Source organism: Kiloniella sp., assembly GCF_965205715.1.
Classification (GTDB): domain Bacteria; phylum Pseudomonadota; class Alphaproteobacteria; order Kiloniellales; family Kiloniellaceae; genus Kiloniella.
This window is the reverse complement of record NZ_CBDBHW010000014.1, coordinates 1,513,948-1,740,845: the sequence shown is the minus strand read 5'-3', so window position 1 is coordinate 1,740,845 and position 226,898 is coordinate 1,513,948. Positions and strand designations below refer to the sequence as shown.

The following is a 226,898-nucleotide window of genomic DNA, read 5'->3' as shown; positions in this document are numbered from 1 at the left end:
AAAATAAGCATGGCTTAAATTGGATATGAGACCGTAAATGCGCCGTTCCATCTATCTTGACTACAATGCTACGGCACCCGTTCGACCTGAAGTAATAGAGGCCGTTACCTCTGCCCTTAAACAGACAGGCAACCCTTCTTCCATTCATGAATATGGGCGCGCTGCCAGGCGCCTCGTCGAAGACGCACGAGCAGAAATTTCTTCGCTGGTTGGAAGCAAACCAGCCCGGGTGGTTTTTACCTCTGGCGGTACGGAGGCAAATAACCTTGTTCTCAAAGGTTCTGGCCGAAGCCGGATATTGGTTTCCTCAATTGAGCATCCCTCGGTGCTTCAGGTCCATGAAAATGCCATTCAGATTCCTGTGGATAATCAGGGGAATATAGAGCTAACCGCGCTTGAAGAACTCCTTGCCGAAGATGGGGAGAACTCTCTTATCTCGGTAATGATGGCCAACAATGAAACCGGTGTTTTGCAGCCTATTGATGCGATCGTAAAGCTGGCGCATGACAAGGGCGCTTTGGTCCATTGTGATGCCGTGCAGGCTGCTGGAAAGGTTGCAATTAACTGTGAAGAACTCGGGATAGATTTTACCACCATCTCTTCACATAAACTTGGTGGCCCCCAAGGCGTTGGAGCTATGGTTCTGGGGAAAGGACTTGAGATTATTTCCCAGCAGCTAGGTGGTGGACAGGAAAGACGTCGCCGGGGCGGCACTGAAAATGTATCAGGTATTGTCGGGTTTGGTGTCGCTGCCAGACTCTCCCTCGAGGGATTGCCCGATATGCAGGTGAAATCTCAAGCCCGGGATGACATGGAACAAAAACTCTTGGCTGCAGCACCAAGGGCTCTCGTATTTGGTGCTGGAACTCCTCGTGTTCCCAATACAACAACAATCACGATGCCAGGTGTACCTTCGGATACTCAGTTGATGGTGCTTGATCTCGAAGGATATGCGGTCTCTTCAGGCTCGGCGTGTTCGTCAGGGAAAGTTCAGGCTTCCCACGTTCTCAAAGCAATGGGTGCCGATGACAAAGCTGCAGGTGAAGCTATCCGTATTTCGACGGGTTGGAACTCGTGTCCGGATGATTTGGACCGCTTTGCTGATGCGTGGATTGCTTTATTTCAGCGAAAGGGAGAACGGCCGGAATAGGGCGGTGTTATGAGTGTAATGCAGAACAAGAAAGCCAACCGATCAGTAAAGCCTATCTACCTTGATTATCAGGCAACAACCCCGACAGATCCAAGGGTTGTTGAAGCGATGCTTCCCTTCTTTAGCGAGAGTTTTGGCAATCCTCACTCTGTGGATCACGCCTATGGCTGGGAAGCCGAAGAGGTTGTTGATAAGGCACGGCAGCAAATCGCTGATGTGATTGGGGCGGACCCCAGAGAGATCATTTTTACATCAGGCGCCACGGAATCAAACAACCTGGCGATCAAAGGTCTGGCACATTTTCTTCGCGATAATCCCAAGGGAGCCGTACGCAACCGGATTGTCACCTCTACGGTTGAACACAAGTGCGTACTAGAATCTGTGAGCCGTCTGGAGCGAGAAGGCTTTGAAGTCATCAGGCTCCCGGTTGATATCAATGGTTTGGTTGATATGGAGGCTCTGTCCGACGCTGTCACTGAAGCGACAGCACTTGTTTCTATCATGGCGGTCAACAATGAGATCGGTGTCATTCAGCATCTAAGCCGGATTGGAGAAATCTGTAAGGCCGCGGGAGCCAAGTTCCATACTGATGCAGCCCAAGCCGTTGGTAAGATCCCCCTTGATGTCAACAAGATGCAGATCGATCTGATGAGTATATCGGGTCACAAAATTTATGGTCCTAAAGGGATAGGCGCACTTTACGTAAGAAGACGCCCGCGCATTCGTCTCGAGCCTCTTATCGATGGTGGAGGTCAAGAGAGAGGTCTTCGTTCAGGCACGTTGGCAACGCCGCTTTGTGTCGGTCTTGGTGCTGCAGCTCAGTATGCCAACGAAGAAATGTTTACTGAGTACGATCGTCTTTCATCTTTAAGTCGACGTTTCCAGGACGGTCTTAAGGCCAGATTGGATGGCGTAAGTTTTAATGGCGACCCTGAACAAAGGATTCCCGGAAACTTAAATGTTACTTTTGAAGGTATTTCCGGGGCTGAATTGATGAAGTCGGTTCCTGATTTGGCACTCTCTATGGGATCGGCCTGTACCTCTGCTGATCTTGATCCGTCTTATGTGCTTAAGGCTTTGGGTTTAAACGAAGATCAGGCTATGTCGTCCCTTCGAATTGGCTTGGGGCGGTTCACGACAGAGGGGGAGGTTAATCAGGCGATTGATCTCTTGAGCACAGCTGTTGATAAGCTGCGATCAGACTTACACAAGGCAGGATGAGAAAAAGCGCTTCCCAAGTTTAGCTTAAGCGGCGTATATAGTCAGCCAATGTAAAATAATAGCCGACATAAGTACGGCAGCGGATCGATGTTATGGGGCATGTAAAAGTCATTAGGCTTTATCCCCGGATATGTTAGGAGAATTGGCGCATGCCAAAAATGACTTTTGTCGAAACAGACGGTTCCGAAAAAGAAGTTGATGCCCCTCTTGGGCTTTCAGTTCTCGAAATTGCTCAACGTAATGATATCGATATTGAAGGGGCGTGCGAAGGGTCTCTGGCCTGTGCGACCTGTCATGTTGTTATCGACCCAAGCTGGTATGGCAAACTGAACGAAGTTTCTGAAGACGAGGAAGATATGCTCGACCTTGCCTTTAACCTGACCGAGACATCCCGCCTTGGATGTCAGCTGATCATGTCTGATGAACTTGATGGCCTGAAGGTTAAGTTACCAGAATCTCTCTAAAGCGTTTCTGATTTATTGATAGCGATCTGAATTTTTTGGATCGCTTTTTTTTCGATATTTTACTTTCTGGCAATCATTCTATTGTCGGCTCCTCTAACAAGAAACTCCTGTTATGTCCTTTTATGAAGATCTTAAAGCAGAATGTCCCGCCGATTGGGCGTCTTATGTTTATCACCCCTTTGTTCAATCAATGGGAGATGGGTCTTTATCCAAGGATGCTTTTAAGCACTATCTTATTCAGGATTACCTGTTTTTAATTCAGTTTGGGCGAGCCTATGCCCTGGCTGTTTTTAAGAGTGATAATCTGGACGACATGCGCCAGGCATCGGCAACAATGGATGCCTTGGTGAATGAAGAAGTTAAATTACATATCAGCTATTGCGCTGACTGGGGGATTGAAAAATCTGTCCTGGAGGCCGAGCCTGAAGCCGCCGCAAATATTGCTTATACCCGCTATGTTATGGAGCGGGGGATGTCGGGTGATATTCTCGACCTTCTCGTCGCCTTAGCCCCGTGTGTTATGGGCTACGCAGAAATCGGGTCTCGTCTTTCTGATGAGCAAACTAAAGATTTGGAAAATAACCCTTATCTCCCCTGGATTGATATGTATTCAAGTAATGAGTACCAACAGGTGGCCGCAGGTGCTTACGGCCAGTTGGAGCGCGTTGCTATGTCACGTCTCGGCGAAGACTACAGATCATCTGGGCGCTGGAAGCAGCTTTGCGAAACCTTTGCCACGGCTACCAGATTAGAGGCAGGATTTTGGGAAATGGGCCTTACAGGCTCTAGGTAATAAACCAATATCCAAGGAACTTTGATCTAGTAAGCCAGGTTATTTTTAGATTCCTGAGCTTCAATTCGTTCCAGTAGGCAGCCATATGGCTGCCTTTTCTGTCTTATACTTACTTCACAAAACGCTCTACGACCTTTTTAACAGTTAGTCCCTGAACGATGATAGAAAAGATGACAATGCCATAGGTTATGGCGAGCAGGCTTTCTTTTTCCGGGACGTTTGGCAGGGAGAGAACGAGGGCGACCGAAATTCCACCACGTAGCCCGCCCCACGTTAAGACTGCGATGGCTCCAGGGGTATATTTTTGCTTGAGACTGAGCAGGCTTATTGGCAGTCCAACAGAGATAAATCGTGCGAAGAGAACCACTGGAATCATAATTAGGGTGGCGATAAGATTAGTTGTTGTTTCGGATATTGCTAAAATTTCAAAACCGATAATCAAAAACAATGACGCGTTGAGAATTTCATCGAGCAGGGTCCAGAATTTTTGCACATGATCCCGAGTGCTTTCACTCATGGCAAAACGCATACCACTGTTGCCAATAAGAAGACCTGAAATTACGACCGCAATTGGGCCCGAGAAATGTAAGGCATAGGCGAGGCTATAGCTCGACATAACCAAAGCCAGTGTAATAAGAACCTCGATTGTATATTCATCAATGCTCTTTAAAGCCCAATAGGCAATATATCCTGTGATCAGGCCGAGAACCGCTCCTCCGCCAGCTTCGAGTAGAAAGATACGAGACATCTCAAAGGCGCCAATTTCCTCTCCGCCAGAACCAACCCCAGTGGATGACTGGGTAGCTATCGCAACCAATATGGTAAATACCACAACCCCGACACCATCATTGAAAAGGCTTTCACCAGCTATTTTAGCCTTGAGAGAGGTGGGGACTTTGACAGTTTTGAGGATGCCTAAAACAGCGACGGGATCAGTGGGGGCGATTAAGCTTCCAAATATCAGGCAGTATATCAGGGGGATCTCAAGATCGATAAAACCTGTGACATAGTACATCGCAAAACCAATGAAAAATGTCGAGATCAAAACCCCGACTGTCGCCATGAGGGTGATGGCATATTTACGGTGAATAAGATCTTCAATATTTACATGAAGAGCCCCAGCAAAGAGCAAGAAGCTTAACATTCCTTTCATAAGGGTTTCATGAAAATCGATCTGTGCCAGTGAAAGCCTAACTGCTGATTGAATACCGAGTTGAGGGACCGCCAGGTCAACGAGCATGACCATAATGGAGGCAATCAAGGCAATGACAACAAGACCTATGGATATCGGCATTCGTAACCACCGATGATTTATATAGCCGAAGAAAGCGGCAAGCGTGAGGGTGATCGTCGCGATATTGAAGAGCGAAAGTGTTGTCATGAAACCACTGGAGAAGGTTAATAGTTAGGAAAGGAAATTTAGTATTGTGACGTGTTTATACCAGATCATTTGTTGTATCTGAAGACCGTACTCTGAAATTACCAATGCATAAACTGTGGTCAAGGTTACAAAGTCATCCCTAAAGTAATAGGTACTTTTCAAGCGTGTATTACTTTTAATCTCGTTAATAAACTTAAGGTTTATAAGTCGTTAAGTTTTTCTTCTTAAGATAATCTTGCTTGCGTAAGGGGAATATCGAGTCCGAAACCGGGGGGTGGAGGGTTGCCGAATGCGTGTACTGGTGCTTGATGATGATAAAGTTGATTTTCTTTATACAGAACGGCTTTTAAGCACTGCTTTTTCAAAAGACGATGTCGTCGTTAGTTGGGTGTCAGACCCGACTAATACTGAAATACTAGACGAAATCGACGATTATAATGTCTGTTTTGTCGATCAGTATATGGGGCCTTATCGAGGCATCGAACTTATCCAAAAATTTACAGAAGTCGGATGTTTAACGCCGATGATTTTGTTAACGCGCGAGGATAATCAAGCACTGGATGAAATGGCTTGCCAATCAGGTGCATCTGATTATTTGCTTAAAGATGAGCTGACTCCCGCGCTCTTAAATCGTTCTGTTCGTTTTAGTATTGCCCAAAAAACACAGGAAAAAAAATTAACCAAGTCAGCCTTTACGGATGGACTGACGGGGCTGGCAAACAGGACAAAGTTTGATCCCGCACTGGAAATGGCTCTTCTGACCACAGAACGAGCAAATACTTTCTTGGCCTTATTTCTTATCGATCTTGATGATTTTAAAAACATCAACGACATTTATGGTCATCCCGCAGGGGATAAATTATTAAAAGAGATTTCCAGTCGTCTAAAAGGATCGGTGCGTAAATCCGATATTGTCGCGCGACTAGGAGGGGATGAATTTGGTGTCGTGCTCAATGGTTATCGAAGCGAAGCTGATATTTTGACTTTGAAGGAGAAAATTACCAAAGTTTTTGACAAGCCCATCAAATTTGGCGCTCACACTTTTCAATGCAAGGGATCTGTTGGTATCGCAGTTATGCCTCCCGAAGAAGAAAACCGCTCTGCAAATGAGCTTATTAGAGCCGCAGATGGTGCCCTTTATAAGGCTAAGGAAAGTGGGAAGAATTCAGTTGAGTTTTTTGATCCAAGTATTGGCGAGCATATTGAAAAAGTAGCCGGGATTGAACATGGATTGGCGTTGGCAATAGAACGAAATGAATTTGAATTGCACTACCAGCCAAGAATTAATGTTGGCAGTAATTTAATTTGTGGTGCTGAAGTCCTTCTTCGCTGGCATAGGGAAAACCAAGATCCGGTGAGCCCAAGTGTATTCATTCCTATCGCAGAGCGGTCCAAAAAAATATTGGAGATAGGTCGCTGGGTCGTTGAAGAAGCCTGTCGTCAACAGCGAGCCTGGATTGATGCAGGAACCGAGGTGTTGCCCTTGTCGATAAATGTATCTCCACTGCAGGTGAAGTCGGATTATTTTGTCCCACATATAAAAGAAATGTTTATAAAATATCGGTTGGATCCGAGCTTGTTTGAGTTCGAAATCGCAGAAACGGCTCTCATGGAAAACCTTACATATTTTCGAGAAAGGCTCGAAGCTCTAGCCGATATCGGTTGTACCTGGGCGATTGATGATTTTGGCGTAGGGCATTCCTCGCTCAGTCGGATAAGCGATCTGCCAATTTCCAAAATCAAAATGGATAGATCCTTTGTTCGGCATATTGAAAGCTCTTCGTCGAGCCGGAAAATTTGTAATGTGATGACTTTACTGGCTAATGTTCTCGGTCTGGGGTTGGTTATCAAGGGGGTTGAGCGGAACTCCCAAGTAGAAATGCTGTCACTTTTCCCAAAAGATGAATTACAGGGCTTTCTCTATAGTAAAGCTCAGGATCCTACTTCATTTGAAAACTCACTGATTCAGCAAGCTCATGAAAGCTATCTTGCTAATCCACAACAATGGCTTGGAATGATCAGACGCCATTATGGATAGTATTCGATATTTTTAAGGCCAGTTAAATGAAACGATAAGGTGAGCACTTGGCAATGATTAGAATACCCAGTCGCCATTCTTACAGCCTGCCATTAGCGGTGTTGTTTATTGGTATCGGTGTTTCCGTTTATGTCTATTATTGGCACTTCTCCGCTTTGTTGAGTAGATTTAGGATTTCAAATAGAGCATAGATTGATTATCTGGAATGGATGATTGTCTAATTTTGAGTTTGAAGTATTCGGTATCCTTGATGCCTCTGGCTCGCTTACGGATCATTCCTATACTGACATTACCAGCCTCTATCCTGGCGCTTGTGAGCTTGTGTTTGGCGTAGTTGCAGATGCCCACACAATGTTTCCGTAGGGATTTCGCGAACTTTTTTAGATAGAGCATCTGTGACTGATCTGCTATCAGGCACCAACGTTCCAGTTGCTCCGCCATCGCCTCAAATGAAGCGGCACTCCACAGCAGCTGAAGCTGTTCTTTCAAGACGTAAAGTGCATTCAGGTTGCTATTGCTCTCCAGCAACCTTTGCAGCTTGTCACTTTGTTTTTCACTCAACTTATCCGCATTTTTGAGCAACAGATAATGTGTCCCTTTCATCAACTCTTTACCACTTGGATCGGCCTTTCTGAACTCAAGTCGACGCTGATTATGGATAGCTTTGCTGTAGTTTTTCATGACGTGGAAACGGTCAAATACTATGTCGGCCAACGGCAAGGACTCTCTGACAGCCTTTTGGTAGGCAGGCCCCATATCCATCGCTACGGCCTTTATTTTGCAGGCTGTATCTGGTTGCAGTTGTTTCAAAAACCTTGAAAAAACCTCGGCAGTTCGGCCTGCTTCAACCCAGATCAGATGACCGCCAACCATATCGTAGACCACCGTCATGTAGTCATGACCTTTCGCCCGGGCAACTTCATCTACACCAATATATTCCAAGCCAGTTAGCTCTGCAGGATCAAGCGTAGGGAGAGTTTCAATAAGGTATGCCCTGTCGATATTCTTGACCGTTTCCCATCGTATATCCAAATGTCTGGAAACCGCTTGAATAGACATATGCCGACATAATCCACTGATCAGTCGGCAAAATCGGTGAGTGAAACGGCACCCTTTATCAACAAAATCACACCCCTCAATGCGGCGTTCGCCCTTGTTAATATAAACCTGCGCCAGCTCAATCTCGACCACACAAGGATACCCAAAAAGGGGGATGTCGTTTACTTGTCGGCGGACATGCTGGTTGATGCTTCCCTTCTGGCCTGTAGCAGGGTCTATAGCCCTCCTACGCGCGTCTCGGCTGCAGTGAATGACAATCTTAACACCGCCGTCATCCAGTTTAATTTCATTTACACGTTGCCCTTTGAGGCCTAAAATATGCTGCGAGATGTTGATTGTCATATACCTGCTCTATGTAAAGTTATCAGAAACCATACATATCAACAGGTTACTTGGCGGTCGGCATCTTTTTCTACTCAACAAAGCGGAGAAGAGCCCTATTATTTAATGACTGAGTTAAGTTTTTCTAACCGCAAAGAAGCCTTCCTCCAACAAGCAAACAGCCATTATTTTGCGATCGAAGAACGCTTATTCTCAAGCCAGGATATTCTTACTTCCCTAAAAGCCTTTGTGGAAAATACTGACAACTTAAATCGTGAAAAATTTGAACGATTTTCAAACACACTTTTACAACGGCACCAGGAAATTCAGGCGCTGGAATGGATACCAAGAATTCCAAATAAAAAACGTTTTAGTTATGAAATTCGTGCTCAAGGTGAAGGGTACAGCGGGTTTCAAATAACAGAGCGGCTTGTGAACGACGGTAAGAGCCGATTAGTTCCGGTAATTCATCGACCGGATTATTATCCGGTGTTTATGGTATACCCCTTAGAGGGAAATGAAACAGCGCTAGGATTTGATTTGGGCTCAAACCCTGAGCGTCTAAAGGCTTTAGAGACCGCACGTGACACTGGCGGTATTGTCATGACCCAGCGCATTACCCTTGTTCAGGAAAAAGAGTCACAAGCGGGTGTGCTCATGTTTTTGCCAATATATGAACAAGAAGACTGGATCGCCAATGACGCAGCGTACGTACCAGTGACTAGGCTCAAACGTAGAGAACAACTGATAGGGTTTACTCTTATTGTTTTGAGAGTTGGTGATTTAATCGAGAAGTCGTGGTTAAATCTTGAGGACATTGTTGATGTAATCGTTACCGATGTTGCGAGTTCAGAAACTCTTTATGACAGCAGAGAGAGCTCAAAAGGTGAGCCCGAGTTCTCTAACTCTCAGGTACGGGAGTTTGGCCAGAGGAAGTGGTTATTCACGTTTGTTCCCAAACCAGGGGCATTCGTAAGCAATGATCAAATTCAAGAGTTGTTAGTTCTTTTTGGGGCTTTGTTTTTGTCGTGTGTAACTGGAAGCTATATCTACCAGTTAGTTGGATCCTATCGGGAAGTTAAAGCCAAAACCCAGGACTTGATAAAAAGTGAACAGCGGTTTTCTTTAGCTGCAGAAGGATCAGGTGTCGGTATTTGGGATTGGTTTGAAATTCAAGGTGATGAAACATATTGGTCACCGCAGTTCTATGATCTTTTGGGGTATCGGGACAAAGAGATCAAATCATCGCACGATAGATTTATTTCGATTATCCATCCTGATGACGTTGAGTATTCTGTTTCCATGATGAACAGGCACCTCAATGAAGGGGAGGTCTTTGACATTGAATTACGGTTGCAAACAAAGTCGGGCGACTACAAGTGGTTTAGAGCGAGAGGTCAAGCGGGGCGGGATCAATTAGATAACCCGGTTCGTATGGTCGGTTCTCTCCAGGATATCCATAGTCAAAAATCCTCAGAATTAGCTATTCAGGCATATGCCAAAGAATTAAAGCGGTCCAATGCAGATCTTGAACAGTTTGCCTTCGTGGCTTCACATGACCTTAAAGCTCCTCTTCGAGGAATATTCACCTTGGCTGAGTGGATAGAGGGGAACATTCGTGAATACATGGATGAGGAAACCGAGAGTTATCTCGAATTACTAAAAGGACGAATTCTTCGATTAGAGGGCTTGCTCACGAGCCTGTTGGTGTATTCACGCATTGGGCAAAACCAGGAAAATTTACAGTCCATAGATCTCAATGTGTTGATAGAAGATGTAACCGATTTATTGTCCGTGAAAGATCAAGGCTTTGAAGTTGCTTATGACCTTCCTACTATTAATGCTCGTACAGCTGTCTTAAATCAAACATTTCAAAACCTTATTGGTAATGCCATCAAACATCATGATCAGGATAACGGTACAATTGAAATTCAACATAATGTCGAAGATGATAACCATGTTTTTGCTATTATCGACGATGGCCCTGGTATCCCGATTGATATGAGAGAAACTGTTTTTAAAATGTTCCAGACTTTACGTCCTCGCGATGAAGTCGAAGGCAGCGGTATGGGGCTGGCCATTATCAAAAAGTTGATTGATTATCACGGGGGAAAAATATGGATCGAAAATACAACGCATAAAGTGGGTACAATCGTGAAGTTCTCGATCCCAGCAAATTAGGGAAGCTGTGATGTTTACCTATTTGAAACTTCCCCTTCTTACATAGAAAATTCAATAAGTTGTCTTCGATGCCTGGTATGATTAAATTATTACTTGGGAATCATTAAGGTGCCGGGGGATGAGATGGCCGTAAACGATGTCGGAGCAATAGCGCGCGCTTTTAATGCGAGCCTAAAGGGGTTATCTCATTGTTTTCGTAAGGAGCGGGCTTTTCAACAGGAACTGCTTCTCTTTGTCCCTTTAAGTGTCGTTGCGATTTTTATATCTTCGCAGGTATGGGACTGGGTACTGCTTACCCTTCCATTGATATTTATTCTGATTGTTGAAATCCTGAATACGGGGATAGAGGCTGTGGTTGATCGTGTGAGTTTAGATCATCACGAATTATCAGGATTGGCCAAGGACTGCGGTTCGGCTGCAGTTCTCCTGTCGATGTTACCTGCAATTATGATATGGGCAACTTATCTTTTTGAATATTTTTCTTAAAATTTATACTTGTCAGTTTTCCGTAAGGAACACGTTATAAAACACATTTTTATTATTGTTCATGTAAGGATTTCTTGCTTTGAGCGATATCCGGGATTGACCTAGAACAGCGCGCACAAAATTTTCGCGACTATAGTTGTCCTGGAAACAATCAAGCGGGATGTGTTGATGCAGGAATTGGATTTAAAATTATTTATCTGGATAAACGCGACCTCTGATACTGCTCTTTGGATGATTGATTGGGGGCGGTTTTTTACTTGGTGGCCTCAATTGTTTGTATTCGGCGGATTGTTGACCCTTCTAATTCGGAGGCGTCATTACGGTCTGGAATGGTTTTATCGAATGAGTGCGGCCGTCTTGCTTGCAATTTGCTTTAATCATGTTGTGAGCTGGATCCATCCCGCGGCTTTACCAGTCTCGATGGATATCGGTCAATTATGGATGAAAGGGGCATCGTTTGCGAGTTGGATGGGGGATTATCCCGTTTTTCTTCCGACAATTTTCTTTGCCTGCTTTATGTGGAACAAAGGCTACCTGTTCACGGGATGGGTAGCCTTGCTAACACTTGCTAACATATGGGGATTAGTCCTGATTGGCTGGTATTTTCCCTTGCAAATTATGGCGGGTATTATGGTTGGGGTGGGAGCCATTGGAACGGTAACTGTGTCCCAATGGATTTGGTCAAAAATGGGGCGTTATACATTCATACCGCAAGAACGGATAGAGCCAGTTACTTGAACTCAGTTATTCTAAATGATGACCTCAAGGAGGTTGAAAGGTAATTATGCAACGCCTGTTGCCACCATTCTTTTTTCTGATTTGTGCTGCCTTTATGTCTGTGCTGGATAGTTATTTTCCGATTATCAGGTTATTGCAATATCCCTGGAACTTGTTGGGGTTGATCGATTTGGCTGGCGGGCTCGTTATCACCCTTGTTGCAGGGGCACAATTCATCAAGGTTAAAACCAATCTCAAAACATTTAACCGTCCCGATCAGCTGGTCACGTCAGGGCTGTTTAAATACAGCCGAAACCCGATGTATTTGGGCTTTGCGATATCGACTTTTGGCGTTGGGCTTTATCTAGGATCTCTCTCGCCATTCCTGGTTGTTGTATTGTTTATTGTGGTGGCAGATCGATGGTATATTGCCTTTGAAGAAAAGGTTATGGCTGATATTTTCGGCGATGCCTATGACGACTATAAAAAAGCGGTTCGGCGCTGGGTTTGATTAGGCGGATTTGTCATCTGTAACGTCTAAAAGCCAATCAATGAGGATATTGCTCGTGCGCCAATTGGCTGATTTTTTATGCCCTCTGATAAAATAAGTGGTAAAGAGGGGCAGAGGGTTTTCAAAAATCTTTATGAGCTGCGCAGATTTCAGATAACCGTCAATAAGCGGCCGTCGACCAAGGATAACGCCTTCTCCTCTACAGGCAGCTTCAAGAGCGATGAGTGAACCATCGACCGAGAACCCCCGTGGAATGTTAAAGGTACCCTTGCAATAGGTTCTAAACCAACGATGCCAGTCATTTTCGTAACCGAGAACATGAATTAAATCGCAGTTCAGTAGATCGTCGGCTTTCCCGATATTTTGCATCTTCTCAATATATCCCGGGGAACAAACCGGAATTATTTCTGAATCCCACAGCTTATGCACACCAGGGTTTTTATTTGCGTCTTGTCCGCCAACGAATATTTCCAGGTCGCATTCCTGATGTGCTGGTTGACCTGGTAATTGATCAAGCGTTCGGATGTGTACGTCGATATCGGGGTTTACCTCGTGAAATTGACGAAGCCGAGGCGCCAGCCATAGGGACGCAATACTGGGAGTGCAGCGAACAGTAATCAGTTGTTTTCTTTTTTCGGGGAACAATTGATCCGTAATGGTGTCCAACCGATCCAGTGCTTCCTGAACAGCTGGGTAATAGGCTTGGCCGCCACTGCTGAGTGAAATGGTGCGGTTGTTGCGTACAAAAAGGGGAGCACCGAGGTAATCCTCTAATTGGCGTACCTGTTGGCTGACAGCTGCTTGAGAAACATGCAGCTCTTCGGCGGCCAGGGAGAAGCTGAGGTGGCGTGCTGCGGCTTCGAATGTGCGCAGTTGATTGAGGCGAGGGCGTCGGGACATTGATATCTTCGCATAAGTTTTAGTTATGAAAAGCTGTATTAAATCTCGTTTGTTTGCAAGCGAAACTAAGGCTTACCATTCAGGAAAATAAATATCTTTCTGGAGGCCTGGGTGCAGTATTTTTCCTTTCTTGATGATAGTGAGGTTCGTCGTGTCCACGAATCATCGCTAGAGATCCTAGAAGAAGTCGGTTTGTTGGTGCGTAATGAAAAGGCGCGCTATCGCTTTGCCGAACATGGCGCGATCGTCGATCATGAAACCGAAATGGTACGCATTCCCCGGGATGTGGTCGAAAAATATCGCGCGATGGTGCCGCCAACAATTACGCTGCGCGGTCGGGATCCGAAAAATGATGTGACGTTCCCGCGTAAGTTACCAGTGGTCGCAACGGCTAGTTCAGCTCCGGATATTGTTGATCCTGTCACTGGTATAACCCGTCGGGCAACCTCGGACGACATTGCCCGTATTGCTCATGTGGTAAACGAAGCAGATAACATTGAGGTCTTTTCGATCTCGACCCTGGCGGACGATGCGCCCAAAGACCAGATCAGCCTGTCCCGGTTTTATCCGGCGCTGAAGAATTGCCTAAAACCCATTCGCACCTCTGTTTGGACTGTGGACGAGGCCAAACAGATCCTGAGATTGGGCGAACTGATTGCAGGTTCACCCGAAGCTTTTTGGGAGCGGCCCTTTATCAATTTTGGCTATTGTTCCATCGTCACTCCCCTCACCATGGATTATGACAGCACAGAGAACCTTATGTTCTTTGCTGAAAACGGGGTGACGGCTTATGGGACAATTGCGCCTATGGGCGGAATCAATACACCCCAGTCATTACCTGGCATGCTAACTCTGATTAATGCTGAGTGGTTGGCAACGGCGTGTCTGGCCCAGATGTCCAAGGCTGGAACTGAACAGATCTATAACTTCCTCCCGGTTTTTGCTGACCTGCGCGATGGGGCCTATGCGCCCGGTGCCATTGAAGTGGGCATGATGAATTCGCTGGTTTGTCAGATGGCTCGTTTTTACAACGTCCCGGCGGGTGGATATCTCGGGCTGACAAACTCCAAGGTCGCAGACGCCCAGGCTGGCTTTGAGAAGGGGATGTCTCCTTTGATAGGGGCGCTTTCCGGTGTGAATTTCATAGTTATGGGCGGGTTACAAGATGCCTTGATGACCTTCGATTTTGGCCAACTTCTCATCGACAACGAAATCGCCGGCATGGTTAAACGTGTCCGCACTGGGTTTGCTTTTTCCGATGAAGAAATTGCCCTCGATGACGTCAAAGAGGTCGGTCCGGGTGCGTTGTTTGCGGGTCTGCCAATGACCCTGGACAATATGACCACCACCACCTTCATGCCGGAATTGGCTGACCGAAAGTTGCGGGAAACATGGGAAACCGAAGGCTCCTCAACGATACATCAGCGGGCCATGAACAAAGCCAGAGAAATACTTTCCAAGCCGAATGTTGCGGCCTTTGATACCGAGACTGATGCGCGTATTCGCGCAGAGTTCGCCGGGATGGTTGCCGGAGATTCTTCTTTGCCGGAGGGATGGGCGGAGCTTGACATCGGTGGCGATAAGATAAGCCGGGGCCGCAGGGTCAATCGTCGGGCAAAGAGCACTGCGGCGTAGGCAAAAACACCGCTCTGTCCCTCTCAAATAAATACGACTTAACGCCTGACTTTTCAGGAAACTATAGGAATGTTCGATGCGTAAGGCTTTTCCAACATCAGCTAAAATTGTGGTCATTGGCGGGGGTGCCATCGGAACCTCAATTGCCTATCACCTCGCCAAGGCGGGGGAAACTGATGTGGTATTACTCGAAAAATCCAGGTTAACCGAAGGCGCCACCTGGCATGCGGCCGGTTTGGTTGGTCAGTTCAGATCCCAGCAAAATCTGATGAGCCTGATGCGGGATTCCGTGACCCTCTTTGATACCTTGGCGGAAGAAACAGGGCAGGAAACCGGGTGGCGCAAGGTGGGGTCAATTCGCATTGCTTCCTCTCAGGACCGTTGGCAAGAGTTGCTAAAATCTCACTCCGCGGCCCGTGCGGTGGGCTTTGAGATGGATGTTATTTCCCCAAGCGAAGCAAAAGATCTTTATCCTCTGATGGAAGTCGATGATCTCGTCGGCGCTGCCTTTATTCCCGAGGATGGCCATGTTGATCCCTATAGTCTCACTCAGGCCTATGCCAAGGGAATACGGCAAAAGGGTGGACGGGTAATCGAAGGTGTAATGGTCAAAGAACTTGTCCGCGAAACTGTGGGAGATAGTGAACGTATTACCCATGTGGTGACCGATCATGGCACCGTAGAGGTCGATACTGTGGTCAATGCCGCCGGGTTATGGGCTCGGCAAGTAGGGCATATGGCAGGTGTTGAGTTGCCCGCCGGCGTGGTCCAACACCAATATTTTGTGACCGAAAAGACCCCGGAAATACCCGATGGCATTCCTTGTTTTCGTGATCCCGATGGCGGTTTTTATGCCAAGCCAGAGCCCGGAGCTCTCGCGATTGGGGGCTGGGAGCAAAGCACGGATAAGGTCAATCCTAGAGAAGGTTTCCCATGGCATTGTGAACGGCATCTCTTTGACCCAAATATGGACCGTCTGGAAGAAATTTTTGGCCCGGCTCTACATCGGCTGCCGATCCTCAATGAATTGGGAGTGCGGACCATCGTCAATGGACCAATCCCGATCTCCCCTGATGGCGAGCCTGTGATAGGTCCGGTTCCCGGGGTGGACAACTTCTTTGCCGCCTGTTCCTTTACATCGGGGATTGCAGCTTCGGGAGGCGTTGGTAAAGCTGTGGCAAGCTGGATCCTGAACGGTGATCCCGGTCTCGATCTTTGGGCATTTGACATCCGGCGTTTCGGGCCCTTGCAGTCGGGGCAAAAATTCCTGCATGACCGTGCAGTGGAAAGTTACAGTAAATATTATGATATCCATTGGCCGGGGGAAGAGCTTGAAACCGCTCGTGGTGCGCGCAGGTCACCATTATACAGCAGGCTTAAACAAGAAGGTGCTGTTTTTGGTTCTAAGTTTGGTTGGGAACGCGCCAATTGGTTTGCGTACGATGATGTGCCACAGGAAGATAGATTTGGCTTTGGTCGACCAGGGCAGGCAAAAACCGTTGGGCGGGAGCACAAAGCTGCCAGAGAAAATGCCGTGCTGGTGGATCAGACGTCATTTACCAAGTTTGAAATCTCGGGCCCTCGTGCTTGCGCCTTTTTGCAGTACATCGCTGTAGCCAATGTGGACAAACCCGTTGGCGGGGCTGTCTATAGCCAACTGTGTAACGCGAAAGGCGGCATAGAAGCCGATGTTACTATTATTCGACGCGCCGAGGATTGTTTCTGGATAATCACAGGATCAGCTTTGGGCGTGCGGGATAAAACTTGGCTGCAAGTCGGCTTGGGGATGTTTGCCAAGCGTCAGGAAAAGGGCTTGTCACCACAGGACGTTATTCTACGGGACATAACATCGTCCATTGGTGTGCTTAATTTACAGGGACCAAAGGCCCGTAAGATTCTTGAGAAAGTGTGCGATGAAGACATCTCACACTCTGAGTTCTCTTTCATGAGCACCAAAGATATACGTATCGGTTACGCACCGGCGCTGGCTTACCGCGTAACCTATGTGGGCGAGCTGGGATGGGAACTTTATATTCCAACCGAATATCTCGAATACGCATACGAAACTTTGATGAAAGCTGGACAGGGAGAAGGCCTGATTAATATGGGCTATCGTGCCATCGACAGTTTGCGCCTGGAAAAGCGTTACCTGGCATGGGGAGCAGATATAAATTCTGACTATAACCCTTTTGAAGCAGGATTGAACTTTCTAATCGATTGGAAAAAAGGTGATTTTCTTGGTCGCGAAGCCTTAAGCGAGATCAGAGAGCAAGGGGTCACACAACGCATGGTGACCTTGCTTTTAGATGATCCTCTTCACGTCTATGGCGGTGAAGCAGTTTATTGCGATGGGCAAGTTGTTGCCCAGACGACGAGCGGAAATTTTGCTTATTCAATCGGGAAATCTTTGGTCTTGGCTTATTTGCCCGTTGAACTGCTTGAAAAGGAAGAATTTGAGGTTCAGGCGTTTGATCAACGTAGTCGAGCCAAGTTGGTCAAGGGGGCGGCTTATGACCCAAAGGGTGAGAAAATTCGGATCTAAGTACAGTTGTTAAATGGTGAAAAAAATTGATCAACAGGTGAAAAAGAGTCAATTGCCCGATGCCCATCTGTTCTTCAAAATCAATGATCGCTAATGAGAAGAATAAATGAGTGCCACAGAAGCACAGCTCCACAAAAAAATCACGAAGCTCAGGAGAGAGAGTATGCAGTTAAAAGTGTATAGTTCAGAGCTCAAGGCAAAGGATGTCTCGCTTCAGCGTGAGTTGCGTCGTGTTGCCCTGATTGTCTTGCCTGGAACAAGTTCTCTTGAGGTTAGCTTAGCAATACAGGCATTAAAGGCAGCAAATGCAGTGTCTGGCTATGCCGCTTTTCATTGGCGGATTGCTACCCTTTATGGCGAACCTATCGATCTCGAAGATGGATTTGTCTTGCAACCGCAAATGAAGGTTGGGGAAGATGAGGCCATCGACTTGGCCCTTGTCTTTGGTGAGTGGGGTGTTGATACGGGAAATCTGGTAAGCTTTTCAAACTGGCTCAAACGTCTTGATCGGCATGGCGTTTATCTCGGGGCCGTAGGAGGTGCTTGTTATGAGCTGGCAAATGCCAATCTTCTGGACGGGTATCAATGTACCGTTTCCCAAGCATATCGTGACTCTTTTCAAGAGCTTTTTCCATCTGTGGAAATTCGTGACGCACTCTTCACCTGGGATCGAAAACGTATAACCTGTACAGGGCGAGCCGCTTGTCTCGATATGATACTCAATGTGATAGAGCATCAATGTGGAACTGAGGTTACGGGACAAGTTGCCGAGGCATTTAATTATGATGTGCGGTGCGGAACCTCAATTCCTATGCGGCAGCGCAACCTCACCCTGCAAAAGATGTCAGGAAAGCTAGCTGAAGCCGTTCGAATTATGGAAGAAAATTTAGAATTTCCCCTGACGGCGGAAGAAATTGCCGTTGAGAGTGGAAGTTCCAAGCGCCAGATTGAAAGGTTGTTTTCTTATCACCTTAGCTGCAGTCCTAAACGTTATTACAAACGTTTACGGCTTAAAAGAGCACGGTCACTCCTGCGCCAGACTGCCCTTCCGGTAAGCGAAGTGGCTGTCGCCTGTGGATTTTCGTCCTTTTCCCATTTCTCACGGGTGTATCGCGGCTGTTTTGGTTCGACACCGCGCGAAGACCGGATGGCCCTATCGGCTTAATATGATCTTACCGTAAAAGGCCCAGGTTTCCGGTGAACTTGTTGACCAGTTTTTTACTGCCGTAAAGGGCTATACCGGAGTAGATCAGTTGATCAGGGGAGGTCGATTTCATCTCTTCTGAATACTCAGCGTAATTTTGTGTCGTTCGGGTGGCGGAGATCAGGTCGATAACTGTTAAGCCGGGTTCATGGGGTTTTAAAGCTTCGCGCAAAGTCTGAAGCGAAGAAGCCGTTCCTTTGAGGATTGGAACTGGGAGGATTGTAATTCCTCCGTGGAGATCGCCGACGTGATCTGGTATATCGGATCCGATCATTTCTGGGTGGCGCTTGCCTATGGAAAGTGAAAGTACGGCGGCAGAATTGGCGATAAAACCCAACGGCAGTTCCTGATCGATCACAATGACACACTTATGGGTGGTCGTGATTTCTTGGGAAGGGGTGATCTCATTGGTGTCTTGGGGTTGGGGTAAGATTTCGATAGAACTGTCCACAGTCTTTGTCCTTATCAAGCGTGCATATCAAGTGCTCTGAGGCTCTGCCATTGGCTTTAACTTCACAGTGAATGAATTATAGCCTTCTCTTTAAACTGTGATAATCTGAGGTAATTGATTTATACTGTTTGGAAAATTTACCTAATGATTGACGAACTCCGTGCGATGGCGGTTTTTTCAAAGACGGTTGAGGCCGGTTCCTTTCGGGCGGCCTCAAGAGAGCTTGATCTCTCACCATCCGTGGTTAGTCATCACGTCTCCCAACTGGAAGACAAACTTGGGGTCGCGCTGCTCTATCGCTCTACACGGCGTTTGTCCTTAACCCATGACGGTGAAAAGCTGTTTCACTATGCCAAGGAAATGTTGTCTTCAGCTGAAAGTGGCTTTGACGCGATAGCAAAACGCGCGAGTGAACCAACGGGGAAGCTAACCATCACTTTTCCAGCAGGGTTTATCCAGGGACCTATGGTCGATGATCTCGCGGCCTTTGCCCAAGCCCACCCAAAAGTCGACCTCACCATTAATTTTAGTGACCATCAATTAGACGTCATACGTGAGGGCATCGATCTCGCAATCCGGGTTGGAACCGTACAAGACAGCACGTTGAAGTCAAAAAAACTAACCGACCTCGAAAGAGTGATGGTTGCTTCTCCAAGCTATTGTGCCAAACATCCCAAACCAGATCAGCCGAGCGATTTAAAATCATGGGATTTTATTGGCCTGCGGATGCGCCCAAATGACAAGCTGCTGACCAATCAGGCTGGTAAATCTGTGCGAATAAACTACGAACCTCAGCTGGTTTTGGACAATATCCACGCCGTTGTCCAGATGTCCAAAGCTGGACTGGGTATTATTACGCCGCCCACCTATCTGGTAACTCAGGAGATCGAAAATGGACAGATGATCGAACTGTTGCCTGATTGGAAGGTAGAAAGCCTGCCCGTTTATGCGATCTGGCCACCGAATGCCCCCAGAGAAAGCTTAACTTACCGCTGTATTGACTATCTCGAGGCTTGTGAAAAGAAGCGACGTCAATAGGAGGAGATGAGCTTGTTGTCTCTATGATCTGATGGTTGTTGCGATACTCATATCAAATGAAACGTAAATGCTTTAATATAGATATGAAATATCTACCTAGGGTGTAGTCGTATGGGCACAAAATTATTGTCTCTGAAGGTCTCTGCCTTTCTTGGTGCTTGCCTAATGTTCTTTTCTCTTTCGGCAGCAGCCAAAGAAGTGACCATCGGCATGGGGAATTTTGAGCCGTATTATATAGGGGACGACAACACAGGTATTTTCACCGATCTTATCATTGCAGTTTTTGACAGGTTACCTGATCACGAACCGAAGTTTATCTTTGGTCGGCCTAACAATCGTTTGTGGCAGGACTTCAAAAACGGCAGGGTTGATGCGGTTTCTAATCTTTTTGATACAGTAGAAATTGATGGCTGCCGATCCGATCCAATATTCAGGTTTCGGGATGTCGCGGTAACCCGGAAATCCTCCAACATCACAATTGAAAGTGTTCAAGATCTCGAAGGACAGAAAATAATCGCCTTTCAGGGAGCGAAGGATTTTTTTGGTCCTGAATTTTCTGAGGTTGTAGGTGACAGTAATTATTCAGAAGCATCTGAACCCAGGTTGCAGGCTCAGGCATTAAATGACAATCGTGTTGATGTTAGTGTCGGTGACCTATTTATTTTCTTGCACAGTATCAAGAATACCCAAGGAAGTTCTGCTGACGCCAAGGATTTCAAAATCCATGATATTTTACCCGTCGTGTTCAGCCGTATGGGGTTTTGGAACTATGAGCTCTGTCGCGAATTTAACAAGGCGCTACAGGACGTTAAAGACAGTGGTGAATATGAAATGATTTATGATCGTTATTTACAGGAACTTGGGCACAACACGGAACTCAACCCATAAGTTTTAACTCTTCTTGCTTCAATTTTTTTTTCATTAATTTTCAACACTACCCCTTAAACATTATCTTGAAATATAGCGATTGCTATAGCATATTAAATATATAACGATCTCTATATATTTAGGTGATTTGTGAGTTTGGAGCTCATGAAGATGATCAGGTTGGAACTGAGCGAATGACCGAAAAGTTGACTAAAAGAGAACAAACCCATCAGCGCATGCTTGCTGCCGCCGGGCGGAGTTTTCGCAGTCATGGGTATGCTGGTATTGGTGTCGATGGCATTGCCAAGGAAGCCGGGGTAACTTCTGGGGCCTTCTATGCTCATTTTGGATCCAAGGATGGTGCTTTTACTTCCGCCGTTATTGGTGGTCTGGATGAGGTTATCGAAGGTGTTCCGATCTTTCAGTCCACTCATGGTAATGGCTGGGTTCAGGCTTTTGCCGATTATTACCTTGGAAAGCCGCATCGTGACGATCAAGCCTGTGGATGTGCTATGACAAGCTTAACGCCCGAGGTCGTTCGCTCTAACGATGATTTGAAGCTCACCTATGAGAAGAAAATGGTAAAAATCGTTGCGCTAATGGCTGAAGGACTTGCGGGAACATCTGAAGAGAACCGTATCGCCCGTGCGTGGTCAATGTTGGCTGTGCTGATCGGTGGTCTGAGCATTACCCGTGCCATGGTTAATGTGGATACTGCTGAACAGATCTCAGAAGCGGTAAAAGTTGTAGCCATCAAGGCTGCAGGGCAAACTCAAACCGTGGTCTGAAACCTCTCGAGGATATTAATCGTTCTGGGGAACTGCCCCTCAATATAAGATTATTATTCTCTTTCGACCGAGATCTCTGATAACCAGCTTTTCACGAGTTCTACATGATTTGTCACTGGTAGGTCAGTGGGATGTATCAAGCCGTACTCGCTACCATCTTCAGAAAAACCCACGGGCGCAATAAGCCTTCCTCTTTTAATGTCGTCCATTGCCAAGACATAAGGACAAAGGGCTACACCTAAGCCATTTGCTGCGCCCTCAATCATAAGGAAATGATGGCTCTTCTCCGCTTTGTTGAGTAGAAAAAGATGCCGACCGCCAAGTAACCTGTTGATATGTATGGTTTCTGATAACTTTACATAGAGCAGGTATATGACAATCAACATCTCGCAGCATATTTTAGGCCTCAAAGGGCAACGTGTAAATGAAATTAAACTGGATGACGGCGGTGTTAAGATTGTCATTCACTGCAGCCGAGACGCGCGTAGGAGGGCTATAGACCCTGCTACAGGCCAGAAGGGAAGCATCAACCAGCATGTCCGCCGACAAGTAAACGACATCCCCCTTTTTGGGTATCCTTGTGTGGTCGAGATTGAGCTGGCGCAGGTTTATATTAACAAGGGCGAACGCCGCATTGAGGGGTGTGATTTTGTTGATAAAGGGTGCCGTTTCACTCACCGATTTTGCCGACTGATCAGTGGATTATGTCGGCATATGTCTATTCAAGCGGTTTCCAGACATTTGGATATACGATGGGAAACGGTCAAGAATATCGACAGGGCATACCTTATTGAAACTCTCCCTACGCTTGATCCTGCAGAGCTAACTGGCTTGGAATATATTGGTGTAGATGAAGTTGCCCGGGCGAAAGGTCATGACTACATGACGGTGGTCTACGATATGGTTGGCGGTCATCTGATCTGGGTTGAAGCAGGCCGAACTGCCGAGGTTTTTTCAAGGTTTTTGAAACAACTGCAACCAGATACAGCCTGCAAAATAAAGGCCGTAGCGATGGATATGGGGCCTGCCTACCAAAAGGCTGTCAGAGAGTCCTTGCCGTTGGCCGACATAGTATTTGACCGTTTCCACGTCATGAAAAACTACAGCAAAGCTATCCATAATCAGCGTCGACTTGAGTTCAGAAAGGCCGATCCAAGTGGTAAAGAGTTGATGAAAGGGACACATTATCTGTTGCTCAAAAATGCGGATAAGTTGAGTGAAAAACAAAGTGACAAGCTGCAAAGGTTGCTGGAGAGCAATAGCAACCTGAATGCACTTTACGTCTTGAAAGAACAGCTTCAGCTGCTGTGGAGTGCCGCTTCATTTGAGGCGATGGCGGAGCAACTGGAACGTTGGTGCCTGATAGCAGATCAGTCACAGATGCTCTATCTAAAAAAGTTCGCGAAATCCCTACGGAAACATTGTGTGGGCATCTGCAACTACGCCAAACACAAGCTCACAAGCGCCAGGATAGAGGCTGGTAATGTCAGTATAGGAATGATCCGTAAGCGAGCCAGAGGCATCAAGGATACCGAATACTTCAAACTCAAAATTAGACAATCATCCATTCCAGATAATCAATCTATGCTCTATTTGAAATCCTAAATCTACTCAACAAAGCGGAGAAGTGCCGAAATGATGATCCTGAAAACGTGTCTCTCTTGGTCGCGGAGTGCTGGGGTGCTCTTTGAGCCAATCATCCCAAGCTTCCGGGCGGGTTTTAGACCCCAAGGCAATATAGTTGTGATTGATGAAGTGAACCTTCATCGCGGGCTGCATTACTGGCCCGATGGTTTCTTTCATCAAGGGGATAACAGACCAGCTCGGTTCGATTGGAAAATCCAGTCTGCGAATGGCAAGCGTAATTCTGTCGCGTTGAAAATCAAGAGTACCGCCGCCTACAGAAAGATGCAAATCGACTTCGGGGTGTAAATCCTGAAATTTACTGAGCCGAGGGATCAGCCACCGCATGGCCACGGATCTTTCGCAGGACAGGACGATTGGCTCATTCTCTGTTGATGATTTGATTTCACTGAGGGCATCGGACAATTGTTCAAAGGCACCAAAGGTTGCCTTGCTTAAGATCTCACCATCTCTGGTCAGGCAGATACCACGTCCTCTGGGCTCAAAAAGCTGGGCGTTTATATCTAGCGCGAGCTTGGAAATTCGGCGGCTAACTGCACCGTGAGTGAGGGCCAATTCTTCAGAGGCTGCCTTGACGGTGCCAAGCCTGGCGACGGCTTCAAAGGCCCTGAGATCATCAAGAGAAGGTATCGTTGAGCGTTTCATTGTTGATTATATATCACGAATAATCGTCAGTTCATATGGATATTCAATCTTTATTGTTTTGTTATTATCACGATATGAAAAAATATAACTCACAACATTCAGCTGTGGCTGTTATCGCCGATGACCTCACCAGTGCCGCAGATGGCGCAGGTCCATTCTTGGAGCGAGGGCTCAAAGTCAGTGTCCGGAGGTCAGGAGCAGATGCTTCGTCAAAAGGGTTGGCGGATGTAATCTCAATTGACTGTGGCAGTCGGTCTATGAGCGAAAAGCAAGCTGCTTACGCGGTAAAGCAAGCCATGAAGATGATGCCTGATGCAGCTATCATTCTGAAGACGATAGATTCCACTTTGCGGGGACATATCAAAGTAGAATTGAAAGCTGCTTATGAATTCTCTGGCCGGAAGAAGGTCGTCATAGCGCCAGCATTTCCGAGTGCAGGAAGGACGACGAGAAACGGTGTTCAGTTGGTTGATGGTGTCCCTGTTTCTGAAACCAGTTATGCCTGTGATCCTGTTCACCCCGCGAAAACGTCGAGAATAGCTGATCTAATTCCAGCAACGATCAAAAACGTTGTGATCCTGAATGCTGATACTCAATGCGAACTTAATGAGCAGGTTGCAGATTTTGATCACCCGGAGGAGATATTGTGGGTTGGATCACCCGGGTTGGCGGTTGCTTTGGCAGCCACACAATTCGGAGAAAAGGTCGATAAACGGCCAATACCCCATAGTGAAAATTCACTCATTGTCGTTGGGAGTGCAAATGCAGTTAGTAAAGCCCAGGCAAAGAAGGTGCAAAAGGTGAAAGGTATTTCCTGCCTTTCTACTCCGGAGGAAAGAGTTGAAAATCCCGACGAGATTTTATCTGAACTCATCCAAAAGGCCACGAGATTTGCAAAGAGCGGTGACTATGGGGCTTTAATAGCAACTGGCGGTGATACTATGGAAACGCTGCTCGACGAGCTACACATCTATGAGTTTTCGCTCATTAGTGAATTTGAACCGGGCTTTCCGGTTGGTGTTGCCCAACTCGCGAATGGTAAGGATATTATAATTGCCATGAAAGCCGGTGGATTTGGCTCTGATGATACTCTGTGTAGAGCGGCTGAACAGCTTATCTTTTCCCGTACTCAATTATCGAAAGTGATCGAATGAGTAATGCTTTAATACCCCTGGCGATCACGATGGGAGATCCATCGGGCATTGGTCCTGAAATAATTGCGGCGAGTCTTCATAAACAACCAAACAATGCTCGAAATATTGTGTTCGGGTGCCCCAATGTCATGGCGCGCGCGATAAAGGTTTCAAAGGTTGGTATGACGGTACGGACCCTCGATCAGGTCGGTGATGCTGATTTTGCTCCCAATGTTATTGAAGTCATTCCAACAAGTAATTTCACTTCTTTGCCCGCTTATGGAAAGGTGAGCCCAGAGTGTGGAAAAGCCGCTTATGACGCTATAGTTCAAAGCATTAGAGATGCTGTTGATGGGAAAGTGAGTGGGATTGTAACTGCGCCAATTCACAAAGAAGCGCTTTCCCTTGCCGGTATTAAGTACCCTGGACACACAGAAATATTAGCGGACTTTGGCGGTGCAGAGCGGGTTGCCATGCTCCTGGGAAATGATGAAATTCGCACGGTACTTGTGACCATTCATTGTTCTTTATTGGACGCGATTAAAGGCGCCGATTTTGACGCTCAAATGTCAGCTATTCGATTGGCCCATGAGGGAGCAACGGCTCTTGGTTTTGAAAATCCACGTGTTGCCGTCGCGGGTTTGAACCCCCATGCAGGCGAAGGTGGATTATTTGGCCGTGAAGAAATTGAAATTATTACACCCGCTATCAAAGCCGCACAAAACGAAGGTATTAACGCATCCGGTCCTTGGCCGGGAGATACCGTGTTCATGCAGGCCCGAAAGGGCGAGTTTGATATTGTCGTGGCCCAATATCACGATCAGGGGTTGATCCCGGTGAAATACATGGGGCTCGAAAAAGGTGTGAACATTACCCTTGGTTTGCCATTCGTAAGGACGAGCCCTGATCACGGAACCGCATTTGATATTGCTGGTCAGGGTATTGCTGATTCAGCAAGTCTTGAAACAGCTATAGGTTATGCCAAAAAATTAGTTACAGTAAGAATGAAGGAGACAGCGTAATGGGATTACGATTTATATTTATGCTCACACGCAATGATAAGACCGTTGACGACGCTGAGAAACATTTGAAAACGGCACTTGCAGCCGGCGTACATCATATTGGGTTTAAGGATGTTGGTCTTCCGTTTCCTCGTTTGAAAGAATTAAATCAGGCAATCAAGGATGGCGGCGCCACGAGTTACCTCGAGGTGGTTTCCTTGGACAAGGAAAGTGAAATCTCCTCTGCCAAGGCTGCGGTTGAGATCGGTGTGGATATTCTTCTCGGCGGAACCAATGTTGATGCGGTTCTTCCAATCCTGAAGGGAACTGGTATCCAGTATTACCCTTTCCCGGGAAATATCGTTGGACACCCAAGTATTCTGGAAGGATCCATTGAAGAAATCGTTGCCAGTGCAAAGGACCTGACGTCGCGAGAAGGCGTAGATGGTTTGGATCTCTTGGCCTACAGATCTCCTGGGAATGTAGAAGAGTTGATGGCAGCTGTGAGTGCCGCTACGGACAAACCTGTGATCATGGCGGGATCGATTGATACGAAAACACGTATTGATGATGTTAAAACCTCTGGGGCTGCTGGCTTTACAATTGGCACGGCAGCGCTGGATGGTATTTATCCGGCTGAAGGAGAAGATTTGGATGCACAGCTTCGGTCTATCCTGAAAGACGTTGCTGAAGTGAATAATCACATCTCCAGCATTTCGACAAAAAATCTTGATCAGTCTTTCAGTAAGTTTGATGAAACCTGGAGCCCACGTATTGCTGGCCAGGTGAATAACATGATGGTTAAACTCGCAAAATTTGAAGGTGATTTTGTCTGGCATTACCATACTGTCGAAGATGAATTGTTCTTTGTTCACAAAGGTACTCTGATGATGAAGTTCAGAGATCGGGACGAGGTCGTTAATGAAGGGGAGTTCATCATTGTGCCTCATGGTGTTGAGCACTGTCCTGTTGCCATGTCTGATGTGTGTGAAGTTTTACTCCTAGAGCCCGCGACAACTGTGAATACAGGAAATGCGCAAGATGACCGTAAGGTTAAAGACTTGGGTAAAATATAGAAATTATCAGACAAGGTTATACGTAATTGATATTGCAATGCCATAGACACTAGTTATAGTAGTGTCTATGGCTGTGAAAAATAATACCTCTGAAGAACTTGCCTTACCCCAATTTGAGTTCATTGCCGGGAGTCTTTCTCTCGACTTTGTTGATACGCTTGGTGGACGAGGTCAGGGAGAGAGCATTGAGCGACTTTGTGATGTACAGGCTTTAAATGACTGGTTTAGGCAAGCAGGATTGGGCACAGACTTTCAGGAGATGGATCTAAATATTGCAAGAATGCTGAGAGAGGCTATTCACGATATTTGTGTTGCTGTACTTGAAAGACGTGAAATTCATTCGTTTGATTTGAATATTTTGAACTCAGTGGTAAAGCAGCCCCCTGTTAGACGGGGATTGTCAGCTGATTTACGTCAGGTTCTACCTGATAACACTCACTTTTCGGCGGCCCTTTCAACGATAGCTGAGGATGCAATTGCAATACTGGGAGGTCCATTGCGCGAACGTGTAAAGGTCTGTCCCGGATGTCAGATGGTTTTTGTCGATAAGTCCCGCCCAGGCAAGCGGCGCTGGTGTTCTTCGGCGGCGGGGTGCGGCAACAAAGCCAAGATGCAGGCGCGAAAACAGCGGGCAAATAAATCCTGAATTTCAAACGCATAAACTGAAGTGGTGATAGAAATGGACAAACGGGTTGTCTTTGATTTTGAAGTAGGTTTTTCCAATGGTGGCGGTATTCAAGGGCAAGAGTTTCGCCTGGATATAGATGGCGATGAAATAGCCGATAAAGCCTTGGCTGATTACATAGTTGAGGATATGCGTCTTTTGATGGTCGGCGATGTACGTATTCTCAACAAGCGCATTATCGAAGAACAGCACAAACGCCAATAATGGTTATAGCGCATCTGGATTTTCAGCTGTGCCAAATTCCGACTGTATCCAGGCTTTGACGGCCATAAGGTCAGGAGAAAGATCTGATCCTGTGGGGGTGACAAACCAATAGCTGAAAGATGCATTGATGATCGTGTCAAAGGGATGGATCAAACGCCCCATGGCGATGTCATCAGCGACCAGAACGGAACGGCCAAGAGCAATGCCTTGATCGTCGATGGTAGCTTGTAGAGTGGCGGCGTCATCGCCTAACTGAAGTCCGCGCGGGATTTGAGCCTTTGGATGGCCTGCGGCCTGAAACCAGGCGGCCCAATCTTCTTCAATATCGGTATGAAATATGGTCGCACGGGTTAGATCCTGTGGTGAAGTCAGCTTCACCTTATCCGTATAGGCCGGAGTACAAACTGGGGAAATGGTCTCGCGCGCAAGTAAAGTCGCATCCAGCCCTGGCCACTTTCCTCGACCATAGCGAATACCTGCATTGATACTCTATGTTTCAAAGTTCACCAGGTTGCGTGTGGCAGAGATCCGTAGATCAATATCCGGGTGGTGTTTGATAAAAAGACCCAGGCGCGGCGCCAGCCATTTCGTGGCAACGGATGGCAACATGGACAGAGTGACATGAGTTGAAGCTTGGCGGTTTTGTGTTTTGCTAACCGCCTCTCTCAGAATTTCCAAGGCCCGTGCCGAGCTCCCGGCAAAGTCGGCTCCGGTTTCTGTAAGGGTAAGGTTTGGTCCCGAGCGGATAAAAAGGTCGATCCCGAGCAAACGTTCAAGTTCTTGTATCTGTCGGCTGACGGCTCCTTGGGTCACGTTGAGTTCTTGTGCCGCAGCGGTGAAGCTCCCCAGGCGTGCGGAAGCTTCAAGCGCTGATATCGCCCTCACGGAGGGGAGGTATTTATTATCATGAGAAAAATTCATAATGATTGTATTAATAATCTCGCTTTTATAAAGCTATGAGCAACTTTATCATGAGTTTAGATATTGATAAAGGAGACGCATGTGTCACGGGTAATAAACACACAGCAAGATCAGGGCATAGGCCAGGATAACGGTCGGTATCAGAATTGGGTACATATGATCTTTTCAGTTCTACCCAGCTGGCCGCTCGTGATCTGGATGGTTGCAGCAACTCTGATCTTAGGTCTCAGTTATGGCATGAAAGCAAACCAGTTGGTGCACATTTTTAATGCGGGTTGGGGGCGCGCTCTGGGGGAATTTGCTTTAATACTTCTGCCCTCCTTTACCCTCGCGGCAGCTTTAACAAGGCATACTTCAGCCGGAAAAACGGGGGGTGCTGCTTCTGGGGTGGCGACGGTTGTCTCTCCTTTTGCCGCGGCTTCTATGGTGTGTCCCGATACTGCTTATGCGGCCCTTTCTCCTGTGGCAGGCACACATAAGACTTCAGTGGCTTTTGGTTCCTACGCCGGATTTAAACTTTTATTTCCCGCAGGGCCTCTGATCGTTGCCACGGGGCTTGGGGTCGAGAGCGGGTCTTTGATGCTTTATGGGTTGGCTTTACTGATCCCGGTTTGGGCGGTTGCTGTGGGGTGGGTAAAATTTTGGACAGCCTCAAAAAAAGAAGAAGCCGAGATTAGTGAAGGAGCTTCTTCAGGCTCATGCGAAAAAAGCAACCTGCTTATAGCCTTTGCGCCTTTTATTGTCTTGGCAGGTCTATTGGTTATCGGTGGCCTCATGGATTTTTCCAGCACACCTTTAATTGATTTCGTAACCCAACCCAAAGGGGCACTGATCTTTGCCGCAGTCTGGTCTCTTTTATCAATAGGTCGAGCCCATCGACGCGAATGTATTGATAGCGCTGTACGGCGTACCGGGTCTTTACTTCTGGTGATAGGTGCTGCAAGTGCTTTTGGGGCAGTGCTGACCACGGTTGTGCCTGTCGGGGATCTCGTCCCTGTACAAGCTGGGTTGCTTGGGATTATCGGTCTTTTTGTTCTTACGGTAATTTTTAAGTTGGCACAGGGTTCAAGCATGGCAACTTTTGCTGCGGTAGCCCCCGTTGCTGCACCGATTGTGGCCGCTTCAAATCTACCGCCTTCCGCAGCTGTATTCGCCATTTGTCTGGGCTCTTTTGTAGCGATATTACCAAACGACAGTTTCTACTGGTTGGTACGGCGCGATGGTCTTGGTTTGGAGAGTGAGGGGCGGGTGATGTTTATACTCGCTGGTGGGGCGACATTACAGGCTGTGGTTGGCCTGGTAATTCTGCTTGCCCTCACTGCAATGGGAGTGTGAGATGACAAACGTTCAGGATTTTGTTCTAGAGATGGCAGTGATTAACGAGAAGCCTGTGGTTATGACCAGTACTAAAAAAGACATTCAAATTCGCGAAGTGTCCGATAAAGATATGCTCCGAATTCATGAAATCTATGCGGATGAAGTCCTGTGTGGCGTATCGAGTTGGGAGGAAGTTCCTCCGACTGTGGAGGAGCTGGTCCAAAGGCGTGATGCGGTTCTGGCTGGTGGCTTCCCTTACCGCGTCGCCTTGAAGGGCGGCGAGGTGATGGGTTATTCTTATGCTTCTTCCTACCGCCCGCGCCCGGGCTATCGTTATACGGTGGAAAACTCGATCTATGTGCACAGGGATGCCCGAGGTCTGGGTATTGGCCGGTTGCTATTGGAAGATCTGATTGTTGAATGCGAAACTCGGGGATATCGACAAATGATCGCGGTGATCGGGGATTCCGAGAACAAACCATCGATCGATTTTCACGAACACATGGGGTTTTCTCAGGCAGGTATTATCAGATCGATAGGCTTCAAGTTCGGGCGCTGGATGGATAGCGTTATCATGCAGCGCCCCTTGAACGAGGGAAGCTCAACTCTTCCCGAGTAACGTTATTCTTTATTCTGCCAGCTATAAAATAAGGTCCTGTTCAAAAAAAAAACACCCTCTCTGAGATTGTAGAGAGAGCGGTTTTTTACGGTTTTAAATATTAGGTGTTATCTGGTCGCGACATCCATTGAAGAGGCCAGATCTACTAAGCCTAGGAATTCACGGCGATATCCGAAGGGGTCTTCGCCGAGACCAGAACGGGCGAGTTTGTGCACGTCTTCCATGGTCATATCACCAGTATATTTTCCGCCCTTCAATATTTGACCAAAGGCGGCTACCGCAGCGGAAAACCGGAAGTGATCATCAGTTTTTTCGTTGGCGGTTTTCATCTCCGCAACTTCAATTGGGTAGGCCAGTAACTTACTTTTGTCTCCATCGGGCGCTTTGTAACGGACTTTGACGTAAGCCAATTCATCACCCGCTGAAAAACCTTTCTCTAGGGCAGTGTCAGAGTTCCCTTTTTTTGTGCCATAGCGCAAGGGATCAAGTTGTTTACCCTCTGATCCAACCAAGGCAACTTCATATAGGGCGGTAACTGTGTGACCGGCGCCGATTTCCCCGGCATCAACCTTGTCATTGTTGAAGTCTTCACGGTTGAGCACACGATTTTCGTAGCCAATCAAACGGTATTCAGCGACGACCGTGGGATTGAACTCCACTTGTATTTTGACGTCCTTGGCGACGGTGAGAAGGGTGGAAGACATTTCCTCGACCAATACCTTGCGTGCTTCGGACAGACCGTCGATATAGGCATGATTTCCATTGCCGGCATCTGCGAGTTGTTCGAGCAGATGATCGTTGTAATTCCCGGTGCCAAAGCCAAGCGTTGTCAGGGATACGCCACCTTTACGCTTGCGTTCAACCATATCTTTTAAGGCATCAAAATCCACGGTGCCGACGTTTACATCTCCATCGGTAGCCAGAAGAATGCGATTTATCCCGCCTTCGATCAGTTCTTTCTGTGCTTCGGCATAGGCCAGCTTGATACCGGCTCCGCCATTGGTGCTGCCACCCGAGCTCAGAGCTTCTATCGCCGCACGGATTTTGGCTTTTTCATTTCCAGGTGTCGCCGGGAGTACCACTCGGGTGGAGCCTGCATAGGTTACCAGTGAAATGCGATCTTTCTCCGTCATCTTGTCGACCATCAGGCGCAGAGAAGATTTCAAGAGGGGGAGTTTGTTTTGGGCATGCATGGAGCCGGAGATATCGACGAGAAAGACCAGGTTGGCGGCGGGGCGATCTTCCGCTGGGATATCAAAGGCTTTGATACCGATATGGATCAGCTTGGTTTCTGCATTCCATGGGGTAGGGGCTACTTCGGTAAAAACCTTGAAGGGTTGAGCCTGATCTTCGGGCAGCGGATAGTCATAGGAAAAGTAATTGACCAGCTCTTCAATGCGTACCGCGTCTTCTCTCGGCAAGGCGCCATCTTCTAGGAAGCGGCGCACGTTTGAATAACCGCCCGTATCGACATCAATAGAAAAGGTCGAAACCGGATCTTCCTGGGTTAAGTGAACCGGATTATCTGCAAGGTGAAGGTAATTTTCCCTGTCAATCTCGGGGGCAACTTCCGGCAGGGGGGCGATGGCGTTGTCATATCCCGGTGCAATAGCCGGCGCAACAGATGGAGCCGGCATCGCACTTAAAGGCATTGAATCTTCTAAAACAAGCCCCGCAGTTTTTTTAACCTTATGTTCTTTCTGGGCGTTGCTTGTGGTTTCTTCTCTTTCAAGAGCCTCAACGTTTTTTGTTTGTTTCGAAAGCTCTGTTGAGGTGTAGTTTTGATCGTTGTCTTCTTGTGAACAGGCGGCAATGGCCATTAATCCAATAAGCGCAGTTGTCCGTAACAAGGCCCGCATACGTATAGATTTCTTGGTGGTTTTTTGCATAACTGTTGTCCCCTTATGAAGTCCAATTTTAGGACTTGTATGAATGACACTTCTAAAAGGTGGTCTGCATAGTGGTTGCCCTACCATGGTCTTAACTCAAGGGTGTCCCAGAGCGTCCTAAAGTGTCTGTGTGAATTCTCTCTGTGGGGCGGAAGTATCCCTTGAGCTCAAGGCGTGATCAGGACCGAAATAGGGAAGCTTTGGGGTGATTTGTGGCAAAAATATGCGGTTGAAAAGCGGAAATTTATAAGGTCGATCTACGTCTGCGAAGAGAGCCTGTCATGTTGGTATAGGTTTTTTTTAGGGGTGTTTGATAACTGGTATTAATTGACGGTTCATCATTTTGCTCTAATAGTTATAGCGCGACTATGGTGCCCCGAATAGAAGCAAAGCTTCGGGGATTAAAAGGGAACGCAGGAGGGATCTACCCAAAAGGGGATCTTTAGCCTGGGCTGCCCCCGCAACTGTAATTGGTGAGTTTTCGCGCGTACGTCCACTGGCGAGGAGTGGTTTTATTCCGGGCTGGGAAGGTTGTGAAAACGTTGATCCGTGAGCCAGGAGACCTGCCACTGCGTAGTTTTTACCGGTTTTGAGAAAATCCGTGAAAACTTTTTAAATATCATACGCGGACGGAATATGATGGTTAATACAAAAACTCAAACAAAAGAACTTAATATCAGTGTTCAACAACGGATGGCAGCGGGCGTCGTCGCTGGTGTTCTTGGTTTTTTTATGGTTATGGGCGTAGGTTTTGCCCAGCCTATGGAAATCCATAATGCGGCACATGACACACGTCACGCCTTTACCTTTCCTTGCCATTAACGGGCAGAGCATAGGATAGGATAGAGTTCAGATGATACATCGGGTATTGTTTGCTGCGATCATCGCTGGTCTTATTGGCGGCGTGTTCGTTTCTTTCGCTCAGATGGTTAAGGTTGAACCTCTGATTCTTCAAGCCGAAGAATATGAGGCTGTCGAAGAACCTGAAGTTGCTTCTGTGCAAGCCGCCGGGGCTGCGACAGCTGCCGATACAGCAAGTGAGCACTCTCATGGAGGGGGTGCGGCTGCTGGCGATGGCCATCATGATGCAGAAGCCTGGGGTCCCGACGATGGGCTCGAGCGTAGATTGTTTACAGTAGGGTCCAATATTATCACAGGCGTTGGTTTTGCTTTGTTGCTTTGTGCAGGAATTGTCTTGCGCGGCAGAGAAGTTGACTACAAAACCGGCATTTTGTGGGGGCTAAGTGGCTTCTTGGTCTTCTCCTTATTGCCTGCGATCGGATTGCCTCCGGAACTCCCTGGAGTAGAGGCTGCGGGAGTTGAATCTCGACAGGCGTGGTGGTTCTTGACCGTCGGTTGCTCAGCCATTGGTTTGGCTCTGATTATTTTTAAGGAAGCCTGGGCTTTTCGTGTGTTAGGAATTGTCTTTATCATAGCCCCACATGCAATTGGTGCTCCACATCCTGCTGAATTCGGCGGTAACGTTCCTCCGGCAATGGCAGCCCAATTCGCTGTTGTTTCCCTGGTAACAACAGCCTTGTTCTGGGTCGTGGTCGGCGGTGTCTCTGGGTATGTTTTCCAACGGCAACAAGCTGCAGACCCGGTTTGAACCCACGCAAGCATGACGTGTTGTAACTTTAAGGTTGGCGGGGGCTATCGGTTACCCGCCAACTTCTTAGCTATTTGAATAGCCGAAATATCAGTTTCTATAGAGTGGTGCGGACACAATGAAAGACCATCATTCTGGCGATATCGTATACAACTGGTTCTGCTTGTTTCTGGAGCGTGATGAAAATCTGCTGCAGCAGCTCAATAATTTTGGCCAAGGCATTACTGTTGATGCTAATGAATGGCTGTTCACTGTACCCGCACTATATGATTTCGCCTGTAATAGCAGTCCACAATTTAAACAAATGGATTATCCAAAATTCCGAAATATGCTGTTTCAGTACCCGTTTAATCAAAAGCTAAAAGGCACAGGTGCAGAAATTAGTATTTCCCAAAACTATAATAAATTAGATCTGAGCATCTACCGACTGGGGCCAGTTTCTATACCTTGAAGGCCAAATTTTGATCGTTAAAGTCCTTCAAGGCCTTTAATCATTGTCTCTATATAGGGTTGGTAGTTTTTCCAGCGGTTAACATAATTTTCATGGACGCCTTCTCTTACTTGAGACGCGCTAGCTGTATAAACAGCCCGTTTTGAATTGTGAGTGTCAATGCAACCAGCTTCCCAAGTTAGGTTGCAATGAGAAATTATTTTCTTGGCTTCGCCCTCGAAATTTTGCACCAGAGTTTCATAGGAAACATCGAGGATGTCCTCTCCAAAAAGCTTATGCCAATGTTCCATTAACGCGGAGTATGATTTGTAATAATGGACAAGATCTTCTTGGGAATACGCGAAATCCATTCCCTTGGTGAACAGTTGGCGATAATTTCCCAAACAAGTGTCAATTGGATCGCGTGTGCAATGTAAAATACGTGCCTTGGGGAATACTGCTTTGATTGCCCCCAGATAAAGAAAATTTGTTGGTAATTTATCAGTTATGTAAGGAGATGTTTTATTGAGCGTATCTACGCTCTGGAGATAGTGATCTGCTATCTTCTTGAGATCTTTTTTAGACCACCGATTTGCAGTTTCAGGATAACTAAAGCCATGTCTTTGTCCAGCCTTGTCCAGGGCATCTTCAACATACGGGAGTTCTCCTCCGGCATAGACTAGGGAGTGGCCAGAGACAATTTGCTCTACTAATGTTGTTCCCGACCTTGGCATTCCCACGATAAAAATCATTTTATCTGAGCTCGAGCCGTGATTTTCCAAACGTGAGTGGAGATCAACTGTAAAGGTTTCTGCAATACGACGCATGAAATCACCATCGTTGATTACTTCATAGTCTGAATTCTGCTTGATGATTTTATTGGCAATTTCTAGGTGAGAGTAAGATTTCTCATAGTCTTTATTGTTATCAAGCGCCATTGACAGTGCAAAATGAACTTTTGCTTGCTCACGTGGTAATTCACTTAAACTATCCAAGCTCTCAAGCATTTTAGGTAGGTCTGTTTCGAGATCTAGCTGTTTCAGTTCCGCCAATTGCTTCCAAGCACCAGCATAGTTCTGTTTCAAAGTAAGAGCCTTGCGAAAGAACGATGTTGATAGGTCCATTTGGCCCATTGCTCGGTGTATTACCGCAATCCAGTATAATGGCAAAGGAGAAGCAGGGTCGAGTTCGCTCGCTTTCGTATACTGATGTGCGGCATCTTCTGGGCGATTTAGATCAAGCAATACTTTCCCCAGATTAAGCCGTGCTTTAACATTGTCTGGCTCGAGCTCAACGTATTTTCTAAAATTCTGGAGGGCCTTCTCGCGTTCAATTCTTCTTAGATATATAGCGCCAAGTAGATTGTAGGTTACCGCAGATTTGGGGGCGAGCTTCAGGGTGCTTTCCAATAGTTTTTTTGCTTTTTGATCCCGTCCTAGGCTGATAGCGGTATAGGCCATCCGAAGTAAGAAACTTGAATTATTCTTATAGTGCGGAAATATTTTTTCATAAACATCGTAAGCTTCAGCTGTTCGACCCGATTGTTGTAAGAAATTTGCACGTTCAAACGATTTTTGGTGGGGGAGAATAGCCAACGAGAGGTCTCAATCTATAAAGCACGTTAAGGGTGTGTTTGATCATTCAATGCTTGAATTTGCAAGTAAATAGTTCAATTGGAATAGGGATTTTTATAAAATCATACTGTGGATCAGTGAGCTGGCGAGAGTGTGTTTCCCATTGAGATGGGAAAGGGCATCTCTTAGGAGATGAAATTAGAAAGATCACTGACAAATACTGTTATCTTGATCTGCTATTGAGGCATGTATTCGACTGGTCGGTGGCCATGTTGTTCATTTTTGATGTGAGCACTGTAGGGGGAATTAACGAATTATTCTGATGGTAATGATATAAATAGCGGTGCCGATAAGTATGTTTGTGAGGGGACGGGAGCAATAATACCATGGTCGGACTGATAACTCGCAATCCTATGATCTATCAGTGGCAAAAGATTCTGATCTCCTACACGGTTTTCTTTGGGGCGGCTTTCGGTGCGGCAGCTCAAGAAAAAGGCGAACTCTATATCGTAACCGAGGATTATCCTCCCTATGAAATGTTGGAGCCTCAAAATGGGCTTAGAGGCTTTGATTACGAAGTTGTAACCGAAGTCTTTAAACGGATGGGCTATGCTTCGAAAATCGAGTTTCTTCCCTGGAACCGGGCTTTAATGAACGCACGTAAAGGGCAAACGGTTGGGATTTTAACCTGCGCTTATCTGAAGGAGCGTGAAGATTTTATCCTGTTTTCCGATCCCATCAGCAGCTTTACCAACGGCTATTTTGTCAGGTCAGATTTTACCGGACCTGTTCCCCATTCAATTGAAGATGTAGTCGGTTACAAGGTCGCCTCTATCAAGGGGTATGAAAGCTTGCAAGTCCTTAAAAATGCAGGGCTAAGACCGCTTGAAGTCTCGGATACCAAAAGTGCCATAAGAACTCTTTTGGCAGGTCGCTTTGACTATCTCAATGTCGCGGAAGAAACGACTGCTTTTGTAATTAAAAACATGGGATTATCAGGGAAATTTATATTTCATCCCTTGGCGACTAAAAGCTTTCATTTTTGTTTTAGTAAACGTTATCCAAATGTAGAAAATATCCGGGAAGACTTTAACAAAGCTCTCGCTCATATCAGATCAACGGGTCTCTACGACAAAATTCATGCAAAGTACCGTTGATGTTTAAATTGGCCCTGTATAAGTCCTGATAGAGGCCTTGCTTAAAGAACTCGTCTACAGGGGCTAGAGAGTAAAAATAGCTTCGATCTCAATTTTGAGTTCGGGGGCAAACAGCGCTTCAATTTTTATGAGAGAACTTGCGGGGATGTGGTTGCCATAAAGGTCTAAGAGAGTATCTCTGAGGGATGCCATATCGCTTAGATCTGTGACAAAGACTGTAACCTTGATCAGGTTTTTCATTGCTGTATTTTGTTGTTCCGCGATGATTTGAAGTTGATTAAGAATTGCCTTGGTCTGATCTGATACGGAGCCGGATTGAGCTTCGGTTCCAAAAGCGGTAAAGCCAGAGGTGTAGAGGGTATTCCCGTGGACGACAGCGTGAGTGTAGGGGCCGACAGGCATGCCGAGTTCGGGAAAGTTGATGCGTTGAACGTTCATTTGGTTGTCTTTCATAAATCAGGCGTGGTTTAAGATATTTTGCTTACAATCCGTTGAGTGGTGGTCTGGATAAAAGGACCGAGGATGAAAGCGATGAGGGCTGCTGCAGGCCAGGCGAGGCGAAAAGCAACCATCCATTTTTCGATAAATTCAGGACCCCAACCCAGATTGATCCAGGTGACCCAACAGGTCATAAGGATCGAAAGAATAAGGGACATAAGGATGGAAAATACCATACGGTGTTTCATCTTTGATTATCCCCTTTACCTACGATCCAGAATTCAATTGCAGCCGTTCGATATAATTTACCTTGGTGTAGTCGTGCGACAGGTAGGCGAGGGTGTGTGGGGCTTCGAAATGGGCCTTTAAGGCGTCGTCATTTGTCCAGCATTCCCACAGAGTGAAGCACTGTGGCTTATCTTGCTGTTGTAGAATTTCAAACTGTATGCAACCCGGTTCTTTCACTGTCTCTTTAACGAGCTGGCTAAGGGCATTTTTGGTTTCACTCAGATCTGCGCCGTCTTGAAGTTCGATACCTGCACTAATCCAAAGTTTGTTCATAACTATTATCTCCACTGTTGATGTGTTCTGTTGTGAAAATAGATTTATATAATTTCAAATGTCGGGTATATATCGAATATTGAAGTTATATATTCCATAAATGAAATCATGATTGACGACATCGCACTCTTTGTTCACATCGTACAAAAACGGGGACTGGCAGCTGCTGCTGAATTCTTGAAACTACCGGCGGCAACAGTCACCCGGCGTTTGCAAAAGCTTGAAGACGTGCTGGGATGCAGGCTTATCCACCGGTCAGCGCGCAAGTTTAATTTGACTGCAGAGGGAGAGGTTTATTATCAGGCCTATGCCGATTTGGTGCAACAGTTCGAAGTTACAACGCGTAACCTGAGTACCGATGTTCATCAACTCAGTGGCAAGCTCACAGTGTTGGCGCCCACCAATGCGTCGGTGAAAATCCTGCAGCCGATGTGGTCCGCTTTTATCAAGGCATATCCAGAAATACAGCTCCACCTGTTTGTTAGTAATGAAACCAAAGACATGATGGATGATCATGTTGATATGGCTCTTCGAATAGGTCCGCAGGCTGATTCCCAACTATTCCAAAAAAAGCTTGGATCGGTCGCGACGATCCTGGTCGCTTCACCTGGGTATTTGCAAACACATGGTGAGCCCGAGGACTTAAACGCCTTACATGACCACCGCATTATCTTGGTGAGTACTATTCCCGTGTGGAGCCTGAAAAACCAAAAGACAGGTACGGAGGAAACACTTCATCCCCGTCCTGTAACCCTGGTCAACGACATCGGTCTTGCGGCCCAGTTGGCCCGAGATGATCACGGGATTGTTCTGCTTCCGATAAGCGAGATTACCGAGGAACTCAAGCAAGGTCAGTTACTTCAAGTCGTTTCTTCATGGCGCGGTCCGGAAAGAGATATTTTCGCAGTCTGGCCAACGGGACGGCTTTTAAGTGCGCGTGCCAAATGCTTACGCGATTTTATGCAGGACTATATCGGGAATAATCCGATTTTACAGGGATCTCTGCTGTAACGTTGGTGCGTAAAGTTACCTTTACTCTTTGTCTTGCGCCAGGTGTGAGCGAACGAGCTCCAGGAAAACATTAGATATCCGGGACTTTGGTCGAAGGGAAGGGAACAATACATTATATTGATAGAGGAGAGATGGCGCGAAGGGGCGGGTCTCGACAAGAGATTGTTTCCCCATTTCAATTGCGGTTATGGGGTCTATTAATGATACGCCTCCACCTTGTGAAACGATTTGACCAACAGCAAAGGACAGCTGTGTTTCGATCCGCATTTTGGGCTGGACGTCTGCAGACAAAAACATGGCATCGACTCTTTTGCGCGTAGGATAGTTTGCGCCTAGGGCAACGAAGATTTCATCTTCAAAATCTTTTGGTTCCAGAATAGGCTTACTGCATAGACGGTGTTTTTTGGGAAGGACGGCAATCATTGGGGCTTCATAAAGCAGTTCTGTCGTCACGCCGGGATGTGTTGTATCGCTTTCGGCAAAGCCGAGGTCAAATTGCTGTGACGCTATACACTGTATCACCTTTTGAGAACTGTGAATTTGCAGGGCGATAGAGATTTCAGGGCGCTGGACGCAGAACTCAGCAATCACTCTTGGCAGAAAGCCAAGCGACATGGCCGGCATTCCCGCAATGTGAAGTGCTCCACGCCGGTAGGAGCCAATTTCACGTGCGGCTTCTGTGATCATATCGATCCCGATAAACGATCTTTCTACCTCTTCAAACAAAGCAAGTGCTTCCGGGGTTGGGGAAAGGCGCTTTTTTTCCCGTCGAAACAAGGGGTATCCCACTGTGTGCTCCAAATCAGACAGCAATCTGCTGGCCGCGGGTTGAGTTATCAGGATGCGCTTTGCTGCATCAGTAACACTACCTGTTTCGATCATGGCGCGAAATGCTTCAAGCTGCCTGTGGTTCAAACGCATGGAATTTCCTGGCGGGTTTATTGGTAAGGAGGAGTACACTTTAGCTACATAGTAAATAAACATAACATTTTGGCATGATATTCGTAAAATTATGAATTTGAAATATGTTGTCGTTTTGTAGCAAATAACCTCCAACAAAGATTGAACAAGGGAGGACACAATGAAAAAAACGTTATTGGCCACATCTATAATGGCCCTGACAGCAATGACATCAGTATCTGCGATGTCAGAGGAGAAAACGGTTTACCTCGCAGCCTATGGCGGTTCGACTGAAACGCTGTTTAAGGAAGTTATCATTCCCAAATGGGAAGAAAAATCTGGCGCCAAGGTGGTTTATGTCTCCGGTAATTCGACGGATACACTGGCAAAACTACGCGCACAAGAAGCAGCCCAGGAAATTGATATTGCCTTTATCGACGACGGGCCTATGACACAGGCTATTCAGTTCGGTTATTGCGATACGGTGAAAGAAGATACCTATGCAAGTCTTTATGACAGTGCTCGCCTGAAAGAAAGCAAGGCTGTCGGCATTGGAGTTATCGCAACCGGTTTGGCTTATAACGCACAAATGTTCGCCAAAAATGGCTGGGATGCGCCGACATCCTGGTTGGATCTGGCAGATCCTAAATTCAAGGGCAAGATTGCGATCCCGCCCATCACTAATGGTTATGGTCTGCACGCGTTGATCGTTGCAGCCAAATTAAATGGTGGCGGTGAGGCCAACATAGAACCTGGATTAAAGTTCTTCGAAGAAAAACTCGACGATAATGTATTGGTTTACGAACCATCATCAGGAAAAATGTCTGAGCTGTTTCAAAATGGTGAAATTGCCATGTCAGTTTGGGGGAGCGGTCGTTTGAAATCTTTGGCAGATACGGGCTTTCCTGGTGAATTTTCCTACCCTAAAGAAGGGGCGGTAAATCTGTTGATTGCTGCTTGCCCCGTGGTCAATTCCGACGTTCCAGAGTTGGCACAGGACTTTTTGAAGTTCATGGTTTCACCAGAAATGCAGAAGTATTTTGCGACCGAAAAAGGTTGGGGCCCCGTGAACAAAAATGTTGAGTTGAGCCAGGATCAAATTGGTGCCCTGCCTGTTGGCCCGGAGCGTGTCGATACGCTGATTAACATCGACTACACACTGGTTAATCCTGCCCGTGGTGAGTGGACCAAAAAGTGGACCCGTCGTATCGAGCGTTAAAACAACGCGTTATCAAGGAAAGGGTCGACACGGTTGTCGACCCTTTTCATTCAATCAAATACAAAAATGGTGACCTTCCATGTCGTTCCTGAGCCTCGAATCCCTGAACAAAGAATTCGGCGACTTTACTGCCGTAAAGGATATGAACCTGTCGATTGAACAAGGAGAGTTCATTTCCCTCTTGGGCCCATCGGGGTGCGGGAAAACAACAACGTTACAGATGATTGCCGGGTTGTTGACACCTACACGCGGTAAGATTTTACTCGACGGTAAGGATATTACAAAAACACCGCCTAACAAACGTGGGCTGGGGATCGTTTTTCAAAGTTACGCTTTGTTTCCTCATATGACCGCCACGGAAAATGTCGCCTTTGGTCTCGAAATGCGTGGTGTCGGTAAGGTTGAGCGCATGGACAGAGCCCGAGCTGCGCTAGAGCAGGTCAAGCTTGGCCGGTTCGCGCATCGTTATCCGAAAGAGATGTCAGGGGGGCAACGTCAGCGCGTTGCTCTTGCCCGTTCCCTTGTAATTGAACCTCCGGTTTTGTTGCTGGATGAACCCCTTTCTAACCTTGATGCGAAACTGCGCGAAGAAATGCGAATTGAGTTACGTCTTTTGCAGCAGGATATCGGTGTAACCACAATTCTCGTAACTCACGATCAGGAAGAAGCGCTTTCGATGAGTGACCGGATCGTGGTGATGAGAGAGGGAGATATGGCACAGGTTGCGGCTCCTTTGGATTTATATGAACGCCCCCAAAATACTTTCGTGTCAGGTTTTGTCGGCAAGACCAACTTGATATCGGCTTGGGCTGAGGCTGGGGCGCAGGGGAAATCTACGGTGACAGTTGATGGCCACGTTATCGATTTGCCAGGGAAAAATTTGACAGAAGGGGAAAACGTGACCCTGTCTATCCGCCCTGAAAAATTCCTGATGTCGAGAGAAGGCAGAGGGCACAAGGTCGAGGTTCAAGCCTCTATCTTTATGGGCGCGAGCTGGCTTTACCGGGTCAATAGCCCGATGGGAGAACTATTTGTCACACAACCCAATAATGGTGCGGCAGGGTATGTAAAGGGGGACATCGCCTACCTTAGCTGGCCCGATGATGCTGTAACGCTATTTTCGGAGGTGGCGTAATGTCAGCGAAGGTTTCTGATAAAACCCCGTTTCTGATGACGGCCCCAGGGGTAGTATTTTTCATACTGTTACTGGGTGTACCGATGCTGCTGACTTTCCTGCTTAGTTTGCACTCTTATGATTTCACTACGGGTATTCAAGCCGATTGGACAATCTCAAATTATGTAGAAGTGCTGGGAGACCCGTATTTTCATAAAATTTTCGGCCGAACCTTTGGATTAGCGCTACTGGTTACGGTGATCTGCGTTCTGATCGGAGCTCCTGAAGCGTATGTTCTCGCGCATCTTCCCAATCCCTGGCGATCGATCTTTCTGTTGGTCGTGTTGGGGCCATTGCTGATTTCCGTTGTTGTACGCACATTGGGGTGGGCGTTGTTTTTTGGTGGCAAAGGCATTCTGACAATGGTGGCATCCGGACTTGGATTTGGGGAGGAACCCGTAAGTTTAATGTTTACTTTTACAGGGATGACCATCGCGCTTGTACACGTGTTGGTCCCTTTTATGGTTATCTCTGTTTGGGCGTCACTGCAAAAAATTGATCCTCAAAGTGAGGATGCGGCGCTGACACTTGGGGCCTCGAAATTAACCGTACTCTATCGAATTACTCTTCCACAGGTCATGCCTGGTATCCTGTCAGGCAGTATCATTGTCTTCGCTTTGACCGCGAGCGCTTTTGCGACCCCGGCCATTATTGGAGGCCGTAGGATGAAGGTTGTGGCCACAGCTGCCTATGATGAGTATCTCAGCACACTCAATTGGCCTCTTGGGGCTACGATTGCTGTAATTCTACTGGTCGTCAATATCGTCATCATCGTTAGTTACAATAAATTGGTCGAGCGTCGCTTTGCCAAAGTCTTTGAGTAGGAGGACATAATGCGTCGTCTCGGTTTTGTTGCACTGTGTTTTCACGCCCTGTTTGTGGCTTTCATTCTGGCGCCACTGCTAATGGTTATTGCGGTATCTTTTACGGACAAAGGTTATCTTTCGCTGCCCACGGATGGATTATCGTTACGCTGGTTTTATGCCATTTGGGATAATCCCGATTTTATTGATGCCTTTTGGGTGTCGGTCTGGTTGGCATTGGTATCCGCCACTATTGCAGTCATTATTGCGGTACCGGCATCCCTAGCCATTGCCCGCAAAAAATTCCCTGGCAGAGAAGTTATTGCGGCGTTCTTGTTATCGCCTTTGATGATCCCGCATCTGGTTCTTGGGGTCGCGTTTTTGCAGTTTTACAGCAAAATTGGTTTGGGAGGTTCGTTTTATGGGTTATTGGCAGCGCATGTCATATTGATCACACCTTATGCTCTACGTCTTGCGTTGGCTTCAGCCACGGGCCTGCCTCGGGAAGCAGAGGACGCAGCATTGACCTTAGGCGCCTCGCGCTTCACGGTCTTCCGCCGGATTACCTTGCCGTTGATTTTACCAGGTGTAGCAGGTGGTTGGCTGCTTTCTTTCATCACCAGCTTTGATGAATTGACGATGAGCGTTTTTGTCGCTTCCCCCGCGACACAAACTTTACCCGTGCGGATGTATCATCATATTACTCAGACGATAGATCCTTTGATTGCATCTGTCTCGACAGTGCTGATTGTCTTAACTTTTGGGGTGATGCTGATCCTTGATCGTTTCTATGGGCTCGACAAGATCTTTGTTGGGAAGGGTTAAGAGATGGCGTTGATTATCATCGGGGGTGGGGTTGTTGGCTTATCTGTTGCCTACGGTCTTTTGAAGAAGGGACAGGATGTTATCGTGCTTGATGGTGCCGATGACGACTTCCGAGCATCCCGTGGAAATTTTGGACTGGTCTGGGTACAGGGCAAAGGGGCTGATTGCGTCGAATATTCTAAGTGGTCTCGTCGTTCAGCTGCTCTGTGGGCTGATTTCGCTCGAGAGATAGAGGACCTGACTGGCTTTGATCTCATGCTCCGTCAAGTCGGAGGGATGGAATACTTCACTAATGAGATCGAATTAGAAGAACAAATTACCAAGCTCGAGAGCCTGCGTGATGCATCCGGTGGAGACTACCCTTATGAAGCTCTGGACCAAAACGAGTTACGTGAAAGAGTTCCTGAAATCGGCCCCAAGGTAGTTGGGGCGACTTACTGCCCTGAAGACGGGCACGTGAACCCGTTGTTCTTACTCAAGGCTCTCAGTAGTGCTGTGCGTAAAAAAGGGGGAGATATACAAACTGGTGTGAAAGTCGTTGATGTTTTAGGCGGAGATGGAGAGTTCCAGGTTATTTTAGATGATGGTTCTCAGTTAAGGGGTGAAAAAATTGTTTTGTCTGCAGGGTTAGGGGCCATGGAGTTGGGGCCGAAATTGGGTTTCAGTGCTCCGATACGCCCACAGCAGGGACAAATTTTAATCACAGAAAAGCTGCCAGAATTTCTCCACTACCCTTCTGGAACTTTACGCCAAGTAAACGAGGGCGGTATCCAAATCGGTGCTTCCAAGGCAGAACTGGGATTGGATGATGCCGAAGACAATCAAACGATTTCAGCGCTAGCACGTCATGCCGTTGATGTCTTTCCGCATCTGGAGAAGGTGAAGATGGTGCGCAGTTGGGCCGCTTTACGGATAATGTCCCCCGATGGTTTGCCGATATACCAACAATCAGATACCCACCCTGGAGCTACTTTTATCACGTGCCATAGTGGCGTTACCCTGGCTGCTGCTCATGCTGGTTTGTTACCGGATTGGATCCTGGGTAAAACTCCGGCTTATGACTTATCAACCTTCAGCGAAAGACGTTTTGATGTTTGATCAAATCTCAGATTCAACAGATAACGACGTGCGAGTTGATTTTATTTTTGATGGTAAAAACTTATCTGTGGTCCCGGGTACGACTGTTGCCGCCGCCTTACTCGCTGCAGGTCAACTGCATTTCCGTGAAACACCCGTTTCTGGTCAGAAACGCGGACCGTTCTGCATGATGGGTGCCTGTTATGACTGCTTGGTGCAAATTGATGGTGTTACTGTTCAGGCTTGCATGACCTCGATAACAGAAGGGCTAGAGGTGCATCGTGTGCCCAAAGCGATTTCCTCAAAAGGAGATCGGTCATGACTACGATGGATAAACCGGACCTTATTGTGATTGGGGCAGGGCCTGCAGGGCTTTCAGCAGCGTTGGAAGCTGCACGTCATGGTTCAAGTGTCTTGTTGTTAGATGAGCAGCCAGAGCCTGGAGGTCAAGTCTACCGCAATGTTATGAAGGCATCTGCAAAACAGGACGAAATACTTGGTCCAGATTATAAAGCTGGGCGGCTACTGGTTTCCAGCATTGAGAATGTAGAAATTGATTATCGCTCTGGCGTTACGGTTTGGCAGGTCGGTGCTGATGGAAGCGTTGCTTTCAGTCAAAATGAAGAGGCCTATCAAGTTCACGGACGGCATATCATTCTGGCGACGGGTGCAATGGAACGTCCCGTACCTCTGCCGGGTTGGATAGTGCCCGGTGTAATGACGGCAGGTGCTGCACAAATATTGATGAAATCAGGAGGGTTGGTTGCGCGTGACGCCATACTGGTTGGTTCAGGACCTTTACTCTATCTTCTATCTTCTCAGATGATCGCAGCAGGTAGCCCCCCGAAGGCCTTGGTTGAAACCCAATCCTTCAACAATCTGTGCTTGGCGATGACACATATCAAAGGTGTTGTTTTGGGCTGGAGACAATTGTTAAAAGGATTACAGCTTATCCGCCAAATCCGAAAGGCGGGAGTGCCTCGGTATAAAGCGGCTACTGAAATTTCGGTTATCGGTACTGATCAGGCAGAGGCGATATCTTTCACTACTAAGGGGCGTAAACATAAACTAGATGCATCGACCGTTTTGTTGCATCAGGGGGTGGTCCCCAATACGCAAATCTCTCGCTCTCTTGGGCTCAAGCATCGGTGGAATGAAAATCAGCGTTGTTTTTATCCTGTTACAAATGACGTCGGGCAAAGCTCTATTGAAAAAGTCAGTATAGCTGGCGACGGTGCCGGAATTTCTGGGGCTAAAGCTGCTGAATATACAGGTCGTCTTGCTGCTCTCAATGCCCTTCATAAACTGGGATTGATCTCCGAGGTTGCCCGTGATCAACGAGCAGTACCCTTACTTCGAGCTCGTAAAAAAGAAATCGCAATCCGTCCCTTCCTGGATCAGCTTTATGCGCCTCCAGCTGAGATCTTACGTCCAAGGGGAAAAACAATTGTCTGTCGTTGCGAGGAAGTAACCGCTGATGATATTTCTAGTTATGCAGCGTTGGGATGCAAAGGTCCAAACCAGACAAAAGCATTTGGTCGATCTGGGATGGGGCCATGTCAGGGCCGTTTTTGCGGCGCAACCGTGACTGAGATCCTGTCAAAGGAAACGGGTTTACATCCAGAACAGGTTGGGTCATACCGCATTCGTGCGCCATTAAAACCCGTGACCTTAGGTGAACTGGCTGCGTTAACTGACGTACCCCAAAAGGAGATTGTATCGTGATCGAACGCATCGAAACAAACCAAAGAATGAGTAAAATCGTTAAACACAATGGGGTGGTTTACCTATGTGGGCAGGTAGGAATTGCAGAAGACAGTGTAGCAGAGCAAACCCGGGAATGCCTGCGTCGCGTAGAAGATCTGTTGGCAAAAGCAGGTTCATCACCGAGTAAAATACTACAGGCAATTGTTTGGTTGGCTGACATGGAAGATTTCGCAGAGATGAATGCGGTCTGGGATAATTGGGTACCAGAAGGATATGCACCTGCGCGTGCTTGTGGTGAAGCCAAATTGGCACGACCTGAGCTAAAAGTTGAAATGATTGTAACTGCTGCGTACGACGCCTAAAACCGACACGTCCATTACGATTATTGCCAATAGGTTCACGGGCCGCCTATCAAGTGCCCGTTTTCATCGTACCACGCCTTGAGATCAAAGTACCCGATCGTGTGGAAAGTGAACTGAGAAACAGCTTCCTTTACCAAGAGCACTGTCGATGATGAGTTCGCCGCCATGCATTTGGGCAAAGTTGTCCACGAGCCAAAGACCCATTCCTAACCCGGTTTCGTGGTGTTGTGACGCGACATCTCCCCGATAATGTTCTTCTTTAAGTCTGGCGAGCTCAGTCTCTGAAATTCCAATACCATTGTCCTCTACCGAGAGAACCAGTTTGCCAGTTTCAAGCTGACATCGAACCGTGATCATGGTTGCTTTACTGTATTTTACTGCATTGTCGACAAGATTGGTCAATATTTGACGTACTGCCCTTCCATCCCCCTTCAGATTTAAATCAGTCGGAGAGTGTTGGATTTCAAACTTGATACCAGCCATTTCTGTGGCGGACCTCAAAACGGGTGCTATCGATATGAGAAGAGGGTTTATCGCAATTTCCTCTTCCTCGTAACTCCAGCCAGTGTCTTGAATAGCCCCCGTGTTGAGGAGTTGTTCAATCATACTAAGTAAGTGAAGGCCACTGCCTTGTATTTTTCATTCCCGAGCGTGCCAAAAGTTTCGTTATTCATGGAAAAGCCGATTATAAATCATGATTCATTAGGAAAGTACGGCATTCTTTTCTGTTAATTCTTTGGCAAGGGATCTATTTACTTTCGAAGATGACTGTAAGATCCCCACGGTTGGTAACATCACAATGCTTCCAAAAATTGTGGCTAAAACTGCGAGGATAATCGCAACCTCTGTCATTTCCCTTTCAAGGGCATCAGCACGTGGTAAGTCTATGACGACCTCCCGCACACCGCGAAAATCGCCGATCACCCATTCGCGGCCAATACCCGCAGAGTTGTGGCATTCAATGCAGTCGTAAGACATCAATATCGGTCTGGAATAACGAATGACTTTTCGCTCTGCGATTTCGGCAAAGCGATAATAGTGTTTACCTGGATTTTCCTGTAAAAAACGAAGAGCTTTTAACTGGAATTCATCTAATCTTCTGTCCGATCGCCCAGGAAATGGATAGGCACTGTACATAGAAGTGGTCATACCAGCACTTACCAACTCTAGCTGTTCGCCATAATTTATGGTCATGGTCGCTGGGAAGGGGATTTTCTTTGTTGAGGATTGGAGGTCATCGGTTAACTCCACTCCACCTGCCTTGGCGCGGGGGACTATTTCTTTGGAGTAGAACTGGTGCAATGTGGATATGGATATCTCAAAGGCTTTTGCTGTTTCAAAAGCCAGCGCTTGCCTGGTTTGTTCAAGGTAATATTTAGAGCCAAAAATAAACAGGCCAACGATACCCAGAATAAAAATCGCAACCACGATCTGCGGGTGTCTTCCGATTGTTCTAAATACCATTTGCTACCAAACAATAATCTATGTCGATCATAAAGCTGCCATTCATAATCAAACTCAGGAAGCTTTGCCTATATATCTTATCATTTGGATTTTAACCGCCAGTTAAAGAAACTTTCATTCACCTTTTAGTGTTCCCGAAAGGGTTAGGACACATCTTTGGTAATATCCTGAGTGAGTTGGCGCATCCATTGGTGAGCCGGATCTCGGTCATGACGCTGGTGCCAAATCAGGTGGACATCAATATCTGGAACTTCAAAGGGAACCGGAAAATATTGGAGCTCATAACGTTCCAAAAATGGTTCTGCCAATTCCATAGTGCTGGTGGCAATGAGATCACTGTTGGAGACAATGACAGGCCCGGCCATGTGACTGGCAACAGTTACAGCGACTTCACGCTTTAAATTCAGTGTTTTTAGAATGTTATCAACATAGGTTGTTCTGTTGCCATCGCTAGAATAGATAATATGCCGTGCTTTAAGGTAGTCCTCTAAATCTAAAGAACCTTGAATAATGGGGTGATCTTTACCGACGATAACGACGTGGCGGCTTTTGAAAAGGCTGCAGGATCTAAATCGTGGGGGAAGTTCGTTGTAAACGCAGGCTGCCATATCAAGCTTGTTTGCCTCAATCAGTTCAAGCAAGCGGGGAAGGGGCTCGTGATAGAGGCTGAGCGACAAGTTGGGCGCTTCCCGGGCATAGCGGCTCAGGATAAGAGGCGCATATTGGGCCACAGCATGATCTGGTAAGCCGTAGTGGAAGGTTCGTTTTGATGTCGCGGGATCGAAGTTTGTGGGCAGACTCACAGTATCTAATATTTGGGCTAACGCCTGTTGAATCGGAACGGAGATTTCATCTGCACGGGCTGTGGGCTCTACGCCATTTTTCGAACGAATAAACAGCGGGTCGTCCAGACTATGGCGTAATCGTTGTAGACTGTGGCTTACCGCAGACTGTGTCATCCCCAGCTGTTCTGCTGCCCGGGTGATGTGTCTCTCAGAGTAAATCACTTGAAAAATCTTCAAGAGATTCAGGTCAATATTTAAATTATTAATATCGTGCATGATAATTATATTAAATATGATCTGGATTAATGGCAAGGTGAGCACAATTCTCTTAATTCGGATATGGCGAATAAGTCATGAGTTTCTTACCTGGTGCAGGGCGTGTGCGATAATGAGATTACGAGCTATTTTTAAAAACGGATTTTGGATCGTTCTAATGTTATCGGCGACCGGGATTTCTTTGTTGTCGACCCGGTTTTTATTGCCTGAACCACCGCATGTCGGTCCGGGGATCATGGAAAATTTTCTGGCGCATAAAACAGCCTTCCTTGCCCATGTGCTCGGTAGTTTGATAGCGCTTATGCTTGGTCCCTGGCAATTTGTTAAAACAATTCGTGGGCGCTGGCCGCGTCTGCATCGCTGGATGGGTCGTAGCTATATGGTGGCGGTGTTGGTCGGTGGTCTCGGTGGCTTTATCGTCGCCTGGACTTCGACTGCGGGCCCCATCGCTGTGGCAGGGTTCGCGACACTTGCCGTTCTTTGGCTCTATGTGACAACTCAGGGGTATCGAACCGCACGAGCAGGCTGCTATATGGAGCACCGCGAGTGGATGATACGCTCATTCGCCCTAACTGCGGCAGCTATTTCCCTTCGCCTCGGCCTCCCCATTGCACCTGCTCTGGGTTACGAATTTCAAACTGGATATATTGCGCTTTCTTGGGTGTGCTGGTTGTTTAACCTCGTCGTTGCAGAGATATACATCAGAGCGGGTAAGGGAGGGAAACAAAAGTTAGATGTCGCCTCAAAAACGATAAGAGGCTCTGAAAGTACAGTATCTTGACAGGGAGCGTTGTTAAGCCACTCTATAGTGTTATCCGGTAACCTTCATGGCCGGACAAGTTGAGCGCTCTAGTATTACCCGATTAGAAAGTCCTTGAGAGAATTGATCCAGGGCCGAGTGCATCTTTGGTACTGCTGCGGGATTGGTGGCGTAAAATTGCACTGATCCTTCCGCTGCAGAGACGATTTCGGTCTTCATCGTTGCAAGCAGGCACCAGGATTTTGGGATCCCTTGAGTAAACCATTGTTTATAGACCATGGCATAATCAACATTGGCATCTTGCACGAGCTTATGCATTGTTTGTGTATCAAGTTTGTCCGTTGCTCTGATCTTGCGTACACGCTCTGATCCGAGGCCCCAGAGATCAAGCACATAGTTATCATTATTGTAAGAAACCCACCCTAAATCGTTGACAGCAAACGGCTTTGAAAAGAATTCAGTTGCGAAACGGTGCATCTGGAATTGCTGTTCATAGATCCCTCTTGACGCGAGTGGTGTTAATTCCGTGGCAATAAAGTAAGGTTTGATGAGGAGAGTAAGACCACAGAGCACGAGAGTTTTTAACAGGAATAATCTGGCCTGCATCAGTTTATGAAAAAAGTGGCGCAGGAGGTATAGGCCCCCGATGATCAAGATTGCGACGGCATAAACTTCATAACGGTGAAACCAGTTGTACTGTCCTGCAACGAGGTGAGCGCAAAGTGAAAGCCCTATGGTGCTGCCGATAATAAATTCTGGTGAAAACCTGGCAGAGGATCTGAGCGATATTCCTTCGGAAGTGTCCGCTGATTTAGCTGTTGGTTTGAGGTTTTTGCGATGCTTTATTCCCATAAATAAAAGAGTGCCGATTGCCAGAGCGAATAATCCGCCCCATCGATTGACCATTGCAGCTCTGAGATTTTCAACGAGCCCATACACTTTATTTATTAAGTAGCTATCGTTGGTACCTGTGGTGAATACATTCGACTTCACCATAACCGAGCTTGGCAGAAGAGGAAGTCCTAGTTGGTGCATGATCAGGCCGTATAGGCATATCAAGGCTATTATTATTGTCCCGGTTGCAAAGGCTGTTTGTCTGTGCCCCTGAACGAAAAGTGCCAGGACAGCAGCCCCGGACAGTGCCATGCCTTCAAACCGTATCAACGGGCCGACGATTATTGCAAGCAGAAGCCACTTTGGGATCGGTTCCTCTTGACCATTTTCTGAAATAAGAACGAGCCCACGCAAGGTGACAAGAACGGCTAAGACATGAAGGGAATGCTCCATCCCTGTCAAAGGCAAGGCCAGGCCGTTGATTGATAGAATGAGAAGGGGAGCGATTGCGTTCGGAAATATTGCCCAGTGCGGTGTTTCTTCCGGGATGGCATAACGCCAAAAAAACTCTAGCAATAACCAAACAGACAAACCTGTTGCCAAGCTATTGATAAATAATGGACCGATTGATCCCAGGCCCACAAATTCAGTAATGCTAAGCAACAGTGGGTATAAAATGGATGACGAGGGCGAGGAGAATTCGGTCAGATTAACGCCATAGCCCCCCTTTATGATATTTTCAGCAACCGAGAGGTGAATGTAAGGATCATCCCGCGTGTAAATAAGATGGCCCTGGGATAACCACATTGAAATACCGACAACAATAGAAAACCCCAAGGCCCACAGTAGTGTCCAGTTTCGCGCAAAAAATTTTGCGTTACGTATATGTGTTGTCAATTAATGTCCCACTCAAATCCGGCCTGTGGTCAGCATCCTAAATAGTGCTTTGTTTAAAAAGGATGAATTTGATCTCTGTGATGGTGATTTTTTGACATTTTAAATGAAAATTCAAAAGGTGGCCGTTTTTCGATCGAGAGCAGCCAGTACGTGAGAGGCATAGCTCTCCTGCTTGGATATAAACTCAACCAAAAGATTATTGTAATTGACGGGCACTGCCCTTTGGATCGATTGATGTTCCGCTAAATGATCACGCCATCTCTGTAATTTGATCAGGCTTTGGAACGGATCGAAGAGAGAAATGCTTGTGAGGACCTCGAAGTAACGAAAAATGATCCCGTAAACCGCGTCAATTAATTGAAAAGTCGACGAGGCAAAATAGGGCGTTCCCGCAAGTTGCTCCTCAAGAATGGCGAACTTCTCTTGAATATTCTGTATTGAGGCATGGAAAGATACTTCTGTTTTATCCCGGTAGATTATCTGGGCGATAGATCCAAGGATGTCAGATCCGAATTCAATCCAGGCGCGGTGGTTCGCTTTTTCGAGCTGGCAATCTGGGTGGAGAGAGCCCGGGTAGGTTTCGTCGAGAAATTCTGTGATCACATTGGCCTCAAACAGAACCCGGTTCCCGTTAATTACCAACACCGGAACCTTTCTTGTCGGTGAGAGGGGCCCCAGCCATGCAGGTTTGTCATCCAGAACGATGTCTTTTCGCTCATAAGTTATGCCCTTTTCTTCGAGGACGATAACAACCCGTTGAACATATGGGCAGATCTCATGCCCGATAAGGAGGAGATGATCACTTGTCATGGTCGGGTCCTTAAAAGAACAGTTCGAATTGATGGCGATTGTATTAGGAAATACAGTGCAGGTTCAGTTTGTTGCCATCGAGATCTCTGAAATAAGCGGCGTAGAAACCATAGTCGCCGCGGGGGCCGGGAGCGCCTTCATCCATTCCGCCAATCTCCAATGCTTTGGCGTAGACCCTGTCTACCTCTTCCCTGTTCTTTGTTCTCAAGGCGATCATAACGCCATTGCCAACAGAAGCTGAATTACCATCGATGGGCAGATGGATTGAAAAATTCACAGAACTCATGTCCTGGCCCCAAACGATAAAGTCGTCGACTTCCATAAGCCGACCGATGCCGAGAGCTTTAAAGAGTTCATCGTAAAAACCGGCCGAGCGGTTCAGGTCGTTGGTTCCTAGAGAAGTGTATCCAATCACTTTTGGTATTCCTTTTGTAAGTCTTGGTTGTTACTGAAGGAAATATAATGGTTTGCAAAAATGAATGAAATAAGCAGTATTGAAAGCTATGTTTGCAATAATGAAAATAAAATTTAATGAATTGGAACGACCTGAAACTATTCCTGGCCGTGGCAGAAAACAAATCTCTGATCGGGGCCGCACGTGACCTTGGGATGAGCCACACCACGGTTTTCCGCCACCTTAATGCTTTTGAGTTGGGCATCGGCGCGCGGTTGTTCGAGCGTATCAAGGGGGGATATGAGTTGACCGAACTGGGCGAGGAGATGTTGGTTCTGGCCCAAGGAATAGCAAGCGGTTTTGATGATATTGACCGCACCATTATTGGCCGGGATAACACGCCAAAAGGAACGGTGAAGCTCACTGCGACAAGCAGTTTATCCTATGCTTTTCTGCCGGGCTATATCGCAGATTTTAACAAAGAGTATCCGGATATCGAGATCGAACTTCTGGTTTCAAATCAGGTCCTCAACATGACCGCGCGTCACGCGGATATTGCCCTGCGGGTGTCGCGGGCCCCGCCAGAACATCTGATTGGGCGAGAAATTTGTCACATCAAATGGGGCGTATACGTTGGGGATGGTTATGCACAAGAACACGGCGTTCCCTTGAGCGTAACAGACCTCGGAGAGCACCGTCTTATCTGCGGAGCAGGACAACTCCGAGATCATACTGCTTTTGCCGGGCTCCAGAAAAATTATCCGGATAACATTATCCAGCGCAGTGATGATTTTATCGCGATGGCAAGCTTGGCCGAAGCAGGACAGGGGCTGGCTTTATTGCCTGATGACCTCGCCCGCCCTGGCCTACAGCGTTGCTTTACTTATGAACCCGCGGGACTAAACCCACTGTGGATACTGACTCACCCCGACCTTCGCAAGGTCGAACGCATTAAAATTGTCATGGGCTATCTGGCAAAGGCGTTTGCTTCGGAACAGAGGTTAGCTTGCGGCAAGATTGGCTTAAGTCAAAAAACTTAATTTGAGTGAGGTGATTTGTTCTCTGTCGTTTTGGTTGTATTGACTGTTGCGGGTTACATTTTGACAAAATTTCTCATTCGAAACAATCGCTCACTTTTTAAGGGTATAATTTTTGCTGTTATCAATTTTGTTGTAATTAACGCGATATCTGTTGGGGCATTTCTTTATGGAATGTTCAATGAATATTTTGAGATCGAAGAAGCCCTTTTGGGGATATTTTACGCTGCTATAATTACCTTTATTCCAATCATATTGGGCTTGGTTTATGACCCGAATGCGAAGGGAGATCGGATTACACCGTTAAATGCTGACGGCACAAAGAAATTGAATTTTGAGGACATACAAAAACAAAGAGGCAAGGGGAGATAACCTTTCTTGCCAGTCTTGGATGAATTCAGAGCCGTAAACATAAGGTTGGTCTAAAGAAAAGGCCTCAAGTCAGGACAGTAACTTAAGGCCTATCATCTTTTATTGTTTGGCTTTATTGAGTCTTACTCAACTGTAGCTCATTGTTTGAAAAGCTTTCAACTTCACCGGTAATAAGGCGACCTTCCCAACCGGCTTTTACCTTTTCATGATAGCTAACCGTCAAAGACTTTAGCTTTTCAACAAAGGAGGTTTTGGCCTTGTCTTTGGCTGTGTTATTAGGGTGCCATTCGCTGGTTTTCCACTCGTGGTTCACAGGCTTTTCAAAGCCATAGATTTCTGGATTAACAGCAAGCGTATAAGCAAAATACTGGTTTTCTTTGGCAAATGTGTGACCACTGATCAGGACGACATTTGGCCACTGATATCCTTTATCGGCGGTATATTTGACGGCCGTTTTCCAGTATCTTCCATACCAGTTTGTTGATCTTATTTCCCCTCTGGAATGATTTAACCACATGCAATCCTGTTTTCCGCCCCCGAAATTATCGAGTGTTTTGAGGAAATGAACACCTTTGCGACTACAACTTTTTGTTGCCTTGAAGCCACCTGATGTTGGTTGGTCATTGGTGGAGACTTCAATCGTATTGGCAATAATTCCGTCTTTTTCCTGAACCAAAAGCAAGTAGAGGTTCACTTCATTCGCACTGTTCCGTTTTGTATGGGTAGCGGCAACTTCCCATTGTCCCTCTGGAAGGGGGGATACCAGTTCGCCAAAACCAAATCTAAAGTTACCTTCTAAAATGTCGCCCTGTTTATAGCCAACATCTCCTGTATTGGTACCCGTGGTTTGACAAGCTGTTAGTCCTGTTAACAAAAGAACTGTAAGTAAAAATTTATGCATTATATTCGCTCTTTGGTATGAGATATTTTTAGTGGTGTGGTGTAATTTTTTAGCTGGATATTATTTGTGAAGAGTATATGCGGATTAGAAAATTAAAACTAAAAAGTGTGGTTTGGGAGGAAAATTTTCTTCATATCACAAAGTCGCCTTTCGTAATTTTCCAGCAAAATATTTTTTCTTGAATACTTTAAATTGTGCACAATATAATAATGCACAGTTTAAAGTATTGTTATTCCATAAACCCTGTTATTCTTCAAACCAAGGAGATCAAATCATGAGCACTCAAACCCAAAGACCCGAAACGCAAAGACCCGAAAAAATCATCTACACTGCTGTTGCCGAAGCCACGGGCGGGCGCGAGGGCGCTGTGAAGTCTAACGACGGCGCGCTCGACTTTCCGTTGACCACGCCAAAAGAGCTCGGCGGGGCCGGGACCTTTGGGGTTAATCCAGAGCAGATGTTCGCCGCGGGTTATGCCGCCTGTTTTATTGGCGCGCTCAAGGTGGTGTCCGGTCAGGAAAAGGTCAAACTACCCGATGGCACCAAGATCGAAGGTGAAGTCGGCATCGGCCCGATCACCGGCGGGTACAACATCGCGGTGACCCTGAACATCGATCTGCCCGGCCTTGAAGCAGGTATCGCCAATGACCTCATTACCAAAGCGCACGGGGTCTGCCCCTATTCCAACGCGACCCGCGGTAACATTGATGTGGAACTGAAACTGGTTTCTTAGTTTCCAGGGTCTATAGACCCGTTTAGTTGGGATTGCCCCTCTTGTCTCTGGCCTTGATCCTCCCCCGATCAGCAGTGGCCAAGGCAGATAAGTGCGGGGCAATCCCTTCTTTCGATAGTAGGGCTTAAAGGGATAAAGCTTTGGCGTTGCAAATAACAGGAGTGCCAGTAATCTAGAGCAGATGTTCCCTACACTCGGATTGCTGTATAACCATGAGCCAGACAATTGATACCCCCCAAAAAAATGAGGCTGACCAGCCCAAGGAGGCCCACCCTCCCAGGGTGTCGCATCTGGAAGAGCAGCTTTGCTTTGCGCTTTATAGCAGTTCACAGGCGATCATCAAGAAATACCAGCCTTATCTGAAACAGATGAACCTGACCTATCCGCAGTATCTGGTTTACCTCGCACTAGAACCGAAAGACTGCACCACGGTCAATGCGCTGGGGGCAGACCTCGGCCTTGATTCCGGCACCCTGTCGCCGTTGCTCAAACGTATGGAGGCCAATGGCTATGTCAGCCGTAATCGCGCCGCCGAAGACGAACGCAAGGTGATGATTTCTTTAACAGCGGAAGGGCGCGCGCTGGAGCAGGGCATCGCGACCATGCAAGAGGCTGTCGCCTGTTCCACCGGCCTTAATAACAAAGAGTTCCAGAGCCTGTTGGTACAACTCCACGATTTGAGTAACAAGCTGACATCGCCCAATTAGAGCTAAACCAGCCAAAGCTAATTCAAGGGCTGCTCCCTGATAGGGGTGATGGCGTGTTCTCACCAAATGATTGTAAAGCATCAGGGATGCTCAGGTATTAATTGTAATAAACTTTTCTCTCCTAAAAACCAACGGAGAGTAAAATGTTTTTCCAAATTGATCCGAGCCAGCACAACAATTTCCAACCACAGATCAAGTCGATGTTTGAATTGCGGTACCGGGTGTTTTGTGAGCGGTTGGGTTGGGTGCCTGGCGACAATCAAATGGAGCGCGACGCATTTGATGATCAGGAACCGAGCTATCTCATCAAGCAGGAGGCCGACGGGACAGTATCTGCCTGCGTGCGTTTATTACCCTCAACGGGTGCCAATATGTTGCGCGATACCTTTCCAGAGTTACTGGCCGGGGCCGTGTGCCCTGCTGCGCCCGATATTATGGAATCAAGCCGTTTTGCCGTGGATACCGCGCTGTTACGCAGCCGCGGCGATCTAGAGCTTTCCAAAACCACCTATGAGCTTTTCCTCTCCATGATCGAGTTTGGTCTCGGCCGTGGCCTGAACCAGATCATCACGGTGACAGATTTGCGTATGGAGCGTCTGGTCAAGCGGGCCAACTGGCCTTATGAGCGTTTGGGCGAACCGCAAAGGCAGATGGATGGCGGCAAGGTTGTCAAGGCGGTTGCCCTGGCGGTTGAGGTCTCTGAACGGGCGCGACAGGCTGTGGGGGAAAAGGCCGGACTTTACAATCCGGTCCTGTTTCAACCTGTTGTCAGCTGGACGTCAGGTAAGGGGAATAGGATTGCCAGTTAAAGTTTAAAAAACTGGATTGGCACACGGCACTCTACCCTATATTACTAGGGTAGAGTGTTTATCTGTATACGGGATTTGTTTGAATTGAAATACGCGGTATTGGAAAAATCTATTGCCGAGATGAAACTGTGCGCAACGCCAGATGCCTTACGGGAATGTTTTTCCACAATAATTTCAAAGCTCGGTTTTCAACAATTCGCCTATATGCGTTTTGCCCGTAATAACGTCGATATTGAACATTCGATTTACACCTTTAGCGAAGCCTGGAAAATTAAATACTTCCAGGAGGGCTATGATCAGGTTGATCCGGTATTTGTCGAGGCCTTCAGTACCAATGACACCTTTTTCTGGTCGGCGTGCATGCCTGAATTTTCCAAGGGGCAGGAAGCTTTTTTTAAAGAGGCCACCGCCTATGGAATTTTCAACGGCCTGACCACGCCCTTGAAGTCGAACGCCAAGGCCAAGGCCATTATGACCATCGTTGCCGCGCGCACAAAAGAAAACCAGCAGATGAGATCTGCCCCCCCAGAGACGGTGGCTCTGATCCGAATTCTATCCGAGTGCTTCCATCAGGTTGCGATCCAGATCCTGGTCCCGGATGACCTCCAGCTCAAACCCCGGCAAAAACAGGTTCTGACCATGGCGTCCTATGGCATGTCATCGCGGGAAATTGCGGCGGGTTTGGTGAAATCCGAAGCCTACATTAATGAGCTGATCACCGGAATTTTACACAAGCTGGGCACCCAATCACGCCCCGCTGCGGTTCGCCGCGCACAGGAATTGGGTCTATTGGATTAATGGGTTGGATTAACTGAGATGAAAAAAAATTTCACAACCCTTATTTCCTAGGGTTTTATTAAGCTTCACGATTGCATAGGCTATACACTTATTAGTTGATATGAGCCTCGAGTCAAGCAGTGTTACGTGCTTTCGGCTGTTGTTATTTCTTCTTTGCGTGGGGGTACGCCAAGATCTTGAAATGATAAAACCAATGCTGTGAAACCAAGTTGCAAGACCTGTTTTGTGTCTAAAAATAGTGAACTTGGAATGACAGACGAGGGGCCGTTTAAAAAAGTATGTGAGGGGGCCAAAATGATGACAGAGGGTAGTAAGGCACTGCTTTTCGCACTTGATGCCGTGTCTGCCATGGATACAGAGGCCAGAGTGCGGTCAATTTCAATAGCTAAATCAGAGGCAAGTTCAAGGCCCGGATTAGGAACTGCTGCCAGCGCGGTAGATCTGGATAGACTGGCGAAAAATATTGAAAAATCCGAAAAACTAAGACGCTGTGGTACTGAAGACCTTTGGGAAAATCTGGGCGAAGACGGAGACTTGGAACTCGCCTGATTTGAAGAGGACATGTATTAAAAGCTAAAGCTCTTTCTCCTGATAAATCGCGACAACACTTCCAGCACTGTTGAATTAACAGATCCTGCCCTTATACCCCGGCAAGTGCGGCGGAAGAGGTCGCGTAACCCGATTTCACACGCAGGTGTTCAGCGACAATAACCTTGGCCGGTTGCGACAACCACCTTGGCCGGTGGATCTGATCATTAAAAAGGGCGTGCCCGTTTGATAATCAGATCCACCGGCCAAGGCTTAATTTGGTGTTAGTTACAAGCTGCTGTGAGTTGATAAATTAGGAACCTCTAGATGTAATTGGAGGAACCTGTTTGCCGTATAAATTTATCACAGATGAACAACTGAGACTTTACATGACAGATAGAAAAACTCATGGTCAACGAACCGCCGCTGCCCGCGCAGGGTTTAGCGAACGCACGGCCCGCCGATTTGACGTTGATGCGACTTTACCGTCACAACGCAATATAAAGCGAGGGCGAACAGTTTCTGATCCGCTTGAAGATATCTGGGATAAGGACATCCTTCCCATTTTGGATAAAGACAACTCGGTCAAACCCATTACTTTGTTGCGCCACATACAGAGCCTCTATCCGCTCCGTTTTCCCGATGACCGTGTCAAGCGCACGTTAGAGCGCCGAGTTCGGGGATGGCGGGCTCTGAATGGCCCTGAAAAGGATATCATTTTCAGGCAAACACCTGAGCCGGGTTACATGGGCCAATCAGATTTCACGGATGCAGCCGACTTAAGTATTACCATTGCAGGAGATCCTTTGGTGCATCGGCTCTATCATTTTGTTCTGGTATATAGCCGATGGGAACATGTTGGGGTCGTACTTGGCGGTGAGAGTTTTACAGCCCTTGCGGAGAACTTACAAAATGCGCTTTGGTCCTTGGGGGGCGCTCCTGAAAACCACCGGACCGACAGCCTGTCTGCGGCCTTTCGGAATTTGAGCGTTGAGGAAAAGGAGGACATTACCAAACGTTATTCTGCTTTTGTTGAGCACTACGGTATGGAGGCCAGTCGAAATAACAGAGGGGAATCACACGAGAACGGTGCCATTGAATCTCACCACGGTCACCTTAAGACTGCGATAAAGCAGGCCCTGATTTTGCGTGGCAGTAATGACTTTGACACTTTGGATGAGTATCGGCGATTTTTGGACGAGCTGATTGCTAGACGGAACAAACATCGTGACCAAGATATCCAAACAGAGTTGAAATCTCTCAAGGCGTTACCTCCTCGGCGAACAACAGATTACACTGAAGTCGTGTCGAGAGTTACCAAAACAAGTGGTTTTTTAGTTAAGCAGGTTTTTTATAGCGCCCCTTCTCGCCTAATTGGTCAACGCTTGCGTGTCCATATTTACGATAACCGGATAGAAGCCTATCTAGGCAGCACTCATGTCGTCAGCCATTCTCGTGAGCGGGGGCACGGCAAAGGCCCCCGCATTCATGTTATCAATTATCATCACGTCATTCATGCTCTCAAACGTAAACCTCAGGCACTCGCCAATTCTATTTATCGTGACAGTATTTTTCCAAGAACCGAGTACTCCCTGGCCTGGACATTGTTTCAGAAAAAGTTGTCCCGCAGAGATGCGTGTCGTCAGATGGTTGGGATACTTTTCCTTGCGCACGAAGAGGCTTGTGAGGCCGAAGTCGCGCACCTGATTTCGAGAGAAATCAATGCAGGAAGGCTACCTTGCGCAAAAAAACTTAAGCTGAATATCACAAAAAAGAACACGGATTTACCTCCTGATATTCCCGTGGTTCAACCTTCATTATCAGTCTTTGATACTCTGTTGGAGGATCGGGCATGACAAACATTGAAGTGGATCAGCACAAGCTGCCTCTTATGCTAACTGACTTACGATTACCCAGCTTTCACAAACACTGGCAAGATATCGCAATCCAATCCGACAAGGAGGGCTGGTCAGCAGCCAGGTTCCTTGCCGTTTTGGCCGAATATGAATTGGCCGAAAGGGACACGCGACGCATTCAACGCCATCTCAACGCATCAAACCTGCTGGGCGGAAAAACTCTGGCCACTTTTAACTTCAAGCGGCTGCCTAACGTGAAAAAGGCGCAGGTCGAAGCCTTGTCTGCCGGTGACTGGATTGACGCAAGAGCAAATCTGATTGCCATTGGAAATTCAGGGGGAGGAAAAACTCATCTCCTATGCGCCGTAGGTTATGCTCTTATAGAGGCTGGATACCGTGTGCTCTATACGCAAACCAGTGATCTGGTGCAAAAACTCCAGGCTGCCAGACGTGAACTTATGCTCGAAAACGCCCTCGCAAAACTCGATAAATTTGATCTCATCATTCTCGATGATATTACCTATGCACAAAGGGATATATCTGAAACATCCGTGCTCTTTGAATTGATCGCCAGACGATATGAGTACCGAAGTATTGCAATTGCTGCCAATCAACCTTTTAGCGGATGGGACAATATTTTTCAAGATAAGGCCATGACCGTTGCAGCAATCGATCGTCTTGTTCACCACTCAACCATTCTTGAGATGAATATCGACAGCTACAGACAATGGGAAGCCGCCCAAAATCTCAAAAAAATGTTGCGGAAAACCACAAACAAAAAGGTGAAAAATATGCCTGAAGCATCGTAAATAAACGTCAGATCACAGCCGCATCAAAAGCGGCCAAGGTGGTTGACGCAACCGGACAAAGTGGTTGACGCTCTACACGCAGGTATAAATCAAGCTTGTGTTCATCAAATCAGGATCTCGGAATAACGCCGATCGGCAGGTCCTGACTGCTCCACGCCTCCATCCCGGAATAAACACCGAGGTCCGTTTATTTAAAATATCTGGGCAAAAGATCGCGCGTGGCAACGAATATCGGCCCAGAATTTAAACAAGATCTGCAATAGACTTAGCGCGCTGTCCCCGATCAAGATCCTCTTGAACGACATTGAGAGAATACGCGCGGTCGTCGGTTCTTAATGTTGTGACATCCAGCTTCTTCTGCTTCTGCGTAGCACAACCCCCAACAAGCAAAGCCGCACAATAACAAACCAACCCTAAAACCCGCATTATCTATCCTCTCAGATAAAAATATATTCATTGAGTACGCGAATATTTCTGATCTGGTGTCTAAGGGTAAGGGTATTTCATCTGGAAGCTGAGTTTTGTGTAAGTATGGTCTTAATAAATTATAGTGAAAAATATTAATCTCTAATAGAGTTCAATATTTTTTCCATAAATACATAAACTCTTGTTCCGATAGTGTTTTGCCATCGATCTCTTGGAGCAATATCAAGTCTTTTTGCTCTCTCTATAGCTTCTTCTACTCCGTGCCAAAAATCATCGATATTGAGGTTCGAAGGATTGAAGCTACCTAGAATTGAACGAATTTCTTTCTTTAATGGGGAATGCTGTTCTTTAGGTCTTTTTTGATTAGCAAATAGTTCAGCCAGTTTTTCTTCCGAGTATTCTGTTGGGCATTTTAAATGCAAGAGTAACCAAACTTCGAAACATGGATTGCTCAAAGCTAAAAGATATTGCTTTTGGCCGCATAAAGTGGCGACTTCTGAAATCTGAGCTTCATCCCAAGACTGTTTATCCCTATCAATTACTAGGCATAGTTCATCTCTTGAATTTAGTCCCATCTTTGAATGGTGCTTCTTGAGTTCTTCTAATACGTGTTTAGGTGAGCTAGATTGAGAATCTCTCTTTAAAATTTCAATATGAATTCTTGATGAACGTTCTACGCACTTTTCCTTCACTCCCTCAAAATATTGGGGCTCTGTTTCCGTTCCCTCAGTGGCAAGGACGATTAGTGATGGGTCCCGTGTTCCGCTAATACGGGAGAAATTGCGGCGATCTCTACCCATTAGAATTTAATTTAAATAGTTTCCGGGAATTTGAAAGGCGAGGAAGGCCTCCGAATCTACCTGCAAGATATCCTCGACGAACATCTTTATCAAATCGAGGTTGATATTCTTCAAGTGAGTAAAGTGTAGAGTGAGTATTTTTTTGGACGAACCAAATTTCATCTTTCCGTACAAGATCCTGATCCAAAAGATTTGTTTCATGTGTGGTGACGATAATTTGGCTCTGTTTTCCTGCAGTATTTTCAAGGAAAGTTTTAATAATTGATGTAGTAATATCTGGGTGGAGACTTCGATTTAACTCGTCAATTACATACACTTTTTCATCTGCAGAGGCATCTAAAAAACCTGGAGCCATATCCAACAGACGTTGCGTCCCATTTGATTCTTCGTTGATATTAAATAAAACTTTATCGCCGTTGGACTTTAAGTGTCCAGTCATTAATTTGTATGCTTCAATATCTCCTTCTTTGGGTTTTCTTATTAGATATCTAGTGTTATGAGGTGCTGCTAATAATACGCCTGAATTATCTTCTAGATCGTCAAGTATTGACTGTTTGATTTCTTCTGGAACATCGGTGACATCAGATTTAAAATCAAGCTGCTGGAGTTCTAAGCTGTCTATTCCTGTGTCGTAATTTTTTAGGATATTGGCGATATCCTTACTGGATTCTCTATCTTTGTGAATTGTGATTTCTAAGCCAGCAAATTTTGATTCTGGAAATATGATGGTTAATATATGCTCAAACCAAAATATTACTTCTGATATTCCAGTCAAATATTCAAGTTGAGTAGTAACATTTCGTTCTTTGCATTCGTTCAAAAACAAACGGTTTTCAGGTGTTCCTTTAGATGTGAACTCAAGATATTGTTCATCCTTTTCATTCTCATAAGTTATGTTACCGAACTGAAATTTAGTTTCACCGTTAATCTGTTCACGGTTAAATATTAGTTCGTCTTTTCGACGATCGATTTTATATAACCATTCTTCTTTAATGGAATCATTATCAGCAGAGAACCCATACGAATAGTTGTTCGAGCCAACCTTAATTTCGAATTCGAATCTTGAAGGTTTTTTTTCCGGCCTACTTTCAAGTTTGTAAGGGTCGAACGGGATTTTTTTTCCAGACCTTACTCCGTGATTAACCATTACCTGTACGTGTTGCATTGCCTTTATTAAGTTTGACTTTCCTGAAGCATTTGAACCATAGATTATTGCCGTTTTTAATGCACTAATATCGGTACTATTTTTGGCCTTAATTATGTGCTCAGGGTGTCTCCTAACTTTACTAGGAACTAAAGATAATTCAGCTCGATCTTTGAAGGATCTGAAATTTTCGGCTGTGAATCTTAATAGCAATTTTATGTCGCCTAGTTAAATGTGAAAAAATCACCTTAAGCATTAATGGATTATTGTATATTAGTCCATGGTATAACGTATGATGAGATAAAATCACATTAAAATAAATTTATTATAGTAAGCTGGTTTTGAAGTTTAGAGTGATAATTCATATTCTTATCAGATTTCTCCCCCCCAAAAAAAAATACCGCAACACTCGCTGGAGTGCTGCGGCAGAGTTGGTCCCGGATTTGGAACCCAGCTAATGGTTTATACAGATCTCTGAGGCTTTGTGGGGTCTCGAGGTCCGTACGAGGGCTTTCTTAAGGCCCGGTTCGCAGGGGGGGTGAGCTAATGAAAACTCTGCCACTGAGACTGGCTGGTACATCAGTGGCAGAGCTTCCGTCAGACTTATCAGTCCTCTGCTTTAGGTCAATCCTCTGACTTAGGTCGGGCCGCTTTTGGATCGTAAAGCGGTTTTAGCGAGAGGCTGGTTTTGAAACGCTCACAGGCGATCTCGACAGAGAAATCATCTTCGTTGACCCAGTCAGCCGTCACTCCTCCTTTGTCTCCCTCGGCATCGTTATAAACGTAGGCCAAACCAATGGTCGCGCCGAGAGTATGGCTGAACATGCCTGCGGTGACTTTACCAACGATCTTGTCGCCTTTATAGACCGGCTCGTTGTGGTACATCATCCCGTTGGGATCTTCGAGTTTCAGCGATACCATGCGTTTTGGCAGCGGCTTGCCTTTTTGTTCCAGCAGGGCTTCGCGGCCGATAAATCCACCCGGTTTGTCCCAGGCAACGGCAAAGCCGAGGCCAGCTTCCAGGACCGTGTCTTCGTCGGTGATATCGTGGCCCCAGTGGCGGAAACCTTTTTCCAGACGCAGGGTGTTGACCGCATGCATGCCGCCGGGCTTGAGGTCAAACTCTGCGCCTGCTTCCATCAGGGTGTCATAAACGTGGACCGCAAATTCTGCGGGCACGTAAAGCTCCCAACCGAGCTCACCGACATAGGTGATACGGCCGGCGCTGATCTTGGCGTAGCCGAGCTCGATTTCCTGACAGGTGCCAAAAGGGAAGGCGGCGTTGGACAGATCGGTCGGGGTGACCTTGCTCAACACTTTACGGCTGTTCGGTCCCATGAGGGCAAAGAGCGCATAGCCCGAGGTCACATCGGTGGCGATGCAGTGACTGTCGGCCGGAATGTGTGAGTTCAGGAAGTGGAAGTCACGGGTCTGGGTGCCACCAGAGGACAGCACCATGAACTTGTTTTCCGCCAACCGGGTCACGGTCAGATCGGCCTCGATCCCGCCGCGATCGTTAAGCCACTGGGTATAAACCATTTTGCCGTTGGGCACGTCGATGTTGGCGCCGGAAATGCGGTTGAGCACGGGGAGGGCATCCTTGCCCTGGACCATGAATTTACCGAACGAGCTCATATCAAACAGGGCGACGTTTTCACGAGCGGCCTTACATTCCACGCCACACCAGTCGTGCCAGTTCTGACGGCCATAGGAGTATTCGTATTTTGGCTCGATGCCTTCAGGGGCAAAGAAGTTGGCGCGTTCCCAGCCCGCCATTTCACCAAAGCAGGCGTTGGCTTTTTCCAGACGATCGTGAATGGGAGAGCGTTTGACGTTACGGCTGGTCACCGGCTGTTTGTGCGGCCAGTGCATTTCGTAAAGCAGGCCGAGGGCTTCGGTGGTGCGATCATAGAGGTACTTGTCACCACCCTGGAACGGCTGCACGCGGCGGATATCCACATCCCACATATCAACCGGGCAGTTGCCCTGAACAATCCAGTCGGCAAGGATTTTACCTGCGCCACCCGCAGACTGAATACCCGTGGAGTTAAAGCCCGCCGCGACAAAGAAGTTCTTCATTTCAGGTGCTTCGCCGAGATAAAAACGGTTGTCCGGGGTAAAGCTTTCCGGGCCGTTGAAGAAGGTGTGAATGCCCGCTGTTTCCAGCAGTGGAATACGCGCCATAGCGTTTTCAAGCGCCGGGGTGAACTGGTCCCAGTTTTCCGGTAGTTCGTCAAAGCAGAAGTTATCAGGGATGCCTTTGTGGCCCCACGGCACGGCGTTGGGCTCAAAACAACCGATCAGCAGCTTTCCGGCGTCTTCCTTGTAATAGTTGTATCCGTCGGGATCGCGCAGGGTCGGCAGTTTAGGAAGACCGTCGATGGCTTCTGTGACGATGTAATAGTGCTCTGCCGCGTGCAATGGCACATTAACGCCGACTTTCTTGGCGATTTCGCGCGCCCACATGCCGCCGCAGTTGACCACGATCTCGGCGCGGATTTCACCCTGATCGGTGACAACGCCTGTGACCTTGCCGCCGTTGGGGCCGGGTTCGGTGATGATGTCTTCAACCTTGATGCCTTCGATGATGGTGGCTCCGCCCATACGCGCGCCTTTTGCCAGGGCTTGCGTGGTATCAATCGGGTTGGTCTGGCCATCGCCGGGCAGATACACACCGCCGACAAGGTTCGACACATCGGCAATTGGGTAGTGCTCGAGGATCTGTTCCGGCGTAATGACATCGACTTCAAGGCCAAAGTTACGCGCCATGGAGGCACCGCGCTTGAGCTCTTCCAAACGACCGGCAGTCTGAGCAACAGAGACGGAGCCTGTGTGTTTGAGGCCGGTTTCCTGTCCGGTTTCCGCGGCGAGGTTTTTGTAAAGCTCGGCGGTGTACTTTGCCATCTTGGTCAGGTTTTCCGTCGCGCGGAGCTGTCCAACCAGACCGGCAGCATGCCAGGTGGTTCCACAGGTGAGCTGCTTTCTTTCCAGCAACACAACGTCTTTCCAACCAAGCTTGGTCAGGTGATAGGCCACAGAGCAACCGATAACGCCGCCACCAATGATGACAACCTGTGCCTGTTCCGGAAGTGTCTTTTTATTCGCCATCTTACTTAATCCTGCAAGGGGGGACATTGTCCCTTTTTAATTAGGTCTTTAGCTTTATTCTTAACTCAGTGTTCTTCTTGGTTAGGGCTTATGTTGAAACGAAAGTCCCAACTAAAACCCGTCAATTGACGGTCAATAATGTGGGGGAGAAAGTATCCAGAGTACTTCTGCTGTTTCCTCGCCGTTGTTATAGGTTCTGTGCGGATCGCCGGCGTTGATGCGAAAGCTGTCGCCGATGCTGAGTTCATAGCTTTTGTCCGCGATTTCAACCACGATAGATCCTTTGATGATATGACCGGAGATCTCAATGGTTTCGCGGGTGATTTTTTCGTCGCCCGTGGCGGCACCGGGCTCAAACGTGCCCATGATCATCTCGACATCGCCGCTGAGATCGGGTGACATCAACTCTTCGGACATGCCGGACCCGGTAAAGCTGAGGCGGCGGCGATTACTGGCGCGCACGATGTGGGCTTTTTCGGTTGGGTCAGCGTCGTCCTCGCCGTGGAAAAACCACGAGTTCGATACTTCAAGCGCCGCAGAGATCTTGTTCAGGATCGGAATGGAGATAGAGGATATGCCGCGTTCGATCTGGCTGACATAGCCCACAGACTTGCCGATCTTCTCTGCCAGCGTGGTCACCGACATGCGCTTGGCCTTGCGCAAATCCCGGATTTGCACCCCGACGGTCACAGACTCTTCTTCCAGATCGTTTTTATGGAGGGCTTCTACTTTAGCCGTCTGAATTTTTAACCGGGCCATATCTCACCAAACTCATTTCATCCTGTTCGGCATAATAAAGGCAGAGCTAAATGAAAAAAGATAGTCAAAATTTCATTTTAATGAAAAAACGCAACAAAATTACACGGGCGGTGTCTGCTATTCGTTGGGGTGGAGTTGTTTTAAGTATTTGAATTTTAATGGTTAAAATATGAATTATGAAACTTTCATCAAAAATGAAAAAAGCCTAAAGAAAATGAAAACCCTTCGGGCTTTTTTTCATTCACTTCGGAGTCAAAAGAAACTACACAATCCTGAATTTGGCCATCGAAAATACTTAAAGAACCTCCAGAATATGGCCTACGCCAGTTTTTATGTCGGCTTCATTTACGCAGGAGAAGCCGAGGAATAAGCCATTATAAATAGTGTCTCCAAAACTATATCCACTTAGAGCACGGGCGCTGATGTTTCTCTTAGAAAGTTGGTCCACGATATCCTGATCATTATATTCCGAAGCAAGCAGAACAGGAAGGTTCATGCCTCCTGTAATTGGGGAAATGGGGATATTGCGGGGGAAAGAACTTTCCAATTGTTTGACGAGAAGATCGTGGCGTTTTTTGTAAAGCTGTCGCATCCGACGCAGGTGTTTGTTGTAATGCCCATCCGTCATAAAGTCTGTAATGGCTGCCTGAAGGGGTAAGGCAGGCTCTATCGCAGTCTGCCATACAACGTTTTTCATGACATTGGACAGGCTGTCTGGCACGACCATATAGCCGATCCTAAATCCTGGTAACAGGGTCTTTGAGAAAGAACCTACGTAAATAACCCTGCCACGCTCATCCATTGATTTTAACGATGCGACCGGACGTTTGGTGAAGCGAAATTCACTGTCGTAATCATCTTCAATGACCCACATTCCTGACGTCGTCGCGTGTTTCAGGAGCCGTTTACGTCTTTTGAGAGAAAGGGTTTTGCACAGAGGGTATTGAGAGGTTGGGGTTAAATAGAACAGTTTGGATTTTGGATACTGTTCCAATGCGGTTTCTATATCAGCGCCGTCGTTATCAACTTCAACCGGTCTTACCTGTAACCCTGCATTTTCCATTGCCATTTTGGCGCCGGGGTAAAATGGGTTCTCGAGCAAAGCGATGTCATTGGGATCGGCCAGAACCATTGACAGTGCATTAAGAGCGGATTGAGCCGAGGTGACAATCACGACGTTATCTTCGTGGCAGTTTATACCGCGGGAAATGGCCAGATGCCTTACCAGTTCGGTTTTTAATTTAGTGTAACCTCCCTCATAACCATAACATGATGTCTCAGGACGGGATTTTTTAGCGTACTTACTGAGATAACGTCCAAACAAATCGGCTGGAAAGCTCTCAATATCTGGCATGCCGGGTAAAAAAGCCATTTGGGTGTTCGGCTCAGGGCTGCATTCAAACAGTTTAAAGTTACTGGCGTACCTGGAAAGCCCCATCTGTTCATCTGCGATATACGGAGCCTTTTTGGGCTAGGCTTTTTTGCGACCTTTTTTTGAAAAAGAGACATATGTCCCAATGCCCGGCTTGCTCTCCAAATGCATGTTTGATTTTAGAATGTCATAGGCTTGAATAACCGTCGTACGGCCAATCGCGAGATCTTTTGAAAGTTGCCTGCTCGGCGGCAGTATATCCCCCGGGCCAAGGATGCCAGAAGCTATTTGAGATAGGATTTCGTCGCAGAGTTGTCGATAGAGTGGGCCCGGACGGTCGGAGTTTAAAGTAATGCCTTCCAGGCGAACATGCTGAAGTACCATGCTTTGGTTTCCAAAATTCCAGTGTCAAAATAGTTAAGGGAAAGTTAAAGCCACAGCGGTAATTAATCAATTAAAACAATGATAAATATGGTGTGGTTTGGGAAAATATTCAAAATTGGTTCTGTATTTTGAGGCGATAATAACGCTAATACTTAAACCAAATCAGGCACACAGAATTTAGGATGACACTTTACAAAATTGCTCATAATTTCAACGCCTCTTCATTTTGAGGTCGTTTGACAGAGCATGAATTGAGCCTTGGCAATTAACCGGCAATGACCCGAGTTGTTCCGGCGTTCTGGATATTGTCTTGCTGAATACTAGAAATCCTAATTCAAAAATTAATAACACGACATCTCAAGGAATTTGAGGGGAATTTATTGTGATTAAAACTCATACTTTCAACAAGACTTCTGATTTGTCTGAGGCTGCGGATATCTCTGGCGATGTAGGGCGCGACAAGGTTGTTGGCCAGGCTGCACCGACTATTGAAATCCTAGCCCCTGATGAGGGTGAGATCTTCAATATCTCCCTGAGAAAGGGACAAGCTGCTAAGCTTTCTTTTAATGCTGCGGCAGCAAGCCCTGTCATTGAAGGCAACAACTTTGTCCTGACGTTCGATCGCAACGGTGATGGCAGCGCGGATAGTCGTATTGTTTTCCAGAATCTTGTTCAGGTATCCCAAGGAGAGGGTGCTCCTGTACTGGTAATCGGCGGTGTTGAATTTTCTGCTGGGCTTCTAATCGGCCAGGCACAGGCTTTGACAGAGGGAGGCACGCTGGAAACTGCTGCGGGCGCAGACGGCGGCCCTGTTGGCGGAGGTGGTAGTACTTACGACGATGATTTCGGGGGCACCCTTGCTTCGCTTATTGCGCAAGGAAGACTTGCTGGATCAACGGAAAGACAATCCGAAGAGGGCCTGTCCTTCAATGAAGATGATATCTTTTTTAACCCGGGTCCTAACGCCATTGATGATACCGACAGCGTTCTCGAAGATAGTCTGCTACCTGCCACGGGGAATGTTGTTACCGGATTTGATGATATTTCTGGCGATAGTAATACCACAGACGGCAAGGCAGATATTCTTGGAGGTGATGGGTTCGGAGGAATAACCTGGGCCAATGCCATTGGTGGCACAACGGTTGTTGGTCTTTATGGCACCATGATTGTTGATGATAAAGGTAACTACAGCTATCAACTGGATGACAATAACCCACTGGTTGATGGGCTGAATGTTGGCGATAGCCTGATTGAGGAATTCAGCTATACCCTACGCGATGGTAGTGGTGATACTACAATCGCTAAGTTGTCACTGACCATTAACGGTTCCAACGATGCTCCAATTTTGAGTGATAATTCCGTTCTTGTTGATGAAATTCAGGCCAATACGGAACCGGTAAACAATCAAAGCAGTCCTTCTGTCACAGGGTTATCGGATGGTGGCTGGGTGGTTACATGGTCGAGTTCGGGCCAGGATGGCTCGGGATCAGGTGTTTTTGGCCAAGGCTATAATGCGAATGGTACAAAGCAGGGCGACGAGTTTCAAATCAATAGCTATACCTCTGGAACACAAAGTATCCCATCTGTTGCGGCTTTGACAGATGGTGGCTGGGTGGTCACTTGGCAGAGTTATGGGCAGGATGGCTCTAAATATGGCGTATTTGGTCAGGCTTACAATGCCGATAGTACTAAGAAAGATAATGAATTTCAGGTAAATACTTATTTCTCACGTTCTCAAAACGAGGCTTCGGTTACAGGCCTTGCCGATGGTGGCTGGATAGTCACATGGCACAGTTCCCGGCAGGATGGTTCAGGATACGGTGTTTATGGGCAAGCTTTTAATGCGGATGGAATACCACAGGGCAATGAGTTTCAGGTCAACTCAGCGACAAAATACTTTCAATGGAAGCCTTCCGTCACAGGTTTGTCCGATGGCGGTTGGATCGTCACGTGGGAAAGTTCAGGCGAGATTTACGGCCAAGCTTATAACTTAGACGGAACAGCCCAAGGCAGCGAGTTCCATATCAATAGCTATACAGATAAATCGCAAAGTGGGTCTTCTGTAACGGGACTGACAGATGGTGGCTGGGTGGTGACTTGGCATAGCTATGGTCAGGACCAGTCTGGATTTGGGATCGTTGCTAAAGTTTATAATTCGGATGGTACCGAACGTGGTGAAGAGTTCCTGGTTAATAGCCATATTGATGGGTGGCAAACTTCATCTTCAGTGACGGCATTGGCTGATGGTGGTTGGGTTGTGACCTGGGTTAGCGATGGTCAGGATGGATCTAGCTATGGTGTTTTTGGTCAGGCTTATAACGCAGATGGTTCAAGACAGGGCGGTGAGTTCCAAGTTAATAGTTACACTACTGGGCTGCAGTTTCAACCCTCCGTAACGGCACTGGCTGATGGTGGCTGGGTGATAACCTGGACCAGCTATGGTCAGGATGGTTCTGGCTATGGCATCTACAGTAAAACCTATAACGCTGATGGGACTGTTCGGTCTTATTATGACCCGGGAACGGGGCAAAAATACTATGCCTATACCGAGGGTGAAGAGGCGCTGATCGTTTTTGCAGATCTTGGAGTTTCCGATGTGGATGACAGTGCTTTGTCTTTGGCTATTGTGACGATTACAGATTTCGTCGCTGGAGATGAGCTTGGGCTGGTGGCGGGTTACATCTTACCCGCCGATATCACCATGGATTGGGATGTAACTACAGGTACTCTGATACTTTCAGGGGGGGCAAGCTTGGCTGATTATGAAGCTGCTCTAGAGCACGTTACCTATAGTACAACCTCCGACAATCCAAATGTTTACGGGACAGATCCCACGCGGACAATCACGGTCCAGATCAATGATGGTCAGGATAACAGCAACGTCATCAGCAAGAATATTGCGGTTATCGGGATCAATGATGCTCCAATTCTAGAGGAGAAGGCGTTACTTTCCGAGGAAGTTAGGATTAACACGGAAACATCTGCTGACCAGAATGATGCTTCGGTGACTAATCTGTCAGATGGTGGTTGGGTTGTCACTTGGGTGAGCTATGGACAGGATGGTTCTGCACATGGCATTTTTGGCCAGGCTTATAATGCGGACGGGTCAAGATTTGGTGGCGAATTTCAGATTAATACAGAGACCTATGCGCCACAACTTTCTCCTTCTGTTTCAGCATTGTCCGGCGGGGGCTGGATAGTTGTCTGGGAGAGTATGACCAATTTTACTGATTATACTTTTGATATCCTGGGACAGGCATACAAAGCAGACGGCAGCAAACAAGATGGCGAGTTTCTGATCAATACACATATAAATCAGGATCAGACCGAGCCCTCTGTTTCTGGCCTTGCCGATGGTGGCTGGATCGTCACATGGATGAGCGATAGCCAAGACGGATCAGGTTACGGTGTTTATGCGCAGGCCTATAATGCGGATGGTACGCCTAAAGGGGGTGAGTTTCAGGTAAGTACTGAAACAACGGGGTCTCAAAGTTTATCTACGGTTATCGGTCTTTCCAATGGCGGTTGGATCATTACCTGGACGGATCAGGGTTTTGGTCGTTCGGCGGAAGATGTCTATGCCCGGGTATACAATGCCGCCGGGGAGCCACAAGGGCAGGAATTTCTTATAAACTCAGAGGTTGAAGGTATTCAATCAAGCCCGGCACTAACCAGTCTTTCAAGCGGTGGCTGGGTTATCACATGGGAAAGTTTCGGCCAGGATGGCGACGGGACAGGTATTTATGGTCAGGCCTATAATGCGGATGGCACAAAACAGGGCCGCGAGTTTCAGGTGAATTCTATCACTGATGGTTCTCAGCTGGTCTCTTCTGTCACAGGTCTCTCTGACGGTGGTTGGGTGGTAACCTGGCATAGCGTAGGAATAGACGGCTATAGCGTCTATGGACAAGCCTACAATGCCGATGGCACGAAACAGGGGGGCGAGTTTCAGGTTAACTCTTTCTCTAATGGTTCCCAGCTTAACTCTTCTGTTACCAGCCTTTCCGATGGAGGTTGGATTGTAACCTGGACCAGTTTTGGGGAAGACGGCTCTGGAGACGGTATCTACAGTAAAACCTATAATGCTGATGGCACAGTTCGATCTTATTATGATCAGGGAACGGGGCAAAAAAACTATACCTTTATTGAGGGGGAAGAGCCCTTGGTTGTCTTTACTGACCTCGGTCTTTCCGATGTCGATGATATGACACTGTCTTCGGCAGTTGTGACGGTTACGGATTATGTCGCAGGAGATGTTCTTGGTTTGGTCGCGGGATATAGTCTGCCTAACGGGATGACCCTGAACTGGGATGCCGGAGCGGGTGTTTTGAGACTGACAGGAGTGGCTAGTCATGCAGATTATGAAACGGCATTGGAACAGGTTGTTTACAGCTCGATCTCAGACAATCCGGATGGTTATGGCACAACGCCAACGCGGAATTTGAGCCTGAGTATCAACGACGGACAGGACGACAGCAACCAGGTCAGGAAAACGATCACGGTAATTGATACCAACGATACAGCTGTTATCACGGATAACTCTGCCCATGCTTTGACATACACGGAAGACGATCCGGCTGTGAGGCTTTTCACTGACCTAACTCTTTCTGATGTTGATGATCTCAACTTGTCCTCGGCAACTGTGTCGATCACGGATTTTGTTGCGGGTGATGTACTTGGTCTGGCCGCGGGTTATATCCTGCCGACCGGGATGACCTTCAGTTGGGATGCGGCGACAGGGGCTTTAAGCCTGAGCGGTACTGCGAGTTTGGGGGAATATGAGGCCGCACTTGAGAATGTTGTTTATCGCTCAATATCAGATAATCCGGATAGCTATGGCGTGGCGCCAACAAGAAGTTTGAGCCTAATTGTTAACGATGGGAAAGATAACAGCAACGCCATCTCGAAAGTTATCACTGTAATTGATACTAATGATGCTTCGCATATTACGGATAATTCCGGATTGGGTGGAGCATTCACCGAAAATGGTCCGGCCCTGAGTGTTTACACAGACTTATCTCTTTCTGATGTTGATGATCTCAATTTGTCCTCGGCAACTGTGACGATCACAGACTTTGTTGCGGGTGATGTACTTGGTCTGGCCGCGGGTTATATCCTGCCGACCGGGATGACCTTCAGTTGGGATGCGGCGACAGGGGCTTTAAGCCTGAGCGGTACTGCGAGTTTGGGGGAATATGAGGCCGCACTTGAGAATGTTGTTTATCGCTCAATATCAGATAATCCGGATAGCTATGGCGTGGCGCCAACAAGAAGTTTGAGCCTAACTGTTAACGATGGGAAAGATAACAGCAACGCGATCTCGAAAGTTATCACTGTAATTGATGACAACGACGGACCTGTGTTGACAGATAACTCCGTGGTTGTTGAGGAAACGAGACTATATTCTGATATAACCGATCAACAATATAAGGGCGTGGTTGCCGGACTTCCTGATGGCGGTTGGGTTGTAATCTGGAAAGATTTGTCGGAGCCCATCACTGAAGAGACAAGTTGGGGGCAGGTATTTCACTCTGATGGATCCGAAAAGGGTGAGATATTTGAAGTTGTATCCGGTACGTCTCTCTCTGATTCTCTTGTTGTAACAGGGCTTAAATATGGCGGTTGGGTCGTAGTCTGGGATCCCGTAGGTTTTGTGGGGACGCCTCCTGGCCCGGTATGGCCTGTACGAAATCTCCACGGTCAACGTTATCAGGCTGACGGTACCAAGATGGGCGACGAGTTTCAGATCAAGGTCGATGAAGTTAGAGGTTATTTGGACGGTTCGCCTTACAACCCATCAGTTACTAGTTTGGATAATGGTGGCTGGGTTGTGACCTGGGGTCATCATTCAGAAACCCGGAGCGGTGGTGATATCTACGGTCAGGCTTACAATGCTGATGGAACCAAGCTAGGTGACGAGTTTGTTGTTAATGAACCTACTGGTAGTCAAAGTTTCTCTGATGTTACTGCCCTAACAGATAACGGCTGGATTGTGGTCTGGACAGGGGGTGACGATATTAGCGGGGCTAATATTTATGGTCAGGTTTATAACGCGGATGGCACAAAGCAAGATAATCAGTTTCAAATAAACACCATTATTTATGGTCAAGAAAATGGTGCAGAGGTCATCGGTCTGCAGAATGGTGGTTGGCTTGTCACATGGAAAAGTGGGAATGTCATCAACGGAAATGTTGATGTTTACGGCCAGGTTTATAATGCGGACGGAACCAGACAGGGGGAGGGATTCCAAGTTAATTCGTATGTTGGAGCCGGCGATCCAGATATTACGGTTTTGGCGGATGGCGGTTGGGTCATCACTTGGGCTGCAAAAAATCCGATAATATTAATTGAGAGTGATTATAACGTACATGCCAAGGTTTATAATGCAGATGGTACCGTTCGTGTTGAAGAATGGGTCCTCAATAATGACTGGTGGTTGGGGGATCAATTTTCACCATCTGTGACAAGCCTCACAGATGGTGGTTGGGTTGTTACTTGGTTGAGTATTACAGACTCAGCACGACAAATATATACTAAAACGTTTAATGCGGATGGAACTGTTAGACCTGTTGGACAAAGTTTTATCGAGGGAGGGAATGATAATCATCTCTTTACCGATCTATCTATTTCGGACGTAGATGATCTCACCATGACTGCGGCAACGGTGTCGATCACGGATTTTGTTGTGGGCGATGTGCTTGGACTGGCTGCGGGCTACAGCCAACCCACGGGGATTGCCTTAAACTGGGATGCGGCGACAGGGGTTCTTAACCTGAGCGGGACGGCTAGCCATGCAGTCTACGAGGCGATACTAGAAAATATGGTTTTCAGTTCGATCTCTGATAATCCGGATGGATATGGGGCAATTCCTACACGTACAGTCACCGTTCAGGTCAGTGACGGTCAAGATAACAGTAATTCAATCAGTAAAACCATTGCTGTTATCGCTAGTAATGATGCACCTGTACTTACCGATGTGACGATTGTTATCGATGAGATCCAAGCTAATACCGAGATAGATGGTTTTCAATCTTCGTCCTCAGTTACAGGACTTCCTAACGGCGGTTGGGTCGTTACATGGCAGAGTCCTGACAGCTCAATATATGGTGTTTATGGTCAAGCCTACCACGCGGATGGATCACCTCAGGGCGTTGAGTTTCGGGTCAATACTACAACTAAAAATGATGAATTTGAGCCATCGGTAGTTGGCCTATCAGATGGTGGTTGGGTTGTGACCTGGGCGAGTGATGAACAGAATGGCGATGGCTATGATATCTACGGCCAAGCTTATAATACCACTGGATCTACACAAGGTGCTGAATTTCGGGTCAATACAGAGACCGTGAACGATCAGACTAGAGCATCAGTAACTGCTTTGTCCGATGGTGGTTGGGTTGTTACGTGGGAAAGCCGATATCAGGACGGCTCTGATCATGGTGTTTATGGCCAAGCGTATCACGCCAATGGAACAGTACAAGGAAATGAATTCAGGGTTAATACTGAAACAGGGGGGGATCAATGGGCTTCCTCTTTAGCAGGCTTGACCGACGGAGGTTGGGTTATCACATGGAGTAGTAACGGTGGTATCTTTGGCCAAGTTTTTTATACGGACGGGACAAAGCAAGGTGTTGAGTTCCAAGTTGCCGAGGTCGGGGGAAATTCATCCATAACTGGCCTGTCGGATGGTGGTTGGGTTGTCACATGGCAGAGTAATGATGGTAATGGTCCTGATATCTACAGTACGACTTTTAATTCAGATGGCTCGATCCGCTCTTATTATAATCCAGGTACAGGTCAGAAGTATCACGCCTATAGTGAAGGCAGCGAGGCACTGTCGGTTTATCCCGATTTGAATGTATCTGATGTTGATGATATCGGCTCTTCTCCGCTTTGTTGAGTAGAAAAAGATGCCGACCGCCAAGTAACCTGTTGATATGTATGGTTTCTGATAACTTTACATAGAGCAGGTATATGACAATCAACATCTCGCAGCATATTTTAGGCCTCAAAGGGCAACGTGTAAATGAAATTAAACTGGATGACGGCGGTGTTAAGATTGTCATTCACTGCAGCCGAGACGCGCGTAGGAGGGCTATAGACCCTGCTACAGGCCAGAAGGGAAGCATCAACCAGCATGTCCGCCGACAAGTAAACGACATCCCCCTTTTTGGGTATCCTTGTGTGGTCGAGATTGAGCTGGCGCAGGTTTATATTAACAAGGGCGAACGCCGCATTGAGGGGTGTGATTTTGTTGATAAAGGGTGCCGTTTCACTCACCGATTTTGCCGACTGATCAGTGGATTATGTCGGCATATGTCTATTCAAGCGGTTTCCAGACATTTGGATATACGATGGGAAACGGTCAAGAATATCGACAGGGCATACCTTATTGAAACTCTCCCTACGCTTGATCCTGCAGAGCTAACTGGCTTGGAATATATTGGTGTAGATGAAGTTGCCCGGGCGAAAGGTCATGACTACATGACGGTGGTCTACGATATGGTTGGCGGTCATCTGATCTGGGTTGAAGCAGGCCGAACTGCCGAGGTTTTTTCAAGGTTTTTGAAACAACTGCAACCAGATACAGCCTGCAAAATAAAGGCCGTAGCGATGGATATGGGGCCTGCCTACCAAAAGGCTGTCAGAGAGTCCTTGCCGTTGGCCGACATAGTATTTGACCGTTTCCACGTCATGAAAAACTACAGCAAAGCTATCCATAATCAGCGTCGACTTGAGTTCAGAAAGGCCGATCCAAGTGGTAAAGAGTTGATGAAAGGGACACATTATCTGTTGCTCAAAAATGCGGATAAGTTGAGTGAAAAACAAAGTGACAAGCTGCAAAGGTTGCTGGAGAGCAATAGCAACCTGAATGCACTTTACGTCTTGAAAGAACAGCTTCAGCTGCTGTGGAGTGCCGCTTCATTTGAGGCGATGGCGGAGCAACTGGAACGTTGGTGCCTGATAGCAGATCAGTCACAGATGCTCTATCTAAAAAAGTTCGCGAAATCCCTACGGAAACATTGTGTGGGCATCTGCAACTACGCCAAACACAAGCTCACAAGCGCCAGGATAGAGGCTGGTAATGTCAGTATAGGAATGATCCGTAAGCGAGCCAGAGGCATCAAGGATACCGAATACTTCAAACTCAAAATTAGACAATCATCCATTCCAGATAATCAATCTATGCTCTATTTGAAATCCTAAATCTACTCAACAAAGCGGAGAAGTGCCATGATATCGAACTGCTTACAGCGAGTGTGGTGATTACAGATTTTGTTATTGGTGATGTTCTCGGTCTAGCCGTAGGCTACGTTCTGCCAACGGGCATCATAATGGATTATGATGCCGCGAGGGGTGTTTTGACTCTGACTGGTTCAGCTAGTCCCTCGGATTACGAAGCCGTGTTAGAGTCAGTTGCCTACAGCTCAATCTCAAAGAATCCTGATCTCGGTGGGTTGAACCCAACACGGACTATAAGCGTACAAGTTAGTGACGGGCAAGATGATAGCGCCGTAACGAGTAAGACTATTTCGGTATTAAGCACGGTTGTAGGAACGGTAGTAACGGGAACATCAGAGGATGAGGTTTTAACCGGAACAGCACTGGATGACCTAATCGAAGGTGGAGGCGGAACGGATATCCTCAGTGGTGGAGCAGGAGCGGATGTCTTCTACTTTAATGCTAGTGAAAGTGGTGAGAATTATATCGCTGATTTCTCCTTGGCACAGGGAGACATCTTGCATATTGGAAATCTGCTGACTGGGGAAGAAAATGGCGTACTTGAAGATTATTTAAGTTTTGCCAAAACGGCTGTAGGGACAGTTATCTCTATTGATAGCAATGGTGACGGATCTGGTACTGACATGGTGATCACCCTAACGGGAGTTGACTTGACCAACGGCGGTGCTCTTACCACGGATCATGATGTGATTACCGATCTCCTTAATCACAACGCGCTAATCGTAGATCAATAATAATCTGTACTTAGCGATATACTCATCCGTGATAAGTAAAAGCCCGAAGCTTGTAATAAAGCTTCGGGCTTTTGTTGAGAGATCCCGGGATTAGGAATTCTAAGTACAGATTTTATATGTTTTATCGATACCAGCTCGAATAGTGTGCCCCTGAATAGTATGTGGGGGTGACGACATCCTGCACCATGCTTGTCAGGGTTGTGAGATCGAACACGGGCAGGCCGGTTTCGTTTTGAATGCGGTGGGCGTAGGGCGGCATGTCGGTGCATTCCAGAACCAGTGCCTTGGTTTCCGGGGCGCGTTTGAGCAGCTGCCGGGCGGCGGAGAGCACTTCCTCTTCAACCCGTCCCAGATCCATGTCGGTGCGTTTGTTGTGCAGGATGACATCCGAAAACTCGGGGTACTCCTCCATGCCTTGGATTGTAACCGGGATATCTGCGGCGCCAACTGCTCTAAAGTGTTGATCTGTCAGGCTATTTTGGCTAGCAGTAAGGACGCCGATCGGCGCCTTTCGCCCGGTCATATGCCAGGCCAAAGGGATCTGGATCAAGCTTGAGGCAAAGACAGGAACGTCTACTTCTGCCGCGATGTCTTCCTGGTAAAGTGCCGAGAAACCACAACTGCTGGTGATGGCTCGCGCCCCTTCTTGAACAAGGTCTTTGGCGGCAGCGATAAACAAATCCCGCAGTGTGTCGTTGGGTTCATTGAGAAGCTTCTGCACCGTCGCACCCTTTATGGTGTGATAGAGCACTGGAAACGACAGACCCGAGGGATTTTTGATGTGACCTGGGGGCTTGGGGAAATAGCTCTCGAGACAAATTACCCCGATGGAAACGCCGTAGAAATTGCGGTCCCCCCTATGGACTTTTCCGCTAATTTGCGTATTCAATTGATCGCTCCTGAATTGCTTAAAATCGATACACCCGAAACGGAGAGATGTCTTCATTGATGGGTTTGTTCATGATGATGTCCGAAATCAGTTGTCCGGTTTTGGGCGCCATCATTAGCCCGTAGTGACTGTGTCCAAAGGCGGCATAGAGATTTTTTCTGCCGGGGATGGCTCCGATACAGGGCAGACTATCGGGCAGGGACGGTCGAACTCCCATCCATGTTGTGGGCTGTGTATCGGGAAGATCAGGCATCATTTTGCGGGCAAGGAGACCCATGCGTTGCGCTCTGGCGGGGCTTTGTGGGGCGTTAATGTTGGCAAATTCGGCCTGACCCGCAACCCGAAGTCCACCCTCCATGGAACTCGCCACACACTTATGATCGACATCCATAACGGAATGTTTGAGGGTAAGACCTGGGTTTTCAAACATGGCGTGATAACCCCGCTCTGCTTGCATTGGGATATTAATGCCCAAAGGACGCAAAAGATCTGCTGACCAGGCCCCGGCCGAGAGGAGGAGGTTTTCAGCAGTTTGAGTTCCGGCGCTGGTGATAATCTCCCAGGCCTCTTTGCCCGGTCGTAAACCGCGAACCTCCGCTTGTTCTATCATGCCACCCAGGGAGCAAAATTTCTCGGCCAGAACTTCGCCAATTTTTCCAGGTGAGGTCGCGCTGGCTTGTCCCTTGATTAGAATGGCGGCTTTGAAATCTTTGCTTAAGGCGGGTTCTAAATCTTGGAGATCCCCTTGGCCAATACGCTCAAGCTGAGCACCTTTTTCCTGACGCAGCCTGTATTCAAGCGTGTTAAGGCGTGCGCTATCTGCATTTCTAAAGGCGTGCACATAGAAGCTATCTCGGATCAGGTTCTCGTGTCCTGTCCCGGCTAAATGGGCGCGATACAATTCTACATTTAAATGGTTGAGAGTATGCATGGCCGCGACGGAGGCGTGGACACGATCCATTTTGGCATTGGATAAAAACTTCATCGTCCAGGGCAAGAGATGGGGAAGATGGGAGAGTTTTATCGATACCGGACCGTTTGGATCGAGCAACCACCGCGGAATGTTCTTCCATACCCCCGGCATGGATTGCGGGATGATCGACCAAGGCGATATAACTCCCGCATTTCCTGCCGATGCGCCTTGTCCAGGAAGGTCACGATCGATCAAACGAACTCGTGCCCCTGCCTGTGCTAAGGACAAAGCTGAGCATATGCCGACGATGCCGGCACCGATAACGGTAACGTTTTTCATGGTATCGACTGCCTTTACAAATGCCTTTAGTGACCAGGGATCCTAAGGGGCTGGGTGCTGTCTCGTCGGAGCCATTGCTCGATAAGAACGGGGGCCATGACCACAAGGGATGTGAGATCACTGCTTAGTCCCGGCGCGACCAATAACAGCCCGCCAATGCCCATCAGTAATCGCCAAAAACTTGATAGTGGGGCGAGGAAATAACCAGACACGGCGGTGGCGATCGCAAAGATCCCGAGGGCACAGGTGATGGTTACCTGTAAGAAAGAACCAAGGGTGAAGTACTCCGGCAAGACAATGAGCATCGTCGGTGCGTAGACAAAGACCATGGGAACCATGAGTTTGCCGAGGCCGAGGGTAAAGGCGCTGATCCCGGTCCGAAACGGGTTGGCCCCGGCTATTCCTGCCGCGGCATAGGCCGAGGCGCAAACGGGCGGGGTGATTTCCGAAATAACCCCGTAGTAGAGCACGAACATATGGGTTGCCAACGGTGGCACACCAAGTTGGGTCAGGGCGGGCTGAGCGACGGAAACCAGCATGATGTAAAGCGCGGTTGTCGGAAGTCCGGCGCCCATTAAAATACATGCGATCGCAATAAGTACGAGGGAGAGGAATTGCTGGATAGAAGACTGGGTGAAACTATCTACAGGGATCCAGCCGAGAACAGCATATAATGTCTCAGCCATTTCTGCTGCGCCGCCGGTGACCATAAAGCCAAGCCTGAAACCAACACCTGTTGTATTGATCACACCGACAACAATACCAACTGCTGCCGATGCCGCACCGACAGCCAGGGCGTATTGAACACCAACGTGCAGGCTGTCAAAAAGGGATGTAAAGTTCTGTCGCTCGCCCTTATGGATCATCCCGACAATGATACAGGCAGAGAGAACACCAGCCATAACAGGTGAGAAACCTTCGCCGCTTAGCGCAGATGCTTTCCAAAAAACAAACGCGAGCAGGGCTAACGGCAGTATCAGGGTGAGAGGTTTGCGTAAGCTGGAAAAGCCAACCGTGATGCAAAGACTGAGGCCAATGAAAGCGGCCATGTTGGGGGAATAGCCGGAAAAAAGCACCACTAGAAGAGCGATGAGCGGAATGACCGTATGCCAGCCCTCTTTCCAGACCCTGATCAAAATCGGCAGCTCGTCTTTTGTATAAGTCTTGAGGCCAAGCCTTTTGGCGGTGAAGTGAACAATCGACATGACCCCGATGTAGTGCATCAAGGCAGGAATGATCGCCGCAATTACAATGGTGGTGTAAGGCACTTCGAGATATTCAGCCATCAAGAAGCTTGCCGCACCCATAATTGGCGGCGTGATCTGACCACCCGCACTGGCGGCGGCTTCTACCCCACCAGCAAAGTGGCCGGGGTAGCCCATCTTTTTCATATTGGGGATCGTCAATGATCCGGTGGAAACGGTGTTTGCAATGGAGGAACCAGAGATGGTGCCAAAGAAGGCGGAGGATACAACGGAGACTTTCGCAGGCCCGCCGGTATAGCGCCCGGCAGCAATCATGGCGTTATCAACAAAGAACTGTCCCAGCCCCATGCGTTGGGCAACAACTCCGAAGAGAACGAAGTGAAACACAACTGTTGAGACAACCCAGAGTGTGACCCCGAATATGCCTTCAAACGGGAAATACATGTTGTTGACAAACTGGTGCCAGTCAACGCCGGGATGCTGTAATATTTGCCCCGGGATATAGGGGCCGAGCAGGGCGTAGAGGATGAAAACCAATATAATAATGGGCAGGACGGCGCCAATGGTGCGACGGGCGATTTCCAATACCGCAAGGATGAGAATGGTGCCTAAAATGACGTCTATATTCGTCGGATTTCCCTGTCGTAACATTTGGCTTGGAACTTCTAATCCCAGACCGGAAAAACCACGCCAGCTCACCCACAAGAATAAGGCCGCGGCGACTGCCAGGATCATAAAGACCCAATCGTATAGCGGAACGTTACCTGGTTTTAGAAAACGGGTTGGATTATAAGCAAGATTGGCTTTGCTTTTCAAAAGAGGGAAGCCAATAAAAACAAACAGGAATAACCCCGCCAAGTGTACGCCCATATGGATGTAATCCACAGGTGTGCCAAAACCAGCCGTCCAGAGATGATAAAGGGCAAAAGCAACCGTTGCCCAGTAAATGAACCGGGTGAGTAAGTGACCGTTATCCCTTGTGTTGAGAGACGTGTCGTATTTTTTCTCGATCTCGTCGAGAGCAGTTTGATCTAGCTCGGCTTGTAAGGACATGAGACACCCGTATTTTATCACCACAGGAACAGCGAGGTTCCTGCATAACTTTTTTGTAAACGTATGAGGTACAAAGCATCCACAGGTTTTCTCGATCTCGTCGAGAGCAGTTTGATCTAGCTCGGCTTGTAAGGACATGAGACACCCGTATTTTATCACCACAGGAACAGCGAGGTTCCTGCATAACTTTTTTGTAAACGTATGAGGTACAAAGCATGCAGAGAACCGTGGATTACACAGTCCTCTGCATTAGTTTAGGCATCGGGATTATTTAAGCATGCCGACTTCTTTGTAGAAGCGTTCGGCACCCGGGTGGAGTGGCACACCAATGCCTTCTACACCGTCAAGCGCGGTCTCTAAGGTGATGGATTTACCTTTGGCATGGCCGTTGTCCAAGAGTTTACGAGCGGTTTTGGACCACATTGCCTTGGTGATTTGATAAATCAGTTCTTCATCCTGATTGGCATTGGTGACAAGAATACCAGATACAGCAACGGTGTTCACATCATAGGTAATCCCAGGATAAGTGCCGGCCGGGATTTTTGATGGAATGTAGTATGGCACTGTCGTATTGGCCATTTTCACTTCTTTATCCGTGAAGGAATAGAGTTCCATCCCCTTGGTGTTGTCCAGTTGGATCATGGCCGCAACGGGTGTGCCCGCAGCATAAAAATAGGCATCCAGTTGGCCATCTGCCAGACGTTCGGCACTCTGTGAATTATTCAGCTCGGCTTCTTCGATGTTTTCACGATTTACGCCGTGATCACCAATGATCAATTCAACAGCAATCTGGGTACCAGACCCTGCCTGAGCAATACCTACGCGTTTACCTTTTAGGGCTTCGAGACCTTCCAGAGCTCCGCCTTTAGGCATGACCAGATGCAGATCTTCCGGGTAAAGGTTGGCAATGATCCGCAGATCCGGTTTGGCGTTTCCTTCATATTTTCCTACACCTTTATAGGCAAAGTGAAGGGTGGCTGCGCCAGAAAGACCAGCTTCCATTTGGCCAGCTTGAATGGCGTTTACGTTGTGAGCTGAAGCGTTGGTTGATTGAGCCATGGCGACCAGACCGGGAACACCACAGTTTCCGCCTGCATCACAAGCACGAGATCCCGGTGGGTTAGAGATCGCATTGGCGATAATGCCACCGATGGGGAAATAAGTCCCACCGGCACCACCGGTGCCAATTCTGAAGAATTTCATTTCCTGGGCAGAGGCTGCCCCGGCGATCATCGAGCAGGCCAAAAGTACGCCTGTGATTTTGGCAATGTGTTTCATTTTTTTCTCCACTGTTATCTGCTGTTATTTGTCTGTTCGTTTGTTACGAAGCTTTTTAATTTTAGGTTTTGGGAAGCAACTCTGAGTAGATTGACAATGTTTATTCATAAATACAAATTTGAAATATCTTGGATTTAATAAGAAAAATTTATATATACTCTGGACTATGAACTTAAAAAATCTTGCTATATTTCGCGAAGTTATGCGTACCGGATCAGTTTCTGAGGCCGCGCGTAATCTTAACCGGACACAACCCGCCCTTAGTGCCGGGTTAAAAACATTGGAAGATGAGCTCGGGATTGCCTTGTTCGAGCGCCGAAATCGTCGCCTGGTTCCTGTTCCTGAAGCCCATTACCTCATGTCCGAAGCTACGGACATTCTTTCTCGCCTGCAGATGGCAGAACAAAATATGCGTTCAATACGTGACTTTGAGAAAGGTGTCTTGAGGATTGTGGCGATGCCAGGACCCTCGGCTTTTTTGCTGCCTAAAGTTATCAGTGACTTTACCCGGGATCACAGCAATATCAGGGTAACCTTGACCACCCGAAGCTCTCCCCAAGTACGCAAGATGATCGCAACGCAAAGTTACGACATTGGCATTGCAGATATGGGAGTACCGGATAGTGAGGATAGTCTCTTAAAGGGAGAAGTCTTAGAGGGAAATTGTCTTTGTGCCGTACATAAAGATAACCCCCTTGCAAGTTTAAGCGTAGTCACCGCGGAAGATTTAAGCGGAAAGCCCATGGGGGTTTTACAGCCTGAGCACTCGACTTACAGGAGCACAGTGTCTGCTTTTAAGGAAACGGGTGCTGAGCTGGATATCCGGTACGACGCGCAGTATTTTTTGCCGCTTTTGAACTTTGTTGAAGCCGGACAAGCTTGTGCAATTGTCGATCCGCTCAGTGCTGAAAGCTACCGGATCTATGCCAGGGACCAAAAGCTTATCAAATTTATACCCTTTTTACCTGCGCTCCCTCTGACATATGCTTGCCTAACACCAGCCCACCGCCCCATGTCTGCCATTGCAAAGACTTTTTTAAGTCGCTGGAATAAAGAAGTGAATAGGATTATTTCTGAAGCAAGTGAAAGCGCAAGCTAAAGGGAGATAGCCCGGAGCTCTCTCCCTTTAGCTCGATATTGCTGCCTACTTGAAATCAGGTTTTGTTAATTGAAACCCCACCCTCAACCAACATCGCTGTGCCTGTAACAAAGCTGGCATCGTCAGATGCGAGGAAGAGGGCTGCTTTGGCGATTTCTTCTGGTTCGGCAATCCGTTTTAGACCGTGCAGGCCTTTGACGAAGTCCTCCATTTCAGGACTGTTCGCCACGCTGCGTCCCATGGGGGTATCAGTACCACCGGGCAGCAGGCTGTTGACGCGAAGGCCTTGGGGGCCGAATTCAGCCGCCAGACATTGCATCATACCATTGATCCCGGCTTTTGAAGCCGCATAAGCTGCCATGCCGGGCATGCCAATGGTGTGACCGACAAAGGTCGAGGTAAAAATCAGGGAACCATTGTCGCTTTTCAAAAGAGCCGGTATTTGGTGTTTGGCACCAAGAAAAGCGGAGGTGAGGTTGGTGCTGAGTGTGTCTTGCCACCCTTCCAAGGTGATGTCTGGTGTATCGCCCATGGCGCCGAGGGTACCCGCATTGTTAAAGGCAATGTCCAGCCGCCCGTAAGTTCCCGTTGCAACCTCAACCAGTGTCTTGGCATAGGTTTCATCGGTAACGTCCCCGGCAATAGCTAGGGCTTGTCCGCCTTCTACCCGTATCTCTTCGATCAGCTGATCTAGTTCAGCCTGTCGTCGTGCGCCTGCGATAATCTTGGCACCTTGCGTTGCAAAAAGCTTGGCTGCAGCACGGCCAATGCCCGAACTTGCCCCGGTAATAATCGCAACTTTGTTTTCTAATCTATCCATCAGCTGGTCCTTAAAAATTAAACTGTGTTAAAATGAAGAACCCATAATTGCGGTGATTGAGTTTGGAAAAACTCCGCTTCTTGTTCGGTAATTTAAAATGAGTTTTGAAATACAAAAGCAAGAATCAGAGTTTGGTTCGAAGAATACTCGGGTAGCTTTTAGACACTAACGAAATTGATGTGGTATCAGTTGGAAGACAGGAGCACCTGAGATGAGTAATAGGGCAATGAATAACGTTAATCAGTTTCAAAACGACGAAGCTAAGTATCAGGCCATCGTGGATCGTAATGCCGATGCCGATGACGTCTTTTACTACGCCGTTCTCACCACGGGTGTTTACTGTCGTCCTTCTTGTTCCGCGCGTCTGGCAAAGCGAGAAAACGTGAGCTTTCATACCAGCTGTGCTGATGCTGAAAAGGCGGGCTATCGTGCCTGTAAACGTTGCCGCCCCAATGAGATGAAAAAAGAAGAGCGACAGGCGTTGGCGGTTGCCAAGGCGTGTCGCCTGATTGAAGAAGCGGAAGAAGCCCCCGATCTAGACGCGCTGGCAGAGGCCGCGGGCATGAGCCGGTTTTATTTTCACCGTGTATTCAAGTCGATTACGGGTGTGACCCCAAAAGCTTATACGACCGCACACCGCGGCAATCGGGTTCGCGAAGAGTTACGAGACAGCGAAACCATCACCGAGGCGATTTATGACGCTGGGTTTAATTCTAACGGGCGCTTTTATGCCAACACCGAAAAATTACTCGGTATGAAACCCACCAGTTATCGCAAGGGCGGTGCAGATACAGAAATTCACTTTGCCCTCGGCGAATGCACCCTGGGTTCTATCCTGGTTGCGGCCAGTGAAAAGGGAATTTGTTCGATTTTGCTTGGCGATGATCCACAAGATTTGGTGCAAGATTTACAGGACCGTTTTACCAAGGCGACGCTGAAAGGCGGAGATGACGATTTTGAAAAGTGGGTCGCACAGGTTGTTGGTTTCGTCGATGACCCGAGTATCGGTTTTGATCTCCCGCTCGATATCAGGGGCACAGCATTTCAACAGCGGGTCTGGAAAGCCTTGGGCGATATTCCGGTTGGCAGTCGAATGAGTTACGCTGAGGTGGCGCAAAAAATTGGCTCACCCAAAGCAGTGCGCGCGGTGGCTTCGGCCTGTGCCTCCAATCATATCGCGGTAGCTATTCCCTGCCATCGTGTAGTGCGCAGTGATGGTGCTCTCTCAGGTTATCGTTGGGGCGTGGAGCGCAAGCAACAACTGCTCGACTGTGAAGCGGTTGCGGCACAATGAGCGATTTGACTAAGGTAGATATGGCTCAGATCTCTTCAGATCTGGACCAACAGGGTTACGCAATTATCAAAGGACTGATCGGGGAGTTGGATTGCCGAGCTCTGGCGCAGAGTTATGAACAAGAAGAACCTTATCGCTCCCGCGTTGTCATGGCGCGACATGGCTTTGGTCAGGGGGAATACAAATACTTCAATTATCCTTTGCCTGATCTGGTTTCGGATTTGAGGTCGAGGCTCTATATTCCACTTGGCACCATTGCCAATCGCTGGAACGAGGCCATGAATATGGACCAGCGCTTCCCGGCAACACACAAACAATATCTCGAACTTTGTCACGCTGCTGGTCAGACAAAGCCAACGCCGTTGCTATTACAATATGGCGAAGGGGATTATAACTGCCTGCATCAGGATGTTTATGGTGAGTTGTTGTTTCCGCTGCAGGTCGCCTGCCTGTTATCCAGGCCTGGCGAGGATTTCACTGGCGGTGAGTTGGTTTTGACCGAACAACGTCCGCGCATGCAATCGCGTGCCGAAGTCGTGCCTCTTGAACAGGGTGATGCGGTAATCTTCCCTGTACGTAATCGCCCCAAACAAGGTACCCGCGGAACCTACCGGATAAACATGCGCCATGGCGTCAGCCGTATACGTTCTGGCCAACGCCATACTTTAGGCATTATCTTCCATGATGCGGTCTAAGGAGACTTCAGAATTCCTTCCACCAAGAATTATCTCCACCTTCATTCAGTAATACGTTGTCAAAAATTTTTCGATGGAAGGAGGATTTCTCTAAAGTTGTGGGGTTTAACTCATTGCAGTTAATGCCCATTTCTTTTGTGATCTCAATCCAACGATTATCGCTAAGCGTTTCACAGATATTGGTTTTTTCATTTAGGTAGTGGCTGTTCCAGGTTGTAAAAAAATTGGCATAGGTGTTAATTGATCCCCTCTCACCTTTCTTTCGTTGTCGTTTTTTTAACCCTGACTTAGCTCGTGAATCGAGTGGTGGAAATTTTTCTGGGTTATAGGTAAAGGCTATTTTTGATACCAGAGAGAGTGGTTTGCCTGTAGTGGAAAGTTTTTCTTGATGAAGTAATAGCGCAACGTCGTCGATATCGGAGGGAGAGATTTCGTTAATATTTTTTACAATCTTAGAGTTAAGAATTTCAATTACTTTATGTTTAGTGTTCGGTTTTATAGTGCGTGCTACATTCCACCTATTTGCAAAACCCGTGAACCAATTCTCATTTAATTCCTCTTTCTTCGCATCTGGAAAGGAATAAGGCGTACGCGCACAAAGCCAAAGCGCTTCTACAATAGCTTTTGACAAATCGCAAAGGTGAATAGGCATAATTGATCCAATCAACTTTTGATAGAAAATTATATTATATCACAGGCACAGATTTCTTGCGAAGCCATTGTCTTGAGGGGCACAGTGGCAATTATCCAAAAAGTGATTGGTTAGTTGAATAAGGTAAAAAGTATTGTAGCTAAGCCTATATACTCGGTATTATATTTGCTGTGCAGTGATAGTGGAAAAGGGCAATCTTCATCTGAGTTATACCTCAAACTCTCAGGCAAGTTTTTAGCCCAATATCGCTTTTAGCCAATTCTCTTCCTGTCTTTGCTCTATAAAACCTTCTGGTTGAAAGATCTTGGTGGTTGCTCTGACGTGGTCCGGGCAGCCAGAAGTGAAGTGTTGAATGCCTTGTTGGTTGGCTGACGAACTATTCTTCGTAGAAATTAAATGAGGATGGCGTATGAGATAGTCTTTAAGGCTATCGGCACAGACCGAGGGTTGGCAGAGGATGGGAACGCTCTGGCCCATAATCTTCCCGATGATTTTTCCTGCGGCTTTTTCAAAGTCATTTTTCAGCAGAGGATAATGGGTGCAACCGAGCATAATCCAGTTGGGAACCCGATTATGTTCCTCAACCAGTTGCCGGACATATCCCTCTACAAGAGCGTCCATGATCGCGGTGCCTTTTTTACTCTCCAAGGCGGGAACCAACTCGGGACAGGCGAGTTGAATGACATCAAGTTGCGGGGCACGTTTGCCGATCTCAACAAGATAGGTCTGGCTTTTCACCGTGGCCTCGGTTGCGAAGATGCCGACGGTTCCCTGTAAATTTTGCTGGGGGTGTTGCTCCCACTTGATCCAGGGGCGGTCGGTTATGGTTTCGACCATGGGAACAAGAACCCCGAGGATCCGGTTGTCAGCAGCTCCTGGGGTTGAACGGGCTGGCAGCCATTCTTGCTGGAGCTTACGCAGGGCAATCGCAGAAGCCGTGTTACAGGCGAGGATCACCAGTTTACAACCTTGCTCAAATAGGAAGTCAACGCCCTGCCGGGTCATTTCATAGACTTCAGGGCCGCTTTTAGGGCCATAAGGAGCACGCTTGTGGTCGCCCAAATAAATAAATTTTTGCTGTGGCAGTGCGGCGCGTAACGCGTGTAAAACGGTTAGGCCACCGGAGCCTGAATCAAAGACCCCGATTGGGGACGTTGCCGCCTGTGTTGGATGTGTATCTATTAGTTTAACCGTCATTACTACAGCTATAATTCCCACTTATGGCAGGAATTTGGCGATGATAGTACGCAAGTTCGAAAGGTGTTTTCGGGGCCTGTTCGTTTGCGTTTGAGAGAAGTAAGCTACAGAATTCTTTCAAGCTGTTATCCAAAACGTCTTTTGACTGCCCTCCAGTAATGAGAAAGCGAATCTCGTTATCGGAAAGGATTTCGACCTGCCCAATGCCTCTGTCTGTTAAATCGCCAAAAGCTGTGATCGCAGTATGTATTTGTTTCCGACCTTCCAACGGGTCTTCTTTTTGCGAGAATAAGAAGAAAGTCGAGAGGACCATAACGATGAGTAGCGGGATCGCGCCAAGGATCCACCAATTTTTGAGCATGGTTGCGTTGTTCTCTTTTCCTGTGTAAAAAAACAGAAGCGTTTATTTATGTACTTGGTTTGGTATGTACCTGGTATTGGGGGGATCCCATTAACACCGGGTTGTTGTTTGCGGAATATATCACGGTGTTAGTAATGCGAAAGCCTATTTTCGGCATGTTGCCGCTTATCGGGACGATGGCGTTGAGCCTTACCTTTGGAATGCTCAATTCTTCAGTGTCTTATGCTGACTTCGACGAAGGTCAAAAGGCCTTTGAAGCCGAAGATTATTCCACTGCTTTTCGTTATTGGCAGATGAGTGCGGACCAGGGCGAAGCTCGCTCTCAGTTAAATCTTGCCCGTCTTTATAGAGACGGTATGGGCACCAACAAAGATAAAATCGCAGCCTCGCTCTACTATTCTCTGGCGGCCGACCAGAACCTGAAAGATGCAGGGCAAGAACAAGAGATCCTCCTAAAAACATTTTCAGAAGACGAAGTTAAGCTCACGGATAAATTGGTCGAGAGCTGGGAGCCTGTTGATATTGCACCTGTTGTAGAAAAAATTCCCTTAAGCGCCGCGGAAAAAGAAAAGAGCCGCTGGTTTATCGCTGCAGAAAAAGGGAAGGTGAAGGTCATTGAAGAAATGATCGAGGCAGGATTTGATGTGGATGAGCGCGATCAGGATGGTTGGACAGCTTTGATGCTGGCTGCTCTGAATAGTCACCGAGTGACATCTTCTACATTGATTAAAGCCGGCGCCGATCTTTCTGTCAGTGATTCTCTCGGCATGACAGCACTTATGGCCGCGTCAGTGGCTGGAAACAAAAAACTGGTTACCTTTATGGTCAAATCAGGTGCTGACATCGAACAAGAAGATAGCGTTGGTGAAACCGCGGAATATATGGCGGAACAGGCCGGCCACGTGAGCGTAGCACGCTATTTCTCGACCATGGAATTGCCCGAAGACCAGGTGAAAAAAGCGCAGCAACTTCTTATTGCTCTGGGTTATCTTGAAGGCAGTGCCGATGGGAAAACGGGGCCTAAAACGTCGGAAGCTGTGAAAAAGTTTCAAAAGGACAATGCTCAAAAGCAAACCGGGTTGGTTCGGAAGCTTCTTTTAGAAACTCTTGAAGACAAGGTACCTGCTGAACCCGTGCTTGAAGCGGATAAAACGGATGTGTCGTTTGAATCAGCAGCAATGGTTACCAATTAATTTTCTCCTCTGAATTTTGACTTCTCTTGATCTTATGGTCGCCGAATATTGTCCTTTTCTGTAAAATAGGGTGTGCCGAATGATCGGTTTCGAAGTATTTTTTGTCATTATATCGAAATAACCAGAGATATTTCGGTTCGAAGACTCGACTCGGGTTCCCTAAAACTATAAGGTAGCCCGTCGTTCGCGGAGATTTGTTAACAAGTTTTCCGCTTCATAATTATTCTTTTACATACGTTAAGGCAGTCTAGATGAACTGGACGGAAGAGCGCATTGAGCTTCTGAAAAAACTATGGGCAGAAGGCCATAGTGCTTCACAAATTGGTAAAATGCTGGGCGTTTCTAAAAACGCTGTTGTCGGTAAAGCCCACAGAATGAAACTGGCTGCACGGCCATCCCCTATTAAACGCAGTGCCAAAGGTGATGCCGCTAAGAAGGATGCTCCAGCTAAAAAGGCTGCTCCAAAAGCTGTTAAACCTGCTGCACCTGTTGCTGCGAAGCCTGTGGCAAAACCAGCCGCTCCTGCTGCGCCAGCCGTTGCAAAAGCACCTGTCGCTCCGCCGAAGCCACGAGGTTTTGCCCCGCCGCCACGGCCGGTTGCGCCTAAAGTTGAAAAGGCTCCAACTGCGGCTGAATTAAAAGCTGCATCGCTTCCTGCAAAAGCACGTCGCAAGGCAAGTTCTGATGCTGCAGATCGTAAGCTTTTCAGTGGTGCGCTTGAAAAACGTAAGGGGCCTAAGTGTCTTTGGCCCGAGGGCGATCCTGGAGATGATGATTTTCATTTCTGTGGCGCGCCTGCAGTTCCAAGTAAGCCTTATTGCGCGGAACACTGTGCACGTGCCTACATTACCAAAAGTAGCCGTGGCGCTAAGAAGCCGGGAATGACTTTGGAAAGTGTTCCAAGAGAAAGTGATGAAACGCCTTCTCCTGCTGCTGATGGGTCCTCTACAGAGACTAAATCAGCCTAAAAGCTGATATGATTTTGAGCACCGTCGGGTGTCTCGCTGAAGTAAAACAAACCCCGTTATTTTTAACGGGGTTTGTTTTGTTTTAGGGATGGGGCTTATTTGGTGGCATTCCTAATTATGCGAAATAAGTATAAATCCCAATAAGTATAAATCCTAATTTTGCCAGACTTTCGCCCAAATTATATAATTAACTATGGCTGTACTGTACTGGTAAACGTGTCTGTGTGTGTTTGCCTAAATTAATGACCCCATTTGTGGCCAAGCTTTGTGGGATATGTTTAAAGAGGATGGTCTTATGTCAAAGGTAAAAAACAGAATGAATAAATCAAAATATTCAAGTCTGATAAAGTTGCCTTTAGCTCTGTTAATTATGGTGGGCGTTTCCGGTGCAATGATTTCGTCTCCTTTGGCGATACAGAGTGCATGGGCACAGGAAGAAGAAGATCCGGGCGAATTGGCGCGTGAAAGCCTTGAACTGATGATGAAATCACTCGGCCTCGTAATCGATGCTATTCCTCAGTATGAAATGCCTGTCATAAATGATAACGGTGATATCATCATTCGGCGTAAGCAAAAGGACGATTGGGAAGATGAAGACGAAAACCCGGAAGTTGAGAACGAAGACGACGAGGATAGCCCAAAACAAATCTGAATGAAGCCGCCAGATTTCTTGTCCCAATGGGGACTGAATATACCAATAATTTCCAGTTTATCTCTAGAGGCTAAGGACAGCCTTGCAGCAAAGGCCCGGGCGGGGTAACTCATTTAGGTAGAGATGAGTTAAAAAGGAACGATCCCATGTTCGATAGTTTAGGTGCCTTTGTCCCCGGTGGAAATATGACTTTTGAGGGCGCAGATAAAGGCCCCTTGAAAGGTTTTGGTTTTGCGGTCAAGGATATCTATGACCTGAAAGGCTATGTCACAGGCTATGGCAACCCTGACTGGCAAAGTCGCCGTCGCCCTTCGAAAGAACATGCGGTGGTCGTCCAGAAGCTCCTTGATGCCGGCGCAATGGTAATTGGTAAAACCATCACAGATGAATTCGCCAGCAGTCTTGATGGACAAAATTTTCACTATGGAACTCCGGCGAACCCGGAAGCCCCTGGTCGCATTCCTGGCGGATCTTCCAGTGGTTCTGCCTCTGCCGTTGCTGGTGGATTGCTGGATTTTGCCCTCGGCTCTGACACCGGGGGATCTATTCGTATTCCGGGAAGTTATTGTGGGCTATTTGGCCTACGTCCGACCCATGACCGGATCACCAAAGAAGGTGTTCTGCCCCTTGCCGACAGTTTTGATACCGTCGGATGGTTTGCTAGGGATGCCTGGTTGTTAAATCTGGTTGGTGAAGTCTTGATGGAAGCCAAAGCCAATACTGACGCGATGCCGGAGAAATTACTGATTGCTGTTGATGGATTTGACGCGTTGGACGAGCGAGGACGACAGGCCTTACGACCTCATCTTGAACGACTGGAGCAGCGACTTGGTAAGGCGGAGTACGTCACGCTCAATCCTGATAACCTTGAGGTCACGGGACTGACAGAAAATCCACAACAAGGCCTTCTTGGGCTGGCGGGATTATTTCAGGTCCTGCAAGGCCGTGAAGTCTGGGATACCCACGGCGCATGGATTGATCGGGTGAAGCCAAAAATGGGGCCCGATATCCAACAACGTATGGATTGGCGTAAGACTATTTCTGATGAACAGGTTGCTGACGCCGCAGAAAAACGGGAACTCTTTAACAAACGTCTGGCGGCATTGCTAAGTCCAAAAACTGTGCTGTGTTTGCCTTCTGCTCCCGGAATTGCCCCAAGAATTAACGAAGAAGCCGAAGCCCTGACGGCACATCGTTCTCATTTGTTATCTCTGACCTCGCCCGCCGGGCTGAGTGGCTGCCCGCAAATCACCATGCCTCTGGCAACGCTTGATGGTTGTCCCTTGGGATTATCTTTGATGAGCGCGAGAGGATCGGATCTTGAGCTTTTGTCCTTTGCAGAGAAATTCTGTGGTGGAGAAGAAGAGGCCCAATCACTATCTCCGTTCTAGTCGTTCTTTAACAAATGTATCTGAGTATCAACCCCTGACAGAAGGTCGCGCGCCCATGTCACTAGAAGCACCCATTTCACCAGAAGCAAAAGTCATTGCCACATGTTTGAGTGGTGAGCACCAGTTCAGCAAATCAACTGTGGATTTTATCGAGCTGATTGCCGGTCAGGGTATCAGAGGGGATGCACACTGCGGGGTGACGGTGAAACACCGTTCCCGTGTGGCTAAAGGGCCTAGCCAACCGAACCTTCGCCAAGTGCATTTGATCCATTCAGAATTACACGCTGAATTAGTTGAGGCAGATTACGAAGTTGGGCCGGGGATCATGGGAGAGAATGTAACGACCCAAGGAGTTGATTTGCTGGCCTTGCCTGTTGGGACTATTTTGCGGCTTGGATCTGAGGCTGTGATCTGGCTTACGGGATTACGTAATCCTTGTAAGCAACTCAATGATTATCAGGATGGGTTGATGCAGGCGGTGCTTGACCGGGATGCAGAAAACAACTTGATCCGAAAATCCGGTGTTATGGCGATGATACTCGAGGGCGGGATCGTCAGGGCGGGAGATGAGATCGTCGTTGAGCTTCCTCCATTACCACATGCACCGCTGGAACGGGTCTAACAACTCACATTATTAGACCCTTATTGTACCGATGTTAGCGCCAAAAAGGGGTTAGTCGTCGTACTGGATCAGGCTGGTAACAGGTACGTTGCCGAGCTTGTCTCTGCCTTTGAGGAAGTTCAGTTCAATAATACAGGCAACCCTTTTTACATCGCCGCCGGCTTGCTTCATCAACGCAATCGCTGCTTCCATTGTGCCACCCGTTGCCAGGAGATCATCAAGCATAATGACGCGTTGGCCGGGTTTTACCGCACCTTCCTGAATTTCAATGGTATCAGTGCCGTATTCGAGATCGTAAGTGTAGGAAATGGTGTTGCCCGGAAGCTTGCCTTTCTTACGGATCATCATAAAGCCCATACCCAAACGCATAGCGAGAGGGGCTGCGAGTAGGAAGCCACGAGATTCGATCCCTGCGAGAACATCGGGCTGGCTCTTCTCCGCTTTGTTGAGTAGAAAAAGATGCCGACCGCCAAGTAACCTGTTGATATGTATGGTTTCTGATAACTTTACATAGAGCAGGTATATGACAATCAACATCTCGCAGCATATTTTAGGCCTCAAAGGGCAACGTGTAAATGAAATTAAACTGGATGACGGCGGTGTTAAGATTGTCATTCACTGCAGCCGAGACGCGCGTAGGAGGGCTATAGACCCTGCTACAGGCCAGAAGGGAAGCATCAACCAGCATGTCCGCCGACAAGTAAACGACATCCCCCTTTTTGGGTATCCTTGTGTGGTCGAGATTGAGCTGGCGCAGGTTTATATTAACAAGGGCGAACGCCGCATTGAGGGGTGTGATTTTGTTGATAAAGGGTGCCGTTTCACTCACCGATTTTGCCGACTGATCAGTGGATTATGTCGGCATATGTCTATTCAAGCGGTTTCCAGACATTTGGATATACGATGGGAAACGGTCAAGAATATCGACAGGGCATACCTTATTGAAACTCTCCCTACGCTTGATCCTGCAGAGCTAACTGGCTTGGAATATATTGGTGTAGATGAAGTTGCCCGGGCGAAAGGTCATGACTACATGACGGTGGTCTACGATATGGTTGGCGGTCATCTGATCTGGGTTGAAGCAGGCCGAACTGCCGAGGTTTTTTCAAGGTTTTTGAAACAACTGCAACCAGATACAGCCTGCAAAATAAAGGCCGTAGCGATGGATATGGGGCCTGCCTACCAAAAGGCTGTCAGAGAGTCCTTGCCGTTGGCCGACATAGTATTTGACCGTTTCCACGTCATGAAAAACTACAGCAAAGCTATCCATAATCAGCGTCGACTTGAGTTCAGAAAGGCCGATCCAAGTGGTAAAGAGTTGATGAAAGGGACGCATTATCTGTTGCTCAAAAATGCGGATAAGTTGAGTGAAAAACAAAGTGACAAGCTGCAAAGGTTGCTGGAGAGCAATAGCAACCTGAATGCACTTTACGTCTTGAAAGAACAGCTTCAGCTGCTGTGGAGTGCCGCTTCATTTGAGGCGATGGCGGAGCAACTGGAACGTTGGTGCCTGATAGCAGATCAGTCACAGATGCTCTATCTAAAAAAGTTCGCGAAATCCCTACGGAAACATTGTGTGGGCATCTGCAACTACGCCAAACACAAGCTCACAAGCGCCAGGATAGAGGCTGGTAATGTCAGTATAGGAATGATCCGTAAGCGAGCCAGAGGCATCAAGGATACCGAATACTTCAAACTCAAAATTAGACAATCATCCATTCCAGATAATCAATCTATGCTCTATTTGAAATCCTAAATCTACTCAACAAAGCGGAGAAGTGCCATCGGGCTTTTCTTTTTCGATAATAACCGCAAGGCGTTCGATGGTCTCGTTCCAGGCCTCGGCATGGGCCAAAAGGGTAGAGATATCATAAAAGAGTATGCCGGGCTTGGGGTAATCTGGAACTTCCCGGATATGATCTTTTAAGTCGATGCTCATGATAACGCAGTCCCTTTTTCTCTGGGCTAATTTATGGAAGGCTTGAATTAAAAGGCTCTTCTCCGCTTTGTTGAGTAGAAAAAGATGCCGACCGCCAAGTAACCTGTTGATATGTATGGTTTCTGATAACTTTACATAGAGCAGGTATATGACAATCAACATCTCGCAGCATATTTTAGGCCTCAAAGGGCAACGTGTAAATGAAATTAAACTGGATGACGGCGGTGTTAAGATTGTCATTCACTGCAGCCGAGACGCGCGTAGGAGGGCTATAGACCCTGCTACAGGCCAGAAGGGAAGCATCAACCAGCATGTCCGCCGACAAGTAAACGACATCCCCCTTTTTGGGTATCCTTGTGTGGTCGAGATTGAGCTGGCGCAGGTTTATATTAACAAGGGCGAACGCCGCATTGAGGGGTGTGATTTTGTTGATAAAGGGTGCCGTTTCACTCACCGATTTTGCCGACTGATCAGTGGATTATGTCGGCATATGTCTATTCAAGCGGTTTCCAGACATTTGGATATACGATGGGAAACGGTCAAGAATATCGACAGGGCATACCTTATTGAAACTCTCCCTACGCTTGATCCTGCAGAGCTAACTGGCTTGGAATATATTGGTGTAGATGAAGTTGCCCGGGCGAAAGGTCATGACTACATGACGGTGGTCTACGATATGGTTGGCGGTCATCTGATCTGGGTTGAAGCAGGCCGAACTGCCGAGGTTTTTTCAAGGTTTTTGAAACAACTGCAACCAGATACAGCCTGCAAAATAAAGGCCGTAGCGATGGATATGGGGCCTGCCTACCAAAAGGCTGTCAGAGAGTCCTTGCCGTTGGCCGACATAGTATTTGACCGTTTCCACGTCATGAAAAACTACAGCAAAGCTATCCATAATCAGCGTCGACTTGAGTTCAGAAAGGCCGATCCAAGTGGTAAAGAGTTGATGAAAGGGACACATTATCTGTTGCTCAAAAATGCGGATAAGTTGAGTGAAAAACAAAGTGACAAGCTGCAAAGGTTGCTGGAGAGCAATAGCAACCTGAATGCACTTTACGTCTTGAAAGAACAGCTTCAGCTGCTGTGGAGTGCCGCTTCATTTGAGGCGATGGCGGAGCAACTGGAACGTTGGTGCCTGATAGCAGATCAGTCACAGATGCTCTATCTAAAAAAGTTCGCGAAATCCCTACGGAAACATTGTGTGGGCATCTGCAACTACGCCAAACACAAGCTCACAAGCGCCAGGATAGAGGCTGGTAATGTCAGTATAGGAATGATCCGTAAGCGAGCCAGAGGCATCAAGGATACCGAATACTTCAAACTCAAAATTAGACAATCATCCATTCCAGATAATCAATCTATGCTCTATTTGAAATCCTAAATCTACTCAACAAAGCGGAGAAGTGCCCAGATGGTGCAGTCCAATCCAGCGCCGGAGCACAAGAAATGGCAGCTGTCGCAAGTGCAACCTCTTCCGAGGCCAGCGGTATTGTCGATGTCTGCCAAGTTGCCTCCAGAAGTGTGAATGCGGTTACAAGTGCTTCTCAGCAGCTCACGAACTCCATTGAAGAAATTGACACCCGAGTGCAAGAATCATCTTCTGTCGCCACAGAAGCTGTCACACAGATCAAAAAAACCAACGAAGAGGTTGAAGGTCTGTCAGAAGCGGCCCGTAAAATTGGAGATGTTGTCGGTCTTATTTCTGACATAGCAGAGCAAACCAACCTCCTGGCCCTCAATGCCACGATTGAAGCGGCACGTGCGGGAGAAGCTGGGAAAGGTTTCGCGGTCGTAGCCTCTGAAGTAAAATCACTGGCAACTCAAACGGCAAAAGCCACTGAGGAAATATCCGAGCAGGTATCCTCTATGCAAAACGCGACCGGAACTGCTGTTGATGCCATCAAAGGTATTCAGGATATCATCACCAAAATTGATGAAATTTCCGGTTCAATTTCTGAATCCGTTGGGCGCCAGAACCAAGCGACACATGATATCGCGCAAAATGTTCAGGAAGCCTCCTACAGTACCGGACAGGTAACAGACACAGTCGATCGCGTTCGCAGTACAGCAGAGAACGCAAGTGCTGCAGCCCAGGCTGTTGAGAACATGATTACTCAGATGACCGATCATGCCGATCTCTTGGGTAAAGAAGTTGAAGCCTTTTTGAGCAAGGTTAGGGTTGCTTGATCTCCACCCTCTAACCTTTGTTTGATGAATAAGCCCCAGCTATCCCCCCGTTGGGGCTTATTCTTTACTACTGTATGCAACTTGACGAGGAGAGTACCTGGATCTCGGGCTTAACGGCCAAAGGAGCGATTAGCTGACACGTGATCGGCAAAGCTTTGACCACCGAGCAATCCAATAAGATGCGGCACCATCAATACAATAACAATAAGGGCAAGAAATTGAATTGCAGTGGGTGAAACCCAACGAATTGTTCCTGGAATTCTTGGCCTTTTAGACCACCACCCGGCAACAGCAATAATCGCCGCCCCACTCCCCATTATCATTAAAGTCAAAAATAAATCAGGTCCTGGCATTCGCCTGTGTTCTCACTATCAAATTTGGGTGGCGAATAAAACCTTAAGGCCGATCGTCGTACTTCGAACAAGATCGAGACATCCTGTTCCGGTTTCACTTACGGTTTTCCAATAGTGATTTCAAGAGGCAGTCTTTAGAAATAGATCTAATTCGCCGATCCTCAACAACAAAAAACGGACAGAAAAATCTGCCCGTTTTTTATTTATTCATAACCTATCTTGTTCGAATCAGGCCGAATACTGCTGTAACTTTGCCACCAGATATTCCATCTCTGCCGGGGCTAATTCTTGGTCAGGGAGCTCAAACACCGTAAGTAAACGCTCGAGTAAATGACTGGCAAATTTCTCGCGGTCATTCCCTTCTCCGCTATACTCCATTTCATGATGGAGATTTATTGCAGCTTCAACAAAAGGCAGGTATGCCATCAACATCCCTGCTTTGTTGTAGATGGATTTTAATCCGAGTTCTCCCTCATCGTGAATGAGGACTTGCGCGTTCTTCAATTTGACACCGGCAAGTTCAGCCATCGCACATTCAAAGAACATCATATCGCCAGAACAAAGAGCACGTAATACCAATGACGGCGTAAGTTTGCCCCCTTTGTGCAATTGCCCGACAAGTTTTTCTAATTCGTCCTGACTAGACCCCTCTTTCAAAAGGGATACAGTTGCTCGCTCACGAACTTGCAATATTAAATTCGATGCCTGATCAAAATCCAGCTCATGGCGACTGACAATGTAGTGCCTTAGGCGGTCAGAAAGTGTATTCATCAGACGTTCTGATACGGAAGCAGGCAGAGAAGGCCTGCGGGAAAGAGATCCAGAAACGGCCTCGCTTTCCTTATATTCGGTCATCACCCGGCCGTACCCGTTTTCCGATATCTCGGCGCCTTCGTTTGAAACCAACTTGGCGACAGCATGCTCATTGCCAGTGTCGATCACAGCTTCTGATACTGCTTCAGATACATTGGCGCGCAGTGCTATCGCTTCTTGTTTTGCCGTGCAATCCTGTCCCAAAATTCCAATAAGGTCTTCATCAGAGAACACATCCGAGAATTTCAACATTGGAAGAGACACAGAATCAACGTCTTCTGCCATAGCCATTGCAATGTCTTTTGGAAGATCATCTGCGGCCTTCAAAGAATTAGAAAGAGCTTCTCTGACAACAATCTCGGCATCCTTGACCAAGGCGCGAAAAATTTCTTCAGCAACCGCTTTTTCTTCTTTGGTAAAGTCCTTTGCTTCGAAATGTGAAGCAACTTTCATTGTGGTCTCCGCGCGCACGGCGGGTGAGGAATCTGCCAGAAGTTTGGCGACATCTTTCTGCGTTAGACTCATAGCGCTCCAGCTTCTTTCCAACCATTTAATCTGGTGACCAGAATGGTACACCGACTATTTCAAAATCTATTATCTAATTTTCCAGTTAATTCATGCTTAATAAAAAAATAAAATTTGAATTATTTTCAACCAATTATCTCACCATAACATTTATTAATTTAATCCGGTAAACCCCCGGCTATGCCGGGGGACTCTCAATGGTTTGACCGTTCCCACGGTCTTACATTTCTTTGTTTATTGACCAAAATAACAAAGGAATTAGCCGATGAGAGATTACAAAAGCCTTGCACATACGAGATGGGATTGTAAATACCACGTGGTTTTCATCCCTAAACGCAGGCAAAAAGTTATCTATGGCAACCTACGTCAGTATCTTGGTGAAATTTTCCATGAACTGGCCGGGCATCGCGAAAGTAAGATTGAGGAGGGCCATTTGATGCCGGATCACATTCACATGTGTATCAGCATACCGCCCAAACATGCTGTTTCAAAAGTCGTTGGATACCTAAAAGGAAAAAGCGCGATTGCCATAGCTCGAAAATTCAAAAATAAAGCACGGAATTTCAAGGGTGAAAATTTTTGGGCCCGTGGATATTTCGTCTCAACTGTAGGGCTCGATGAACAGATGGTGAGGGAGTATATCAGAACGCAAGAAGAGCGTGATAAGTACTTTGACCAAATGGATATATTCAATCCATAACCGCTTTAGCGGTTCCCAATTTGCCCCTTTAAGGGGCTCACCCGCTTAAGCCCCCGGCTTTGCCGGGGGTCATTTAACTATGAATATTTATCAATAAATCACAACAACTTACAGGTGAAGATAATTTATTCATAAATAATGCCTTATAAGATTTAATCATTTTTTTGGGCAATTTTAAGACAAGGCACGTTTTTTCATCTTTCTGGCGGGCGTTAAAGGCTCAGATTTAAAAAACCTCCTGCAGATTCTCCTGCCAACTTGGTAGCCCATAGGTTTGCATTATTTTTGGTATCCTACCTTTTTGTACGAGTTCATACATTCTCTGATCAAAGTATCTCATGGCCTCAAACACAAATTCCCGCTGCTTCAGTTCGGGTGAAAAAGCCAGGTAGATTTTTGCACTGGAAACACATCCAGCGGACTTTATCTGCCCCAAAAGTTTGCGCTGTTGAAGGGCATAAATCGTAGAGTTGTAGGTAAATATAAAACTATCGAGCCTGTTATTTTCAATCAGGTTAAAACTGTGTGGAAGGTAGTCAGAACCATAGGGCGAGAAGTAAAATCTATCTTTATGGTCACCGATATAACTGTTCAATTCCTCAATCGATGTATCAATCGCGATGCCAATTTTCTTATTCACCAAAGACTTCACACCATCATATTTCCATGGAGAGCTTGCTTTGACAAAGAAGCACATTTTTTGGGTACCGACTTCTTGTTCCGGATAGAGAAGGTCTGGTGCTTCGGGTTTAGCGGGCGACAAAAGAGCATGCACCTTACCCAAACGTGTTAACCGAATAGCGCGGGTCCATGAATAGGCGGTAACTTCAATTTCATAGGGGCTGTCAGAAAAAACCTCTCTAACCGTGTCCAGTACATAACCTTCATTTACCCCGTTGGGACAAAGTTGAGGACACCAGTCAATGGAGGCAATACGCAACTTTTGAGGTTGAGCCGCCACAATTTCCCGAGAAAAAAGTGTGGCACACAAAAAAATGAGTGCAGCTATCGGTAAACATCTGAAACAAAACTTCAAATAAAACCTCCAGGCATTTACCTATCAGGTCAATATCGATCACCTTGTAGAAATTACATATTAACGTATCGAAATAAAAAATTATATAGTCTTGCGATCCCTAGGGATCAGTCATTAAAGGCCATTATAAGTGCAACCAAATCAACCCGTCATAAAGACATCGTAGCGGGTGGATTTTCCAATGAGTTGATGTGATGGTTTTCTGATATTTTCCAGGGGATCCCCCTTCACCGGCCACTTCAACACCACGCGTTTTGTCGCCACCGACAGAGCGACTTTCATGAGCTCTTCCGCATCAGGATCTGCGCCGACATAACTTCTGAGAACACGCATTTCTTTTTTGACCAAGGCCGTGGTTTTTCGCGGCGGATGCATCGGGTCAACCACGACAACTTCCGGGGACATATCCGCCAAAATTTCTTTGGCGTCCCCATGGAGCAAAGTCATGCGTGCAACAATTGCAGCGATGCGTTCATCAGCTTCACGGGCGCGTTTCAGCCCCTCTTCCAGCATGGCATGAACATCTGGAGAGCGTTCGATAAGGGTGACCTCTGCCCCAAGGGATGCCAGCAAGAAGGCATCGCGGCCAAAACCCGCTGTGGCATCTACGACACTCGGGGTACGGCCTTTGGTGAAACCCGCTGCTTTGGGAAGTGCCTGCCCTCTACCGCCACCAAACTTCAGACGATGACCAACCGCTCCGCCGACAAAATCACAGAACAACGCCTCACCAAAATCCTCAACAGGATTACGCGCATCTGAAATAGGCGCAGGGTCCTTTTCATCAGCTTTGTTTGCGGTGCGTTCTTTGGCCGGCTTTTTCATACCCGTCGGTCTTTTGCCCTAAAGTCAGATTAGAAATAATCTCTACGCTATCCAGACTACAGGGTAAACGACAATTAATAACGGATAATCAGAGTTATTTAACAGCACCTTCGGCTATCGCCGCAAAGATCGCATCCAACTCTTTTGCCATGACATTGAGATCAGCAGAGTTATAAGGCGCAAAAACCGCTGAAGGCTTGCGATAGGTAAGATTAGCGGTGCCATCTTTGTTTTCCGTCAGATAAAAGCGAATGGGCGCTTCAATACCTGCGGGGACCGAGGCCGCAAGCATGCGACGGGCAAAGTCATTGCGATAGACCCCAACCACCATATTCCCCGGTATCGTGATCCCCTGCCCTGCTGCGCCACCACTGGCCGAGGCCCGGGTGACTAGGCCCATTTTGTTCTGTTTGATCGCATCCTTTAAATCGACGCTCAGATCTTTATAGCTTTTCTCAACCTTGATGTTGACCATACCCTCATAAGGATATCCCTGATCCGCCATGGCGACCGAGAAGCCCCCGGCAACAACAGCACCGAACACCAACGGTAAAAGTTTGATAAAAAATCCAATTAAACCATAACGGCGTCTGATCACGGGTCTTCTCCTCTGGGGGCGGTAGGGAATTGAGAAAATGGAATTATTCACTTGGGGATCAACTCCTCTCATCACAAGAGGAATATTGATCTCTCAGATAGCATCACAGAGTAGCCGACAGAACAACAGGCCTCACCGACTTGTGATATCTAGTCGTTAGTTGACACGGTATTGTACTGGATAAGTTGCAGCGACGAGGTCGAAAAGGTCTTGTTGCAGAATCATTGTAAAAACGGCATAAACGCAGGGTCTGTTTGAAGAGATAACTTTATAACCTCTCCAGACTGTTTTTAATTGGCTCTTCTCCGCTTTGTTGAGTAGATTTAGGATTTCAAATAGAGCATAGATTGATTATCTGGAATGGATGATTGTCTAATTTTGAGTTTGAAGTATTCGGTATCCTTGATGCCTCTGGCTCGCTTACGGATCATTCCTATACTGACATTACCAGCCTCTATCCTGGCGCTTGTGAGCTTGTGTTTGGCGTAGTTGCAGATGCCCACACAATGTTTCCGTAGGGATTTCGCGAACTTTTTTAGATAGAGCATCTGTGACTGATCTGCTATCAGGCACCAACGTTCCAGTTGCTCCGCCATCGCCTCAAATGAAGCGGCACTCCACAGCAGCTGAAGCTGTTCTTTCAAGACGTAAAGTGCATTCAGGTTGCTATTGCTCTCCAGCAACCTTTGCAGCTTGTCACTTTGTTTTTCACTCAACTTATCCGCATTTTTGAGCAACAGATAATGCGTCCCTTTCATCAACTCTTTACCACTTGGATCGGCCTTTCTGAACTCAAGTCGACGCTGATTATGGATAGCTTTGCTGTAGTTTTTCATGACGTGGAAACGGTCAAATACTATGTCGGCCAACGGCAAGGACTCTCTGACAGCCTTTTGGTAGGCAGGCCCCATATCCATCGCTACGGCCTTTATTTTGCAGGCTGTATCTGGTTGCAGTTGTTTCAAAAACCTTGAAAAAACCTCGGCAGTTCGGCCTGCTTCAACCCAGATCAGATGACCGCCAACCATATCGTAGACCACCGTCATGTAGTCATGACCTTTCGCCCGGGCAACTTCATCTACACCAATATATTCCAAGCCAGTTAGCTCTGCAGGATCAAGCGTAGGGAGAGTTTCAATAAGGTATGCCCTGTCGATATTCTTGACCGTTTCCCATCGTATATCCAAATGTCTGGAAACCGCTTGAATAGACATATGCCGACATAATCCACTGATCAGTCGGCAAAATCGGTGAGTGAAACGGCACCCTTTATCAACAAAATCACACCCCTCAATGCGGCGTTCGCCCTTGTTAATATAAACCTGCGCCAGCTCAATCTCGACCACACAAGGATACCCAAAAAGGGGGATGTCGTTTACTTGTCGGCGGACATGCTGGTTGATGCTTCCCTTCTGGCCTGTAGCAGGGTCTATAGCCCTCCTACGCGCGTCTCGGCTGCAGTGAATGACAATCTTAACACCGCCGTCATCCAGTTTAATTTCATTTACACGTTGCCCTTTGAGGCCTAAAATATGCTGCGAGATGTTGATTGTCATATACCTGCTCTATGTAAAGTTATCAGAAACCATACATATCAACAGGTTACTTGGAGGTCGGCATCTTTTTCTACTCAACAAAGCGGAGAAGAGCCAACATATTGTTAGTCTATTCTTTGTTTGGGTCTGTGTTTTGGGTAACAAATTTTCACGAACTCTATCTGGATTGTTATATCTGGCAAGCCGATAAAATCTATCCCATAGGATTAGTATTCCTAATGAATAGGATGTTCGGTTTTTCAAGTTAATAAGAAAAAAGGGTGGTTACTGATGTTCAATCTTACTTTCAATTGAACACAATTGATCAGTCAGTTTTATTACCTGTCTGTTGGGTGAGGGGCCCATTTATATTGAATAAAGATCTAAGAGTGTTTTTGATCTTTGGTGGGGGCTGTTGTGTTTGGGGGAGCATTTTTGGGATCCCAAATCCTCCAAAGGCTGATTATTGCCCATAGGCCCGGAATTGGGGCGAGTAGGGTTAGCCATATCTCTGACATCAAGTTACTGATCAGTGCAAAAAGTATGGCAAAGGCTAGGAGGACCATTATTGTTTTACTCACACGAGAAGGAGGGCCAATAATTCTCTTACGCTTTTTTCGAGAGGCTTCTTGTGGTGGCGTAGATAGAGCCATGTGTGGGTCCGAAGTCGCTTTTGCCCAGTCGGGTTCGACTGTCCCATGGCTGTTACCTTTTTGCCAAACGCCATCGGCAACTTCTTCTTCGACGATTTCCGCGTCAATTATTTTAGGTTGAAAGCCATTATTGGCCTGGTCATTGTTTTCTTGCGGAGTTTTGTTTTTGCCCTTGGCTAATATCTTGTCGAGCCAGTCTATCAAAATATTCGAAAGCAGGGCTGTTATGCGAATGGATAACCAGACCGTAATCGCGATCGCAAGCATAATGCCGCCAAACTTGATGATTTCAAATCCTGCCGGAATCTGCTGATTTTTTAGGATGACAACGCCGATAAATACCAGTGGCACGATGATGGCCAGCAAAATACTTAAGCGGCTAATTGTTTTTGTCGTCTTGAACTTTTTCATTATACCGCAGCTGTACTCCCTCAAACGGTAGAATAAGGCATCAGCGTTGACAGAGTGTTAACAACCGTTAACCAGTCAATTCGAGAGATCTTAAGGGCCTTCGCTCATGGCAAGTTTGACACCAAAGCTGGCGAAGGCAAGCGAAGTTGTCCTTCTGAACCAACGCATAAATCGTTCACTCTTTAGCGCGATATTACCAATCAAAGCTGCAAACAAGCCATAGACGACAAACACGGCAAACGTCATTGCCATAAATGCCGCGCCTAACATCAATGTATCTGTCACCCAGGTGGATGCATTTGGATTTACAAACTGGGGGAGGAAGGCAAGGAAGAAGATTGATAATTTAGGATTTAAGGCGTTAATCAAGACACCGGTATAAATAATTTTTACCTTAGATACAGATATTTCCTCTCTCTGATCTAGAGACACCGGACCGCTGTCTTTAAGGGTCTGATATGCGAGATAGAGAAGGTAAGCAACGCCACAGAATTTGATAACCTGAAATAATAAGGCGCTGGTATGAAGAATAGCCGCAACGCCGAAAACGGCAGCTGTGAGGCTTGGCAGGATACCCAGTGTGCACCCAAAGGCTGCGGCAATACTCGCAGCTCGACCAGCTCCCAGTCCCGTCGCAATAGTATAAACAACACCAGTGCCGGGAATGAGAATGACAACAATGGAGGTGATTAGAAACTCGATACTCATCGTTGAGGCCTTTATGTCGTAATTACAAATGAGGACTTTGGTAATTTTGGTCGTAAAAACGGTCTTGCGGAAATGGGATTGATTTTGGCTGGTTTGAAGCAGGCGAAAACGACCGCTTGAGTACAGGCAGCCTATAAGGGTGTTTGAGAAAACACAACTATTCAAAAATATTGAACTTGGGGCTTATTAAAAAGGGCTAGGATCTAAAGCTCTAAAACTCGCGAGCGACAGAAAATTCCACTGCACCAATTAAAGCTCTTTTTTCAGTGCTATCAGGGAACACATCCAAGGCGGCAATTGCCTTTTGCACATATTCCCGTGCTGTCGCCATGCTGTCTTCAAGCGCGTTATGTTTGTTGAGCAGAGCGAGGGCGGTGTCTAGATCATCGTCGGTTTGGTCGAGTTTCTCAATCACGCGGGTCCAGAAAGCTTTTTCTTCCTCGTTGGCACGTTCATAAGCCAGAATGATGGGCAAGGTCATCTTTCCTTCGCGGAAATCGTCACCCACAGTTTTACCCAATGCAGCTTGCTTCGCGGAATAATCAAGAATGTCATCGACGAGCTGGAAAGCAATGCCAAGATACTGACCGTAACTTTCTAGCGCGGTTTCCTCTTCCTTTGGGCGTTCAGCAACAACAGCACCCAATTGGCACGAGGCGGCAAACAGGATGGCTGTCTTCCCGCTGATCACTTCCAGGTAGGCATCCCGATCGGTTTCGAGATCATTGGTCGTCATCAGCTGCTGTACTTCGCCCTCAGCAATGATTGCAGAGGCATCTGAGAGAATGCGAATTACTTCGAGTGAGCTGTCGCGTGACATAAGCTGGAATGCGCGGCTAAAGAGGAAATCACCAACCAGTACACTAGGCTTGTTACCAAAAATCGCATTGGCAGTATCACGGCCACGACGAAGATCACTTTCGTCAACAACGTCATCATGGAGGAGAGTTGCGGTGTGGATAAATTCAATACACGCGGCAAGACCAAAATGACGGTCGCCCTGATAGCCACAAAGCCTTGAAGATGCAAGTGTCAGGAGAGGGCGCAGACGTTTGCCGCCAGCGGCAATGAGATGTCCTGCGAGTTGAGGAATAAGCACGACATTCGATTGCATGTGCTTCATGATCAAGGCGTTTACTTCCTTGAGATCATCAGAAACAAGACCCATGAGAACTTCCATGCCATTTTGTGACATGGTTTCTTTTTGATCAGCTTTTACATCCGCAGCAATGGCCACGTTCATCCCCTAACAAATAACTGGGCACTTACTTTCGTCAAGCACCAGACATACCCGATAGCTCGTTCTTATAGGAAGCCTGATGGGGAGTAAACCAGATAACGGCAATTTTATGATGCTGTGACGATAAGAAACAGCCGCAGTTTACAAGGCGACAAGGGGAAATTGTATTGTGAAGTAACGAACAAACCACGGGTAGATATATTACTGACAACGAAATTGGCAGCAATCATGTGAACGGGGTAATAGGGTTTCACATGTTGCTGCCGACTGGCCTAGTTAACGTGAGCGAAAACTACCTAGCTGCTATTCGGCAGCTTTTTGAGGGATTAAGCCAGAGAGATATGACCTCTTGTTAATCAAAAATTGGATTAATAGCTCTTGATAATCCTGTGGCACGGCCTGGATTACCGAGGGGCGCTGTAATAAGTTTTCGCGGTAGCGCTTCACCTTTGGCAGGTCTTCAAAAAAGTCAAAGCGAATAAAAGTCTCAAGGATATCAAAATATCTGAATATTGGGCCGTAGACCGCATCGACCAGTTGGAGCTCATCGGAGGCAAAGTATGTACTCTCATCCAATTGGCGTTCCAATAATTCAAATTTTTGAACCAACGTTTCACGTTTTTCATAGTAAGTATTTTGGTCTTTTGCACTATAGAGACCAGCGATGCCAGCCAGTATCGTTGAGCCAAACTCGATCCAGGATCTATGAAGTGCTTTGGTGAAAGGATTTTCGGGGTGGATTGAGTTTTCTGTAACTTCGTCGAGATACTCACTGATGACGGAAGATTCAAACAACACACCTTGTTCTGTTTTTAACAGGGGAACCTTACCCAAGGGTGATATTTGCTTAAACCAGTCGGGCTTGTTTGAAAGATCAATATATTTACGGCGATGGGCGATGCCCTTTTCGTCCAGTACAATGATCGCGCGCTGTACATAAGGGCAAAGGCTGAAGCTGACGAGCTCTATATCTGCCTCAGTACTGGGTTTCGTGTTGTGATATGTTGTCCTGGTTGGTCCTATAGATGTGTACGTCATAATAAGTAGTCCGCTTGAATTGCTGTTGACTATGATTTAGTTTGTGCATCTGTGGTGATCAATTCTAAGAAAATGAAAATTGGCTTTGCATGAATGAACAGGGTGAATATTGGCGCGATCTCAGAACGGTGTTGGCTGTGGCTCAAACCGGTTCTCTTTCTGCTGCTGCTAGGCAGTTGGGGATTAGTCACGCGACCGTTTTTCGCCACGTGAACCAGATTGAGGTCAAGTTGGAGGTCAAACTCTTTGAACGTAACCGTGAGGGCTATAGCCTAACCCCGGCTGGCGAAGAAATAACTGAACTGGCTTCGAAATTTGATCGAGATCTCGTCGTTCTCGAGCGCAAATTGTTGGGGCAAGAGATCCAGCCTCGTGGGTTGGTTCGAATTACCACAACGGACACGCTTTTGATTAATTTTTTATCGCCGATATTTGCCGATCTTCAAAAATGTTATCCCGATATTGAGCTGGAAATAAATTGCTCAAACGAGTTGGTGAACCTCAATCGTAGGGACGCCGAAATCGCGATCCGGCCGAGCAAAGCAAGTCCGGATAATATGGTGGGGCGAAAGATATCAAACTTGAGTGTTGGTATTTATGGCACGGTTAAAGATCACAGTAACTTGCTTGATGACGCCGGTAAGCTCAGAAACTTTGCGTTGTTAAAGAGTTTGAACTGGATCGGGCCAGATGAAAGTCTTGCACACCTTCATATCTATAAATGGCTGCAACGACATGAACTCTACCCCCGTGTTCGCACCCGACATAACAGCTTGCTCGCGGTGGCCGATGCGGTTCGAAATGGCGGAGGTGTTGCGATCTTGCCTTGTTTCATGGCCGCGATAGATCCCACTTTGTTGGCCTTAAAAAGACCATTGGAAGATTTTGACAATGAGGTCTGGATTTTAACACACCCAGACCTACGCAACGTTGGCCGGATCCGCGTCTGCATGGACTTTTTAAATAAGGCGATCTCTGAAAAGAGAGAAGTGCTGGAGGGAAGCTGAGAGCAGTTAATCTTCTGGTTAACTAGTTCGCGTATAATTCCCCTTACTCAAATGCTCGTGATTAAAGGCTCGCACAATAATACCTGCCAAGACGGCAGTATTGTTAGGAGTTTTTATGCGAGGACCAGTTACCCCTCTATTTATTGGCTTATTGCTAATTGGGCTATGTGCACGGCAAGCGCTCTCCAGTGAGCCTTTGCAATTGGTAACTCTGGATTATCCCCCTTACGAATATAGCGAAAATGGCGAAATCAAAGGGCTTGCTGTAAATGTCATTCGAGAGGTCTTTCGACGTCTTGATTATAAGATAGAGATCATCAGTTTACCCTGGGCCCGGTCGTTAAAGTTGGTAGAGAGGGGGCAGGCCGATGCTATCTTTACAGCTTATCGCACACCGGAAAGAGAACAGTTTTTGGATTATTCCAACGAAGTTCTGATGCCACAAGAGGTATCTCTTTTTACCCGCAAGAGCTTCCCAGTTCATCAAAGTAGTGAACTTCTATCACTCGGGAAATATCATTTCGGTGCCCGTATTGGTGTCAGTTACGGCGAAAAATTTGATAGGGCTGTCGAAAATGGCACACTTGAGAATATCCATAGGGTACCTGATGGAGATGCACTGATAAAACTCATGTTGAGTTCCCGGGTGGATATCGTGCCCTTGGCTCTTCTCCGCTTTGTTGAGTAGAAAAAGATGCCGACCGCCAAGTAACCTGTTGATATGTATGGTTTCTGATAACTTTACATAGAGCAGGTATATGACAATCAACATCTCGCAGCATATTTTAGGCCTCAAAGGGCAACGTGTAAATGAAATTAAACTGGATGACGGCGGTGTTAAGATTGTCATTCACTGCAGCCGAGACGCGCGTAGGAGGGCTATAGACCCTGCTACAGGCCAGAAGGGAAGCATCAACCAGCATGTCCGCCGACAAGTAAACGACATCCCCCTTTTTGGGTATCCTTGTGTGGTCGAGATTGAGCTGGCGCAGGTTTATATTAACAAGGGCGAACGCCGCATTGAGGGGTGTGATTTTGTTGATAAAGGGTGCCGTTTCACTCACCGATTTTGCCGACTGATCAGTGGATTATGTCGGCATATGTCTATTCAAGCGGTTTCCAGACATTTGGATATACGATGGGAAACGGTCAAGAATATCGACAGGGCATACCTTATTGAAACTCTCCCTACGCTTGATCCTGCAGAGCTAACTGGCTTGGAATATATTGGTGTAGATGAAGTTGCCCGGGCGAAAGGTCATGACTACATGACGGTGGTCTACGATATGGTTGGCGGTCATCTGATCTGGGTTGAAGCAGGCCGAACTGCCGAGGTTTTTTCAAGGTTTTTGAAACAACTGCAACCAGATACAGCCTGCAAAATAAAGGCCGTAGCGATGGATATGGGGCCTGCCTACCAAAAGGCTGTCAGAGAGTCCTTGCCGTTGGCCGACATAGTATTTGACCGTTTCCACGTCATGAAAAACTACAGCAAAGCTATCCATAATCAGCGTCGACTTGAGTTCAGAAAGGCCGATCCAAGTGGTAAAGAGTTGATGAAAGGGACACATTATCTGTTGCTCAAAAATGCGGATAAGTTGAGTGAAAAACAAAGTGACAAGCTGCAAAGGTTGCTGGAGAGCAATAGCAACCTGAATGCACTTTACGTCTTGAAAGAACAGCTTCAGCTGCTGTGGAGTGCCGCTTCATTTGAGGCGATGGCGGAGCAACTGGAACGTTGGTGCCTGATAGCAGATCAGTCACAGATGCTCTATCTAAAAAAGTTCGCGAAATCCCTACGGAAACATTGTGTGGGCATCTGCAACTACGCCAAACACAAGCTCACAAGCGCCAGGATAGAGGCTGGTAATGTCAGTATAGGAATGATCCGTAAGCGAGCCAGAGGCATCAAGGATACCGAATACTTCAAACTCAAAATTAGACAATCATCCATTCCAGATAATCAATCTATGCTCTATTTGAAATCCTAAATCTACTCAACAAAGCGGAGAAGTGCCGTGCCCTTTAATCGCTTGGGTGCTTATTACCGCTTTCGGAAATTGGGAGTGAGCGAAGAGGTGGCAGAAATATTACCGCCGATCCAAAGTGTGCCCAGCTATATCGCTTTTTCAAAAAAACGAAATCACACGAAGTTGCGCGATATGGTGGACGCGACACTCAAAGCCATGAAACAGGACGGTAGCTACGACAGGCTCACGGCCTATTCTCTCATAAATGAGTAACCTGGATTAGTATTTGGTGCTGTGATTGATCTTTTAAATTCCGCTGGTTTGGTTAGCCTTTTAGAAGACCTCCTCGCCGCAATAGTAGTGAAAAATTTGTATGTTTTGGGTTATTTCCGGACCCGTTTTGCTCAAGGGAAGAGACATCCCTTTGTAACTTATGTGATGATTATCCCGCCAATACCAGATCGTGCCATTAAACCAAATGGGATTTGGCCAGTTATAAACCAGGTTGAAGTACCGCATAAATGCCCGTTTGATATCGCCTTCAATAATCCCGTCAGCAAACATTTTCTTACCCGTCGCGTCTTTTTCGAAGATCCTGACCATCGCAGTTCCACACAGTCGAAATAACCAATCCTCTTCACCAGGAACTGGCTCATAAAGACCCATGTACGGCATGATCTTTGGATAGCGCAAAAGGTCTAACTCTGTACGTGTGGGATGTGATTTTCTCGGCGAACGGCTTTCCAGGCCTGCAATATTGTATCAAGGCGCTCGGAGTGAAAATCAGGTGTAATTGATACGCCAAAATCTTGAAAATCGGTATGAATTGACGACGCGATTTTCTCAGCTTTTTCTCTGCTATACATGCCATCATGTTAGTGACTAATGTTTAATACTTATGAAATTCGTCAAAGTTTGTACGTGTTTCTGGTTAGATCCTTAGATGCATCCGGGAGAGGATTTGCTATTTTATTGCAATATTTCCGCTTTCAGCCCTTGTGGATAACAAAGGCTAACGTTAGCTTTCAGCAATTATTCGTTTAAAAAATCAACAGGAACTCGTTGGTGTGATCGAGATTTATCGAACAAACGATATTGTAAAGCTCTCCTGGATACAGGCATTGATGTCTGATGCGGGGATTGAGTGTGTGGTCTTGGATCAACATGCCTCTATTATTGAGGGATCTATAGGCGCGATCCAGCGCAGGATAATGGTGCTTGAAGAAGATGCTAATCAGGCACGCCGGGTTTTGACCGATGCTGGTGAATTGGAAGAACAGCAGTGAACGCCGAGCAAACAACAGAAATCCCTTTGACCGAAGATGATTTTATCGGCGGTGAGGTTAAGGTTTTCCAGCCTGCAAAGGGCTATCGGGCCGGGATCGATGCGGTTTTGCTTGCTGCGACTGTTGAGGCCAAAGCGAGCGCGCATATTCTTGATCTCGGTTGTGGTGTGGGCACAGCGGGGCTTTGCCTTATGGGGCGGCTTAAAGATGTTCAGGTTACGGGTTTGGAATTGCAGTCCGTCCTTTTTGAGATTGCTCAGAAAAACAGACAGGCAAATAAATTTGAAGATCGCTGGTCTCTAATCCAGGCCGATCTTTTGCAGTTACCCAAGGATTTACCGCTCGGCTCTTTCGATCAGGTGATATGCAATCCCCCTTTTATGCCAAAGGGCTCCTCTCATGCCTCTCCCGATCCTATAAAGTTGCTCGCAAATCATGAAGGTGATGCCTCGTTACGTGATTGGATGCTTGCTGCGCTTAAATTAGTAAAGCCCAAGGGTGCGGTGACCATTGTACATCGCGCAGATCGCCTGGATGAAATCCTATCTGTTTTCCGGGAAAAGAAGGCAGGAGCCATTGAGGTGTTTCCTCTTTGGCCCTATGCGGGGCAACCTGCTAAACGTGTTGTGGTCCGGGCGAGACGTGGAATCTCCAAGCCAATGCTCATAACTGCCGGGCAAACTTTGCACGAAAAGGATGGATCTTATACCCCTGAAATTCAGGGGGCTTTAAGAATGGGGCAGGCACTCCTATTTTAAGAGGACCAATTAGAAGGAGACACGAGGCTGAGCGTTTTTTTGACCAGAGTAATTTGACCTGTGTAACAAGAAGCACTCTGTTCCCTGTTGTGGGATCTCTTTTCAACGGTTACAACGTTTTTGAAACAACTTGATTTAAGGCTAATTATGAAGCTGAAGAAGCTCTTATCAAAACTTCCTATCGAACGCTTTCGCAATCCCCCTGCAAAAGTGGCCGTTGTCTCTCTCAGTGGTGTGATCGGTGCCGCCGGTCCCATGCGTTCAGGTTTGACTTTGGCGTCTGTTGAAGACCAGTTGAGCGAAGCTTTCAAGATGGATGGCATCAAGGCGGTTGCTCTTTCAATCAACTCTCCTGGAGGCTCTCCTGTACAATCTGATTTGATTGGGCGGATGATCAGAGATCTCGCTGATAAACACGAAGTAAAAGTTTTTGCTTTTTGTGAAGATGTCGCGGCTTCCGGTGGATATTGGCTGGCCTGTGCTGCCGATGAAATCTACGCGATGGAATCTTCTGTGATTGGTTCGATCGGAGTTATTTCGTCTGGTTTCGGTTTTCCTGAATTGATCAAAAAGTACGGTATAGAACGTCGTGTTCGTACCGCCGGTGAATTGAAATCCACGCTTGATCCATTTCAAAAAGAAAGCCCAAAGGACGTTAAGCGCCTCAAGGGTATTCTGACACAAATCCACGAGAATTTTATCGATTGGGTTAAAGGGCGCCGTGCCGGTAAGCTGGGCAAGGATGAAAAAGAGATCTTTTCCGGAGAATTCTGGACCGGGGTTACCGCCAAGGAATATGGCCTGATTGATGGCCTTGGCTCTATGCATCAGACCATGCGGTTTGAATATGGTGACAAGGTTAAATTGATCAAAGTTGAAGGCAAAAAGAACTGGCTGAAGAGCAAACTCGGCTTTGGCGGTGGTGATGCTTTATCTGGTTTCGGCGGTGTAAATACCGCTGATATTGCGGGTGGCATGATGGCTGCTGTTGAAGAACGTGCCCACTGGGACCGTTACGGTTTATAATCAAATGCGTTGTTGAAAATTGAGAATCCATATTCTGTTGATTGGATTCCTGTTAAAATACCGCCGCAATACGCGGCATAGGTGAGGACACTATGTTTGGAATACCCTCTATAGGAAAGCTACTGGTTCTTGGGCTGGTTATTGCCGGCGTTTATCTGTTTTTCAAAGCAGCCAAAAGACGCGAGAACTCAGGCTCTGTTCCGGGTAAGGGGAATTCCAATAGTTCACCTGCGCAAAACCAAACAAATCAAGGTGATGGCGGGTCATTGGAAATGGTTCAGTGCCCCGCTTGCAAAGCCTATATACCTGCTAAGAGCAAGTGCTCTTGTGGTGGTAACGGCTAAAAGCGACAAAAAATATCTCGACTCCGGCATTGAGGCTGTTGATTCCTACTGCCGGGCATTATAAGTTCATTCAAATTTCGCACTGCAGCAAAATGACAAATAAAGATATGACTCAGTCTGACCCAGTAAAGTCCGACGAAATGAAGTCTGGCACACCAAAATCCAAGGTCATTGTTGACCCTGAAAAGTGTGTTCAGCGTCTTATTCTGAAACTCCAGGATTACTGGGCCCGTCAGGGGTGCGTAATTTTGCAGCCCTACGACCTCGAAGTCGGCGCGGGTACTTTTCACCCGGCAACAACGCTTCGGTCTCTTGGCCCTAAAACATGGCGCGCAGCTTATGTGCAGCCTTGCCGCCGTCCTGCTGATGGTCGTTACGGTGAAAACCCGAACCGCCTACAGCATTATTATCAGTTTCAGGTCATTATGAAGCCGTCTCCGGCCAATTCTCAGGAACTTTATCTTGGGTCGCTGGATGCCATTGGTATTGATTCCACTAAACATGATTTGCGTTTTGTTGAGGATGATTGGGAAAGCCCGACTTTGGGAGCCTGGGGTCTTGGTTGGGAAGTCTGGTGTGATGGCATGGAAGTCAGCCAGTTCACCTATTTCCAGCAAGTCGGTGGTATCGAATGTAATCCCGTTCCTCTAGAGCTTACTTATGGCCTAGAGCGCTTGTTTATGTACGTTCAAGGTGTTGAAAACGTATACGACCTTGACTGGGATGGTGTTCCAGCTGAAGAGGGCGGCCAAACCTACGGCGATGTCTTCCATCAGAACGAAGTAGAATTTTCGACTTTTAACTTTGAGATTGCTTCTACGGATGAGTTGTTCAAGCACTTCGAAGATGCCGAGGCTGAATGTGCCCGCATCCTGAAGTTTGGCGAAGCCAACGCTGAAAAGAACGGTAAAGCCAAAGGTAATCTATTGCCGCTGCCGGCCTATGATCAATGTATGAAAGCCAGCCACCTCTTCAACCTGCTTGATGCCCGCGGCGTGATCTCCGTGACAGAGCGCCAGGCCTATATCGGCCGTGTTCGCGAATTGGCAAAAGCATGTTGTGAAGCCTGGAATAAAACCCAGCTGGAAGAGGCGTAAGGTATGTCTGAATTTCTACTCGAACTTCATTCCGAAGAAATCCCGGCGCGCATGCAGGCAAAAGCTGCGGCCGATCTGAAAAAAATTGTCAGTGACCGCCTTAAAGAAGCAGGCCTTGCCTTTACCGACGCACGTTCTTTTGTAACACCGCGTCGACTGGCGTTGGTTATAGACGGCCTTCCTGAAAAGCAACCTGACGTCAGTGAAGAAAAAAAAGGCCCCAAAGTTGGTGCACATGAAAAAGCCCTTGAAGGCTTTATGAAAGCCAACGGCCTGACCTCTATCGATCAAGCCGAGACCCGGGAAACACCAAAGGGTGAATTCTATTTCCTTGTCAATGAGATCAAGGGGCGGGCTACACCGGAAGTTCTTTCTGAAATGGTTGTCGAGACCCTGAAAGCCTTCCCTTGGCCGAAGTCCATGAAGTGGTCGAAAAACTCCTTCCGTTGGGTGCGCCCGCTGCATTCAATATTGGCAATTTTTAAGGGTGAAACCCTTCAGGGATCTTTCGATTTTGGCAATCAGGAACTCGCATTTGGCAATCTGACCCGTGGGCATCGTTTCCTTGCGCCAGATTGGTTTGAAGTTAAAGATCTCGATGACTATCTGCACAAGTTGCGTCTGGCAAAAGTTCTGGTCGATCAGACCGAGCGCCGTGATCTGATTGAAACCCAGGCAAAAGAAATTTGTACTGCTGAAGGTCTAACTCTGAAAGATGATCAGGGACTTCTTGGGGAAGTTACCGGTCTTGTCGAGTGGCCTGTCGTTCTCATGGGGCGTATTGCAGACCGGTTTATGTCTGTTCCTCATGAAGTGCTATCGACTTCCATGAAAGAGCATCAGAAGTATTTCTCGGTGCTTGATAAGGATGGCAAACTGGCCAACCGTTTTATCTTTGCTGCCAACACCGAAGCCGTTGACGAAGGTAAGACCATCATTGCCGGGAACGAACGGGTATTGGCTTCACGCCTATCCGATGCTGAGTTTTTCTGGGAACAGGATAAAAAAGACAAATTAGATACGCGTGTTGCTGCACTTGAAAGCATTGTGTTCCAAGCCAAACTCGGTACCTTGGCGCAAAAAGTTGCGCGGGTTCAAGGCTTGGCTGAGCAACTTGCAGAGCAAACGGGATGCAGTGGTCGGCTGGCGAACCGGGCGGCAGAATTAGCGAAAGCTGATTTGAGCACTGGTATGGTATATGAGTTTCCTGAACTTCAAGGGATTATGGGGCGTTATTACGCGCTTCATGATGGCGAGAGCCCACTGGTTGCCGAAGCAATTGCAGATCACTATTCGCCACTCGGCCCTTCTGATCGTTGCCCTTCTGCGCCGATCTCTGTGGCCGTGGCTCTGGCAGATAAGATTGATACGCTGGTAGGCTTTTTCGGCATCAACGAATTGCCAACGGGATCGAAAGATCCTTTCGCGCTTCGCCGTGCGGCCCTGAGCGTTATTCGCCTGATTACCGAAAACGAGCTGCAGCTGAACTTGCGTAAAGCTCTTGCGGATAGTTTTTCGGCCTATACAGGTCAGCTTACCCAATCCGAAGAAGAGACCACAGATGCTCTGATGTCTTTCTTTGCCGATCGTTTGAAAGTTGCGCTGAAAGACAAAGGTGTTCGCCACGATCTGGTTACTTCTGTCTTTGCCCTGGGCGACGAAGATGATCTGGTCCGGTTGCTTTCACGGGTAGATGCCCTGGCAGATCTGCTTAAAACCGATGATGGAGCCAATCTGCTTGCCGCTTATCGGCGCGCGGCAAACATCGTTCGGATTGAAGAGAAAAAAGATAAAATGGCGTTCAACGGTTCCGTTGATGCTGCGTTGTTGCAACAGCCGGAAGAAAAGGCGTTGCACGAAGCTCTAGAAGGAGCTTCCGGAGAGGCGACAAAAGCCCTCGCACGTGAAGGATTTAAAGAAGCGATGGCGGCTCTGGCCGGACTTCGCGCACATATGGACGCATTTTTCGATAAGGTTACGGTGAACGATGAAGATCCGGCTTTACGCAAAAATCGTCTAGGCTTGTTATCTCGGGTCGGAGTGATTCTGGGACAAGTTGCAGACTTCTCACGCATAGAAGGATAGATGAGAAAATGACCAAATGGGTCTACGGTTTCGGTAATGGCAAGGCTGACGGCAAAGCCGACATGAAGGAACTACTCGGCGGCAAGGGGGCTAACCTTGCCGAGATGTCATCTCTGGGACTTCCGGTCCCCCCCGGATTTACAATCTCTACCGAAGTCTGTACGGCCTATTATGACAATGGTGAAAACTATCCCGGCGATCTGTCAGGACAGGTGGATAGCGCCCTCGCGGATATCGAAGATATTGTCGGTGTGAAGTTTGGCGATAATACCAATCCTTTGCTGGTTTCTGTTCGATCCGGTGCCCGGGCTTCCATGCCAGGCATGATGGATACCGTTCTTAACCTTGGTCTTAACGATGTCACTGTCGAAGGTCTTGCCAAAGTTTCTGGCGATGAACGTTTTGCTTATGACAGCTATCGTCGCTTTATCCAGATGTACAGTGATGTGGTTCTCGAAGTTGATCACCATTTCTTCGAAGAAATTCTGGAACTGCACAAAGAAGATAGCGGTCATTACCTCGATACCGATCTCTCTGCCGATGAGTGGAAAACCGTTATCGAGCAATACAAAAAAGTTGTAATGGACGAGTATGGGAAGCCTTTCCCACAGGATCCAAAAGAACAGCTTTGGGGCGCGATAACCGCCGTATTTGGTTCCTGGATGAATGCTCGTGCGACGACTTATCGTAAATTGCACGATATTCCTGCTGCCTGGGGAACTGCCGTCAACGTTCAGGCGATGGTGTTTGGCAATATGGGCGAAGATTGCTCGACCGGTGTTGCCTTTACCCGAAACCCCTCCACGGGTGAGAACGCTTTTTATGGTGAGTATCTGATCAACGCCCAGGGCGAAGATGTTGTGGCTGGTATCCGTACCCCGCAGAACTTGACCATCAAAGGCCGCGAAGAGCACAACTCTGATCTTCCTTCTATGGAAGAGACCATGCCCGAAGTCTTCAAGCAGCTTGATGAAACCCGTCATATTCTTGAAAAACACTATCGCGATATGCAGGACATTGAATTTACTGTTCAGTCCAACAAGCTATTTATGCTTCAAACCCGTTCGGGGAAACGAACAACCGCTGCTGCGCTTCAAATCGCGGTTGATATGGTTGAAGAAGGCTTGATCACCAAAGAAGAAGCAGTCGGTCGTGTTGAACCCGCTGCCTTGGATCAACTATTGCACCCGACCCTTGATCCCGATGCGGAACGTAATATCATTGGTCACGGTCTGCCGGCATCCCCGGGTGCCGCTTCCGGTCAGATTGTTTTCTCTGCGGATGAAGCAGAGAAGATGTCCCAGGCAGGTAAAGACGTTGTTCTCTGTCGCACAGAAACATCGCCTGAAGACATCCATGGTATGCACGCAGCCAAGGGTATTTTGACATCCCGTGGCGGCATGACCTCCCACGCGGCTGTGGTGGCACGCGGTATGGGGCGTCCTTGTGTGTCCGGTGCTGGTGATCTGCGTATGGATTACAAAAACGGTACCATGATCGTGCGCGGTCAGGAACTTAAAGCGGGTGATATCATCACCATCGATGGCAGTAATGGTGAAGTGATGTTGGGCGAGATTCCAACCATCCAACCGGAAATGTCAGGTAACTTCTCTACCCTGATGGAATGGGCTGACAGTATTCGTACCATGAAGGTGCGTACCAATGCCGAAACGCCAAATGATTGTCGTACCGCACGCAGTTTTGGTGCCGAGGGTATTGGTCTTTGTCGTACAGAACACATGTTCTTTGAGGCTGAGCGTATTGTTGCTGTTCGTGAGATGATCCTTTCGGATGATGAAGCGGGTCGCCGTAAAGCTCTTGATAAAATCCTGCCGATGCAGCGCAAAGATTTTGCCGAGATCTTTAAGATCATGGCTGGTTTACCTGTCACCATTCGTTTGCTCGATCCGCCTTTGCACGAATTTTTGCCGCACGGTGAAGCTGAAATGCAAGACGTTGCGGATGCAGCTGGCGTTCCGATTGAAAAACTGCATGCGCGTGCGGCGAAGATGTCGGAAACCAACCCGATGCTTGGGCACCGTGGCTGTCGTCTTGGGATCTCTTATCCAGAGATTTATGAGATGCAGGCCCGCGCTATCTTTGAAGCGGCTGCACAGGTATCCAAATCCGAAGGCCAGACAGTTGAGCCTGAAGTGATGATCCCACTTGTAGGCATGAAAAAGGAACTCGAAATCCTTAAAGCCCTGGTAGATCGTGTTGCCAAAGAGGTAATGGCTGCTGAAGGCGTTGAGATGAAATACCTGGTTGGCACTATGATTGAGCTTCCACGTGCTGCGCTTCGTGCTGCTGATATTGCTGAAGAAGCAGAGTTCTTCTCCTTCGGTACCAACGATCTGACCCAGACCACATTTGGTCTGTCCCGTGATGACGCTGGTAACTTCCTTGGTGCTTATGAGCGTAACGGCATTATCGAGCAGGATCCTTTCATCTCTCTCGATCAAGAAGGTGTTGGTGAACTGGTCGAAATTGCTGCGGAACGCGGTCGTAAAACCCGGGGCGATATCAAGCTTGGTATCTGTGGTGAACACGGTGGCGATCCGGCATCGATTAACTTCTGCCAGAAGGTCGGCTTGAATTATGTTTCCTGCTCGCCTTTCCGTGTGCCAATTGCTCGATTGGCTGCGGCGCAGGCTGCGATCAAAAAGTAATTTGTACTAGTAATCAGTTTGAAAAGGGTGGCTTTGGCCACCCTTTTTGCTTTTCGCACCAATAATCTCAGTTGAGTGTTTCTGTTATTGGCGAACCCGGTTCCGTGCCGCTATTGATACCCCAACGGCCGCAACGGCCATACCCGACCAAGCGGCAGGGGGCATTTCTTCGCCCAATAAAAACCAGCCGAACAATGCAGCAAGGGGAGGGACCAAAAACATCAGCGATGATACCCGCGCAACTTCTCCGGCGCGGATCATGGCGAGTAACAGGCTCATGGCCAGAATAGAATTGCCGATAACCAAATACCCAAGGGCGGCGAAAAATTCGCCAGACCATTGAACCTGCATGGTCTCGAAAGTAAAGGCGATGGGGACAACGACTGCAAAACCGGCGGCATACTGGACCATATTGGTGACGATTGGATGGTATCCGCCACCGAAACGTTTTTCGTATAACACGCCGCTGGTTATGCCTAATAATCCCATGATGCTAAACCCAACTCCAACCAGGGTCGGGGGCTCTATATCTGATCGGGCAACGATAACGATAAGAACGCCTGCAAGGTCAAGTAACAGGCCAAGCCACCTGAACCAGCTCACACTTTCTTGTGCCAATTTGGGGGCGAGAATGGCGATCAGTATGGGCTGTAACGACATAAAAATAGCCAGTACCCCAGCCGAAACTCCCGTTTTAAAAGCCCACCAGCAAAATCCAAAATAGACAGCCTGCACAAGTACGCCCACGACGACCAGGTGTCCCCAATCTGCAGCCCGTTTCGGCAAAGAAGGTCTAAATATTAAATAAAAAGGGATTAGTAGAATGACAACTGCAGAAAAGCGCATGGATAACAATGTCATGGGCTCTGCATATTGAAGCCCAACCTTGGCAATGCCATAGCCCCCGGCCCAAAGCAGAGTAAAGACGACAGGCGCCATTATGAGCCAAGCTGGCTTGTTCCCACTCTTCATAACATATTGATCCAGAATTAATATTTGAACTGACAGTACCGATCTGCGGGCGAGATAGCTATATCCAATATGAAATTAATGATAGGTGCAGATTAAAGGGCCTACGAATTACAGGTGTAAAATACATCTCGCTAATGCGAATCATTTGCATTCTCATTTATTTTGAGTACTCTGCATTCATTCGATGCTTTGGGTTGAAAATTATAGCTTAGTTTTCCCCTGAATAATGAACACGGAATTTGACCCCGTTGGAGGAAATCAAATGAAGATCAAAAGCCTAAAGGCTTTGGCCGCATCTGTGGCAACAACTTTAGTAACGACAGTGGTGCTGGGAATAACTTCAGGTACAGCTCTGGCTGAAAAAATCACCATCACAGATATCGCAGGGCGCACAGTGCAGGTTGATAAGAACCCGGACAAGATCGTGCTTGGAGAAGGGCGAATGGTCTATTCCATCGCTTTACTGGATCGAAAAAACCCATTTAAGCGGGTTGTTGGTTGGAAAGACGATTTGATCAAGTATGATCCCGATGCTTTCCGGAAATACAAAGCGCGCTTCCCTAAAGTGGATCAAATCAAAAATCTGGGAAGTCCCTATGCGGCAGAATACAGTCTTGAGACCATAATTACCCTGGATACGGACGTTGTTTTTCTCAACCTGGGTAATCTATTGAAAGCTCAGGAAAGTGGAATATTAGAAAAATTGGAAAAGGCGGGTATTCCTGTTGTCTTCCTAGATTTCCGTCAACGCCCGACACAGCATACTGTACCGAGCCTCCAAATACTGGGGCGGATCTTTGATGAGCGTGATAACGCAGATGAGTTCGCCGATTATTATCAAAAAAACATGATGACTGTCTTCTCTCGTGTTGAGGCCATAAAAGACGAAGACAAGCCGATTGTCTTTATTGAGCGTGCTGCAGGTTATAATCCGGATAAATGTTGCAGTACTTTTGGGGGCGCCAATCTGGGGCGTCTTGTGGATTTGGCAGGGGGTATAAATTGGGGATCACGTAAATTCCCTGGATTTAGTGGCAAGGTAAATCCTGAAGTTATCTTTACCGATGATCCGGATATTATTCTTGGCACTGGTGCAAACTGGGCCGAAGCCCAACCTGGTACCATGGCAGTGTTGTTCGGATATGAAGCGAGTGAAGATCTCGTAGCCCAACGTCTTGCCGCTTTAGCGGGGCGTAAAGGATGGGGCGAGCTCAAGGCTGTGAAGTCAGGCCAGTTCCATTCTATCTATCACCAGTTCTACAACAGTCCCTATCATTTCGTGGCGTTACAAACGTTTGCCAAGTGGTTCTATCCAGAAAAATTCAGCGACCTCGATCCGGAAGCGACCTTTGTCGAGTTGCATGAAAAGTTTCTCCCGATTGACTACAGCGGCGTGTTCTGGGGTTCTCTCCCCGCAACGCAGTAACTCATGAAATAAGCCCGTGTTCTTGTCATACTGCCCTTAGGGCAAGAACACGGGCTTACTCTTATCTGCCTATAAGGTTCTCGTATGTCTGCGCAATCCAAAGCCCCGGTTACCCCAGATGTTCCAGATGTTCTGGCCCTGCGATCTGATTACACGCGAAAAATTTATCGCCGATACCTAACCTTGGCGACGGTCTTTTTCCTGGTGCTGATCAGCTTTTTTATTGATGTCAGTAACGGGCCAGGCGATTTTCCGCTGTCAGTTGTCATTGACACTCTGATGGATAAAACCGCGCATGGTATCAAGCTTGAAGTTATCATTTGGGATTACCGGTTACCGATCGCGGTGACGGCTCTACTTGTCGGTGCAATCCTTGCCCTTGCAGGTGCGCAGATGCAGACGGTGTTGAATAATCCGTTGGCAGAGCCCTTTACGCTCGGCATTTCTTCCGCGGCAAGTTTTGGTGCAGCCCTGGCAATTGTTGTTGGTTGGAGCATCGTTCCCGGAATTGGCCCTTTGTTGGTTACGTTTAATGCCTTTGTCTTTGCCTTGATCACGTGCATTTTTATTTTGGTGGCTACCCGGATCAAAGGCGTCGGTCCGGAGACCATGATCCTATTCGGCATTGCAATATTTTTTGCCTTTAATGCTGCACTGGCCATGATGCAATACATGGCCTCTGAAGACCAATTGGCGCGGATTGTCTTCTGGATGATGGGGTCGTTATCCCGGGCAAGCTGGGAAAAAATTGGCATCGGCTCTCTATTACTTTGTTTTGCTCTGCCCTATAGCTTTATCAGGACTTGGCAGCTGACAGCCCTGCGTATGGGCGATGATACCGCAATCAGTCTTGGTATTGATGTCTCGAGGCTCAGAATTGAGATGTTGATTGTAATCTCGTTTCTGGCAGCAACGGCCGTCGCCTTTGTCGGGGCGGTCGGGTTTATCGGCCTTGTTGGTCCACACATTGCCCGTTTGATTGTGGGTGAAGATCAACGCTTTTTCATCCCGCTTTCTGCCCTCGTCGGAGCGCTGGTGATGTCTCTGACATCCATCATCAGTAAGATGATTACCCCCGGGGTTATCTATCCCATTGGCATTATTACGGCCCTTATTGGTGTTCCGGTGTTTGTTTCCCTAATTCTTTCAACCCGAAAAGAGAGGTTATCATGAGCTTGGAAATAGCAGGCCTTGGTGTGGCTTATGGCAAAAGGGAAGTTCTCAAAGACATTGACATCACAAGCATAAAACCTGGGGAATTCGTTGGTCTGATCGGTCCGAATGCTTCTGGAAAATCGACCCTGTTTAAGTCTATAGCAGGCGTAGTTCACCCCATTCACGGGAAGATAATGCTCAAAGGGGAAGAGCTAACAACTGCGAGCAGATCGGTGCGATCAAAACAGGTTGCCTATATGCCACAGGCGTTTGGCTGTAATGCCGTTTTGAGTGTTTTTGAGTGTGTATTGCTGGCTCTAAAGCAAACAACGGGGTGGCGGGTTAAGAACTATGACCTTGATCGGGTCTCGGAAATTCTATCCGCATTGAATTTGACGGCTTTGGCTCATAGAGGACTTTCTCAGTTGAGTGGGGGGCAAGCTCAGATGGTTGCTGTGGCTCAAACCCTGGTACGCGAGCCTTCTTTGGTGTTGCTTGATGAGCCAACGTCCGCATTGGATCTTCATCACCAGCTATCAATCCTTTCAAGCATTCGTCGTTTTATGGAGGCGCGGAAAATGATTGTTATAGCTGCACTTCATGACCTCAATCTCGCTGCACAATATTGTGATCGTTTGATATTGCTTAGAGAAGGCCGCATTCTTGCCGACGGTGAACCGAACAAAGTTTTGGGCCTGGAGGCAATTGACCAGACCTATAAGGTCAAAACCAATCTTGAGCAAACCAGCCGTAATACCTTGTATGTTGATGCAAGGCTTTCTGCTTGAGGATGGGTTATTCTTTTTTCATAAGCCATGCCATTGCCTTGGTCTTACTGTTAAAGGCCTGAAAGGTGTGCTCCGGGGCAAAAGCCTGTATTGCCTTTATGAGAATGGTGAATGATATGTGGGTGGAGACAAAAACCGTTCGATTGTTTGGTGCATGCCCATCAAAATGAAGGCTCCATTGTTTGCCAATTTCTTTGACTGTATGCCAACCGACATCTCCTTTGTGAAATCTCATGTCGATAAGATTGTCATATTTTCCAAGATCAGGAATATGTGACCAGATATCAAGCACTTGGGTGATGAGTTGTTCATGGTGGAGTGTGCCGATGTAGGCCATGTGTCGGATATGATTTTCCTTATCAAGATAGCATTCCACGCGAGGGGGGACTAAATTGGGCGGTGAGTCTTCCTCATATCTAAGGGGGGTGGAAAAACTCTTCATTTTAGCGTTCTGGGATGTATCACTTTCTTTATTCACCAACTCTTCAGATGTCATTTTTACCAGATCTTTTTCAAAGAAGTTCGGAAGGAATTACATATAGGTCGTGAATAAAATATAGAATAATGGGGTTTTATTCTGTTTAGGCAGGTAGATGGTGTCATGTCTTTGAAATATTATCTACTGATAAATGAATTTAAGTACTCAACAATACCAAATATTTAAGCAAATTATATATCAAAGAAAACTCGCCCAGGCCGATCTTTTTACCAACTGGTTTCGGTATTAATGTAAATCGTGATGATTCCAGCCGTCATGAGTTATAGTCATGATGTTGCAATTATTTCTCTCTTTGTTGTTTCGCAATCACGCCTTAAATTAAAATCGTACAAAATATACAATATAATTCGTGGAATGATTTCCTTGATTGGCGTACCTCCGTTAGAGAGGGGCCTTGATGGTTATCATTTTTGGCGAGTTTATAAATACCTGACCTGCATTTACAGGTGTCATAAGGAAACGCATATGAGCTATTCAGAAATTCTAGAACGTCTCGGTTTGTCTACAACAGAAACAAGCGGAGGTTCTCTCCAAGTGACCTCGCCTATTGATGGGGCCGAGATTGCAAAAGTGCAGGAGATTTCTGCGGCTGATGTTGATGGCATTATTGCCTCGGCAAAGACTGCTTTCAAAAGCTGGAAAGCCGTGCCTGCGCCTCGTCGTGGTGAACTTGTCCGGTTACTCGGGGAAGAGTTGCGCGCCGCGAAGGAAGATCTCGGCCGCTTGGTAACTCTTGAATGCGGGAAAATTTACGAAGAGGGATTGGGCGAAGTTCAGGAGATGATCGACATTTGCGATTTTGCTGTTGGTCTTTCACGTCAACTCTATGGTCTGACCATTGCGTCTGAACGTCCAGGTCACCACATGCGTGAGACTTGGCATCCTGTTGGTGTGTGCGGTGTTATTTCTGCCTTTAACTTCCCGGTTGCGGTTTGGTCCTGGAATACGGCACTTGCACTGGTATGTGGAAACTCGGTTATTTGGAAGCCTTCTGAGAAAACGCCTTTGACGGCATTAGCTTGTCAGAAAATTTTTGAGAAAGCCCTCGCTCGTTTTGGCGATGATGCACCTAAAGGTCTGCATCATGTAATTATCGGTGGTCGCGATGTCGGCGATGCCATGGTCAGCAGTGAAGACGTGCCGATTGTATCCGCTACTGGATCTACGGCAATGGGCCGTCAGGTCGGACCCAAAGTTGCCGCACGTTTTGGCCGTTCAATTCTTGAACTCGGTGGCAACAACGCGATGATCGTATCGCCAACCGCTGACCTGGATATGGCAGTGCGTGCCATCCTCTTTTCTGCTGTGGGGACAGCCGGACAACGCTGTACGTCCCTACGTCGCTTGATCGTGCACAAAGATATCTACGATCAGCTTATGCCGCGCGTGATTTCAGCCTATGCTTCGGTTCAAGTTGGCAACCCCCTTATCCAGGGAACACTGGTCGGTCCTTTGGTTGATCAGGGCTCGTTTGATAATATGCAAAGTGCGTTGGCAGCTGCAAAAGCTGTTGGCGGAAAGGTTCATGGCGGCGACCGTGAACTGGCGGATGATTTCCCTGGCGGTTATTATGTGCGCCCAGCAGTGGTTGAGATGTCAGAGCAAAGTGAAGTGGTTAAAACCGAAACTTTTGCCCCGATCCTCTATGCGATGAAGTACGAAGATTTCGATGCCGCAATCGACATGCAAAATGAAGTGCCGCAGGGGCTGTCATCTTGTGTTTTTACAACCGATGTCCGTGAAGCTGAACAGTTCTTATCAGATGTTGGATCCGATTGTGGTATCGCCAATGTAAATATCGGCCCAAGTGGGGCGGAAATCGGCGGTGCTTTTGGCGGTGAAAAGGAAACCGGCGGTGGGCGCGAAAGCGGCTCTGACGCATGGAAAGCTTATATGCGTCGCCAAACCAATACAGTGAACTATTCCCGTGAATTGCCACTGGCACAGGGCATTACTTTCGACATCGACTAACATTGTTCGTGAGTAGAACGCTAACAAAAGGGTCGCTTCGGCGGCCCTTTTTGCTGTTACGGGTGGTGATGCTGGTTTTCTATCTGTATATGTTTCTATTGATATCTTCGCTTCAGAAACAATATTGGGATGGAGTGAGAGTATTCCAGTTTGAATGTGTGAGGTCCTAAAATGAGTAAAACTGATCTTCCGATCCTTGAACAGCGCCGGATAGAGGCGAATATTATCAAGCCGATATACGAGGAGATGGCTGCAGAGCTCGGGGCCGAGCGGGCTAAATCAATTCTGGAAAATGCTATTATCAAAAACTCCATTGCTCACGGCAAAGCCTATGCCGAGGGGCAGGAGGAAACGACATCCCTGTTGAGCTTTCATGCCTTGTTGCCTCAGTGGATGGCTGACGGTGCCCTTGAAGTCGAAATCCTCAAGGAAGATGATAAACATGTCGATTACAATGTCACCCGGTGCCGTTTCGCGGAAATGTACCGCGAGATGGGTGTTGGGGATATCGGTCACATTCTATCCTGTGGGCGTGACGGAACATTTTGTACTGGTTATGATCCAAAAATACATTTGGACCGCAGCCAAACCATCATGCAGGGCGCAAGTCATTGCGACTTCCGTTATCGGTATGAACCAGAAGACTAACATCTAAAACTTCTGATATTAACAACCCATGTAAATTCGCTCATGAAAACTCGCACAGGTCGATATGGAAAAGCATCTCAAGCAAAGTGATTATAAATCCATGCCGTGGAAAAATGGCCTCGGAACAACTCTGGAACTTGCCGTTTCAGCACATGATCCAAGCCATGTGCCGGCGATTAAGGACAGCCCGTTTTTGTGGCGCATCAGTATTGCAAGTGTGAGCGAGGATGGTGCTTTTTCCCACTTTCCGAACATCGACAGGAACCTGACAATATTACAAGGTAAGGGAATGGTGTTGGAAGTTTCCGGTCAGGAGGACTTGAGATTGGATGCGCCTTTACAATCAGTTGAGTTCTCTGGTGAGGCAGAGGTTACTGCGCGATTGCACGATGGTCCAATTACTGACTTCAATGTAATGGTCGATCGACGCTTTGCTCACAGGGAAATAAGCCTGCTTCATTGATTCTAACAAAGATCTCAACTTCATTCCCTTCTTGAAAAAGAGGAACGCGAGTACCTGCGTACTTAACTTTTCATTTTTAGTCCATGGATGAAACGGTCAACTGTACCGTCTACAAGTATGGCAATCTCTTCATGTGATGGTGGGGGAGCTGCAGTTACCAAACAGTTCAAATAGCGGGCGCCAAAGAGGGTGGAATAGAAACTTTGTGCTGCTTCAAGGGGATCGTCGACCTCAATTTCGCCGGCGTCAATTTTTTCCTGGAGATAAGCCGCGAGAAGCTCCCTGGAGAGTTTCGGGCCTTCGTTCATAAACTCTTCGCCATGGATAGAATCGTTTTCGGCTTGGGAAATTAAGATGCGGAATAGAGATATGCTGCCGTGATAATGCAGCATATCAAGAAAGGTATTTCCGAGCTTGGTCAGGCATTCCTTGATCGGAAGGCTGTGGTCGGGTTTGACGTCGAGCTCTTCGCGTTTGACTTCGCAAATACTACTCATAATTTGAGCAAAAAGCTCTTCTTTAGAGCCGTAATGACTATAGACGGTGCGTTTGGAAACCCCGGCCAAAGCTGCGATCTGATCCATGCTGGCAGTTTCAAAACCTTGGGTCATAAAAATTTCGACAGCGGCATCGCGGATGTCGTTCCGCTTCTGCTCTGATCGGGTCAATTTCTGTCCGAGAGAAGCAAAAAGGCACTTATCTTTGTCCCAACCCGAGTGTTTTGCACCCGAGTCTTGGCCCGTTTTACTTTTCTTTTTATCTGCTCTACGCCCCTGTGCACCTAGGATACAGTTATCTTTTGCCAAAATAAACTCCAAAAAAACTACACCGTGTAGTTTACATTGAATTATAAATAAGTAAACTACACCGGATAGTTTACTTCAGTGTATTACCCTATAGCAAGTATGGTAATAGCGCAAAAACCTCGGGAAACAAAAGCAAATCTAATGGGTTTGTCCGGTTTTAAGCGTTTCGGGTACTGAGCCCTGCACTGAAATTTAACGGAATTTTTTCGGAGCTGAGGTAATGAGTAATTTCATGGACCGCCTCTCAGTTAATTATGCAAAGGGCATAATTCGCTGGCGTTGGCTAGTTCTTCTGGTGAGCATTCTGGCGGCTGTTGGTGCCGCATCCGGGATGCAAAAACTTTCCTTTACAAGTGATTACCGTGTGTTCTTTGGTGATGATAATCCACAGCTAAATGCTTTTGAAAGCTTGCAGGATGTCTATACCAAAACAGATAATATTCTTTTTGTTTTAAAGCCTAACAATGGCAAGATTTTTACACCACAGTGGCTTCAGGTCGTTCAGGATGTAACAGAAGAATCTTGGCAGATTCCTTATTCTATTCGGGTTGATTCCATTACCAACTTCCAACATACCGAAGCTGTCGGAGATGATTTGACAGTTGCGGATCTTGTGGAAGAAACGGGTGGACTTAGTCAGGTTGGCCTGGATCGAATTGAGCAGATTGCGCTTACCGAGCCTGCACTTGCCAAACGTATTATCTCTGCTGATAGTACAACAACAGGTATTCAGGTTACGCTTCAGCTTCCCCCGGATGATGCTATTGCTTTGAATGAAGCAGTTAGTTTTGCTGAAAACATTGCTGCAACGATTGAAGCAGCCAATCCTGAGTTGGAAGTTGCCATCACTGGGCTAGCACCTTTGAGTAACGCTTTCCCGACAGCTTCTATGGCGGATATGAGTACGCTCACGCCGCTGATGTTCCTTGTAATTATCGTTTTCTTGGTCGCTTTCCTGCGCTCCTTCACTGGAACGATTGGTACGCTGATTGTAACAATATTCTCTGTTATGGTTGCGATGGGTACTGCCGGTTATATGGGCATGAAATTGACGCCGCCATCAGCAATGGCTCCAACGATTATTCTGACCATTGCGATTGCGGATTGTGTCCATATCCTGGTGACCATGTTCCACGAAATGCGCCATGGTAAAGACAAGCGTGACGCGATTGTTGAGAGCCTGCGTGTAAACATGCAGCCTGTGTTCCTGACATCTTTGACAACTGTCATTGGTTTCTTGAGCCTGAACTTCTCTGAAGCTCCTCCGTTCCACGATCTTGGAAATATTGCGGCTATTGGTGTTGTTGCGGCTTGGATTTTCTCTATTGCGTTCCTTCCTGCCTTTATTGCGGTTGCACCTGTAAGAGTTAAACAGGTAACTGAAGAGAAATTCACTGCCATGGAACGTCTTGGTGAATTTGTGATTTCTCACAGAACCAAATTGCTTCTGGGCATGGGATTGATCGTTGTCGGAACATCTTCCTTTATTTCTAAAATTGAACTTGATGACCGTTTCATTGAATACTTTGATACATCGGTTCCTTTCCGCGTCGACAGTGACTTCACGCGTGATAACCTAACGGGTGTTTACCAGGTTGAATTCTCCATCGATGCTGAAAATTCTGGTGGAGTAGCTAGTCCGGTTTATCTGGCGCATCTGGAAGATTTCGCCAATTGGTTACGTGCCAAGCCAGAAGTCGTTCATGTTAATTCAATCACAGATATCCTTAAGCGTTTGAACAAATCAATGCACGGAGATGACGAAACTTGGTACAAGCTACCTGAAGAACGTGATCTCGCGGCTCAGTATCTGTTGCTTTATGAAATGTCTTTGCCATACGGTCTTGACCTCAACAGTCAGATCAACATCGACAAATCAGCATCACGTATGACTGTAACCCTGGATAACGTTTCTTCTAACGACATGCGTAACATTGCGTTGGAATCAACTCAGTGGTTGCGTGATAATGCCCCGGGTTACATGGAAGCCGATGGCTCTGGTGCATCAGTTATGTTCGCTCACCTGGCAGATCGTAATATCAAATCTATGTTGATGGGAACGGCTCTGGCTTTTGTCTTGATCTCTCTATCACTGATTTTTGCGGCTCTTCTCCGCTTTGTTGAGTAGAAAAAGATGCCGACCGCCAAGTAACCTGTTGATATGTATGGTTTCTGATAACTTTACATAGAGCAGGTATATGACAATCAACATCTCGCAGCATATTTTAGGCCTCAAAGGGCAACGTGTGTTCAGCGACAATAACCTTGGCCGGTTGCGACAACCACCTTGGCCGGTGGATCTGATCATTAAAAAGGGCGTGCCCGTTTGATAATCAGATCCACCGGCCAAGGCTTAATTTGGTGTTAGTTACAAGCTGCTGTGAGTTGATAAATTAGGAACCTCTAGATGTAATTGGAGGAACCTGTTTGCCGTATAAATTTATCACAGATGAACAACTGAGACTTTACATGACAGATAGAAAAACTCATGGTCAACGAACCGCCGCTGCCCGCGCAGGGTTTAGCGAACGCACGGCCCGCCGATTTGACGTTGATGCGACTTTACCGTCACAACGCAATATAAAGCGAGGGCGAACAGTTTCTGATCCGCTTGAAGATATCTGGGATAAGGACATCCTTCCCATTTTGGATAAAGACAACTCGGTCAAACCCATTACTTTGTTGCGCCACATACAGAGCCTCTATCCGCTCCGTTTTCCCGATGACCGTGTCAAGCGCACGTTAGAGCGCCGAGTTCGGGGATGGCGGGCTCTGAATGGCCCTGAAAAGGATATCATTTTCAGGCAAACACCTGAGCCGGGTTACATGGGCCAATCAGATTTCACGGATGCAGCCGACTTAAGTATTACCATTGCAGGAGATCCTTTGGTGCATCGGCTCTATCATTTTGTTCTGGTATATAGCCGATGGGAACATGTTGGGGTCGTACTTGGCGGTGAGAGTTTTACAGCCCTTGCGGAGAACTTACAAAATGCGCTTTGGTCCTTGGGGGGCGCTCCTGAAAACCACCGGACCGACAGCCTGTCTGCGGCCTTTCGGAATTTGAGCGTTGAGGAAAAGGAGGACATTACCAAACGTTATTCTGCTTTTGTTGAGCACTACGGTATGGAGGCCAGTCGAAATAACAGAGGGGAATCACACGAGAACGGTGCCATTGAATCTCACCACGGTCACCTTAAGACTGCGATAAAGCAGGCCCTGATTTTGCGTGGCAGTAATGACTTTGACACTTTGGATGAGTATCGGCGATTTTTGGACGAGCTGATTGCTAGACGGAACAAACATCGTGACCAAGATATCCAAACAGAGTTGAAATCTCTCAAGGCGTTACCTCCTCGGCGAACAACAGATTACACTGAAGTCGTGTCGAGAGTTACCAAAACAAGTGGTTTTTTAGTTAAGCAGGTTTTTTATAGCGCCCCTTCTCGCCTAATTGGTCAACGCTTGCGTGTCCATATTTACGATAACCGGATAGAAGCCTATCTAGGCAGCACTCATGTCGTCAGCCATTCTCGTGAGCGGGGGCACGGCAAAGGCCCCCGCATTCATGTTATCAATTATCATCACGTCATTCATGCTCTCAAACGTAAACCTCAGGCACTCGCCAATTCTATTTATCGTGACAGTATTTTTCCAAGAACCGAGTACTCCCTGGCCTGGACATTGTTTCAGAAAAAGTTGTCCCGCAGAGATGCGTGTCGTCAGATGGTTGGGATACTTTTCCTTGCGCACGAAGAGGCTTGTGAGGCCGAAGTCGCGCACCTGATTTCGAGAGAAATCAATGCAGGAAGGCTACCTTGCGCAAAAAAACTTAAGCTGAATATCACAAAAAAGAACACGGATTTACCTCCTGATATTCCCGTGGTTCAACCTTCATTATCAGTCTTTGATACTCTGTTGGAGGATCGGGCATGACAAACATTGAAGTGGATCAGCACAAGCTGCCTCTTATGCTAACTGACTTACGATTACCCAGCTTTCACAAACACTGGCAAGATATCGCAATCCAATCCGACAAGGAGGGCTGGTCAGCAGCCAGGTTCCTTGCCGTTTTGGCCGAATATGAATTGGCCGAAAGGGACACGCGACGCATTCAACGCCATCTCAACGCATCAAACCTGCTGGGCGGAAAAACTCTGGCCACTTTTAACTTCAAGCGGCTGCCTAACGTGAAAAAGGCGCAGGTCGAAGCCTTGTCTGCCGGTGACTGGATTGACGCAAGAGCAAATCTGATTGCCATTGGAAATTCAGGGGGAGGAAAAACTCATCTCCTATGCGCCGTAGGTTATGCTCTTATAGAGGCTGGATACCGTGTGCTCTATACGCAAACCAGTGATCTGGTGCAAAAACTCCAGGCTGCCAGACGTGAACTTATGCTCGAAAACGCCCTCGCAAAACTCGATAAATTTGATCTCATCATTCTCGATGATATTACCTATGCACAAAGGGATATATCTGAAACATCCGTGCTCTTTGAATTGATCGCCAGACGATATGAGTACCGAAGTATTGCAATTGCTGCCAATCAACCTTTTAGCGGATGGGACAATATTTTTCAAGATAAGGCCATGACCGTTGCAGCAATCGATCGTCTTGTTCACCACTCAACCATTCTTGAGATGAATATCGACAGCTACAGACAATGGGAAGCCGCCCAAAATCTCAAAAAAATGTTGCGGAAAACCACAAACAAAAAGGTGAAAAATATGCCTGAAGCATCGTAAATAAACGTCAGATCACAGCCGCATCAAAAGCGGCCAAGGTGGTTGACGCAACCGGACAAAGTGGTTGACGCTCTACAAACGTGTAAATGAAATTAAACTGGATGACGGCGGTGTTAAGATTGTCATTCACTGCAGCCGAGACGCGCGTAGGAGGGCTATAGACCCTGCTACAGGCCAGAAGGGAAGCATCAACCAGCATGTCCGCCGACAAGTAAACGACATCCCCCTTTTTGGGTATCCTTGTGTGGTCGAGATTGAGCTGGCGCAGGTTTATATTAACAAGGGCGAACGCCGCATTGAGGGGTGTGATTTTGTTGATAAAGGGTGCCGTTTCACTCACCGATTTTGCCGACTGATCAGTGGATTATGTCGGCATATGTCTATTCAAGCGGTTTCCAGACATTTGGATATACGATGGGAAACGGTCAAGAATATCGACAGGGCATACCTTATTGAAACTCTCCCTACGCTTGATCCTGCAGAGCTAACTGGCTTGGAATATATTGGTGTAGATGAAGTTGCCCGGGCGAAAGGTCATGACTACATGACGGTGGTCTACGATATGGTTGGCGGTCATCTGATCTGGGTTGAAGCAGGCCGAACTGCCGAGGTTTTTTCAAGGTTTTTGAAACAACTGCAACCAGATACAGCCTGCAAAATAAAGGCCGTAGCGATGGATATGGGGCCTGCCTACCAAAAGGCTGTCAGAGAGTCCTTGCCGTTGGCCGACATAGTATTTGACCGTTTCCACGTCATGAAAAACTACAGCAAAGCTATCCATAATCAGCGTCGACTTGAGTTCAGAAAGGCCGATCCAAGTGGTAAAGAGTTGATGAAAGGGACGCATTATCTGTTGCTCAAAAATGCGGATAAGTTGAGTGAAAAACAAAGTGACAAGCTGCAAAGGTTGCTGGAGAGCAATAGCAACCTGAATGCACTTTACGTCTTGAAAGAACAGCTTCAGCTGCTGTGGAGTGCCGCTTCATTTGAGGCGATGGCGGAGCAACTGGAACGTTGGTGCCTGATAGCAGATCAGTCACAGATGCTCTATCTAAAAAAGTTCGCGAAATCCCTACGGAAACATTGTGTGGGCATCTGCAACTACGCCAAACACAAGCTCACAAGCGCCAGGATAGAGGCTGGTAATGTCAGTATAGGAATGATCCGTAAGCGAGCCAGAGGCATCAAGGATACCGAATACTTCAAACTCAAAATTAGACAATCATCCATTCCAGATAATCAATCTATGCTCTATTTGAAATCCTAAATCTACTCAACAAAGCGGAGAAGTGCCAAACTATTAACGACTGTATTCAGTCTATCCCTTGTGGCTTTTTCTTCTGGTGTAGCGCTTTCGAGCGCTGCCCAGGCAGACGAAGCGGCAGATGTGGCCAAAGGAACCGCGGTCGCAGAAGAGTGGGACCGTCGAGACTGGGGATTTGGTGACACTGAATCTTTCATGCAAATGCAGTTGGAAAACCGTCACGGTGATCAGTCAATCCGCCAGATGCGTCAGAAAACTCTCGAAGTTCCCGGTGCTGATGTCGGCGATAAAAGCCTGACTATTTTCGATAAACCTCGTGATGTTAAAGGCACGGCTTTCCTAAGTTATGCCAAAATCTTCGACCCCGATGATCAGTGGATGTACCTGCCTGCTGTAAAACGCGTGAAACGGATCTCTTCTAAAAATAAATCTGGTCCTTTCCTTGGTTCAGAATTTGCCTACGAAGATTTGTCCGCACAGGAACTGAAGAAGTACACCTACAAATGGCTGAGAGACGAGCCTTGTGGTGAGCTTCAATGTTCCGTGGTTGAGCAGACACCAACCTATGAGAACTCTGGTTATACCAAGATGATCACCTGGTACGATCTCTCTGAGTATCGTCAGCAAAAAATCGATTATTACGATCGCAAAGGTAAATTGTTGAAGACTTTGGTTTCATCAAACTTCAAACAGCACCTTGGTAAGTACTGGCGTCCATATGATATGTTCATGGAAAATCACCAGACTGGTAAGAAAACCCGCTTAGTCTTTGATAAGATCGAATTCCAAACCGGTCTTAAAGAGAGCGAGTTGACAAAAAATTCGCTGAAACGAGTTAAATAGAGAGTTTCGTGATGAGGTCGCGTTTCAGACTTTTTAAAAAAGTGAAGCTCATCAAGCTTGCTGCCCTGGTTGTTGTAACCGGGGCAGTGGCATTGGGGGCATCAATTGTTTCTGCCAATCAGGCGCATGCTGATGATGAAGAAAGCGATCTTTACTGGGAGTACTCAGGATCAGCATCGCTGGATTTGCGAATCTTTCCTGATTCTGCATTGCATAGCGGCCAAAGGGATCAACATTTAAATCCTTCTGTCGTTCTCGAACCAGAATTTTTGGTCGAGTGGAATGATGGTGATGACCGCATCGATTTTAAACCCTTCCTCCGTTTGGATGCTCAGGACAGCGAACGACGCCATGGTGATATTCGTGAACTGAAATACCTGCATATTGACGATGGATGGGATCTGAAAATTGGTGCTGACAAAGTTTTTTGGGGGGTAACGGAATCAAGGCATCTCGTTGATATTATCAACCAGACAGACGGTGTTGAAGATACCGATGGGGAGGACAAATTAGGTCAACCGATGATCAATTTGGGGATCCAGAATGAGATCGGTGATTTTAACCTCTTTGCCATGCCCTATTTCCGGGAGCGTACTTTCCCAGGCCGTAAAGGTCGGTTGCGGTCCTCGCTTACCGTGGATACGGATAAAGCTGAATACGAGTCAGATTTAGAAGAATTTCATCCCGATTTTGCTTTGCGCTATGCAACAGTTCTCGGAGATTGGGATCTTGGTCTTGCGCATTTTTATGGTACTAGTCGTGAACCGCGATTGCTTGTGAAAAACGATAGTAATGGTGCACCTGTTCTTGTGCCCCACTATGATATTATCAATCAGAGCTCGGCTGATATTCAGGCAACCTTTGATGAGTGGCTTTGGAAGTGGGAAGGCATCTATCGCCGCGGACAAGGTGATGATTTTGTCGCTTTTTCCGGGGGGCTTGAATACACCTTCTTCGGATTGATCGGGGACGCTGGTGACCTCGGCGTGCTTGCGGAATACCACTATGATGGCCGCGATGAAGATGAGGCCCCAGGCACGATATTTGACGATGATATCTTCGTTGGTGCCCGTGTGACCCTCAACGATGTTGAGGATACGGACTTTCTTGCGGGGATGATTATCGACCGTAAAAGCCATGCGCGAAGCTTCTCCATTGAAGCCGATCGCCGTCTAAGTGATCGCTGGACCGTTGAAGCTGAACTCCGACTGTCTGATGGTATTACCAGTAGTGAACCGCTTTACGATACCCGCCGGGATGATCACGTTCAGGTCCGTTTTAGCTATTATTTCTAAAACAATAATAATTTGAGAATTCTGAGCTTCTGGATTTTCTATTCCCCGATAGGTTCCGCCAGAAGCAAAGAAGTAAAGGGCCGCTTTTTGCGGCCCTTTTTCACATATACAAAGTTATGAGAATTGATTGTTTTTAGCTGGCAAAAAGTTCTTTTTGGATGTCTTTGAAGCCTTTGAATTCTAGGGCATTTCCTGTCGGGTCGGTAAAAAACATTGTACCTTGTTCCCCGGTTTCTCCCTTGAAGCGGACGTAGGGTTCAATAATGAAATCAGAAACAATCCCGCGCATTTTATTAGCCAGTTTTTCCCAGTCATCCATTTGCAATACGACCCCGCAATGAGGGACCGGCACCCCGTGGCCATCGACGGCATTTTTGATCTGATTGACCGATCCATCTTTGCCAAGACTCTCGTCTAGGTGGACAACGAACTGGTGTCCGAACATATCAAAATCGATCCACTTGTCGCTACTGCGCCCTTCGGGGAACCCCATCTTGGTGCCGTAAAAATCTCTGGCTTCTGGGATGTCACGAACGGGGATGGCAATGTGGAAAGGCGTAAGCATACTAGGGCTTTCTATTCAGATTGAAGGGAGCGGTTATTTACTCTTTACGGAATACACCCTGAATGACAGTTAATTTTTTATCAGCAAGATTTTGTTTGAGATTCTGTGCTCTGAGTTTGAAATCATTGCCAATAAATAATTCGGGCCCTAATTCATTAGGCAGAGATTTTTGCTTGCTGTCTTTCGGGGCAGTATTGTTGTTGTAGTTATGAAACCAAAGATGGGTTTCTGCGGTTACGTCGTTCCATATTTCACGGTGAAATCCAAAATCTCCAAGCAGGTCTCGGGTGACACCCTCTTGAACCAAGTGGTTGTGTTCAGGTTTGCTGGCCCAGGGAACGGGAAGCAAGATTTCTCTCTCTTTTTTGGTATGGATGTTCTCATTAGAAAAAATATCGTGAAACAAGAACATGCCACCCGGCTTTAATACGCGATAAATTTCTCCGTAAAATTTTTTCTTATCGGCAATATTCATGGAAGTGTGCTGTGTCCAAACCGTATCGAAACTATTGTCTTCGTAGGGGAGGGAAAGGGCATTGCCATGGGTGATTTTTATACGGTTATCCAAGCCACTTAAGCGGTTTAGAAGTTCTGCGGTATCACAAAAATTTTCAGTTAGGTCGATCCCGTGAACATTGCAAACAAAGCGTTCGGCAATATAGCGGGCCGGGCCACCAATGCCACAGCCAATATCCAGCAAATTTGATCCGGGATGCACAGATAGAAACTCACTTAATTCCCGTGTAGCGGCACGGCCGCGGGAATGTAGGTGATCAAAGGTAGAAAAATCCTGTGCACTATAACTCTGTGCATTAGTGTCTTTAATGCCAAGTAAATCTGCAACATGGGTGGCGAGCTTTTTCTTGCTCCCGTATTGAACCGTTTGTGGTTTCTTTGTCATCCCTTGCCCTCCTACATCTCTTTTTTATTATTGTGGATGTATCAATTATTTTTGGGTCTTATTTATCGTAGCCCCTAGATGGTAAAACTACCCTGATGCATATCATCTTATGTAGTTTTTTGACGCGTTAAAATAGAATTTTATAATGAATTCAAATAAAGGGATAGTTAATTAATGCTCAAATTAATTGTGTCTGATAGCATCACAGCCCGATAATAGAGACAACATGGTTTACGTCGATAAACTGTGAACAAGCTGAGAAAGAGTATAGCATGGTTGCTGAAGAGATACCTGATTTGGAATTGTTGCGAAAAGGGGGCAAGCTGCAACTTTCTCGTGCCCTATCGCTTTTGGAACAATCACCGGCAAAAATGTTGAACCTGCTTAATGATTGCTACCATGCGCCGAGAGCACAGGTGGTTGGTGTTACGGGACCTCCTGGTGTCGGAAAATCAACACTGTTAGCTGAACTAATTAAAAGTTATCGGGCCGAGGGCCGAACTGTCGGTGTGATCGCTGTTGATCCTTCATCCAAAAAATCTGGTGGCGCCTTATTAGGGGACCGGGTTCGATTTTCAACGGATCCTGAGGACCAGGGCGTTTTTGTCCGGTCCATGGCAGCGCGCGAGCGGCTTGGGGGACTTGCCGATCTTACCATTGCGGCCATGGTGCTGATGCGTGCTGTTTTTGATATTGTCCTGATCGAAACGGTTGGTGTCGGGCAATCTGAAACCGATGTTTCCGGTGTTACAGATACTGTCGTATTCTGTGTGCAACCCGGATCTGGGGACTCTTTGCAATTTATGAAAGCGGGTATTGCGGAAATCCCTCATATCGCCTTGGTAACAAAAGCCGACATGGGCAAGGCTGCAGAACGAACAAAAGCTGATCTCAGAGGTGCATTATCTCTCTCCAGCGAGGAGAGTAGTGATTGGGCCGTGAAAGTTCTTGCTCTTTCTTCCAGTGATAAGACAGGCCTTGAAGGATTTATGACGGCAATTGATGAGCACTATACCTGGCTACAAAGCGAGGGGATGTTATCAGTTCAGCGACATCAACAAGCCAAACAATGGTTGAGAGAAGCCGTGCGGGACTTGTTTGGCAGGGCAGGTTTATCATTTTTGCAAAACACGGAGCTCTCTTTGGATAAGGCAGGCGAAATATCACCTTTTGAATTGCTTTCTCAAGTTCAACAGGAGCTCGTCATTTCTCGCCGATAGGTTTCCTAAGAATGTTGGGGCGAAGAAAAAATGGAGAAATTTCTCCAACTGCCGCAAACAAGCTAGCAAGATCTCTAGGACTATGCTTAATGCTGGGCTGATTACAGATTAGATTTATTTTTGGTAGGGGACGGAAATGTCGGTTTATATGCTGTTGGGTGTTGCGATTGTAAGTGAAGTCATTGCCACCCTATCTTTAAAAGCTGCTGATGGTTTTACCAAGCCGATCCCTTCCATTGTCGTGTTGGTTGGCTATATCTTTGCAGTTTATCTTCTCTCTATTATCACCCGCCAACTTTCCATCGGGGTGACCTATGCTGTCTGGTCCGGGGCGGGGGTCGTTCTCACCGCTGGCCTTGGAATTGTAATCTATGGTGAGAAAATGGATCTGGCTGGGGTGATCGGCATTGCCATGATTATTGGCGGCGTGCTCATCCTTAACCTTATTTCAAATGCATCGGGGCATTAAGCTGTAGAGGTTTTTAAAAATTGGGAGCCTCTAGGAAACGATCTCAATCCAATCGGGCATTTTGGGGGTAATGTTTGCGTCCTGACAGAGCAATTGGTCCGACCCAATGGCATCAATGCGGAGCGTCGCGAGGCCGGTCTGCCCATATGTCGATCTAAGGATGCCAACGTTCTTACCGTTCAGGGTGATATCGGAACCAATTTCAGGTGTCGGACCTGTAAGGGAAACCGGAACAAGGCGCTTTTTGATAAGGGCACGATATTTGGTCCTGGCGGTTAACTCCTGGCCAATATAACAACCTTTATCCCAATCAATTGCGCCGAGTTCATTAAAACCGTTTTCTAGCAGGATGGACTTTTCAACTTCCAAATCACGACTGCCATCCGGAATACCCAATGGAATTCTTAAACTATCGTAGTCTTCCAGAGTTCCTGGGCGCAGTTCATGATCGTTTATAAAAGTACTTAGTTTCTCAGAAGCTATGATGGCACGCGCACCAAGTCCCAAATGACGTGGATCCATATAAATCGTTGCATCCTGAATAGCTTGGCTAGCTCCTTTTTGCGGGCTAAGGCCAAATTTTTGGGCAACATTGTCACCAATTATCACAGCGACGGTGTAGTCATCCCCTGTGAGTTCTAGGCTGGCCTTGGAACGCATCTTATAAAGCTTTAGGCGGCGAAGCAGGTCAGAGGCACGTTCTTTTTCACAATCGAGAAGAAATCCACCTTCGGGATTGAGGCTAATGAAAAATTCGTGCAAAAATTTTCCCTGAGCCGTGAGTAAAGCAGACCATACAGAATGTTCAGAAGTGACCTTGGTAACATCTTGCGTCACTACCCCCTGAAGAAAAGGGACAAGCTCTTCACCTTCAAGCCTAAGAACCGTGCGGTGTTGGAGCGGGATGACCCGTAAATCGCTCATTCTGTTATATCCGTATTATGTCTGAGTTGAATAGTCGGAAATATGCTTTGTTGAGATATATAAGGCGTTACAACTGTTGATGAAAGAGGTAGCTTGGTATAAATCATTTGTTCCCAGTCTAACTCCCTTTTAGTGGGGAAGGAACACCTTGAGAATACTGTTTATTACATCGAACCGAATTGGGGATGCCGTCTTGTCCAATGGTGTCTTGCAATCGATGCTTGAGCAATACCCCGGCGCCAAGGTTACCGTTGCAGCGGGCAGTGTATCTGCGTCTCTTTATGAAGCTGTTCCTGGCCTTGAAGAAATTATCCCGATAACAAAGCTAAAACACCATGCGCATTGGTTAAAGCTTTGGGCGCATTGTTTTCCCAAGCGGTGGGATGCGGTGATTGATATGCGCGGAACGGGCATAAGTTTTTTTCTATGGGCCGGCCACCGATTGATAGCGGGCTCAAAAGATGAAAAGGTTCACCGGGTTGTTGAGCTTTCCCGGGTTTTGGATTCTGTAGAGCCCCCATCTCCTGTCGTGTGGACAGATGAGACCCACGAAAACAAAGCCGCAGAGCTTATACCTGCAGGCAGTAAGGTTCTGGCTGTTGGACCCGCTGCTAACTGGAGTGGGAAGCAATGGCCAGCTGAACGCTTTATAGAGCTCATTGAAGACCTGACGTCTACTGCTGGGATCTTACCTGGAGCCCGTATTGCGGTGTTAGCAGCACCTCTCGAACGCGCGCAAATGAAAGATATTCTCTCCTGTCTTCCCAAGGACCGTATCATTGATCTAATCGGATATGACCTCGTGACCGCTGGGGCTTTCTTGAAAAAATGCAGTCTGTTTGTTGGCAATGATTCCGGTTTAATGCATTTGGCTGCTGCCGCTGGTGTTAAGACCTTGGGGCTATTTGGGCCAAGTCCTGAGTGGCGATACCACCCCTGGGGCGCAGATTGCGCTTGCATTCGAACACCAGAAAGCTTTGCGGATATCACAGAGCATCCCGAATATGATTATCGGCACGGGGTCGAGAGTTATATGAAATCTCTCCAGGTGGAGACGGTTGTCAGAGCGGCCGAGGAGCTTTACAACCGAGGAACAGAATAACTTTCTGCCCAATTATATTTATAATGGGGCCTATTCAACTGTGTTAGTTACAAGGTTTGAGAATGCCACAAGAAGCGACAAATCCCTCCGATGATATGATCAAAAATGTTCAGTTATCGGCCCTTCTTGTTATTCACAACGAAGAAAAGCGTATCCGGGATTGCCTTGAAGGCGTCAAATTCTGTGATGAAATCGTCGTGGTTCTTGATCGTTGCACCGATGGGTCCAAAGACATCGTTTTGGAATACACCGATCGCATCGTTGAGGGGGGCTGGCCGGTTGAGGGAGATCGTCGCAACGTTGGTAACGAAGCCTGCCGTGGACAGTGGATACTAGAGATTGACGCTGATGAGCGCATCCCCGTTGAGCTAGCTGAAGAAATTAGGCAAACGGTTGAGCGCGGGGATGCTGATTATTATCTGATTCCTGTTGATAACTATATCGGTGATCATCTCGTGCGTTACGGGTGGGGCGCTCAGTTTGGTACTGCCTCTGTTTCCAGACTTTGCCGCAAGGGCACCAAGTCATGGGGACTTGAACGTGTCCATCCCGCCTTGCATTGGAAAGACGGCGCGCGCAGAGGAGCAAAGCTCAAACACAGGCTCGTACATTATGTGGATGATAATATCTCCGACATGATCCGACGTTTTGATTCCTATAGTACCGCCCGGGCAAAAGACCTGGTAGAAAGCGGGGAAATTGGGACCATGCCGCATAATGTTCGACGTATATTCAGTCGCTTTTGGCGCTGTTTTGTTGGGCGTAAGGGGTACCGGGAAGGGGGCTATGGTTTCTTGATTGCAACATTTGCTGCGTTATATCCCGTGGTCTCTCATATCAAAGCACGCTACGAGAGTGAACAGCTCAAATCCTGAGCTGCGAATGCTCATGTTGTATTAAGGGCTATTTAGAAATTTATCTTAGTCGAGAGCCACGGCGGGAAGCGCTGCGGTAACTTTTTCAATGGATAGGTCTTGTAGATCGTCCTCGCGAATAATTTGTACATCTGGCCCAATCGGCGAAATCTTGTTCGGATCTGAAGCCTTCGAAAATAAAACCACAACGGGGCAACCCGCGGCTGCAATCAGATGCATGGGGCCGGTATCATTGCCAACGGAAAATTGTGATTTTCGTGCAATAACAGCGATTTGCTCCAAATTGGTTCTGCCGCAAAGATTAAGGACAGCGGGGCAGTTTTCTTCTATTGCATCACACTCAACTCGCTCAGACTCTGTACCGATCAAAATTGGCGTTATGCCAAGATGTGTTAGATGATCTGCAAGAGTAGAATAGTATTCAATAGGCCATCTTTTTTCCGGACGATGTGGCGCGCCACCGGGAACCAGCATGGCATAGTTACGGGGGAGGTGAAGCTCGGATAAATCGGCCTCTATAAATGAGAGGTCAGGGAGCTTGATGTCGGTAATCCCGGCCGTTTCCAACTGTGCCTTTTCCCGAACAGATATGTGGTAAATTCCGCTCTCAGGCTTTTCGTAATAGTGAGAACAGCCCCTGACATTGCCGACCCATTCGGGTTTATTTGACGGGAAGAGCTTGTAATAAAACCGGGTTCGTTCATTGCGTTGTAAATCATATACCCGATCAAACTTGCGGGATCGTAAATTTTTCCGAAGTTTGAGAATTTGTGGAATTTCAAATAATTTTGGCCGTGCATCGACCAAAACAGAGTTAAAGCAGCCACTTGCTTCGGCCAAGTGAACATAGGGTTTGGTCGTAAGCAGGGTTATATCTGCATTGGGATGATAGGCACGGATGGCCTGGAACGAGCGGATAGAAAGTATGAAGTCACCAAAGGCAGAAAGCTTGATAACAAGGATACGCCGGGGGCTGTCAGTCATGTTCGCATTGGACACAACATCAGATTCGTGATCATGCAATATTAAATCAGGGTCTTCTGTCGTTATATCAGGGCGTTCAACCGTCATGTTTCCACCTTGGAATATTTGGAAGTTCTATCTCGCTCTAACACACCAATCTCTATTTAGACCGGAAAGAATAACATACTTTTAAAGGAATTTCGTTGTTAGTCTGCCGTAATGAAAGTGTGCTTTAATGAAAGCCTTATAATATAAGATCTTAGCATTTAAAATAGTCTGTGATGATTGGCCGCAAATTGGTCACAAAGTTAGAATTATATTCCTGTGTTCTTATTTTTGGTCGGATTGGTTTGATTTACGGGGTAATTCGGGTAAAGAGATGCTAGACCATTTCATAAGCTGATAAAATAGTAAGCCAGGGAGTGTTAAGGGTGAAAATCCTACAAGTATTAGGAGCCGGTGGCGAAGGTGGCGCCGAGACCTTTTTTACCCAATTTACCCTGGCCCTGCACCGTGCTGGAAACCAAAAGGGGTTTCGGACCAAAGATGGAGCAGGTATTGAAACCCAGGCCGTTATTCGTCGCAATGACAACCGTATCGCCCTGTTTGAGGCCGCTGGGGTTAAAACCCAGGTGCTTCCCTTTCGCAAACTTATCGACTTTAAAACCCGACGTGGGCTGAAGCGGAAAATAAAAGAGTTTCAGCCAGATGTTGTTCTTACATACATGAACAGGGCAAGTAGCCTGTGTCCAAAGGGGAATTTTCTCCATGTTGCACGGCTTGGCGGGTACTACAAACTCAAGAATTATAAAAACTGTGATCACTTGATCGGTAACACCAAAGATATCGTTGATTATTTAAAGTCCGTTGGTTGGCCTGAGGGTCGGGCCCATCACGTGCCTAACTTCGCGTCAGTTTCTGGTAATGATATCCCGGTTAGTCGTGCGGATCTCAATACTCCCGAAGATGCCACAGTGTTACTTTCTTTGGGGCGCTTACATGAAAATAAAGCCTTTGATATCTTGCTTCGTGCTGCGAAACTGGAAACGCGTCCCTACGTTTGGATTGCCGGTGAGGGACCTCTTCGAACGGAGCTGGAAAATCTTGCCAAGGAATTGGGTATTTCAGAGAGAGTGCGTTTTTTAGGGTGGCGTAACGATCGCGGCGCCCTGCTTGCTGCCGCAGATATTTGCGTTTTCCCTTCGCGGTTTGAGCCTTTTGGATCAGTGATGATCGAAGCCTGGGCCACGAAAACCCCCTTGGTTACAACGCGAACGGCTGGTCCGGAAGAAATGGCAACGGATGACAAAGATGCCTTGCTGGTGCCGGTGGATGATTACAACGAAATGGCGCGGGCAATTACCCGGGTGATGGATGAAAAAGGATTGGCTGAGCGCCTGGTGGCTGCTGGCTGGGAAAGTTATGGAGAGAGTTACACCGAAGAGGCGTGTGTTAAAAATTACATCGATCTCTTCACTGAATTATTGGCACAAGATAAAGGGGCTGTTTCATGAGCGAAAGCTATGATCTGATCATCAAAGGGGGACAGGTTGTCACTCCAAACGGCATCGAGAACATCGATGTTGGCGTTAATGGCGGCCGCATTGTTGCTCTGGGGGATCTCTCTGGTGCAAGCGCCAAAGAAACCTATGACGCAGCAGGTCAGCATGTTCTGCCGGGCGCAATAGATACTCAAGTACATTTCCGTGAACCAGGGCTGGAGCACAAAGAAGACTTGGCTTGCGGTACAGCAGCCGCAGCACTTGGCGGTATCGTCGCGATCTTTGAAATGCCGAACACAAACCCCAATACACTGGGACCAGTAGAGCTTGCGGATAAATTTGCCCGTTGTGAGAACCGGGCCTGGACAGATCACGCCTTCTTTATCGGCGCTGCAGAAGAGAACGTTGACGAGTTGGCAGAACTGGAAAGACTTCCAGGGTGCGCCGGGATTAAGATCTTCATGGGCTCTTCCACCGGAAGTCTGTTGGTTGAAGAAGAAGGTCTGTTGGTTGATGTTCTGACCAATGGTAATCGCCGTTGCCCGGTTCATGCTGAAGATGAAAACCGTTTGCGCGAGCGCTTTTCCCTTGTAAGGGATGGCGCTGATCCTGTCATGCACCCAGTCTGGCGCGATCCTGAAGCTGCGGTTATCGCCACCACCCGTATTTGCCGTCTGGCCCGCCAAACTGGCCGCCGGGTTCATGTGCTCCACGTGACCAGCAAAGACGAGTTGCCAATTCTTGCGGCCAACAAAGACTTGGTTACTGTGGAAACGACACCTCAGCATCTTACTTTGTCGGCGCCTGATTGTTACGAGCGTCTTGGCACTTATGCCCAGATGAACCCGCCGATCCGCGAAGAAGAGCATCGTCTTGGCCTTTGGGAAGGTATCCGCAATGGAATCTTTGATGTTCTTGGCTCGGATCACGCCCCGCACACGATTGAAGAAAAAGAAAAGCCTTACCCTGCATCACCTTCTGGTATGCCGGGTGTGCAAACTTTGATCCCGCTGATGCTTGATCACGTGAACAAGGGGAACCTGACCCTGGAGCGTCTGGTTGATTTGACCTCTGCTGGTCCGGCAAGGATTTATAATATCGCGGGTAAAGGTCGAATTGCTTTTGGTTTTGATGCAGATTTCACCATTGTCGACATGAATAAGGAAGAGACCATCACCAAAGAATGGCTCGCCTATAAATGTGGCTGGTCTCCTTTTGATGGCGTCAGCGTTAAGGGCTGGCCAATGGCAACAATCATCCGCGGTAATGTGGTGATGAAAGACGGAGAGCTCATCGGCAATCCCGATGGTAAGCCGGTTCGTTTTTCCGACACAGAGCCTGCCAAAAATTCCTAACACCGGATTGAGTTTGGTTTTTATTGGGCTTGGCGAAAGATTTTGTCAGGCCCTTTTTTTAAATTAAATAGATGCTTTAATTTGCCTAATGTGAGTTGATATATGCAACGGCTTAAAAAGATAGGTTTTTTGGCACTTCTCCGCTTTGTTGAGTAGATTTAGGATTTCAAATAGAGCATAGATTGATTATCTGGAATGGATGATTGTCTAATTTTGAGTTTGAAGTATTCGGTATCCTTGATGCCTCTGGCTCGCTTACGGATCATTCCTATACTGACATTACCAGCCTCTATCCTGGCGCTTGTGAGCTTGTGTTTGGCGTAGTTGCAGATGCCCACACAATGTTTCCGTAGGGATTTCGCGAACTTTTTTAGATAGAGCATCTGTGACTGATCTGCTATCAGGCACCAACGTTCCAGTTGCTCCGCCATCGCCTCAAATGAAGCGGCACTCCACAGCAGCTGAAGCTGTTCTTTCAAGACGTAAAGTGCATTCAGGTTGCTATTGCTCTCCAGCAACCTTTGCAGCTTGTCACTTTGTTTTTCACTCAACTTATCCGCATTTTTGAGCAACAGATAATGTGTCCCTTTCATCAACTCTTTACCACTTGGATCGGCCTTTCTGAACTCAAGTCGACGCTGATTATGGATAGCTTTGCTGTAGTTTTTCATGACGTGGAAACGGTCAAATACTATGTCGGCCAACGGCAAGGACTCTCTGACAGCCTTTTGGTAGGCAGGCCCCATATCCATCGCTACGGCCTTTATTTTGCAGGCTGTATCTGGTTGCAGTTGTTTCAAAAACCTTGAAAAAACCTCGGCAGTTCGGCCTGCTTCAACCCAGATCAGATGACCGCCAACCATATCGTAGACCACCGTCATGTAGTCATGACCTTTCGCCCGGGCAACTTCATCTACACCAATATATTCCAAGCCAGTTAGCTCTGCAGGATCAAGCGTAGGGAGAGTTTCAATAAGGTATGCCCTGTCGATATTCTTGACCGTTTCCCATCGTATATCCAAATGTCTGGAAACCGCTTGAATAGACATATGCCGACATAATCCACTGATCAGTCGGCAAAATCGGTGAGTGAAACGGCACCCTTTATCAACAAAATCACACCCCTCAATGCGGCGTTCGCCCTTGTTAATATAAACCTGCGCCAGCTCAATCTCGACCACACAAGGATACCCAAAAAGGGGGATGTCGTTTACTTGTCGGCGGACATGCTGGTTGATGCTTCCCTTCTGGCCTGTAGCAGGGTCTATAGCCCTCCTACGCGCGTCTCGGCTGCAGTGAATGACAATCTTAACACCGCCGTCATCCAGTTTAATTTAATCCGGTAAACCCCCGGCTATGCCGGGGGACTCTCAATGGTTTGACCGTTCCCACGGTCTTACATTTCTTTGTTTATTGACCAAAATAACAAAGGAATTAGCCGATGAGAGATTACAAAAGCCTTGCACATACGAGATGGGATTGTAAATACCACGTGGTTTTCATCCCTAAACGCAGGCAAAAAGTTATCTATGGCAACCTACGTCAGTATCTTGGTGAAATTTTCCATGAACTGGCCGGGCATCGCGAAAGTAAGATTGAGGAGGGCCATTTGATGCCGGATCACATTCACATGTGTATCAGCATACCGCCCAAACATGCTGTTTCAAAAGTCGTTGGATACCTAAAAGGAAAAAGCGCGATTGCCATAGCTCGAAAATTCAAAAATAAAGCACGGAATTTCAAGGGTGAAAATTTTTGGGCCCGTGGATATTTCGTCTCAACTGTAGGGCTCGATGAACAGATGGTGAGGGAGTATATCAGAACGCAAGAAGAGCGTGATAAGTACTTTGACCAAATGGATATATTCAATCCATAACCGCTTTAGCGGTTCCCAATTTGCCCCTTTAAGGGGCTCACCCGCTTAAGCCCCCGGCTTTGCCGGGGGTCATTTAACTTCATTTACACGTTGCCCTTTGAGGCCTAAAATATGCTGCGAGATGTTGATTGTCATATACCTGCTCTATGTAAAGTTATCAGAAACCATACATATCAACAGGTTACTTGGCGGTCGGCATCTTTTTCTACTCAACAAAGCGGAGAAGAGCCGGTTTTTTCAGAGAACTTGAGCATGGCGATGCAAATGGGCCAAGTTTAAAATTGAACCAAGGCCAATTGACCTCTGATATTTTACCTAAAATCGTTTTGTACCTTAATGAGGGGGAGCCAATCGTTTGTGCACCTGGCCTTGTTGGGGATGTTTTGTGCCAAGAGAATTCAATAATTGGACCTCTAAATATATTGTCGGATGGGGTCTGGGCTTGGCCTAGCGATTTATCATTTTATATTGAAAATTATAATGTCGCTATCCCTCAAGCATTTGTGCAGCATATGATTGATGCTAATTGGAAGATATCTGATTTCGATGTTTTTTCTGTTGCGCTATAGGATAGATGGCCTAAGTACTAACCTAACTCCTCACTTCATCTCCATGGGTTTCTAATGTCAACGCAGGGTAACAATTATCTTATTGAAAAGGTTATGACCGGAAAGGCTGTGCCTTTCGGACCCAAAGAGCGGATGAGCGCGATAGATAAGATACCCGTATGTGATGTGATCCAGGTTTCGAAACTGGGTTTGCTAGGGGATGAACAGGCAGACCCGCGTCACCATGGTGGTCCTGAGAAGGCGATCCATCATTATGCTGCGGATCACTATGCGACTTGGGCTGCTGAATATTCCCAAATTGATCCCAACTGTTTAAAGGCAGGGGGATTTGGCGAGAATATCTCTACAATGGGCATGAGTGAGGCAGTGGTCTGTGTCGGGGATATCTACCGATTGGGGACTTCTCTTGTTCAGGTTTCTCAAGGAAGACAGCCTTGTTGGAAGCTCAATGTTCGATTTGATGTTCCCAAAATGGCGGCGACGGTTCAATCGACTGGCCGCACCGGATGGTACTACCGCGTGCTGGAAGAGGGACAAGTTCAGGCTGGAGATCGTGTGTCGCTCGTAGAGCGGATCAATTCCGAGTGGTCTTTGGCACGTATTCAGCATGTTCTCTATGTGGATACGCTAAATAAACAGGCACTAGAAGCCTTGATTGGGGTCAAAGAACTCGCTGAAAACTGGCATGCCTTGGTTCAAAAACGTTTGGAACGCCTTGAAGTAGAGGACTGGAGCCCGCGTCTGCAGACCCCAGTTTGAAAATGACTGAGTTCGTATTGGTAAGTGTTAAGAGCGAATTAGGGCACGCTCAACAAACTCTAACCGATCCTGGCCGTAAAAATTCTCACCATCAATAAAATAGGTCGGTGCGCCGATAACACCACGCATAATGGCTTCACGGCAGTTGCGATCCAGTTCCGCCTGAACTGCCGGAGAAAGCGCCTCTGCGATCAAAGCTCTGGTATCTCTAAAGCCAGTGGTTTCGCAAAGTTCAAAAATTACTGCTTCATCTGCTATGTCGCGATCATCGCGCCACAGTGCCTCAACCACTTTTAGGCTGAGAAGATCAAGATTTCCTTCTTCACCCCGCTCTTTTGCCCGTTGCGCCGCGATGACGATACCTGAAGGAAGTTCGACCGGGCCGTCGTGATGGATCGGTTCGCGCTGCAAGGGAATACCAAGATAGTCGGCCCAACGCAGAGCGTCGTTCATGGCATAGTTACGCAACATGGTCGGTCGGGCGTCAAATGCTTGCCCCCCAATCGCGGGCATGGTGACCGAGAGGATAATCGGACGGTGTACAATCTTGTGACCAAATCTATTGGCCAAAGCATTCAATCGCGCTGCCCCGAGATAGGTAAAGTTGGATCGGGTTGAATAGTAATAATCAATCGTTTTCATTCTGTTATAGCCAGTTGGTAAATGGTTTTAATTTGAGGGCGAAAAATAGAGAGATTTGGATGCTTTTAATAGTGATATTGATAATGAGAGAAAGGCAAGGTGAATGAGAAGTATACTTATAATTGAAAGTTATTGATAGCGATGTTCATTATTTGGTGTTATTTTTGTAACCTATTTAAAATAATACTAAAAATGGGGTTTTGACGGCTCTTCTCCGCTTTGTTGAGTAGAAAAAGATGCCGACCGCCAAGTAACCTGTTGATATGTATGGTTTCTGATAACTTTACATAGAGCAGGTATATGACAATCAACATCTCGCAGCATATTTTAGGCCTCAAAGGGCAACGTGTAAATGAAATTAAACTGGATGACGGCGGTGTTAAGATTGTCATTCACTGCAGCCGAGACGCGCGTAGGAGGGCTATAGACCCTGCTACAGGCCAGAAGGGAAGCATCAACCAGCATGTCCGCCGACAAGTAAACGACATCCCCCTTTTTGGGTATCCTTGTGTGGTCGAGATTGAGCTGGCGCAGGTTTATATTAACAAGGGCGAACGCCGCATTGAGGGGTGTGATTTTGTTGATAAAGGGTGCCGTTTCACTCACCGATTTTGCCGACTGATCAGTGGATTATGTCGGCATATGTCTATTCAAGCGGTTTCCAGACATTTGGATATACGATGGGAAACGGTCAAGAATATCGACAGGGCATACCTTATTGAAACTCTCCCTACGCTTGATCCTGCAGAGCTAACTGGCTTGGAATATATTGGTGTAGATGAAGTTGCCCGGGCGAAAGGTCATGACTACATGACGGTGGTCTACGATATGGTTGGCGGTCATCTGATCTGGGTTGAAGCAGGCCGAACTGCCGAGGTTTTTTCAAGGTTTTTGAAACAACTGCAACCAGATACAGCCTGCAAAATAAAGGCCGTAGCGATGGATATGGGGCCTGCCTACCAAAAGGCTGTCAGAGAGTCCTTGCCGTTGGCCGACATAGTATTTGACCGTTTCCACGTCATGAAAAACTACAGCAAAGCTATCCATAATCAGCGTCGACTTGAGTTCAGAAAGGCCGATCCAAGTGGTAAAGAGTTGATGAAAGGGACACATTATCTGTTGCTCAAAAATGCGGATAAGTTGAGTGAAAAACAAAGTGACAAGCTGCAAAGGTTGCTGGAGAGCAATAGCAACCTGAATGCACTTTACGTCTTGAAAGAACAGCTTCAGCTGCTGTGGAGTGCCGCTTCATTTGAGGCGATGGCGGAGCAACTGGAACGTTGGTGCCTGATAGCAGATCAGTCACAGATGCTCTATCTAAAAAAGTTCGCGAAATCCCTACGGAAACATTGTGTGGGCATCTGCAACTACGCCAAACACAAGCTCACAAGCGCCAGGATAGAGGCTGGTAATGTCAGTATAGGAATGATCCGTAAGCGAGCCAGAGGCATCAAGGATACCGAATACTTCAAACTCAAAATTAGACAATCATCCATTCCAGATAATCAATCTATGCTCTATTTGAAATCCTAAATCTACTCAACAAAGCGGAGAAGTGCCTTACTATTACCATCTATGAGCTTGAAAAAAGGTAAAATATTTTGGGGGTGGGTAATCGCAGTGTTCATGCTCTTTTTAGCTGTAAAATTACCAATATTTTTTACTACGCCCGAGGGAGAGTTTTTAACCTTCTTTTATGGTCTAACCGCGTATACAAATATTTCTGCTTACTTAATTACGTTGTTACTCGCTTGTTATTCTGATCCCCATAAAAAGTCTTCTATAAATGAGAGGCCGGAGAATAATATCTAACGATAAGTCCGAAATTTAAGAATTTAGGGAGCCAACTAAAGTTACTCCTGACGCTTACATCCTCTGCCACCGGGCGTCCTCAATAGCGTAACGGGCGTAGCGGAAATCGCGGATTGAAATCAGGCCTTCTGAGGTGAAATCTATCAGGATGAAATAGAGCGGTGGTTGGCTGGCATCGTCGCGGTCGAACACAAGTAAGGCTGGTTGACTTTCGACCAGGCCAGGGGCCATGAGCCAGTCCGAGGCTTTGGAATAGTTGCCGTAGTATCCACTGACTTTGGCTTTGCCTTCTTGTTTGACCATGTTGACGAGGTCGAGTTTGACTTCCTCTGAGAGCATATCGCGCAGGCTGTCGAAATCATGCGCGTTGAAGAACTTTGCATAGAGACTGAGTTTCTCCTGATCTTCGCCAGATAGTTTACCGGAAAGCATTTCTGTTTCTTCTTGTGAGGAAGCTGTCAGGGCGGCCTCTTTCAACTGGCTGCGACCGCGATGAAGGGCGGACTTTACCGAAGCGATTGTACTATCGGTACATTCTGCGACTTCCTTGGCGGAATAGCCCAGTACATCTCTGAGGATCACAGAACTGCGTTGTCTAGGTGGTAAAGCCAAGAACGGGCGCAAATTGTCCGCGGTATCATTGTGAGTTGGGGCCTGTTGCAGCAGGGCGTTTTGTTGGGATTCTGCCAAGGGAAGGATATTTTCTTTCATCGCGAGCTCCCCTTTTTCCGCACGAAAATGATTGAGTGCCGTGGTGTGGGCAATACGAAATAGCCAGGCACGTAAATGTTCAACTTGTGCCCCTGATGTGAGGGCTTGCATGGCTTTGATCAGGGCTTCTTGGAGAATGTCTTCGCCATCGATAACCGAGCCCGTCATGCGGGCACAGTATCGATGGAGTTCAGGGCGGAGAGCAGGCAGGGCTTCTTCAAAGCCTGCCATGCACACTGTTTTTTCTTCACATTCGGGCATAGATGCTCTCCCGCTTCATTTTCATAATGCTGGTTTTATAAGGCTTCCAGGCCAAGGCCCGTGATGGTAAAGGCATTGGCGCCTTCTTCACTGTCTTCTGGGGGACCGTTCTTGATAAAACCCAGAATGTTCTCTGCAATCATAACAGGGGTGAGCGGTTTTTCCCACTGGCTCATAAACTGTTCAGAAGTTTTGCCAACGGATGCTGCATAGGCGCTGGAGGCTTCGTTGCCGATCTCTGTTCCGGCAACAAGCTGTTTTGGGATGATGGAAATAAACTGAAGATCAAGATCCTGTCGATCTGCTTCGCGTTGGGCGTAGTTTACCAGAAAATGTTGCATGCGCTTGGCCCCGGCATACCCCCCAGATAAGGCCGAGCCACCAAGAGACGCGCCGCTGGAAAAACTGATGATTTTAGCCCCCGTTGGCATCGGGTGTGTGAGGGCGGCTTTGCTAAATTCATAAGCGACTTTGGTGTCATTATTCCAGGTAGCGCTGAACTCGTCCCAGGACTGTTCATGGAAGGGAGCCATTTTAGGCTGGTGGCCGCCAACCAGTACAAGCAGGTCAGGGGATAGATCTTTAATCAAGCCAGCGGCAATACCGTCTTTACTGGCATCAATCGCGATGGTCTCTAGTGATGAGTTTTCTGCTTTTAGATGGTCCAAGCCTTCGGCATGTCGGGCAACGACGTAGGTTTCATACCCCTCATTTCCCAACCCAAGAGCGATTTCCCGACCTGCTCCACTGCTGCCACCAATGATAAGTGCGCGTTTTGATTTCTCTGCCACGGTTGATTTCCTTCTTTCATATGAAAATATAGCTGAAATGCTGTCTTGTTCTTTAAGACACGCGGAAGAGGGAAAAGGGTTCGCTCGGGGTGAAAATATTTTGAAAGAACGGGAGGTCGTGGACTTGCCGGAGAGGGAGAAAAAGGTCTTAATGATTTGAAAATAAAGGCGCTTGTTTTGATGAGAGAGCCGCTCTTGAATAATAAAAAACACGGAATAAACAGATGAGTTACGCTATTATTGCCCGCCAAACCGGTGGCACGGATGTTCTGGAACAGATCAATCTTGATATACCGGAGCCAAAAGTAGGCGAAGTGTTGATCCGTCATACCGCGATTGGCGTAAACTTTATCGATACCTATTTCCGCAGTGGACTATATCCCTGGCCTGTTGAGAATGATCTCGTGCTCGGCAGCGAAGCGGCTGGTGTTATTGAACAACTCGGCGCGGGGGTAACGGGCTTTTCTGTGGGAGATCGCGTGGCCTATACGCTGCCCAACGGTGCTTACCTTACCCATAGAGCATTGGAAGCCAAACATCTGGTCAAACTGCCGGAGGAAATCTCTGATGAAGTTGCTGCGGCCTCTATGCTTAAAGGGCTTACCGCACATTACCTGCTGCACAGATCCTATGTGCCCGAGCGCGGTCAAACGGTCCTGTTTCACGCCTCAGCCGGTGGTGTTGGCCTGATTGCTGGGCAGTGGTTGGCTGCGAAGGGCGTCACCGCCATTGGAACCGCCGGCGGCCCAGAGAAATGTGCTCTTACAGCAAAGCATGGCTATGTCCATACCATCGACTATACGTCAGAAGACTTTGTCGAGCGGGTGAAAGAAATCACAGAAGGGCAGGGTGTCGATGCGGTTTATGATAGCGTTGGTAAGGATACCTATCCGGGTTCATTAAACTGTTTGAAAACTTTTGGTAGCTTGGTGAATTTTGGCCAGTCATCCGGCCCGGCGCTGGACTTTAAACTCTCTGATCTGGCGGTGGGGTCTTATTCCGTCACCCGACCGATCTTGTTTCATTTCACGGCACAGCCCGGTTATCTGCAATCAGCTGCTGATGAACTGTTTGATATGGTTGGACGGGGTGAGATCAAGATTAACATCAACCAGAAGTTTGCCCTCTCGGATGCAGCAAGAGCTCACGATCAACTCGAAGGTCGCAAAACAACGGGGTCGACGATTTTGATACCGTAAGGTTATTCCCGGATATAATTTTTTTTAGGGTAATAAATTGATGATTGTTTGGCTGGATTAGGAAAACTGTGCAATAGGATTAGGAATATTGGGCTTGAAGAAATCGGTCTGGCCTTCTAAACCATTGGTATATACAAAAGAAGTATCCGAACATAAGTTGTAGAAGAAAACACAAAGAAACTCAGGGAAGACGGAAGGCAAGAGAATGGCTATCGGTGAAGTAATCTGGACCTATTTCAAGGGCGAGTGGCATGAGGGCAACCTGCCCATTATGGGGGCTGCTGATCATGGAACCTGGCTCGGGTCTCTTGTCTTTGATGGTGCGCGTTCTTTTGAGGGCGTTGTCCCTGATCTCGATTTGCACTCTGCCCGTGTAAACGCATCTGCCGAAGTCATGGGGCTCAAGCCCACCATGACCACACAACAGCTGATTGATTTGACCCTTGAAGGTCTCAAGAAGTTCGCCGACGATGCCGCGGTTTATATTCGCCCGATGTACTGGTCTACTGAAGGGGGCGCAGGCACCGTGGTACCGGATGAGAACTCAACAGAGTTCTGTCTTTGCCTCGAGCAGTTCCCGATGGCACCGACAACCTATACACAGAAGCTTTGCCGGACCAGCTTTGTTCGCCCGATGGTGAGCATGGCCCCGGTTAACGCAAAGGCGGCCTGTCTCTATCCAAACAACGGTCGTATGATCCGTGAAGCCGTGGCCCGTGGTTACAACAACGCGTTGGTTGCCGATGCTTTGGGAAATGTGGCTGAAACCGGTACTTCCAATGTGTTCATGGTTAAAGACGATGTGATCTATACCCCGGTTCCAAACGGTACTTTCCTCAACGGTATCACCCGTCAGCGTGTCATTGGCCTGTTGCGCGAAGCCGGCCGTGAAGTTGTGGAAACCACGTTATCGTTCGAAGATTTTGAAGGCGCCGATGAGGTCTTCATGAGTGGTAATATCTCTAAAATCACCCCGGTGGTGATGTTCGAAGATGTTGAATATCCCGTTGGTCCGGTGAGCCATTTGGCCCGCGAACTCTATTGGAAATGGGCGAAAGCCTAACTCTCTAAAATTATAAAATTATAAAAGTAAAAAGCCTGCATCCAAAGATTTTGGGGCAGGCTTTTTTTATTTGTGGTTCTTGATGCCAGCCGTAACGATAATTTCTCTACTGCCAGCTTCATACGGTGAGCTATCCCAATCACCATAAATTTCTTCAGGGACTAGTCCTGCCTGGTCGAGGTGCCTGATCAATTCTTTATGGGTGAGAAAACGGATCGTTGCTGAGGTTTTTACAGGATTGTTTTTCGATCCTGATTTTTTACGATAAAGCGTATTGTAGCTAACCAGTTTACCCACACCGCAATCTTCGACGTTACCCAGATCGTGCCAAACCTCAATTTCCTCTGGCAGAGTATATTTATTACTTGGGGGCAGAGTAAGGCTCTCTTTTGTTTTGTCAGGTGTCCAATTTTCCCAAGATTTAATTTCAGGATTTCTGGTATCAAAAACAATTCGCCCCTTTGGCGCAAGGTGTCTTTTCATCGTTTGTAAGGCGGATTGAATATCCTCATCGCCCAGGAAGACTTGAAAAGCGTGACCACTGAGAATGATCAGGTCAAACAAGTGCTCGCTTTGAAAATCTTCAGCACTGGTTTTCATCCACATAACCTTATCACCATAAGGTCGTCTAATGGCGATGTTTAGCATTTCTACGGCGGGATCTACACCTGTAACATCATGCCCGGCTTTGGCAAATGCGGTGGTTAATAAACCTGTACCGCACCCTAAGTCGAGAATTTTAAGCGTGTGCTCGTGCCCTTGTGCTTGGGCGAGATAAAAATCGCAATCTTTACCCCAGGGATTTTGTTGATCGTAAAGGCGGCTTAACAAGGGGTCGTGGTAGTGATCAAGTGAAGAAGGTGGCACTTCTCTGTTTTGGCCCTCGGTAATTGGCTCGTTAATACCAATCTTGGTGAGCTGGCTTTTTAATCGTTCAAGTTTATCAAATTGTCCGCTATATTCTTTGAGCAGTAATGACCGCCATCGGGACCAGTTGTTTTTGATTCCCTTTACCGCTTCTGAACTGGCGAGAGGATTATCGTCATAACCAATTTGAAAAAAGCAGTTACAGATCTCAAATGAGGTTGCCCCCAGTTCATTATAGGGTTGTTGGGTTAGTTCTGCAGAACCGCAAGCCGGGCAATGCCAAAGGTTATCCCCGGCTTGGAAAAGCGTCAGTTGTTCACCCTTGTCCGTTTTGATCGTCAGTGCTCTCGGTGGGCTCATTTTCCGCTTAGCTCTGCAATAGCCTGTTCGTGACGTAATTTACTGTCCCCATCGAAGCAGCAAAATATGACCTGATCAATTTTGTCGGAATTTGCCAGGAATTCGATTGTTGCCTTCACAGCGATCCTCGCCGCCGCATCTGGTGGGAAACGATAGACACCTGTCGAAATTGCAGGAAAGGCTATCCGGGGACAATCGTTTTCAACGGCAACTTCCAAAGAACGGCGATAACAAGACGCAAGCAGATCCGCTTCACCCTGGTCGCCTCCTTGCCATACTGGCCCGACAGTATGAATGACGTAATAAGCGGGGAGGTTATAGCCAAATGTGGACTTGGCATTTCCGGTTTTACATCCGTTTAGATCGATACACTCTGCAAGTAAATCCGGACCAGCCGCACGGTGGATCGCGCCATCAACCCCGCCGCCGCCGAGCAGAGATGAATTTGCTGCATTGACGATGGCTTCGACCTTCAAAGTGGTGATGTCTTGCTGAATTACGCTTAGTCGATCAAATGGCGTGGGCATGTTGATGCCTCCGGAATAGGTTCGAATGGGGTCGGGATCTACTTACGAGAGTTAAGTTTTTGAAAATTCGCCTAAAATTTGCGTGAAACTGATTGGGAAGTCAAGAGTGTCGATCAGGGAGAATAAAGAGGAAGAAAAGAAGGAAGAAAAGAAGGAAGCCCCAGTGGCAATTACCTCCCCTGGGGCTTCCTGACGACGTCACATAGACCATAAGGAGCCAAATCATTAAAGATCTGGTCAGATGTGAGGCCGTTAAGGCTTTTTATAATTACAGACTTCCTTCATAAGCTTGATCGTTCCCTTTGTCAGAGGGAAATCATTGCATCACCCTGTTCTTGGGAAAGGTCAGTAGAGCGGTCGTGCCTACGCCCACACTGCTGATCAGCTCTATTGAGCCCCCATGTAAGTCCATCATCGACTTAACAATTGAAAGGCCAAGCCCGGTACTTTCCTGATTATCAGCCTGCCTTCTTGTGGGGTTAAAAGGTTTGAGAATATTCTCAAGGGCTTTTTGTGGAATCCCGGCCCCGGTATCGCTGATTTCAACGATCATTTGCCCTGCGTCTGAGACGTGGGTGCACAGGGTAATACTGCCTTTGTCGGATGTAAATTTTATCGCATTGCTGAGAAGGTTATTCAAAATCTGTTTCAGACGGACGGGGTCCGCATAGAGGAGAGGTTGGGGACGTTCGCTGAAATCACTTAGGGTAACACCCTTTTCAACAGCACGAGAGGTTACCATTCGAAGACAGGACGCCGATAAATCAATTAGATCACATTCGGTTTCTCTAAGCTCTATAGATCCCGTGGCCACCTTTGAAACGTCGAGGACATCATCAATAACCGATAAGAGGTGTTTCCCTGAATTGAGAATATCGTTTGCATAGTTGCGATAACACTCCTGTCCCACAGGACCAAAGTTCTCATTTTTAATGAGTTCTGAGAACCCGATGATAGCATTTAGGGGAGAACGCAATTCCAGGCTCATATTTGCCATAAAATCAGATTTGCTTCGTGAACTACGTCTTTCTTCTGCAAGTGCTTCTTCGGATACTTTCAAGCGTGTGATTTTATCGTCTATTTCCTCTTTTAATTCACTGAGTAAGGAGGCGTCGTGTTGTTCTTCTTGTTGGGTAATGCCAGGTGGTAATTGATGTAATTGGTCATCATTGCACAGAGGAACTGTAATGTTTAAAACAAGATCCTTAATGATCAGGTTTTGAAACATTTCCAGCATACGCAGATGGGGTGAGGTGTAGCCATTTTTCTTACGATCTAGAATACAAAGCGTGCCAAAGACCTCTCCATCAGGCCAGTAGAGCGGAAGCCCAAAGTACGAGACCATACCGTAATCTAGGACATCAGGGTTTCCTGCCCATTCGGCTTCTTCCTGGGCATCAGCAATAAGCAGTGCCTTACGGTTTTTTATGACATATTCAGAATAGACATCGTTGGATAGCTGTAGGCTTTCCCCTGCGATATAGGGTGTTCCTTTGGTCTTGCTGCTAATTAGGATGTCTAAATTTGGCCCTTTTACCTGAGTGATCAGGCAGCTGGGAACATCAATGATCGCCGCGGCAATATCCACCAATTCTTGCCAGTGGTCTGTCATTGTGCTCGGGGGGGCAAAATCCGAGGGGGTTATATGTGTAGAAGCGAGCTGTTTAACGGCCTTCTTGCTTCTCATGGTAAACGACCTATAGCATCGATTATTATTATTATTATTATTTTCCCTATCATATCCTAAATACCTTACTTCTTTGATAAAGCGATGCGGGGAAAATGAGAAATCGAAGACTTGTTGTCTGTTTTATGGTAATGCTCTGAGATAGAACGCTAAAATAGAGCTGATCTCTTTACATAATTTTAGGTATTCTGGGATAAGACATCTGGAGAATTAATAAATTTAGGACGCTTCGAGGGGGGGGGATGAAGCTGGTTACAACGGTTTTGTCATATACAAGAAGTATGAAAATACGACCTATACTCTCGGTCTTGTTCTCTTTGTGGACAGCTGTGACGTCAATAGCGTCTCCTGTTCTGGCCCAGGAACAGACGGACGAAGTAACCCGCATTCAAATTGTAACAGATGGATTTGCCCCACTGCAGTATTTGAAGGATGGAAAGCCAGATGGGTATGTTACTGAGTTCATTCAAGCGACAATAGAGCGGGTAAAGGTGGATTATCCTCTCGAGGTCTTATCTTTTGAATTCCTTCCCTGGAAACGCGCCCTACACGTGGCAAAAAATGAACCTAATACACTGTTCTTCTCCCTTTCACGTACACCTGAACGCGAAGGTAGTTATCAGTGGTTGGAAACAGTGTCTCCCTATAGACAATCTTTTTACCGGCTTAAGAGTAACAGTCATATAATTGAGAATAATTTTGATACCCTTCGCGATGGTCCTTATATTTTAGGTATTCAACGAGGGGGATCCGTTCATAGTCTCGTGGACCAATACGGATTTGAAAGTGGGCGTGATTACACAACTTACACCCATTTTTCTCAGGGTATTAAAATGCTCTATCACGGTCGGATTGACATGCTCCCGCTGACAGATTTTCTCGCCCGTAATGCGGCGTGCCGAACTGGTTTTAATGGTGATTTTCTAACACCTGTAATCGCGATTACTTCGCTGGCAAAACCTTTGTGGGCTACATTGAGTAACAGCACGGATCCTCATTTGGTGGCGGTTTTCAAAAAAGCGATGACAGAATTAAAAAGTGAAGGTGTTTATCAAGAGATCCTCGACAAACACCTCGTCGCTTGGAGTAAGCAGCCCTGTAAAGCTGAGTAAAAAACATCAATACAAGTGTGATTTGGACAAGCGTGATCCAGACAAGTGTGATCCAGACAAGTGTGATCAATTTAGTGATTTTCTAAACTGATAATACGAGGATAGATATGAAGTAAGAAAGCAGTATTTTCTAGAAGTGCGTCCTGTGGTACTATTATGGCAGTAAAGGGTTTTGTTAATCCTGAATGGCTTATCGAAATTGAAGCAGACGCTATAATTGCGGAGAAACCAGATAAATTTCATAGTCTTTAGGGTGAAGATCTGCTCCTTTACTGGTTTACACTGCCTTTTCTTTCATTTTTTCACTTCTGGGTGCCTTGAGTGCCAAATCAGCAGGTAAGATAATAGAGACCTTTGTCCCCTTGCCTTTGGTACTTTCGAGCATAATCGTTCCCCCCTGTGCTTCGATCAATTTTTTTGACAAAGGTAAGCCCAATCCCACACCTTCAATAGATCGGGTATAGGCCGAGTCAACTTGTCCAAAAGGCTCAAAAATCCTGTGAATATCTTCGTGATCAATACCGATACCATTGTCCTCTACGGTGATAACAAAGTGCTGTTCTTTGTTAAGCCGGGTTGAAACCTTTATCGTTCCCCCCTGAGGAGTGTATTTTATGGAGTTATTGAGGACATTAATGACCACCTGTCTAAGCCGAAGCTCATCCAGATAAAGATCAAGCGGTTTGTCGAAGTAATTCCCTGTAATTACGAGGTTATTATTTTTGGCCACCTCATCCAGCATGTGTACACATGAAGAAACGAGTGTGTTCAGTTCAGTTTCGGTATTGTTAATAACCAAGGTTCCAGATTCAGCCTTTGCTACATCTAGAATGTCGTTGATCAGGCCAAGAAGATGATAAGAGCTATTGAGAATGTCTTCGATATATTCCAGATATTTTTTATTATCGACAGGCCCCATCATTTGCCGGGCGATAACATCTGAGAACCCGATAATGACATTAAGCGGGGTGCGAAGTTCGTGGCTCATATTTGCGAGAAAATCTGTTTTAGCGATACTGGCTTCTTCGGCCATTTCTTTGGCAATCATGAGTTCTTCTGTACGTTCTTGAACCCTTTCGTCTAAATGATCCCTGGAATGTTTCAACGCTTTTTCGGTAAAGCGGCGTTCTTCTATCTCTTCTTGTAAGAGCTGAAAACCGACCTGTATGCGGTCTGCCATATCGTTAAAGGCATCTGCAAGTTGACCGATTTCATCGTTATTTTCATTGTTAAAACGGGTCTCCAGGTCACCGAGCTGAAAATTATGCAAGCCTGTGACCAGAGTTGATATCCTTCTGGTTAAGATGGTTGCGAGCCAAATCGCCAATAAGATAACCAATACGATCATGATAAGAGTATATGTGCCCAATTTGGTCACGAGATCTTTTTTCGAACTCTGGATTACCTCCAAAATTGACTGGTTTAGTTCGGTGATTTGCTGATCACTTTGTAATATTTTTTCATCTATTTCCTCTTTCGTACGAAGTGCCGGGCGGTGAAATTCCTTCACATTGGCACCGATTGTCACCCAACCAAATCCGCGGGGGCTATCCCCGTATTGTCCGGTGAAATAGGGAATGGTCGCTGCAGTCGTGATTTTCCAAAGATCACTCCAGAAAATGAGGAAAGAACCGGAACCTCCTTCGGCAGTAATATTCTGCCAACCACTACATTGCGGAGCGAAGTTCAAATAACGACAATCCAAAGCGAGCATGCCTTGGTTTCTTAGCTCCAAGGAGGGTTTTTTATTCCGTGATTGCTCTAAGTAAGAGGGCGTGGATTGTAAAAATGGAATATGGTTTAAACCTGATTTCTGCCACTTTTGATATAGTTGGGCCGAGAGCCATGGAACAGCTTGTTCCCCTGTTTCAGGGTCAATTCCGACAATGAAATAATCTCTGGGGTGAGAGATATTGCGACCTTCATAATCCCACATGAAGGCATAATTCCCGGACCCTGGATCCGAGATATCACTATGGCGTTCTCCCGTCGGGACGATATGATCGGTGAATTCCATAATATGGCTGTGATCAAGTGCCAAAGTGACATAGCCGGTTATCTTGCCATTTTCGACAACCGGGGTAGACCAGCGAACGATACCTTGAAAACGTTTACCCTTTGGATTTTCCTTTCCCGCATAGGCGGATTTTTCTGGTGCAAAAGGAATACCCGCTTTTTCGGCGCTTGCAGGCGTATAGGGACCTATGACCTTCGAGGGTACATAGGCGCCGATCACCCTGGATACATCTACCTCACCAGGTTTGAGTTTGATCAGGCGTTCGAAATAACTTTCAGCTTTGAGCCAGGTATTTTCCTTGCGACTAACATCTCGTAATCGAGAGGGCAACAGGGGTGTATTTGTAACTTTAAATTGTTCCTGCCCTTTAAGGTCGAGGAACGTCATTTCCAAGTATAAAGGTGCGTTGATTTTTGCGGAGATTGTTTCCGGGGGATGGTAATGAAAATTGGTGGCATTTTCAGCAAGGGTTGCACGGCGATGAACTTGGGGAGAGGGGGTTTTAATCTGAGCTTCCCAACGATTTTTGTCTTTACTTAGAGACCATGGGGCATGCCGGGTAAGGGGGAGTTGATAATGATTTAAAAAGTTGCGATAGCTTCTTTCGGTTCGGGGTAAGTTTGCTGCGACAAGAATATCCCTGTCTCGATCATGAAGAAAATGCGCAACATTTTCGGCTGTATCTACAGTTAATCGCTCAATCAGCTCTTGAGACAAGCGATCTATGGCTTCTATTGACTGCTTCGTAACACTATCGCCTATTTCAGTTACCGTCTGGCTCATGGAATCTGATAAAGTTTTTATTTTATCGTTCAGATTACCGGAAAGGTGGCTTGCCGTTACCCACGTTAACCAGGCTAGCAGGATAAGCGGAAGCACTTTCACAAGTATGAAAATTAGGATCAGTTTACTACGTATAGTGGTCACGTTTGGCTTTATCCGATCATTTCAGGTCTGATAAAACAGTCCAACAAGTCTAACACTCAAGGTTAAAGCTAGAATGATTACCCTTAGTGCTTGTCAATTTCGTTTCAGAATATGAAGCCATTTTAGGCATGCAAAACTGTTTTTGCTCTGCATGCTATAGTATGTAAGGATTGTTAAATATATGCTAATTTAGGGGGAATCTATTGACCTGAAGCGTTCTTGTATGTGGTGATAACATGTCTGCAATCACCGGGTTGAGAAAATCACTTGCTTCTAAAGTAATATCTTTATGCGCAACCCTTTCAGGTTACCTCCCAGCTTTTATAGAGGAGAGTTCCTCGACTTCTTTGGGAGACGCATCGATTGTTAGCTGTACAGGCTTATGTATTTCTTTGTCCATTACCTGATTGATTGCTCGTAAAAGGGTGGGCGTATCAATTGGTTTGGGAACAAAAGCATTCATCCCAGCTTCGTAGTACTCCTTCACATGATCCTCAACAGCATCTGCAGTCAGGGCTATGATTGGTAGTCGGGCAACATCTCCGTTCATGGCTCTAATCGCGATCGTCGCTTCTGGGCCACTCATTTCTGGCATGCGAATATCCATGAGGATAAGGTCTGGGAGGAGGGGATCATTTTGCCCGGATTGAGTACTGGCTTGGATTAACTTATCCACGGCCTCTCTACCGTTCTCTGCAAGGGCGATTTCGTGCCCATTTTTTTCCATGATAACTTGAACAATACGCCGATTAAGCTGGTTGTCATCAACGACCAGAATTGACAAGGGGTACTGGGTTTCATAAGTGATTTCATGAGTTGGGGCGTTGACTTGCTCTGCTTCGACCTCATTTTCTGCTGGAATATAAGGAAGGTTGACCTCAAAGATTGATCCTTTCCCCTCGGTACTATTGATATGAATACTTCCCCTCATAAGTTCTGTAAGGCGTTTTGAAATTGCCAGACCGAGCCCGGTCCCTTCATAACGCCGGGATATGGAGGCATCAGCCTGAGTAAAGGGGCTAAACAGCTTATCAATAATGTTTTCAGATATACCAATGCCAGTGTCGCTAATTCTGAATATAAGCCGAGGTTCTTCTATGTCTCCTTTGGGCTTTGCTTCATGGGATATAGGCCCGTGGGAAATAAGACCCGTGGAAACAGACCCGGAGGGAACAGATTTTTTCTCTACCTGAAGAGTGACAGTTCCCTCTTTCGTAAATTTAACGGCGTTTCCAAGTAAGTTGATAAGAATTTGACGTATACGTGTCGGGTCTCCGTTCAACCTTTGGTCAATCTCACTTGATATGTTGACGACAAGATCTAGATTTTTTTCATCGGCTAACCTGGCGATGATCTCAATTGTTTTCTCAATTTCTGATCTAAAGTTAAAGTCGTTCTGGATCAATTTTAGCTGACCGGAATCAATTTTGGATAGGTCGAGTATATCGTTGATGATGATAAGGAGTGACTGTGTCGCTCCCCTGATCTTGTCTATTTTCTCCCGAACCTGAGGCTGGAGATCATCGTCGAGTAACATATCAGAGAAACCCATTACAGCCGTCATTGGTGTACGGATCTCATGGCTCATGGTGGCAAGAAATTCCTGTTTTGCTTTATTAGCTGCTTGGGCAATTTCGTATTGTTCAGCAAGTTCGGCTGTACGCTCTTTTATGCGTTGTTCCAGTGTTTCCGCGGCCTTAATTAACCCTGCCTCAGCCGTGTCACGCTCTTTGACCCGGTTGGAGATTGAGTTCAGTAACCGATTTCCGGAATCCGCAAGAATGGAGAGCTCGTCTCCAAGATTACTTTTTGGAACTGAGAGGGAGGTCCCTTCTGGATTATCCGGATCGGTATTTGCTAAGTCGTGGGCTATATTTTGTAAGGGATGCACGAGTAATCTATAGAAAACAAACGACAATATCCCGGCAACAATCAGGCTTCGTAAAATGTTAAATATAAATTCTGATATCGTACGGTCAATGAACTCTCCGACGGTTTGAATGGGATCTGCAATTACTTGTAAATAACCCGCTTTTACTTCGGGGTCGTCGAGGGTTCGCAATTCAATCTCGTAGCTTTGTAAACCGCCGAATGCATCTTCGGCGAGCCACCGGTACGGGGATGATTTTAACGCCTGGGATTTACTCGATAGGGTGTTGTGTAGGTCATCATGAATGGTAACTGATATAATGGATTTGTATTCCATCAACCCGTCGGCAACTTCCCCAGCGAGATCCGCATTTAGATTGTAAGCAGCCCTTGCTGCAGGTTGATTTACGGTTTGTATTACTTGTTTAACTGTAAGTGTGAAAAATTTTTGAGTAGAGTGAATGTCTCTATAAGCACTAAATGCGCTAATCAACAAACCGATCAAAAGCGATACCAAAACCACATTGCGAGCGAGCTTAAAAGCCAATCGCTTTGATAATCTTGGTGCAAATGTTGATTGGTCTGACACGTAAAGCTTTCGTCCTTACCTGAGGTTTCGTTTCAAAATAAATTAGGTATTGTTAGGGGCGGCAAACTTGTGCGCCCCATTTAGATATCAAGGAATCGTTTTCAGAGATCCATTTCTCTGCGGCTTGCTCGTAACCAAGACCATCAGCGTCAACAAAGGCAGCGATTTGACTGATCATTGCATTGTTGAAATTCATATCCTTGAGAATGGCGTGGGCACAGGGCCAAGTTTGTTCCATCTGAACCCAGGCTACCTTTTTGAGCCATCCATTTTTGGGGTTGCCGCAGTCGTGAAGGCGATCGGGGTTTACGCCCCATTCGGGATCAGTTTCGCACTTGGGATTGAAATCGGGGAATTCGATAAATTTGCCATCATAGCGATCTTCGATCCAATTGGGGCTCCAGTTAAAAAGAACAATAGGGTCTTTCTCATCATAGGCTTTGTTGAGTTCGACCCAAAGTTCATCAGCAACTTTTACTGGTTTGACGTGGAAATCAAGTTCTAGGGCTCTTATGCGGGCTCGCTCGGGCTTTTCCCAAGGGCCCGCAACATATCGGCCATGTGGCGATGTACTCTTGTGAGCAAATAAAAACGAACACTTTTTAAGGGCTTTCCAACTGGGCAGGCCTGGACAGTGTTCTTCTACGGCTCTTCTCCGCTTTGTTGAGTAGAAAAAGATGCCGACCGCCAAGTAACCTGTTGATATGTATGGTTTCTGATAACTTTACATAGAGCAGGTATATGACAATCAACATCTCGCAGCATATTTTAGGCCTCAAAGGGCAACGTGTAAATGAAATTAAACTGGATGACGGCGGTGTTAAGATTGTCATTCACTGCAGCCGAGACGCGCGTAGGAGGGCTATAGACCCTGCTACAGGCCAGAAGGGAAGCATCAACCAGCATGTCCGCCGACAAGTAAACGACATCCCCCTTTTTGGGTATCCTTGTGTGGTCGAGATTGAGCTGGCGCAGGTTTATATTAACAAGGGCGAACGCCGCATTGAGGGGTGTGATTTTGTTGATAAAGGGTGCCGTTTCACTCACCGATTTTGCCGACTGATCAGTGGATTATGTCGGCATATGTCTATTCAAGCGGTTTCCAGACATTTGGATATACGATGGGAAACGGTCAAGAATATCGACAGGGCATACCTTATTGAAACTCTCCCTACGCTTGATCCTGCAGAGCTAACTGGCTTGGAATATATTGGTGTAGATGAAGTTGCCCGGGCGAAAGGTCATGACTACATGACGGTGGTCTACGATATGGTTGGCGGTCATCTGATCTGGGTTGAAGCAGGCCGAACTGCCGAGGTTTTTTCAAGGTTTTTGAAACAACTGCAACCAGATACAGCCTGCAAAATAAAGGCCGTAGCGATGGATATGGGGCCTGCCTACCAAAAGGCTGTCAGAGAGTCCTTGCCGTTGGCCGACATAGTATTTGACCGTTTCCACGTCATGAAAAACTACAGCAAAGCTATCCATAATCAGCGTCGACTTGAGTTCAGAAAGGCCGATCCAAGTGGTAAAGAGTTGATGAAAGGGACACATTATCTGTTGCTCAAAAATGCGGATAAGTTGAGTGAAAAACAAAGTGACAAGCTGCAAAGGTTGCTGGAGAGCAATAGCAACCTGAATGCACTTTACGTCTTGAAAGAACAGCTTCAGCTGCTGTGGAGTGCCGCTTCATTTGAGGCGATGGCGGAGCAACTGGAACGTTGGTGCCTGATAGCAGATCAGTCACAGATGCTCTATCTAAAAAAGTTCGCGAAATCCCTACGGAAACATTGTGTGGGCATCTGCAACTACGCCAAACACAAGCTCACAAGCGCCAGGATAGAGGCTGGTAATGTCAGTATAGGAATGATCCGTAAGCGAGCCAGAGGCATCAAGGATACCGAATACTTCAAACTCAAAATTAGACAATCATCCATTCCAGATAATCAATCTATGCTCTATTTGAAATCCTAAATCTACTCAACAAAGCGGAGAAGTGCCTCTTCTACGTAGGTGGGATACCACCAATCTTCTCGGGTCAAAGCGTCGTGAGACCCGACTTCCACGACTTGTCCAAGAGCACGAATTCTGGCGAAATCTTCTGCCATGGTACCTTGCCATACTTCAACCTGTACATGTTCTAAGCCACGATGCAGATGTGCCCATTGATCGTTGGATGTAAGCTCTTTGTATTCAACAGCGTAGCCCTTTTCTTGATAAATTTTCCCCAGAATTTTTGCCATGACGATCTGGCTGGTCCAATTATTGATTATCAATCTGATTGGCGTTGCACTTTCCGGGATACTGTTTGCGAGTGTTGGACTGGTAGAGGGGAGGCTGAGTCCTATAATCAAAGCGATTGAACTGAAAACTAATTTGAATGCACCAGAAGTGTTACAGAAGTCTGCTTGCGAGCGAGAAGTCATCGGGCACCTATTAATTAAGGTCGTATTTTTACTTTGGAAAAATACAGCCAAATTGGTTAAGTGATCTGAGCTATTCGAAGAATAAAGAAGAAGTGTTAAAAAAACATTCGCCCTTGAAAACCAAATTTCAAATTGTATATTTTATCCTATTGTTGATGGTGGTTTCAAAGGATAGAAAATGCAATTCGTTGTAACGGCTTATGATTTTATGGATGAAGAGGCATGTTCAGCGACAATAACCTTGGCCGGTTGCGACAACCACCTTGGCCGGTGGATCTGATCATTAAAAAGGGCGTGCCCGTTTGATAATCAGATCCACCGGCCAAGGCTTAATTTGGTGTTAGTTACAAGCTGCTGTGAGTTGATAAATTAGGAACCTCTAGATGTAATTGGAGGAACCTGTTTGCCGTATAAATTTATCACAGATGAACAACTGAGACTTTACATGACAGATAGAAAAACTCATGGTCAACGAACCGCCGCTGCCCGCGCAGGGTTTAGCGAACGCACGGCCCGCCGATTTGACGTTGATGCGACTTTACCGTCACAACGCAATATAAAGCGAGGGCGAACAGTTTCTGATCCGCTTGAAGATATCTGGGATAAGGACATCCTTCCCATTTTGGATAAAGACAACTCGGTCAAACCCATTACTTTGTTGCGCCACATACAGAGCCTCTATCCGCTCCGTTTTCCCGATGACCGTGTCAAGCGCACGTTAGAGCGCCGAGTTCGGGGATGGCGGGCTCTGAATGGCCCTGAAAAGGATATCATTTTCAGGCAAACACCTGAGCCGGGTTACATGGGCCAATCAGATTTCACGGATGCAGCCGACTTAAGTATTACCATTGCAGGAGATCCTTTGGTGCATCGGCTCTATCATTTTGTTCTGGTATATAGCCGATGGGAACATGTTGGGGTCGTACTTGGCGGTGAGAGTTTTACAGCCCTTGCGGAGAACTTACAAAATGCGCTTTGGTCCTTGGGGGGCGCTCCTGAAAACCACCGGACCGACAGCCTGTCTGCGGCCTTTCGGAATTTGAGCGTTGAGGAAAAGGAGGACATTACCAAACGTTATTCTGCTTTTGTTGAGCACTACGGTATGGAGGCCAGTCGAAATAACAGAGGGGAATCACACGAGAACGGTGCCATTGAATCTCACCACGGTCACCTTAAGACTGCGATAAAGCAGGCCCTGATTTTGCGTGGCAGTAATGACTTTGACACTTTGGATGAGTATCGGCGATTTTTGGACGAGCTGATTGCTAGACGGAACAAACATCGTGACCAAGATATCCAAACAGAGTTGAAATCTCTCAAGGCGTTACCTCCTCGGCGAACAACAGATTACACTGAAGTCGTGTCGAGAGTTACCAAAACAAGTGGTTTTTTAGTTAAGCAGGTTTTTTATAGCGCCCCTTCTCGCCTAATTGGTCAACGCTTGCGTGTCCATATTTACGATAACCGGATAGAAGCCTATCTAGGCAGCACTCATGTCGTCAGCCATTCTCGTGAGCGGGGGCACGGCAAAGGCCCCCGCATTCATGTTATCAATTATCATCACGTCATTCATGCTCTCAAACGTAAACCTCAGGCACTCGCCAATTCTATTTATCGTGACAGTATTTTTCCAAGAACCGAGTACTCCCTGGCCTGGACATTGTTTCAGAAAAAGTTGTCCCGCAGAGATGCGTGTCGTCAGATGGTTGGGATACTTTTCCTTGCGCACGAAGAGGCTTGTGAGGCCGAAGTCGCGCACCTGATTTCGAGAGAAATCAATGCAGGAAGGCTACCTTGCGCAAAAAAACTTAAGCTGAATATCACAAAAAAGAACACGGATTTACCTCCTGATATTCCCGTGGTTCAACCTTCATTATCAGTCTTTGATACTCTGTTGGAGGATCGGGCATGACAAACATTGAAGTGGATCAGCACAAGCTGCCTCTTATGCTAACTGACTTACGATTACCCAGCTTTCACAAACACTGGCAAGATATCGCAATCCAATCCGACAAGGAGGGCTGGTCAGCAGCCAGGTTCCTTGCCGTTTTGGCCTAATATGAATTGGCCGAAAGGGACACGCGACGCATTCAACGCCATCTCAACGCATCAAACCTGCTGGGCGGAAAAACTCTGGCCACTTTTAACTTCAAGCGGCTGCCTAACGTGAAAAAGGCGCAGGTCGAAGCCTTGTCTGCCGGTGACTGGATTGACGCAAGAGCAAATCTGATTGCCATTGGAAATTCAGGGGGAGGAAAAACTCATCTCCTATGCGCCGTAGGTTATGCTCTTATAGAGGCTGGATACCGTGTGCTCTATACGCAAACCAGTGATCTGGTGCAAAAACTCCAGGCTGCCAGACGTGAACTTATGCTCGAAAACGCCCTCGCAAAACTCGATAAATTTGATCTCATCATTCTCGATGATATTACCTATGCACAAAGGGATATATCTGAAACATCCGTGCTCTTTGAATTGATCGCCAGACGATATGAGTACCGAAGTATTGCAATTGCTGCCAATCAACCTTTTAGCGGATGGGACAATATTTTTCAAGATAAGGCCATGACCGTTGCAGCAATCGATCGTCTTGTTCACCACTCAACCATTCTTGAGATGAATATCGACAGCTACAGACAATGGGAAGCCGCCCAAAATCTCAAAAAAATGTTGCGGAAAACCACAAACAAAAAGGTGAAAAATATGCCTGAAGCATCGTAAATAAACGTCAGATCACAGCCGCATCAAAAGCGGCCAAGGTGGTTGACGCAACCGGACAAAGTGGTTGACGCTCTACAGAGGCAATTGATCGGCGTATGAAAATGCGTGATGAGCATCTTGGAGGGCTCAAAAGCTTAATCGATACAGGGAATTTTTTGAGCGGAGGTGCACTCTTGGATCCGCAGGGGAAAATGATTGGATCAAGTGCACACGTGTCGTTCGAAAGTAGAGATGCACTCGATGAATGGGTTAATAATGATCCTTATGTAACAGGAAGAGTTTGGGATCTAATCGATATCCGTGAAATCAAGTTGTTACCTGTCGTTTCTGCATGATATTTGCCCAGCCATACTCACTCCTAGTTATTTAGAGGCTAGATTTAGTAAAGAGCCTATCCATATCTACTTACAATCGCATCGAATGTGCCGTCTTTATGAATTTTGCGCATGGTTGATTCAAAATACGGCAAAATCGGTGCGAAAGGAGAGTGCTTTCCAATGCATAGAGAAAATGGAGCCTGATCTAATACTTGTGGGAGTTCTTCAATGGCATTTTGTAATTCTAATTGCTGTATTCGATAACGAAGAACCTGGCTGGTGTCTATTACAACATCCACGCGACCAGCAGCAAGTTTAGCAAGGGCAGCATCGAGTGTCGCAGCCTCGTCCAGATTAAAGCCACGGCCTTTTAGGTTTTTATTGGCCCAACCTGACCCGAGGTAATGTCCGATCTGAAAATCTTTGAGGTCTTCAAGGTTTTTTACTTTGAGAAGAGCTTCTCGCTTTTTGCTTTCACGGCTAATAAAGAGATTAAAGGTAACAAGAATAGTTGGCTCTCTACTGATTACCGTATATTCGTGACGGGCAGGAGTGGGGACAGTACAAAAGCCATCCGCAAGGCCGACTTTGACAAGTTTTTGTGCTCGTTTCCAAGGGTATCCATTATGGATGGTCTGGATATTCATTCGCTTTTTCAAAGCTTCGTTGAGCAGATCGATCAAGATCCCTTGCATGCCATTTCCTTCGTCCCAACTAAAGGGAGAATAGTTATGGAAATAGACCAGTTGGATTACACTGGTATCAGCCAAGGATACGCGATTGAACGTTGTTCCCATCATGGCTGTCATTGCTGCAAGAAATAAGCGACGTTCCATTTTAAGCTCCTTTAGGCGAGCTAACCCCTTGAGTGAGAATATCCTGTGCTGGTTAAAGTATCGTTAGGATGGGCTCTTCAATACGGCTCAATAGGGTGGTTGTACATTCGCCAAGTCTTTGATCTTGCAGTAAGCTCGCCAACTCGAGGGCTAATTATTTGTTAATTCTCAGATTGTATATATCATTATCATTCGAAGATGGATCAGTTGAGTTTGTGTGATAATATTCAGTCTTTTGGGGAAATTCATCTTGAAACCTTTCAACCCATGCGATGAAACGGTATGGTTTTCGTATGAGGAGTGAGTTTATTTATGTCTGTTGAAATTAGGGGCACAGCAGATTTTTCGGTGTCGACACCAGAAATCGAAAAAAAATTTGAAGCCACTGTTTTGATACTGAGTGAAAATGGGGCGTCCATCCTGGATGCCAACGCTCAGGCCACAAGCATGCTGGGATACAGTAGGGATGAACTACTGTTACTTAAACCGCACGCCTTACTTGATGGCTCTCATCTAACCTATGCGTCACAAAACTTTGAATTAAATTGGGCTGAGATCGGAGATACGATTACTGGCTCTTCTCCGCTTTGTTGAGTAGAAAAAGATGCCGACCGCCAAGTAACCTGTTGATATGTATGGTTTCTGATAACTTTACATAGAGCAGGTATATGACAATCAACATCTCGCAGCATATTTTAGGCCTCAAAGGGCAACGTGTAAATGAAATTAAACTGGATGACGGCGGTGTTAAGATTGTCATTCACTGCAGCCGAGACGCGCGTAGGAGGGCTATAGACCCTGCTACAGGCCAGAAGGGAAGCATCAACCAGCATGTCCGCCGACAAGTAAACGACATCCCCCTTTTTGGGTATCCTTGTGTGGTCGAGATTGAGCTGGCGCAGGTTTATATTAACAAGGGCGAACGCCGCATTGAGGGGTGTGATTTTGTTGATAAAGGGTGCCGTTTCACTCACCGATTTTGCCGACTGATCAGTGGATTATGTCGGCATATGTCTATTCAAGCGGTTTCCAGACATTTGGATATACGATGGGAAACGGTCAAGAATATCGACAGGGCATACCTTATTGAAACTCTCCCTACGCTTGATCCTGCAGAGCTAACTGGCTTGGAATATATTGGTGTAGATGAAGTTGCCCGGGCGAAAGGTCATGACTACATGACGGTGGTCTACGATATGGTTGGCGGTCATCTGATCTGGGTTGAAGCAGGCCGAACTGCCGAGGTTTTTTCAAGGTTTTTGAAACAACTGCAACCAGATACAGCCTGCAAAATAAAGGCCGTAGCGATGGATATGGGGCCTGCCTACCAAAAGGCTGTCAGAGAGTCCTTGCCGTTGGCCGACATAGTATTTGACCGTTTCCACGTCATGAAAAACTACAGCAAAGCTATCCATAATCAGCGTCGACTTGAGTTCAGAAAGGCCGATCCAAGTGGTAAAGAGTTGATGAAAGGGACACATTATCTGTTGCTCAAAAATGCGGATAAGTTGAGTGAAAAACAAAGTGACAAGCTGCAAAGGTTGCTGGAGAGCAATAGCAACCTGAATGCACTTTACGTCTTGAAAGAACAGCTTCAGCTGCTGTGGAGTGCCGCTTCATTTGAGGCGATGGCGGAGCAACTGGAACGTTGGTGCCTGATAGCAGATCAGTCACAGATGCTCTATCTAAAAAAGTTCGCGAAATCCCTACGGAAACATTGTGTGGGCATCTGCAACTACGCCAAACACAAGCTCACAAGCGCCAGGATAGAGGCTGGTAATGTCAGTATAGGAATGATCCGTAAGCGAGCCAGAGGCATCAAGGATACCGAATACTTCAAACTCAAAATTAGACAATCATCCATTCCAGATAATCAATCTATGCTCTATTTGAAATCCTAAATCTACTCAACAAAGCGGAGAAGTGCCAACAAATTGAAGATCTACTCGCTTACCTCAAAGAGAACAGCTGATCTATCTTTCTATTAAAATAAAAAAACCGAGCTCTCTAGCTCGGTTTTTTTTATTGTCCAAGCATCAATAACGTTTTCTCTCAGCCCATCACTTGTTCGAGAGAAGCTACAGACAGTTAATTATTTTCTCTCCATCATGCCATCTCAAATCACATGTCGGGCTTTCAAAAGCGAGACCTTAAATCGCTTTCGACTAAGTCGTCATTGATAAAAAAACACTGGGATACAAAATCCGAGAAGTTAAATGACCCCCGGCAAAGCCGGGGGCTTAAGCGGGTGAGCCCCTTAAAGGGGCAAATTGGGAACCGCTAAAGCGGTTATGGATTGAATATATCCATTTGGTCAAAGTACTTATCACGCTCTTCTTGCGTTCTGATATACTCCCTCACCATCTGTTCATCGAGCCCTACAGTTGAGACGAAATATCCACGGGCCCAAAAATTTTCACCCTTGAAATTCCGTGCTTTATTTTTGAATTTTCGAGCTATGGCAATCGCGCTTTTTCCTTTTAGGTATCCAACGACTTTTGAAACAGCATGTTTGGGCGGTATGCTGATACACATGTGAATGTGATCCGGCATCAAATGGCCCTCCTCAATCTTACTTTCGCGATGCCCGGCCAGTTCATGGAAAATTTCACCAAGATACTGACGTAGGTTGCCATAGATAACTTTTTGCCTGCGTTTAGGGATGAAAACCACGTGGTATTTACAATCCCATCTCGTATGTGCAAGGCTTTTGTAATCTCTCATCGGCTAATTCCTTTGTTATTTTGGTCAATAAACAAAGAAATGTAAGACCGTGGGAACGGTCAAACCATTGAGAGTCCCCCGGCATAGCCGGGGGTTTACCGGATTAAATTAACTCAGCGAACAGGAGATAAAGAATATTATGTCGATGGGAATCAAATCAGGAATTTCACATGCTATCTTGGGCATGGCTGTTGTAATTAGTCTAGGCTCAGGATCAGCCCTCGCCGGAGATCCTGTCGCAGGAAAAAAAGTCTTCAATAAATGTAAAGCATGCCATGCCATTGGCAAAAACAAAATCGGGCCCGATCTCACGGGACTTATTGGCCGACCAGCAGCAAGTATTGAAGGTTACAAGTATTCCAAGGCAATGAAAGCGTCTGGAATTACCTGGACAGAAGAAAACCTTACCCAATTCCTGACCAAACCAAAGAAATTTGTCCCAAAGACAAAAATGTCATTTGGCGGCCTGAAGAAAGAAAAGCAAATCGAAGATCTCTTAGCTTATCTTGGCGAGGTCACTGCCAAGTAAATTACTTCATTTTACAACCGCGAATCCCAACATTAAATCCTCTAGAGGGATCTTTATTTGGTGTTGGCGCTAAACATCCCGCTAGATATACCCTGGGCAAAAGCTTGAATTTCATTATTCAAGCTTTTGCTGATTAAGAATACTGCGTATGTTTTTTGGCCTAGCCCCATAAATATGATATTAACCAAAAGTTGAAAGAATCCCTATCGAATCTCTGGCTTAAATCCTGACAAAATTAGGATTGTTTGCCTAAGCCGTAGATCTTTTGGGGATGCATTCAACTATTCGTTAACCTTAAACCGTCAATGTAAGATAAATATTAAGGTTAATGTGATATATCGTTGCTACAGTCAGGCCCCTGCACTCCCGTAGGGTAACCTGAAATAACTCGGGGGACACGGGGGTATAATGAATTCAAAGAACACGGCGAGCCAAACAATGGATGGCGACAAAGGTTCCAGTGAAGAGCAAAAAGTGACTGCTCTCAAGGCATCAGAATTAATAGAAGGCGGAGTACCGCCAAAAGCTGAATGGCAAATAGATCCAGGATCTGTAAACTTTGAGGATCCTCTTCTAGAATGCGTCTACATGCTCGCATCCATGATGTCGCGTCCTATATCAGTTGAAGCGCTAAAAGCTGGACTACCACACAGCGGAGCACAATTTACGCCTGATCTGGCTGTCCGCGCCGCCGAACGCGCAGGCCTAACAGCACGTACTGTTCGCCGTGCCACGATCAAAGAGATTCAGCCGGTTACACTGCCATGTATCCTACTTCTAAAACATGGTGGTTCTTGTATCCTTCTTAATTACACAAAACTCGGCAAGGCAACGATTGCCATTCCTGAAGGCCGAGGACAAAAAGAACTGCCTCTAGATGAACTACAAGAACAGTTCACCGGCTATGCCATATTTGCCCGCACAGAGTATAAATTTGATTCCCGCGCATCAGATATTCAGCTGAAGAAACCAAAAGCTTGGTTCTGGGGAACCCTGCTCAAATTCTGGCCTATCTACAGTCACGTTATGTTGGCTTCGATCCTGATCAATATGTTTGCGATCGCAAGTCCGCTGTTCATTATGAACGTATATGACCGCGTTGTTCCAAATGGCGCGAGTGCGACCCTGGCCGTATTGGCGATAGGCGTTGCGACTGTATTCTTATTCGAATTTATTATGAAAAACCTGCGGACCTATCTAGTAGATGTCGCGGGTAAAAATGCTGACGTTCTCATTGCCAGCCGATTGCTAGAACAATTGATGGCAATGAAACTTTCCAACAAACCCCCATCTACTGGGGCTATGGCCAACAACCTCCGTGAATTTGAATCACTGCGTGACTTTTTCACTTCAGGTACTTTGGTCGCCTTGATCGACTTACCGTTTATCTTCCTCTTCATTTGGATCATCTCAATCGTTGCCGCACCGCAAATCGCAGCTGTGCCATTGGTTGTGGTCCCTGTCGTGATTTTGGTGGGTGTCTTCCTTCAAATACCACTTAGAAAAGTGATCGAGAAAACCCATAAGGAATCAAGTCAGAAACATGCTTTGTTGGTTGAAACCATCGATGGCCTAGAAACCATCAAAACAACAGCAGCCGAAGGACGTATCCAGCGGTCATGGGAACGTTTTGTAGGTCTAACAGCAGAATCAGCTGGTAAAGCAAAATTACTTTCAGGTATTTCAACAACGTTTGCCCAACTTGCTATTCAAATGACAACCGTCGTCGTTGTTATTGTGGGCGTGTTCCTGATTATCGAAAAAGAAATGACCATGGGTGCATTGGTTGCATCGACCATGCTCAGCGGCCGCGCTTTGGCACCACTTGGCACGATTGCTGGGATGCTGACACGGCTACAACAATCTCGCGTGGCGTTGAAATCACTCGATAACATCATGAATTCCGAAGTTGAGAGATCAGAGGATAAATCCTATCTGCACCGTCCAAGACTAAGTGGTGAGATGGAACTTAAGAAGGTAACCTTTAACTATCCCGGCCAGGAAATTAAGGCCCTTGATGCGGTCAGCCTTAAAATCAAACCCGGTGAGCGCGTGGGTGTTCTTGGCCGTATTGGTTCGGGAAAATCAACAATCGCTCGTTTGTGCCTGGGTCTATATGATCCGGATGAAGGTTCCGTTCTTGCCGATGGCACGGATATACGCCAAATCGACCCAGCTGATTTACGTCGGAACATCGGTTACGTTTCCCAAGATAACTATCTTTTGGCTCTTCTCCGCTTTGTTGAGTAGAAAAAGATGCCGACCGCCAAGTAACCTGTTGATATGTATGGTTTCTGATAACTTTACATAGAGCAGGTATATGACAATCAACATCTCGCAGCATATTTTAGGCCTCAAAGGGCAACGTGTAAATGAAATTAAACTGGATGACGGCGGTGTTAAGATTGTCATTCACTGCAGCCGAGACGCGCGTAGGAGGGCTATAGACCCTGCTACAGGCCAGAAGGGAAGCATCAACCAGCATGTCCGCCGACAAGTAAACGACATCCCCCTTTTTGGGTATCCTTGTGTGGTCGAGATTGAGCTGGCGCAGGTTTATATTAACAAGGGCGAACGCCGCATTGAGGGGTGTGATTTTGTTGATAAAGGGTGCCGTTTCACTCACCGATTTTGCCGACTGATCAGTGGATTATGTCGGCATATGTCTATTCAAGCGGTTTCCAGACATTTGGATATACGATGGGAAACGGTCAAGAATATCGACAGGGCATACCTTATTGAAACTCTCCCTACGCTTGATCCTGCAGAGCTAACTGGCTTGGAATATATTGGTGTAGATGAAGTTGCCCGGGCGAAAGGTCATGACTACATGACGGTGGTCTACGATATGGTTGGCGGTCATCTGATCTGGGTTGAAGCAGGCCGAACTGCCGAGGTTTTTTCAAGGTTTTTGAAACAACTGCAACCAGATACAGCCTGCAAAATAAAGGCCGTAGCGATGGATATGGGGCCTGCCTACCAAAAGGCTGTCAGAGAGTCCTTGCCGTTGGCCGACATAGTATTTGACCGTTTCCACGTCATGAAAAACTACAGCAAAGCTATCCATAATCAGCGTCGACTTGAGTTCAGAAAGGCCGATCCAAGTGGTAAAGAGTTGATGAAAGGGACACATTATCTGTTGCTCAAAAATGCGGATAAGTTGAGTGAAAAACAAAGTGACAAGCTGCAAAGGTTGCTGGAGAGCAATAGCAACCTGAATGCACTTTACGTCTTGAAAGAACAGCTTCAGCTGCTGTGGAGTGCCGCTTCATTTGAGGCGATGGCGGAGCAACTGGAACGTTGGTGCCTGATAGCAGATCAGTCACAGATGCTCTATCTAAAAAAGTTCGCGAAATCCCTACGGAAACATTGTGTGGGCATCTGCAACTACGCCAAACACAAGCTCACAAGCGCCAGGATAGAGGCTGGTAATGTCAGTATAGGAATGATCCGTAAGCGAGCCAGAGGCATCAAGGATACCGAATACTTCAAACTCAAAATTAGACAATCATCCATTCCAGATAATCAATCTATGCTCTATTTGAAATCCTAAATCTACTCAACAAAGCGGAGAAGTGCCCGATTACTCTTATTCACGCCAATGGTCAGTCCTTGGTTTGTCGAGGGTCCGTCGGGGTTATTGAATTACAGGGGCAACGTCAGATTGTTGTGACTTTAACCCCTGCTTCAGAAGGATTACGCCAATCCAGAATTGGGGCTCTATTGAGCCTTGCTGTCCAGCATATGCCTGACGCCATGATTATCTATAATACGGATGATCGTCTTATCTATTTCAATAATGCTTATCGAAAATTTTTCCCTTATATGCCTCCCTTTGAAGAGCTGGAAGGAAAACACTATCTGGATATTGTCCGGATTTCTATGGCGCAGCCAGGTGCGATCCTTGACCCTCTTTGTGTTGAAAACCCGGAGGCCTATCTCGAAAAAAGAATGGAAAGGTTACACAATCCACAAGATGGACCGTTTGAGCAAAATACGACCCGGGAGTGGCATCTTGTTCATGAAATGCGGATACCGGGAGTTGGTTTTGTCAACCTAAGGCGGGATATCACACGGGAGAGGAATTACCGCGACGAAATGAACGAGGCCGCAAATTCGATGGCGCTTTCCCATAAACATGCTGTGGACGCAAAAATTGCTGCGGAGCAAGCCAATCGGTCGAAAAGTGAATTCCTGGCGATGATGAGCCATGAATTACGCACCCCCTTGAATGCAATTATTGGTTTTTCATCCCTTATGCAGGAGCAGATTTTTGGCCCGGTTGGGAATGAACGCTATCAAGAATATCCCGGGATGATTAATGAAAGCGGCAAACACCTCCTTGCAATTATCAATGATATACTCGATCTGGCAAAAATTGAATCCGGGAAAATGGAATTGGATTGCCAATGGTTAAATGCCAATGAAATTATCAAGGAATGTGCCCGATTAACCAGCGGGCTTGCTAAGGCACGAGAAGTTATTGTTGATGTCCAAGTTCAAAAACCAGACGCTCATTTTTGTGCAGATACGCGAATGACCAAGCAAATGGTGGTTAACCTCCTTTCGAATGCTTGCAAATATACCCCTGCTGGGGGGCAGATAACCCTTGGCTTTACAGCTGATGATCGGGGACGAAACATCATTACTGTACAAGATACGGGTATTGGCATGAATAAAGCGGATCTGGAGTTGGCGCTTCTACCTTTCAGACAAGTGGGCGATGTTTCCACGGCTTCTGATTTTGGTACCGGTTTAGGATTACCGTTGGTAAAATCTTTTATCGAAATGCATGGTGGATCGCTGGAGATTGAAAGTGCACCGGGTAAGGGGACAACAGCAAGGTTGTGTTTTCCTGAAACTTGTCCACTGACAAAACCAGAACCGTTGTAGCCTAATTGATATTTTGGGCTTAAAGTGGCAAGAATTGTCCGCTTGAGATTGTTTGAGAGTTGCTGGGAGCGGCTCTATAACAATAAAATGCTCTATTTAAGTAAGAGAATATAACAAAGCCGAAAAAACGGTTATAATAGTTTGTATCTACAGGGAGTGGGTTTTTAGGTGATACAGTTACGCTTTACGTCAAATAAGACTTACGACGAGAGTTTCCTCGCTGTTTGTGATGCGAAAATTCGTGAATTTTATGAATTTTATTGCTCAAAAAAACAGGGGCGTAAAATGCCTTGCCGTCAAGATTTTGATCCCATGGAAATGAAAGAGTTTTTACCCAGCATTACACTGGTAGATGTGGATCAGGAAACAGGGGATTACTGTTACAGGTTAGTTGGCACCAAAGAAGTGGAAATTCGCGGTAACGATCCAACCGGAAAAAGGGTGAAAGAATCTTTTTATGGAGCGTTGTTGGAAGAAGTTGAAGAAAATTATAACTATGTCTGTGAGAGCAGATCTTTTATATACGACCATAACAATGAGTCCGAAGATCATGGCCAGGTAATTTACGACGAGACTCTGTTTCTACCGCTTTCGCACGATAATGATAAGGTCAACATCGTCATGTTGTTTTCTGTACAGCAGTTTAAATCCCGCCGGAAATAACTAAAGCAATCAACTATGGCAGTGGTTGCTATTTTCATAAATAATTGAACGTTAATAACCCCGTCTTGTTCGGCGATGATTTCTGAATACAAATAAAAAAGACCCTGACGATTTTATCGTCAGGGTCTTTTAATCGTGAAAGCTACCAGCGCAGTATCTAAAATCTTATTTAAGGAAGATCATGAACGTTTCTGCGCGAGCTTTCTGTGAACACGGTCTGCTCTAATAATTAGAGTTTAGCAACGATACCAGCGATATCGCCGCGTACTAGACCGATGTCTTCTAGTTGTGCGTCGCTGCATTTTTCAAGAGCAACGCGAGTTTCATGACGAAGCTTGTAACTTTCAATGGCTTCAATCGCAGAAACAAAAAGATTACCAAGAGCAAAACCAATACGATCTGCATAGTTTGCAGCTGGGTTTACTGGAAGTGTTTCAGTGAAGGTTACTGTAGCCATTTTGTTAACTCCTAAACAGTAGATATAAAGTTTAGACGCTTCGCGAAAGGTTCGTGTTCGTCCGATGAAACAGATATAATCCCACTGATTTATTTTTACGAGTGGCAATCCTACAACTCGGATATGCAGAAAGTGCATGTCACAAAACCGACACTTTCTGCGGAGTACGGGGCGGGTATGTGTTGTATCTGTAAAAAGCGTTAGCCCGAGGATTTCTCTATGCTCCGATTGGTTGTAAGGAAGGTAGAGGCATCGTCCCTTGAAATAAATGTCGTATTTACGGTATTTTTTGCCTTAAGATATCTTAAAGATTTTGCTTTAAAATATTTGCAAAAAGACAGAACCAACACTGGGTTTCCTTGATTTTATAATTGGAATCCAATGTGAGGGAAAAGTGAAAAGCTATATTTTGGCTCTTCTGGCCATGCTACTTATCAATACCAAAAGCTTTGGGGATGAAATCATCTTTGGAGTAACAGCTGATTATCCACCCTATGAATATAAGCAGGATGAAGAGGTCAAAGGACTGTTCATAGATATTATTCGCGAGTGCTTTAAGCGCATGGGGTATAGACTTCGTGTGGAGGTTTTTCCCTGGTCGCGGATTATTCGGATGGGAAAAGAGGGGGAGATAGATATCTTCGTCGCTTTCAAGACTAAAGAGCGTGAAACCTATCTTGATTTCTCTCGTGAAAGTGTAATGGATCAAACCATCAGCTTCTTTGCCCATAAAAATGCAGACCTGGTATATTCAGGTGACCTATCCGAGTTTCAGGACTTAAGAATTGGTGTGGTGAAGGATCTAAGCTACGGGACAAAGTTTGATGAGGCTGTTGTTCAAAATATCTTGAAAAATATAGAGGTTCACAAAGAGGGCGATTATTCGCTGAAAAAACTACACAGTCGTCGCCTTGATCTTATAATCAGTAACCGTTATGGCGCCCGTTATCTGTGAGCGTGACGTTAACCGCACCTATTTTTGCATGATGTAAGGTGTTACGTTGTTTCTGTTGACGTTCCAGGGCAGCAGAGCTTCAAAGTCTTCGACGGTTTTTGCTTTAGGTAATTGGGTAAAAATGTGTCGAAGATATGAATATGGCTCGATCCCGTTAGCCTTGGCGGTCTCGACGATAGAGTAAAGATTTGCACTGGCCTTGGCACCATTTTGGGATTTTGAGAACAGCCAATTTTTCCTTCCTATTACAAACGGCTTAATTACGCGCTCCATTTCATTGTTATCAATTGGCAAGCGGCCATCATCAAGGTAGCGAATGAGCCGAGGCCACTGCTTATCAATGTAGTGCAAAGCCTTGCCAAGTAACGATGTCGGCGGCACCGACGATTTGACCTTGGTAATCCACTCTCTCAAGTCTTTAAGGATTGGTTTGGCCTTTTCCTTGCGTAATAGCCGACGTTCGTTATCGCTCATGTTTTTTGCGAGCTTTTCAATGCGGTACAAAGCTCTGATGGCCTCCATGGCATGATCGGCAAGGCCGGGTTTTCGCCTTTTGGACTTCTTCCGTGCCTTGATGACATCATTGAACTTACGCCGGGCGTGAGCCATGCATCCGACGCCGATGATTGTGCTGTCGGATGTCACATTCAGATAGACCTGATATCCATCACTAACAAGATACCCAGTGTAACCTTCCAACAATCGCCTTGCCACATCCTCCGCCCTGGAGGGATCGTAGTGGAACAGGATCACTGGCTGGTCCGGAGGGCCTCCTTTTTGCCCCCACATGTAGGATTTGCTTTGAGGTTTTTTCCCAGGTTCTTTCAAGACCTGAACGCCAGTCTCATCCATGGCAATGATATCGTAGTTTAGGAGATGGTCGGTAAACAGATTAATCAGGGGCTGAACAAGATCACCACATTTGATCACCCACCGCGAGAGTAATGTACGGTTAAACTCCACACCGGAGCGGTTCAGAACAGGTACCATACGATAGAGAGGCAGGCCATCCACATACTTTCCCGTTACCACATAAGCAAGAAGTCCAGCAGAAGCGATGCTTTTGGGGATGGGCTGTGGTGGCAAGGGCGCGATTGTTACGCCTTCTTCGCATGATTTACAGGCGTATTTGAAACGCACATGCTGAAGAACCTGCATTTTAGCCGGAATTATATCCAATTGTTCGGTGACTTCTTCCCCAATTCTGGCCATAAGACCACATCCGCAAGCGCAAATCTTTTCTTCTTCGGGGATATCGTGTTCAATCCGCACACGGGGCAAGTCTTTTGACAAAGAGCGGCGTCCACCCCTTTTACGGGTATGAGCTGGAACTTTGATCTCTTTATCATCGTCTTCTGCCCCTGTGTCGTCCTCAGCCGCTTCCTCTGCTTCATCAAACAAGAGACCTTGCTCTTGCGGGGATGTCTTCTCACTGGAAGCGGCAAACTGCTGATGACGCAATAATCTGTTTTGCTCTTCAAGAATATCAATACGCGCATGAAGACCACCTATTAAAATACGTGATTCTTCAAGGCTTTCAGGGAAAGAAATGGGCGCTTTTGACATAGCCGAAGTATACCAAATTTATACTCTTCAAAACAGTATAAAGTGCTGTAAATATTTAATATATCTCCGAATAATTTACAGGCTTATGCTCTTTCACATGACGGAGGTCAACACCATCCAGCAACCAGTTCAATTGGCGACCACTGAGCTCTATACGGGCTCCTTTGCTCAAGTGTCGTGGCCAATGAAACCGATCTTTTTCAAGGCTCTTTTGCCACAAACAAAATCCGTTTTTCTCCCAGTAAAGTAACTTGACCTTGTTGCTTAGACGATTAGAAAAAACAAAGAGGTAGCCAGAGAATGGATCAAGGCTGAGGATGTCGTCAACAAGCATCGACAAACCATTTATGCCGCGACGAAAATCAACGGGATTTGCGCAAAGATAAATGACGGGCAAAGCATCTGAAGGCCGCCGCATCACAGACCTTCAAGTGCATCTACAATAGATGTTAAATCCGATGTTCTCCCCGAAACAGGCCATTTGACTTCTAGCCCGTTACGAAGGCAAACCTGACAATACAATAAGCCTGGGCCATCAGCTGAACCATTTACAATCTTGTGTAAATTTTCATCTCGACTAGAAACAACAAAAAGACCCCGCTTAACAAGCTCCCCCTTTTGATGATAAAAATCCTTCAGGTCAAGATCGTGTGCCTCGGCATAAGCTTTCATGCCCACCCCGTTTAACTCACACGAACGCGCATGCTCAAGCCAATGGAATTCTGTTCGCGATAAATCGTTCTCAATTGCTGACATTAAACGCTCCATTCAAAAGAAAAATGAAGCATAACCATTATTCATTAGCTCAAACAGATGCGGTTAACGTCACGCTCACCGTTATCTTATCAAACAGCTCGGTAACGAAGAGGCCATTGTTGAGCTATCTCCACCCGTTCAAACAAACTTCACTTATTTGGCGTTTTCCAATAAGAGGAATTTAGATTATTTGCGGGCACAATTCGATTATCAATTGGGTATGATGAAAAAAGAAGGAATATATCAGGAGATGATCGATCGGTTTTTCCTGGAGCTATAGCTTTTTCTATTGTTATCTATACCGCGAGGACAATGAGGAGAAGTTGTATAGATTAGACGGCATATTACCGATGTAATTTCTCCAGATAATCTATCACTGCACCGTCATTATGATGGCCAATAATTTCTTTGGCGCTGGCCTTTATTTCCTGGCTGGCATTCGATACAGCTATGGGGTGATCGACCGTGTTGAGCATCTCAAGATCATTGGAACTGTCGCCAAATGCTGTCGTTCTGTTAATCGTAATATCAAGATCAGTGGTTAGATAATTAAGTAAGTGATCAATTGCATTGCCTTTGTTGGCATCTGCGGCAGATATGACGATCTCCCAGTCTCCAATATAATGGTTGGGATAAGTGATGATAAGGACTTCAGGAGCCACCTGTCTAACAAGTTCTGATATGCTGTCGATCTCAGTTTTGGAGCCGAGATAGGTAAAAGCCAGGACACTGTCGAAAGTTCCATCCCTCTTCACTGAACAGGATGACATTTTTTGATTAAAGAGATCTTTTGGCCGAGGGGTTAACCGGGGATCTGATCGCGCAATTTTTTCATCGAAAAACCATTGCATTCCAGGGTTGTTGAGCTGAGGGTAATATAACAAGTTGTCATCCCCGATGAGGGCAGAGACATAGGGGCTAATGCCAAGTTCTGTAAAACAATCGTTGATGAGAGCCGCCTTTTCTTTCTTTAAGCCCCTGTGTTGCAGGATGTGGCCACTTTGCAGATCCCGTAAGATTGCGCCGTTTAACTCTATGACGGGGAGTTGCAGTTCTACCTTGGACATCAGGTGTCTAATAGAAGGGGCAGCACGAGCGGTTGCAACAGTAAATTTCATTCCGTTTGAAATCAAATTGTTCAAACGCTCCGCAGATCTATGCGAAAAATTTCCCTCAGCGTCGAGTAAAGTGAAATCAAGATCTGTTATAAATAATGTCACGTCTGGCCCTCGTCAGTAGATTAAACACGTGCAGTGTTGAGGTCTGGCTCAACGAGGATATAACATTAGGAAGTTTGGTTTGAAACCTTAGATTGAATTCAGATTTTCCAGATAGGACCGGAACATCATCACAGGTTTCAGGGCGTCTTCAGGTTAGTTGAGGCCTAGTCAAAAAGGGCATCGATATCGTCTTGTGAAATTGCTTCTTCGGCATGTACTGCCGGACCATCCATACAAACCTCTTCACTGGGTTCTTCATTGGCTGATATCTCAAGGCCAAGGGTTGTAATGGAGGCTTCTCCATAGATTTCTGCCATGGAATTAACCCGCTCTTCGACAAACTGTACCGAGCGTAAAATCTTCGTCACTCGCTGGCCAGTGATGTCTTGAAAGCTACAGGCTTGAAGAGTTCCCATGGCACTAGATGTAATGAGGTCACAGAGTTTGTTGCGGTCTTCTTCGCTATTGTCTTCACGTAATTTGTCGACAGTTTCTAGGATATCCTCACTGGATTTGAGGATTTCATAAGAAGCTTCTTCGGTGTTCTTGATTAGGGCGTCAAGCTGAACCGACATGTTCTCGAAATCGGAGCGCTCGCCTTTTTTTCGAGTAATATTTGCGAGTTCCTGACGTAATCTCTCGACATAGTGAATGAGATTATCGAGCTCAGTATGAAGGCGCTCGTCTGTCGCAGCTATACCCATAGAAAAATTCCCAATTTATTATTTTATCTGGGGTGGAAGGCAACTTTTCTCAAACATACAACGTTAATAAGTATAAGAAAATATTCCTCATACATGTCTGCCTGCTGAATAAAGTTCGAGCAACTATATACCCCTTATTATTTTTTGAGTTTAGACTCTTGCTGTTAACGCAGTGTTAAAGGAGAAAATTTTACATAAGTTTCAAGGTATAATAGAGGAAATAACTTATTTTTCTAAGTCTTGGCTCTTCTCCGCTTTGTTGAGTAGAAAAAGATGCCGACCGCCAAGTAACCTGTTGATATGTATGGTTTCTGATAACTTTACATAGAGCAGGTATATGACAATCAACATCTCGCAGCATATTTTAGGCCTCAAAGGGCAACGTGTAAATGAAATTAAACTGGATGACGGCGGTGTTAAGATTGTCATTCACTGCAGCCGAGACGCGCGTAGGAGGGCTATAGACCCTGCTACAGGCCAGAAGGTAAGCATCAACCAGCATGTCCGCCGACAAGTAAACGACATCCCCCTTTTTGGGTATCCTTGTGTGGTCGAGATTGAGCTGGCGCAGGTTTATATTAACAAGGGCGAACGCCGCATTGAGGGGTGTGATTTTGTTGATAAAGGGTGCCGTTTCACTCACCGATTTTGCCGACTGATCAGTGGATTATGTCGGCATATGTCTATTCAAGCGGTTTCCAGACATTTGGATATACGATGGGAAACGGTCAAGAATATCGACAGGGCATACCTTATTGAAACTCTCCCTACGCTTGATCCTGCAGAGCTAACTGGCTTGGAATATATTGGTGTAGATGAAGTTGCCCGGGCGAAAGGTCATGACTACATGACGGTGGTCTACGATATGGTTGGCGGTCATCTGATCTGGGTTGAAGCAGGCCGAACTGCCGAGGTTTTTTCAAGGTTTTTGAAACAACTGCAACCAGATACAGCCTGCAAAATAAAGGCCGTAGCGATGGATATGGGGCCTGCCTACCAAAAGGCTGTCAGAGAGTCCTTGCCGTTGGCCGACATAGTATTTGACCGTTTCCACGTCATGAAAAACTACAGCAAAGCTATCCATAATCAGCGTCGACTTGAGTTCAGAAAGGCCGATCCAAGTGGTAAAGAGTTGATGAAAGGGACACATTATCTGTTGCTCAAAAATGCGGATAAGTTGAGTGAAAAACAAAGTGACAAGCTGCAAAGGTTGCTGGAGAGCAATAGCAACCTGAATGCACTTTACGTCTTGAAAGAACAGCTTCAGCTGCTGTGGAGTGCCGCTTCATTTGAGGCGATGGCGGAGCAACTGGAACGTTGGTGCCTGATAGCAGATCAGTCACAGATGCTCTATCTAAAAAAGTTCGCGAAATCCCTACGGAAACATTGTGTGGGCATCTGCAACTACGCCAAACACAAGCTCACAAGCGCCAGGATAGAGGCTGGTAATGTCAGTATAGGAATGATCCGTAAGCGAGCCAGAGGCATCAAGGATACCGAATACTTCAAACTCAAAATTAGACAATCATCCATTCCAGATAATCAATCTATGCTCTATTTGAAATCCTAAATCTACTCAACAAAGCGGAGAAGTGCCTAAGTCTTCCCTATACCAACGCACAAAAGATAAGCAGATGTATAATCGCCCCCTGCCTTGAGCTTTGGCTTAATTTCCTGCTTCTCGTTTCTGTAAAGAGCATTACTCTAATCCATGCTATCAATTAGTAGGGTCAGCTACTACTTTGCGATAGAGATGCCATGTTGCGTGACCTAGGACGGGGAGAACAATGAGCAGGCCAACTAGGCCCGTTAAGAGGGATAAAACAATAAGGCTTGCGATTGTTACACACCAAACAGCCATGGGGACGGGGTTCTTCATAACCATGCGCACGGATGTAACCATGGCGGTAACAAAGTCGACGTCCCGATGATAAAGCATGGGAAAGGATACGGCCGAGAATGAAAAAACAATAAAGGCTATCACCGCTCCCACTGTATTACCAACGAGAAGGAATAGGGCGCCTTTGGGGGTTGTTAGTATCTGGGTAACCAATTCCGGGATGCCGACGAGTTTAAACCCAAAGAAGCTAAGGGTGATAAACGCAGCCATGTCGATCCATATGAAAAGCGAAAAGCCAGTGACGAGCGCCATCCAACCGAGATCACGGCTGAACATGGATTTGACGACGCCAAAAGCTTTTCCCCAACTCAGGGGATTGTCTTCTTCTAATTGATGGGAAATGAAATAAAATCCACAGGCAATAAAGGGGGCTATAAGGGCGAAACCGATGGCCAAGGGGTACACTAGATAAGGTAGACCGAGTTCAAAGAGTAAAATAATCAAAAGCCAACCGCCGATAGCATATATGCTACCAAAAAAGAGGCCGTACTTTGCCGTCGCCAGGAAATCCGCAAATCCGGCTGATAAAATTTCAGGAATGATGCGAACGTTAACATCCCTGACTACAGGCCAATTTGATTTTTTTGTTGCTGTGGTTGAAGCCGATGTAGGCTTGTTGTCCATTACCCGATTACTCCCTGTTTTGGTTGCTAGAATTTCTGGCTTTATGGCGAGCGCATGTCTTAATTCTAGATTAGGCTATTATTCTTAATTTAATCCGGTAAACCCCCGGCTATGCCGGGGGACTCTCAATGGTTTGACCGTTCCCACGGTCTTACATTTCTTTGTTTATTGACCAAAATAACAAAGGAATTAGCCGATGAGAGATTACAAAAGCCTTGCACATACGAGATGGGATTGTAAATACCACGTGGTTTTCATCCCTAAACGCAGGCAAAAAGTTATCTATGGCAACCTACGTCAGTATCTTGGTGAAATTTTCCATGAACTGGCCGGGCATCGCGAAAGTAAGATTGAGGAGGGCCATTTGATGCCGGATCACATTCACATGTGTATCAGCATACCGCCCAAACATGCTGTTTCAAAAGTCGTTGGATACCTAAAAGGAAAAAGCGCGATTGCCATAGCTCGAAAATTCAAAAATAAAGCACGGAATTTCAAGGGTGAAAATTTTTGGGCCCGTGGATATTTCGTCTCAACTGTAGGGCTCGATGAACAGATGGTGAGGGAGTATATCAGAACGCAAGAAGAGCGTGATAAGTACTTTGACCAAATGGATATATTCAATCCATAACCGCTTTAGCGGTTCCCAATTTGCCCCTTTAAGGGGCTCACCCGCTTAAGCCCCCGGCTTTGCCGGGGGTCATTTAACTTTTGTAGGGATAATTTGTTGTGAATTCTGAAGAGTGCTCAATATTGCTGTATTCAGGCCGCTCCACTGATTGGAGTTATCATAGAAGGCAAGTGCACATAAAAGGTCGTGCCTCTCCCGACTTTACTGTCGATCTCTAAGTGTCCACCGTGGGCTTCAGTCAGAGATTTGATAATTGATAATCCCAAGCCAATGCCATCTTGAGATACATGTGGATCGCTTTCCAGTCGGGTAAAAGGCTTTAGGAGGATTGCCAGATGGTCATCGTCAATCCCCGGGCCATTGTCTTCGACGCTCAGGGTTATTGCCTCGTTTGATTGGGTGAGTGCAATGTTTACCTGACCTTTCTCCGGGGTGAATTTTGCAGCATTTGATAATAGATTCAGGATGATTTGCTGCAAAGCACGCTCGTCGGCCAAAATGGGGGGGAGCCTTTTGGGAAGGGAGAGAGAAACTGCGATGTTTGCTTGGTCGAATGATGGTTTTACCGATTTATGGCATGAGGTGATAAGCCGTGTAAGGTTAACGGTTTCCTTTATTAGGCTTTTGTCTCCGGCCTCTAAATTCGATATTTCAAGAATATCGCTTATGAGAGAGAGCAAGTTCGTGCCTGAGTTATGAATATCTTTTGCGTAATCGAGATACTTTTCTGTACCAAGGGGGCCAAAACTTTGACTAACCAGGATCTCACTAAAGCCCAGTATCGCATTTAAGGGGGTGCGAAGTTCGTGACTCATTGTTGCAAGAAAAGATGCTTTGGTTCGATTGGCTTTTTCAGCTTCGTTTAAGGCTTCTTTCAGATCGATTTCGGCTAGTTTTGTCTTGGTAATATCCTGAACTGTGCCATAGGATCTAACAATCTGACTGGCTTCATTTCTGGTTGCTTGGCCTATTTCCCGAAGGTAGACGATGCTGCCGTCTTTTTTGTAGATGCGAAACTCGACTTCATAACGGTCAGTCGTCCCATCGTAAAAGTGAGATTTATAGTTATATTCTTTTAAATCATCGGGATGTACATGCTTTAGATCTTTTTGAACGGTCCAGGCGCCATGGCAAAGATCATTCTCGTGCATTTCGTAGAGTTGGAGCAATTCCGGCGAATAATAAGTCGCTCTGTCCAAGACATCATCCCATTCCCAAAAGCCGAGTTCTGATACCGCTACTGCCTGAGATAGGCGCCGTTGATTTTTTCTGAGCTTATCAGAGAGATCTTTTTGTAGTTCCACGGCCTTGGTTCGATTGAGTGTTCGCTCTAAAATCGCGGGCAGAACCTTAAAGAAGACGTCCTGGGGGTCTTTGTTGATATAACAAGTGACACCAACTCGTAGGGCCTCTGCTGCCAGAACCTCTGTTTCGGTAGAGGTTATATAGACGGTCTGTAAATCGGGGTATTTAGATAGAAACTCTTTAATAAGGCTAATGCCTGGTCTATCGGGCAGGGTGTGGTTGACGATTACCAAAGATGCTGGGGATTGCTCTTGATGCAGGAGGGCTTTAACCGCGCTTTGCTCTACAGATACCGAATAGCCCAAGGGCTTGAGCGCAGAAATAAGTGTTTTTGCAAAAGCTAAATCATCATCGACAAGAAGAATTGTTATGGGTGTTGTCGGGGGATTTATTGCCATGAAAAATAACCTTCATCGCGATCCGCTACACTAGCCAAGTGAGGGTTGGTATTGTCGTAAACTGAGAACACTGTTGATCCCTACCCACAGTTTGTGGGTTTAGAACAGGGCCGTAATGTTCTGAGAGAAAGAAACGGATTTAAATCCGAATGAAGAAATGAAATCGTTACCATTTTATACCCACCACTACCTAACTCTTAGGGTGAAAAAATACCAATTAAAGGTTAATATTACATTAGGTATAAACAAATCCATTCCCGAATAGAACGCGAGAAAGCCGAGGTCACTCTGAGGTCCGTAGGGGGGAGCTAGTTGTTTTTAAATATTTATTACGCTAGTTGCGAATCGTTCTTGACTGAGTTGGTTGCTTTTCTTATTAATATGTAGATCTGCAATAGAACGGATACGCGCATAAAATAATACGCGCAAAAAAATACGCGCAAAAAAATACGCCAGGACATTACCAATAGATATCGGACCAAGTCTCTGCCTCTGGCAAGGAAATGGGATCGACCGTGATGAGCCTGAAAGATTCAAATGACCTGCCTTAATACAAATGGCCAGCCCAAATGGCCTCAAAAGACCTCGAGTTTTCCCTTGAAGAATTACTCATTTATGCCTTCTGAACTTTTGGTTTTAGAAATGTTACGCCTTTATTGTCAGAGCTATTCTGATCCAACCAGTCATGCGTGGGAGAAGGTGTTTGAGCTGGGTGAGGATGAGTTTGGTCTTTATGACGGCGCATGGATAGTAGCTGCGGTTGGTGGTTTCATTCGGGCAATTCGAAACAGCCGCAGAACGTCCTTCGAATTTATTGTTTCCTGCTGTCCTTCTTGCCGCCAGCAGATATGTACAACAGAGCTAAACGCTCTTTGGCTGGTTCAAGCCGCGCGAACTGAAAATGCTGTTGCGATGCAAACCGCAGCGGTATTGACTTTGGATGGCCACGATACTCGGAAATTGTTGTTAAAGGCGCAACACCTAGGCTCTGTCCTGCGGGAAACGTTTCCTGAAGAACGTCTCTACCGTTATAAGTCTTCGATAACAGGTAACCCGGGATCTACCCATTAGCCTTACTTTAGAACCCTGGAAAATTTTTAAGGCACTGCCATAACAGCGCAGTTGCAGAGATCATCACTTTCAAAAGCCGTGAGGTCACCTGCATGCAATCCGGGCACAGGAAAAAGCCGCACAGTGAGGGGCTTGTTCAAGCGAAAGGCCATTGTACCTGTATCGCGCATGATGGCGGTGATTTTTTCAAGGGGGGTGTCTCCGGGAATGGGCACGGTATCAAGGCCAATTCCGCAAACGGCACTGAAGGTTAACAAGGATTGGATATCAAAATTTGATTTTCTAGTACCTTCTGCGAGGCCTTCATCTTCTGTAACGGCAAGCATTAAGCCTGAAAATCCAACCAGATCGACGCCTTGTATCGATTTGAAGACCCTGGTCAGAAGAGAGGAGGCTTCCACAGTACCTGCGGCACCAAAGTATTCCACCCCCATAAGTTCGTACACCTCTGCCAAAGATGCACAGTCTTTTGAAGGGGCTGCCGAGCTATCAATGCCGGCAAAGGAAAAACCTTCGCTCCCATCCAAATGATTGATAATGGATAGGATTTGAGAAACGTGATGTTGAAGCCCCGTGCTCATGGCATCAAAATAACCCTTAAAGCCTGTGTTATGGTCTAATTCCGGATGGGTTTTATTGAACACTTTGAGTGCATGAACAAGTAAATCAGGCGTTTCCAAGCCAACGACAAAGCAGTTACCGCGTTCTCTTTGATGGTAACCAGCAGGAAAGTAAGGAATAAGAGGTTCACAGTTGAAGTTTACCGTGAAGTTGAAATTTCCTTCGCCTCTTGGCGTTAATCGACTGATTTCTTTTACAGCTTTAGCAGAATGAGTGATGAGATCGTTGTTTAGGACACCATGTTTGTCGAGATCGATGTTCACGCAAGCATTGCAAAGGTCTCCGTAACTCTGGATTAATCTCGGCAGGAGGGCTATTTCGTGAGCGGTTTTTGCCTCTCCTATGGCAAACCTAATCCTTAGATCGGTCTTGGGTTCGGCTTTTAATATGTCGCTGATGTAAGCTAAATCAGCTTCGGTTGCTTCAATGGAGGAAGTATTCAGGTATTCGCCAAATGGGTTCGTAACAATTCTAATGGTTTGTACTGTATAGCCATTTTCTGAAAAGGTTGCCGCAAGTTCTCCGCAAAATGTTGAAGCTTTTGCTATTTCATCGCTCCATGCCACGCGATCTTTATCCAGTACCAAAAAGGCGGTCACCGTTCTGATACGGCAAAGGTCCTTATTTTCAAAACCTGCTCTAGAATGCTCTGAGGAAAATGGCATTTTCATAGGGATACCCTTCACGATTACTCGCTGATTTTTAAAAGAGTTCTGATTATGAGAGAGGGTATGGAGGGAAGACAAGAGGCTTGATAAGCCTGTTTCAATTGAACGCTGTCAAATTGAAACCGTACAATCGAGAGATTGTAATTCCTATTCTTCATGGGAAATTTAAACGTTAAATAGTGATTTGGTTTAAGCCAAACATACTAAATCCCATGACAAATAATCATGGGATTTAGGCGTTAAAATGATTTGGAAATTCGTATCAAATACCGTCAGTGTTGTATTGCGGTTTAAAAGTTACTTCAGAAAAATTGAAATTTACTTAAAAAGTATGAATTTGACTGAAATTTAATTGTGCGTGAATACTTACGCGTTGCGTAAGTTTGTGTAAGTTCGAAAAACTTAGTGGCAGACATCGTATTGGATTTCAGGACGTGGCGTCGCTTTTGGCGCAATGGGGTCGTGATAGTCACAATGAGGTCTCTTTTAAACAAGTGAAGTCGCATCTGGAGGATTTTAAATCAACTAGAAAGCGTACAAGGCTCGACAAGAAAAACTAAAACGGGGAGTAACCATGTCAATAAAACCACCATTTACGGAGCTTGAGATTAAGAAAGCTTCATCGGGATTTTATGAGGGACATAGTGTCCCCATTGCCCTAATTAGTAAGATTAGCATGACCTTATTGGTGATCTGGGCCCTGGCCTGGCCTGGAAATGCTAACAGTGTGTTATCATCTATTAACTCCAGTGTGTTGAACAGCTTCAATACCTTTTATATTATTGCAGTGGGTGGGTTTGCATTCTTCCTCTTTGTGATCGCCTTGTTACCTGCTACGGGGAAAAAGGTATTGGGTGGCGCAGGGGTGAAACCTGAATTCTCCAACTTCTCCTGGTTCTCGATGATGTTTGGTGCAGGCCTCGGTGTCGGACTGATGGTTTTTGCAACGGCGGAACCTATCGGTCTTTGGGGCTCAAACCCTGTCATCCTAGATGGCGATGTAGTTGGGAAAACTGAAGAAGCTGTAGGGGCTGCTTATCGCTACACTTTCCTTCACTATGGCTTTCATGCCTGGGCAATTTATGTAACGACTGGTCTGTGTCTCGCTTATTACGCCTATACCCGTGATATGCCCCTGACCATCCGTTCTGCCCTAACACCGCTTTTCGGTAAGGCAATTAACGGTCCTCTTGGCCATGTCGTTGATGTCCTCGGCGTTGTTGCTACGATCTTGGGTGTTTCAGTAACTATTGGGTTCGGCGTTAGTCAGTTTGTTGATGGCGTCTATGCTGTCACGGATTTTCAGTGGTTGATGAACGGTGATGCTGAAGCTCCTAAACCAAGTACAGTTGGGCTGCTTGCGGCATTGATTGTAGTGATGGGAATGTCAATCCTGTCAGCCGTATCTGGGGTGGGCAAAGGGATTAAATATCTTTCAAATCTTAATCTTGTATTGTCAATCATTCTACTTTTGACCTTTGTTGTCTTTGGTTCGTTTGCTTTCGCCATGACTACCTTTGGTTCCAGCCTGGTTGATTACATCCTGAACTTCACTCAAATGTCATTTGGGGCTTATGGACCACAATCAGCAGAGGCGTTTAATGCGGTACTTCCAGAGATTGCTAAGTCTCTACCTGCGGAAGACATCGCCTCTATTTATAGCGGTGCTACCAATGCCTGGGGCTCACTTGATGGTTTCAAAGAAGCTTTACCCGCTTCTGTAATTGCTCTGGAAAATTCTGATCAGCTGGCGGTTGCCCTTTATGAAGCTGGAACACAGGGCCGTCAGTTTGGCTGGCAAGCGGGTTGGACCACGTTCTATTGGGCCTGGTGGATTGCTTTCTCACCTTTCGTTGGTTTGTTCCTGGCACGAATTTCAAAGGGTCGTTCCGTTCGTGAGTTCATTATTGGTTGTGTGATTGCGCCTGCAATCGTTTGCTTCCTTTGGATGACCATCCTCGGCGGTACCGCGATTGATCTCGAGTTAAGTGGTGTTGCTGAAGGCACAATCACTGGTGCTTCTAATACCGCTAAATTGTTCGTAACTCTCAGCCATATGATTTCCGGCGGGTTCCTTTCGGGCCTAACGATCATGTGTGTGGTCCTGATTATGACCTTCCTGGTTACCTCTGCTGACTCTGGAATTTTGGTGATGAACACCATCATGTCTGGTGGCGAGCAGGAAACAGGTATCAAACACCGGATCATCTGGGGTGTGATATTGACGAGCGTTATCGGTGCTTTGATCATTGCTGGTAATAGCGGTGCGGAGGCCAATCCTTTTGGTGCCTTGCAAAATGCCATGATCATTGGGGCATTGCCCTTTACCGTGGTGATGGTCTTGATGGTTGTTTCTCTGGCAAAAGCGCTTTATCGCGATAACCTTCGGGCTAAAACAAGTGAGAGCCTGCAACCCGCTGAATAAAGTGGGTGAGCCGGTATTATAAAATAGAGAAGCCACGCAATAATGCGTGGCTTCTTTTCTTTGTGATAGAATTCAAGGTGATAAATTAGTGCGCCAAGGTTCGTACTGAATAATTAAATTGCAGGCGGTATGTTCTAGTCCATCTTGCCTTTCCACCAGGTAATGGTTTCGGATCCGGTTTTTTCCAGCGCTGGAAAGAGGGCTACTGCAGCAGAGTTATCCTTGGACAACCCCTCCATTTCTTTTGCGATAGCTGCCAGTCGGGGTGCAAACATCGAACCTGCAGTCCCCATTATCGTATGAGCGGCTAAATAGATTGCATCGCTGTCTTGTGTTTCGAGAGCCGCCTGTAGGTTTCCCATGTGAGTAGTAATGGTTTCTGGTGCCATTCCTAGTAACTCTGCGAGGACTTCATCGCCGATTTGCGAGCGAATTTCTTCTAATTCTTTTTCAGAGCCAATAGGGTGCTCTTCATTTATAATTATCGACACGTTGTTATGTACCTCAGATCTATCAACAGAAGTATTTTCTTCTGTATCGAGTGTATTTGAAAACGGGGTTAAACTGTCAACATCTGAAAATTTATTGAGAGAAATTGTGGTTTCTTCCTTTTTAGATTCAAGCCTTTCTTGATCTATTAAGTTGAAGCATTTCATTATTGCATTTTTGAGTTGATATTCGGTAAATGGTTTGGAGAGGACATCGGTCATACCTAGGCTGCGAAAATGTTTATGCCTATCGCTAAAGGCCTCTGCTGTCAGGCCGATGATCGGTATGTCAGGTTGGAAATCGCCTTTTCTTATCTTTTTCGTGGCTTCCAGGCCGTCCATTTTTGGCATATGGACGTCCATTAAAATCAGATCTATATCCTCGTACTTTAAGGCATTTATGGCCTGGAGACCATTTTGAGCAAGGTAGGCCTTGTGGCCAAATTTCTCGATGAAGGCTTTCACAATCATGGCATTGACCATGTTGTCTTCGGCGACGAGTATATTGAGTGACGGGCAATTCAGTATGTCTAGGGAGCTGTTTTCTGTATTCACTTCGTTGATTTCTTCACTACTCGGTAATGGACAGGGGAGAATGAAGTTAAAGCAACTGCCAGAATTTAGCGTGCTCGTTACGGAGATCGTGCCGCCGAGCATTTCGACGAGGCTCTTTACGATAGACAAACCTAATCCTGTGCCGCCAAATTTTCGGGTAATGGAGTTATCTTCTTGGGTAAAAGGAGTGAATATTGTTTCCAGTTGGTCTTCGGATATACCTGTTCCTGTATCTGTGACAGAAAAAGAGAATACTTTGCTAGGAGTATCTTTGAAGGGATATTCAAGAGCAGTACAACGTGGGTCTTCACTGCTTAATTCTTCTAGCGAGAGGGTGATACTACCGCTTAGGGTAAATTTGATCGCGTTGCTTAGCAGGTTTGTTAATATTTGGCGGAGGCGTGTTCTGTCCGTCTTGATAAATAGGTCAGTATCGTCTTTTTTGTGACATTCGAAGCTAAGGCTATGCTCGTCAGCTAGTGTCATTAGTGGAGAGATCGTAGTGTCGAGAAAACCATGTAAGTTAAAAGTTGTGAATTCTAATTCGACACTACCTGCTTCAATTTTACTCATATCAAGAATATTATTGATGATTTCAAGCAGGTTTTGACCTGATGTAATTATGGTATCTAGTTTGGTCTGCTGTTCATCATCTAATTTTGATCCTGATAACAGTTGAGACATTCCGATTACACCGTTTAGAGGTGTGCGGATTTCATGACTCATTGCAGAAAGAAAGTTGGATTTGGCTTGTGTTGCCTCTTGTGTAGAGCGTCAACCACTTTGTCCGGTTGCGTCAACCACCTTGGCCGCTTTTGATGCGGCTGTGATCTGACGTTTATTTACGATGCTTCAGGCATATTTTTCACCTTTTTGTTTGTGGTTTTCCGCAACATTTTTTTGAGATTTTGGGCGGCTTCCCATTGTCTGTAGCTGTCGATATTCATCTCAAGAATGGTTGAGTGGTGAACAAGACGATCGATTGCTGCAACGGTCATGGCCTTATCTTGAAAAATATTGTCCCATCCGCTAAAAGGTTGATTGGCAGCAATTGCAATACTTCGGTACTCATATCGTCTGGCGATCAATTCAAAGAGCACGGATGTTTCAGATATATCCCTTTGTGCATAGGTAATATCATCGAGAATGATGAGATCAAATTTATCGAGTTTTGCGAGGGCGTTTTCGAGCATAAGTTCACGTCTGGCAGCCTGGAGTTTTTGCACCAGATCACTGGTTTGCGTATAGAGCACACGGTATCCAGCCTCTATAAGAGCATAACCTACGGCGCATAGGAGATGAGTTTTTCCTCCCCCTGAATTTCCAATGGCAATCAGATTTGCTCTTGCGTCAATCCAGTCACCGGCAGACAAGGCTTCGACCTGCGCCTTTTTCACGTTAGGCAGCCGCTTGAAGTTAAAAGTGGCCAGAGTTTTTCCGCCCAGCAGGTTTGATGCGTTGAGATGGCGTTGAATGCGTCGCGTGTCCCTTTCGGCCAATTCATATTCGGCCAAAACGGCAAGGAACCTGGCTGCTGACCAGCCCTCCTTGTCGGATTGGATTGCGATATCTTGCCAGTGTTTGTGAAAGCTGGGTAATCGTAAGTCAGTTAGCATAAGAGGCAGCTTGTGCTGATCCACTTCAATGTTTGTCATGCCCGATCCTCCAACAGAGTATCAAAGACTGATAATGAAGGTTGAACCACGGGAATATCAGGAGGTAAATCCGTGTTCTTTTTTGTGATATTCAGCTTAAGTTTTTTTGCGCAAGGTAGCCTTCCTGCATTGATTTCTCTCGAAATCAGGTGCGCGACTTCGGCCTCACAAGCCTCTTCGTGCGCAAGGAAAAGTATCCCAACCATCTGACGACACGCATCTCTGCGGGACAACTTTTTCTGAAACAATGTCCAGGCCAGGGAGTACTCGGTTCTTGGAAAAATACTGTCACGATAAATAGAATTGGCGAGTGCCTGAGGTTTACGTTTGAGAGCATGAATGACGTGATGATAATTGATAACATGAATGCGGGGGCCTTTGCCGTGCCCCCGCTCACGAGAATGGCTGACGACATGAGTGCTGCCTAGATAGGCTTCTATCCGGTTATCGTAAATATGGACACGCAAGCGTTGACCAATTAGGCGAGAAGGGGCGCTATAAAAAACCTGCTTAACTAAAAAACCACTTGTTTTGGTAACTCTCGACACGACTTCAGTGTAATCTGTTGTTCGCCGAGGAGGTAACGCCTTGAGAGATTTCAACTCTGTTTGGATATCTTGGTCACGATGTTTGTTCCGTCTAGCAATCAGCTCGTCCAAAAATCGCCGATACTCATCCAAAGTGTCAAAGTCATTACTGCCACGCAAAATCAGGGCCTGCTTTATCGCAGTCTTAAGGTGACCGTGGTGAGATTCAATGGCACCGTTCTCGTGTGATTCCCCTCTGTTATTTCGACTGGCCTCCATACCGTAGTGCTCAACAAAAGCAGAATAACGTTTGGTAATGTCCTCCTTTTCCTCAACGCTCAAATTCCGAAAGGCCGCAGACAGGCTGTCGGTCCGGTGGTTTTCAGGAGCGCCCCCCAAGGACCAAAGCGCATTTTGTAAGTTCTCCGCAAGGGCTGTAAAACTCTCACCGCCAAGTACGACCCCAACATGTTCCCATCGGCTATATACCAGAACAAAATGATAGAGCCGATGCACCAAAGGATCTCCTGCAATGGTAATACTTAAGTCGGCTGCATCCGTGAAATCTGATTGGCCCATGTAACCCGGCTCAGGTGTTTGCCTGAAAATGATATCCTTTTCAGGGCCATTCAGAGCCCGCCATCCCCGAACTCGGCGCTCTAACGTGCGCTTGACACGGTCATCGGGAAAACGGAGCGGATAGAGGCTCTGTATGTGGCGCAACAAAGTAATGGGTTTGACCGAGTTGTCTTTATCCAAAATGGGAAGGATGTCCTTATCCCAGATATCTTCAAGCGGATCAGAAACTGTTCGCCCTCGCTTTATATTGCGTTGTGACGGTAAAGTCGCATCAACGTCAAATCGGCGGGCCGTGCGTTCGCTAAACCCTGCGCGGGCAGCGGCGGTTCGTTGACCATGAGTTTTTCTATCTGTCATGTAAAGTCTCAGTTGTTCATCTGTGATAAATTTATACGGCAAACAGGTTCCTCCAATTACATCTAGAGGTTCCTAATTTATCAACTCACAGCAGCTTGTAACTAACACCAAATTAAGCCTTGGCCGGTGGATCTGATTATCAAACGGGCACGCCATTTTTAATGATCAGATCCACCGGCCAAGGTGGTTGTCGCAACCGGCCAAGGTTATTGTCGCTGAACACTCTTGGGCGGTTAAAGAAGCAATCTCTAATGCCTTGGTTTGTTCTAGCAGGCGTTCATTCACGCTGAATAAAGTCGTTTGGTTTTCTTTGAGTTCGGTAATATCGGTTCTTACTGCAACAAGCCCTCCACCATGGGTCGGTTTTTCACTGATTTTGAGCCATCGTCCATTGGGAAGTTGCCGTTCAATATCTCCGCGAGGAATGTTTGATCTGTTGTTTTTACGTGTTCCATGGGCGAATTTACTTGCTATCCGTCCGACCTTTTCCCAATAGACCTCTAGGACTTCAAAACGATCAGATCCTGGCACTAAGAGGTGAGCTACCTCTGGATAAAGTTCTCTATGACGGGCATTGCAGTAAATCATTTTACCGTTGGGGTCATAGAGGACAAAGCCCTCATTAATATCGTCTATGGCAGAGAGAACCTGTCGGTTCAGGTGCATTATTTCATTAAGTGTTGTCGGTAGAGCAGCAGAATTGTCAAAAGAGAAAATCAGGGTTCCATCTTGAAGTTCAGAACGTGTACTTGATATCCTGAGTTTACCGAGCCCTGTTAAATCAAGAGTCGATAATTCTCCTTGCCTGTGAGCATAAAGACGCTGGCTCCATTCATCTCGTTGTGTGACCGAAAAATCCGCACCTTCGCGCAGTACAAGTTCTTGTATGAGAACCTGGTATTTGGCGCCAACTTCTATGAAGTTGGCTATAGAGGGGAAATAATCTTTGAAGTTTTCGCTGTAATTTGTGAGATTTCCATTGGTATTAAAAATAGCAAATGCGTTAGTTGTGGGAGCACCTTCTGTTCCCCCTTCAGGCATTGGGCGTAAAGAAACAACCTCATTTGTTGAGGCTCCATTTTCGGAGGCATTTTTATTCGAGGTTAAATTCTTTGGCGACGCCTTTTGCTCCATTCCAGCATTAATTAGATTTCAAGAATTGTTAAAAAAACTTGAGTCTAATCTTGTGATTTATTTTTGAGGCAACTCTATCATATTCAAGGCTGTCACAACTTTAATAAGAATTATTTAACTTGGCTCAAGTTCTGTGGCTTTAGTATATGGCAATTTGAAATATGTCATATTTAAGTGATGGTGCGTTGCAGCAAAGGTTCTTGGTTTCAAGGAAAATTGTGATAGGCTGTGGGCGATAGAACGGATCCGTTCACAAAAAATATAAATAAAAATCATAAAAATATTCAAAACCACGGGAGATCATTATGTCGGCTTGTATCGTAGGCTGGGCGCATACGCCTTTTGGTAAACATACAGAAGAAGATGTTGAAAGCCTTATAACTCAAGTATCTCGTGGTGCCTTGGAAGATGCGCAACTCTCCGCGAGTGATGTTGATGAGGTCGTGCTTGGTACTTTTAATGAAGGTTTTTCCCCGCAAGGTTTTCCAGCATCGCTGATCTTACAGGCGGATGAAGGATTACGCTTTAAACCTGCTGTTCGGGTTGAAAATGCCTGCGCTACAGGATCTGCTGCCATTCACCATGGCCTGCGGGCGATTGAATCTGGGCAAGCACGAATGGTGTTGGTGGTTGGGGTCGAGAAAATGACAGCCTTACCTGGGCCAGAGATCGGTAACACGCTTCTTAAAGCAGCTTATCTCAAGGAAGAGGGGGATATTAGAGGTGGTTTTGCAGGGGTTTTTGCCCATATTTGCGACCTTTATTATCAGCGTCATGGGCATCAGGGGGACGCACTGGCAGGTATTGCTGCGAAGAACCATGCCAATGGCGTACACAATCCATTGGCGCAAATTCGTAAAGACCTTGGATATGATTTTTGTCGCACTTTATCTGATAAAAACCCGTCCGTGGTTGGTAATTTAAAACGTACTGATTGTTCTTTGGTATCCGATGGAGCCGCCGCAATTGTGTTGGCTGACGAAGAAACGGCCCGTACCATGAAGCGGGCGGTTCGGTTTAAGGCCGCGACCCAGGTTAGTGATTATCTGCCCATGAGCAAACGCGACATCATTCGTTTTGAAGGCTGTACCAAGGCGTGGCAGCAGGCTTTGCAAAAGGCTGGTGTAACGTTGGATGATCTGTCCTTTGTCGAAACCCATGACTGTTTCACAATTGCGGAATTGATCGAGTACGAAGCCATGGGCCTAACACCTCCAGGCCAAGGTTTTCGGGCGCTTGAAGAGGGCTGGGTTTATCCGGATGGCAAACTTCCGGTTAATTTGTCAGGTGGCCTGAAAGCCAAGGGACATCCGGTTGGGGCAACAGGTGTGTCCATGCACGTGCTTTCGGCGATGCAGCTTACGGGGGCGGCCGCACCTGAAATCCAATTGGCTAATCCAAAAATGGCTGGGATCTACAACATGGGGGGGGCAGCCGTGGCCAGTTATGTTTCGATACTGGAGCCCCTGATATAAGGCAGGCTTCAAGGATATCCTGAGTTATTCTGGAATTCCCTGTAACTTGTACATGGCGCGTAAGATGTTTTCGTTAGATCGAACTCCCATGTGCGAAAACCATTTGTCGAATAACGCGACGGCCTTTTCGCTGCGATAGATCCCTGCAAGGTATCTGTCGACCAAGAGCTTGAAATCCAGTGATTGGCGGGCAAACATCAGCGCATAGGGATCAAAGGTATAAAATCTGTTTACCAGCTTGAGGTCGTTGGGAGCATTTGCTTCGTCCAGTAAGCCGATTAAGAGGACACGATCGGCAATGTAGGCCTCAATCTCTCCACTTTCCAGGGCATTGAGCGCCTCGTGGGGGTGCTGGTAGGTGATAAGATTTATGTCAATTTTATCGCGTTCGATGCGTTTTTTAATTGTATCGGCGGTAAGGGTTCCCTGGATTACACCAGCCTTTTTTTCACTAAGGCTTTTCAGGCTACGAATTCTGCTGTCATCTTTGACCAGCATTTCAGCGCCGGTAATAAAGGTTTGCAGGCTGAAACCCATTTTTGCCTGCCTCCCCAAGGTCCATGAAGTTGTACCACAGACGATATCGATTTTTTTGTTGAGGATTAGATCAAAGCGGCTTTCTGCTGTGACTTCGACAAATTCGATTTTGAGATCCGGTTTGCCCAATTCTTGTTTCAGCGCGGTATGAACGCCTTTACAAAGATCAATAGAATAACCTTCAATTTCTCCTTCTGGAGAGCGGTATGAGAACGGGGGCATTTCATCGCGATAACCGACCACAAAGGTATTTGTTGCGGCGATCCGGTCCAATGTCTCATCTGATGCTTGAGTGTGTTTCGGCGATAAGGATAAAGCCGTGATAACGAAAGCAAATCCGATGAAAAGATGATTTGTTTTGAATGCAGGCATGTGTCAGTTCCGGACTAAATCATTTAATGAACGAGGAGACGTAAGGCAGCGGAGGGGATGAAATATAGTGTGCAAACAGCAGGTCAATAAGCATCGTGAAACTGAGTGTTTACGCTAATGAACGCGGCTTGTGCTTCCATGTTGATCTCGTAGCTGGGTTTAAAGCTGTGGTGTTTTTCTTCTGAAATAACGCGTTGGTATAAATTGTCGAGCACATACTGCTGGCCCTCTTTTGTCTCTACGACGGCAACCGCGTGCCCTACAGGGCCATAACGTCCATAAAACGTTCCAGCCACAAGCCATAAATCTTTCTGGTCGTAGCCGAGAAGGGCAGCGGAAGTTAAATAAACATGGGCATAATCATCACAATCACCATAACCGCGAGCGATTGTTTCCCCAGGGGTTGACCAATAGTCTTTTCTCTCAGCCTTATATTTCACCATACGTCCTGCAAGGCTATATAAAGATTTTAATTCGGCGAGGGAGTCCGAAGATTTTTCGGTCATCAGTGTGGCGTACCAATTCCTCACGCGTTTGGATTTACTTTTGTTGTATGAATGAAATTCGTGGAGCCAGCGGTGATGAAATTGGACCTGTTGTGTCTTGTTCAAAAAGCTATTAGGGGCTTTGGACAGGGTAACATATTTTGCCTGGGCCAAATTGGAACCCGCAATAAATAATCCTATCGCTAGAAGGGGGGAAAAGAGTACAGCTTTTGTCGGTGATGTTTTAACGAACATATAGGGTTCCCCAGGCTGTGGCGTTTTTTTATTTGTAGCGCTCAGATCCTCAACTATAGCAAGATATTATCAAGCCCGCTCTATTATAGGAAGGGTGATTTTTAGGAAGCCAACATTGTTAATAGTGAAGGCTTTCCTTTGGGTATTATTGGGTGATCAAGATACCATGGATAAAAGGCCCACCATTTAGGTGGGCCTTTTATGTGCACATATGGAAATGGAACTAGGAGCGAGCGTTCAATTTGTCATATTCCATAGTGCACGCAACATGGCTATTTGAGCCATGAGTATATAGGCCATCAGCATAAAGAGCATGATGTATCGGTGTGCGTCGGACTCACCCCGTGATTTGAGGGATCTGATGCGTTGTAGTGAGTTTGACAGGCCGGATGCAATATTGCGAATGATGCGTTTTTCGTTGATCTGCCAAAATTGGAGGAAGATCACGAAAGCAATCGCAAAAATTGTCAGGATAAAAGAGCAGGCGGTCAGGTAATTTAAAAACTTAATGTCATAGGGGTTTGCTTTGGCGACAAGATAGATCCCGACATAGGCCATGCTGAGATAAGCAAGGACAAGCCATTGTTGGCGCTTGGCAAACAGCAGGTTTTCTCCTGCCTCCCGGTAGAGCATCAGGTACTCTGCATGACTTAAGTCATCTAGAGAACTTTCAATGTGTTCGAATTCGTCGCCTATTTCAGCAGCCATATAATTCCCTGTTCCCATTCTCAAAAGATTTGCTTTGTAGGTAAAGGAGGTAAAGTTTTACGACTATAGGGATATGTTGACAGCAATCGGTTAATAATGTCTTTACGAAAGGTAAAATCCTTTATTCTCCAGAGCCTTCACTGATACTTTACAGGACTATCCTTGAGTTTTTTAGTCGGATACTTTGTTTTTACATAATGAGTTAATTGAACTGGCGCGAAACTTGTAAGGTGTTTGGTTGATGTGATGTGTTATAGTATGACCCGAGGAGGGCGTAAGAATGGGGTGTCTAAAAGCTGTATTTGTAACTTCAACATTTTTGGTCTTGGCCGGATGTTCGGGAGGTTTCATGCAAAAAGAACCCGTTAGAGTGATTTCGGCCCCCCAAGCCACGACTTATTGTTATCGATCTTTGGCCAATGTTGACTGTTATGAACACCCTGTTCCGGAAGATGAACGTACTCTTTTGATTCCCAAAAAATAACCTAAACAAATTGGACACCTGACTTGAACAGGTGCAAATCTTGCTGATCAATTCGGCGGGACGGGGTAATTTTTGCCCTCTTTCTTCATACCCTGGGGTGATAAAGCTTCTCTGAGCCTTCTGCGATTGAACGGTTTTTTATCTTCAACTGTCCAAAGTTGATAGTTGAGCGAGTTGCTGCCCCTTTGGTCGTAAGACAGCATGGCTCTCAACCCTCCTTATTGCATCAGTGCCTTGTCCGTAGAGCTATATTTTCTGCGGGGTTTGAGATTTGTGTGCCTGCTGAAATAATTATTTCCACATCTGCCTAATTGTATAGTTGCAATGGTTAATGGAAATTAATAGTATCAACTAACAAATTAGATAGATGAGTGATAAACACTCTGCAGGGGGACATCGTGACGAGATCACAACTGGATTTGCACCGGTTTGAGAAGGTGCTGGCTTTGCTGGATTCAGCGGTCGAGGGTGAGGCATTAGCTGCTCTTGGTCGGGCCAAACACCTTCTCGCGGGTGCAGGTATTGGCTTTAATGAGCTAAAGGTGGGGATCTCCAGTTCTCAAGATGATCAGGATTTTGATTGGGAAGAAACTGTGGAAACAGCCCAGGTTCAAAAGCTTGAGCAGGAACTTGAATCTCTCCGATGGTCCCTTGCGCGTCAGGAGCTGCAGATTGCTACCTTGCGTCAGTCTGTAGAGGAAAAATCATCCCAGATACAGATGGAGCAGGCCAAGCGTCATGCCTATGAAGGCGAATTGGTTGGCTTGAGAAAAGCTCATGCTGTGCAAATGGAAGAGGCTCTTAACCGTAAAGAGGAAGCGGATAAGTTGTCCAAGCAGCTAGAGGTTTACAAGGCTGTTGAAAAAGTGACGGGTGTTGGGCCGAATACCTCTATTCGTCAAAAAGTTTCTGGAATTGTTAAAGCGACATCTGGGGTAAATTCCAAGGCAGAGAGCCGTAAGTCCCGGCCTAAAGAGGATGTGGAACTGAAAAAGTCGTCCCCTAAAGCTGCTGTTAGTCAGACAAAACCATCCCTTACCCTGAACTCGGCGTCGAAAAGTGAAGCTGTTGCCATTCGACAGGGGGCCTTAAATCTTGTTGGCGGGGAAGATAGATCCCTTGGCAAGGAGTTTCGTTGGGCCCGGGTTGAGGAAAAGCATCAAATGGTTGTTGATGCTGTTGGGGCGAGAGGGGGTGTCGGAAATGACGATGGCGAGACCGTTATTTCAAAGGTTCATCCTCGAGAAAATCTACCTCTAGATATTCAAGCCGAAGCTTAGAGTTCGGATCTCATAGATGGCTATAGATAGTAAGAGCAAGAGTGGATCTGGCAAGAGCCTGAATAAAATGGGCGACCAGTTGCTTTCACTTCAAGAAAATCTGCGTAAATCTGTGTCACAGATGGAGCAGTGGGGTAGTTGGGCCCAAGGTCTTCTGGAAAGCCGAGACGGCGAGATTGCTGCTCTGCAAGCACGCGTTGATGCCTTGGAACAACGCTTGTTACGTGAAAGCGGCGAAGAACCGCGTTTGAGTAATGCGCAAAAGCGTGAAGCGATCACAGCCTATTTAACTGACCCGGAGCGGACAAATTGGTCGGATCGTGAGATCGCACGTCAAGTCGGTGCATCGCCTCAGACAGTGGCCAACTGGCGACAGAAATTATCTGTCACGAGCCACAGCGGCCAAAAAAGCGGGCAAAATCGCACCGTCATTCGCGGCGGCAAAGTCTTTAAAATGCGCACAGATAATATCGGCCACAATAAAGACTAGGGACCTGGATTTAATTGAAATGAGATCAGGGGTTTAGTGAATATCTAGCCACTGGTCGACAAGGTTTTCTGCCACGGCGATAAGTTCAGGTGTCAGTTTAACCACCACGGCTTTTCGGTGCTTTACCGCGGCAGGATGGCCATTGAGATCGGCGAGAAGGAACCATTTATAGGCCGAAATAAAATCCTGCTCGACTCCTTGCCCTTTGTGGTATTTCACCCCAAGAGTAAGCATGGCCTCGGGGTATCTTAGCTCAGCAGCTTCATTAAGCCAGACCAGCGCTTTGTGATGATTTACAGGCGTACCGCGTCCTTCATCGTGCATGAGGCCAAGATAAAACTGTGCCTGTGCAACGCCATGCCTGGCAGCAAGCAAATACCACCTGATCGCCTCTCTGTGATCCCTTTCTGAGTTACTTTTTTGGTCCAGTAACATTCCAAGATTAAGCTGACCATTGAGATCACCCTGGTTTGCAGTTCTACGGTACCAATATATGGCTTGTTGAAGGTCGTCATCAGGGGCATCGATCCCATCATGGTAAAAGGCTGCCAGATTACGTTGGGCTTCGACCATCCCCCCTTCAGCTGCTTTTTGAAGCCAGTGAAAAGAAGCCTTGGTATCGCGATCAATCCCGGAAGCGCCTTCGTAGAGTACGCTGAGGTAATATTGCGCCTGGGGATGGCCCTGGTCTCCTGCTTTGCGGAGTAAGTCGATTGCTGTCTCGTATTGGCCAGACCGATAAGCTGAAATGCCGTCTTCATAGTCTCCAGAATAAGCGACATTGGAAGTTATGATCGCAGATAAAACGCTGAGGGTGAGGACAAGGGCTTTCATGGATATCCTTGTTGATGCCTTGGGCGGTATTCTCTCAACTTACTTTGGTGTCGCTTTGCAATGCTTTGATGATTGAATGCAAGGTAATAATACTCGATTTTTATTTCAGGGTGGGAAATTTTTCTGTCTGGATAGGAGGGGTGCCCGGATCCGTCGTAAAGAATTCAGTTGTTGGCGTAAAAATGACATACTGACGGGTAGGCACTCAGTAGTATTTTATTATGGAAAAGAAATCGGATTTCATCTTTAAAAGGGGGCAGGGCTCTACGCTGTTAATTGGCTGTGGTGCTCTTGGTCGCGAGATAATTGATCTGATCAAGATGAACCGATGGGGACATCTGGATGTCGCCTGCTTGCCTGGTAAGCTGCATCATAATCCTCAATTGATCCCAGAAGCTGTCCGCCAAAAAATTAAAGTAGCAAAGGGGCGATATGAAAAAATCTAGGCACTTCTCCGCTTTGTTGAGTAGATTTAGGATTTCAAATAGAGCATAGATTGATTATCTGGAATGGATGATTGTCTAATTTTGAGTTTGAAGTATTCGGTATCCTTGATGCCTCTGGCTCGCTTACGGATCATTCCTATACTGACATTACCAGCCTCTATCCTGGCGCTTGTGAGCTTGTGTTTGGCGTAGTTGCAGATGCCCACACAATGTTTCCGTAGGGATTTCGCGAACTTTTTTAGATAGAGCATCTGTGACTGATCTGCTATCAGGCACCAACGTTCCAGTTGCTCCGCCATCGCCTCAAATGAAGCGGCACTCCACAGCAGCTGAAGCTGTTCTTTCAAGACGTAAAGTGCATTCAGGTTGCTATTGCTCTCCAGCAACCTTTGCAGCTTGTCACTTTGTTTTTCACTCAACTTATCCGCATTTTTGAGCAACAGATAATGTGTCCCTTTCATCAACTCTTTACCACTTGGATCGGCCTTTCTGAACTCAAGTCGACGCTGATTATGGATAGCTTTGCTGTAGTTTTTCATGACGTGGAAACGGTCAAATACTATGTCGGCCAACGGCAAGGACTCTCTGACAGCCTTTTGGTAGGCAGGCCCCATATCCATCGCTACGGCCTTTATTTTGCAGGCTGTATCTGGTTGCAGTTGTTTCAAAAACCTTGAAAAAACCTCGGCAGTTCGGCCTGCTTCAACCCAGATCAGATGACCGCCAACCATATCGTAGACCACCGTCATGTAGTCATGACCTTTCGCCCGGGCAACTTCATCTACACCAATATATTCCAAGCCAGTTAGCTCTGCAGGATCAAGCGTAGGGAGAGTTTCAATAAGGTATGCCCTGTCGATATTCTTGACCGTTTCCCATCGTATATCCAAATGTCTGGAAACCGCTTGAATAGACATATGCCGACATAATCCACTGATCAGTCGGCAAAATCGGTGAGTGAAACGGCACCCTTTATCAACAAAATCACACCCCTCAATGCGGCGTTCGCCCTTGTTAATATAAACCTGCGCCAGCTCAATCTCGACCACACAAGGATACCCAAAAAGGGGGATGTCGTTTACTTGTCGGCGGACATGCTGGTTGATGCTTCCCTTCTGGCCTGTAGCAGGGTCTATAGCCCTCCTACGCGCGTCTCGGCTGCAGTGAATGACAATCTTAACACCGCCGTCATCCAGTTTAATTTCATTTACACGTTGCCCTTTGAGGCCTAAAATATGCTGCGAGATGTTGATTGTCATATACCTGCTCTATGTAAAGTTATCAGAAACCATACATATCAACAGGTTACTTGGCGGTCGGCATCTTTTTCTACTCAACAAAGCGGAGAAGAGCCAAAATCTACGTCCTCTATGGCGATTGTGGAACCGGTGGTCTGCTGGATAAGGTGCTTGAGGAAGAGGGAGGTATTGAGCGTATTCCCGGCCCGCATTGCTTTTCGTTTTTTATGGGAAATGAACAGTTCTCCTCGAGTTCTGAGGATGAGATAACGACCTTCTTTTTAACTGACTATTTCTGTCGGTACTTTGATACGTTTGTCTGGGAAGCCTTGGGGCTCGATCGACGAGAAGATATGGTCGACTTTGTATTTGGCAACTACACCAAGCTTTTGTTTATGCCTCAGGTCAAAGATCCGGAGCTTGAAATCAAAGCGCAGGAGATCGCTTATCGTTTAAAGCTCAAGTATGAGTATCAATTCTGTGGTTATGGAGACTTTGAAAGCTCGCTTAAGTCTCTTGAACAGGAATGAGCTGAGAAACTGGGATCATGTGAATTTCATCTCAGGTTAAGCCGTGTTGGTTTTGCCAATCTGCCCGTAATTGATGGGCGATATCAGAGAAAGTGCTGTCAGAAAGCGTACAGTGATTAAGGCGATCCACCCGAAAATGCCTGAAATCAGTCCGCATTTCACACCAGGCGGCAATGACGATAGCCTCGACATAATAAAGAACGGCAAGCGGCAGGATAGTTCTTTCCGAGACTTGTCCTTCTGCATTTTTGTATTGAATAGCAAGCCGTTGTTCATTGCGAACGGCTTTACGAATAAGGGCGATGTCGACCTTTGCTTTGGGCACCGCGTGCCAGCCGGATGCATCCAGCGAAGCTGCGGTCAGGCGGGAGGCCGCTGCTTTGGGGACGACGTCACCGATTTTTCCCACTACACCTTGCGCTGCGCGTTGCAAGCCAACATCGCCCGTTCGGGGAAGAAGAGCGAGACCAACAATGATGGCTTCGATTTCCTCTGGGGTGAAGGTAATCGGCGGGAGATCAAAGCCTGGACGTAGGATGTAGCCGACACCAGCAGCGCCATCAATGGGGATGCTCATGGACTGCAAAGCGAGGATGTCTCGATAAGCGGTGCGCTGGGAAACACCAAGGGTATCTGCAATATCAACCGCTCTCATCGGTCGCTTCGCTTTACGAAGGAGCTGGATGATTTCAAACATTCGAAGTGGTTTACTCATTTTTACCTCCTTCTCAAAGGTAGCAGATCACTACTGACAGCTACATGGCAGCAGTGATCTGCTAGTAATATAAAAATACTGCTGGGGTTCAATACTCGGACTTCACCCGTGGCAAACAATGATTTGAAGTTTGAGGCTGGAGATCAATAAATGGCAGAAACTGAACAAGTGAAAGATCTGGCCGAGTTCGGAATTAATGCGGGTAACATGGAAACGGATGCCCGGAAAAATCATTATCACGGTGTGATCTTGATTGTGGTGTCGGCCGTTGTGTTCAGCACCGTGGGGATTTTTGTCAAAGGTGTCGAGGCTGGAGCCTGGGAGATTATCTTTTGGCGAGGATTGTTCTCAGCAATATTTACAGTCTTCTGGATCTTGAAAAGAGGGACCTTTCAGAAAAACTTTCACGGCATAGGTGTTGGAGGTTGGAGTGCAGCCATTATCGGCGCTTCGGGTTCAGCTGCATTTATTCCCGCTCTTAAACTTACAAGCATTGCCAACGTTGCCCTGATCTATGCCGCGGCCCCCCTTATCGCGGCCTTGATTGCCTGGGGCTGGGTGGGGGAACGGGTTACTTTGAAGATGCTCTTGGCCTGCTTATTTGCATTGCTTGGTGTTGGCATCATCGTTTCGGGATCTGTGGGCGGACTAAACCTCAGAGGTGATCTCCTTGCGTTGTGGATGACAATCTCCATGGCTATATTTATGGTGATCTATCGTCGGTTTCCCAAAACGCCTGCCGCAGGTCCCGTTGTTCTGTCATCTCTCTTATTGCTGCCATGCGCTTTATATTTTGGTGATCCGTTCAGCATACCGTTCCACGAATTGGCAATTCTTGCACTTTTCGGCCTGGTTTTTGCCGTCGCATCTGTGACCCTGACGGAAGGGGCAAAGAGGGTGCCAGCTGGGCAGGCTGCGTTATTAAGTGCGTTGGATACGCCGTTGGCTCCAATATTTGCCTGGCTCATCTTTGCGGAATTTCCCACTCAGGCAACCTGGATCGGGGGAGGGCTCATTGTGGTTGCCGTATTCAGCACGCTCTGGAATCGAAACAGCGGGACATAGTGTACCGAATAGGTCGGATACGGGGCTGTTTAAGGGGCCAGCTTTGAAACTTTAGCCCCAATTTTTTCTGCCAGCATAGAAGGGGAGACTTTGAAAACGGTGTTGGGGGCACCGGCTGCGGCCCAAACATTATAGTATTCAAGAAGGGTTTCATCCATCCAGATCGGCAAGGGGACCAAGTGCCCAATTGGCGCGACACCGCCGATGGCAAAGCCGGTTTCTTTACGCACTTTTTTAGGATCAGCGCGGATGAGTTTCTCTCCGACATTCTGTTCTGTCATTGCCAGATCAGCCTGGTTATTTCCTGCTATCAACAGAAGGTGCAACGCGTTGCTTTCCGCGCCCTGAAATACCAGCGATTTGACGATTTGGCCGAGCATACAGTCGCAGGCTTGTGCCGCTTCTTCTGCGGTTCTGGTTGAGGCTGTCATTTCTCGGAGCTCAATGGCTAAGCCCAGATCTTTCGCCGCTGCGATGGTCCGATCCACACTGCTTGGTTTCATCAGGTTTCTTTCTTCTTCTGTCTCATAAATTATATGCCAAAAAGATCATTTATACAGACCATGATACCCGCAAGCGTTCTCGGATGTCGTGCAGACGATCCACGGGTTCATTGGCGAAGACAAAACGAAGGTAACGCCCTGCGTTGGTTTCTGATCCCCAGCCGACCATCGGGGTTGCGGCAATCCTGCCCTGATCAAACAGGCGTTTGGAGGCGATATCGGGGCTGATCCCCAACGCGGCGGTATCAATGAGCAAAGACCAACCGCCATCGGGTCGTACCACAGGCAGGTCAGAGAGCTCTTCTAAAATGAAATCCCGTCGCTTCTTCCATTCGGCGGTTGCTTCGGCCACGCCATCATTCGAAGAGAGCAGAGCCGCGGCAGCTCCGGGCATGGCAATGCCGACCTGACAGACAACATTGGTGAGGCTGACGAGGCCGATGTCGTTCATGATCTTTTTTGGACCGACGATCCAGCCAACCCGCCAGCCGATCATGCGGTATTCTTTCGAGACACTGCCAATGGTGATGGTGCGTTCGGCCATACCGTCGAGACGCGCGGGGTGAAACACGGGCGCATCGGTATAAAGTATGCGCTCCATCGCGGCGTCATGGATCAGCCACGCATCACAGCGCTGCACAATGTCGGCTATGGCCTGCCATTCCTCTGGGGTGTGAACGATGCCGCTTGGCATCGAGGGGCTCATGGTCAGCACGGCACGGGTGCGATTGCTCGCTGCGTTTTGCAGAGCGTCGAGATCCATTCGCCAGCCGCTGTCGATTACTTGGAGCGGTACAAGTTTGGGCACGCCACCGGCGAGGCGAATACGGTTTAGGAGGCCGGCGTAAGCGGGATCTGTGATGATGACTTCATCACCGGGTTCCAGCGTTGCCAATAACACATTCAGGATACCAGAGAGCCCACCAGCAGAGACAATGCACTGGGTTTCAGGATCGTAATTGATACCCGTGGTGTCTGAAACCCGCGCTGCGGCTGCCCGGCGTAAATCGTGTATCCCGAGGAAAGGCAGGTAGCTGTTGGCGTTATCTCTGGAAACTGCGGCAAGCGTTGCCTCAACCGCATCGGGGGGAGGGGCGATATCCGTGTCGAGATTTTCCAATCGCAGCATTTCAGCATTGCCCCCGGCGGCATCTGCTGCATCGGCAGCATTGCCCATCTTGTCAACGCCGATACCGGGAATAGAGGCTAATCTAGATATGGTCATACGATTCTCCAAATTGGATCCAATTTGACATATGGGATATAATTATTTACAAAATCTGTCAAGTTCAGGGCTTTCCGGAGTGAGAACAGGGGAAGGTCAGAACTCAGGAAAATCCAAAATTAAAAGTGTGAGCAGGGACAAAACGTGACGCCAACTTCAAGCCTACAATCCATTGATCTCAGTGCGCGTTCTGGCGACCAAACCCGGGCTTTGATAACTGAGTTGCGGGAGGAAATTATTTCTGGAGCCTTGCGCCCTGGGGAACCTTTACGTCAGGACAATATCGCCGAACGTTACAAGGTCAGCCGGATGCCCGTTCGAGAAGCGCTTCGGGTGCTCGAGGCCGAAGGGCTGGCCTTGCTGGTGCCTAATAAAGGCGCATCCGTTGCGCCATTAGATCCGTTGGAGTTACAGGAAATCTATGAAATGCGGGTGTCCGCAGAGACTCTGGCGTTGCGGCTTTCTCTGCCAGAGATATCCAATGCCCAAATAGATCGTGCTGCTCGAATTCAGGATGACATTGAGAACGCGGACTTGCGTGATTTTGGCGCCTTGAACAAAGCTTTTCATCGAACCTTGTATGAGCCTTGCGGACGGCGCCGACTTCTGACCCATATCGATGGTTTGAACGATGTCGCTGATCGGTATCTCCGGTTTACAATCAAGGCTTTGAACTACACCGAGCGCTCTAACACGGATCATTATGCCCTGCTGGAAGCCTGCAGAACACGAGATGAAATCGAAGCGACAAAAATTCTCAGTTCCCATATCTCGGACGCTGGGGAAACCCTTAAAGCATACCTGAACGATTTTCTCGTTAGTGAAGCTAAGGGCTAAAATTACCTTTCTCGGAAAAATAGAAAATGTCAGCTGTACTGAGGTTGTAGGTATTGATATTGTGGCTGCATAAATCGATTTTTTAGGAGCCGAAATGCTAAAAAGTATTTGGATGTCTGATCCGCATTTCTCACACGAAGGTGATGTATTGGGGCATAACCCGCGGGTACGTATTGAAGCCGCGGTGTCGTATGTTAACGCGCATCATAGTGACAGTTCCTTTTGCTTTATATCTGGTGATATGGTCAATCGGGGAACTGTGGCGGACTATAATGCACTGGCTGCCTATTTGGATAAATTGAAAGTGCCGTTCCTGCCTATGGTTGGAAATCATGATGACCGGGAACTCTTCAGATCTACGTTCTCATTGCCAGATACCTGTATGGTCGATTTCATCCAGTATTCAGTACAGACCGACGAAGGGCTTTTTGTTTGTTTGGATACGCAAAAAAGCGGTTCGGATGCGGGTGAATTCTGTGAAATCAGACGTGACTGGTTGAGAAAAGTATTGGCTGAAGCCGCTGATACGCCCGTTTATCTCTTCATGCATCACCCGCCAATGAAACTTGGACTCCCGATGCAAGATACCGAGAATATGGAAAACGGAGAGGCGTTCTTACAGCTTTTAGCAGAGTACTCTAATGTAGAGCACCTGTTTATCGGACATGTTCATCGCCCGATCACCGGCACTGTTAAAGGCATCCCTTTTGCAACGATGCGTTCCGTGTTGTACCAGGCGCCTTCACCGCTCCCTGAATGGGGGTGGGAGACCTTTAAACCGAGTGAAGAAGCCCCAAATCTTGGCGTTCTTACGATCTCAAATGCTGATGTTAACCTTCAATATCTACAGTTTTGTGATTACAGAATGGGGACTTCAAGCTCTCCCTAGATAGCAGCTCATACCTGTCTTTTCTGAAGTTCATGGGTTGATCGATACAGAGCTTGGTGAAACTTGATATTCACCAGGATTGCTTTCCGATCTTGACTGTTGATCATATATGGGAATATATCTCTAATATGATCAATGGTGATTTGGTATCAAATGTCCGAAATAGATAATAATGATAGAAGGCTTGCCGAGCGTCTGAAGACCTTGCGTGCCGAGCGTGGTTGGTCCCTTGAGGAGCTCGCCGCGCGAAGCAATGTCAGTCGGGCAACGCTTTCGCGCATGGAGAAATGTGAGGTCAGCCCGACCGCATCCGTACTCGGCAGACTGTGCGCGGCTTATGGTTTGACCATGTCGAGTTTGATGGCGATGGTCGAAGCTGATCACCAAGCCCTGGTACAAAAATCTGAGCAACCAGTTTGGCGGGATGATGACACCGGGTTCGAGCGCCGTTCTGTATCGCCACCTGCTGAAAATTTAACTTGTGAAGTGTTGGAATGCCACCTGCTGCCGGGAACAGAAATTGATTATCCCGGCCCCGCTCAAAAGGGGCTGGAACATCACCTAGTCTTACAAGAAGGCGGCTTGGAGGTCAGGCTTGATGGAGCCGTCCATACTCTAAAACCCGGCGATTGCCTGCGCTATAAATTGCATGGCGCCAACGCCTTTTGTGCTGATCCAAAATTGGGTGCGTGTTATTTCCTGGTCGTATTGTGAGGTCCCAATGAAACAACCATCTATTTCGTGCCTTGATGTTACAGGGTTTGACCTTCATCTGGAAGATCTCGCCGATTTATTGCACGGCTGTGTGCATGATGGCGCCAGTGTGGGCTTTATTCAGCCTTTTTCTTTGGAAAATAGTCGTGACTTCTGGCGAAATAAGATCCGTCCCTCGCTTGTGAGCGGAGAAACGATCCTGATGATAGCAAGCGTAGGAGACGAGGTCGCGGGCACCGTACAGCTCTGCGCGGGCTCTATGCCGAACCAGGCCCACCGCGGCGAAGTCTCCAAACTTCTGGTCTCCCCCGATTTTAGAAAACGCGGCATCGCCAAGAATTTGATGGCGGAGTTGGAAAAACAAGCCCGGGACCGGGGTCATACCCTGATCACCCTGGATACCCGAACAGGTGACAACGCAGAACCGCTATATAAATTACTGGGTTATCAGATCGCCGGGATCATCCCGGGTTATGCCCAAGACCCCAACGACGCGGGCAAATTTGACCCAACCTCTTATATGTATAAGCAGCTATGATGGTTGGTTTGCAGGGGGAGTATTTATCTGGGGGGTAGTTAGCTCGTTATAGATGTATGGCGTTTCTGTTTGAAGCTATGATTACTCTTTTTAACTTGGTATCATTGAATAATGGATAAATGGTTTAGAGTCTACGAAGACGAAATCGCCTTATTTGGGCAGAAGGAGATTCAATTTTCGTTCCCAGAAGGTAGATACTCAATAGTGGTGGATGAAACTAATCAAGATATGATTTCCGTTGAGTATGATGGAAATAAAGAACACTGGTCGATCGAATTAAAAGAAAAAAAAGACGGATATTTTAGACTGTCTGGCCTTTCTAATGAAATACCAGAATTGATGATTGATCACTATTGGTTTGAGTTGAGTATTGGCTGTGAAACAGCAACTACTTATTGGGGCGATAGAGTAATATATAGGATAGATAGTGCTCAAAATGAGTGATTCTGATATTAAAATATTGCTGTCTAGTGATGGTAGTTATGATGAGCTAACCGTTGAGATATTTTATAAAGATCAATTTGTAGCTTTGATTAATCGCGATGGTGGCATCGAAAATCTTAAGATTGAATTTCCTTCAAAATGTGTCGATGAGAATTTGATATCAAGAACGATTGACCTTAATATTTTCGAAAAAGCTATAGAATTAGCGAAAGAAAAAATAAAGACTTAGTTCGGGTGATTTTGTTCACGATTAACAACAATTGAATTATCCCCAAGGATGAGCTGGATCAGGCTTTAGAGGCCTTGATACTTTACTTGGGTGGGTGTTTATCGGACTCTTCATATTTGCTGTTGAGGACATTGAGCCATTTTAGGAATAAGCAAGCCGCTATCCCAACACAGACGACAAGCGTTTTAATTCAGCTTCTGCTTGATACAGTGTCTCGACGTTGAGTTTGTAAAAAGTCCATTGTTTGATTTTCTTGGACACAACAAGCCCGGCATCAGCGAGGATTTTCATGTGGGCTGTGACCGTGGGTTGGCTTACTTCCAACTTTTTAACGATCGCACCGACGCAGACCCCATCTTCAACCAAGTCGCCATCGCGTTGGGCCGGGAAGTGAGTGGTTGGATCATGCATCCAGGTCATGATCTGCATCCGCTTGGGGTTGCCCATAGCCGCAAAGATTGCGGGCGCGGTATCCTGGGGTGTTGACAATATAGTCAAATAGCTATATCCCTATATAACAATCTACCTATTAATATAAATTGATGTTGCCGGAAATGTCAATCTAACCGCCTTTAATTCATAAGAGGTCACATCCATCATGTGATCTTAATCGGAGGACCCATAGTCATGCGTGATCGCATTCCGCACCTTAATGATTTTATCCATTTGAATAATGCCGCTGGTTCGCTCCCTGATCGAAGTGTTTATACTGCGATGGCCGAGCATATGGAGCTTGAAGCCCGGATGGGCAGTACCGAGGCTATGCTCTCTGTATCAGTCAAGCTTGGCCAACTTTATAGTGATCTTGGCAATCTCATTCAGGTTTCGGATGAACAGATCGCGCTCTTTGGCAGTAATACTCAAGCCTGGCAAACGCCTTTTCTAGCCCTTGATTTGAAACCGGGTGACCGCATCCTTGTCGGCGAGACCGAGTGGGGTGGAAATATAAGCGCAATCCATCGCCGATGTGAGGCGACGGGAGCTCAAATGGACCTTATTCCCTCAGATGAAAACGGAGCCATTGACGTTGAGGCTCTCGTGCAGATGCTGGATGATAATGTGCGAGTGGTTTGTGTTACTTGGGTGCCCGCTGTTAATGGGCTGATAAATCCTGTGAACGAGATTGCGGATGTTTTAGGTGATCACCCTGCTTGGCTATTTGTAGATGCCGCGCAATTCTTTGGCCAGGGGGCAACTGATCTTTCCAATCCACGATTTGATGTGACGACAGTGAGCACGCGTAAATATATACGGGGGCCGCGCGGCCTTGGGTTTAGTGTATTTAGCAGACGTTTTCTGGAACAGATAACGCCGCATGGGGTTGATCAATTTTCGGGGCCCTTTGCTGAGGGGGCGCCAAGTATTCGGAAAGATGCTAAAAAATTCGAATATGGAGAGTCGAGCTATATTGTGCGAATGGGCCTTGCCCAAGCTGTGAAGCTGACGCTTAAGGACGATTGGGCGAGCATTCAAACCACCATTACATCCCACGCTAAGGCATTACGCAGCGGGCTATCAGGGATTAACGGGGTGCAGATTGAAGATCGCGGGCCCTCTCTTAGTGGTATCGTTACCTTCAGCCATGAAAGGCACAACCCGGCACATTTTCAACAGGGTCTCAAAGCGCGCAATATCAATATCAGTGCTCCAAAGGATATTTATGCTCCGCTTTGGTTTAGAAAGCGCCCCTTTATAAGCCGCCTTGCGCCACACGCTTTTAATACGCAGCAAGAGATTGAAACAGTCATCGCGGCAATAGCTGATATAGCTGCGCAATAACGGGAGATATTTTAGTGATAGAAAACGAAACTTTGTCAAAACCTGCACTCAAAATTATTGCCTGGGATGGGCATATCACAATGGAAGCCGCTGAGTGTGAAGTCGTGGTGTACATAGATCGTCGAGAGCTGGCGCGGAGCCAAAATGCAATCCTGTTTTATGAAGGCGATCGCGCACCGATTTATTATATTCCCCACAAAGATATTGATGAGACCTACCTTAAACCCTCTGATTTTCGCACCCATTGCAAGTGGAAGGGAGAGGCGCATTATCTCAGCTATAAAGGCGATGATGTGAACATTGAAAATGTGCTGTGGTTATACCCTGAGGCTCATGACCCTGTTGCCGCTATTCGCGATCATGTCTCATTTGACTTGAAACATGCTGAAGTCAGTAAGGTTTAGCTTTTGATTGAAGTTTGAGAGGACATCCTCACTCGTCGCGGTAGTTGTCGAGGGTCTTGCGGATGTCGGCGAGTTTGTCCACCAGTTCGCTAACGATGGTCAGTGGAATGCGGGAGGAAAGCGCGGCGACGTCGGGGTCGAGGCTGGCGATAGCATCGTCGCGAAACTTTCGTCCCTTTTCGGTGAGCCACACACATTTACTGCGCCCGTCTTTGGGGTTGGGGCGCAGTTCGACCATCGCGTTTTTCTCGAGCACCGAGAGGGTGTGGGTCATGGTGGTTTTGGGCAATTGAAAGGCCCGGGCAATCGCAAGCGGTGTGCGACCATCGCCCACGCGCATCAGGTGATTGAGCACGGAGAAATGCGCCACCGAGAGGCCATCGGGTAGACTGGCTTCCATCATGGCCCGGCTGAGTTGGCTGATGATCCCGATCTCATTAAAAAAGGCAAAGTACAGACCGCGGGTTTGTGGGTCGAGGGGGGCAGTTTTGCTCTTAGGATCGTTACTGTTAGCTGGACTATTTGCCGGATTTTTTGCCGGATCTTTTGGAGGACCGCTCGGTGGTGTTTTATCCATTTATGACCCTTTTACCCTATGATCTTTTTCTCCAGAGGCCAGCGCGGTGATCTGCCGACGGTCGGGCCAAAACCAAGCCTTCCGAGCATTTGAACGGTTTCGCCGGGTTTGCTCAGGAGTTCATGTGCCCTAGCATAATGTTCTGCCATCTCAGGGAATTCCTGTAAAGCCTGACTGACAGGGTGAAGGGCGAGACCGAGCTCCGTTGTGGTCAGGTTCAAGCGCATCCAACGGCGCCCTGCTTCTATCTGATCTATGCGTGAGTTGCCCTTGGTCGTAATGACGGCGTAAGCGGGAGTGGCGGTCAGCATGTCGGTGTACATTTTGATGCCTTCTTTGAACCCGGATGAAGTCGGATCCAACTGGCCTTCTTTGGAGAGCACGCCAACAAGCATCAGGCTTTCAAGGAAGGGGCCGCCGAGGTCAATTCCATCCGGGTTGGCATTGATTTCCGACTTCCCAAAACGCATGAGGTCTACGGACTCTTTCAAAGCATGGGGTGTCCCGGCTTCTCTCATCCAGGCAGCAAGCGTCAGCTTTTGGATGGTGGCGACTTCATCTGGATCTGTATAGGTTTTCGCAAGGGGGGTGAGGCGGGCAATTTTGTCGACAGGAACAGCTCTGTTTTCAAAGGGTTCTTTGCATGATGTCCGGTGAAGTATCTGCTCAAAAAGCGGATCGGCTTTGACCTTGTTGCCCCGGCTATCCTTATCGCTGAAGACCGCGCGTGCAACCGGACCCTGTTCTCCCTCTGGGAACAGGGTGAGTTCAACCGCGTAACCATCTTGTGCGGCAGCAATGGTCATAAGCTCCAAGAAACAGCCAAGGCCAATGGTTAGTTGGCGGGAAAATGGGTCTGTTGCAGGGAGATCGCGTTCGAGGTCGCGGTAAAGAACTACGGTATTATCTTGGCTGAGATCAACCAACCAGGGCTGTCTGTTGTGCGGGTTGGGCGCCAGGATCGCGTAGGAAAGCGCGCGCCGTCTGACGTCGGTGTAATTTCCAGCCTTGGCCCAGGGGGCGATGGCGATGTCGGGCGTGCGTGTGGACAGGAAGGCTCCGGCGGAAGCTGTCGCGGCCAAAATAGTGCCGCCGCCAATTATTCCCAGTGCTTTACGACGTGACATCGACATGGTGGTCTCCTAGATAAATTATTGTGCGATATTGAACTATATAGTGCGAATTCGTACTATGTCAATTAAATTTATTCAGGACGAAAAAATCCCGTCGGGCTAAATGCCAAATGTTTTACAGGGCAGGCGGCTTAAGCCGGGGTATTCAGATTTGTGATTGAGGCCGAGAGGGCTTCGATCGCTTTAGAGGGTTTGCTGGTGTTTTTGATCAGCGCGATCTCTACAGAGGGCAATTTGGGAAAACCGTCATTTTGAGTAAGTATGCGTAAGGTTTGCGGCACACTTGATTGCGGTAAGGCGGCAATCGCCAGGCCCGAACTGGTCACAGCCAACAGGGCGGCTAAGTTAGGGCTGCTATAAGCAATGCGAAGACGACGTCCGGTATTTATCAGGTTATCGGTGGCGGACTGACGGATCATGCAGTCTTCTTGAAAAACGGCCAGCGGGATCGGGTCTTTTAGATGCACTGCATGTTTTGGCGAAGAGGCCCAGACGAGTTGTTCTTCTTGGATCAGTTGACCAAGGGAGCTGCCGTCGCGCCTGGAAATCAAAGCAAGGTCCAAATCGCCTGCATCGATCATTTCCATCAACTGAACGGTTGTGGCGCAATGAACGGCGACCTGGATCTGTGGTTCGCTCTCGGCAAAGGCTTCGAGGATGCGCGGTAACAGGCCGCTGGCGTAGTCATCAGGAATACCAAACCGAACCGTGCCTTGTGCTTTGGGTTCA

Annotated in this window: 230 protein-coding genes, 4 pseudogenes and 1 riboswitch (1 of these 235 running past the window's edge); of the genes and pseudogenes, 133 read left to right on the top strand and 101 right to left on the bottom strand. The window is 46.8% G+C overall.

Annotation, left to right across the window (positions count from 1 at the left end):
- The first annotated feature begins 37 nt into the window (after positions 1–37).
- The 4 genes from ACOGW3_RS25470 (at position 38) to tenA (ending at position 3,628) form a co-directional block, all read left to right on the top strand.
- A complete protein-coding gene (locus ACOGW3_RS25470) occupies positions 38–1,150 on the top strand; it encodes a cysteine desulfurase family protein (protein WP_419905493.1) in 1,113 nt (370 codons plus the stop codon).
- An 18-nt stretch (positions 1,151–1,168) separates the two neighbouring features.
- Complete coding sequence (locus ACOGW3_RS25465) at positions 1,169–2,371, top strand: IscS subfamily cysteine desulfurase (RefSeq protein ID WP_419905993.1); 1,203 nt, start codon at positions 1,169–1,171, stop codon at positions 2,369–2,371.
- A gap of 149 nt (positions 2,372–2,520) precedes the next feature.
- Complete coding sequence (locus ACOGW3_RS25460) at positions 2,521–2,835, top strand: ferredoxin family 2Fe-2S iron-sulfur cluster binding protein (protein WP_419905492.1); 315 nt, start codon at positions 2,521–2,523, stop codon at positions 2,833–2,835.
- A gap of 112 nt (positions 2,836–2,947) precedes the next feature.
- Positions 2,948–3,628: a thiaminase II gene (gene tenA, locus ACOGW3_RS25455; protein ID WP_419905491.1), complete on the top strand. Its 681-nt coding sequence runs from the start codon at positions 2,948–2,950 to the stop codon at positions 3,626–3,628.
- Between the two features lie 109 nt (positions 3,629–3,737).
- Here the strand turns inward: tenA and ACOGW3_RS25450 are convergent, their stop codons facing one another.
- On the bottom strand, positions 3,738–5,009 hold the full coding sequence (locus tag ACOGW3_RS25450) for a cation:proton antiporter (protein WP_419905490.1): 1,272 nt from the start codon (positions 5,007–5,009) through the stop codon (positions 3,738–3,740).
- Positions 5,010–5,298: 289 nt separating this feature from the next.
- On the opposite strand from ACOGW3_RS25450, the gene ACOGW3_RS25445 reads away from it, so the two are divergent.
- Positions 5,299–7,047, top strand: a complete 1,749-nt coding sequence (locus tag ACOGW3_RS25445) for an EAL domain-containing protein (RefSeq protein WP_419905489.1) — start codon at positions 5,299–5,301, stop codon at positions 7,045–7,047.
- A gap of 168 nt (positions 7,048–7,215) precedes the next feature.
- On the opposite strand, the gene ACOGW3_RS25440 is transcribed toward ACOGW3_RS25445, so the two are convergent.
- Positions 7,216–8,448, bottom strand: a complete 1,233-nt coding sequence (locus ACOGW3_RS25440) for an ISL3 family transposase (protein ID WP_419901077.1) — start codon at positions 8,446–8,448, stop codon at positions 7,216–7,218.
- Between the two features lie 105 nt (positions 8,449–8,553).
- Here ACOGW3_RS25440 and ACOGW3_RS25435 point away from each other — a divergent pair, with 105 nt between their 5' ends.
- The 4 genes from ACOGW3_RS25435 to ACOGW3_RS25420 all read left to right on the top strand — a co-directional run bounded on the left by ACOGW3_RS25435 (position 8,554) and on the right by ACOGW3_RS25420 (position 12,322).
- Positions 8,554–10,608: a CHASE domain-containing protein gene (locus tag ACOGW3_RS25435; RefSeq protein ID WP_419905488.1), complete on the top strand. Its 2,055-nt coding sequence runs from the start codon at positions 8,554–8,556 to the stop codon at positions 10,606–10,608.
- Positions 10,609–10,731: 123 nt separating this feature from the next.
- Entirely contained in the window at positions 10,732–11,094 is a 363-nt protein-coding gene (locus ACOGW3_RS25430) for a diacylglycerol kinase (RefSeq protein WP_419905487.1), read from the top strand.
- Between the two features lie 168 nt (positions 11,095–11,262).
- The gene (locus tag ACOGW3_RS25425; protein ID WP_419905486.1) at positions 11,263–11,832 is read left to right on the top strand and encodes a hypothetical protein; all 570 of its coding nucleotides are present in this window, start codon (positions 11,263–11,265) and stop codon (positions 11,830–11,832) included.
- A 94-nt stretch (positions 11,833–11,926) separates the two neighbouring features.
- The gene (locus tag ACOGW3_RS25420) at positions 11,927–12,322 is read left to right on the top strand and encodes a methyltransferase family protein (protein WP_419905485.1); all 396 of its coding nucleotides are present in this window, start codon (positions 11,927–11,929) and stop codon (positions 12,320–12,322) included.
- Here the strand turns inward: ACOGW3_RS25420 and ACOGW3_RS25415 are convergent, their stop codons facing one another.
- The gene (locus tag ACOGW3_RS25415) at positions 12,323–13,222 is read right to left on the bottom strand and encodes a LysR family transcriptional regulator (RefSeq protein WP_419905484.1); all 900 of its coding nucleotides are present in this window, start codon (positions 13,220–13,222) and stop codon (positions 12,323–12,325) included.
- A 111-nt stretch (positions 13,223–13,333) separates the two neighbouring features.
- Here ACOGW3_RS25415 and ACOGW3_RS25410 point away from each other — a divergent pair, with 111 nt between their 5' ends.
- The 3 genes from ACOGW3_RS25410 to ACOGW3_RS25400 all read left to right on the top strand — a co-directional run bounded on the left by ACOGW3_RS25410 (position 13,334) and on the right by ACOGW3_RS25400 (position 18,564).
- The gene (locus ACOGW3_RS25410; protein ID WP_419905483.1) at positions 13,334–14,857 is read left to right on the top strand and encodes a trimethylamine methyltransferase family protein; all 1,524 of its coding nucleotides are present in this window, start codon (positions 13,334–13,336) and stop codon (positions 14,855–14,857) included.
- A 76-nt stretch (positions 14,858–14,933) separates the two neighbouring features.
- A complete protein-coding gene (locus ACOGW3_RS25405) occupies positions 14,934–17,399 on the top strand; it encodes a GcvT family protein (protein WP_419905482.1) in 2,466 nt (821 codons plus the stop codon).
- Positions 17,400–17,562: 163 nt separating this feature from the next.
- Positions 17,563–18,564 (top strand): GlxA family transcriptional regulator, encoded by a 1,002-nt coding sequence (locus ACOGW3_RS25400; protein ID WP_419905481.1) that lies wholly within the window; start codon positions 17,563–17,565, stop codon positions 18,562–18,564.
- Positions 18,565–18,571: 7 nt separating this feature from the next.
- On the opposite strand, the gene ACOGW3_RS25395 is transcribed toward ACOGW3_RS25400, so the two are convergent.
- A complete protein-coding gene (locus tag ACOGW3_RS25395) occupies positions 18,572–19,054 on the bottom strand; it encodes a DUF2000 domain-containing protein (RefSeq protein WP_419905480.1) in 483 nt (160 codons plus the stop codon).
- Between the two features lie 144 nt (positions 19,055–19,198).
- On the opposite strand from ACOGW3_RS25395, the gene ACOGW3_RS25390 reads away from it, so the two are divergent.
- From ACOGW3_RS25390 to ACOGW3_RS25380, 3 genes are all read left to right on the top strand, one after another.
- Positions 19,199–20,092 (top strand): LysR family transcriptional regulator, encoded by an 894-nt coding sequence (locus tag ACOGW3_RS25390; protein ID WP_419905479.1) that lies wholly within the window; start codon positions 19,199–19,201, stop codon positions 20,090–20,092.
- Between the two features lie 111 nt (positions 20,093–20,203).
- Positions 20,204–20,980, top strand: a complete 777-nt coding sequence (locus ACOGW3_RS25385) for a substrate-binding periplasmic protein (RefSeq protein WP_419905478.1) — start codon at positions 20,204–20,206, stop codon at positions 20,978–20,980.
- Between the two features lie 173 nt (positions 20,981–21,153).
- Positions 21,154–21,747: a TetR/AcrR family transcriptional regulator gene (locus ACOGW3_RS25380; RefSeq protein WP_419905477.1), complete on the top strand. Its 594-nt coding sequence runs from the start codon at positions 21,154–21,156 to the stop codon at positions 21,745–21,747.
- 53 nt (positions 21,748–21,800) lie between these two features.
- Here ACOGW3_RS25380 and ACOGW3_RS25375 read toward each other — a convergent pair whose 3' ends face one another.
- On the bottom strand, positions 21,801–22,133 hold the full coding sequence (locus ACOGW3_RS25375; protein ID WP_419905476.1) for a LysR substrate-binding domain-containing protein: 333 nt from the start codon (positions 22,131–22,133) through the stop codon (positions 21,801–21,803).
- Here ACOGW3_RS25375 and ACOGW3_RS25370 point away from each other — a divergent pair.
- Positions 22,120–23,352, top strand: coding sequence for an ISL3 family transposase (locus ACOGW3_RS25370; protein ID WP_419901077.1), 1,233 nt, complete (start codon positions 22,120–22,122; stop codon positions 23,350–23,352). The two genes, ACOGW3_RS25375 and ACOGW3_RS25370, sit on opposite strands and share 14 nt — an antisense overlap.
- Before the next feature lie 6 nt (positions 23,353–23,358).
- Here the strand turns inward: ACOGW3_RS25370 and ACOGW3_RS25365 are convergent, their stop codons facing one another.
- Complete coding sequence (locus tag ACOGW3_RS25365; protein ID WP_419905475.1) at positions 23,359–24,036, bottom strand: LysR family transcriptional regulator; 678 nt, start codon at positions 24,034–24,036, stop codon at positions 23,359–23,361.
- A gap of 35 nt (positions 24,037–24,071) precedes the next feature.
- Between ACOGW3_RS25365 and ACOGW3_RS25360 the strand changes: the two genes are divergently transcribed.
- The 5 genes from ACOGW3_RS25360 (at position 24,072) to ACOGW3_RS25340 (ending at position 28,135) form a co-directional block, all read left to right on the top strand.
- The gene (locus ACOGW3_RS25360) at positions 24,072–25,190 is read left to right on the top strand and encodes a four-carbon acid sugar kinase family protein (protein ID WP_419905474.1); all 1,119 of its coding nucleotides are present in this window, start codon (positions 24,072–24,074) and stop codon (positions 25,188–25,190) included.
- A complete protein-coding gene (gene pdxA, locus ACOGW3_RS25355) occupies positions 25,187–26,191 on the top strand; it encodes a 4-hydroxythreonine-4-phosphate dehydrogenase PdxA (RefSeq protein WP_419905473.1) in 1,005 nt (334 codons plus the stop codon). Before ACOGW3_RS25360 ends, pdxA begins: the two co-directional genes overlap by 4 nt.
- On the top strand, positions 26,191–27,246 hold the full coding sequence (locus ACOGW3_RS25350) for a cupin domain-containing protein (protein WP_419905472.1): 1,056 nt from the start codon (positions 26,191–26,193) through the stop codon (positions 27,244–27,246). Before pdxA ends, ACOGW3_RS25350 begins: the two co-directional genes overlap by 1 nt.
- 73 nt (positions 27,247–27,319) lie before the next feature.
- Entirely contained in the window at positions 27,320–27,892 is a 573-nt protein-coding gene (locus tag ACOGW3_RS25345) for a CGNR zinc finger domain-containing protein (RefSeq protein ID WP_419905471.1), read from the top strand.
- Positions 27,893–27,925: 33 nt separating this feature from the next.
- Entirely contained in the window at positions 27,926–28,135 is a 210-nt protein-coding gene (locus ACOGW3_RS25340) for a cyclase (protein WP_419905470.1), read from the top strand.
- A 3-nt stretch (positions 28,136–28,138) separates the two neighbouring features.
- Here the strand turns inward: ACOGW3_RS25340 and ACOGW3_RS25335 are convergent, their stop codons facing one another.
- Together ACOGW3_RS25335 and ACOGW3_RS25330 are read right to left on the bottom strand one after the other, a co-directional pair.
- Complete coding sequence (locus ACOGW3_RS25335) at positions 28,139–28,609, bottom strand: LysR substrate-binding domain-containing protein (protein ID WP_419905992.1); 471 nt, start codon at positions 28,607–28,609, stop codon at positions 28,139–28,141.
- Positions 28,610–28,624: 15 nt separating this feature from the next.
- Complete coding sequence (locus ACOGW3_RS25330; RefSeq protein ID WP_419905469.1) at positions 28,625–29,056, bottom strand: LysR family transcriptional regulator; 432 nt, start codon at positions 29,054–29,056, stop codon at positions 28,625–28,627.
- 81 nt (positions 29,057–29,137) lie between these two features.
- On the opposite strand from ACOGW3_RS25330, the gene ACOGW3_RS25325 reads away from it, so the two are divergent.
- Together ACOGW3_RS25325 and ACOGW3_RS25320 are read left to right on the top strand one after the other, a co-directional pair.
- The gene (locus ACOGW3_RS25325; RefSeq protein ID WP_419905468.1) at positions 29,138–30,391 is read left to right on the top strand and encodes a hypothetical protein; all 1,254 of its coding nucleotides are present in this window, start codon (positions 29,138–29,140) and stop codon (positions 30,389–30,391) included.
- Between the two features lies 1 nt (position 30,392).
- Positions 30,393–30,992, top strand: coding sequence for an N-acetyltransferase family protein (locus ACOGW3_RS25320; RefSeq protein WP_419905467.1), 600 nt, complete (start codon positions 30,393–30,395; stop codon positions 30,990–30,992).
- Positions 30,993–31,099: 107 nt separating this feature from the next.
- On the opposite strand, the gene ACOGW3_RS25315 is transcribed toward ACOGW3_RS25320, so the two are convergent.
- Positions 31,100–32,881, bottom strand: a complete 1,782-nt coding sequence (locus ACOGW3_RS25315; RefSeq protein ID WP_419905466.1) for a vWA domain-containing protein — start codon at positions 32,879–32,881, stop codon at positions 31,100–31,102.
- Between the two features lie 352 nt (positions 32,882–33,233).
- Positions 33,234–33,467, top strand: a riboswitch (cobalamin riboswitch).
- On the opposite strand from ACOGW3_RS25315, the gene ACOGW3_RS25310 reads away from it, so the two are divergent.
- The 3 genes from ACOGW3_RS25310 (at position 33,431) to ACOGW3_RS25300 (ending at position 34,941) form a co-directional block, all read left to right on the top strand.
- Complete coding sequence (locus tag ACOGW3_RS25310) at positions 33,431–33,703, top strand: CbtB domain-containing protein (RefSeq protein ID WP_419905465.1); 273 nt, start codon at positions 33,431–33,433, stop codon at positions 33,701–33,703. Its footprint overlaps the riboswitch before it by 37 nt.
- A gap of 31 nt (positions 33,704–33,734) precedes the next feature.
- The gene (locus ACOGW3_RS25305) at positions 33,735–34,490 is read left to right on the top strand and encodes a CbtA family protein (protein ID WP_419905464.1); all 756 of its coding nucleotides are present in this window, start codon (positions 33,735–33,737) and stop codon (positions 34,488–34,490) included.
- 118 nt (positions 34,491–34,608) lie between these two features.
- Positions 34,609–34,941 (top strand): hypothetical protein, encoded by a 333-nt coding sequence (locus ACOGW3_RS25300; RefSeq protein WP_419905463.1) that lies wholly within the window; start codon positions 34,609–34,611, stop codon positions 34,939–34,941.
- A 17-nt stretch (positions 34,942–34,958) separates the two neighbouring features.
- Here ACOGW3_RS25300 and ACOGW3_RS25295 read toward each other — a convergent pair whose 3' ends face one another.
- Positions 34,959–36,515: a tetratricopeptide repeat-containing sulfotransferase family protein gene (locus ACOGW3_RS25295; protein ID WP_419905462.1), complete on the bottom strand. Its 1,557-nt coding sequence runs from the start codon at positions 36,513–36,515 to the stop codon at positions 34,959–34,961.
- A 365-nt stretch (positions 36,516–36,880) separates the two neighbouring features.
- Here ACOGW3_RS25295 and ACOGW3_RS25290 point away from each other — a divergent pair, with 365 nt between their 5' ends.
- Entirely contained in the window at positions 36,881–37,651 is a 771-nt protein-coding gene (locus ACOGW3_RS25290) for a substrate-binding periplasmic protein (RefSeq protein WP_419905461.1), read from the top strand.
- Between the two features lie 63 nt (positions 37,652–37,714).
- On the opposite strand, the gene ACOGW3_RS25285 is transcribed toward ACOGW3_RS25290, so the two are convergent.
- From ACOGW3_RS25285 to ACOGW3_RS25275, 3 genes are read right to left on the bottom strand one after another with little or no spacing between them, the layout of a single operon-like run.
- Positions 37,715–38,104, bottom strand: a complete 390-nt coding sequence (locus ACOGW3_RS25285; RefSeq protein ID WP_419905460.1) for a RidA family protein — start codon at positions 38,102–38,104, stop codon at positions 37,715–37,717.
- Between the two features lie 14 nt (positions 38,105–38,118).
- Positions 38,119–38,337 carry a DUF2798 domain-containing protein gene (locus tag ACOGW3_RS25280; protein ID WP_419905459.1) on the bottom strand — a complete coding sequence of 73 codons (219 nt, stop codon included), beginning with the start codon at positions 38,335–38,337 and terminating at the stop codon, positions 38,119–38,121.
- A gap of 19 nt (positions 38,338–38,356) precedes the next feature.
- On the bottom strand, positions 38,357–38,650 hold the full coding sequence (locus ACOGW3_RS25275) for a putative quinol monooxygenase (RefSeq protein ID WP_419905458.1): 294 nt from the start codon (positions 38,648–38,650) through the stop codon (positions 38,357–38,359).
- Positions 38,651–38,758: 108 nt separating this feature from the next.
- Here ACOGW3_RS25275 and ACOGW3_RS25270 point away from each other — a divergent pair, with 108 nt between their 5' ends.
- Entirely contained in the window at positions 38,759–39,661 is a 903-nt protein-coding gene (locus ACOGW3_RS25270) for a LysR family transcriptional regulator (protein WP_419905457.1), read from the top strand.
- 21 nt (positions 39,662–39,682) lie between these two features.
- On the opposite strand, the gene ACOGW3_RS25265 is transcribed toward ACOGW3_RS25270, so the two are convergent.
- Positions 39,683–40,582 (bottom strand): LysR substrate-binding domain-containing protein, encoded by a 900-nt coding sequence (locus ACOGW3_RS25265; protein WP_419905456.1) that lies wholly within the window; start codon positions 40,580–40,582, stop codon positions 39,683–39,685.
- A 160-nt stretch (positions 40,583–40,742) separates the two neighbouring features.
- Between ACOGW3_RS25265 and ACOGW3_RS25260 the strand changes: the two genes are divergently transcribed.
- The 8 genes from ACOGW3_RS25260 to ACOGW3_RS25225 all read left to right on the top strand — a co-directional run bounded on the left by ACOGW3_RS25260 (position 40,743) and on the right by ACOGW3_RS25225 (position 47,728).
- Positions 40,743–41,780 (top strand): ABC transporter substrate-binding protein, encoded by a 1,038-nt coding sequence (locus ACOGW3_RS25260; protein WP_419905455.1) that lies wholly within the window; start codon positions 40,743–40,745, stop codon positions 41,778–41,780.
- Positions 41,781–41,859: 79 nt separating this feature from the next.
- Positions 41,860–42,915, top strand: coding sequence for an ABC transporter ATP-binding protein (locus ACOGW3_RS25255; RefSeq protein WP_419905454.1), 1,056 nt, complete (start codon positions 41,860–41,862; stop codon positions 42,913–42,915).
- A complete protein-coding gene (locus tag ACOGW3_RS25250; protein WP_419905453.1) occupies positions 42,915–43,778 on the top strand; it encodes an ABC transporter permease in 864 nt (287 codons plus the stop codon). Before ACOGW3_RS25255 ends, ACOGW3_RS25250 begins: the two co-directional genes overlap by 1 nt.
- A 9-nt stretch (positions 43,779–43,787) precedes the next feature.
- A complete protein-coding gene (locus ACOGW3_RS25245) occupies positions 43,788–44,582 on the top strand; it encodes an ABC transporter permease (RefSeq protein WP_419905452.1) in 795 nt (264 codons plus the stop codon).
- Positions 44,583–44,585: 3 nt separating this feature from the next.
- A complete protein-coding gene (locus ACOGW3_RS25240; RefSeq protein ID WP_419905451.1) occupies positions 44,586–45,680 on the top strand; it encodes an NAD(P)/FAD-dependent oxidoreductase in 1,095 nt (364 codons plus the stop codon).
- Entirely contained in the window at positions 45,673–45,981 is a 309-nt protein-coding gene (locus tag ACOGW3_RS25235; RefSeq protein ID WP_419905450.1) for a (2Fe-2S)-binding protein, read from the top strand. Before ACOGW3_RS25240 ends, ACOGW3_RS25235 begins: the two co-directional genes overlap by 8 nt.
- On the top strand, positions 45,978–47,384 hold the full coding sequence (locus tag ACOGW3_RS25230) for an FAD-dependent oxidoreductase (RefSeq protein ID WP_419905449.1): 1,407 nt from the start codon (positions 45,978–45,980) through the stop codon (positions 47,382–47,384). Before ACOGW3_RS25235 ends, ACOGW3_RS25230 begins: the two co-directional genes overlap by 4 nt.
- A complete protein-coding gene (locus tag ACOGW3_RS25225; protein WP_419905448.1) occupies positions 47,381–47,728 on the top strand; it encodes a RidA family protein in 348 nt (115 codons plus the stop codon). Before ACOGW3_RS25230 ends, ACOGW3_RS25225 begins: the two co-directional genes overlap by 4 nt.
- Positions 47,729–47,812: 84 nt before the next feature.
- Here ACOGW3_RS25225 and ACOGW3_RS25220 read toward each other — a convergent pair whose 3' ends face one another.
- The 3 genes from ACOGW3_RS25220 to ACOGW3_RS25210 form a co-directional block, all read right to left on the bottom strand.
- Complete coding sequence (locus ACOGW3_RS25220; protein ID WP_419905447.1) at positions 47,813–48,334, bottom strand: sensor histidine kinase; 522 nt, start codon at positions 48,332–48,334, stop codon at positions 47,813–47,815.
- A 96-nt stretch (positions 48,335–48,430) separates the two neighbouring features.
- Positions 48,431–49,156 (bottom strand): c-type heme family protein, encoded by a 726-nt coding sequence (locus tag ACOGW3_RS25215; protein WP_419905446.1) that lies wholly within the window; start codon positions 49,154–49,156, stop codon positions 48,431–48,433.
- A gap of 179 nt (positions 49,157–49,335) precedes the next feature.
- A complete protein-coding gene (locus tag ACOGW3_RS25210; RefSeq protein WP_419905445.1) occupies positions 49,336–50,253 on the bottom strand; it encodes a LysR family transcriptional regulator in 918 nt (305 codons plus the stop codon).
- Between the two features lie 157 nt (positions 50,254–50,410).
- On the opposite strand from ACOGW3_RS25210, the gene ACOGW3_RS25205 reads away from it, so the two are divergent.
- On the top strand, positions 50,411–51,034 hold the full coding sequence (locus ACOGW3_RS25205) for a DUF2306 domain-containing protein (RefSeq protein ID WP_419905444.1): 624 nt from the start codon (positions 50,411–50,413) through the stop codon (positions 51,032–51,034).
- A 30-nt stretch (positions 51,035–51,064) separates the two neighbouring features.
- Here the strand turns inward: ACOGW3_RS25205 and ACOGW3_RS25200 are convergent, their stop codons facing one another.
- The 3 genes from ACOGW3_RS25200 to ACOGW3_RS25190 form a co-directional block, all read right to left on the bottom strand.
- Entirely contained in the window at positions 51,065–52,744 is a 1,680-nt protein-coding gene (locus ACOGW3_RS25200) for a hypothetical protein (protein ID WP_419905443.1), read from the bottom strand.
- Positions 52,745–52,855: 111 nt separating this feature from the next.
- Complete coding sequence (locus tag ACOGW3_RS25195) at positions 52,856–53,554, bottom strand: glutathione S-transferase family protein (RefSeq protein WP_419905442.1); 699 nt, start codon at positions 53,552–53,554, stop codon at positions 52,856–52,858.
- Positions 53,555–53,597: 43 nt separating this feature from the next.
- Complete coding sequence (locus ACOGW3_RS25190; RefSeq protein WP_419905441.1) at positions 53,598–53,969, bottom strand: VOC family protein; 372 nt, start codon at positions 53,967–53,969, stop codon at positions 53,598–53,600.
- A 116-nt stretch (positions 53,970–54,085) separates the two neighbouring features.
- Here ACOGW3_RS25190 and ACOGW3_RS25185 point away from each other — a divergent pair, with 116 nt between their 5' ends.
- Entirely contained in the window at positions 54,086–54,988 is a 903-nt protein-coding gene (locus tag ACOGW3_RS25185; protein WP_419905440.1) for a LysR family transcriptional regulator, read from the top strand.
- A gap of 39 nt (positions 54,989–55,027) precedes the next feature.
- Entirely contained in the window at positions 55,028–55,357 is a 330-nt protein-coding gene (locus ACOGW3_RS25180; RefSeq protein WP_419905439.1) for a hypothetical protein, read from the top strand.
- Positions 55,358–55,469: 112 nt separating this feature from the next.
- Here the strand turns inward: ACOGW3_RS25180 and ACOGW3_RS25175 are convergent, their stop codons facing one another.
- Entirely contained in the window at positions 55,470–56,258 is a 789-nt protein-coding gene (locus ACOGW3_RS25175) for a hypothetical protein (RefSeq protein ID WP_419905438.1), read from the bottom strand.
- Between the two features lie 274 nt (positions 56,259–56,532).
- Between ACOGW3_RS25175 and ACOGW3_RS25170 the strand changes: the two genes are divergently transcribed.
- The 7 genes from ACOGW3_RS25170 to istB (ACOGW3_RS25140) all read left to right on the top strand — a co-directional run bounded on the left by ACOGW3_RS25170 (position 56,533) and on the right by istB (ACOGW3_RS25140) (position 62,498).
- Positions 56,533–56,991 carry an organic hydroperoxide resistance protein gene (locus ACOGW3_RS25170; RefSeq protein ID WP_419905437.1) on the top strand — a complete coding sequence of 153 codons (459 nt, stop codon included), beginning with the start codon at positions 56,533–56,535 and terminating at the stop codon, positions 56,989–56,991.
- Between the two features lie 212 nt (positions 56,992–57,203).
- Positions 57,204–57,698, top strand: a complete 495-nt coding sequence (locus tag ACOGW3_RS25165; protein WP_419905436.1) for a MarR family winged helix-turn-helix transcriptional regulator — start codon at positions 57,204–57,206, stop codon at positions 57,696–57,698.
- A 143-nt stretch (positions 57,699–57,841) separates the two neighbouring features.
- Complete coding sequence (locus ACOGW3_RS25160) at positions 57,842–58,507, top strand: acyl-homoserine-lactone synthase (RefSeq protein ID WP_419905435.1); 666 nt, start codon at positions 57,842–57,844, stop codon at positions 58,505–58,507.
- A gap of 84 nt (positions 58,508–58,591) precedes the next feature.
- Positions 58,592–59,305 (top strand): autoinducer binding domain-containing protein, encoded by a 714-nt coding sequence (locus tag ACOGW3_RS25155; protein ID WP_419905434.1) that lies wholly within the window; start codon positions 58,592–58,594, stop codon positions 59,303–59,305.
- A gap of 294 nt (positions 59,306–59,599) precedes the next feature.
- Entirely contained in the window at positions 59,600–59,854 is a 255-nt protein-coding gene (locus tag ACOGW3_RS25150; protein WP_419905433.1) for a hypothetical protein, read from the top strand.
- Positions 59,855–60,180: 326 nt separating this feature from the next.
- On the top strand, positions 60,181–61,689 hold the full coding sequence (gene istA, locus ACOGW3_RS25145; protein ID WP_419901087.1) for an IS21 family transposase: 1,509 nt from the start codon (positions 60,181–60,183) through the stop codon (positions 61,687–61,689).
- Complete coding sequence (gene istB, locus ACOGW3_RS25140) at positions 61,686–62,498, top strand: IS21-like element helper ATPase IstB (protein ID WP_419901088.1); 813 nt, start codon at positions 61,686–61,688, stop codon at positions 62,496–62,498. Before istA (ACOGW3_RS25145) ends, istB (ACOGW3_RS25140) begins: the two co-directional genes overlap by 4 nt.
- Positions 62,499–62,741: 243 nt before the next feature.
- Here the strand turns inward: istB (ACOGW3_RS25140) and ACOGW3_RS25135 are convergent, their stop codons facing one another.
- From ACOGW3_RS25135 to ACOGW3_RS25105, 7 genes are all read right to left on the bottom strand, one after another.
- Positions 62,742–62,924, bottom strand: coding sequence for a hypothetical protein (locus ACOGW3_RS25135; protein ID WP_419905432.1), 183 nt, complete (start codon positions 62,922–62,924; stop codon positions 62,742–62,744).
- Positions 62,925–63,058: 134 nt separating this feature from the next.
- Positions 63,059–63,724, bottom strand: coding sequence for an RloB family protein (locus ACOGW3_RS25130; RefSeq protein ID WP_419905431.1), 666 nt, complete (start codon positions 63,722–63,724; stop codon positions 63,059–63,061).
- Entirely contained in the window at positions 63,717–65,081 is a 1,365-nt protein-coding gene (locus ACOGW3_RS25125) for an AAA family ATPase (RefSeq protein ID WP_419905430.1), read from the bottom strand. The genes ACOGW3_RS25130 and ACOGW3_RS25125 overlap by 8 nt, the downstream gene beginning before the upstream one ends.
- A gap of 411 nt (positions 65,082–65,492) precedes the next feature.
- Positions 65,493–67,976 carry a GcvT family protein gene (locus ACOGW3_RS25120; protein WP_419905429.1) on the bottom strand — a complete coding sequence of 828 codons (2,484 nt, stop codon included), beginning with the start codon at positions 67,974–67,976 and terminating at the stop codon, positions 65,493–65,495.
- 132 nt (positions 67,977–68,108) lie between these two features.
- Positions 68,109–68,735 carry a helix-turn-helix domain-containing protein gene (locus ACOGW3_RS25115; RefSeq protein WP_419905428.1) on the bottom strand — a complete coding sequence of 209 codons (627 nt, stop codon included), beginning with the start codon at positions 68,733–68,735 and terminating at the stop codon, positions 68,109–68,111.
- A 295-nt stretch (positions 68,736–69,030) separates the two neighbouring features.
- Entirely contained in the window at positions 69,031–70,089 is a 1,059-nt protein-coding gene (locus ACOGW3_RS25110) for a PLP-dependent aminotransferase family protein (protein WP_419905427.1), read from the bottom strand.
- A gap of 117 nt (positions 70,090–70,206) precedes the next feature.
- The gene (locus ACOGW3_RS25105; RefSeq protein ID WP_419905426.1) at positions 70,207–70,491 is read right to left on the bottom strand and encodes a GntR family transcriptional regulator; all 285 of its coding nucleotides are present in this window, start codon (positions 70,489–70,491) and stop codon (positions 70,207–70,209) included.
- 382 nt (positions 70,492–70,873) lie between these two features.
- Between ACOGW3_RS25105 and ACOGW3_RS25100 the strand changes: the two genes are divergently transcribed.
- From ACOGW3_RS25100 to ACOGW3_RS25090, 3 genes are all read left to right on the top strand, one after another.
- Positions 70,874–78,388 carry a VCBS domain-containing protein gene (locus ACOGW3_RS25100; RefSeq protein ID WP_419905425.1) on the top strand — a complete coding sequence of 2,505 codons (7,515 nt, stop codon included), beginning with the start codon at positions 70,874–70,876 and terminating at the stop codon, positions 78,386–78,388.
- A 74-nt stretch (positions 78,389–78,462) separates the two neighbouring features.
- On the top strand, positions 78,463–79,695 hold the full coding sequence (locus ACOGW3_RS25095) for an ISL3 family transposase (RefSeq protein WP_419901077.1): 1,233 nt from the start codon (positions 78,463–78,465) through the stop codon (positions 79,693–79,695).
- A 56-nt stretch (positions 79,696–79,751) separates the two neighbouring features.
- On the top strand, positions 79,752–80,465 hold the full coding sequence (locus ACOGW3_RS25090; protein ID WP_419905424.1) for a type I secretion C-terminal target domain-containing protein: 714 nt from the start codon (positions 79,752–79,754) through the stop codon (positions 80,463–80,465).
- Positions 80,466–80,586: 121 nt separating this feature from the next.
- On the opposite strand, the gene ACOGW3_RS25085 is transcribed toward ACOGW3_RS25090, so the two are convergent.
- The 4 genes from ACOGW3_RS25085 to ACOGW3_RS25070 all read right to left on the bottom strand — a co-directional run bounded on the left by ACOGW3_RS25085 (position 80,587) and on the right by ACOGW3_RS25070 (position 86,142).
- Positions 80,587–81,354 carry an aspartate/glutamate racemase family protein gene (locus ACOGW3_RS25085; protein ID WP_419905423.1) on the bottom strand — a complete coding sequence of 256 codons (768 nt, stop codon included), beginning with the start codon at positions 81,352–81,354 and terminating at the stop codon, positions 80,587–80,589.
- A gap of 19 nt (positions 81,355–81,373) precedes the next feature.
- The gene (locus ACOGW3_RS25080) at positions 81,374–82,606 is read right to left on the bottom strand and encodes an NAD(P)/FAD-dependent oxidoreductase (protein ID WP_419905422.1); all 1,233 of its coding nucleotides are present in this window, start codon (positions 82,604–82,606) and stop codon (positions 81,374–81,376) included.
- Between the two features lie 26 nt (positions 82,607–82,632).
- Complete coding sequence (locus tag ACOGW3_RS25075) at positions 82,633–84,864, bottom strand: TRAP transporter permease (protein WP_419905421.1); 2,232 nt, start codon at positions 84,862–84,864, stop codon at positions 82,633–82,635.
- A gap of 267 nt (positions 84,865–85,131) precedes the next feature.
- Entirely contained in the window at positions 85,132–86,142 is a 1,011-nt protein-coding gene (locus tag ACOGW3_RS25070) for a TAXI family TRAP transporter solute-binding subunit (protein WP_419905420.1), read from the bottom strand.
- 166 nt (positions 86,143–86,308) lie between these two features.
- On the opposite strand from ACOGW3_RS25070, the gene ACOGW3_RS25065 reads away from it, so the two are divergent.
- Entirely contained in the window at positions 86,309–87,241 is a 933-nt protein-coding gene (locus ACOGW3_RS25065; RefSeq protein WP_419905419.1) for a LysR family transcriptional regulator, read from the top strand.
- A gap of 55 nt (positions 87,242–87,296) precedes the next feature.
- On the opposite strand, the gene ACOGW3_RS25060 is transcribed toward ACOGW3_RS25065, so the two are convergent.
- Entirely contained in the window at positions 87,297–88,061 is a 765-nt protein-coding gene (locus tag ACOGW3_RS25060; protein WP_419905418.1) for an SDR family oxidoreductase, read from the bottom strand.
- A gap of 211 nt (positions 88,062–88,272) precedes the next feature.
- Between ACOGW3_RS25060 and ada the strand changes: the two genes are divergently transcribed.
- Both ada and ACOGW3_RS25050 read left to right on the top strand, forming a co-directional pair.
- Positions 88,273–89,355 carry a bifunctional DNA-binding transcriptional regulator/O6-methylguanine-DNA methyltransferase Ada gene (ada, locus tag ACOGW3_RS25055; RefSeq protein ID WP_419905417.1) on the top strand — a complete coding sequence of 361 codons (1,083 nt, stop codon included), beginning with the start codon at positions 88,273–88,275 and terminating at the stop codon, positions 89,353–89,355.
- A complete protein-coding gene (locus ACOGW3_RS25050) occupies positions 89,352–90,050 on the top strand; it encodes a 2OG-Fe(II) oxygenase (RefSeq protein WP_419905416.1) in 699 nt (232 codons plus the stop codon). The genes ada and ACOGW3_RS25050 overlap by 4 nt, the downstream gene beginning before the upstream one ends.
- A gap of 7 nt (positions 90,051–90,057) precedes the next feature.
- On the opposite strand, the gene ACOGW3_RS25045 is transcribed toward ACOGW3_RS25050, so the two are convergent.
- From ACOGW3_RS25045 to ACOGW3_RS25035, 3 genes are all read right to left on the bottom strand, one after another.
- On the bottom strand, positions 90,058–90,702 hold the full coding sequence (locus ACOGW3_RS25045; RefSeq protein ID WP_419905415.1) for a hypothetical protein: 645 nt from the start codon (positions 90,700–90,702) through the stop codon (positions 90,058–90,060).
- Between the two features lie 234 nt (positions 90,703–90,936).
- On the bottom strand, positions 90,937–91,899 hold the full coding sequence (murI, locus tag ACOGW3_RS25040; RefSeq protein WP_419905414.1) for a glutamate racemase: 963 nt from the start codon (positions 91,897–91,899) through the stop codon (positions 90,937–90,939).
- Entirely contained in the window at positions 91,889–92,260 is a 372-nt protein-coding gene (locus ACOGW3_RS25035) for a hypothetical protein (protein ID WP_419905413.1), read from the bottom strand. The genes murI and ACOGW3_RS25035 overlap by 11 nt, the downstream gene beginning before the upstream one ends.
- Before the next feature lie 134 nt (positions 92,261–92,394).
- Between ACOGW3_RS25035 and ACOGW3_RS25030 the strand changes: the two genes are divergently transcribed.
- The 5 genes from ACOGW3_RS25030 to ACOGW3_RS25010 all read left to right on the top strand — a co-directional run bounded on the left by ACOGW3_RS25030 (position 92,395) and on the right by ACOGW3_RS25010 (position 97,086).
- Positions 92,395–93,453, top strand: a complete 1,059-nt coding sequence (locus ACOGW3_RS25030; protein ID WP_419905412.1) for an ankyrin repeat domain-containing protein — start codon at positions 92,395–92,397, stop codon at positions 93,451–93,453.
- A 251-nt stretch (positions 93,454–93,704) separates the two neighbouring features.
- Positions 93,705–94,421 carry a GcrA family cell cycle regulator gene (locus ACOGW3_RS25025; protein WP_419905411.1) on the top strand — a complete coding sequence of 239 codons (717 nt, stop codon included), beginning with the start codon at positions 93,705–93,707 and terminating at the stop codon, positions 94,419–94,421.
- Between the two features lie 316 nt (positions 94,422–94,737).
- A complete protein-coding gene (locus ACOGW3_RS25020; protein ID WP_419905410.1) occupies positions 94,738–95,073 on the top strand; it encodes a hypothetical protein in 336 nt (111 codons plus the stop codon).
- A 146-nt stretch (positions 95,074–95,219) separates the two neighbouring features.
- A complete protein-coding gene (locus ACOGW3_RS25015; RefSeq protein ID WP_419905409.1) occupies positions 95,220–96,464 on the top strand; it encodes an amidase in 1,245 nt (414 codons plus the stop codon).
- Positions 96,465–96,519: 55 nt separating this feature from the next.
- Positions 96,520–97,086 (top strand): MOSC domain-containing protein, encoded by a 567-nt coding sequence (locus tag ACOGW3_RS25010; protein ID WP_419905408.1) that lies wholly within the window; start codon positions 96,520–96,522, stop codon positions 97,084–97,086.
- A 51-nt stretch (positions 97,087–97,137) separates the two neighbouring features.
- Here the strand turns inward: ACOGW3_RS25010 and ACOGW3_RS25005 are convergent.
- Positions 97,138–97,539, bottom strand: a pseudogene (locus ACOGW3_RS25005) (adenine phosphoribosyltransferase); the annotation flags it as partial.
- 70 nt (positions 97,540–97,609) lie between these two features.
- Between ACOGW3_RS25005 and ACOGW3_RS25000 the strand changes: the two are divergent.
- A complete protein-coding gene (locus ACOGW3_RS25000) occupies positions 97,610–98,842 on the top strand; it encodes an ISL3 family transposase (RefSeq protein ID WP_419901077.1) in 1,233 nt (410 codons plus the stop codon).
- Between the two features lie 27 nt (positions 98,843–98,869).
- On the opposite strand, the pseudogene ACOGW3_RS24995 reads toward ACOGW3_RS25000, so the two are convergent.
- Positions 98,870–99,019: pseudogene (locus tag ACOGW3_RS24995) on the bottom strand (adenine phosphoribosyltransferase); the annotation flags it as partial.
- A 154-nt stretch (positions 99,020–99,173) separates the two neighbouring features.
- On the opposite strand from ACOGW3_RS24995, the gene ACOGW3_RS24990 reads away from it, so the two are divergent.
- Positions 99,174–100,406 carry an ISL3 family transposase gene (locus ACOGW3_RS24990; protein ID WP_419901077.1) on the top strand — a complete coding sequence of 411 codons (1,233 nt, stop codon included), beginning with the start codon at positions 99,174–99,176 and terminating at the stop codon, positions 100,404–100,406.
- Between the two features lie 65 nt (positions 100,407–100,471).
- A complete protein-coding gene (locus tag ACOGW3_RS24985) occupies positions 100,472–101,212 on the top strand; it encodes a methyl-accepting chemotaxis protein (protein WP_419905407.1) in 741 nt (246 codons plus the stop codon).
- Positions 101,213–101,322: 110 nt separating this feature from the next.
- Here the strand turns inward: ACOGW3_RS24985 and ACOGW3_RS24980 are convergent, their stop codons facing one another.
- Positions 101,323–101,565, bottom strand: a complete 243-nt coding sequence (locus ACOGW3_RS24980) for a hypothetical protein (protein WP_419905406.1) — start codon at positions 101,563–101,565, stop codon at positions 101,323–101,325.
- Between the two features lie 228 nt (positions 101,566–101,793).
- Entirely contained in the window at positions 101,794–102,903 is a 1,110-nt protein-coding gene (locus ACOGW3_RS24975; RefSeq protein ID WP_419905405.1) for a DUF2336 domain-containing protein, read from the bottom strand.
- A 265-nt stretch (positions 102,904–103,168) separates the two neighbouring features.
- Here ACOGW3_RS24975 and tnpA (ACOGW3_RS24970) point away from each other — a divergent pair, with 265 nt between their 5' ends.
- Positions 103,169–103,603: an IS200/IS605 family transposase gene (tnpA, locus tag ACOGW3_RS24970; RefSeq protein ID WP_419901154.1), complete on the top strand. Its 435-nt coding sequence runs from the start codon at positions 103,169–103,171 to the stop codon at positions 103,601–103,603.
- 226 nt (positions 103,604–103,829) lie between these two features.
- Here tnpA (ACOGW3_RS24970) and ACOGW3_RS24965 read toward each other — a convergent pair whose 3' ends face one another.
- From ACOGW3_RS24965 to ACOGW3_RS24950, 4 genes are all read right to left on the bottom strand, one after another.
- Complete coding sequence (locus tag ACOGW3_RS24965; RefSeq protein ID WP_419905404.1) at positions 103,830–104,564, bottom strand: hypothetical protein; 735 nt, start codon at positions 104,562–104,564, stop codon at positions 103,830–103,832.
- 216 nt (positions 104,565–104,780) lie between these two features.
- Positions 104,781–105,464 carry a class I SAM-dependent methyltransferase gene (locus tag ACOGW3_RS24960; protein ID WP_419905403.1) on the bottom strand — a complete coding sequence of 228 codons (684 nt, stop codon included), beginning with the start codon at positions 105,462–105,464 and terminating at the stop codon, positions 104,781–104,783.
- Between the two features lie 94 nt (positions 105,465–105,558).
- Positions 105,559–106,062: a DUF302 domain-containing protein gene (locus ACOGW3_RS24955; protein ID WP_419905402.1), complete on the bottom strand. Its 504-nt coding sequence runs from the start codon at positions 106,060–106,062 to the stop codon at positions 105,559–105,561.
- Between the two features lie 323 nt (positions 106,063–106,385).
- Complete coding sequence (locus tag ACOGW3_RS24950; protein ID WP_419901077.1) at positions 106,386–107,618, bottom strand: ISL3 family transposase; 1,233 nt, start codon at positions 107,616–107,618, stop codon at positions 106,386–106,388.
- On the opposite strand from ACOGW3_RS24950, the gene ACOGW3_RS24945 reads away from it, so the two are divergent.
- Positions 107,605–107,808 (top strand): hypothetical protein, encoded by a 204-nt coding sequence (locus ACOGW3_RS24945; RefSeq protein WP_419905401.1) that lies wholly within the window; start codon positions 107,605–107,607, stop codon positions 107,806–107,808. The genes ACOGW3_RS24950 and ACOGW3_RS24945 overlap by 14 nt on opposite strands.
- A 172-nt stretch (positions 107,809–107,980) precedes the next feature.
- Here the strand turns inward: ACOGW3_RS24945 and ACOGW3_RS24940 are convergent, their stop codons facing one another.
- From ACOGW3_RS24940 to ACOGW3_RS24925, 4 genes are all read right to left on the bottom strand, one after another.
- Positions 107,981–108,661: a hypothetical protein gene (locus ACOGW3_RS24940; protein WP_419905400.1), complete on the bottom strand. Its 681-nt coding sequence runs from the start codon at positions 108,659–108,661 to the stop codon at positions 107,981–107,983.
- Between the two features lie 90 nt (positions 108,662–108,751).
- A complete protein-coding gene (locus ACOGW3_RS24935) occupies positions 108,752–109,369 on the bottom strand; it encodes a LysE family translocator (protein WP_419905399.1) in 618 nt (205 codons plus the stop codon).
- Positions 109,370–109,580: 211 nt separating this feature from the next.
- Positions 109,581–110,612, bottom strand: a complete 1,032-nt coding sequence (locus ACOGW3_RS24930; RefSeq protein ID WP_419905398.1) for a polyprenyl synthetase family protein — start codon at positions 110,610–110,612, stop codon at positions 109,581–109,583.
- A 300-nt stretch (positions 110,613–110,912) separates the two neighbouring features.
- The gene (locus tag ACOGW3_RS24925) at positions 110,913–111,647 is read right to left on the bottom strand and encodes a glutathione S-transferase family protein (protein WP_419905397.1); all 735 of its coding nucleotides are present in this window, start codon (positions 111,645–111,647) and stop codon (positions 110,913–110,915) included.
- Between the two features lie 89 nt (positions 111,648–111,736).
- Here ACOGW3_RS24925 and ACOGW3_RS24920 point away from each other — a divergent pair, with 89 nt between their 5' ends.
- Positions 111,737–112,654 carry a LysR family transcriptional regulator gene (locus ACOGW3_RS24920; RefSeq protein WP_419905396.1) on the top strand — a complete coding sequence of 306 codons (918 nt, stop codon included), beginning with the start codon at positions 111,737–111,739 and terminating at the stop codon, positions 112,652–112,654.
- A 115-nt stretch (positions 112,655–112,769) separates the two neighbouring features.
- Positions 112,770–113,120: pseudogene (locus ACOGW3_RS24915) on the top strand (substrate-binding periplasmic protein); the annotation flags it as partial.
- Positions 113,121–113,156: 36 nt separating this feature from the next.
- Here the strand turns inward: ACOGW3_RS24915 and ACOGW3_RS24910 are convergent.
- Positions 113,157–113,426: a hypothetical protein gene (locus tag ACOGW3_RS24910; RefSeq protein WP_419906019.1), complete on the bottom strand. Its 270-nt coding sequence runs from the start codon at positions 113,424–113,426 to the stop codon at positions 113,157–113,159.
- Between ACOGW3_RS24910 and ACOGW3_RS24905 the strand changes: the two genes are divergently transcribed.
- Together ACOGW3_RS24905 and ACOGW3_RS24900 are read left to right on the top strand one after the other, a co-directional pair.
- Positions 113,413–114,645: an ISL3 family transposase gene (locus tag ACOGW3_RS24905; RefSeq protein WP_419901077.1), complete on the top strand. Its 1,233-nt coding sequence runs from the start codon at positions 113,413–113,415 to the stop codon at positions 114,643–114,645. The two genes, ACOGW3_RS24910 and ACOGW3_RS24905, sit on opposite strands and share 14 nt — an antisense overlap.
- A gap of 75 nt (positions 114,646–114,720) precedes the next feature.
- Positions 114,721–114,897 carry a hypothetical protein gene (locus ACOGW3_RS24900; protein WP_419905395.1) on the top strand — a complete coding sequence of 59 codons (177 nt, stop codon included), beginning with the start codon at positions 114,721–114,723 and terminating at the stop codon, positions 114,895–114,897.
- Positions 114,898–114,957: 60 nt separating this feature from the next.
- Here the strand turns inward: ACOGW3_RS24900 and ACOGW3_RS24895 are convergent, their stop codons facing one another.
- On the bottom strand, positions 114,958–115,299 hold the full coding sequence (locus tag ACOGW3_RS24895; protein ID WP_419905394.1) for a hypothetical protein: 342 nt from the start codon (positions 115,297–115,299) through the stop codon (positions 114,958–114,960).
- A gap of 392 nt (positions 115,300–115,691) precedes the next feature.
- On the opposite strand from ACOGW3_RS24895, the gene ACOGW3_RS24890 reads away from it, so the two are divergent.
- The 7 genes from ACOGW3_RS24890 (at position 115,692) to ppdK (ending at position 123,889) form a co-directional block, all read left to right on the top strand.
- Positions 115,692–115,910 (top strand): DUF2007 domain-containing protein, encoded by a 219-nt coding sequence (locus ACOGW3_RS24890; protein WP_419905393.1) that lies wholly within the window; start codon positions 115,692–115,694, stop codon positions 115,908–115,910.
- Complete coding sequence (locus tag ACOGW3_RS24885) at positions 115,907–116,668, top strand: tRNA1(Val) (adenine(37)-N6)-methyltransferase (RefSeq protein WP_419905392.1); 762 nt, start codon at positions 115,907–115,909, stop codon at positions 116,666–116,668. The genes ACOGW3_RS24890 and ACOGW3_RS24885 overlap by 4 nt, the downstream gene beginning before the upstream one ends.
- A 147-nt stretch (positions 116,669–116,815) precedes the next feature.
- Positions 116,816–117,694: a S49 family peptidase gene (locus ACOGW3_RS24880; protein WP_419905391.1), complete on the top strand. Its 879-nt coding sequence runs from the start codon at positions 116,816–116,818 to the stop codon at positions 117,692–117,694.
- Between the two features lie 129 nt (positions 117,695–117,823).
- Positions 117,824–118,102, top strand: coding sequence for a hypothetical protein (locus ACOGW3_RS24875; protein ID WP_419905390.1), 279 nt, complete (start codon positions 117,824–117,826; stop codon positions 118,100–118,102).
- A gap of 76 nt (positions 118,103–118,178) precedes the next feature.
- Positions 118,179–119,135, top strand: coding sequence for a glycine--tRNA ligase subunit alpha (locus tag ACOGW3_RS24870; protein ID WP_419905991.1), 957 nt, complete (start codon positions 118,179–118,181; stop codon positions 119,133–119,135).
- 3 nt (positions 119,136–119,138) lie between these two features.
- Positions 119,139–121,220, top strand: coding sequence for a glycine--tRNA ligase subunit beta (gene glyS, locus ACOGW3_RS24865; RefSeq protein WP_419905389.1), 2,082 nt, complete (start codon positions 119,139–119,141; stop codon positions 121,218–121,220).
- Positions 121,221–121,228: 8 nt separating this feature from the next.
- The gene (gene ppdK / locus ACOGW3_RS24860) at positions 121,229–123,889 is read left to right on the top strand and encodes a pyruvate, phosphate dikinase (protein ID WP_419905388.1); all 2,661 of its coding nucleotides are present in this window, start codon (positions 121,229–121,231) and stop codon (positions 123,887–123,889) included.
- Between the two features lie 84 nt (positions 123,890–123,973).
- Here the strand turns inward: ppdK and ACOGW3_RS24855 are convergent, their stop codons facing one another.
- Entirely contained in the window at positions 123,974–124,861 is an 888-nt protein-coding gene (locus ACOGW3_RS24855) for a DMT family transporter (RefSeq protein WP_419905387.1), read from the bottom strand.
- A gap of 262 nt (positions 124,862–125,123) precedes the next feature.
- On the opposite strand from ACOGW3_RS24855, the gene ACOGW3_RS24850 reads away from it, so the two are divergent.
- From ACOGW3_RS24850 to ACOGW3_RS24840, 3 genes are all read left to right on the top strand, one after another.
- Positions 125,124–126,287: an ABC transporter substrate-binding protein gene (locus ACOGW3_RS24850; protein WP_419905386.1), complete on the top strand. Its 1,164-nt coding sequence runs from the start codon at positions 125,124–125,126 to the stop codon at positions 126,285–126,287.
- Positions 126,288–126,371: 84 nt separating this feature from the next.
- Positions 126,372–127,460, top strand: a complete 1,089-nt coding sequence (locus ACOGW3_RS24845; RefSeq protein WP_419905385.1) for a FecCD family ABC transporter permease — start codon at positions 126,372–126,374, stop codon at positions 127,458–127,460.
- The gene (locus ACOGW3_RS24840; RefSeq protein ID WP_419905384.1) at positions 127,457–128,230 is read left to right on the top strand and encodes an ABC transporter ATP-binding protein; all 774 of its coding nucleotides are present in this window, start codon (positions 127,457–127,459) and stop codon (positions 128,228–128,230) included. The genes ACOGW3_RS24845 and ACOGW3_RS24840 overlap by 4 nt, the downstream gene beginning before the upstream one ends.
- Before the next feature lie 7 nt (positions 128,231–128,237).
- Here the strand turns inward: ACOGW3_RS24840 and ACOGW3_RS24835 are convergent, their stop codons facing one another.
- The gene (locus tag ACOGW3_RS24835) at positions 128,238–128,726 is read right to left on the bottom strand and encodes a hypothetical protein (protein WP_419905383.1); all 489 of its coding nucleotides are present in this window, start codon (positions 128,724–128,726) and stop codon (positions 128,238–128,240) included.
- A 468-nt stretch (positions 128,727–129,194) separates the two neighbouring features.
- On the opposite strand from ACOGW3_RS24835, the gene ACOGW3_RS24830 reads away from it, so the two are divergent.
- From ACOGW3_RS24830 to ACOGW3_RS24820, 3 genes are all read left to right on the top strand, one after another.
- Positions 129,195–130,700, top strand: a complete 1,506-nt coding sequence (locus ACOGW3_RS24830; RefSeq protein WP_419905382.1) for an aldehyde dehydrogenase family protein — start codon at positions 129,195–129,197, stop codon at positions 130,698–130,700.
- A 171-nt stretch (positions 130,701–130,871) separates the two neighbouring features.
- A complete protein-coding gene (locus ACOGW3_RS24825; RefSeq protein ID WP_419905381.1) occupies positions 130,872–131,348 on the top strand; it encodes an L-2-amino-thiazoline-4-carboxylic acid hydrolase in 477 nt (158 codons plus the stop codon).
- Positions 131,349–131,412: 64 nt separating this feature from the next.
- Entirely contained in the window at positions 131,413–131,811 is a 399-nt protein-coding gene (locus tag ACOGW3_RS24820) for a HutD family protein (protein ID WP_419905380.1), read from the top strand.
- A 62-nt stretch (positions 131,812–131,873) separates the two neighbouring features.
- Here ACOGW3_RS24820 and ACOGW3_RS24815 read toward each other — a convergent pair whose 3' ends face one another.
- Positions 131,874–132,617, bottom strand: a complete 744-nt coding sequence (locus ACOGW3_RS24815) for a TetR/AcrR family transcriptional regulator (RefSeq protein WP_419905379.1) — start codon at positions 132,615–132,617, stop codon at positions 131,874–131,876.
- 220 nt (positions 132,618–132,837) lie between these two features.
- Here ACOGW3_RS24815 and ACOGW3_RS24810 point away from each other — a divergent pair, with 220 nt between their 5' ends.
- Positions 132,838–134,745, top strand: coding sequence for an efflux RND transporter permease subunit (locus ACOGW3_RS24810; RefSeq protein WP_419905378.1), 1,908 nt, complete (start codon positions 132,838–132,840; stop codon positions 134,743–134,745).
- Here the strand turns inward: ACOGW3_RS24810 and ACOGW3_RS24805 are convergent.
- Positions 134,707–134,829 (bottom strand): hypothetical protein, encoded by a 123-nt coding sequence (locus tag ACOGW3_RS24805; protein WP_419905377.1) that lies wholly within the window; start codon positions 134,827–134,829, stop codon positions 134,707–134,709. The genes ACOGW3_RS24810 and ACOGW3_RS24805 overlap by 39 nt on opposite strands.
- Between ACOGW3_RS24805 and ACOGW3_RS24800 the strand changes: the two genes are divergently transcribed.
- The 6 genes from ACOGW3_RS24800 (at position 134,816) to ACOGW3_RS24775 (ending at position 140,764) form a co-directional block, all read left to right on the top strand.
- The gene (locus ACOGW3_RS24800) at positions 134,816–134,947 is read left to right on the top strand and encodes a hypothetical protein (protein ID WP_419905376.1); all 132 of its coding nucleotides are present in this window, start codon (positions 134,816–134,818) and stop codon (positions 134,945–134,947) included. The two genes, ACOGW3_RS24805 and ACOGW3_RS24800, sit on opposite strands and share 14 nt — an antisense overlap.
- A 97-nt stretch (positions 134,948–135,044) precedes the next feature.
- Positions 135,045–136,553 carry an IS21 family transposase gene (istA, locus tag ACOGW3_RS24795; RefSeq protein WP_419901087.1) on the top strand — a complete coding sequence of 503 codons (1,509 nt, stop codon included), beginning with the start codon at positions 135,045–135,047 and terminating at the stop codon, positions 136,551–136,553.
- Complete coding sequence (gene istB, locus ACOGW3_RS24790) at positions 136,550–137,362, top strand: IS21-like element helper ATPase IstB (RefSeq protein ID WP_419901088.1); 813 nt, start codon at positions 136,550–136,552, stop codon at positions 137,360–137,362. The genes istA (ACOGW3_RS24795) and istB (ACOGW3_RS24790) overlap by 4 nt, the downstream gene beginning before the upstream one ends.
- A 64-nt stretch (positions 137,363–137,426) precedes the next feature.
- Entirely contained in the window at positions 137,427–138,629 is a 1,203-nt protein-coding gene (locus ACOGW3_RS24785) for an ISL3 family transposase (protein ID WP_419905375.1), read from the top strand.
- A gap of 60 nt (positions 138,630–138,689) precedes the next feature.
- The gene (locus ACOGW3_RS24780; protein ID WP_419905374.1) at positions 138,690–139,469 is read left to right on the top strand and encodes an outer membrane lipoprotein-sorting protein; all 780 of its coding nucleotides are present in this window, start codon (positions 138,690–138,692) and stop codon (positions 139,467–139,469) included.
- A gap of 41 nt (positions 139,470–139,510) precedes the next feature.
- Positions 139,511–140,764 carry a hypothetical protein gene (locus ACOGW3_RS24775; protein ID WP_419905373.1) on the top strand — a complete coding sequence of 418 codons (1,254 nt, stop codon included), beginning with the start codon at positions 139,511–139,513 and terminating at the stop codon, positions 140,762–140,764.
- 133 nt (positions 140,765–140,897) lie between these two features.
- On the opposite strand, the gene ACOGW3_RS24770 is transcribed toward ACOGW3_RS24775, so the two are convergent.
- Positions 140,898–141,329 carry a VOC family protein gene (locus ACOGW3_RS24770; RefSeq protein WP_419905372.1) on the bottom strand — a complete coding sequence of 144 codons (432 nt, stop codon included), beginning with the start codon at positions 141,327–141,329 and terminating at the stop codon, positions 140,898–140,900.
- Positions 141,330–141,366: 37 nt separating this feature from the next.
- Positions 141,367–142,230, bottom strand: coding sequence for a class I SAM-dependent methyltransferase (locus ACOGW3_RS24765; RefSeq protein ID WP_419905371.1), 864 nt, complete (start codon positions 142,228–142,230; stop codon positions 141,367–141,369).
- 272 nt (positions 142,231–142,502) lie between these two features.
- Here ACOGW3_RS24765 and ACOGW3_RS24760 point away from each other — a divergent pair, with 272 nt between their 5' ends.
- Positions 142,503–143,450, top strand: coding sequence for an ArgK/MeaB family GTPase (locus ACOGW3_RS24760; protein WP_419905370.1), 948 nt, complete (start codon positions 142,503–142,505; stop codon positions 143,448–143,450).
- A gap of 136 nt (positions 143,451–143,586) precedes the next feature.
- Complete coding sequence (locus ACOGW3_RS24755) at positions 143,587–143,919, top strand: DMT family transporter (RefSeq protein ID WP_419905369.1); 333 nt, start codon at positions 143,587–143,589, stop codon at positions 143,917–143,919.
- A 30-nt stretch (positions 143,920–143,949) separates the two neighbouring features.
- Here ACOGW3_RS24755 and ACOGW3_RS24750 read toward each other — a convergent pair whose 3' ends face one another.
- Positions 143,950–144,843: a YgfZ/GcvT domain-containing protein gene (locus ACOGW3_RS24750; RefSeq protein ID WP_419905368.1), complete on the bottom strand. Its 894-nt coding sequence runs from the start codon at positions 144,841–144,843 to the stop codon at positions 143,950–143,952.
- Positions 144,844–144,991: 148 nt separating this feature from the next.
- On the opposite strand from ACOGW3_RS24750, the gene ACOGW3_RS24745 reads away from it, so the two are divergent.
- Positions 144,992–145,945: a glycosyltransferase family 9 protein gene (locus ACOGW3_RS24745; protein WP_419905367.1), complete on the top strand. Its 954-nt coding sequence runs from the start codon at positions 144,992–144,994 to the stop codon at positions 145,943–145,945.
- A 62-nt stretch (positions 145,946–146,007) separates the two neighbouring features.
- Positions 146,008–146,820, top strand: a complete 813-nt coding sequence (locus ACOGW3_RS24740; RefSeq protein WP_419905366.1) for a glycosyltransferase family 2 protein — start codon at positions 146,008–146,010, stop codon at positions 146,818–146,820.
- 45 nt (positions 146,821–146,865) lie between these two features.
- Here the strand turns inward: ACOGW3_RS24740 and ACOGW3_RS24735 are convergent, their stop codons facing one another.
- The gene (locus ACOGW3_RS24735; protein WP_419905365.1) at positions 146,866–147,891 is read right to left on the bottom strand and encodes a glycosyltransferase family 9 protein; all 1,026 of its coding nucleotides are present in this window, start codon (positions 147,889–147,891) and stop codon (positions 146,866–146,868) included.
- Positions 147,892–148,214: 323 nt separating this feature from the next.
- Here ACOGW3_RS24735 and ACOGW3_RS24730 point away from each other — a divergent pair, with 323 nt between their 5' ends.
- Entirely contained in the window at positions 148,215–149,297 is a 1,083-nt protein-coding gene (locus ACOGW3_RS24730) for a glycosyltransferase (RefSeq protein ID WP_419905364.1), read from the top strand.
- A complete protein-coding gene (locus tag ACOGW3_RS24725; protein ID WP_419905363.1) occupies positions 149,294–150,640 on the top strand; it encodes a dihydroorotase in 1,347 nt (448 codons plus the stop codon). Before ACOGW3_RS24730 ends, ACOGW3_RS24725 begins: the two co-directional genes overlap by 4 nt.
- Positions 150,641–150,798: 158 nt before the next feature.
- Here ACOGW3_RS24725 and ACOGW3_RS24720 read toward each other — a convergent pair whose 3' ends face one another.
- On the bottom strand, positions 150,799–151,974 hold the full coding sequence (locus ACOGW3_RS24720; RefSeq protein WP_419902857.1) for an ISL3 family transposase: 1,176 nt from the start codon (positions 151,972–151,974) through the stop codon (positions 150,799–150,801).
- Between the two features lie 107 nt (positions 151,975–152,081).
- Here ACOGW3_RS24720 and tnpA (ACOGW3_RS24715) point away from each other — a divergent pair, with 107 nt between their 5' ends.
- From tnpA (ACOGW3_RS24715) to ACOGW3_RS24700, 4 genes are all read left to right on the top strand, one after another.
- Entirely contained in the window at positions 152,082–152,516 is a 435-nt protein-coding gene (gene tnpA / locus ACOGW3_RS24715) for an IS200/IS605 family transposase (protein ID WP_419901154.1), read from the top strand.
- Between the two features lie 121 nt (positions 152,517–152,637).
- Positions 152,638–152,766: a hypothetical protein gene (locus ACOGW3_RS24710; RefSeq protein WP_419905362.1), complete on the top strand. Its 129-nt coding sequence runs from the start codon at positions 152,638–152,640 to the stop codon at positions 152,764–152,766.
- Positions 152,767–152,797: 31 nt separating this feature from the next.
- Positions 152,798–153,085, top strand: a complete 288-nt coding sequence (locus tag ACOGW3_RS24705; protein WP_419905361.1) for a hypothetical protein — start codon at positions 152,798–152,800, stop codon at positions 153,083–153,085.
- A gap of 54 nt (positions 153,086–153,139) precedes the next feature.
- Entirely contained in the window at positions 153,140–153,844 is a 705-nt protein-coding gene (locus ACOGW3_RS24700; RefSeq protein ID WP_419905360.1) for an MOSC domain-containing protein, read from the top strand.
- A 27-nt stretch (positions 153,845–153,871) separates the two neighbouring features.
- On the opposite strand, the gene ACOGW3_RS24695 is transcribed toward ACOGW3_RS24700, so the two are convergent.
- A complete protein-coding gene (locus tag ACOGW3_RS24695; RefSeq protein ID WP_419905359.1) occupies positions 153,872–154,486 on the bottom strand; it encodes a 2-hydroxychromene-2-carboxylate isomerase in 615 nt (204 codons plus the stop codon).
- A 158-nt stretch (positions 154,487–154,644) separates the two neighbouring features.
- On the bottom strand, positions 154,645–154,800 hold the full coding sequence (locus ACOGW3_RS24690) for a hypothetical protein (RefSeq protein WP_419905358.1): 156 nt from the start codon (positions 154,798–154,800) through the stop codon (positions 154,645–154,647).
- Here ACOGW3_RS24690 and ACOGW3_RS24685 point away from each other — a divergent pair.
- Positions 154,787–156,019, top strand: a complete 1,233-nt coding sequence (locus ACOGW3_RS24685) for an ISL3 family transposase (protein ID WP_419901077.1) — start codon at positions 154,787–154,789, stop codon at positions 156,017–156,019. The genes ACOGW3_RS24690 and ACOGW3_RS24685 overlap by 14 nt on opposite strands.
- Positions 156,020–156,352: 333 nt before the next feature.
- Here the strand turns inward: ACOGW3_RS24685 and ACOGW3_RS24680 are convergent, their stop codons facing one another.
- Entirely contained in the window at positions 156,353–157,270 is a 918-nt protein-coding gene (locus tag ACOGW3_RS24680; RefSeq protein WP_419905357.1) for a sigma-70 family RNA polymerase sigma factor, read from the bottom strand.
- A 35-nt stretch (positions 157,271–157,305) separates the two neighbouring features.
- Positions 157,306–158,061, bottom strand: a complete 756-nt coding sequence (locus ACOGW3_RS24675; RefSeq protein WP_419905356.1) for an SDR family NAD(P)-dependent oxidoreductase — start codon at positions 158,059–158,061, stop codon at positions 157,306–157,308.
- A gap of 224 nt (positions 158,062–158,285) precedes the next feature.
- On the opposite strand from ACOGW3_RS24675, the gene ACOGW3_RS24670 reads away from it, so the two are divergent.
- Together ACOGW3_RS24670 and ACOGW3_RS24665 are read left to right on the top strand one after the other, a co-directional pair.
- Positions 158,286–159,260 carry a quinone oxidoreductase family protein gene (locus ACOGW3_RS24670; protein ID WP_419905355.1) on the top strand — a complete coding sequence of 325 codons (975 nt, stop codon included), beginning with the start codon at positions 158,286–158,288 and terminating at the stop codon, positions 159,258–159,260.
- A 205-nt stretch (positions 159,261–159,465) separates the two neighbouring features.
- Positions 159,466–160,323: a branched-chain amino acid aminotransferase gene (locus tag ACOGW3_RS24665; RefSeq protein WP_419905354.1), complete on the top strand. Its 858-nt coding sequence runs from the start codon at positions 159,466–159,468 to the stop codon at positions 160,321–160,323.
- A gap of 66 nt (positions 160,324–160,389) precedes the next feature.
- Here ACOGW3_RS24665 and ACOGW3_RS24660 read toward each other — a convergent pair whose 3' ends face one another.
- The 3 genes from ACOGW3_RS24660 to ACOGW3_RS24650 all read right to left on the bottom strand — a co-directional run bounded on the left by ACOGW3_RS24660 (position 160,390) and on the right by ACOGW3_RS24650 (position 163,689).
- Positions 160,390–161,550: a class I SAM-dependent DNA methyltransferase gene (locus ACOGW3_RS24660; RefSeq protein WP_419905353.1), complete on the bottom strand. Its 1,161-nt coding sequence runs from the start codon at positions 161,548–161,550 to the stop codon at positions 160,390–160,392.
- The gene (locus tag ACOGW3_RS24655) at positions 161,547–162,077 is read right to left on the bottom strand and encodes an O-acetyl-ADP-ribose deacetylase (protein ID WP_419905352.1); all 531 of its coding nucleotides are present in this window, start codon (positions 162,075–162,077) and stop codon (positions 161,547–161,549) included. The genes ACOGW3_RS24660 and ACOGW3_RS24655 overlap by 4 nt, the downstream gene beginning before the upstream one ends.
- A gap of 316 nt (positions 162,078–162,393) precedes the next feature.
- Positions 162,394–163,689, bottom strand: coding sequence for a GAF domain-containing sensor histidine kinase (locus tag ACOGW3_RS24650; protein WP_419905351.1), 1,296 nt, complete (start codon positions 163,687–163,689; stop codon positions 162,394–162,396).
- Between the two features lie 404 nt (positions 163,690–164,093).
- Between ACOGW3_RS24650 and ACOGW3_RS24645 the strand changes: the two genes are divergently transcribed.
- Positions 164,094–164,876 carry a substrate-binding periplasmic protein gene (locus tag ACOGW3_RS24645; RefSeq protein WP_419905350.1) on the top strand — a complete coding sequence of 261 codons (783 nt, stop codon included), beginning with the start codon at positions 164,094–164,096 and terminating at the stop codon, positions 164,874–164,876.
- A gap of 277 nt (positions 164,877–165,153) precedes the next feature.
- Here ACOGW3_RS24645 and ACOGW3_RS24640 read toward each other — a convergent pair whose 3' ends face one another.
- The 4 genes from ACOGW3_RS24640 to ACOGW3_RS24625 all read right to left on the bottom strand — a co-directional run bounded on the left by ACOGW3_RS24640 (position 165,154) and on the right by ACOGW3_RS24625 (position 171,033).
- A complete protein-coding gene (locus tag ACOGW3_RS24640) occupies positions 165,154–167,676 on the bottom strand; it encodes a sensor histidine kinase (RefSeq protein ID WP_419905349.1) in 2,523 nt (840 codons plus the stop codon).
- Positions 167,677–168,127: 451 nt separating this feature from the next.
- The gene (locus ACOGW3_RS24635) at positions 168,128–170,278 is read right to left on the bottom strand and encodes an ATP-binding protein (RefSeq protein ID WP_419905348.1); all 2,151 of its coding nucleotides are present in this window, start codon (positions 170,276–170,278) and stop codon (positions 168,128–168,130) included.
- Positions 170,279–170,330: 52 nt separating this feature from the next.
- Positions 170,331–170,903, bottom strand: coding sequence for a glycine betaine ABC transporter substrate-binding protein (locus tag ACOGW3_RS24630; RefSeq protein ID WP_419905990.1), 573 nt, complete (start codon positions 170,901–170,903; stop codon positions 170,331–170,333).
- The gene (locus ACOGW3_RS24625; protein WP_419905347.1) at positions 170,881–171,033 is read right to left on the bottom strand and encodes a hypothetical protein; all 153 of its coding nucleotides are present in this window, start codon (positions 171,031–171,033) and stop codon (positions 170,881–170,883) included. Before ACOGW3_RS24625 ends, ACOGW3_RS24630 begins: the two co-directional genes overlap by 23 nt.
- On the opposite strand from ACOGW3_RS24625, the gene ACOGW3_RS24620 reads away from it, so the two are divergent.
- Complete coding sequence (locus ACOGW3_RS24620; protein ID WP_419901077.1) at positions 171,020–172,252, top strand: ISL3 family transposase; 1,233 nt, start codon at positions 171,020–171,022, stop codon at positions 172,250–172,252. The two genes, ACOGW3_RS24625 and ACOGW3_RS24620, sit on opposite strands and share 14 nt — an antisense overlap.
- 2 nt (positions 172,253–172,254) lie before the next feature.
- Here ACOGW3_RS24620 and ACOGW3_RS24615 read toward each other — a convergent pair whose 3' ends face one another.
- Positions 172,255–172,554 (bottom strand): glycine betaine ABC transporter substrate-binding protein, encoded by a 300-nt coding sequence (locus ACOGW3_RS24615; RefSeq protein WP_419905346.1) that lies wholly within the window; start codon positions 172,552–172,554, stop codon positions 172,255–172,257.
- Between the two features lie 553 nt (positions 172,555–173,107).
- Here ACOGW3_RS24615 and istA (ACOGW3_RS24610) point away from each other — a divergent pair.
- The 4 genes from istA (ACOGW3_RS24610) (at position 173,108) to ACOGW3_RS24595 (ending at position 175,760) form a co-directional block, all read left to right on the top strand.
- Positions 173,108–174,616 carry an IS21 family transposase gene (gene istA / locus ACOGW3_RS24610; RefSeq protein WP_419901087.1) on the top strand — a complete coding sequence of 503 codons (1,509 nt, stop codon included), beginning with the start codon at positions 173,108–173,110 and terminating at the stop codon, positions 174,614–174,616.
- A complete protein-coding gene (locus tag ACOGW3_RS24605) occupies positions 174,613–174,762 on the top strand; it encodes a hypothetical protein (RefSeq protein ID WP_419905099.1) in 150 nt (49 codons plus the stop codon). Before istA (ACOGW3_RS24610) ends, ACOGW3_RS24605 begins: the two co-directional genes overlap by 4 nt.
- Positions 174,763–174,768: 6 nt before the next feature.
- The gene (gene istB, locus ACOGW3_RS24600) at positions 174,769–175,425 is read left to right on the top strand and encodes an IS21-like element helper ATPase IstB (protein ID WP_419905100.1); all 657 of its coding nucleotides are present in this window, start codon (positions 174,769–174,771) and stop codon (positions 175,423–175,425) included.
- Positions 175,426–175,508: 83 nt separating this feature from the next.
- On the top strand, positions 175,509–175,760 hold the full coding sequence (locus tag ACOGW3_RS24595; protein ID WP_419905989.1) for a YciI family protein: 252 nt from the start codon (positions 175,509–175,511) through the stop codon (positions 175,758–175,760).
- Positions 175,761–175,816: 56 nt separating this feature from the next.
- Here ACOGW3_RS24595 and ACOGW3_RS24590 read toward each other — a convergent pair whose 3' ends face one another.
- The gene (locus tag ACOGW3_RS24590) at positions 175,817–176,578 is read right to left on the bottom strand and encodes a substrate-binding periplasmic protein (protein WP_419905345.1); all 762 of its coding nucleotides are present in this window, start codon (positions 176,576–176,578) and stop codon (positions 175,817–175,819) included.
- Between the two features lie 312 nt (positions 176,579–176,890).
- On the opposite strand from ACOGW3_RS24590, the gene ACOGW3_RS24585 reads away from it, so the two are divergent.
- Together ACOGW3_RS24585 and ACOGW3_RS24580 are read left to right on the top strand one after the other, a co-directional pair.
- Entirely contained in the window at positions 176,891–177,172 is a 282-nt protein-coding gene (locus ACOGW3_RS24585; RefSeq protein ID WP_419905344.1) for a PAS domain-containing protein, read from the top strand.
- Between the two features lie 74 nt (positions 177,173–177,246).
- Complete coding sequence (locus tag ACOGW3_RS24580; RefSeq protein WP_419901077.1) at positions 177,247–178,479, top strand: ISL3 family transposase; 1,233 nt, start codon at positions 177,247–177,249, stop codon at positions 178,477–178,479.
- A gap of 388 nt (positions 178,480–178,867) precedes the next feature.
- On the opposite strand, the gene tnpA (ACOGW3_RS24575) is transcribed toward ACOGW3_RS24580, so the two are convergent.
- Positions 178,868–179,302, bottom strand: a complete 435-nt coding sequence (tnpA, locus tag ACOGW3_RS24575) for an IS200/IS605 family transposase (protein WP_419901154.1) — start codon at positions 179,300–179,302, stop codon at positions 178,868–178,870.
- A 139-nt stretch (positions 179,303–179,441) separates the two neighbouring features.
- Between tnpA (ACOGW3_RS24575) and ACOGW3_RS24570 the strand changes: the two genes are divergently transcribed.
- Both ACOGW3_RS24570 and ACOGW3_RS24565 read left to right on the top strand, forming a co-directional pair.
- Entirely contained in the window at positions 179,442–179,831 is a 390-nt protein-coding gene (locus ACOGW3_RS24570; RefSeq protein WP_419901310.1) for a c-type cytochrome, read from the top strand.
- 408 nt (positions 179,832–180,239) lie between these two features.
- The gene (locus tag ACOGW3_RS24565; protein WP_419901309.1) at positions 180,240–182,081 is read left to right on the top strand and encodes a type I secretion system permease/ATPase; all 1,842 of its coding nucleotides are present in this window, start codon (positions 180,240–180,242) and stop codon (positions 182,079–182,081) included.
- Here ACOGW3_RS24565 and ACOGW3_RS24560 read toward each other — a convergent pair.
- Positions 182,013–182,165 carry a hypothetical protein gene (locus ACOGW3_RS24560; protein WP_419901308.1) on the bottom strand — a complete coding sequence of 51 codons (153 nt, stop codon included), beginning with the start codon at positions 182,163–182,165 and terminating at the stop codon, positions 182,013–182,015. The two genes, ACOGW3_RS24565 and ACOGW3_RS24560, sit on opposite strands and share 69 nt — an antisense overlap.
- Here ACOGW3_RS24560 and ACOGW3_RS24555 point away from each other — a divergent pair.
- The 3 genes from ACOGW3_RS24555 to ACOGW3_RS24545 all read left to right on the top strand — a co-directional run bounded on the left by ACOGW3_RS24555 (position 182,152) and on the right by ACOGW3_RS24545 (position 185,387).
- A complete protein-coding gene (locus ACOGW3_RS24555; RefSeq protein WP_419901077.1) occupies positions 182,152–183,384 on the top strand; it encodes an ISL3 family transposase in 1,233 nt (410 codons plus the stop codon). The two genes, ACOGW3_RS24560 and ACOGW3_RS24555, sit on opposite strands and share 14 nt — an antisense overlap.
- A gap of 59 nt (positions 183,385–183,443) precedes the next feature.
- The gene (locus ACOGW3_RS24550; protein WP_419905343.1) at positions 183,444–184,724 is read left to right on the top strand and encodes an ATP-binding protein; all 1,281 of its coding nucleotides are present in this window, start codon (positions 183,444–183,446) and stop codon (positions 184,722–184,724) included.
- Between the two features lie 168 nt (positions 184,725–184,892).
- On the top strand, positions 184,893–185,387 hold the full coding sequence (locus ACOGW3_RS24545) for a PAS domain-containing protein (RefSeq protein ID WP_419905342.1): 495 nt from the start codon (positions 184,893–184,895) through the stop codon (positions 185,385–185,387).
- Between the two features lie 229 nt (positions 185,388–185,616).
- On the opposite strand, the gene ACOGW3_RS24540 is transcribed toward ACOGW3_RS24545, so the two are convergent.
- Positions 185,617–185,844 (bottom strand): DUF1127 domain-containing protein, encoded by a 228-nt coding sequence (locus ACOGW3_RS24540; RefSeq protein WP_419905341.1) that lies wholly within the window; start codon positions 185,842–185,844, stop codon positions 185,617–185,619.
- 394 nt (positions 185,845–186,238) lie between these two features.
- Here ACOGW3_RS24540 and ACOGW3_RS24535 point away from each other — a divergent pair, with 394 nt between their 5' ends.
- Complete coding sequence (locus tag ACOGW3_RS24535; RefSeq protein WP_419905340.1) at positions 186,239–186,799, top strand: substrate-binding periplasmic protein; 561 nt, start codon at positions 186,239–186,241, stop codon at positions 186,797–186,799.
- 18 nt (positions 186,800–186,817) lie between these two features.
- Here the strand turns inward: ACOGW3_RS24535 and tnpC are convergent, their stop codons facing one another.
- The 6 genes from tnpC to ACOGW3_RS24505 form a co-directional block, all read right to left on the bottom strand.
- Positions 186,818–188,365, bottom strand: coding sequence for an IS66 family transposase (tnpC, locus tag ACOGW3_RS24530; protein WP_419901110.1), 1,548 nt, complete (start codon positions 188,363–188,365; stop codon positions 186,818–186,820).
- Between the two features lie 55 nt (positions 188,366–188,420).
- Positions 188,421–188,783 carry an IS66 family insertion sequence element accessory protein TnpB gene (gene tnpB, locus ACOGW3_RS24525; protein WP_419901111.1) on the bottom strand — a complete coding sequence of 121 codons (363 nt, stop codon included), beginning with the start codon at positions 188,781–188,783 and terminating at the stop codon, positions 188,421–188,423.
- Positions 188,783–189,121: a hypothetical protein gene (locus tag ACOGW3_RS24520; RefSeq protein ID WP_419901112.1), complete on the bottom strand. Its 339-nt coding sequence runs from the start codon at positions 189,119–189,121 to the stop codon at positions 188,783–188,785. Before ACOGW3_RS24520 ends, tnpB begins: the two co-directional genes overlap by 1 nt.
- Before the next feature lie 344 nt (positions 189,122–189,465).
- A complete protein-coding gene (locus tag ACOGW3_RS24515) occupies positions 189,466–190,341 on the bottom strand; it encodes an HAD hydrolase family protein (protein WP_419905339.1) in 876 nt (291 codons plus the stop codon).
- 164 nt (positions 190,342–190,505) lie between these two features.
- Positions 190,506–191,045 (bottom strand): hypothetical protein, encoded by a 540-nt coding sequence (locus tag ACOGW3_RS24510; protein ID WP_419905338.1) that lies wholly within the window; start codon positions 191,043–191,045, stop codon positions 190,506–190,508.
- Positions 191,046–191,270: 225 nt separating this feature from the next.
- Positions 191,271–191,396, bottom strand: coding sequence for a hypothetical protein (locus ACOGW3_RS24505; RefSeq protein ID WP_419905337.1), 126 nt, complete (start codon positions 191,394–191,396; stop codon positions 191,271–191,273).
- Here ACOGW3_RS24505 and ACOGW3_RS24500 point away from each other — a divergent pair.
- Positions 191,383–192,615, top strand: a complete 1,233-nt coding sequence (locus ACOGW3_RS24500) for an ISL3 family transposase (protein WP_419905336.1) — start codon at positions 191,383–191,385, stop codon at positions 192,613–192,615. The genes ACOGW3_RS24505 and ACOGW3_RS24500 overlap by 14 nt on opposite strands.
- A gap of 147 nt (positions 192,616–192,762) precedes the next feature.
- Here the strand turns inward: ACOGW3_RS24500 and ACOGW3_RS24495 are convergent, their stop codons facing one another.
- Complete coding sequence (locus tag ACOGW3_RS24495; RefSeq protein WP_419905335.1) at positions 192,763–193,569, bottom strand: DUF2189 domain-containing protein; 807 nt, start codon at positions 193,567–193,569, stop codon at positions 192,763–192,765.
- Positions 193,570–193,765: 196 nt separating this feature from the next.
- Between ACOGW3_RS24495 and tnpA (ACOGW3_RS24490) the strand changes: the two genes are divergently transcribed.
- Positions 193,766–194,200, top strand: a complete 435-nt coding sequence (gene tnpA / locus ACOGW3_RS24490) for an IS200/IS605 family transposase (RefSeq protein ID WP_419901154.1) — start codon at positions 193,766–193,768, stop codon at positions 194,198–194,200.
- A 131-nt stretch (positions 194,201–194,331) separates the two neighbouring features.
- Here the strand turns inward: tnpA (ACOGW3_RS24490) and ACOGW3_RS24485 are convergent, their stop codons facing one another.
- Complete coding sequence (locus ACOGW3_RS24485; RefSeq protein WP_419905334.1) at positions 194,332–195,903, bottom strand: ATP-binding protein; 1,572 nt, start codon at positions 195,901–195,903, stop codon at positions 194,332–194,334.
- A 615-nt stretch (positions 195,904–196,518) separates the two neighbouring features.
- Here ACOGW3_RS24485 and ACOGW3_RS24480 point away from each other — a divergent pair.
- A complete protein-coding gene (locus tag ACOGW3_RS24480) occupies positions 196,519–196,974 on the top strand; it encodes a hypothetical protein (protein ID WP_419905333.1) in 456 nt (151 codons plus the stop codon).
- 26 nt (positions 196,975–197,000) lie between these two features.
- Here the strand turns inward: ACOGW3_RS24480 and ACOGW3_RS24475 are convergent, their stop codons facing one another.
- Positions 197,001–198,266, bottom strand: a complete 1,266-nt coding sequence (locus ACOGW3_RS24475; RefSeq protein WP_419905332.1) for a DUF711 family protein — start codon at positions 198,264–198,266, stop codon at positions 197,001–197,003.
- 571 nt (positions 198,267–198,837) lie between these two features.
- Between ACOGW3_RS24475 and ACOGW3_RS24470 the strand changes: the two genes are divergently transcribed.
- Positions 198,838–200,688, top strand: coding sequence for a BCCT family transporter (locus ACOGW3_RS24470; protein ID WP_419905331.1), 1,851 nt, complete (start codon positions 198,838–198,840; stop codon positions 200,686–200,688).
- A 134-nt stretch (positions 200,689–200,822) separates the two neighbouring features.
- On the opposite strand, the gene ACOGW3_RS24465 is transcribed toward ACOGW3_RS24470, so the two are convergent.
- The 5 genes and pseudogenes from ACOGW3_RS24465 to ACOGW3_RS24445 all read right to left on the bottom strand — a co-directional run bounded on the left by ACOGW3_RS24465 (position 200,823) and on the right by ACOGW3_RS24445 (position 205,983).
- Positions 200,823–201,077 (bottom strand): Hpt domain-containing protein, encoded by a 255-nt coding sequence (locus ACOGW3_RS24465; RefSeq protein ID WP_419905988.1) that lies wholly within the window; start codon positions 201,075–201,077, stop codon positions 200,823–200,825.
- Between the two features lie 279 nt (positions 201,078–201,356).
- A pseudogene (locus ACOGW3_RS24460) lies at positions 201,357–202,469 on the bottom strand (ATP-binding protein); the annotation flags it as partial.
- Positions 202,470–202,573: 104 nt separating this feature from the next.
- Positions 202,574–203,386: an IS21-like element helper ATPase IstB gene (gene istB, locus ACOGW3_RS24455; RefSeq protein WP_419901088.1), complete on the bottom strand. Its 813-nt coding sequence runs from the start codon at positions 203,384–203,386 to the stop codon at positions 202,574–202,576.
- Positions 203,383–204,891 (bottom strand): IS21 family transposase, encoded by a 1,509-nt coding sequence (gene istA, locus ACOGW3_RS24450; RefSeq protein WP_419901087.1) that lies wholly within the window; start codon positions 204,889–204,891, stop codon positions 203,383–203,385. Before istA (ACOGW3_RS24450) ends, istB (ACOGW3_RS24455) begins: the two co-directional genes overlap by 4 nt.
- 123 nt (positions 204,892–205,014) lie before the next feature.
- Entirely contained in the window at positions 205,015–205,983 is a 969-nt protein-coding gene (locus ACOGW3_RS24445; protein ID WP_419905330.1) for a PAS-domain containing protein, read from the bottom strand.
- 305 nt (positions 205,984–206,288) lie between these two features.
- On the opposite strand from ACOGW3_RS24445, the gene ACOGW3_RS24440 reads away from it, so the two are divergent.
- The gene (locus ACOGW3_RS24440; protein ID WP_419905329.1) at positions 206,289–207,458 is read left to right on the top strand and encodes an acetyl-CoA acetyltransferase; all 1,170 of its coding nucleotides are present in this window, start codon (positions 206,289–206,291) and stop codon (positions 207,456–207,458) included.
- Between the two features lie 24 nt (positions 207,459–207,482).
- Here the strand turns inward: ACOGW3_RS24440 and ACOGW3_RS24435 are convergent, their stop codons facing one another.
- The 3 genes from ACOGW3_RS24435 to ACOGW3_RS24425 form a co-directional block, all read right to left on the bottom strand.
- A complete protein-coding gene (locus tag ACOGW3_RS24435; protein WP_419905328.1) occupies positions 207,483–208,367 on the bottom strand; it encodes an amino acid ABC transporter substrate-binding protein in 885 nt (294 codons plus the stop codon).
- An 83-nt stretch (positions 208,368–208,450) separates the two neighbouring features.
- Positions 208,451–209,107: a transglutaminase-like domain-containing protein gene (locus ACOGW3_RS24430; RefSeq protein WP_419905327.1), complete on the bottom strand. Its 657-nt coding sequence runs from the start codon at positions 209,105–209,107 to the stop codon at positions 208,451–208,453.
- Positions 209,108–209,344: 237 nt separating this feature from the next.
- Complete coding sequence (locus ACOGW3_RS24425; RefSeq protein WP_419905326.1) at positions 209,345–209,815, bottom strand: hypothetical protein; 471 nt, start codon at positions 209,813–209,815, stop codon at positions 209,345–209,347.
- 882 nt (positions 209,816–210,697) lie between these two features.
- On the opposite strand from ACOGW3_RS24425, the gene ACOGW3_RS24420 reads away from it, so the two are divergent.
- A complete protein-coding gene (locus ACOGW3_RS24420; protein WP_419905325.1) occupies positions 210,698–211,579 on the top strand; it encodes a hypothetical protein in 882 nt (293 codons plus the stop codon).
- A gap of 16 nt (positions 211,580–211,595) precedes the next feature.
- Positions 211,596–212,069, top strand: a complete 474-nt coding sequence (locus ACOGW3_RS24415) for a hypothetical protein (RefSeq protein ID WP_419905324.1) — start codon at positions 211,596–211,598, stop codon at positions 212,067–212,069.
- A gap of 33 nt (positions 212,070–212,102) precedes the next feature.
- On the opposite strand, the gene ACOGW3_RS24410 is transcribed toward ACOGW3_RS24415, so the two are convergent.
- Entirely contained in the window at positions 212,103–212,903 is an 801-nt protein-coding gene (locus ACOGW3_RS24410) for a tetratricopeptide repeat protein (RefSeq protein ID WP_419905323.1), read from the bottom strand.
- 221 nt (positions 212,904–213,124) lie between these two features.
- On the opposite strand from ACOGW3_RS24410, the gene ACOGW3_RS24405 reads away from it, so the two are divergent.
- Positions 213,125–213,349, top strand: coding sequence for a hypothetical protein (locus tag ACOGW3_RS24405; protein ID WP_419905322.1), 225 nt, complete (start codon positions 213,125–213,127; stop codon positions 213,347–213,349).
- 26 nt (positions 213,350–213,375) lie between these two features.
- On the opposite strand, the gene ACOGW3_RS24400 is transcribed toward ACOGW3_RS24405, so the two are convergent.
- On the bottom strand, positions 213,376–214,608 hold the full coding sequence (locus ACOGW3_RS24400) for an ISL3 family transposase (protein WP_419901077.1): 1,233 nt from the start codon (positions 214,606–214,608) through the stop codon (positions 213,376–213,378).
- Here ACOGW3_RS24400 and ACOGW3_RS24395 point away from each other — a divergent pair.
- Positions 214,595–214,753, top strand: a complete 159-nt coding sequence (locus tag ACOGW3_RS24395; RefSeq protein WP_419905321.1) for a hypothetical protein — start codon at positions 214,595–214,597, stop codon at positions 214,751–214,753. The two genes, ACOGW3_RS24400 and ACOGW3_RS24395, sit on opposite strands and share 14 nt — an antisense overlap.
- A 1-nt stretch (position 214,754) precedes the next feature.
- A complete protein-coding gene (locus tag ACOGW3_RS24390) occupies positions 214,755–215,117 on the top strand; it encodes a DUF1638 domain-containing protein (RefSeq protein WP_419905320.1) in 363 nt (120 codons plus the stop codon).
- Between the two features lie 31 nt (positions 215,118–215,148).
- Here ACOGW3_RS24390 and ACOGW3_RS24385 read toward each other — a convergent pair whose 3' ends face one another.
- The gene (locus ACOGW3_RS24385; protein ID WP_419905987.1) at positions 215,149–215,814 is read right to left on the bottom strand and encodes a helix-turn-helix transcriptional regulator; all 666 of its coding nucleotides are present in this window, start codon (positions 215,812–215,814) and stop codon (positions 215,149–215,151) included.
- Between the two features lie 168 nt (positions 215,815–215,982).
- Here ACOGW3_RS24385 and ACOGW3_RS24380 point away from each other — a divergent pair, with 168 nt between their 5' ends.
- Positions 215,983–216,897 (top strand): DMT family transporter, encoded by a 915-nt coding sequence (locus ACOGW3_RS24380; protein WP_419905319.1) that lies wholly within the window; start codon positions 215,983–215,985, stop codon positions 216,895–216,897.
- A gap of 29 nt (positions 216,898–216,926) precedes the next feature.
- Here the strand turns inward: ACOGW3_RS24380 and ACOGW3_RS24375 are convergent, their stop codons facing one another.
- Positions 216,927–217,400 carry a YbaK/EbsC family protein gene (locus ACOGW3_RS24375; protein ID WP_419905318.1) on the bottom strand — a complete coding sequence of 158 codons (474 nt, stop codon included), beginning with the start codon at positions 217,398–217,400 and terminating at the stop codon, positions 216,927–216,929.
- A gap of 49 nt (positions 217,401–217,449) precedes the next feature.
- Positions 217,450–218,625 carry a pyridoxal phosphate-dependent aminotransferase gene (locus ACOGW3_RS24370; protein WP_419905317.1) on the bottom strand — a complete coding sequence of 392 codons (1,176 nt, stop codon included), beginning with the start codon at positions 218,623–218,625 and terminating at the stop codon, positions 217,450–217,452.
- A 144-nt stretch (positions 218,626–218,769) separates the two neighbouring features.
- Between ACOGW3_RS24370 and ACOGW3_RS24365 the strand changes: the two genes are divergently transcribed.
- The 6 genes from ACOGW3_RS24365 (at position 218,770) to ACOGW3_RS24340 (ending at position 222,276) form a co-directional block, all read left to right on the top strand.
- On the top strand, positions 218,770–219,462 hold the full coding sequence (locus tag ACOGW3_RS24365) for a GntR family transcriptional regulator (RefSeq protein WP_419905316.1): 693 nt from the start codon (positions 218,770–218,772) through the stop codon (positions 219,460–219,462).
- A 94-nt stretch (positions 219,463–219,556) separates the two neighbouring features.
- Positions 219,557–220,351, top strand: a complete 795-nt coding sequence (locus tag ACOGW3_RS24360; protein WP_419905315.1) for a phosphodiesterase — start codon at positions 219,557–219,559, stop codon at positions 220,349–220,351.
- Between the two features lie 153 nt (positions 220,352–220,504).
- Positions 220,505–221,065 carry a helix-turn-helix domain-containing protein gene (locus ACOGW3_RS24355; protein WP_419905314.1) on the top strand — a complete coding sequence of 187 codons (561 nt, stop codon included), beginning with the start codon at positions 220,505–220,507 and terminating at the stop codon, positions 221,063–221,065.
- A gap of 7 nt (positions 221,066–221,072) precedes the next feature.
- Positions 221,073–221,603, top strand: coding sequence for an N-acetyltransferase family protein (locus ACOGW3_RS24350; RefSeq protein WP_419905313.1), 531 nt, complete (start codon positions 221,073–221,075; stop codon positions 221,601–221,603).
- A gap of 111 nt (positions 221,604–221,714) precedes the next feature.
- Positions 221,715–222,047 carry a hypothetical protein gene (locus tag ACOGW3_RS24345; protein WP_419905312.1) on the top strand — a complete coding sequence of 111 codons (333 nt, stop codon included), beginning with the start codon at positions 221,715–221,717 and terminating at the stop codon, positions 222,045–222,047.
- Positions 222,040–222,276 (top strand): hypothetical protein, encoded by a 237-nt coding sequence (locus ACOGW3_RS24340; protein ID WP_419905311.1) that lies wholly within the window; start codon positions 222,040–222,042, stop codon positions 222,274–222,276. Before ACOGW3_RS24345 ends, ACOGW3_RS24340 begins: the two co-directional genes overlap by 8 nt.
- Positions 222,277–222,435: 159 nt before the next feature.
- On the opposite strand, the gene ACOGW3_RS24335 is transcribed toward ACOGW3_RS24340, so the two are convergent.
- The gene (locus tag ACOGW3_RS24335) at positions 222,436–222,774 is read right to left on the bottom strand and encodes an ArsR/SmtB family transcription factor (RefSeq protein ID WP_419905310.1); all 339 of its coding nucleotides are present in this window, start codon (positions 222,772–222,774) and stop codon (positions 222,436–222,438) included.
- A 129-nt stretch (positions 222,775–222,903) separates the two neighbouring features.
- Between ACOGW3_RS24335 and ACOGW3_RS24330 the strand changes: the two genes are divergently transcribed.
- Entirely contained in the window at positions 222,904–224,055 is a 1,152-nt protein-coding gene (locus ACOGW3_RS24330; protein WP_419905309.1) for an aminotransferase class V-fold PLP-dependent enzyme, read from the top strand.
- 14 nt (positions 224,056–224,069) lie between these two features.
- Positions 224,070–224,459 (top strand): DUF427 domain-containing protein, encoded by a 390-nt coding sequence (locus ACOGW3_RS24325; protein WP_419905308.1) that lies wholly within the window; start codon positions 224,070–224,072, stop codon positions 224,457–224,459.
- A gap of 28 nt (positions 224,460–224,487) precedes the next feature.
- Here the strand turns inward: ACOGW3_RS24325 and ACOGW3_RS24320 are convergent, their stop codons facing one another.
- Both ACOGW3_RS24320 and ACOGW3_RS24315 read right to left on the bottom strand, forming a co-directional pair.
- Positions 224,488–225,036 carry a MarR family winged helix-turn-helix transcriptional regulator gene (locus ACOGW3_RS24320; protein WP_419905307.1) on the bottom strand — a complete coding sequence of 183 codons (549 nt, stop codon included), beginning with the start codon at positions 225,034–225,036 and terminating at the stop codon, positions 224,488–224,490.
- 11 nt (positions 225,037–225,047) lie between these two features.
- On the bottom strand, positions 225,048–225,962 hold the full coding sequence (locus ACOGW3_RS24315) for an Acg family FMN-binding oxidoreductase (RefSeq protein WP_419905306.1): 915 nt from the start codon (positions 225,960–225,962) through the stop codon (positions 225,048–225,050).
- On the opposite strand from ACOGW3_RS24315, the gene ACOGW3_RS24310 reads away from it, so the two are divergent.
- Positions 225,945–226,160 carry a hypothetical protein gene (locus tag ACOGW3_RS24310; protein WP_419905305.1) on the top strand — a complete coding sequence of 72 codons (216 nt, stop codon included), beginning with the start codon at positions 225,945–225,947 and terminating at the stop codon, positions 226,158–226,160. The two genes, ACOGW3_RS24315 and ACOGW3_RS24310, sit on opposite strands and share 18 nt — an antisense overlap.
- Positions 226,161–226,300: 140 nt before the next feature.
- Here ACOGW3_RS24310 and ACOGW3_RS24305 read toward each other — a convergent pair whose 3' ends face one another.
- On the bottom strand, positions 226,301–226,898 hold the 3' portion of the coding sequence (locus ACOGW3_RS24305; protein WP_419905304.1) for a LysR substrate-binding domain-containing protein. It continues 260 nt past the right edge of the window; the window shows 598 of its 858 coding nt (coding positions 261–858); its start codon lies off the right edge, out of view; the stop codon is at positions 226,301–226,303.

Excerpts from the sequence above, each read along its gene's own strand:
- ACOGW3_RS24975 (WP_419905405.1), bottom strand. The coding sequence starts at position 102,903 with ATGAGTCTAACGCAGAAAGATGTCGCCAAACTTCTGGCAGATTCCTCA.
- ACOGW3_RS25300 (WP_419905463.1), top strand. The coding sequence starts at position 34,609 with ATGAAAGACCATCATTCTGGCGATATCGTATACAACTGGTTCTGCTTG.
- ACOGW3_RS25120 (WP_419905429.1), bottom strand. The coding sequence starts at position 67,976 with ATGGCGAATAAAAAGACACTTCCGGAACAGGCACAGGTTGTCATCATT.
- ACOGW3_RS24840 (WP_419905384.1), top strand. The coding sequence starts at position 127,457 with ATGAGCTTGGAAATAGCAGGCCTTGGTGTGGCTTATGGCAAAAGGGAA.
- ACOGW3_RS25450 (WP_419905490.1), bottom strand. The coding sequence starts at position 5,009 with ATGACAACACTTTCGCTCTTCAATATCGCGACGATCACCCTCACGCTT.
- ACOGW3_RS25105 (WP_419905426.1), bottom strand. The coding sequence starts at position 70,491 with ATGGTACTTCAGCATGTTCGCCTGGAAGGCATTACTTTAAACTCCGAC.
- ACOGW3_RS24685 (WP_419901077.1), top strand. The coding sequence starts at position 154,787 with ATGACAATCAACATCTCGCAGCATATTTTAGGCCTCAAAGGGCAACGT.
- ACOGW3_RS25330 (WP_419905469.1), bottom strand. The coding sequence starts at position 29,056 with ATGAATTTTTCTCATGATAATAAATACCTCCCCTCCGTGAGGGCGATA.
- ACOGW3_RS25275 (WP_419905458.1), bottom strand. The coding sequence starts at position 38,650 with ATGAACAAACTTTGGATTAGTGCAGGTATCGAACTTCAAGACGGCGCA.
- ACOGW3_RS24655 (WP_419905352.1), bottom strand. The coding sequence starts at position 162,077 with ATGCCCACGCCATTTGATCGACTAAGCGTAATTCAGCAAGACATCACC.
- ACOGW3_RS25070 (WP_419905420.1), bottom strand. The coding sequence starts at position 86,142 with ATGAAACACATTGCCAAAATCACAGGCGTACTTTTGGCCTGCTCGATG.
- ACOGW3_RS25030 (WP_419905412.1), top strand. The coding sequence starts at position 92,395 with ATGCGAAAGCCTATTTTCGGCATGTTGCCGCTTATCGGGACGATGGCG.
- ACOGW3_RS24360 (WP_419905315.1), top strand. The coding sequence starts at position 219,557 with ATGCTAAAAAGTATTTGGATGTCTGATCCGCATTTCTCACACGAAGGT.
- ACOGW3_RS24340 (WP_419905311.1), top strand. The coding sequence starts at position 222,040 with ATGAGTGATTCTGATATTAAAATATTGCTGTCTAGTGATGGTAGTTAT.
- ACOGW3_RS24445 (WP_419905330.1), bottom strand. The coding sequence starts at position 205,983 with ATGGAGCAAAAGGCGTCGCCAAAGAATTTAACCTCGAATAAAAATGCC.
- ACOGW3_RS24495 (WP_419905335.1), bottom strand. The coding sequence starts at position 193,569 with ATGGACAACAAGCCTACATCGGCTTCAACCACAGCAACAAAAAAATCA.
- ACOGW3_RS24375 (WP_419905318.1), bottom strand. The coding sequence starts at position 217,400 with ATGAAACCAAGCAGTGTGGATCGGACCATCGCAGCGGCGAAAGATCTG.
- ACOGW3_RS24425 (WP_419905326.1), bottom strand. The coding sequence starts at position 209,815 with ATGGCTGCTGAAATAGGCGACGAATTCGAACACATTGAAAGTTCTCTA.
- ACOGW3_RS24400 (WP_419901077.1), bottom strand. The coding sequence starts at position 214,608 with ATGACAATCAACATCTCGCAGCATATTTTAGGCCTCAAAGGGCAACGT.
- ACOGW3_RS24710 (WP_419905362.1), top strand. The coding sequence starts at position 152,638 with ATGTTGATTGTCATATACCTGCTCTATGTAAAGTTATCAGAAACCATA.
- ACOGW3_RS24920 (WP_419905396.1), top strand. The coding sequence starts at position 111,737 with ATGAATGAACAGGGTGAATATTGGCGCGATCTCAGAACGGTGTTGGCT.
- ACOGW3_RS24760 (WP_419905370.1), top strand. The coding sequence starts at position 142,503 with ATGGTTGCTGAAGAGATACCTGATTTGGAATTGTTGCGAAAAGGGGGC.
- ACOGW3_RS24660 (WP_419905353.1), bottom strand. The coding sequence starts at position 161,550 with ATGAGCCCACCGAGAGCACTGACGATCAAAACGGACAAGGGTGAACAA.
- ACOGW3_RS25010 (WP_419905408.1), top strand. The coding sequence starts at position 96,520 with ATGTCACTAGAAGCACCCATTTCACCAGAAGCAAAAGTCATTGCCACA.
- ACOGW3_RS24765 (WP_419905371.1), bottom strand. The coding sequence starts at position 142,230 with ATGACAAAGAAACCACAAACGGTTCAATACGGGAGCAAGAAAAAGCTC.
- tnpA (WP_419901154.1), bottom strand. The coding sequence starts at position 179,302 with ATGAGAGATTACAAAAGCCTTGCACATACGAGATGGGATTGTAAATAC.
- ACOGW3_RS25065 (WP_419905419.1), top strand. The coding sequence starts at position 86,309 with ATGAACTTAAAAAATCTTGCTATATTTCGCGAAGTTATGCGTACCGGA.
- ACOGW3_RS25360 (WP_419905474.1), top strand. The coding sequence starts at position 24,072 with ATGGATATTCAATCTTTATTGTTTTGTTATTATCACGATATGAAAAAA.
- ACOGW3_RS24625 (WP_419905347.1), bottom strand. The coding sequence starts at position 171,033 with ATGTTGATTGTCATATACCTGCTCTATGTAAAGTTATCAGAAACCATA.
- ACOGW3_RS24665 (WP_419905354.1), top strand. The coding sequence starts at position 159,466 with ATGGCTATCGGTGAAGTAATCTGGACCTATTTCAAGGGCGAGTGGCAT.
- ACOGW3_RS24750 (WP_419905368.1), bottom strand. The coding sequence starts at position 144,843 with ATGAGCGATTTACGGGTCATCCCGCTCCAACACCGCACGGTTCTTAGG.
- ACOGW3_RS25045 (WP_419905415.1), bottom strand. The coding sequence starts at position 90,702 with ATGCCTATTCACCTTTGCGATTTGTCAAAAGCTATTGTAGAAGCGCTT.
- ACOGW3_RS24370 (WP_419905317.1), bottom strand. The coding sequence starts at position 218,625 with ATGACCATATCTAGATTAGCCTCTATTCCCGGTATCGGCGTTGACAAG.
- ACOGW3_RS25280 (WP_419905459.1), bottom strand. The coding sequence starts at position 38,337 with ATGAAACACCGTATGGTATTTTCCATCCTTATGTCCCTTATTCTTTCG.
- ACOGW3_RS24355 (WP_419905314.1), top strand. The coding sequence starts at position 220,505 with ATGTCCGAAATAGATAATAATGATAGAAGGCTTGCCGAGCGTCTGAAG.
- ACOGW3_RS25240 (WP_419905451.1), top strand. The coding sequence starts at position 44,586 with ATGGCGTTGATTATCATCGGGGGTGGGGTTGTTGGCTTATCTGTTGCC.
- ACOGW3_RS24910 (WP_419906019.1), bottom strand. The coding sequence starts at position 113,426 with ATGTTGATTGTCATATACCTGCTCTATGTAAAGTTATCAGAAACCATA.
- ACOGW3_RS25270 (WP_419905457.1), top strand. The coding sequence starts at position 38,759 with ATGATTGACGACATCGCACTCTTTGTTCACATCGTACAAAAACGGGGA.
- ACOGW3_RS24330 (WP_419905309.1), top strand. The coding sequence starts at position 222,904 with ATGCGTGATCGCATTCCGCACCTTAATGATTTTATCCATTTGAATAAT.
- ACOGW3_RS24560 (WP_419901308.1), bottom strand. The coding sequence starts at position 182,165 with ATGTTGATTGTCATATACCTGCTCTATGTAAAGTTATCAGAAACCATA.
- ACOGW3_RS24990 (WP_419901077.1), top strand. The coding sequence starts at position 99,174 with ATGACAATCAACATCTCGCAGCATATTTTAGGCCTCAAAGGGCAACGT.
- ACOGW3_RS25135 (WP_419905432.1), bottom strand. The coding sequence starts at position 62,924 with ATGCGGGTTTTAGGGTTGGTTTGTTATTGTGCGGCTTTGCTTGTTGGG.
- ACOGW3_RS25205 (WP_419905444.1), top strand. The coding sequence starts at position 50,411 with ATGTTATCGGCGACCGGGATTTCTTTGTTGTCGACCCGGTTTTTATTG.
- ACOGW3_RS24485 (WP_419905334.1), bottom strand. The coding sequence starts at position 195,903 with ATGGCAATAAATCCCCCGACAACACCCATAACAATTCTTCTTGTCGAT.
- ACOGW3_RS25340 (WP_419905470.1), top strand. The coding sequence starts at position 27,926 with ATGGACAAACGGGTTGTCTTTGATTTTGAAGTAGGTTTTTCCAATGGT.
- ACOGW3_RS25035 (WP_419905413.1), bottom strand. The coding sequence starts at position 92,260 with ATGCTCAAAAATTGGTGGATCCTTGGCGCGATCCCGCTACTCATCGTT.
- tnpA (WP_419901154.1), top strand. The coding sequence starts at position 103,169 with ATGAGAGATTACAAAAGCCTTGCACATACGAGATGGGATTGTAAATAC.
- ACOGW3_RS24605 (WP_419905099.1), top strand. The coding sequence starts at position 174,613 with ATGACAAACATTGAAGTGGATCAGCACAAGCTGCCTCTTATGCTAACT.
- ACOGW3_RS24925 (WP_419905397.1), bottom strand. The coding sequence starts at position 111,647 with ATGACGTACACATCTATAGGACCAACCAGGACAACATATCACAACACG.
- ACOGW3_RS24680 (WP_419905357.1), bottom strand. The coding sequence starts at position 157,270 with ATGCCCGAATGTGAAGAAAAAACAGTGTGCATGGCAGGCTTTGAAGAA.
- ACOGW3_RS24755 (WP_419905369.1), top strand. The coding sequence starts at position 143,587 with ATGTCGGTTTATATGCTGTTGGGTGTTGCGATTGTAAGTGAAGTCATT.
- ACOGW3_RS24835 (WP_419905383.1), bottom strand. The coding sequence starts at position 128,726 with ATGACATCTGAAGAGTTGGTGAATAAAGAAAGTGATACATCCCAGAAC.
- ACOGW3_RS24800 (WP_419905376.1), top strand. The coding sequence starts at position 134,816 with ATGACAATCAACATCTCGCAGCATATTTTAGGCCTCAAAGGGCAACGT.
- ACOGW3_RS25080 (WP_419905422.1), bottom strand. The coding sequence starts at position 82,606 with ATGAAAAACGTTACCGTTATCGGTGCCGGCATCGTCGGCATATGCTCA.
- ACOGW3_RS25110 (WP_419905427.1), bottom strand. The coding sequence starts at position 70,089 with ATGCCAGATATTGAGAGCTTTCCAGCCGATTTGTTTGGACGTTATCTC.
- ACOGW3_RS25415 (WP_419905484.1), bottom strand. The coding sequence starts at position 13,222 with ATGTCCCGACGCCCTCGCCTCAATCAACTGCGCACATTCGAAGCCGCA.
- ACOGW3_RS25025 (WP_419905411.1), top strand. The coding sequence starts at position 93,705 with ATGAACTGGACGGAAGAGCGCATTGAGCTTCTGAAAAAACTATGGGCA.
- ACOGW3_RS24870 (WP_419905991.1), top strand. The coding sequence starts at position 118,179 with ATGAAGTCTGGCACACCAAAATCCAAGGTCATTGTTGACCCTGAAAAG.
- ACOGW3_RS24770 (WP_419905372.1), bottom strand. The coding sequence starts at position 141,329 with ATGCTTACGCCTTTCCACATTGCCATCCCCGTTCGTGACATCCCAGAA.
- ACOGW3_RS24930 (WP_419905398.1), bottom strand. The coding sequence starts at position 110,612 with ATGAACGTGGCCATTGCTGCGGATGTAAAAGCTGATCAAAAAGAAACC.
- ACOGW3_RS24590 (WP_419905345.1), bottom strand. The coding sequence starts at position 176,578 with ATGGAACGTCGCTTATTTCTTGCAGCAATGACAGCCATGATGGGAACA.
- ACOGW3_RS25425 (WP_419905486.1), top strand. The coding sequence starts at position 11,263 with ATGCAGGAATTGGATTTAAAATTATTTATCTGGATAAACGCGACCTCT.
- ACOGW3_RS24505 (WP_419905337.1), bottom strand. The coding sequence starts at position 191,396 with ATGTTGATTGTCATATACCTGCTCTATGTAAAGTTATCAGAAACCATA.
- ACOGW3_RS24555 (WP_419901077.1), top strand. The coding sequence starts at position 182,152 with ATGACAATCAACATCTCGCAGCATATTTTAGGCCTCAAAGGGCAACGT.
- ACOGW3_RS25385 (WP_419905478.1), top strand. The coding sequence starts at position 20,204 with ATGGGCACAAAATTATTGTCTCTGAAGGTCTCTGCCTTTCTTGGTGCT.
- ACOGW3_RS25320 (WP_419905467.1), top strand. The coding sequence starts at position 30,393 with ATGACAAACGTTCAGGATTTTGTTCTAGAGATGGCAGTGATTAACGAG.
- ACOGW3_RS24470 (WP_419905331.1), top strand. The coding sequence starts at position 198,838 with ATGTCAATAAAACCACCATTTACGGAGCTTGAGATTAAGAAAGCTTCA.
- ACOGW3_RS25230 (WP_419905449.1), top strand. The coding sequence starts at position 45,978 with ATGACTACGATGGATAAACCGGACCTTATTGTGATTGGGGCAGGGCCT.
- ACOGW3_RS25390 (WP_419905479.1), top strand. The coding sequence starts at position 19,199 with ATGATTGACGAACTCCGTGCGATGGCGGTTTTTTCAAAGACGGTTGAG.
- ACOGW3_RS24620 (WP_419901077.1), top strand. The coding sequence starts at position 171,020 with ATGACAATCAACATCTCGCAGCATATTTTAGGCCTCAAAGGGCAACGT.
- ACOGW3_RS25465 (WP_419905993.1), top strand. The coding sequence starts at position 1,169 with ATGCAGAACAAGAAAGCCAACCGATCAGTAAAGCCTATCTACCTTGAT.
- ACOGW3_RS25175 (WP_419905438.1), bottom strand. The coding sequence starts at position 56,258 with ATGCATAAATTTTTACTTACAGTTCTTTTGTTAACAGGACTAACAGCT.
- ACOGW3_RS24585 (WP_419905344.1), top strand. The coding sequence starts at position 176,891 with ATGTCTGTTGAAATTAGGGGCACAGCAGATTTTTCGGTGTCGACACCA.
- glyS (WP_419905389.1), top strand. The coding sequence starts at position 119,139 with ATGTCTGAATTTCTACTCGAACTTCATTCCGAAGAAATCCCGGCGCGC.
- ACOGW3_RS24945 (WP_419905401.1), top strand. The coding sequence starts at position 107,605 with ATGTTGATTGTCATATACCTGCTCTATGTAAAGTTATCAGAAACCATA.
- ACOGW3_RS25015 (WP_419905409.1), top strand. The coding sequence starts at position 95,220 with ATGTTCGATAGTTTAGGTGCCTTTGTCCCCGGTGGAAATATGACTTTT.
- ACOGW3_RS25285 (WP_419905460.1), bottom strand. The coding sequence starts at position 38,104 with ATGAAAGACAACCAAATGAACGTTCAACGCATCAACTTTCCCGAACTC.
- ACOGW3_RS25250 (WP_419905453.1), top strand. The coding sequence starts at position 42,915 with ATGTCAGCGAAGGTTTCTGATAAAACCCCGTTTCTGATGACGGCCCCA.
- ACOGW3_RS25290 (WP_419905461.1), top strand. The coding sequence starts at position 36,881 with ATGGTCGGACTGATAACTCGCAATCCTATGATCTATCAGTGGCAAAAG.
- tnpA (WP_419901154.1), top strand. The coding sequence starts at position 152,082 with ATGAGAGATTACAAAAGCCTTGCACATACGAGATGGGATTGTAAATAC.
- ACOGW3_RS24510 (WP_419905338.1), bottom strand. The coding sequence starts at position 191,045 with ATGGGTATAGCTGCGACAGACGAGCGCCTTCATACTGAGCTCGATAAT.
- ACOGW3_RS24670 (WP_419905355.1), top strand. The coding sequence starts at position 158,286 with ATGAGTTACGCTATTATTGCCCGCCAAACCGGTGGCACGGATGTTCTG.
- ACOGW3_RS25130 (WP_419905431.1), bottom strand. The coding sequence starts at position 63,724 with ATGGGTAGAGATCGCCGCAATTTCTCCCGTATTAGCGGAACACGGGAC.
- ACOGW3_RS25150 (WP_419905433.1), top strand. The coding sequence starts at position 59,600 with ATGATGACAGAGGGTAGTAAGGCACTGCTTTTCGCACTTGATGCCGTG.
- ACOGW3_RS25305 (WP_419905464.1), top strand. The coding sequence starts at position 33,735 with ATGATACATCGGGTATTGTTTGCTGCGATCATCGCTGGTCTTATTGGC.
- istB (WP_419901088.1), top strand. The coding sequence starts at position 61,686 with ATGACAAACATTGAAGTGGATCAGCACAAGCTGCCTCTTATGCTAACT.
- ACOGW3_RS25420 (WP_419905485.1), top strand. The coding sequence starts at position 11,927 with ATGTCTGTGCTGGATAGTTATTTTCCGATTATCAGGTTATTGCAATAT.
- ACOGW3_RS24540 (WP_419905341.1), bottom strand. The coding sequence starts at position 185,844 with ATGGCTACAGTAACCTTCACTGAAACACTTCCAGTAAACCCAGCTGCA.
- ACOGW3_RS24430 (WP_419905327.1), bottom strand. The coding sequence starts at position 209,107 with ATGTTCGTTAAAACATCACCGACAAAAGCTGTACTCTTTTCCCCCCTT.
- ACOGW3_RS25115 (WP_419905428.1), bottom strand. The coding sequence starts at position 68,735 with ATGGCCCGGTTAAAAATTCAGACGGCTAAAGTAGAAGCCCTCCATAAA.
- ACOGW3_RS24480 (WP_419905333.1), top strand. The coding sequence starts at position 196,519 with ATGCCTTCTGAACTTTTGGTTTTAGAAATGTTACGCCTTTATTGTCAG.
- ACOGW3_RS25255 (WP_419905454.1), top strand. The coding sequence starts at position 41,860 with ATGTCGTTCCTGAGCCTCGAATCCCTGAACAAAGAATTCGGCGACTTT.
- ACOGW3_RS24980 (WP_419905406.1), bottom strand. The coding sequence starts at position 101,565 with ATGCCAGGACCTGATTTATTTTTGACTTTAATGATAATGGGGAGTGGG.
- ACOGW3_RS24855 (WP_419905387.1), bottom strand. The coding sequence starts at position 124,861 with ATGAAGAGTGGGAACAAGCCAGCTTGGCTCATAATGGCGCCTGTCGTC.
- ACOGW3_RS25460 (WP_419905492.1), top strand. The coding sequence starts at position 2,521 with ATGCCAAAAATGACTTTTGTCGAAACAGACGGTTCCGAAAAAGAAGTT.
- ACOGW3_RS24320 (WP_419905307.1), bottom strand. The coding sequence starts at position 225,036 with ATGGATAAAACACCACCGAGCGGTCCTCCAAAAGATCCGGCAAAAAAT.
- murI (WP_419905414.1), bottom strand. The coding sequence starts at position 91,899 with ATGACGGTTAAACTAATAGATACACATCCAACACAGGCGGCAACGTCC.
- ACOGW3_RS25445 (WP_419905489.1), top strand. The coding sequence starts at position 5,299 with ATGCGTGTACTGGTGCTTGATGATGATAAAGTTGATTTTCTTTATACA.
- ACOGW3_RS25365 (WP_419905475.1), bottom strand. The coding sequence starts at position 24,036 with ATGAAACGCTCAACGATACCTTCTCTTGATGATCTCAGGGCCTTTGAA.
- ACOGW3_RS25470 (WP_419905493.1), top strand. The coding sequence starts at position 38 with ATGCGCCGTTCCATCTATCTTGACTACAATGCTACGGCACCCGTTCGA.
- ACOGW3_RS24960 (WP_419905403.1), bottom strand. The coding sequence starts at position 105,464 with ATGAAAAAGCCGGCCAAAGAACGCACCGCAAACAAAGCTGATGAAAAG.
- ACOGW3_RS24415 (WP_419905324.1), top strand. The coding sequence starts at position 211,596 with ATGGCTATAGATAGTAAGAGCAAGAGTGGATCTGGCAAGAGCCTGAAT.
- ppdK (WP_419905388.1), top strand. The coding sequence starts at position 121,229 with ATGACCAAATGGGTCTACGGTTTCGGTAATGGCAAGGCTGACGGCAAA.
- ACOGW3_RS24895 (WP_419905394.1), bottom strand. The coding sequence starts at position 115,299 with ATGCCGTACATGGGTCTTTATGAGCCAGTTCCTGGTGAAGAGGATTGG.
- ACOGW3_RS25075 (WP_419905421.1), bottom strand. The coding sequence starts at position 84,864 with ATGTCCTTACAAGCCGAGCTAGATCAAACTGCTCTCGACGAGATCGAG.
- ACOGW3_RS24950 (WP_419901077.1), bottom strand. The coding sequence starts at position 107,618 with ATGACAATCAACATCTCGCAGCATATTTTAGGCCTCAAAGGGCAACGT.
- tnpC (WP_419901110.1), bottom strand. The coding sequence starts at position 188,365 with ATGTCAAAAGCGCCCATTTCTTTCCCTGAAAGCCTTGAAGAATCACGT.
- ACOGW3_RS25440 (WP_419901077.1), bottom strand. The coding sequence starts at position 8,448 with ATGACAATCAACATCTCGCAGCATATTTTAGGCCTCAAAGGGCAACGT.
- ACOGW3_RS24700 (WP_419905360.1), top strand. The coding sequence starts at position 153,140 with ATGTCAACGCAGGGTAACAATTATCTTATTGAAAAGGTTATGACCGGA.
- ACOGW3_RS25400 (WP_419905481.1), top strand. The coding sequence starts at position 17,563 with ATGCAGTTAAAAGTGTATAGTTCAGAGCTCAAGGCAAAGGATGTCTCG.
- ACOGW3_RS24935 (WP_419905399.1), bottom strand. The coding sequence starts at position 109,369 with ATGAGTATCGAGTTTCTAATCACCTCCATTGTTGTCATTCTCATTCCC.
- ACOGW3_RS25430 (WP_419905487.1), top strand. The coding sequence starts at position 10,732 with ATGGCCGTAAACGATGTCGGAGCAATAGCGCGCGCTTTTAATGCGAGC.
- ACOGW3_RS24725 (WP_419905363.1), top strand. The coding sequence starts at position 149,294 with ATGAGCGAAAGCTATGATCTGATCATCAAAGGGGGACAGGTTGTCACT.
- ACOGW3_RS24410 (WP_419905323.1), bottom strand. The coding sequence starts at position 212,903 with ATGAAAGCCCTTGTCCTCACCCTCAGCGTTTTATCTGCGATCATAACT.
- ACOGW3_RS24690 (WP_419905358.1), bottom strand. The coding sequence starts at position 154,800 with ATGTTGATTGTCATATACCTGCTCTATGTAAAGTTATCAGAAACCATA.
- ACOGW3_RS25195 (WP_419905442.1), bottom strand. The coding sequence starts at position 53,554 with ATGACAAGTGATCATCTCCTCCTTATCGGGCATGAGATCTGCCCATAT.
- ACOGW3_RS25245 (WP_419905452.1), top strand. The coding sequence starts at position 43,788 with ATGCGTCGTCTCGGTTTTGTTGCACTGTGTTTTCACGCCCTGTTTGTG.
- ACOGW3_RS24405 (WP_419905322.1), top strand. The coding sequence starts at position 213,125 with ATGGAAAAGAAATCGGATTTCATCTTTAAAAGGGGGCAGGGCTCTACG.
- ACOGW3_RS25375 (WP_419905476.1), bottom strand. The coding sequence starts at position 22,133 with ATGTTGATTGTCATATACCTGCTCTATGTAAAGTTATCAGAAACCATA.
- ACOGW3_RS24475 (WP_419905332.1), bottom strand. The coding sequence starts at position 198,266 with ATGAAAATGCCATTTTCCTCAGAGCATTCTAGAGCAGGTTTTGAAAAT.
- ACOGW3_RS24825 (WP_419905381.1), top strand. The coding sequence starts at position 130,872 with ATGAGTAAAACTGATCTTCCGATCCTTGAACAGCGCCGGATAGAGGCG.
- ACOGW3_RS25435 (WP_419905488.1), top strand. The coding sequence starts at position 8,554 with ATGACTGAGTTAAGTTTTTCTAACCGCAAAGAAGCCTTCCTCCAACAA.
- ACOGW3_RS25380 (WP_419905477.1), top strand. The coding sequence starts at position 21,154 with ATGACCGAAAAGTTGACTAAAAGAGAACAAACCCATCAGCGCATGCTT.
- ACOGW3_RS25315 (WP_419905466.1), bottom strand. The coding sequence starts at position 32,881 with ATGCAAAAAACCACCAAGAAATCTATACGTATGCGGGCCTTGTTACGG.
- ACOGW3_RS24830 (WP_419905382.1), top strand. The coding sequence starts at position 129,195 with ATGAGCTATTCAGAAATTCTAGAACGTCTCGGTTTGTCTACAACAGAA.
- ACOGW3_RS25185 (WP_419905440.1), top strand. The coding sequence starts at position 54,086 with ATGAATTGGAACGACCTGAAACTATTCCTGGCCGTGGCAGAAAACAAA.
- ACOGW3_RS24435 (WP_419905328.1), bottom strand. The coding sequence starts at position 208,367 with ATGCCTGCATTCAAAACAAATCATCTTTTCATCGGATTTGCTTTCGTT.
- ACOGW3_RS25265 (WP_419905456.1), bottom strand. The coding sequence starts at position 40,582 with ATGCGTTTGAACCACAGGCAGCTTGAAGCATTTCGCGCCATGATCGAA.
- ACOGW3_RS25370 (WP_419901077.1), top strand. The coding sequence starts at position 22,120 with ATGACAATCAACATCTCGCAGCATATTTTAGGCCTCAAAGGGCAACGT.
- ACOGW3_RS24735 (WP_419905365.1), bottom strand. The coding sequence starts at position 147,891 with ATGACGGTTGAACGCCCTGATATAACGACAGAAGACCCTGATTTAATA.
- ACOGW3_RS25210 (WP_419905445.1), bottom strand. The coding sequence starts at position 50,253 with ATGCACGATATTAATAATTTAAATATTGACCTGAATCTCTTGAAGATT.
- ACOGW3_RS24740 (WP_419905366.1), top strand. The coding sequence starts at position 146,008 with ATGCCACAAGAAGCGACAAATCCCTCCGATGATATGATCAAAAATGTT.
- ACOGW3_RS24810 (WP_419905378.1), top strand. The coding sequence starts at position 132,838 with ATGAGTAATTTCATGGACCGCCTCTCAGTTAATTATGCAAAGGGCATA.
- ACOGW3_RS25170 (WP_419905437.1), top strand. The coding sequence starts at position 56,533 with ATGAGCACTCAAACCCAAAGACCCGAAACGCAAAGACCCGAAAAAATC.
- ACOGW3_RS24985 (WP_419905407.1), top strand. The coding sequence starts at position 100,472 with ATGGCAGCTGTCGCAAGTGCAACCTCTTCCGAGGCCAGCGGTATTGTC.
- ACOGW3_RS25405 (WP_419905482.1), top strand. The coding sequence starts at position 14,934 with ATGCGTAAGGCTTTTCCAACATCAGCTAAAATTGTGGTCATTGGCGGG.
- ACOGW3_RS25350 (WP_419905472.1), top strand. The coding sequence starts at position 26,191 with ATGGGATTACGATTTATATTTATGCTCACACGCAATGATAAGACCGTT.
- ACOGW3_RS24905 (WP_419901077.1), top strand. The coding sequence starts at position 113,413 with ATGACAATCAACATCTCGCAGCATATTTTAGGCCTCAAAGGGCAACGT.
- ACOGW3_RS25060 (WP_419905418.1), bottom strand. The coding sequence starts at position 88,061 with ATGGATAGATTAGAAAACAAAGTTGCGATTATTACCGGGGCAAGTTCG.
- ACOGW3_RS24580 (WP_419901077.1), top strand. The coding sequence starts at position 177,247 with ATGACAATCAACATCTCGCAGCATATTTTAGGCCTCAAAGGGCAACGT.
- ACOGW3_RS24345 (WP_419905312.1), top strand. The coding sequence starts at position 221,715 with ATGGATAAATGGTTTAGAGTCTACGAAGACGAAATCGCCTTATTTGGG.
- ACOGW3_RS24380 (WP_419905319.1), top strand. The coding sequence starts at position 215,983 with ATGGCAGAAACTGAACAAGTGAAAGATCTGGCCGAGTTCGGAATTAAT.
- ACOGW3_RS24350 (WP_419905313.1), top strand. The coding sequence starts at position 221,073 with ATGAAACAACCATCTATTTCGTGCCTTGATGTTACAGGGTTTGACCTT.
- ACOGW3_RS24385 (WP_419905987.1), bottom strand. The coding sequence starts at position 215,814 with ATGTTTGAAATCATCCAGCTCCTTCGTAAAGCGAAGCGACCGATGAGA.
- ACOGW3_RS25020 (WP_419905410.1), top strand. The coding sequence starts at position 94,738 with ATGAATAAATCAAAATATTCAAGTCTGATAAAGTTGCCTTTAGCTCTG.
- ACOGW3_RS24520 (WP_419901112.1), bottom strand. The coding sequence starts at position 189,121 with ATGTCAGCAATTGAGAACGATTTATCGCGAACAGAATTCCATTGGCTT.
- istB (WP_419901088.1), bottom strand. The coding sequence starts at position 203,386 with ATGACAAACATTGAAGTGGATCAGCACAAGCTGCCTCTTATGCTAACT.
- ACOGW3_RS25000 (WP_419901077.1), top strand. The coding sequence starts at position 97,610 with ATGACAATCAACATCTCGCAGCATATTTTAGGCCTCAAAGGGCAACGT.
- ACOGW3_RS24640 (WP_419905349.1), bottom strand. The coding sequence starts at position 167,676 with ATGAGCCAGACGGTAACTGAAATAGGCGATAGTGTTACGAAGCAGTCA.
- ACOGW3_RS24880 (WP_419905391.1), top strand. The coding sequence starts at position 116,816 with ATGAAGCTGAAGAAGCTCTTATCAAAACTTCCTATCGAACGCTTTCGC.
- ACOGW3_RS24395 (WP_419905321.1), top strand. The coding sequence starts at position 214,595 with ATGTTGATTGTCATATACCTGCTCTATGTAAAGTTATCAGAAACCATA.
- ACOGW3_RS25165 (WP_419905436.1), top strand. The coding sequence starts at position 57,204 with ATGAGCCAGACAATTGATACCCCCCAAAAAAATGAGGCTGACCAGCCC.
- ACOGW3_RS24500 (WP_419905336.1), top strand. The coding sequence starts at position 191,383 with ATGACAATCAACATCTCGCAGCATATTTTAGGCCTCAAAGGGCAACGT.
- ACOGW3_RS24440 (WP_419905329.1), top strand. The coding sequence starts at position 206,289 with ATGTCGGCTTGTATCGTAGGCTGGGCGCATACGCCTTTTGGTAAACAT.
- ACOGW3_RS25095 (WP_419901077.1), top strand. The coding sequence starts at position 78,463 with ATGACAATCAACATCTCGCAGCATATTTTAGGCCTCAAAGGGCAACGT.
- ACOGW3_RS24940 (WP_419905400.1), bottom strand. The coding sequence starts at position 108,661 with ATGAAAAAGTTCAAGACGACAAAAACAATTAGCCGCTTAAGTATTTTG.
- istB (WP_419901088.1), top strand. The coding sequence starts at position 136,550 with ATGACAAACATTGAAGTGGATCAGCACAAGCTGCCTCTTATGCTAACT.
- tnpA (WP_419901154.1), top strand. The coding sequence starts at position 193,766 with ATGAGAGATTACAAAAGCCTTGCACATACGAGATGGGATTGTAAATAC.
- ACOGW3_RS24850 (WP_419905386.1), top strand. The coding sequence starts at position 125,124 with ATGAAGATCAAAAGCCTAAAGGCTTTGGCCGCATCTGTGGCAACAACT.
- ada (WP_419905417.1), top strand. The coding sequence starts at position 88,273 with ATGAGTAATAGGGCAATGAATAACGTTAATCAGTTTCAAAACGACGAA.
- pdxA (WP_419905473.1), top strand. The coding sequence starts at position 25,187 with ATGAGTAATGCTTTAATACCCCTGGCGATCACGATGGGAGATCCATCG.
- ACOGW3_RS24465 (WP_419905988.1), bottom strand. The coding sequence starts at position 201,077 with ATGGCACCAGAAACCATTACTACTCACATGGGAAACCTACAGGCGGCT.
- ACOGW3_RS24570 (WP_419901310.1), top strand. The coding sequence starts at position 179,442 with ATGTCGATGGGAATCAAATCAGGAATTTCACATGCTATCTTGGGCATG.
- ACOGW3_RS24845 (WP_419905385.1), top strand. The coding sequence starts at position 126,372 with ATGTCTGCGCAATCCAAAGCCCCGGTTACCCCAGATGTTCCAGATGTT.
- ACOGW3_RS24565 (WP_419901309.1), top strand. The coding sequence starts at position 180,240 with ATGAATTCAAAGAACACGGCGAGCCAAACAATGGATGGCGACAAAGGT.
- ACOGW3_RS25235 (WP_419905450.1), top strand. The coding sequence starts at position 45,673 with ATGTTTGATCAAATCTCAGATTCAACAGATAACGACGTGCGAGTTGAT.
- ACOGW3_RS24820 (WP_419905380.1), top strand. The coding sequence starts at position 131,413 with ATGGAAAAGCATCTCAAGCAAAGTGATTATAAATCCATGCCGTGGAAA.
- ACOGW3_RS25260 (WP_419905455.1), top strand. The coding sequence starts at position 40,743 with ATGAAAAAAACGTTATTGGCCACATCTATAATGGCCCTGACAGCAATG.
- ACOGW3_RS25050 (WP_419905416.1), top strand. The coding sequence starts at position 89,352 with ATGAGCGATTTGACTAAGGTAGATATGGCTCAGATCTCTTCAGATCTG.
- ACOGW3_RS24695 (WP_419905359.1), bottom strand. The coding sequence starts at position 154,486 with ATGAAAACGATTGATTATTACTATTCAACCCGATCCAACTTTACCTAT.
- ACOGW3_RS24650 (WP_419905351.1), bottom strand. The coding sequence starts at position 163,689 with ATGACAGACCACTGGCAAGAATTGGTGGATATTGCCGCGGCGATCATT.
- ACOGW3_RS25160 (WP_419905435.1), top strand. The coding sequence starts at position 57,842 with ATGTTTTTCCAAATTGATCCGAGCCAGCACAACAATTTCCAACCACAG.
- tenA (WP_419905491.1), top strand. The coding sequence starts at position 2,948 with ATGTCCTTTTATGAAGATCTTAAAGCAGAATGTCCCGCCGATTGGGCG.
- ACOGW3_RS25220 (WP_419905447.1), bottom strand. The coding sequence starts at position 48,334 with ATGATTGAACAACTCCTCAACACGGGGGCTATTCAAGACACTGGCTGG.
- ACOGW3_RS24805 (WP_419905377.1), bottom strand. The coding sequence starts at position 134,829 with ATGTTGATTGTCATATACCTGCTCTATGTAAAGTTATCAGAAACCATA.
- tnpB (WP_419901111.1), bottom strand. The coding sequence starts at position 188,783 with ATGCGGCGGCCTTCAGATGCTTTGCCCGTCATTTATCTTTGCGCAAAT.